Source organism: Paraburkholderia fungorum, assembly GCF_046026025.1.
In the GTDB taxonomy this organism is placed as follows: Bacteria; Pseudomonadota; Gammaproteobacteria; order Burkholderiales; family Burkholderiaceae; genus Paraburkholderia; species Paraburkholderia fungorum_E.
This window is the reverse complement of record NZ_JAQQFL010000001.1, coordinates 1-230686: the sequence shown is the minus strand read 5'-3', so window position 1 is coordinate 230686 and position 230686 is coordinate 1. Positions and strand designations below refer to the sequence as shown.

The 230686-nt window shown below is 62.5% G+C and carries 209 protein-coding genes, 2 tRNA genes, 1 other RNA gene and 1 riboswitch (1 of these 213 cut by a window edge); of the genes, 84 read left to right on the top strand and 128 right to left on the bottom strand.

Annotated features, from left to right (window positions below; translation table 11 throughout):
- Positions 1–624 carry the 3' portion of an SGNH/GDSL hydrolase family protein gene (locus tag PQR67_RS01060; RefSeq protein ID WP_408453243.1) on the top strand. The gene continues 615 nt to the left of window position 1, outside the view, so the window shows 624 of its 1239 coding nt (coding positions 616–1239); its start codon lies beyond the left edge, outside the window; the stop codon is at positions 622–624.
- A 1040-nt stretch (positions 625–1664) separates the two neighbouring features.
- Here PQR67_RS01060 and PQR67_RS01055 read toward each other — a convergent pair.
- The 9 genes from PQR67_RS01055 to PQR67_RS01015 all read right to left on the bottom strand — a co-directional run bounded on the left by PQR67_RS01055 (position 1665) and on the right by PQR67_RS01015 (position 11458).
- Positions 1665–2717 carry an L-threonylcarbamoyladenylate synthase gene (locus PQR67_RS01055; protein ID WP_408453241.1) on the bottom strand — a complete coding sequence of 351 codons (1053 nt, stop codon included), beginning with the start codon at positions 2715–2717 and terminating at the stop codon, positions 1665–1667.
- Positions 2718–2727: 10 nt separating this feature from the next.
- Entirely contained in the window at positions 2728–3924 is a 1197-nt protein-coding gene (locus PQR67_RS01050; RefSeq protein ID WP_408453238.1) for a 5-(carboxyamino)imidazole ribonucleotide synthase, read from the bottom strand.
- A gap of 102 nt (positions 3925–4026) precedes the next feature.
- The gene (gene purE / locus PQR67_RS01045; protein WP_408453236.1) at positions 4027–4545 is read right to left on the bottom strand and encodes a 5-(carboxyamino)imidazole ribonucleotide mutase; all 519 of its coding nucleotides are present in this window, start codon (positions 4543–4545) and stop codon (positions 4027–4029) included.
- Positions 4546–4700: 155 nt separating this feature from the next.
- A complete protein-coding gene (locus PQR67_RS01040) occupies positions 4701–5591 on the bottom strand; it encodes a phosphoribosylaminoimidazolesuccinocarboxamide synthase (RefSeq protein ID WP_028196245.1) in 891 nt (296 codons plus the stop codon).
- 132 nt (positions 5592–5723) lie between these two features.
- On the bottom strand, positions 5724–6788 hold the full coding sequence (gene fba / locus PQR67_RS01035) for a class II fructose-bisphosphate aldolase (RefSeq protein ID WP_408453234.1): 1065 nt from the start codon (positions 6786–6788) through the stop codon (positions 5724–5726).
- A 273-nt stretch (positions 6789–7061) separates the two neighbouring features.
- The gene (gene pyk / locus PQR67_RS01030; RefSeq protein WP_408453804.1) at positions 7062–8498 is read right to left on the bottom strand and encodes a pyruvate kinase; all 1437 of its coding nucleotides are present in this window, start codon (positions 8496–8498) and stop codon (positions 7062–7064) included.
- Between the two features lie 427 nt (positions 8499–8925).
- Complete coding sequence (locus PQR67_RS01025) at positions 8926–10119, bottom strand: phosphoglycerate kinase (protein ID WP_408453231.1); 1194 nt, start codon at positions 10117–10119, stop codon at positions 8926–8928.
- Positions 10120–10391: 272 nt separating this feature from the next.
- Positions 10392–10715, bottom strand: a complete 324-nt coding sequence (locus PQR67_RS01020; RefSeq protein ID WP_120349370.1) for an AzlD domain-containing protein — start codon at positions 10713–10715, stop codon at positions 10392–10394.
- Positions 10712–11458, bottom strand: a complete 747-nt coding sequence (locus PQR67_RS01015) for an AzlC family ABC transporter permease (protein ID WP_408453223.1) — start codon at positions 11456–11458, stop codon at positions 10712–10714. The genes PQR67_RS01020 and PQR67_RS01015 overlap by 4 nt, the downstream gene beginning before the upstream one ends.
- A gap of 191 nt (positions 11459–11649) precedes the next feature.
- On the opposite strand from PQR67_RS01015, the gene PQR67_RS01010 reads away from it, so the two are divergent.
- The 6 genes from PQR67_RS01010 (at position 11650) to PQR67_RS00985 (ending at position 16514) form a co-directional block, all read left to right on the top strand.
- A complete protein-coding gene (locus tag PQR67_RS01010; RefSeq protein ID WP_408453219.1) occupies positions 11650–12573 on the top strand; it encodes a branched-chain amino acid transaminase in 924 nt (307 codons plus the stop codon).
- Positions 12574–12654: 81 nt separating this feature from the next.
- A complete protein-coding gene (locus PQR67_RS01005) occupies positions 12655–12849 on the top strand; it encodes a zinc-finger domain-containing protein (protein ID WP_408453216.1) in 195 nt (64 codons plus the stop codon).
- A 264-nt stretch (positions 12850–13113) separates the two neighbouring features.
- On the top strand, positions 13114–14139 hold the full coding sequence (gene waaF / locus PQR67_RS01000) for a lipopolysaccharide heptosyltransferase II (RefSeq protein ID WP_408453213.1): 1026 nt from the start codon (positions 13114–13116) through the stop codon (positions 14137–14139).
- 169 nt (positions 14140–14308) lie between these two features.
- On the top strand, positions 14309–14755 hold the full coding sequence (locus PQR67_RS00995; protein WP_408453211.1) for a nuclear transport factor 2 family protein: 447 nt from the start codon (positions 14309–14311) through the stop codon (positions 14753–14755).
- A gap of 60 nt (positions 14756–14815) precedes the next feature.
- The gene (locus tag PQR67_RS00990) at positions 14816–15949 is read left to right on the top strand and encodes a YheT family hydrolase (protein ID WP_408453208.1); all 1134 of its coding nucleotides are present in this window, start codon (positions 14816–14818) and stop codon (positions 15947–15949) included.
- Positions 15942–16514 (top strand): DUF2946 family protein, encoded by a 573-nt coding sequence (locus tag PQR67_RS00985; RefSeq protein ID WP_408453205.1) that lies wholly within the window; start codon positions 15942–15944, stop codon positions 16512–16514. The genes PQR67_RS00990 and PQR67_RS00985 overlap by 8 nt, the downstream gene beginning before the upstream one ends.
- A 70-nt stretch (positions 16515–16584) precedes the next feature.
- Here the strand turns inward: PQR67_RS00985 and PQR67_RS00980 are convergent, their stop codons facing one another.
- Positions 16585–18318, bottom strand: a complete 1734-nt coding sequence (locus PQR67_RS00980; RefSeq protein WP_408453202.1) for a M48 family metalloprotease — start codon at positions 18316–18318, stop codon at positions 16585–16587.
- Positions 18319–18452: 134 nt separating this feature from the next.
- Here PQR67_RS00980 and moaC point away from each other — a divergent pair, with 134 nt between their 5' ends.
- Complete coding sequence (gene moaC / locus PQR67_RS00975; protein WP_408453200.1) at positions 18453–18929, top strand: cyclic pyranopterin monophosphate synthase MoaC; 477 nt, start codon at positions 18453–18455, stop codon at positions 18927–18929.
- Positions 18930–19086: 157 nt separating this feature from the next.
- Here moaC and PQR67_RS00970 read toward each other — a convergent pair whose 3' ends face one another.
- The 8 genes from PQR67_RS00970 to recA form a co-directional block, all read right to left on the bottom strand.
- On the bottom strand, positions 19087–20871 hold the full coding sequence (locus PQR67_RS00970; RefSeq protein ID WP_408453198.1) for a PglL family O-oligosaccharyltransferase: 1785 nt from the start codon (positions 20869–20871) through the stop codon (positions 19087–19089).
- Between the two features lie 135 nt (positions 20872–21006).
- Complete coding sequence (locus PQR67_RS00965; RefSeq protein WP_408453196.1) at positions 21007–21630, bottom strand: pilin; 624 nt, start codon at positions 21628–21630, stop codon at positions 21007–21009.
- A 134-nt stretch (positions 21631–21764) separates the two neighbouring features.
- Entirely contained in the window at positions 21765–22469 is a 705-nt protein-coding gene (locus tag PQR67_RS00960) for a TerC family protein (protein WP_408453193.1), read from the bottom strand.
- A 146-nt stretch (positions 22470–22615) separates the two neighbouring features.
- Positions 22616–23497, bottom strand: coding sequence for a succinate--CoA ligase subunit alpha (gene sucD / locus PQR67_RS00955; RefSeq protein WP_035548412.1), 882 nt, complete (start codon positions 23495–23497; stop codon positions 22616–22618).
- Between the two features lie 112 nt (positions 23498–23609).
- The gene (sucC, locus tag PQR67_RS00950) at positions 23610–24779 is read right to left on the bottom strand and encodes an ADP-forming succinate--CoA ligase subunit beta (protein WP_408453190.1); all 1170 of its coding nucleotides are present in this window, start codon (positions 24777–24779) and stop codon (positions 23610–23612) included.
- Entirely contained in the window at positions 24776–25516 is a 741-nt protein-coding gene (locus tag PQR67_RS00945; protein WP_408453187.1) for a DUF2889 domain-containing protein, read from the bottom strand. Before PQR67_RS00945 ends, sucC begins: the two co-directional genes overlap by 4 nt.
- A 200-nt stretch (positions 25517–25716) precedes the next feature.
- Positions 25717–26412: a recombination regulator RecX gene (recX, locus tag PQR67_RS00940; protein WP_408453184.1), complete on the bottom strand. Its 696-nt coding sequence runs from the start codon at positions 26410–26412 to the stop codon at positions 25717–25719.
- A 7-nt stretch (positions 26413–26419) separates the two neighbouring features.
- Complete coding sequence (gene recA / locus PQR67_RS00935) at positions 26420–27496, bottom strand: recombinase RecA (protein ID WP_408453181.1); 1077 nt, start codon at positions 27494–27496, stop codon at positions 26420–26422.
- Between the two features lie 257 nt (positions 27497–27753).
- On the opposite strand from recA, the gene PQR67_RS00930 reads away from it, so the two are divergent.
- The 5 genes from PQR67_RS00930 to PQR67_RS00910 all read left to right on the top strand — a co-directional run bounded on the left by PQR67_RS00930 (position 27754) and on the right by PQR67_RS00910 (position 32585).
- Positions 27754–28548 (top strand): response regulator, encoded by a 795-nt coding sequence (locus PQR67_RS00930; protein WP_408453178.1) that lies wholly within the window; start codon positions 27754–27756, stop codon positions 28546–28548.
- A gap of 9 nt (positions 28549–28557) precedes the next feature.
- Entirely contained in the window at positions 28558–30096 is a 1539-nt protein-coding gene (locus PQR67_RS00925) for a sensor histidine kinase (protein WP_408453176.1), read from the top strand.
- A 229-nt stretch (positions 30097–30325) separates the two neighbouring features.
- Positions 30326–31984: an MFS transporter gene (locus PQR67_RS00920; RefSeq protein ID WP_408453173.1), complete on the top strand. Its 1659-nt coding sequence runs from the start codon at positions 30326–30328 to the stop codon at positions 31982–31984.
- An 86-nt stretch (positions 31985–32070) separates the two neighbouring features.
- Positions 32071–32147 (top strand) — tRNA-Met (locus tag PQR67_RS00915).
- 96 nt (positions 32148–32243) lie between these two features.
- Positions 32244–32585: a hypothetical protein gene (locus PQR67_RS00910; protein WP_408453170.1), complete on the top strand. Its 342-nt coding sequence runs from the start codon at positions 32244–32246 to the stop codon at positions 32583–32585.
- Positions 32586–32663: 78 nt separating this feature from the next.
- On the opposite strand, the gene PQR67_RS00905 is transcribed toward PQR67_RS00910, so the two are convergent.
- From PQR67_RS00905 to PQR67_RS00885, 5 genes are all read right to left on the bottom strand, one after another.
- Positions 32664–34802 carry a phosphocholine-specific phospholipase C gene (locus PQR67_RS00905; RefSeq protein ID WP_408453167.1) on the bottom strand — a complete coding sequence of 713 codons (2139 nt, stop codon included), beginning with the start codon at positions 34800–34802 and terminating at the stop codon, positions 32664–32666.
- 99 nt (positions 34803–34901) lie between these two features.
- Complete coding sequence (locus PQR67_RS00900; protein WP_408453164.1) at positions 34902–35255, bottom strand: hypothetical protein; 354 nt, start codon at positions 35253–35255, stop codon at positions 34902–34904.
- Between the two features lie 13 nt (positions 35256–35268).
- Positions 35269–37365 carry a LamG-like jellyroll fold domain-containing protein gene (locus PQR67_RS00895; RefSeq protein ID WP_408453161.1) on the bottom strand — a complete coding sequence of 699 codons (2097 nt, stop codon included), beginning with the start codon at positions 37363–37365 and terminating at the stop codon, positions 35269–35271.
- Positions 37366–37524: 159 nt separating this feature from the next.
- Positions 37525–38388, bottom strand: a complete 864-nt coding sequence (locus PQR67_RS00890; RefSeq protein ID WP_408453159.1) for a LysR substrate-binding domain-containing protein — start codon at positions 38386–38388, stop codon at positions 37525–37527.
- A 138-nt stretch (positions 38389–38526) separates the two neighbouring features.
- Positions 38527–38970 carry a MarR family winged helix-turn-helix transcriptional regulator gene (locus PQR67_RS00885; RefSeq protein ID WP_408453156.1) on the bottom strand — a complete coding sequence of 148 codons (444 nt, stop codon included), beginning with the start codon at positions 38968–38970 and terminating at the stop codon, positions 38527–38529.
- Between the two features lie 169 nt (positions 38971–39139).
- Here PQR67_RS00885 and PQR67_RS00880 point away from each other — a divergent pair, with 169 nt between their 5' ends.
- Positions 39140–40678 carry a DHA2 family efflux MFS transporter permease subunit gene (locus tag PQR67_RS00880; protein ID WP_408453153.1) on the top strand — a complete coding sequence of 513 codons (1539 nt, stop codon included), beginning with the start codon at positions 39140–39142 and terminating at the stop codon, positions 40676–40678.
- A gap of 36 nt (positions 40679–40714) precedes the next feature.
- Here the strand turns inward: PQR67_RS00880 and PQR67_RS00875 are convergent, their stop codons facing one another.
- Positions 40715–41428, bottom strand: a complete 714-nt coding sequence (locus PQR67_RS00875) for a FadR/GntR family transcriptional regulator (protein ID WP_408453802.1) — start codon at positions 41426–41428, stop codon at positions 40715–40717.
- Positions 41429–41612: 184 nt separating this feature from the next.
- Here PQR67_RS00875 and dgoD point away from each other — a divergent pair, with 184 nt between their 5' ends.
- The 4 genes from dgoD (at position 41613) to PQR67_RS00855 (ending at position 44988) form a co-directional block, all read left to right on the top strand.
- On the top strand, positions 41613–42761 hold the full coding sequence (dgoD, locus tag PQR67_RS00870; RefSeq protein ID WP_408453150.1) for a galactonate dehydratase: 1149 nt from the start codon (positions 41613–41615) through the stop codon (positions 42759–42761).
- Between the two features lie 52 nt (positions 42762–42813).
- Positions 42814–44157 carry an MFS transporter gene (locus PQR67_RS00865; protein ID WP_408453799.1) on the top strand — a complete coding sequence of 448 codons (1344 nt, stop codon included), beginning with the start codon at positions 42814–42816 and terminating at the stop codon, positions 44155–44157.
- A 253-nt stretch (positions 44158–44410) separates the two neighbouring features.
- Positions 44411–44713, top strand: coding sequence for a hypothetical protein (locus PQR67_RS00860; protein WP_120349391.1), 303 nt, complete (start codon positions 44411–44413; stop codon positions 44711–44713).
- A gap of 17 nt (positions 44714–44730) precedes the next feature.
- Positions 44731–44988: a YodC family protein gene (locus PQR67_RS00855; RefSeq protein ID WP_408453797.1), complete on the top strand. Its 258-nt coding sequence runs from the start codon at positions 44731–44733 to the stop codon at positions 44986–44988.
- 105 nt (positions 44989–45093) lie between these two features.
- Here the strand turns inward: PQR67_RS00855 and PQR67_RS00850 are convergent, their stop codons facing one another.
- Complete coding sequence (locus PQR67_RS00850; protein ID WP_408453146.1) at positions 45094–46023, bottom strand: CopD family protein; 930 nt, start codon at positions 46021–46023, stop codon at positions 45094–45096.
- Positions 46020–46397, bottom strand: coding sequence for a copper homeostasis periplasmic binding protein CopC (gene copC, locus PQR67_RS00845; RefSeq protein WP_408453144.1), 378 nt, complete (start codon positions 46395–46397; stop codon positions 46020–46022). The genes PQR67_RS00850 and copC overlap by 4 nt, the downstream gene beginning before the upstream one ends.
- Positions 46398–46771: 374 nt before the next feature.
- Between copC and PQR67_RS00840 the strand changes: the two genes are divergently transcribed.
- From PQR67_RS00840 to PQR67_RS00825, 4 genes are all read left to right on the top strand, one after another.
- Positions 46772–47503, top strand: coding sequence for a c-type cytochrome (locus PQR67_RS00840; protein WP_408453141.1), 732 nt, complete (start codon positions 46772–46774; stop codon positions 47501–47503).
- A 21-nt stretch (positions 47504–47524) separates the two neighbouring features.
- On the top strand, positions 47525–48823 hold the full coding sequence (locus PQR67_RS00835) for a c-type cytochrome (RefSeq protein WP_408453138.1): 1299 nt from the start codon (positions 47525–47527) through the stop codon (positions 48821–48823).
- Between the two features lie 118 nt (positions 48824–48941).
- Complete coding sequence (gene trhA / locus PQR67_RS00830; protein WP_408453135.1) at positions 48942–49562, top strand: PAQR family membrane homeostasis protein TrhA; 621 nt, start codon at positions 48942–48944, stop codon at positions 49560–49562.
- Between the two features lie 234 nt (positions 49563–49796).
- On the top strand, positions 49797–51374 hold the full coding sequence (locus tag PQR67_RS00825) for a DEAD/DEAH box helicase (protein ID WP_408453132.1): 1578 nt from the start codon (positions 49797–49799) through the stop codon (positions 51372–51374).
- A 38-nt stretch (positions 51375–51412) separates the two neighbouring features.
- Here the strand turns inward: PQR67_RS00825 and PQR67_RS00820 are convergent, their stop codons facing one another.
- The 4 genes from PQR67_RS00820 to ggt form a co-directional block, all read right to left on the bottom strand.
- Positions 51413–51937: a hypothetical protein gene (locus PQR67_RS00820; protein WP_408453129.1), complete on the bottom strand. Its 525-nt coding sequence runs from the start codon at positions 51935–51937 to the stop codon at positions 51413–51415.
- A 54-nt stretch (positions 51938–51991) separates the two neighbouring features.
- Positions 51992–52819 (bottom strand): ferritin-like domain-containing protein, encoded by an 828-nt coding sequence (locus PQR67_RS00815; protein ID WP_408453126.1) that lies wholly within the window; start codon positions 52817–52819, stop codon positions 51992–51994.
- Between the two features lie 342 nt (positions 52820–53161).
- Positions 53162–54547 carry an MFS transporter gene (locus PQR67_RS00810; RefSeq protein WP_408453123.1) on the bottom strand — a complete coding sequence of 462 codons (1386 nt, stop codon included), beginning with the start codon at positions 54545–54547 and terminating at the stop codon, positions 53162–53164.
- Positions 54548–54756: 209 nt separating this feature from the next.
- On the bottom strand, positions 54757–56394 hold the full coding sequence (ggt, locus tag PQR67_RS00805) for a gamma-glutamyltransferase (protein ID WP_408453120.1): 1638 nt from the start codon (positions 56392–56394) through the stop codon (positions 54757–54759).
- Between the two features lie 353 nt (positions 56395–56747).
- On the opposite strand from ggt, the gene PQR67_RS00800 reads away from it, so the two are divergent.
- The 3 genes from PQR67_RS00800 (at position 56748) to PQR67_RS00790 (ending at position 58762) form a co-directional block, all read left to right on the top strand.
- The gene (locus PQR67_RS00800) at positions 56748–57527 is read left to right on the top strand and encodes a DeoR/GlpR family DNA-binding transcription regulator (RefSeq protein WP_093635526.1); all 780 of its coding nucleotides are present in this window, start codon (positions 56748–56750) and stop codon (positions 57525–57527) included.
- Between the two features lie 308 nt (positions 57528–57835).
- Positions 57836–58033: a hypothetical protein gene (locus tag PQR67_RS00795; protein ID WP_073429069.1), complete on the top strand. Its 198-nt coding sequence runs from the start codon at positions 57836–57838 to the stop codon at positions 58031–58033.
- 102 nt (positions 58034–58135) lie between these two features.
- Positions 58136–58762 carry a TetR/AcrR family transcriptional regulator gene (locus tag PQR67_RS00790; protein WP_408453116.1) on the top strand — a complete coding sequence of 209 codons (627 nt, stop codon included), beginning with the start codon at positions 58136–58138 and terminating at the stop codon, positions 58760–58762.
- Between the two features lie 88 nt (positions 58763–58850).
- On the opposite strand, the gene PQR67_RS00785 is transcribed toward PQR67_RS00790, so the two are convergent.
- A complete protein-coding gene (locus tag PQR67_RS00785) occupies positions 58851–59225 on the bottom strand; it encodes a hypothetical protein (RefSeq protein WP_408453113.1) in 375 nt (124 codons plus the stop codon).
- Between the two features lie 202 nt (positions 59226–59427).
- On the opposite strand from PQR67_RS00785, the gene glpD reads away from it, so the two are divergent.
- From glpD to PQR67_RS00765, 4 genes are all read left to right on the top strand, one after another.
- Positions 59428–60957: a glycerol-3-phosphate dehydrogenase gene (gene glpD / locus PQR67_RS00780; RefSeq protein ID WP_408453110.1), complete on the top strand. Its 1530-nt coding sequence runs from the start codon at positions 59428–59430 to the stop codon at positions 60955–60957.
- 246 nt (positions 60958–61203) lie between these two features.
- Positions 61204–62703, top strand: a complete 1500-nt coding sequence (gene glpK / locus PQR67_RS00775) for a glycerol kinase GlpK (RefSeq protein WP_408453107.1) — start codon at positions 61204–61206, stop codon at positions 62701–62703.
- An 85-nt stretch (positions 62704–62788) separates the two neighbouring features.
- On the top strand, positions 62789–63502 hold the full coding sequence (locus tag PQR67_RS00770) for an MIP/aquaporin family protein (RefSeq protein WP_408453104.1): 714 nt from the start codon (positions 62789–62791) through the stop codon (positions 63500–63502).
- A 223-nt stretch (positions 63503–63725) separates the two neighbouring features.
- The gene (locus tag PQR67_RS00765) at positions 63726–64412 is read left to right on the top strand and encodes an HAD family hydrolase (RefSeq protein ID WP_408453101.1); all 687 of its coding nucleotides are present in this window, start codon (positions 63726–63728) and stop codon (positions 64410–64412) included.
- Positions 64413–64537: 125 nt separating this feature from the next.
- Here the strand turns inward: PQR67_RS00765 and ribB are convergent, their stop codons facing one another.
- The 4 genes from ribB to PQR67_RS00745 form a co-directional block, all read right to left on the bottom strand.
- The gene (gene ribB / locus PQR67_RS00760) at positions 64538–65257 is read right to left on the bottom strand and encodes a 3,4-dihydroxy-2-butanone-4-phosphate synthase (protein WP_408453098.1); all 720 of its coding nucleotides are present in this window, start codon (positions 65255–65257) and stop codon (positions 64538–64540) included.
- 146 nt (positions 65258–65403) lie between these two features.
- Positions 65404–65631, bottom strand: a riboswitch (FMN riboswitch).
- Between the two features lie 146 nt (positions 65632–65777).
- Positions 65778–66467, bottom strand: coding sequence for a helix-turn-helix domain-containing protein (locus PQR67_RS00755; protein ID WP_408453095.1), 690 nt, complete (start codon positions 66465–66467; stop codon positions 65778–65780).
- A 194-nt stretch (positions 66468–66661) separates the two neighbouring features.
- On the bottom strand, positions 66662–67828 hold the full coding sequence (locus PQR67_RS00750; protein WP_408453092.1) for an MFS transporter: 1167 nt from the start codon (positions 67826–67828) through the stop codon (positions 66662–66664).
- 49 nt (positions 67829–67877) lie between these two features.
- A complete protein-coding gene (locus PQR67_RS00745) occupies positions 67878–68261 on the bottom strand; it encodes a VOC family protein (RefSeq protein ID WP_408453089.1) in 384 nt (127 codons plus the stop codon).
- A gap of 116 nt (positions 68262–68377) precedes the next feature.
- Between PQR67_RS00745 and PQR67_RS00740 the strand changes: the two genes are divergently transcribed.
- From PQR67_RS00740 to PQR67_RS00720, 5 genes are all read left to right on the top strand, one after another.
- On the top strand, positions 68378–69361 hold the full coding sequence (locus PQR67_RS00740; RefSeq protein ID WP_408453086.1) for a LysR family transcriptional regulator: 984 nt from the start codon (positions 68378–68380) through the stop codon (positions 69359–69361).
- Between the two features lie 194 nt (positions 69362–69555).
- The gene (gene miaB / locus PQR67_RS00735) at positions 69556–70929 is read left to right on the top strand and encodes a tRNA (N6-isopentenyl adenosine(37)-C2)-methylthiotransferase MiaB (protein WP_408453083.1); all 1374 of its coding nucleotides are present in this window, start codon (positions 69556–69558) and stop codon (positions 70927–70929) included.
- A gap of 46 nt (positions 70930–70975) precedes the next feature.
- A complete protein-coding gene (locus tag PQR67_RS00730) occupies positions 70976–72049 on the top strand; it encodes a PhoH family protein (protein WP_408453080.1) in 1074 nt (357 codons plus the stop codon).
- Between the two features lie 83 nt (positions 72050–72132).
- Positions 72133–72594, top strand: coding sequence for an rRNA maturation RNase YbeY (ybeY, locus tag PQR67_RS00725; protein WP_054034485.1), 462 nt, complete (start codon positions 72133–72135; stop codon positions 72592–72594).
- A gap of 27 nt (positions 72595–72621) precedes the next feature.
- On the top strand, positions 72622–73302 hold the full coding sequence (locus PQR67_RS00720) for a gamma-glutamylcyclotransferase (RefSeq protein ID WP_408453077.1): 681 nt from the start codon (positions 72622–72624) through the stop codon (positions 73300–73302).
- Between the two features lie 57 nt (positions 73303–73359).
- On the opposite strand, the gene PQR67_RS00715 is transcribed toward PQR67_RS00720, so the two are convergent.
- Complete coding sequence (locus tag PQR67_RS00715) at positions 73360–73512, bottom strand: hypothetical protein (protein ID WP_408453827.1); 153 nt, start codon at positions 73510–73512, stop codon at positions 73360–73362.
- Here PQR67_RS00715 and PQR67_RS00710 point away from each other — a divergent pair.
- On the top strand, positions 73511–74404 hold the full coding sequence (locus PQR67_RS00710) for a CorC family transporter (RefSeq protein WP_408453074.1): 894 nt from the start codon (positions 73511–73513) through the stop codon (positions 74402–74404). The genes PQR67_RS00715 and PQR67_RS00710 overlap by 2 nt on opposite strands.
- Positions 74405–74485: 81 nt before the next feature.
- Complete coding sequence (lnt, locus tag PQR67_RS00705) at positions 74486–76204, top strand: apolipoprotein N-acyltransferase (RefSeq protein WP_408453071.1); 1719 nt, start codon at positions 74486–74488, stop codon at positions 76202–76204.
- Between the two features lie 156 nt (positions 76205–76360).
- Here lnt and PQR67_RS00700 read toward each other — a convergent pair whose 3' ends face one another.
- Positions 76361–76975 carry a glutathione S-transferase C-terminal domain-containing protein gene (locus PQR67_RS00700; RefSeq protein WP_408453068.1) on the bottom strand — a complete coding sequence of 205 codons (615 nt, stop codon included), beginning with the start codon at positions 76973–76975 and terminating at the stop codon, positions 76361–76363.
- A 234-nt stretch (positions 76976–77209) separates the two neighbouring features.
- Between PQR67_RS00700 and PQR67_RS00695 the strand changes: the two genes are divergently transcribed.
- The 6 genes from PQR67_RS00695 to ruvC all read left to right on the top strand — a co-directional run bounded on the left by PQR67_RS00695 (position 77210) and on the right by ruvC (position 83954).
- Positions 77210–78616 carry an aminopeptidase P N-terminal domain-containing protein gene (locus PQR67_RS00695; protein WP_408453066.1) on the top strand — a complete coding sequence of 469 codons (1407 nt, stop codon included), beginning with the start codon at positions 77210–77212 and terminating at the stop codon, positions 78614–78616.
- Positions 78617–78671: 55 nt separating this feature from the next.
- Complete coding sequence (locus PQR67_RS00690; RefSeq protein WP_408453063.1) at positions 78672–79907, top strand: UbiH/UbiF/VisC/COQ6 family ubiquinone biosynthesis hydroxylase; 1236 nt, start codon at positions 78672–78674, stop codon at positions 79905–79907.
- Positions 79908–80169: 262 nt separating this feature from the next.
- Positions 80170–81237, top strand: a complete 1068-nt coding sequence (gene dusB, locus PQR67_RS00685; protein WP_408453060.1) for a tRNA dihydrouridine synthase DusB — start codon at positions 80170–80172, stop codon at positions 81235–81237.
- Positions 81234–81467, top strand: a complete 234-nt coding sequence (locus PQR67_RS00680) for a Fis family transcriptional regulator (RefSeq protein WP_006049915.1) — start codon at positions 81234–81236, stop codon at positions 81465–81467. Before dusB ends, PQR67_RS00680 begins: the two co-directional genes overlap by 4 nt.
- A gap of 67 nt (positions 81468–81534) precedes the next feature.
- Entirely contained in the window at positions 81535–83100 is a 1566-nt protein-coding gene (purH, locus tag PQR67_RS00675) for a bifunctional phosphoribosylaminoimidazolecarboxamide formyltransferase/IMP cyclohydrolase (protein WP_408453057.1), read from the top strand.
- Between the two features lie 311 nt (positions 83101–83411).
- The gene (gene ruvC, locus PQR67_RS00670) at positions 83412–83954 is read left to right on the top strand and encodes a crossover junction endodeoxyribonuclease RuvC (protein ID WP_408453054.1); all 543 of its coding nucleotides are present in this window, start codon (positions 83412–83414) and stop codon (positions 83952–83954) included.
- Positions 83955–84047: 93 nt separating this feature from the next.
- Here the strand turns inward: ruvC and PQR67_RS00665 are convergent, their stop codons facing one another.
- Positions 84048–84680 carry a LysE family translocator gene (locus PQR67_RS00665; RefSeq protein WP_093635486.1) on the bottom strand — a complete coding sequence of 211 codons (633 nt, stop codon included), beginning with the start codon at positions 84678–84680 and terminating at the stop codon, positions 84048–84050.
- Positions 84681–84937: 257 nt separating this feature from the next.
- Here PQR67_RS00665 and ruvA point away from each other — a divergent pair, with 257 nt between their 5' ends.
- Both ruvA and ruvB read left to right on the top strand, forming a co-directional pair.
- Entirely contained in the window at positions 84938–85519 is a 582-nt protein-coding gene (gene ruvA / locus PQR67_RS00660; protein ID WP_120349424.1) for a Holliday junction branch migration protein RuvA, read from the top strand.
- A 121-nt stretch (positions 85520–85640) separates the two neighbouring features.
- A complete protein-coding gene (gene ruvB / locus PQR67_RS00655) occupies positions 85641–86705 on the top strand; it encodes a Holliday junction branch migration DNA helicase RuvB (protein WP_408453051.1) in 1065 nt (354 codons plus the stop codon).
- A 49-nt stretch (positions 86706–86754) separates the two neighbouring features.
- On the opposite strand, the gene PQR67_RS00650 is transcribed toward ruvB, so the two are convergent.
- From PQR67_RS00650 to tyrS, 3 genes are all read right to left on the bottom strand, one after another.
- Complete coding sequence (locus PQR67_RS00650) at positions 86755–87432, bottom strand: histidine phosphatase family protein (protein WP_408453048.1); 678 nt, start codon at positions 87430–87432, stop codon at positions 86755–86757.
- A gap of 95 nt (positions 87433–87527) precedes the next feature.
- Positions 87528–87986, bottom strand: coding sequence for a D-aminoacyl-tRNA deacylase (gene dtd / locus PQR67_RS00645; RefSeq protein WP_408453046.1), 459 nt, complete (start codon positions 87984–87986; stop codon positions 87528–87530).
- 61 nt (positions 87987–88047) lie between these two features.
- The gene (gene tyrS, locus PQR67_RS00640; RefSeq protein ID WP_408453043.1) at positions 88048–89292 is read right to left on the bottom strand and encodes a tyrosine--tRNA ligase; all 1245 of its coding nucleotides are present in this window, start codon (positions 89290–89292) and stop codon (positions 88048–88050) included.
- Positions 89293–89498: 206 nt separating this feature from the next.
- Here tyrS and PQR67_RS00635 point away from each other — a divergent pair, with 206 nt between their 5' ends.
- A complete protein-coding gene (locus PQR67_RS00635) occupies positions 89499–90629 on the top strand; it encodes an anhydro-N-acetylmuramic acid kinase (RefSeq protein WP_408453040.1) in 1131 nt (376 codons plus the stop codon).
- Positions 90630–90717: 88 nt separating this feature from the next.
- Here PQR67_RS00635 and erpA read toward each other — a convergent pair whose 3' ends face one another.
- From erpA to rplM, 3 genes are all read right to left on the bottom strand, one after another.
- Entirely contained in the window at positions 90718–91083 is a 366-nt protein-coding gene (erpA, locus tag PQR67_RS00630; RefSeq protein WP_007180424.1) for an iron-sulfur cluster insertion protein ErpA, read from the bottom strand.
- 269 nt (positions 91084–91352) lie between these two features.
- A complete protein-coding gene (gene rpsI, locus PQR67_RS00625; protein ID WP_007180423.1) occupies positions 91353–91745 on the bottom strand; it encodes a 30S ribosomal protein S9 in 393 nt (130 codons plus the stop codon).
- A gap of 11 nt (positions 91746–91756) precedes the next feature.
- Positions 91757–92185: a 50S ribosomal protein L13 gene (rplM, locus tag PQR67_RS00620; protein ID WP_007180422.1), complete on the bottom strand. Its 429-nt coding sequence runs from the start codon at positions 92183–92185 to the stop codon at positions 91757–91759.
- Positions 92186–92870: 685 nt separating this feature from the next.
- Here rplM and PQR67_RS00615 point away from each other — a divergent pair.
- Positions 92871–93293, top strand: a complete 423-nt coding sequence (locus tag PQR67_RS00615; protein ID WP_408453038.1) for an OsmC family protein — start codon at positions 92871–92873, stop codon at positions 93291–93293.
- Between the two features lie 87 nt (positions 93294–93380).
- On the opposite strand, the gene rnpB is transcribed toward PQR67_RS00615, so the two are convergent.
- The 3 genes from rnpB to pyrC form a co-directional block, all read right to left on the bottom strand.
- An RNA gene (gene rnpB, locus PQR67_RS00610) (RNase P RNA component class A) lies at positions 93381–93794 on the bottom strand.
- 69 nt (positions 93795–93863) lie between these two features.
- Positions 93864–94697, bottom strand: coding sequence for a DUF3025 domain-containing protein (locus PQR67_RS00605; protein ID WP_408453035.1), 834 nt, complete (start codon positions 94695–94697; stop codon positions 93864–93866).
- An 11-nt stretch (positions 94698–94708) separates the two neighbouring features.
- Entirely contained in the window at positions 94709–95797 is a 1089-nt protein-coding gene (gene pyrC / locus PQR67_RS00600) for a dihydroorotase (RefSeq protein ID WP_408453032.1), read from the bottom strand.
- A 189-nt stretch (positions 95798–95986) separates the two neighbouring features.
- Here pyrC and PQR67_RS00595 point away from each other — a divergent pair, with 189 nt between their 5' ends.
- Entirely contained in the window at positions 95987–96913 is a 927-nt protein-coding gene (locus tag PQR67_RS00595; RefSeq protein ID WP_408453029.1) for a class II glutamine amidotransferase, read from the top strand.
- Between the two features lie 123 nt (positions 96914–97036).
- Here the strand turns inward: PQR67_RS00595 and PQR67_RS00590 are convergent, their stop codons facing one another.
- The 6 genes from PQR67_RS00590 to PQR67_RS00565 form a co-directional block, all read right to left on the bottom strand.
- Positions 97037–97762 carry an amino acid ABC transporter ATP-binding protein gene (locus PQR67_RS00590; RefSeq protein WP_408453026.1) on the bottom strand — a complete coding sequence of 242 codons (726 nt, stop codon included), beginning with the start codon at positions 97760–97762 and terminating at the stop codon, positions 97037–97039.
- Positions 97759–98436 carry a glutamate/aspartate ABC transporter permease GltK gene (gltK, locus tag PQR67_RS00585; protein WP_408453023.1) on the bottom strand — a complete coding sequence of 226 codons (678 nt, stop codon included), beginning with the start codon at positions 98434–98436 and terminating at the stop codon, positions 97759–97761. The genes PQR67_RS00590 and gltK overlap by 4 nt, the downstream gene beginning before the upstream one ends.
- Entirely contained in the window at positions 98436–99176 is a 741-nt protein-coding gene (locus PQR67_RS00580) for an amino acid ABC transporter permease (protein ID WP_408453019.1), read from the bottom strand. The genes gltK and PQR67_RS00580 overlap by 1 nt, the downstream gene beginning before the upstream one ends.
- A gap of 82 nt (positions 99177–99258) precedes the next feature.
- Positions 99259–100152 carry a glutamate/aspartate ABC transporter substrate-binding protein gene (locus PQR67_RS00575; RefSeq protein WP_408453016.1) on the bottom strand — a complete coding sequence of 298 codons (894 nt, stop codon included), beginning with the start codon at positions 100150–100152 and terminating at the stop codon, positions 99259–99261.
- A gap of 298 nt (positions 100153–100450) precedes the next feature.
- Positions 100451–101764, bottom strand: coding sequence for a Glu/Leu/Phe/Val family dehydrogenase (locus PQR67_RS00570; RefSeq protein ID WP_408453014.1), 1314 nt, complete (start codon positions 101762–101764; stop codon positions 100451–100453).
- 138 nt (positions 101765–101902) lie between these two features.
- Complete coding sequence (locus PQR67_RS00565; protein ID WP_408453011.1) at positions 101903–102865, bottom strand: LysR family transcriptional regulator; 963 nt, start codon at positions 102863–102865, stop codon at positions 101903–101905.
- A 130-nt stretch (positions 102866–102995) separates the two neighbouring features.
- Between PQR67_RS00565 and purB the strand changes: the two genes are divergently transcribed.
- Positions 102996–104384, top strand: a complete 1389-nt coding sequence (gene purB, locus PQR67_RS00560; protein ID WP_408453008.1) for an adenylosuccinate lyase — start codon at positions 102996–102998, stop codon at positions 104382–104384.
- 105 nt (positions 104385–104489) lie between these two features.
- Here purB and PQR67_RS00555 read toward each other — a convergent pair whose 3' ends face one another.
- From PQR67_RS00555 to edd, 4 genes are all read right to left on the bottom strand, one after another.
- Entirely contained in the window at positions 104490–104993 is a 504-nt protein-coding gene (locus PQR67_RS00555) for a gluconokinase (RefSeq protein WP_408453005.1), read from the bottom strand.
- Positions 104994–105003: 10 nt separating this feature from the next.
- Complete coding sequence (locus tag PQR67_RS00550) at positions 105004–106368, bottom strand: GntP family permease (RefSeq protein ID WP_408453002.1); 1365 nt, start codon at positions 106366–106368, stop codon at positions 105004–105006.
- A gap of 250 nt (positions 106369–106618) precedes the next feature.
- On the bottom strand, positions 106619–107260 hold the full coding sequence (eda, locus tag PQR67_RS00545) for a bifunctional 4-hydroxy-2-oxoglutarate aldolase/2-dehydro-3-deoxy-phosphogluconate aldolase (protein WP_408453000.1): 642 nt from the start codon (positions 107258–107260) through the stop codon (positions 106619–106621).
- Between the two features lie 26 nt (positions 107261–107286).
- Positions 107287–109191 (bottom strand): phosphogluconate dehydratase, encoded by a 1905-nt coding sequence (edd, locus tag PQR67_RS00540; protein ID WP_408452997.1) that lies wholly within the window; start codon positions 109189–109191, stop codon positions 107287–107289.
- Between the two features lie 292 nt (positions 109192–109483).
- Between edd and PQR67_RS00535 the strand changes: the two genes are divergently transcribed.
- The gene (locus PQR67_RS00535; RefSeq protein ID WP_408452994.1) at positions 109484–110329 is read left to right on the top strand and encodes a MurR/RpiR family transcriptional regulator; all 846 of its coding nucleotides are present in this window, start codon (positions 109484–109486) and stop codon (positions 110327–110329) included.
- A gap of 227 nt (positions 110330–110556) precedes the next feature.
- On the opposite strand, the gene PQR67_RS00530 is transcribed toward PQR67_RS00535, so the two are convergent.
- The 10 genes from PQR67_RS00530 to PQR67_RS00485 form a co-directional block, all read right to left on the bottom strand.
- Positions 110557–114960, bottom strand: coding sequence for a YadA-like family protein (locus PQR67_RS00530; protein ID WP_408452991.1), 4404 nt, complete (start codon positions 114958–114960; stop codon positions 110557–110559).
- A 550-nt stretch (positions 114961–115510) separates the two neighbouring features.
- On the bottom strand, positions 115511–115927 hold the full coding sequence (locus tag PQR67_RS00525) for a CopD family protein (protein WP_408298915.1): 417 nt from the start codon (positions 115925–115927) through the stop codon (positions 115511–115513).
- 108 nt (positions 115928–116035) lie between these two features.
- Positions 116036–117307 (bottom strand): glutamate-5-semialdehyde dehydrogenase, encoded by a 1272-nt coding sequence (locus tag PQR67_RS00520; RefSeq protein WP_408452988.1) that lies wholly within the window; start codon positions 117305–117307, stop codon positions 116036–116038.
- A gap of 336 nt (positions 117308–117643) precedes the next feature.
- Entirely contained in the window at positions 117644–118765 is a 1122-nt protein-coding gene (gene holA, locus PQR67_RS00515; RefSeq protein ID WP_408452985.1) for a DNA polymerase III subunit delta, read from the bottom strand.
- Between the two features lie 83 nt (positions 118766–118848).
- Positions 118849–119400 carry an LPS-assembly lipoprotein LptE gene (locus PQR67_RS00510; protein WP_408452982.1) on the bottom strand — a complete coding sequence of 184 codons (552 nt, stop codon included), beginning with the start codon at positions 119398–119400 and terminating at the stop codon, positions 118849–118851.
- A 92-nt stretch (positions 119401–119492) separates the two neighbouring features.
- A complete protein-coding gene (gene leuS, locus PQR67_RS00505) occupies positions 119493–122084 on the bottom strand; it encodes a leucine--tRNA ligase (protein ID WP_408452979.1) in 2592 nt (863 codons plus the stop codon).
- A gap of 190 nt (positions 122085–122274) precedes the next feature.
- On the bottom strand, positions 122275–122712 hold the full coding sequence (locus PQR67_RS00500) for an ExbD/TolR family protein (protein ID WP_153134465.1): 438 nt from the start codon (positions 122710–122712) through the stop codon (positions 122275–122277).
- Between the two features lie 24 nt (positions 122713–122736).
- Complete coding sequence (locus PQR67_RS00495; RefSeq protein ID WP_408452975.1) at positions 122737–123465, bottom strand: MotA/TolQ/ExbB proton channel family protein; 729 nt, start codon at positions 123463–123465, stop codon at positions 122737–122739.
- A 77-nt stretch (positions 123466–123542) separates the two neighbouring features.
- Positions 123543–124340: a 4-hydroxy-tetrahydrodipicolinate reductase gene (gene dapB, locus PQR67_RS00490; RefSeq protein WP_408452972.1), complete on the bottom strand. Its 798-nt coding sequence runs from the start codon at positions 124338–124340 to the stop codon at positions 123543–123545.
- A 196-nt stretch (positions 124341–124536) separates the two neighbouring features.
- Positions 124537–125382: an outer membrane protein assembly factor BamE gene (locus PQR67_RS00485; protein ID WP_408453794.1), complete on the bottom strand. Its 846-nt coding sequence runs from the start codon at positions 125380–125382 to the stop codon at positions 124537–124539.
- A gap of 158 nt (positions 125383–125540) precedes the next feature.
- Between PQR67_RS00485 and fur the strand changes: the two genes are divergently transcribed.
- Positions 125541–125969, top strand: a complete 429-nt coding sequence (gene fur, locus PQR67_RS00480) for a ferric iron uptake transcriptional regulator (protein ID WP_012434340.1) — start codon at positions 125541–125543, stop codon at positions 125967–125969.
- 169 nt (positions 125970–126138) lie between these two features.
- Here the strand turns inward: fur and PQR67_RS00475 are convergent, their stop codons facing one another.
- The 3 genes from PQR67_RS00475 to PQR67_RS00465 form a co-directional block, all read right to left on the bottom strand.
- Entirely contained in the window at positions 126139–126651 is a 513-nt protein-coding gene (locus PQR67_RS00475; protein WP_408452969.1) for an ureidoglycolate lyase, read from the bottom strand.
- A gap of 13 nt (positions 126652–126664) precedes the next feature.
- Entirely contained in the window at positions 126665–127675 is a 1011-nt protein-coding gene (gene alc, locus PQR67_RS00470) for an allantoicase (RefSeq protein ID WP_408452966.1), read from the bottom strand.
- Between the two features lie 132 nt (positions 127676–127807).
- Positions 127808–129136, bottom strand: coding sequence for a C4-dicarboxylate transporter DctA (locus tag PQR67_RS00465; protein ID WP_408452964.1), 1329 nt, complete (start codon positions 129134–129136; stop codon positions 127808–127810).
- A 227-nt stretch (positions 129137–129363) separates the two neighbouring features.
- Between PQR67_RS00465 and PQR67_RS00460 the strand changes: the two genes are divergently transcribed.
- The gene (locus PQR67_RS00460) at positions 129364–130056 is read left to right on the top strand and encodes a FadR/GntR family transcriptional regulator (protein ID WP_408452961.1); all 693 of its coding nucleotides are present in this window, start codon (positions 129364–129366) and stop codon (positions 130054–130056) included.
- An 80-nt stretch (positions 130057–130136) separates the two neighbouring features.
- Here the strand turns inward: PQR67_RS00460 and gap are convergent, their stop codons facing one another.
- A complete protein-coding gene (gene gap, locus PQR67_RS00455; protein ID WP_074282197.1) occupies positions 130137–131147 on the bottom strand; it encodes a type I glyceraldehyde-3-phosphate dehydrogenase in 1011 nt (336 codons plus the stop codon).
- A gap of 96 nt (positions 131148–131243) precedes the next feature.
- A complete protein-coding gene (tkt, locus tag PQR67_RS00450) occupies positions 131244–133265 on the bottom strand; it encodes a transketolase (RefSeq protein WP_408452959.1) in 2022 nt (673 codons plus the stop codon).
- Positions 133266–133644: 379 nt separating this feature from the next.
- On the opposite strand from tkt, the gene speE reads away from it, so the two are divergent.
- The 3 genes from speE to PQR67_RS00435 all read left to right on the top strand — a co-directional run bounded on the left by speE (position 133645) and on the right by PQR67_RS00435 (position 135801).
- Complete coding sequence (gene speE / locus PQR67_RS00445) at positions 133645–134514, top strand: polyamine aminopropyltransferase (protein WP_408453791.1); 870 nt, start codon at positions 133645–133647, stop codon at positions 134512–134514.
- Between the two features lie 113 nt (positions 134515–134627).
- Positions 134628–135041 carry a VOC family protein gene (locus PQR67_RS00440; RefSeq protein WP_028196424.1) on the top strand — a complete coding sequence of 138 codons (414 nt, stop codon included), beginning with the start codon at positions 134628–134630 and terminating at the stop codon, positions 135039–135041.
- A 19-nt stretch (positions 135042–135060) separates the two neighbouring features.
- The gene (locus PQR67_RS00435) at positions 135061–135801 is read left to right on the top strand and encodes a 16S rRNA (uracil(1498)-N(3))-methyltransferase (protein WP_408452957.1); all 741 of its coding nucleotides are present in this window, start codon (positions 135061–135063) and stop codon (positions 135799–135801) included.
- A gap of 112 nt (positions 135802–135913) precedes the next feature.
- On the opposite strand, the gene PQR67_RS00430 is transcribed toward PQR67_RS00435, so the two are convergent.
- The 3 genes from PQR67_RS00430 to PQR67_RS00420 form a co-directional block, all read right to left on the bottom strand.
- Positions 135914–136474, bottom strand: coding sequence for a barstar family protein (locus PQR67_RS00430; protein WP_408452954.1), 561 nt, complete (start codon positions 136472–136474; stop codon positions 135914–135916).
- A 16-nt stretch (positions 136475–136490) separates the two neighbouring features.
- Entirely contained in the window at positions 136491–136901 is a 411-nt protein-coding gene (locus PQR67_RS00425) for a ribonuclease (RefSeq protein WP_408452951.1), read from the bottom strand.
- A 428-nt stretch (positions 136902–137329) separates the two neighbouring features.
- The gene (locus PQR67_RS00420) at positions 137330–139669 is read right to left on the bottom strand and encodes an NADP-dependent malic enzyme (RefSeq protein WP_408452949.1); all 2340 of its coding nucleotides are present in this window, start codon (positions 139667–139669) and stop codon (positions 137330–137332) included.
- 220 nt (positions 139670–139889) lie between these two features.
- Here PQR67_RS00420 and thiL point away from each other — a divergent pair, with 220 nt between their 5' ends.
- The 4 genes from thiL (at position 139890) to PQR67_RS00400 (ending at position 142653) form a co-directional block, all read left to right on the top strand.
- A complete protein-coding gene (gene thiL / locus PQR67_RS00415; RefSeq protein ID WP_408452946.1) occupies positions 139890–140888 on the top strand; it encodes a thiamine-phosphate kinase in 999 nt (332 codons plus the stop codon).
- Positions 140878–141450: a phosphatidylglycerophosphatase A family protein gene (locus PQR67_RS00410; protein WP_408452943.1), complete on the top strand. Its 573-nt coding sequence runs from the start codon at positions 140878–140880 to the stop codon at positions 141448–141450. The genes thiL and PQR67_RS00410 overlap by 11 nt, the downstream gene beginning before the upstream one ends.
- 91 nt (positions 141451–141541) lie before the next feature.
- A complete protein-coding gene (locus tag PQR67_RS00405) occupies positions 141542–142042 on the top strand; it encodes a CinA family protein (RefSeq protein ID WP_408452940.1) in 501 nt (166 codons plus the stop codon).
- Between the two features lie 80 nt (positions 142043–142122).
- Complete coding sequence (locus tag PQR67_RS00400) at positions 142123–142653, top strand: cupin domain-containing protein (RefSeq protein WP_408452938.1); 531 nt, start codon at positions 142123–142125, stop codon at positions 142651–142653.
- A 44-nt stretch (positions 142654–142697) separates the two neighbouring features.
- Here the strand turns inward: PQR67_RS00400 and pyrF are convergent, their stop codons facing one another.
- From pyrF to mpl, 16 genes are all read right to left on the bottom strand, one after another.
- Entirely contained in the window at positions 142698–143513 is an 816-nt protein-coding gene (gene pyrF / locus PQR67_RS00395; RefSeq protein WP_408452936.1) for an orotidine-5'-phosphate decarboxylase, read from the bottom strand.
- Between the two features lie 128 nt (positions 143514–143641).
- Positions 143642–144691: an aldose 1-epimerase gene (locus PQR67_RS00390; RefSeq protein ID WP_408452933.1), complete on the bottom strand. Its 1050-nt coding sequence runs from the start codon at positions 144689–144691 to the stop codon at positions 143642–143644.
- A gap of 209 nt (positions 144692–144900) precedes the next feature.
- Positions 144901–145833, bottom strand: coding sequence for an SMP-30/gluconolactonase/LRE family protein (locus PQR67_RS00385; RefSeq protein WP_408452930.1), 933 nt, complete (start codon positions 145831–145833; stop codon positions 144901–144903).
- Positions 145830–146630, bottom strand: a complete 801-nt coding sequence (locus tag PQR67_RS00380; protein WP_408452927.1) for an SDR family NAD(P)-dependent oxidoreductase — start codon at positions 146628–146630, stop codon at positions 145830–145832. The genes PQR67_RS00385 and PQR67_RS00380 overlap by 4 nt, the downstream gene beginning before the upstream one ends.
- Positions 146631–146681: 51 nt before the next feature.
- Complete coding sequence (araH, locus tag PQR67_RS00375) at positions 146682–147698, bottom strand: L-arabinose ABC transporter permease AraH (protein WP_054034524.1); 1017 nt, start codon at positions 147696–147698, stop codon at positions 146682–146684.
- Positions 147699–147752: 54 nt separating this feature from the next.
- Positions 147753–149288: an L-arabinose ABC transporter ATP-binding protein AraG gene (gene araG, locus PQR67_RS00370; RefSeq protein ID WP_408452924.1), complete on the bottom strand. Its 1536-nt coding sequence runs from the start codon at positions 149286–149288 to the stop codon at positions 147753–147755.
- Between the two features lie 198 nt (positions 149289–149486).
- Positions 149487–150485, bottom strand: a complete 999-nt coding sequence (locus PQR67_RS00365) for an arabinose ABC transporter substrate-binding protein (protein WP_408452922.1) — start codon at positions 150483–150485, stop codon at positions 149487–149489.
- Positions 150486–150585: 100 nt separating this feature from the next.
- Positions 150586–151362 carry an SDR family oxidoreductase gene (locus tag PQR67_RS00360; protein WP_408452919.1) on the bottom strand — a complete coding sequence of 259 codons (777 nt, stop codon included), beginning with the start codon at positions 151360–151362 and terminating at the stop codon, positions 150586–150588.
- On the bottom strand, positions 151359–152039 hold the full coding sequence (locus PQR67_RS00355) for a 2-dehydro-3-deoxy-6-phosphogalactonate aldolase (RefSeq protein ID WP_408452916.1): 681 nt from the start codon (positions 152037–152039) through the stop codon (positions 151359–151361). Before PQR67_RS00355 ends, PQR67_RS00360 begins: the two co-directional genes overlap by 4 nt.
- Positions 152040–152075: 36 nt before the next feature.
- On the bottom strand, positions 152076–153140 hold the full coding sequence (locus PQR67_RS00350; protein ID WP_408452913.1) for a 2-dehydro-3-deoxygalactonokinase: 1065 nt from the start codon (positions 153138–153140) through the stop codon (positions 152076–152078).
- The gene (locus PQR67_RS00345; protein ID WP_408452909.1) at positions 153137–154114 is read right to left on the bottom strand and encodes an IclR family transcriptional regulator; all 978 of its coding nucleotides are present in this window, start codon (positions 154112–154114) and stop codon (positions 153137–153139) included. The genes PQR67_RS00350 and PQR67_RS00345 overlap by 4 nt, the downstream gene beginning before the upstream one ends.
- Positions 154115–155462: 1348 nt before the next feature.
- The gene (gene mtgA / locus PQR67_RS00340; RefSeq protein WP_408452906.1) at positions 155463–156185 is read right to left on the bottom strand and encodes a monofunctional biosynthetic peptidoglycan transglycosylase; all 723 of its coding nucleotides are present in this window, start codon (positions 156183–156185) and stop codon (positions 155463–155465) included.
- Between the two features lie 59 nt (positions 156186–156244).
- Positions 156245–157108, bottom strand: a complete 864-nt coding sequence (gene aroE, locus PQR67_RS00335) for a shikimate dehydrogenase (protein ID WP_408452904.1) — start codon at positions 157106–157108, stop codon at positions 156245–156247.
- Positions 157105–159228, bottom strand: coding sequence for a ribonuclease catalytic domain-containing protein (locus PQR67_RS00330; RefSeq protein WP_408452902.1), 2124 nt, complete (start codon positions 159226–159228; stop codon positions 157105–157107). The genes aroE and PQR67_RS00330 overlap by 4 nt, the downstream gene beginning before the upstream one ends.
- A gap of 178 nt (positions 159229–159406) precedes the next feature.
- Entirely contained in the window at positions 159407–160009 is a 603-nt protein-coding gene (locus PQR67_RS00325) for a YqiA/YcfP family alpha/beta fold hydrolase (RefSeq protein WP_408452899.1), read from the bottom strand.
- Positions 160006–161400, bottom strand: coding sequence for a UDP-N-acetylmuramate:L-alanyl-gamma-D-glutamyl-meso-diaminopimelate ligase (mpl, locus tag PQR67_RS00320; protein ID WP_408452896.1), 1395 nt, complete (start codon positions 161398–161400; stop codon positions 160006–160008). Before mpl ends, PQR67_RS00325 begins: the two co-directional genes overlap by 4 nt.
- A 214-nt stretch (positions 161401–161614) precedes the next feature.
- On the opposite strand from mpl, the gene PQR67_RS00315 reads away from it, so the two are divergent.
- The 10 genes from PQR67_RS00315 (at position 161615) to PQR67_RS00270 (ending at position 169911) form a co-directional block, all read left to right on the top strand.
- The gene (locus PQR67_RS00315; protein ID WP_408452894.1) at positions 161615–162268 is read left to right on the top strand and encodes a UDP-N-acetylmuramate--alanine ligase; all 654 of its coding nucleotides are present in this window, start codon (positions 161615–161617) and stop codon (positions 162266–162268) included.
- 11 nt (positions 162269–162279) lie between these two features.
- On the top strand, positions 162280–162828 hold the full coding sequence (locus PQR67_RS00310; protein WP_408452891.1) for a TlpA family protein disulfide reductase: 549 nt from the start codon (positions 162280–162282) through the stop codon (positions 162826–162828).
- 194 nt (positions 162829–163022) lie between these two features.
- Positions 163023–163478 (top strand): type II 3-dehydroquinate dehydratase, encoded by a 456-nt coding sequence (gene aroQ / locus PQR67_RS00305; protein ID WP_012434378.1) that lies wholly within the window; start codon positions 163023–163025, stop codon positions 163476–163478.
- A 69-nt stretch (positions 163479–163547) separates the two neighbouring features.
- Complete coding sequence (accB, locus tag PQR67_RS00300; RefSeq protein ID WP_408452888.1) at positions 163548–164018, top strand: acetyl-CoA carboxylase biotin carboxyl carrier protein; 471 nt, start codon at positions 163548–163550, stop codon at positions 164016–164018.
- A 128-nt stretch (positions 164019–164146) separates the two neighbouring features.
- Positions 164147–165514 (top strand): acetyl-CoA carboxylase biotin carboxylase subunit, encoded by a 1368-nt coding sequence (gene accC, locus PQR67_RS00295; protein ID WP_408452886.1) that lies wholly within the window; start codon positions 164147–164149, stop codon positions 165512–165514.
- A gap of 3 nt (positions 165515–165517) precedes the next feature.
- Positions 165518–166420: a 50S ribosomal protein L11 methyltransferase gene (gene prmA / locus PQR67_RS00290; RefSeq protein ID WP_408452883.1), complete on the top strand. Its 903-nt coding sequence runs from the start codon at positions 165518–165520 to the stop codon at positions 166418–166420.
- Positions 166421–166468: 48 nt separating this feature from the next.
- Entirely contained in the window at positions 166469–167800 is a 1332-nt protein-coding gene (locus PQR67_RS00285) for a zinc-ribbon and DUF3426 domain-containing protein (protein ID WP_408452880.1), read from the top strand.
- Positions 167801–167873: 73 nt separating this feature from the next.
- A complete protein-coding gene (gene tpx, locus PQR67_RS00280; RefSeq protein WP_408452878.1) occupies positions 167874–168374 on the top strand; it encodes a thiol peroxidase in 501 nt (166 codons plus the stop codon).
- Positions 168375–168470: 96 nt separating this feature from the next.
- Positions 168471–169409 carry a carbohydrate kinase family protein gene (locus PQR67_RS00275; protein ID WP_408452875.1) on the top strand — a complete coding sequence of 313 codons (939 nt, stop codon included), beginning with the start codon at positions 168471–168473 and terminating at the stop codon, positions 169407–169409.
- Positions 169410–169434: 25 nt separating this feature from the next.
- Positions 169435–169911 (top strand): outer membrane lipoprotein, encoded by a 477-nt coding sequence (locus tag PQR67_RS00270; RefSeq protein WP_028196458.1) that lies wholly within the window; start codon positions 169435–169437, stop codon positions 169909–169911.
- 332 nt (positions 169912–170243) lie between these two features.
- Here PQR67_RS00270 and PQR67_RS00265 read toward each other — a convergent pair whose 3' ends face one another.
- The 7 genes from PQR67_RS00265 to PQR67_RS00235 form a co-directional block, all read right to left on the bottom strand.
- Positions 170244–170864, bottom strand: a complete 621-nt coding sequence (locus PQR67_RS00265) for a histone H1-like repetitive region-containing protein (protein ID WP_408453789.1) — start codon at positions 170862–170864, stop codon at positions 170244–170246.
- Between the two features lie 30 nt (positions 170865–170894).
- Positions 170895–171221: a hypothetical protein gene (locus PQR67_RS00260; RefSeq protein ID WP_408452873.1), complete on the bottom strand. Its 327-nt coding sequence runs from the start codon at positions 171219–171221 to the stop codon at positions 170895–170897.
- Between the two features lie 85 nt (positions 171222–171306).
- Positions 171307–172539, bottom strand: coding sequence for a ribonucleotide-diphosphate reductase subunit beta (locus tag PQR67_RS00255; protein ID WP_408452871.1), 1233 nt, complete (start codon positions 172537–172539; stop codon positions 171307–171309).
- 670 nt (positions 172540–173209) lie between these two features.
- Positions 173210–176206: a ribonucleoside-diphosphate reductase subunit alpha gene (locus PQR67_RS00250; RefSeq protein ID WP_408452869.1), complete on the bottom strand. Its 2997-nt coding sequence runs from the start codon at positions 176204–176206 to the stop codon at positions 173210–173212.
- Positions 176207–176734: 528 nt separating this feature from the next.
- Complete coding sequence (ampD, locus tag PQR67_RS00245) at positions 176735–177331, bottom strand: 1,6-anhydro-N-acetylmuramyl-L-alanine amidase AmpD (RefSeq protein ID WP_408452867.1); 597 nt, start codon at positions 177329–177331, stop codon at positions 176735–176737.
- Positions 177328–177663 (bottom strand): PP0621 family protein, encoded by a 336-nt coding sequence (locus tag PQR67_RS00240; protein WP_408452865.1) that lies wholly within the window; start codon positions 177661–177663, stop codon positions 177328–177330. Before PQR67_RS00240 ends, ampD begins: the two co-directional genes overlap by 4 nt.
- A gap of 10 nt (positions 177664–177673) precedes the next feature.
- Positions 177674–178609: a cytochrome C assembly family protein gene (locus PQR67_RS00235; RefSeq protein WP_408452863.1), complete on the bottom strand. Its 936-nt coding sequence runs from the start codon at positions 178607–178609 to the stop codon at positions 177674–177676.
- Positions 178610–178690: 81 nt separating this feature from the next.
- On the opposite strand from PQR67_RS00235, the gene ffh reads away from it, so the two are divergent.
- Together ffh and PQR67_RS00225 are read left to right on the top strand one after the other, a co-directional pair.
- Positions 178691–180058 (top strand): signal recognition particle protein, encoded by a 1368-nt coding sequence (gene ffh, locus PQR67_RS00230; protein WP_408452861.1) that lies wholly within the window; start codon positions 178691–178693, stop codon positions 180056–180058.
- Positions 180059–180201: 143 nt separating this feature from the next.
- Positions 180202–180753: a hypoxanthine-guanine phosphoribosyltransferase gene (locus tag PQR67_RS00225; protein WP_408452859.1), complete on the top strand. Its 552-nt coding sequence runs from the start codon at positions 180202–180204 to the stop codon at positions 180751–180753.
- A gap of 126 nt (positions 180754–180879) precedes the next feature.
- On the opposite strand, the gene PQR67_RS00220 is transcribed toward PQR67_RS00225, so the two are convergent.
- Entirely contained in the window at positions 180880–181479 is a 600-nt protein-coding gene (locus PQR67_RS00220; RefSeq protein WP_120347511.1) for a MarC family protein, read from the bottom strand.
- An 11-nt stretch (positions 181480–181490) separates the two neighbouring features.
- Positions 181491–183227 (bottom strand): proline--tRNA ligase, encoded by a 1737-nt coding sequence (locus tag PQR67_RS00215; RefSeq protein ID WP_408452855.1) that lies wholly within the window; start codon positions 183225–183227, stop codon positions 181491–181493.
- A gap of 371 nt (positions 183228–183598) precedes the next feature.
- Here PQR67_RS00215 and PQR67_RS00210 point away from each other — a divergent pair, with 371 nt between their 5' ends.
- Both PQR67_RS00210 and PQR67_RS00205 read left to right on the top strand, forming a co-directional pair.
- Positions 183599–184345, top strand: a complete 747-nt coding sequence (locus tag PQR67_RS00210) for an RNA pyrophosphohydrolase (protein ID WP_408453786.1) — start codon at positions 183599–183601, stop codon at positions 184343–184345.
- A 76-nt stretch (positions 184346–184421) separates the two neighbouring features.
- Positions 184422–184979 (top strand): CNP1-like family protein, encoded by a 558-nt coding sequence (locus PQR67_RS00205; protein WP_408452853.1) that lies wholly within the window; start codon positions 184422–184424, stop codon positions 184977–184979.
- Positions 184980–185095: 116 nt separating this feature from the next.
- On the opposite strand, the gene proB is transcribed toward PQR67_RS00205, so the two are convergent.
- The 4 genes from proB to rplU all read right to left on the bottom strand — a co-directional run bounded on the left by proB (position 185096) and on the right by rplU (position 188250).
- On the bottom strand, positions 185096–186214 hold the full coding sequence (gene proB / locus PQR67_RS00200; RefSeq protein WP_408452851.1) for a glutamate 5-kinase: 1119 nt from the start codon (positions 186212–186214) through the stop codon (positions 185096–185098).
- Between the two features lie 82 nt (positions 186215–186296).
- Positions 186297–187421 carry an Obg family GTPase CgtA gene (gene cgtA, locus PQR67_RS00195; RefSeq protein WP_408452848.1) on the bottom strand — a complete coding sequence of 375 codons (1125 nt, stop codon included), beginning with the start codon at positions 187419–187421 and terminating at the stop codon, positions 186297–186299.
- A gap of 228 nt (positions 187422–187649) precedes the next feature.
- Positions 187650–187913, bottom strand: coding sequence for a 50S ribosomal protein L27 (gene rpmA / locus PQR67_RS00190; protein WP_007180330.1), 264 nt, complete (start codon positions 187911–187913; stop codon positions 187650–187652).
- 25 nt (positions 187914–187938) lie between these two features.
- Positions 187939–188250: a 50S ribosomal protein L21 gene (gene rplU, locus PQR67_RS00185; protein WP_007180329.1), complete on the bottom strand. Its 312-nt coding sequence runs from the start codon at positions 188248–188250 to the stop codon at positions 187939–187941.
- Positions 188251–188488: 238 nt separating this feature from the next.
- On the opposite strand from rplU, the gene PQR67_RS00180 reads away from it, so the two are divergent.
- From PQR67_RS00180 to PQR67_RS00140, 9 genes are all read left to right on the top strand, one after another.
- A complete protein-coding gene (locus PQR67_RS00180) occupies positions 188489–189481 on the top strand; it encodes a polyprenyl synthetase family protein (protein ID WP_408452845.1) in 993 nt (330 codons plus the stop codon).
- A gap of 49 nt (positions 189482–189530) precedes the next feature.
- A tRNA-Pro gene (locus tag PQR67_RS00175) sits at positions 189531–189607 on the top strand.
- Positions 189608–189812: 205 nt separating this feature from the next.
- Positions 189813–191117 carry an HlyC/CorC family transporter gene (locus PQR67_RS00170; RefSeq protein WP_408452844.1) on the top strand — a complete coding sequence of 435 codons (1305 nt, stop codon included), beginning with the start codon at positions 189813–189815 and terminating at the stop codon, positions 191115–191117.
- A gap of 131 nt (positions 191118–191248) precedes the next feature.
- Positions 191249–192556, top strand: a complete 1308-nt coding sequence (locus PQR67_RS00165; protein ID WP_408452841.1) for a GspE/PulE family protein — start codon at positions 191249–191251, stop codon at positions 192554–192556.
- Positions 192553–193779: a type II secretion system F family protein gene (locus PQR67_RS00160; protein ID WP_408452839.1), complete on the top strand. Its 1227-nt coding sequence runs from the start codon at positions 192553–192555 to the stop codon at positions 193777–193779. Before PQR67_RS00165 ends, PQR67_RS00160 begins: the two co-directional genes overlap by 4 nt.
- 27 nt (positions 193780–193806) lie before the next feature.
- Entirely contained in the window at positions 193807–194760 is a 954-nt protein-coding gene (locus PQR67_RS00155) for a prepilin peptidase (RefSeq protein ID WP_408452836.1), read from the top strand.
- 3 nt (positions 194761–194763) lie between these two features.
- Positions 194764–195366, top strand: a complete 603-nt coding sequence (gene coaE / locus PQR67_RS00150; protein ID WP_408452834.1) for a dephospho-CoA kinase — start codon at positions 194764–194766, stop codon at positions 195364–195366.
- Between the two features lie 202 nt (positions 195367–195568).
- Positions 195569–196324, top strand: coding sequence for a cell division protein ZapD (gene zapD / locus PQR67_RS00145; protein ID WP_091798841.1), 756 nt, complete (start codon positions 195569–195571; stop codon positions 196322–196324).
- Positions 196325–196425: 101 nt separating this feature from the next.
- Positions 196426–196623, top strand: a complete 198-nt coding sequence (locus PQR67_RS00140) for a DNA gyrase inhibitor YacG (protein WP_408452831.1) — start codon at positions 196426–196428, stop codon at positions 196621–196623.
- Between the two features lie 99 nt (positions 196624–196722).
- Here PQR67_RS00140 and PQR67_RS00135 read toward each other — a convergent pair whose 3' ends face one another.
- From PQR67_RS00135 to secA, 4 genes are all read right to left on the bottom strand, one after another.
- Entirely contained in the window at positions 196723–197145 is a 423-nt protein-coding gene (locus PQR67_RS00135; protein ID WP_408452828.1) for an NUDIX domain-containing protein, read from the bottom strand.
- Positions 197142–198011 (bottom strand): ATP-binding protein, encoded by an 870-nt coding sequence (locus tag PQR67_RS00130; RefSeq protein WP_408452825.1) that lies wholly within the window; start codon positions 198009–198011, stop codon positions 197142–197144. Before PQR67_RS00130 ends, PQR67_RS00135 begins: the two co-directional genes overlap by 4 nt.
- Before the next feature lie 54 nt (positions 198012–198065).
- On the bottom strand, positions 198066–199307 hold the full coding sequence (gene argJ / locus PQR67_RS00125) for a bifunctional glutamate N-acetyltransferase/amino-acid acetyltransferase ArgJ (RefSeq protein ID WP_408452823.1): 1242 nt from the start codon (positions 199305–199307) through the stop codon (positions 198066–198068).
- A 151-nt stretch (positions 199308–199458) separates the two neighbouring features.
- Entirely contained in the window at positions 199459–202266 is a 2808-nt protein-coding gene (secA, locus tag PQR67_RS00120; protein ID WP_408453783.1) for a preprotein translocase subunit SecA, read from the bottom strand.
- Between the two features lie 290 nt (positions 202267–202556).
- On the opposite strand from secA, the gene PQR67_RS00115 reads away from it, so the two are divergent.
- The gene (locus PQR67_RS00115) at positions 202557–203042 is read left to right on the top strand and encodes a DciA family protein (protein ID WP_408452820.1); all 486 of its coding nucleotides are present in this window, start codon (positions 202557–202559) and stop codon (positions 203040–203042) included.
- Positions 203043–203122: 80 nt separating this feature from the next.
- Here PQR67_RS00115 and lpxC read toward each other — a convergent pair whose 3' ends face one another.
- From lpxC to coq7, 18 genes are all read right to left on the bottom strand, one after another.
- Positions 203123–204040, bottom strand: coding sequence for a UDP-3-O-acyl-N-acetylglucosamine deacetylase (gene lpxC, locus PQR67_RS00110; protein ID WP_408452817.1), 918 nt, complete (start codon positions 204038–204040; stop codon positions 203123–203125).
- Between the two features lie 290 nt (positions 204041–204330).
- Entirely contained in the window at positions 204331–204834 is a 504-nt protein-coding gene (locus PQR67_RS00105) for a peroxiredoxin (RefSeq protein ID WP_408452815.1), read from the bottom strand.
- 249 nt (positions 204835–205083) lie between these two features.
- Positions 205084–206280: a cell division protein FtsZ gene (gene ftsZ / locus PQR67_RS00100; RefSeq protein ID WP_408452812.1), complete on the bottom strand. Its 1197-nt coding sequence runs from the start codon at positions 206278–206280 to the stop codon at positions 205084–205086.
- Positions 206281–206412: 132 nt separating this feature from the next.
- A complete protein-coding gene (gene ftsA / locus PQR67_RS00095; RefSeq protein ID WP_007180311.1) occupies positions 206413–207645 on the bottom strand; it encodes a cell division protein FtsA in 1233 nt (410 codons plus the stop codon).
- A 27-nt stretch (positions 207646–207672) separates the two neighbouring features.
- Positions 207673–208425 carry a cell division protein FtsQ/DivIB gene (locus PQR67_RS00090; protein WP_408452809.1) on the bottom strand — a complete coding sequence of 251 codons (753 nt, stop codon included), beginning with the start codon at positions 208423–208425 and terminating at the stop codon, positions 207673–207675.
- Positions 208426–208460: 35 nt separating this feature from the next.
- Positions 208461–209402 carry a D-alanine--D-alanine ligase gene (locus PQR67_RS00085; RefSeq protein WP_408452806.1) on the bottom strand — a complete coding sequence of 314 codons (942 nt, stop codon included), beginning with the start codon at positions 209400–209402 and terminating at the stop codon, positions 208461–208463.
- A gap of 1 nt (position 209403) precedes the next feature.
- Complete coding sequence (murC, locus tag PQR67_RS00080) at positions 209404–210807, bottom strand: UDP-N-acetylmuramate--L-alanine ligase (RefSeq protein WP_408452803.1); 1404 nt, start codon at positions 210805–210807, stop codon at positions 209404–209406.
- Positions 210804–211922 (bottom strand): undecaprenyldiphospho-muramoylpentapeptide beta-N-acetylglucosaminyltransferase, encoded by a 1119-nt coding sequence (murG, locus tag PQR67_RS00075; RefSeq protein WP_120347487.1) that lies wholly within the window; start codon positions 211920–211922, stop codon positions 210804–210806. Before murG ends, murC begins: the two co-directional genes overlap by 4 nt.
- Positions 211919–213208 carry a putative lipid II flippase FtsW gene (gene ftsW / locus PQR67_RS00070; protein ID WP_408452800.1) on the bottom strand — a complete coding sequence of 430 codons (1290 nt, stop codon included), beginning with the start codon at positions 213206–213208 and terminating at the stop codon, positions 211919–211921. Before ftsW ends, murG begins: the two co-directional genes overlap by 4 nt.
- The gene (gene murD / locus PQR67_RS00065) at positions 213205–214719 is read right to left on the bottom strand and encodes a UDP-N-acetylmuramoyl-L-alanine--D-glutamate ligase (RefSeq protein ID WP_408452797.1); all 1515 of its coding nucleotides are present in this window, start codon (positions 214717–214719) and stop codon (positions 213205–213207) included. The genes ftsW and murD overlap by 4 nt, the downstream gene beginning before the upstream one ends.
- Positions 214720–214742: 23 nt before the next feature.
- The gene (mraY, locus tag PQR67_RS00060) at positions 214743–215912 is read right to left on the bottom strand and encodes a phospho-N-acetylmuramoyl-pentapeptide-transferase (protein WP_408452794.1); all 1170 of its coding nucleotides are present in this window, start codon (positions 215910–215912) and stop codon (positions 214743–214745) included.
- Positions 215913–215929: 17 nt separating this feature from the next.
- Positions 215930–217357: a UDP-N-acetylmuramoyl-tripeptide--D-alanyl-D-alanine ligase gene (locus PQR67_RS00055; protein ID WP_408452792.1), complete on the bottom strand. Its 1428-nt coding sequence runs from the start codon at positions 217355–217357 to the stop codon at positions 215930–215932.
- On the bottom strand, positions 217354–218901 hold the full coding sequence (locus tag PQR67_RS00050; RefSeq protein WP_408452789.1) for a UDP-N-acetylmuramoyl-L-alanyl-D-glutamate--2,6-diaminopimelate ligase: 1548 nt from the start codon (positions 218899–218901) through the stop codon (positions 217354–217356). Before PQR67_RS00050 ends, PQR67_RS00055 begins: the two co-directional genes overlap by 4 nt.
- On the bottom strand, positions 218898–220766 hold the full coding sequence (locus PQR67_RS00045; RefSeq protein ID WP_408452786.1) for a peptidoglycan D,D-transpeptidase FtsI family protein: 1869 nt from the start codon (positions 220764–220766) through the stop codon (positions 218898–218900). The genes PQR67_RS00050 and PQR67_RS00045 overlap by 4 nt, the downstream gene beginning before the upstream one ends.
- Entirely contained in the window at positions 220763–221113 is a 351-nt protein-coding gene (gene ftsL, locus PQR67_RS00040; protein WP_408452783.1) for a cell division protein FtsL, read from the bottom strand. The genes PQR67_RS00045 and ftsL overlap by 4 nt, the downstream gene beginning before the upstream one ends.
- Positions 221110–222063 (bottom strand): 16S rRNA (cytosine(1402)-N(4))-methyltransferase RsmH, encoded by a 954-nt coding sequence (gene rsmH / locus PQR67_RS00035; RefSeq protein WP_408452780.1) that lies wholly within the window; start codon positions 222061–222063, stop codon positions 221110–221112. Before rsmH ends, ftsL begins: the two co-directional genes overlap by 4 nt.
- A gap of 15 nt (positions 222064–222078) precedes the next feature.
- On the bottom strand, positions 222079–222507 hold the full coding sequence (gene mraZ / locus PQR67_RS00030; protein WP_006053203.1) for a division/cell wall cluster transcriptional repressor MraZ: 429 nt from the start codon (positions 222505–222507) through the stop codon (positions 222079–222081).
- A gap of 409 nt (positions 222508–222916) precedes the next feature.
- Positions 222917–223549, bottom strand: a complete 633-nt coding sequence (gene coq7, locus PQR67_RS00025; protein WP_408452777.1) for a 2-polyprenyl-3-methyl-6-methoxy-1,4-benzoquinone monooxygenase — start codon at positions 223547–223549, stop codon at positions 222917–222919.
- Between the two features lie 302 nt (positions 223550–223851).
- On the opposite strand from coq7, the gene PQR67_RS00020 reads away from it, so the two are divergent.
- Entirely contained in the window at positions 223852–225042 is a 1191-nt protein-coding gene (locus PQR67_RS00020) for a porin (RefSeq protein ID WP_408452774.1), read from the top strand.
- Between the two features lie 229 nt (positions 225043–225271).
- Here the strand turns inward: PQR67_RS00020 and PQR67_RS00015 are convergent, their stop codons facing one another.
- A complete protein-coding gene (locus tag PQR67_RS00015) occupies positions 225272–226945 on the bottom strand; it encodes a long-chain fatty acid--CoA ligase (RefSeq protein ID WP_408452771.1) in 1674 nt (557 codons plus the stop codon).
- A gap of 147 nt (positions 226946–227092) precedes the next feature.
- Complete coding sequence (locus PQR67_RS00010) at positions 227093–229171, bottom strand: molybdopterin-containing oxidoreductase family protein (RefSeq protein WP_408452769.1); 2079 nt, start codon at positions 229169–229171, stop codon at positions 227093–227095.
- A 186-nt stretch (positions 229172–229357) separates the two neighbouring features.
- Here PQR67_RS00010 and PQR67_RS00005 point away from each other — a divergent pair, with 186 nt between their 5' ends.
- Positions 229358–230554 (top strand): M20 aminoacylase family protein, encoded by a 1197-nt coding sequence (locus tag PQR67_RS00005; protein WP_408452766.1) that lies wholly within the window; start codon positions 229358–229360, stop codon positions 230552–230554.
- Positions 230555–230686 lie beyond the last annotated feature (132 nt).

Genomic DNA, 230686 nt, shown 5'->3' with positions numbered 1-230686 from the left:
GGCCAGGTCGGGTTCATTGTTGCCTACCTGCAGCAGCAGCCGAGCCCGCAGATCGCTCAGGCCGCCGCCCAACTCGCCGCGCAAGTCCAGAACATCGTCAATTCGGGGGCGACCCACGTGGTGGTGTCGACGGTGCCGGACATCGGCAATACGCCGCAAGGTGTCCAGGCCAACCTGGCCTCGCCGGGCGCGGCTGCACTGCTGACGGGGATTACCGCAGCGTATAACTACATGCTGGTCCAACAGATGACCACGCTCGGCCTGCTCGGTACGGGCAAGGTCATCGTGGCCGATGCGTTCACGTGGCTGGATCAGCAGTTGCCGAACTACCAGGCGCTGGGCTTCACGGTATCCAACACGGGTACGGCGTGTAACCTGACGTCGATGATAGCCAACGCAACCAAGTACGCTACCGCCAATCCGAGCGCGACGAACGGGTTGACGCCTGCCCAGTACGGATCACAGTTCGGCTCGTCGCTGTTCTGCTCGCCGCAGACTTATACGGTGGCTGGCGCTGACCAGACGTATATGTTCGCGGACCTGGTGCATCCGAGTACGCATACGCATGCGTTGTTCGCGCAGTTTGTGCAGCAGCAGATTGCGGCGACGGGTTTGGGGAAATAACTTGAGGCGGGGCCACGGTGTGGGTGTGGTTTTTGCCTGCGGCGGTGGCCTTTTCTTGAGGTGGTTGCCTTCGCGGCGCTTTTTGTTTGTGTGCCTGTGGCGTTGGCCTTTCCTTGAGGTGTTTGTCTTCGCGACGCTTTTTGTCTGTGTGCCTACGGCGTTGGCCTTTCCTTGCTTTGTTAGCGGTCTATTAGCGTTCCCCCTGTGCGGGGGGGCACCTACTTTTCTTTGCCTGCCGCAAAGAAAAGTAGGCAAAAGAAAGCGGCTCAAACCGCTAATTCTTAAGCGGGTCCCCCGCGCAGTCACGGTAGTGGTGCATCTGGAATCCGTGCTCTCGCACTTTCGGCGTGAGTGACAAGGCACTCATTCTTCCGGCGGCGCTGCGCGCGCCGAACCCTACTTCATAAAACCACCCGCGGAGCGCTCGCTCCCGCGGATTCACCCAGTTCCCTGATTCGTCGTTGCGTCGTTGCGTCGTTGCGTCGTTGCGTCGTTGCGTCGTTGCGTCGTTGCGTCGTTGCGTCGTTGCGTCGTTGCGTCGTTGCGTCGTTGCGTCGTTGCGTCGTTGCGTCGAGCATAACTGCAGCCGCCGCAGCGAATGCAACGCATCCACATTTCATTTGAAGTGAGGTTCGCCGATAACAGCGAGAACGCCTCGCCGAGGCGAAGCCGATGGCCCCCACCGCTGCACGAAACGAAGCACCCGGTTTCTCTGGCAGACCCGTCCGCGACGCACGCAGTGCGGAGTGGGAGCTGATGAGCCCTTTGTCGCTAACGGGGAATGTGCGAGAGCACGGATTCCAGATGCACCACTACCGTGACTGCGCGGGGGACCCGCTTAAGAATTAGCGGTTTGAGCCGCTTTCTTTTGCCTACTTTGCTTTGCGGCAGGCAAAGAAAAGTAGGTGCCGCCCCGCACAGGGGCAACACTAATAGACCACTAACAAATCAAGGAAAGGCCCAAAAATTCAGAGCAAGGAAAGGCCAACCCCGCAGGCATACAACCAAAGCCCCGCACAGGCAAAAAAAAACCACACCGATCACCCTTGCGCATCAAAAGCAGCCGCAGCCCGCCCTAACCTGTCATTAACAGCAATCCACTCAATCGTATCAGGCAACTTCTCGATAAGAATCCGCGACACATTCGCGCGATCCAGCGCCCTTAGCAAGCCATACAACTCACGCGCATACACGTGCGGATCCTCAGGTGCAGCAATAAAATGCACCCCCGCCGCTTCCGCCCAAGGTCCGGCACGTGACGCACGCGCGACCAACGCAACACGCTCGCCCGCTTCGCGCGCGGCAAGCAAAGGCTCGAGCGCGCCAAACGGCAACAAAGCCAACGGCGTACGCGGCGCATAGTGCGCCTTCAACGTACCGGACGCGCGCGGAGCCGTCGCATCCGACCCATCGGCCAGACGCGGCGCCTCGCCGAGCACATCGGCAATATCCTGCGGCGTCACACGACCCGGCCTCAGCAGCGCCGGAAACCCACGTGACAAATCCAGAATCGTCGATTCGATCCCGACGTCCGACGCGCCACCATCCAGCACATGAATCGCGCCGCCGAATTCGTCGCGCACATGCTGCGCCGTGGTCGGACTCACGTGACCAAAACGGTTCGCCGACGGCGCAGCAACCCCGCCATGCCCGCCGCGCAACGCGCTAAATGCTTCCAGCAACGCCTGGGCAACCGGATGCGACGGGCAGCGCAAACCCACCGAATCCTGCCCACCGCTCACCGCCGCATTGATTCGCGCCGCGCGCTTCAGGATCAATGTGAGCGGGCCCGGCCAGAACGCGTCGATCAAGCGCTGCGCCTCCGCTGGCAAATGCTCGACCCAATAGTTCGGATCGCCCTGCGGCGCCAGATGCACGATCACCGGATGATTCGCCGGCCTGCCCTTCGCCGCATAAATGCGCGCGACGGCATCCGGACTTTCGGCATCGCCGCCAAGTCCGTAGACCGTCTCCGTCGGGAACGCGACGAGGCCGCCCGCATCGAGCAGTGCGGCGGCGTGCTCGATCTGCGCGGCGCTCACCGGTAAGGCGCTCGCGGCGCCGCCTTCGGCAGGTTTGCTGTGATCCGGCATGGCGTTCGCGTCAGCTCGTGATGATGTGCAGGAGCCGCGCGCAATCGCGCGCCGCCGTGCGGGCTTCTTCGAGCGTCGCGGCCGTGAAGTTCACGTGACCCATCTTGCGGCCGCAACGTGCTTCTTCCTTGCCGTACAGATGCAGACGCGCCGCCGGCATCGCGGCGACTTCGTGCCATGGCGGCGTGAGCGCCGCACCCTTCGGACCGCCCGGAAACCAGACATCGCCAAGGATGTTCAGCATCACCGCCGGCGAATGCTGGCGCGTATCGCCAAGCGGCATGCCGGTCATCGCGCGGACCTGCTGTTCGAACTGGCTGGTCGCGCAGGCGTCGACGGTGTAATGGCCCGAGTTGTGCGGACGCGGCGCCATTTCGTTGGCGACTAGCGTGCCGTCTTCGAGAATGAAGAACTCCACGCACAGCACGCCGACATAGCCGAGTTTGTCCGCGATTTGCAGCGCGGCCTGCTGCGCTTGCTCGACCAGCGTCGAGCTTGCATCCGGCGCGGGCACGATGGTGTGCGACAGCACGCCATCGCGATGCGTGTTCTGCGCCAGCGGATACACCACCGACGCGCCGCTCGCCGCGCGCGCGATCAGCGCGGACACTTCGAACTTCAACGGCAAACGCTTTTCCAGCACGCACGGAACGCCCGCCAGCGACGCATGCGCCTCGCGCACTTCCTCGGCATTGCGCACGCGAATCTGGCCTTTGCCGTCGTAGCCCATGCGTGCCGTCTTGAGAATGCCCGGCAACACCGCTTCGAGCTTCGCATCGTCTAGCGCGGCCAGCGCGTCCGACGATTCGATCACCACATGCGGCGCCACCGTCACGCCCGACGATGCGATAAAGCGCTTCTCGGCGATCCGGTCCTGCGCCACGGCGACGCAACGGCCGGCCGGGCTGACAAACGTGGTTTTCGCGAGGAAGTCGAGGCTCGCGGCCGGCACATTCTCGAACTCGGTCGACACCGCCGCGCACAACCGCGCGAGTTCGGTGAGCGACGCTTCGTCGTCATAAGGCGCGCGGATGTGGCGGTCGGCAACCGCGCCCGCAGGACTATTTTCGTCCGGGTCGAGCACGGCGACACGATAGCCCATCGCCTGAGCGGCAAAGCAGAACATGCGGCCGAGCTGGCCGCCACCGACCATGCCAAGCCATGCGCCGGGCAGAATCGGTGAAACCGGTGTGTTGTCTGGATTCATCTTAGTGGTCGGTCACGGCCGGATGCGCATGCAAAACGTGCAATAGCGGCACCCGGCCGGGGGTCAGACATGGGGACGTCTAAAAGCAATCAGCCTTGGCGCTTACAGCGCCGGCAGCACCATTGCGTGGGCCGCTTCGTTCTGGCGCACGCGGAACGCAGCCAGTTTCTCTGCATATTCAGCGCTCGTACCGCTCAGAATCGACACCGCGAACAGCGCCGCATTCGCCGCGCCCGCCTCGCCGATTGCAAACGTGGCGACCGGCACGCCCTTGGGCATCTGCACGATGGAGTGCAATGAATCGACACCCTTCAGATACTTGCTCGCCACCGGCACGCCAAGCACCGGCACCGTGGTCTTGGCGGCCAACATGCCGGGCAGATGCGCCGCGCCGCCCGCACCCGCGATGATCGCGCGAATGCCGCGCTCACGCGCGCGCTCGGCATATTCAAACATCTCGTCGGGCATCCGATGCGCGGACACGACCTTGGCTTCATACGGCACGCCGAATTCCTGCAGAATCGCGACGGCGTTCTTCATTACTTCCCAGTCGGAACTGGAGCCCATCAGCACGCCGACAACGGGCGCGTCATGTGTATGGGCAGTCTGGACTTCACTCATCTTACGGCTTCCTGGTTTCTTGAGAACGCCCCCAGACCTGTCGCTTCGCGCCATGCCCCCCGGAGGGGGTGATCCCCCAAGGGGACTTCCATCGGCGCGGACAGCCTGGGGCGGTCCGGCGTTGTCTCACACTGCGCGGATCTAACGAGGTGCGCTCAAGCGAGCTTGTGTCCCGTCAGACGTTCGAGCGCTTCCTGATACTTCTCGCCCGTCTTCGTGACCACGTCGTCCGGCAGCTTCGGCGCGGGCGGCTCTTTCTTCCACGGTTGGGTTTCGAGCCAGTCGCGCACGAACTGCTTGTCGAACGACGGCGGGTTGGTGCCGACCTGATACTGGTCAGCCGGCCAGAAGCGCGACGAATCGGCGGTCAGCGCCTCGTCCATCAGGTACAGCTGGCCGTGGTTGTCCAGACCGAATTCGAACTTCGTATCCGCGATGATGATGCCGCGCGTGGCGGCGTAGTCAGCGGCTTCCTTGTACAGCTTGATCGAGATGTCGCGGATCGTGGCCGACAGTTCGGTGCCGATGCGGCGCTCCATCTCGTTGTACGTGATGTTCTCGTCGTGGTGGCCCATTTCGGCCTTGGCTGCCGGCGTGAAAATCGGCTCAGGCAGCTTCTGCGCGTTCTGCAGACCCGGCGGCAGTTCCACGCCGCAAACGGAACCGGTTGCCTGGTAGTCTTTCCAGCCGCTGCCGGCCAGATAGCCGCGCACCACAGCCTCGACGAGGATCGGTTCGAGGCGTTTCACCACCACCGCGCGGCCCTTGACCTGTTCGACCTCGTCAGCCGCCACCACGGATTCGGGCGCCACGCCCGTCAGGTGATTCGGCACCACATGCTTCAGCTTCTCGAACCAGAAGTTCGCCATTTCGTTGAGCACACGGCCCTTATTCGGAATCGGCTCGCCCATGATGACGTCGAACGCCGACAGACGGTCGGTCGTGACGATCAGCAACTGGTCGTTGCCCACCGCATAGTTGTCGCGGACTTTACCGCGGCCGAGTAGCGGCAGCGAGTGGAGCGTGGATTCGTAAAGGGTAGACATCGTCGTGGTTCGCTAAAAGTGGGGCAAAAAGTGTGACCGGAACAAAAGGGAAACGCCGTTCCCCGGATGATGCGGGAACGGCGATCGAACGACAACCTGGCCAATCAGCCAGGTGCAGAGCCTGGTTATAGCTTAGCGGACGACTTGCGCAAGGTCGCCCGATTTGTACTTTTCCGCGATTTTATCAAGCGAAACCGGCTTGATCTTGCCAGCCTGGCCTTCGCAGCCGAATTGTGTGAAGCGTTCGAGACAGATCTTCATCGCGGCTTCGCGCGCCGGCTTCAGGTAGTCGCGCGGATCGAACTTGCCCGGATTGGTCGCCATGTAGCGGCGAATCGCGCCGGTGATCGCCAGACGCAGGTCGGTGTCGATGTTGACCTTGCGCACGCCGTGCTTGATGCCTTCCTGAATTTCCTCGACCGGCACGCCGTAGGTTTCCTTCATGTCGCCGCCGAATTCGCGGATTTCCGCGAGCAGTTCCTGCGGCACCGACGACGAACCGTGCATCACCAGGTGCGTATTCGGAATGCGCTGATGAATTTCCTTGATGCGCTGGATCGACAGGATGTCGCCCGTGGGCTTCTTGCTGAACTTGTACGCGCCGTGCGAGGTGCCGATCGCGATCGCCAGTGCGTCGCATTGCGTCTGCTTGACGAAGTCGGCAGCCTGTTCCGGGTCGGTCAGCAGTTGCTCGCGGGTCATCGTGCCTTCCGCGCCGTGGCCGTCTTCCTTGTCGCCCTTCATGGTTTCCAGCGAACCGAGCACGCCCAGCTCCGCTTCCACCGTGATGCCGATCGAGTGCGCCGCTTCAACCACCCTGCGCGAAACTTCGACATTATATTCGTACGATGCGACCGTCTTGCCGTCGGCTTCGAGCGAACCGTCCATCATCACGCTGGTGAAACCGCTGCGGATCGCCGCCATGCAAACCGCCGGCGATTGACCGTGGTCCTGGTGCATCACGACCGGAATATGCGGATACGACTCGACTGCCGCTTCGATCAGATGACGCAGGAACGGCTCGCCCGCGTACTTACGCGCGCCGGCCGATGCTTGCATGATGACCGGAGCATTGACCTTGTCGGCCGCAGCCATAATGGCCTGCACCTGCTCCAGATTGTTCACGTTGAATGCCGGAATGCCGTAGCCGTTTTCGGCGGCATGGTCCAGCAATTGACGCATTGATACGAGAGGCATGCTGTAACTCCTTAGATTGAAACGAATTCTGTGCCGTCGGCATCTTTTGCGGCGATTTTATCGCGAAGCAAGCTGCATACCCGTTCACACATTCCCTAAAGCGCATCACTTGCGGACCTTTACCGCACGCGCGATTGGAGTCTGTGCGCCGCCTCTCGCGGGGCATGACAGCCTGCTTCGCTCAATCAAGCCTGCGTGCCGATCGAGCAATTTGCCGTGTCGGCGGGGGCGAGTGCTTTAGCACTTACTCCCGCCCCACACACAGTGCGCCGATCAATACGGCTCGCCGACGCGCACGATCTTCAGCGTGTTGGTGCCGCCGGCCTGACCCATCGGCTCGCCGACGGTCAGCACCACCATGTCGCCGCGCGACGCGTAACCCTTGCTGACCACGGTTTCCAGCGCCTGCTGCAACGCGGTGTCGCGGTCGCTGCTGGTGTCCAGATGCAGCGACGTGACGTTGCGATAGATCGCCATGGCCCGTTCGCTGCCGACACGCGGTGTGAGCGCGAAAATCGGCACGTGCGTCCAGTGACGCGACATCCACAACGCCGTCGACCCTGACTCGGTCAACGCGACGATCGCCTTCGCACCCAGGTGGAACGCCGTGAACAGCGCGCCCATGGCGATGGACTGGTCGATTCGCGTGAACGTGCGGTCGAGGAAATCCTTGTCCAGCTCCGACTGTTCCGACTTCTCGGCTTCCACGCAGATCGCCGCCATCGTCTCGATGGTCTGCACCGGATACTTGCCCGCTGCGGATTCGGCCGACAGCATCACCGCGTCCGTGCCGTCGAGCACCGCGTTGGCGACGTCCGACACTTCGGCACGGGTCGGCACCGGTGCGTAGATCATCGACTCCATCATCTGGGTCGCGGTGATCACGAACTTGTTCGATTCACGCGCCATACGAATCATGCGCTTCTGCAGTGCGGGCACTGCGGCATTGCCCACTTCCACGGCCAGATCGCCGCGCGCGACCATGATGCCGTCCGAGGCGTCGAGGATGCCTTGCAGCGCCGGAATCGCTTCCGCGCGCTCGATCTTCGCGATCATCTTCGGCTTGATGCCGTAGGGCGCGCCCGCGATGTTCGCGAGCTGGCGGGCCATTTCCATGTCGGTGGCGTTCTTGGGGAACGATACCGCGACGAAATCCACGCCGAGCGACATCGCCGTGCGGATGTCTTCCATGTCTTTGGCCGTAAGGGCCGGCGCCGTCAGACCGCCGCCCTGGCGGTTGATGCCCTTGTTGTTCGACAGATCGCCGCCGACCTTCACGGTGGTGTGGATCTCACTGCCGAGCACGCGCACCACGTCGAGCACGATCAGGCCGTCGTTGAGCAACAGCACGTCGCCCGGTTTCAGGTCGCGCGGCAGATCTTTGTAGTCGAGACCGACACGGTCGTCGTTGCCCAGCTCGCACTCGGCATCGAGGATGAACGGATGGCCGGAAACGAGCGTGGTCTTGCCGTTTTCAAACTTACCGACCCGAATCTTCGGGCCTTGCAGGTCAGCCATGATGGCAACTTCACGGCCAGCCTGGCGGGCCGCCTCGCGCACGAATTCGGCGCGCTGGCGGTGGTCGTCGGCGGTGCCGTGCGAGAAATTGAGCCGCACCACGTCGGCCCCTGCCTGAATCATTTGCAGCAGGATTTCCGGCGTGCTGGAAGCCGGTCCGATGGTAGCGACAATCTTGGTGGCGCGATGCATGAGTCTCCTCGTCTGGGTGAGATCGCTGGAATGAGCGCTGCGAGTCGGATGCGGAGGCTGCGCACCGAAGGGTGCTGCTGGGGGCTGCGCGCCGGTTGAAACCAGCGTCGCTTTATGGGGTGAAGCGGTATTCGACACCGGCGCGGGGCGCGCCGATAGGGGGGCGGGTGCGACTTCTACGTCCGGGAGTTCAGCCGGCGAGTGGGCGGTTTGTCCGTTGGACAATTCCGCTGCCTCGCCGACCGTGGTCAACTCCGCGAGCGCGAGGGGCGACCCGGATTCTTCCTGCTCGATTGTCACAACCGCTACCGCTTGTGACACAGGGGTGGAGCGCGCTTCGCGCTCCACCGCCGTTGCTGCTGCGGTATTGCGCGGCTTGCCGCCGCGCGCTTTTGCAGACTTCGCTGAGGGGGAGCGCGTCGCCACGTTAAGCCCGCGATTCCAGAACAGCGACCGCCGGCAGCGTCTTGCCCTCGAGGAACTCAAGGAAGGCGCCACCGCCCGTGGAAATGTAGCTGACCTTGTCGTGGATGCCGTACTTGGCAATGGCCGCCAGCGTATCGCCACCGCCGGCAATCGAGAACGCCGACGATTTGGCGATCGCTTCAGCCAGGGTTTTGGTGCCGTTGCCGAACTGATCGAACTCGAACACGCCAACCGGCCCGTTCCACACGATCGTGCCGGCCTTTTCCAGTTGTGCGGCGAGCACCTTGGCGGTTTCCGGTCCGATGTCGAGGATCAGGTCGTCGTCTTGAACATCCGCGACGGCCTTCACTTCAGCCTTGGCGGTCGGCGAAAATTCTTTCGCCGTCACCACGTCGGTCGGGATCGGCACCGAGGCGCCGCGGGCTTTCGCAGCCTCGATGATGACTTTGGCTTCGCTGACCAGATCGGCTTCGGCGAGCGACTTGCCGATCTTCAGGCCGGCCGCCAGCATGAACGTATTGGCGATGCCGCCGCCGACGATCAACTGATCGACCTTGTCGGCGAGCGACTTCAGAATGGTCAGCTTGGTGGACACCTTCGAGCCGGCGACGATCGCCACCAGCGGGCGCTTCGGCGCGCCCAGCGCCTTGCCGAGCGCTTCGAGCTCAGCGGCGAGCAGCGGGCCTGCGCAGGCGACCGGTGCGTACTTCGCGATGCCGTGCGTGGTGGCTTCGGCGCGGTGCGCAGTGCCGAACGCGTCGTTCACGTAGATATCGCAGAGCTTCGCCATTTTCTGCGCGAGCTCGTCGGAATCCTTCTTTTCGCCCTTGTTGACGCGGCAGTTTTCCAGCAGCACGACCTGGCCCGGCGCGACGTTCACGCCGTTTTCGACCCAGTTGGCGACCAGCGGCACATCACGGCCGAGCAGCTCGGCCAGACGCTTCGCGACCGGCGCGAGCGAGTCTTCCGGCTTGAATTCACCTTCGGTCGGGCGCCCCAGGTGCGACGTGACCATCACGGCGGCGCCTGCGTCCAGCGCGGCCTTGATGGCCGGCACGGAGGCGCGGATGCGAGTGTCTTCGGTGATGTTGCCTTGATCGTCCTGCGGCACGTTCAGATCGGCGCGGATGAACACGCGTTTGCCGGATAGCTTGCCTTCGGCGATCAGATCGGAGAGACGCAATACCTTGTTCATGGGCGTGTATGTGCGAGTTGATGAGAAGGCGGTGGCGGACGACGCGCCAGGAACCTGGCGCGGCAGACTCCAGCGCTTCGGCACGGCAGCGGCTCCACCGAATCGGGCGCCGGCGGCCTGGCCGCGGCTGTCGCGCCATGCAGCGGGGCGCTTGTCCCAGAAACGAGCATTTTAACTGATCCCCACGGCCTTCTGACCCGCAACCAGGCGAATGTCCCGTATTTGGAGAATGCGCCACGCATGCCGCAACGCAGCATTTCATTCCCAATCAACTACATAAAGAGGCGCAAGAGCGTGAACACGACCATTCCCACCACAATAGTACCGAGCATGGTGCGCCGCCACATAAACCACGCGAGACCGGACAGCGTCGCGTAAAACTCGTGGTTCGACGGTGCGAAGGAGAGCCCCTCCGGGGTTGCCAGCACATCGGGCAGCACGACGGCAGCCAGCGCCGCGGCCGGCGCATAGCGCAGCATCCGCTGCACGCGCTCCGGCAAAACCGTGCGCTCGCCGCCGATTAGAAACATGGCGCGTGTCACGGCGGTGACGAAGGTCATGCCGATAATGGCCAGCCAGATCTGCGTGGATGTCATTGGGAATCTCCGGCGCTGTTACGGATGCGGCGCAAGTCAGCACGCTCGACCATCAGATCGGCTGCACTGCCCGCGACAATCGCCGCGATCACCGCCAGCGGCAGCGCGAGCCGGTACGGCAGGTCGAACGCCAGCAGCGACACCACGCCGGCAATGCTGACGGCGACCAGCGTGGCAAGCGTGGCGATCGCCGACACCATGATGGGCAAGAGCGCCAGCGTGCCCGCGAGCGCGAGGCCCCAGTTGTCCGGAATCAGGCTCGCCAGCAGGATGCCGACAATCGACGAGACCTGCCACGACAACCAGCTGCACGTCGCCATGCCCCAGAAGTACGCCTCCTTTCCCGGTACGTAGCCGGTCTGGAAGCTCTTCTTCTGGAACAGCAGATAGATCACGTCGCCGTTGAAATAGCCCAGCACGATGCGCCGCCACATCGGCAAATAGGAAAAATGCGGAGCAAGACCCGCGCTGAAGATCACAAAACGCGTATTGACCATGGCGGCCGTGAGCAGCACGGTCCAGATCGGCAGCTTGGCGGCCAGCAGCGGCAGCACCGCCAGTTGCGACGAACCGGCGTAGCACAGCAGCGACATGGAGAGTGCTTGCGGCAACGTGAGCACGGACTTGCTCATCGCAATGCCGGTGACGAGACCCCAGGAGAAAATCGCCATCAGCGTGGGCGAATAGGCGCGCACGCCCTCACGGAAGGCGCGGCGATCGGTATCTGACAGGCAAGCGAGCATGAGGCGAAGCGGACGCGAGGCGGCGCCACAACGAAGGGAAGTCGGCGCCAGGTCGTCAAGCACCCGCTGGCGCATCCGGATTTGAATTATGCGTGCGCCGAATTATAGCGCCCGGCATGCGGCCAAATGCCCGTTTCGTGTGCAAAAGACGCTAAAATGACGCTCTTTCACCGCACCCGCTGGAGAATCTTATGTCAATGGCCGACCGCGACGGCAAGATCTGGATGGATGGCAAGCTCATCGACTGGCGCGACGCCAAGATCCACGTGCTTACCCACACGCTGCATTACGGCATGGGCGTTTTCGAAGGCGTACGCGCCTACAAGACGGCGGACGGCGGCACGGCAATTTTCCGCCTCCAGGAACACACCAAGCGCCTGCTGAACTCGGCCAAGATCTTCCAGATGGACGTGCCGTTCGACCACGAAACGCTGGCAGCCGCACAGCGCGAAGTGGTCCGCGAAAACAAGCTGGAATCCTGCTATCTGCGCCCGATCATCTGGGTCGGCTCGGAAAAGCTCGGCGTGTCGGCCAAAGGCAACACGATCCATGTGGCGATCGCCGCGTGGCCGTGGGGCGCTTACCTCGGTGAAGACGGCATTGCCAAGGGCATTCGCGTAAAGACTTCGTCGTTCACGCGCCATCACGTGAACGTGTCGATGGTCCGCGCCAAGGCGTCGGGCTGGTACGTGAACTCGATCCTCGCCAACCAGGAAGCGATTGCCGACGGTTACGACGAAGCGCTGCTGCTCGACGTAGACGGCTACGTGTCGGAAGGCTCCGGCGAAAACTTCTTCCTCGTGAACAACGGCAAGCTGTACACGCCGGATCTGGCGTCGTGCCTCGACGGCATCACGCGCGACACGGTCATCACGCTGGCGCGCGACGCGGGCATCCAGGTCATCGAGAAGCGCATCACGCGCGACGAAGTCTATACCTGCGACGAAGCGTTCTTCACCGGCACCGCCGCGGAAGTCACGCCGATCCGCGAACTCGACAACCGCACGATCGGCTCGGGCACACGCGGCCCGATCACTGAGAAGCTGCAATCGGGCTTCTTCGATATCGTGAACGGCAAGAGCGACAAGTACGCGCACTGGCTCACCAAGATCTAACGCGCGCTGCGCCGGCCCTTCGGCCCTCGGCTTTTTTTGCCGGCGCAACGCACGCACCCTGCATACAACGAGAAAGTCCCCATGAGCGAAATCAAGGAAATGCCGCTGGTCGAACTGACGGCAAAAGACCTGCCGGCGTACTGCCCGAATCCGGCCATGCCGCGCTGGAGCGCGCATCCGCGCGTCTTTATCGACGTCACGCACGGCGAAGCCAAATGCCCGTACTGCAGCACGCGTTACAAGCTGCGCGAAGGCGAAGTGGTCAGGGGTCACTGATCTTGAGCACTGCGCACTGAGCGCTGATCGTTTGCTGCGCTCCTTGCTGGCGCGCCTGCTGTCTGGTTCGTCATGTGACGGGTCGACTGAGCTTTTGCAGCAGGTGGCGGCAACGCAATCGCTTCGCAGCAACGCCGCAGCCGCGGCGGGACCGGTCACGCCGGATCCGCGCCGCAAGGCGCGCGGCTTTTCCCCTTTTACCCAATCGAAGGCCACGCGCATGGTTCGCGCGGCGCTTCGTTTCGACACCGGACACCCACTCTGATGCGTCGCGCGTTGGTTATCGCACCGAACTGGATCGGTGACGCATTGATGGCGCAGCCGCTGTTTGCGCGCCTCGTGAAATTGCATCCGCGCATCGTGATCGACGCAGTCGCGCCCTCGTGGGTCGCGCCCGTGCTCGAACGGATGCCCGAGATCCGCGACGTCTACGCAACCGACCTGGCGCACGGCAAGCTGCAGATGCTGCGCCGCTGGCAACTGGCGAGCGACTTGCGCGATGTCGGCTACGACGCGGCCTATGTCCTGCCGAACTCGCTCAAATCGGCACTGATTCCATGGATGGCGGGCATTCCGCTACGCATCGGCTACACCGGCGAAAGCCGCTACGGCTTGCTGAACGTGCGTCACGCGAATCCGCGCAAGGACGAGCGCCCGCCCATGGTCGGCCAGTACGCCGCCCTTGCCTACGCGCCGGGCGCCAAAGTCCCCGACGACCTGCCCATGCCGCGCCTGGACGCGGACCTGAACGAAGCGTCGCGGGTCTCGGCACGCTTCAATCTGGATACGCGCGTGCCGCTGCTGGTGTTCTGCCCGGGCGCCGAGTACGGTCCGGCCAAGCGCTGGCCGCCCGAGCATTTCGCCGCGCTCGCGCAGATCGTCGGCCAGTCGTTCCCGTACACGCAGATCATCGCGCTCGGCTCACCCAAAGACGCGCCGCTTGCCCAGGCGATTGCGGATAAAGCGCCGAACGTCCGCAACCTGTGCGGCCAGACCGCGCTGGGCGAGGCTTGCGCGCTGATCTCGCGGGCCAACGCGGTCGTCACCAACGATTCCGGGCTGATGCACGTGGCCGCCGCGCTGCGCCGGCCGCTGGTGGCCGTGTACGGTTCGACCGATCCGCGCCACACGCCGCCCTTGTCCGAGCTTGCGAAGGTACAATGGCTCCATCTCGAATGCAGCCCCTGTTTCCAGCGCGAGTGTCCGCTCGGGCATCTGAACTGCCTGAAGCAGTTGAGCGCCGAGCAGGTATTCGGCGATTTGCGCGGCATGTTGCTTGCGCAACGTTGAATTAGGCTGATACTTGCACGCAACACCGCACGCCCCAGAGCGCGTCGCGTCATGTTCGCGCCTTGAGGCGCGGGCATTCTCGCGCTTGGGTGCGATTGTCCGGTGCTCCGGACTGTCCCGCTGACCGCTGCCCCGCAACCGCGCGCCGCGCACAAGAGACTGACGAGCCATGCCACGTTTTGCCCATATCTTCGAAGCCGCCGCCGATACGCTGAACGCCTATTACCAGGCCGTCGCCGAGATGAATATCGACAGTTTGATGGGCCTGTGGATCGATGAGGAGTTCGTGAGTTGCATTTGCGCCGACGGCTCCCACCTGCACGGCCTCGACAGTATTCGTGCCGGCTTGCAGATCCAGCTCGAAGCCGCGCGCGTTGCGATTGAACCGCTCGATATTCGCGTCTATGACAGCCTCGGCACCGTCGTCTACGCCATTGCCGAAGCGCACCGCCCGGCCGATCCGAAGGCGGCGCCCGCCATGGTGTTCACCACTTACGTGATGGTCCACGAGCGTGGCGAGTGGCGGATCGCGCATATTCACGCGAGCCCGATGCCGAATGAGGCCGCCAGCCAGTTCGCCACCAAGATGCGGCATGGCCAGGGGTCGCTGCACTGACGCCTGGCAGGTGTTTTTTCGCCTGTTTCACCGGTTCACCCTTTTGGCTTCGACGCTGGCATGAGTACGCCTCGCAGAAAGTCCCCGTGGGGGACGACGCACGATAATTCCGCTTCCGCCGGCGCGCCGCGCGCCGCGGCCGCTGTCGGGACCACCATCGAGAGCACCGTCGATCTGCTCTACCGCGCGCCGCTCTGGCTGCCGAACCGGCATGTGCAGACGATTGTCCCGTCGCTGTTTGGGCGGCGTCCGGCAATCACGTTCCGGCGCGAGCGGTGGGATACGCCGGATGGCGACTTCATCGATCTCGATTGGGTCGTGCATGACGGCCAGGCGGCTTCCGCACTGACGTCCTCGCTCCCGCCCTCCCCGCCGCACGTTCCCGCACAAGACGCGCCCTTGCTCGTCCTGTTTCACGGCCTCGAAGGCAGTTCCAGCTCGCACTATGCCGCCACGTTCATGGCGGCCGCGCGCGAGTACGGCTGGCACGGCGTCGTGCCGCACTTTCGCAGTTGCAGCGGAGCGCTGAACCTCCTGCCGCGGTTCTATCATCTCGCCGACAGCAACGAAGTCGACTGGATTCTGCGCCGCCTGCGCGCCGCGCATCGTGGACCGATCGTGGCGGCGGGCGTGTCGCTCGGCGGCAATGTGCTGCTGAGCTGGCTCGGCGAACGGCGCGAAGATGCGTCGCAGGTGCTCTCGGCCGCTGCGGCGATTTCCACGCCGATCGACGTGCATGCCGGCGGCCGTGCGTTGTCGCAGGGCATCAACATGATCTACACGCGCAGCTTTCTGAAGACGCTGAAGCAGAAGGCCGAACAGAAGCTGGCGCAGTTTCCGGGGCTGTTCGACCGCGACGCGATGCTGGCGAGCCGCACGATGTACGATTTCGACAACGTCGTAACGGCACCGCTGCACGGTTTTCGCGATGCCAACCACTATTGGAGCAGCGCGACCACACGCCCGTTGCTGCCAGGCATCGCCGTACCGACCCTCGTGCTGAACGCGCGCAACGACCCGTTCTTGCCGGCCGAAGCGTTACCCGCTCAGCATGAGGTGTCGGCCTCGGTGGAACTCGATCAACCCCGGCATGGCGGCCACGCCGGCTTTATGACCGGACCGTTCCCGGGCCGTATCGACTGGTTGTCGCGGCGCGTGCTCGGCTATCTGGAGCGGTACGTCGATCATGGATGACATCGTCAAGCAGGCCCTGGCCAAATGGCCGAACGTGCCGAGTTGCACCGGCTGGTTGATGCTGGACCGGCGCGGCAACTGGCGCATGCGTGATGAAGCCGCTCAGGCCGGCGGTGCACCGGGTACGCCGATTCGGCATGAGGCGCTGCTCGGATTCATCAACCGGAATTACGACGTCGATGAACATGGGCAATGGTTTTTCCAGAACGGGCCGCAGCAGGTGTATGTGGAGTTGGGTTACACGCCATGGGTGGTGAGGTTGTCAGCCGATGCCGGGGGGGTGCTTTCCTTGACCGACCAGGCCGGTGGGGCGTTCGAGCCTGTCGCTGTGTTTGTCGACGATGAAGGTGGAATTCTGTTTGTCGACGGCTCCAAACCAACGAGGATCGCTGTTCTGCACGATCACGACCTCGAGGTTTTCTCCGATCACGCAACGTTGGGCGATGACTCGATGAGTGGCGTGTTTCGCTGGAACAACGGGGTAGCGTTGCCGTTGCAAGGTGTGCAACGAAATGAAGTGGCCGCTCGGTTCGGGTTTGTCGAAAGTCCGGCGGCGAGTGCCTAGATCGTTTGCACGCCTACCGTCTGGTTGCGTTGCGTTGCGTAGGCGCATTGTAATCAGATAGCGAAGCCGCCTAACTCTTCTCGTCCAGCCGCTCCTCTTTATAACGGCTCTCCATTTCATGTAAGCGGGCATCGACGGTCGCGAGATCGTAGTAGCCGATTTCCTTCATATCCCGCGCTTCCTTCAGTTGCCGGATGGCCGACGGCCATGCGCCCTCGAGCGCGAACTTCTCGGCCAATGCCCGACGCCGCGTCAACGTATCGCCGCTGCCGGCACTCGCCTGCGCGAGATACATCCACCACGCAGGCTGATCGGGTTGCACGCGCGTTTCCTGCAAAGCCAGGGCCTGCGCGTCGGCAAATCGCTTTAACGTCAGCAAGGTCTGGATATGCATGTCGATCGCGGCGTTCGACCGCGGCCAGCGCCTCTGCGCAAATTCGGCAAGACGCGCCGCCTCGTCGTCGTGCCCGGCGCGGCGTGCGATGTCGGCCGCCAGCACGTCGAGACTCGGCGAGCTGCGCATGAGCTCACCCTCACCGCCCTCATCGCGTTCGCCGCGTTCACCGGCTGCAAACGCAGCGCGTGACTTAAGCAGCGACGCCGCCGCCTCGTCATAACGTTCGAGCAGCATCTGCCCATAGGCAATCCCGTACCAGTTCGCGGCGACGTTCACCGCCGTACGGTCCTCGATTTCGGAGCGTAGACGCGAAATCTCATCGGCGTATTCGCCGCGCGAGCGCTCCTGCAGCAAGCGCGCCCGCGCCCGCACAAAACCATATTCGGACGTCTGATGCGGCTGCCGGTAAGGCGCGCGACGCGCACGGTCTTCCATGTCGGCAATCCGTTCGCCGGTCAGCGGATGCGTGCGAGCGTAGGCCGGGATGCCCGTGTCGCTCATGGCCGCGTGATCGAGACGGCCGAAAAACGTCGTCATCGCGTAGGGGTCGTAGCCGGCGCCGGCCAGCAGCAGAAAGCCGACGCGGTCCGCTTCATGCTCGGCGGAACGTGAGAAGCGCAACTGGTTGTCGACCGCATAAGCCTGGCCGCCAATCGCGATCGCGCTGCCGAGGTCGCCGCTGTGGGCGAGCACGCCCGCCACAATGCCGAACAGCAGGCCGGCGAGCGCCGCATAGGAGCTGCGCTCGCCGGTGGTGATCATCCGCGAAATGTGCCGCTGCAAGACGTGCCCCATCTCGTGGCCGAGCACGGACGCGAGTTCGGACTCGGTTTGCGTCGTCACGATCAAACCGGTGTTCACGCCGATAAAACCACCTGGCAGCGAGAAGGCGTTGATCTGCGTGTCGCGGACCGCGAACAGCTCGAAGGCAGGACGATAGCCGCCGATGTACAACGCGCTCGCTGCCGAGGAAAGTTTTCCCGCAACCGAATTCAGGTAGTCGCGCACCAGCCAGTCGTCGAGATAGTCGGGGTCGCGGCGCAACTCGCGCATCACGCGCTCGCCGAGCTTGCGCTCGGCTTGTGGCGTCAATGAGCCGGAACCGCCGTTGCCGAGGTCGGGCAGTTGCTGCGTGACGATCGGCGCGCGCCAGCCGGTTGCCGCGCCACTATTGCCGGAGAAGCGGCTCTGCGCGCCGCCATACACGCCGAATACGCCTTGGGCGATGTCGGGCGGCACGATCGGGTCGGCGAATGTTTCGGCCGGACCGCTTACCAGCGGCGGTTCCGCGGACTGCGTGTTGAGCGCGAGGTTCGTGTCCGAAGCAGCGCGCGATTGCGCAAACACACCCGGCGGAACCGCGAGTGCGACGGACAACAGCATCACAAGAAACGGTTTCGAACGCATCGCGAGGTCGATAAGACGAAGTCGAAAAGCGACGCCCGTCACTCGGACTAAGATAGCGGGCACAGGGCAATTGTAATCATCCCGGCCCGCCTGACCACACTGCTATGATAGGCGCCCCCTGAAGGAGCCCAACCATGCCTGAACTCACTCACTTCGACGCCGCCGGCCAGGCGCATATGGTGGACGTCGGCAGCAAGCAGGAGACCAAACGCATCGCGGTTGCGCGTGGCTCGATTCGCATGCTGCCGGAGACCTTCGCGCTGATCCGTGACGGCAACGCGAAGAAGGGCGACGTGATCGGCATCGCCCGCATCGCCGCGATTCAAGGTTCGAAGCGCACCGCCGATCTGATCCCGCTATGTCATCCGCTCGCGCTCACGCGCGTCAAGGTGGACTTCGATCTCGATGAAAAACTGCCCGGCGTGCATTGCACGGTGCAGGTGGAGACGCTGGGGCGCACGGGTGTGGAGATGGAAGCGCTAACCGCCGTGCAGGTCGGGCTGCTGACGGTGTACGACATGTGCAAGGCGGTGGATCGCGGCATGACGATCACCGATGTGAAGGTGTTGGAGAAGCACGGCGGGAAATCGGGGGATTGGGTGGCGGGTTGACGACTGGCAAGGTCGTCGCCCCGCTTCGCCTCTGAAGCTGAAGCTACGGCTACGGCTTCAGCTACGGCTCGGCTCGGCTCGGCTCGGCTCGGCTCGGCTCGGCTCGGCTCGGCTCGGCTCGGCTCGGCTCGGCTCGGCGATAAAACGATAGCGCGACTCAATCGTCGTCGCTGTCGTCGTCCTGATTGATGTCGACAGGCGGCATGCCATAGCGCTTGACCAGTTCCGCCTTGAAACCGGCCAGCGTCTTCTGCTCGTCACACAGCCCATACAGATAGGCCAACTGCGACGGCCAGTCATGCAATTCCTGAGCAAAGATCTTCAGGCGCTCGACGGTGTCGAACGCTCCCGCCGTATCGCCGGCCAGCGCCTGCAGCACCGCATACCGGCGCAGCACGGTTTCACCCGGCAACAACGCGATCGCCTGTTTGTGCGCGGCGAGCTTGTACTGCAGGTTCATCGAATTCATCGGCTCCAGCGTCGCCATCCCATACTCGCCCCATGCCCGGAACAGGAATGACGGATCCGCCCGGTACTGCTCGGCGGGACGCGAGCCGTAATACAGCACCTCGGCGCGCGCGTAGTCGCGATACACCGGATATAGCGCGGCCAGACCACCGAACACGACCACAACAAACGCACCGAAGGACAGGCGCCCAGGCACGAGGCGCAACGGCCGTGTTTCGAGCAAGCCGAACACGAACATCGCCGGCAGCAGGAAGAACATGTACTGCTGCGGATACTCGACCAGCGCATGCATGACCAGTACGCCGATCAGCGCGATACCAAACACGCGCGCGGGGGTCTGCGGCGCGCGAACCACGCGCACCAGCCACGTAATCAGGCCGAACAGCACGATCGCGAGACCGATCAAGCCGGTTTTGGCGAGCAGGTCGATGAAGATGTCGTGCGAGTTATTGGCAATCTCGACGCCGCCCAGCGACTTCACATACTCGAACTGATAGCTCGGAAACTCGCCCCAGCCGACACCCAGCAGCGGATGCGTCTTGAACATCGTCCAGCCGTATTTCCACAATGCGAGGCGCGGCGCAATCTGGCCGGCGTCCTTGAAGCGCTCGGCCGCCGACTGCGCGAGCTCGAGGTGATAGTGCACATTGGCCCAGCGGATCAACGCATTGACGACGAAGAACAGCACCGCCAGCGCGATCGGAATCAGCCATTCGCGATTGCTACGACGCAGAAGCGGTTGGTTACGCGTCTGCGCGAAGGCCATCCAGAAACCGGCCACCACGATCACGCCCATCTGCAGCCAGGGGCCACGCGACACGGTGAGCGCGAGGCCAACGGCGAAAATCGTCGACACGAGCAACCAGATGCTGATGGCAATGCGGCGTGTCTGCACAAGGAACAGCGCACCCGCCATCGCGAACGCGATATAGCTGGCGAGGTGGTTTGCCTGCGCCATGTTGCCGAACGGCCGGCGCTCGATGGTCACGTTGTAGGCGACCACTAGCGGCGACACACGCGTCTCGAGGTGAAACAGCTGGATCACCTGACAGAACACCGCAAACAGGCCGCCGACGATCAACGCCCCGGCGGCCCAGCGCAGTGCTGTCTCGTTCAGCTTGATGCGTGTGAAACCGTAGCCGGCGTGCGTCGCCATCAATGCAGCGAGCAGGTAAGCGCCGCCCAGCCAGTTCATCGACGGCTGCGAGACCGGCAGCAGCACCGACTGCGCCACCAGCACCAACCCGAACAGCAACGGCACCAGCGCGACAACCGGCGACGCGAATGTCACGCGCGGCCTCGCCGTCCACACCAGCAGCACGACGCCCGCGCCCGTCAGCAGATACAGTGCGAGCGCCGTGAATTCAGCGTAGAAGGTCGGAATCGGATAGGTATGGCCGACGACTGCATAAGGCAGCACCAACGCAAGAGCCAACAGAATGAAAGACAGGTAGCGCGCAAATGGGGTGGGCATCGAGTAACCGGTGGACGTCAGCGACCGGCGCACTATACAAAAAAATTCTTCCGCTGTGCGCCGGCTGGGCTGAAATATCCCGAAAATCAGTGTTTTACGTTCGGATAACAACTCCCCGATCGCCCACCCAATTGCTTACGAACGGCACTCCGGCGGTGCAAGATTGGACGGCAAGGACGGCGCATCGGCAGGTGCGGGCCCGACGCCGGGAGCCGGCAACGAGGAGGCCGTTTTACCGCCGGTGAAACACTCCCAGGTCACCGCCCCCGCCTGCACGACGCCCTTGCTCAACGCGATGCGTGCAGTCGGCGCATCGGCGTTGTCCGGCACCGAGGGCACAAGCGTCAGCGTGTTCGAACCGGCGGGCGCGACGCGCGTCGTGAAGGCGACGGTGATCTGGCCGGTGTCGTCGTCGACATGAACGGATTCGACGTTGCGCGTGGAGGGTGGCGACGCATAACCACCACCGAACGCATTACCACTGGCCGCGTTTTCGGACACCGCGAGGCGTGCGGACGAGGCCAGCGAGAGCCCCTCGCCCACGCGGCTGCGGGCTAGATAGTCCTGATACGCAGGAATCGCATAGGCCGCGATGACGCCAACAATCGCGAGCACGATCATCAGTTCGATCAGCGTGAAACCGAAACTGAAGCAGCGGCACGCACGGGCGAGCGGCGTGCTCCAGCGCGCTCGTTCGAAGGCGCGCCGCAGGGACAGCGTGGACTGTGAATAAGGGGAATACGGCAAAGTAACGATCATCGGCAGGCTCCTGAAACGAAAAACGCCTGCCCCTCGAATCGGGGACAGGCGTTTCAATCGTAGCCAGCGAGGCTCGTTCCACACAGTCAGCCAGATGGCTAACGTTGCGTTAGCGTCGCGTCATGGTTCCATGGTCAGGCGGCCGCACGCTTCGCGTTGCGGCGCTTGAGCAGATAACCGAGGATCACGACAAACAGCGCACCGGCGATGCTCGTGCCGTACTCGGCCGCCGGCGTATCGAGGATCGGCCAACGGTCGCCCGCCGGGTCGTTGATGATCAGGCCGCCCGCGATCCAGCCGAGCAGCGCCGCGCCGAGCGTGATGACGACCGGAAAGCGGTCGAGCAGCCTCAGCACCAACTGGCTGCCCCACACGATCAGTGGAATACTCACCACCAGCCCGAAAATCACCAGCGCGAGACGATGTTCAGGATCGGCCGCCTCGGCCGCGCCCGCAATCGCGATCACGTTGTCGAGGCTCATCACCGCATCCGCGATGATGATGGTCCTGATTGCCGACATGAGCTTGTCGGCCGGCTTCACGTTCTCATGAGCGTCATGCGCGGGCGCCATCAACCGTACGCCGATCCACAGCAGCAGCAGACCACCCGCGAATTTCAGCAACGGCACGTCGAGCAGCGCGACCGCGAACGCAATCAGCGCCACACGCAGCACGATCGCACCGGCCGTGCCCCACAGCACGCCCTTGGTACGTTGAGCAGGCGGGAGATTGCGGCAGGCGAGCGCGATCACAACGGCGTTATCGCCACCCAGCAGGATGTCGATGACGATGATCTGGATGACTGCGCCCCAATGAAGGGTGGCGAAGAACTCGAGCATGAGAAGAAGAATAAGAAGGAATCGGACGCGCAGCCAACAAAAAAGCGGGGGAGTTAAAAACTCCCCCGCTTTTTAGGACTGCACGCTTACGAAAGGGTTTCGTAAGCGTATCAAAAACGCGCCACAACTGCGCGCGAATTTTGTTCTTACAGCATCGCCTTCAGAAGACGCGCCATTTCCGACGGGTTCTTCGTGACGGTGATACCGCAGGCTTCCATGATTTCCAGCTTGGCTTCAGCCGTATCCGCACCGCCCGAGATCAGCGCGCCGGCGTGGCCCATGCGCTTGCCCGGAGGCGCCGTGACACCGGCGATAAAGCCAACCACCGGCTTCTTCATGTTGTCCTTGATCCACTCCGCAGCGTTCGCTTCGTCCGGACCACCGATCTCGCCGATCATGATGACGGCGTCCGTTTCCGGATCGTCGTTGAACATCTTCATCACGTCGATGTGCTTCAGACCGTTGATCGGGTCGCCGCCGATACCGACTGCCGACGATTGGCCAAGGCCGATCGCCGTCAACTGGCCGACTGCTTCGTACGTCAGCGTGCCCGAACGCGACACGACGCCGATGCGGCCCTTGCGATGGATGTGACCCGGCATGATGCCGATCTTCAGTTCGTCCGGCGTGATCGTGCCCGGGCAGTTCGGTCCAAGCAGCAACGTCTTGCTGTTCTTTGCGCGCATGCGTGCCTTGAGCTCGATCATGTCACGGACAGGAATGCCTTCCGTGATACAGATTGCGAGATCCAGGTCGGCTTCGACGGCTTCCCAGATGGCAGCAGCAGCGCCTGCCGGCGGAACGTAAATCACCGACACGGTCGCGCCCGTTTCAGCCTTGGCTTCAGCGACGCTAGCGTAGATAGGAATGCCTTCGAAATCTTCGCCGGCCTTCTTCGGGTTCACGCCTGCAACGTACGCTTCACGGCCGTTTGCATATTCACGGCAAGCACGCGTATGGAACTGACCGGTCTTGCCGGTAATGCCCTGCGTGATGACCTTGGTGTCTTTGTTAATCAGAATCGACATGTATTGACCTCTGTTCGTTTGGCGTCGCGCCGATGCGCCACGGAACGGGATGTTCTCCGCCCGCGTCGCTCACGCGCCGCCATTCGTAATCCTGGTGAACGTCCCGGCAGGCTTACGCCTTGCCCGAAGCGGCCGCGACGACCTTCTGAGCCGCTTCTTCCATGCTGTCAGCCGCAATGATCGGCAGGCCGGATTCAGCGAGCATCTTCTTGCCCAGGTCTTCGTTCGTGCCCTTCATGCGGACCACGAGCGGCACCTTCAGCGACACGGCCTTCGACGCCGCGATCACGCCTTCCGCGATCACGTCGCAGCGCATGATGCCGCCGAAAATGTTGACCAGAATCGCCGTCAGGTTCGGGTTCTTCAGCATGATCTTGAACGCTTCCGTGACCTTCTCGGTCGTGGCGCCACCGCCCACGTCCAGGAAGTTCGCCGGTTCGCCGCCGAACAGCTTGATGGTGTCCATCGTTGCCATTGCGAGGCCAGCGCCGTTCACGAGGCAGCCGATGTTGCCGTCGAGCGAGATGTACGCGAGGTCGAACTTCGATGCTTCGACTTCAGCCGGATCTTCTTCGTCCAGATCGCGATACGCGACGATTTCCGGATGACGGAACAGTGCGTTCGAATCGAAGTTGAATTTCGCGTCCAACGCAATGACCTTGCCGTCGCCGGTCAGGATCAGCGGGTTGATTTCGGCCAGCGATGCGTCGGTTTCCCAGAATGCCTTGTACAGGCCTTGCAGGATCGAGCGTGCTTGCGGCAGCGAAGCGGCGGGCACGCCGATCTTCGTTGCGAGCTCGTCGGCTTCAGCGTCTTTCAGACCGGTCGACGGGTCGACGGCGATCTTGTGGATCAGCTCAGGCGTCTTTTCCGCGACTTCTTCGACGTCCATGCCGCCTTCGCTCGATGCCATCACGACGATTTTCTGCGAAACGCGATCGATCACCAGGCCGACATACAGTTCCTTCTTGATGTCAGCGCCTTCTTCGACCAGCAGACGATTCACCTTCTGGCCTTCCGGACCGGTCTGGTGCGTGACGAGCTGCATGCCGAGGATCTGTTCCGAATACTCGCGAACCTGTTCCAACGACTTGGCGACCTTCACGCCGCCGCCCTTGCCACGGCCACCCGCGTGGATCTGAGCCTTCACGACCCATACCGGGCCGCCGAGCTCTTGCGCGGCCTTGACCGCATCATCCACCGAGAAGACCGGCTTGCCGCGCGGTACCGCGACGCCGAATTTCCGCAGGATTTCCTTACCCTGGTACTCGTGAATCTTCATGCGTGATTCCCTTCAGTCTGAGAGTTGGATTGAACATCGTTTCCGCTGCCGTCGTTCATGCCGGACGCGTTGCCGCCCTCACCTGTCTGGCGGGCTGCCGCGTTGCCTGACGATGCCGCGCGATCCGCTGTATACGGAGCGCGGCCATACCAGCGCGGATAAAACTGCTGCACCGCCTCGCCGTCGAAACGCAGCGCGTGGCAGCGTCCCAGCTGGAATGGCGGTTTGTCGTTGGAATGCTCGTCTGTGCTGTGTGACGAATCGTCTCCTGAACCTGCTTTCGCGCCTGGCGTACTGTCACCGGTGTTCCACACGTCGCCGGCGAACGCCTGAATGGCGGCGGTCGGCAGAAGCGCGCACAACTCGGTGAGATGCGTGCAGCCAGCCGTGCCGGCCAGCAAACGGGCAGCATCGCGACGGAAGTTGTTGAACAGATTGAGCCCGATGAGGGCACGGTAGGCGGGATTGCTGGCCTGGCACAAACCTGGATAGGGCACCCAGTCGGACGACGCTTCGGCGTCGACGACATTGAGCTTGCGATCGATGGTGATGCGAAGCCAGAGTTCATGGATCGGCTGACCATTGGGCCGGACGCCCGACGCAAGCACCACATCGCGCGGCTTTTCGTCGGTCAAGCACGCTTCCACATCCCACAGGCCATCGGCTCGCTCATAAGCTTCCGCTCGGATTGCGCGACGATGGCGCAACTGACGGGATACTGGTGGAGAGAGCGGCATGCGGAAAGGAAAGGCTGGATTGGAAAACCCCCGAATTTTAGCATACTGGGTATTTGAGACAGTCCGGAATGCGCAGGGCCGCCCGGCGGGCCGGGGCGCGCGGCAGACGCTATCTCAAAGTGCGGGCGCGGGGGGCGGGGGAGGGCAAAGCGCGGAGGTTTTCGCGCCGGGACCGGTGCGGCACCTGGCTAGTCGCCGCCCTACTCCTCGTCGAACCCTTTGAGGATTTTGCCGATGGTCGCGCCGGAGAAACCACGCGACGCCAGAAAACGCGCCTGCTTGGCCCGCTCGGCGGCTGTTTCGGGAAGGCGATCGAATTTCTTCCGCCAAACGGCTTGAGCGCGCGCGAGTTCGGTTTCGCGCAGTTGCGCACTGGCTTCTTCGACCAGCGTTTGATCCACCGCGTGCTGCTTCAATTCGCCGACGATCCGGCTCGCGCCCAACCGCGACGAGCGCCGATGGATCAGGCTTTCAGCAAAGCGCGAATCGGACAGCCAGTTTTCGGCTTCCAGCGAATCGAGCAAGGTATCGAGCGAATCGGTTTCTTCGACGAACGGCTTAAGCTTGCGCGCCAGTTCGGAGCGGCTGTATTCACGCCGGGACAAATAGCCGAGCGCACGTCCTTTTAGCGAACGGGCTGGGCGTTGGGATTTTTTTGCATCGTCCTGCCCAAGCTTCGCCTCGCCGGGTGTGCGACGCGAGCGGGTGTAGGTGGTCTCGGACGGGTCCGCTGCAGCTTGAGCGGAAGAGTCGGACCGCGACTGGCGGCCTTCGGCGCGATCGTGCGCGTCGAACGACTCGAAGGGATCGAACGAATCATCGTCACCGATACGCGGGCCGTCCGCGTTGCGTCCAGCGTTGACAGCCTTGGACAGCGGCCGGCCCTTGCGTATCACGTGCGGGTTACTCTTCTTCGTCCGCGACTACAGCGCCTGCGCCGGTCACCGCTTCCGCCATGGCATTCACGCCCAGCGATTCACGGATGCGGTTTTCGATCTCACGGGCGATGTCCGGATTTTCACGCAGGAATTCGCGCGCGTTGTCCTTACCCTGACCGATACGTTCGCCGTTGTAGCTGTACCAGGCGCCGGCCTTGTCGACGATCTTCGCTTGCACGCCGAGGTCGATGACTTCGCCCTGACGGGAAATACCCTCGCCGTACAGGATGTCGAAAATTGCTTCACGGAACGGCGGCGCAACCTTGTTCTTCACCACCTTCACGCGTGTTTCGTTACCGATCACTTCGTCGTTCTTCTTGATCGAACCGATCCGGCGAATGTCCAGACGCACCGACGCGTAAAACTTCAGCGCGTTACCACCCGTGGTGGTTTCCGGGTTGCCGAACATCACACCGATCTTCATGCGGATCTGGTTGATGAAGATCACGAGGCAGTTCGTGCGCTTGATCGTGCCGGTGAGCTTGCGCAGCGCTTGCGACATCAGACGCGCTTGCAGACCCGGCAGCGAGTCGCCCATTTCGCCTTCGATTTCAGCCTTCGGCACGAGTGCCGCGACTGAGTCGATCACGATCATGTCGATCGAGCCCGAGCGTACCAGTGCGTCGGCGATTTCGAGCGCCTGTTCGCCGGTATCCGGCTGCGAAACCAGCAGCTCGTTCACATTTACGCCGAGCTTGCCCGCGTACTGGATGTCCAGCGCGTGCTCCGCGTCGATAAACGCTGCCGTGCCGCCGAGCTTCTGCATTTCAGCGACGACTTGCAACGTCAGCGTGGTTTTACCGGACGATTCCGGGCCATAAATTTCCACCACACGGCCACGCGGCAAACCGCCGACGCCCAGCGCGATGTCGAGGCCGAGCGATCCGGTTGAGACCACCTGGATATCTTCAACCGCCTCACCTGCGCCGAGCCGCATGACCGACCCTTTGCCAAACTGTTTTTCGATCTGCGCGAGTGCGGCAGCAAGTGCCTTGCTCTTTTCTGCAGTCAGTCCAGCCGAGCCTTTCTTGCTTTCTTCCATGAATCGTCCTTTGCTATGATGAACGGCGTCTGAGGCGGATGTGCGGCCCCGAGTTTCAACCCGAGTTTGGTTTGTCCGCAAAGGACAGCACACGAAACCCAGACACTGTATAAAAAAACAGTAGTTTTGGCAAGCGCGATTCTCATGCGAACGCGCATTTTTACCGTCACGCCGCCCAACTACCCACAATAATTTTCGGAGACCGCTGTGCGCCCGGGAGACACCCCACGGTGCCGGCACCGCCAGGTTGGCGCACCATGCGAATTCTGATTGCCGAAGACGACAGCATACTCGCGGACGGTCTGGTTCGATCACTCCGCCAATCGGCCTATGCCGTCGATCATGTGAAGAACGGCGTCGAGGCCGACACCGCCCTGTCGATGCAAACTTTCGACCTGCTGATCCTCGATCTCGGTCTGCCGCGCATGTCCGGGCTCGAGGTGCTGCGCCGCCTGCGCGCCCGCAACTCGAACCTGCCGGTGCTCATTCTCACTGCCGCGGACAGCGTCGACGAGCGCGTTAAAGGCCTCGACCTCGGCGCCGACGATTACATGGCCAAGCCCTTCGCGCTGAACGAGCTCGAAGCGCGCGTGCGCGCGCTGACCCGGCGCGGCGCGGGCGGCGGTCCGACGGTGGTGCGGCATGGGTCGCTGTCGTTCGATCAGGTGGGCCGGATCGCCTACGTCAACGAGCTGGTGATCGACCTGTCGGCGCGCGAACTCGGCCTGCTCGAAGTGCTGCTGCAACGGATCGGGCGGCTGGTATCGAAGGAACAACTGGTCGACCATCTGTGCGAATGGGGCGAGGAAGTCAGCAATAACGCGATCGAAGTCTACGTGCACCGGCTACGCAAGAAGATCGAACCAAGCGGTGTGCGCATCATCACCGTGCGCGGCCTTGGGTATTGCCTCGAGAAAGCCGCCCAGCCCTCCAGCATCAGCGCCGGCACGCCCGCGCCGCCCGCCTCCGCCGAGCCCGAATCGACGACGGCGACGGCAGCGCCGGCAACGCCCCCGTCGGCCGCGATGCCGGCGAGCCATCACTACAAATAGAGAACGCCCATGTCCGCACGCGCAGATCGCGCTACGGCGCACGCGGCGGACCTCGACGAGGCGCGCGACGAGCGCTACGCCAATCCGTTCGCCCCGCCCGACGAGACCGAAGCGGCCGCTGAAGCACGCCCGCGCTCACTGTTCGGCGAAATTCTCGACTGGATGCTGGCGCCGCTCCTGCTGCTTTGGCCAATGAGCCTGGCGGTCACCTACCTGGTCGCCAAGTCGATCGCCAACGGCCCGTTCGACCGCGCGCTCGAAACCGACGCCTACGTGCTCGCCCGGCAGATTCACCCGCTCAACGGCGTGGCGGAACTGTCGCTGCCCGACTCAACCCGTGATTTTCTGCGCGCCGACAATGTCGACAGCGTGTTCTATCAGGTGCTCGGCACGCGCGGCGAACTGGTGGGCGGCGAGCGTGACATGCCCCTGCCGCACGAGGAAGACCGCCCGCAGCCCGGCCTCGTCGAATTCCGCGACGACGTGCTGCGCGGCAACGATATCCGCGTCGCCTATACGACCGTCGAGTTTCCGCAAACCCCCGGCGCCCAGCCGGTGCTGGTGCAGGTCGCCGAGACGCTCGACAAGCGCAGCCAGCTTGCCAACGACATCATCAAAGGCGTGATCCTGCCGCAGTTCGTGATCCTGCCGTTGGCGATCGTGCTGGTGTGGTTTGGCCTGTCGCGCGGGCTTGCGCCGCTGCATGCGCTGCAGGCGCATATTCGCGCGCGCCGCCCGGACGATCTGTCGCCGCTCGAAGCCCGCCGCGCGCCGCCGGAAATCGAGCCGCTGGTGACGTCGTTCAACGATCTGCTGACGCGTCTCGAACAAAACATGGAGTTGCAGAAGCGCTTTATCGCCGACGCCGCGCATCAGATGAAAACCCCGCTGGCCGGCCTGCGCACCCAGGCCGAGCTTGCGCTGCGCCAGGACGCCTCCGCGGAAGTCCATCGCTCGCTCGAACAGATCGCCACCAGTTCAGAGCATGCGGCGCGTCTCGTCACCCAGTTGCTGGCGCTGGCGCGCGCGGAAAACCGCATGTCGGGCCAGATTTTCACGCCCGTCGAGGTGACGGAAGTCGCCCGTAGCGCGGTGCGCGACTGGGTTCAAGCCGCGCTCGCCAAGCAGATGGACCTCGGCTACGAAGCGCCCGAAGAGCCGGTCGAAGTCGACGGCAATCCGGTCATGCTGCGCGAAATGCTGTCGAATCTGATCGACAACGCGATCCGCTATACGCCGGTCGGCGGCCGGATCACCGTGCGGGTACGGCACGACGTGACGGCGCGGCGCGTGCATCTGGAAGTGGAAGACACCGGGCTCGGCATTCCGGTGGCCGAGCGTTCGCGGGTGGTCGAGCGGTTTTACCGGATTCTCGGCCGCGAAGGCGACGGCAGCGGCCTCGGGCTCGCGATCGTGCGTGAGATCACGACAATGCACGGCGGGGAGATGACGATCGACGATAACGTCTACCAAACCTCCCCGCGGCTTGCCGGAACGCTCGTGCGTGTCAGCTTGCACGTGCGCGAACGGGCACAGGACTTACCCTAGGGACCCCAGGACACCCGCAACCATCACAGCCATATTGAGATGATGTTATCCAATCTTGCGTGATTTTAGACTGACGTTGCTGAATTTTAACGAATTTCCCCCATACACACCCGATACTGACATTTGACCCTTCCAAGTCAGTACGCCGTAAGTTTCCACTCCAATAATCGGTTCCACGGGAACGCCTTGCCGGCGGACCACGTGTACATATCAATATTGGAGACGACATATGGCTACCGTTGGCGGGCAACTCTCCCATGCGCCGATGACGCACGATGAGAAGCGGGTGATCTTCGCATCGTCGCTGGGTACGGTTTTCGAGTGGTACGACTTCTATCTGGCCGGCTCACTTGCGCTCTACATCAGCAAGAGCTTCTTCTCCGGCGTCAATCCGACTGCCGCCTTCATCTTTACGCTCCTCAGCTTTGCTGCCGGCTTCGCGGTGCGGCCGTTCGGCGCGATCGTGTTCGGGCGGCTCGGCGATCTGGTCGGGCGCAAATACACGTTCCTCGTCACGATCGTGATCATGGGTCTGTCGACCTTCCTGGTTGGCTTCCTGCCAGGCTACGCATCGCTCGGCATCGCGTCGCCGGTGATCTTCATCGCGATGCGCATGTTGCAAGGTCTTGCACTCGGCGGCGAATACGGCGGTGCGGCAACCTACGTCGCGGAACATGCGCCGCCGGGACGCCGCGGGTTCTACACCGCGTGGATCCAGACCACCGCCACACTCGGCCTGTTCCTCTCGCTGCTGGTGATTCTCGGCGTGCGCACGGCTTTGGGCGAAGACGCGTTCGGCGCCTGGGGCTGGCGCATCCCGTTCCTCGCGTCGATCATCCTGCTCGGCGTGTCGGTGTGGATTCGCCTGCAACTGAACGAATCGCCGGTGTTCGCGCGCATCAAGGCTGAAGGCAAAACCTCGAAGGCGCCGCTGACCGAAGCATTCGGCCAGTGGAAGAACCTGAAGATCGTGATCCTTGCGCTGATCGGCCTGACCGCCGGCCAGGCCGTGGTGTGGTACACGGGTCAGTTCTATACGCTGTTCTTCCTGACGCAGACGCTGAAGGTGGATGGTGCAACGGCCAACATCCTGATCGCGATCGCGCTCCTGATCGGCACGCCGTTCTTCCTGTTCTTCGGCTCGCTGTCGGACCGCATCGGCCGCAAGCCGATCATCATGGCCGGCCTGCTGATTGCCGCCTGCACGTACTTCCCGCTGTTCAAGGCGTTGACTCACTACACCAACCCGGCGCTCGAAGCGGCAACGGCCAAGTCGCCGATCGTCGTGATCGCGAACCCGGACGAGTGCTCGTTCCAGTTCAATCCGGTCGGCACGGCGAAGTTCACGAGCTCCTGCGATATCGCCAAGAGCGCGCTCTCGAAAGCCGGCTTGAACTACGAGAACGTCGCGGCGCCGGCAGGATCGCTGGCGGAGATCAAGGTTGGCGATACGGTCATCAACACGTATGACGGCAAGGCCGCCGACGCCAAGGACCAAGGCAAGGCGTTCGACAAGACGCTCGCGACCACGCTGAAGACCGCCGGCTATCCGCCGAAGGCCGATCCGTCGCAGATCAACTGGCCGATGAGCGTGGTGATCCTGACGATCATGATGATCTACGTGACGATGGTCTACGGGCCGATTGCGGCGATGCTGGTGGAGATGTTCCCGACGCGCATCCGCTATACGTCGATGTCGCTGCCGTATCACATCGGCAATGGCTGGTTCGGCGGCTTCCTGCCGGCGACCGCCTTCGCGATCGTGGCGGCCAAAGGCAACATTTATTCGGGGCTGTGGTATCCGATTGTGGTGGCGCTCATCACGCTTGTGATCGGCATGCTGTTCGTCAAGGAAACCAAGGATTCGGATATCTACGCGAAGGACTGAAACGCCCGACGGATGGGGTGATTTAAAAAAGTTGCACGGCGGGGGTTGACAGCCCCCGGCCCTATCCTCATAATCTCGCTTCTTTCGGCGAATTAGCTCAGTTGGTTAGAGCGACGGAATCATAATCCGCAGGTCCGGGGTTCGAGTCCCTGATTCGCCACCAGTTGCAAGAAAAAGCCGCTGATCCACAAGGTCAGCGGCTTTTTTGTTTTGGTCTTCCGTTCGGTCTTCCAAACAGCAACTTCAAGGAGGTTTCTTGATGACGTCCCGCACCGCCGTACTTGCCGCAACTCTCGCGCTTCTCGCCGCCGCATCATCACTCACCGCCAGCGCCCAAACACCGCCCGACAGTCAGTGGCGCAGCAGCTCAATCACACTGCCGACCTTGCTGCAGGACGGCTACAAAATCGTCGCCGTAGTGAACAGCGCCCACGTCAATGGCGGCTCGGCCGATACGATTTTCGTTCAGCGCGATCAGAGCGCGTTCAAATGCATCGACCCACAGCAACCAGACGCGAAAACGAAGGCCCCCGCCACGCTGCCGGCCTGCTTCGAACTGGTCCAGCCGTCCACTGCAACCCCGGCCTCCGAGACCAAATAGCCATAAAAAAAGGAGTCAGCCGAAGCTGACTCCCTCAAAAGCCACTCCTCGCGCATTCAGCGCGACACTGCTATTGCTCTAACTCGCCACGCCCATGGCCGGATCGCTGACGCTGTCCTTGCCGGTTTCGACGCGGCCCGCAAAGCGCCGCGTGAAACCGCCCGCAGCGGCAAGCGTGAAGTCGTACCAGCCGCCCACGGCGCTCACCGACCAGTACGGTTCGACCTGCATCCCCGCCGGCACCGCGTAGGTCCACGGGCCATCGCTGCGATACGCGTTCGATGTGACGGTCACGTTGGCCGTCGCGTTACCCGTGTTCATGATCGTCAGATAGACCGCGTTGTTGACGACGTCGTAGCAGACCCGCACCTCCGGACTCGGCCCGCTCACGACCGTCGTGACGCTGCCCTGAAACGATCGATGAAAGCCGTTCGGCCCGAGCACCCACAGGCTGTAGTTACCGTGATCGTCGGCGAGCGCGGCCCACGAATCCGATAGCTCCTTGCCGGCTTCCACGGTATAGCGGCGCGGCGGCCGGTCGAGATGCAACTGGTCATACACATGGAACACGGCACCCGCCGTGCCCGTGTTGCTGAAAATCAGCCAGATCAGGCCGTCCTGTCCATCCGCATTAGCGCTCACATGCAGCAGGTATGGCAAAGCACGCGACGGCCGCGCCATCAACACCTGTTGCGGCATCTGCTGACTCGCCGCCGCCGGCACCGGCACCGCGCCCAAGGCGCTCTGCTGGGTGTGCTGCGCATCGGCCTGGGCCTTGGTCGGCGCGGGCAGCGCCGCCACCGGCGCATCGTTCGGATTGCGAAAGTTGAATGCCGAGGTGAGATCGCCGCACACCGCGCGCCGCCACGGGCTGATATTGGTTTCGGTCACGCCGAAACGCTGCTCCAGAAAACGCAGCACCGACGTATGGTCGAACACCTGCGAATTCACCCAGCCACCGGTGCTCCACGGCGACACGACGAACATCGGCACACGCGGCCCCGGTCCGAAGCATTGTCCGTCCGGCACGATCGGCGACGAATCGCCGGGCGGGTTGGCCTTCGTGAAGTACTCGTACTGCGCATTGACAGTCGATTTGCCCGCGAAGGTGCCGTCGGCATTCTTGCTCGGCGCGTCGGGCGGCGGCATGTGATCGAAGAAGCAATCGTTCTCGTCGTAATTGACGAACAGCACGGTCTTGCTCCACACGTCCGGGTTGGCCGTCAGCGTATCGAGCAGCAGTTGCAGGTAGTAGCCGCCCTGCCCCGGCGTCGACGCGCCCGGGTGCTCGCAGTAGGCCTGCGGCGACACGATCCAGCTCACCTGTGGCATCTGCCCGGCCGCGATATCGTCTTTCAACGCCTGCAGGAAGCCGCCGTCGGGCATCGTATTGCCAATGCCCTTGTACAACGGCGCGACGGCTTCCAGCGACTGCGTGTACGGCAACAACGGCGAACCCGGCAGCGTCTCGTTGACCTTGCGGTAGGTCGCAAAGCCGGCGAGCGAATTGTCCGTGTAGTTGTCCGGCATGTTCTGGTAGACCTTCCAGCTCACACCCGCTGCCTGCAGACGCTCCGGATAGGTCGTCCATGTGAGACCGGTCGCCGACGCGCCAAGGCCATCCCAGCCGTCGTTGTTGACGACCGGATTGGAGCCGGCGCTCGCGCCGTTGGTGCCGGTCCAGAGGAAGATGCGGTTCGAGTTGGTACCGCCATGCAACGAGCAGTGATAGGCATCGCAGATCGTGAAAGCATTCGCCAGCGCGACATGAAACGGCAGATCGGCCTGCTTCAGATAGCCCATCGACACATCGCCCTTCGCTTTCGGCCACTGCGTCATGCGGCCGTTGTCCCACGCCTGATGCGCGTCGCTCCACGAATGCGGGCCGCCTGCGAGCAGCGCGTTGCCCTTGGTGCTGTCGAGGTAAAACGGCAGCACGGTGCGCGCGCCGTCGTTTTGCTGGAAGACGGTCGTGCCGCCCGGCTGCGGAATCGTGAAGCGGTCGCTAAAACCGCGCACGCCCGGCAGTGTGCCGAAGTAATGATCGAACGAGCGGTTCTCCTGCATGAAGATGACGACGTGCTGGACGTCGTTGATGGTGCCGGTCGCGTTGTTCGCGGGAATCGCAAGCGCGCGGCGGATCGCGGGCGGAAACAGGCTGAGCGCGGCAGCGCCCGCGGCGCTGCGCAGGAAGGTACGGCGGTCCAATGAGGTCATGTTTGGCGTGTTGGGGTCGTCAGGATCTGTGCGCTTGCCGGACCGTCGCCACCAATGGCTCGACGGACAGGCGGCAAAGCGCACGCGGCAAACAGCACGTCAGGGCGCGCAGACGAGTTGCGTGTTCTGCAACGGCTGCGCGGCGCTCGCGCCCGATGCGGCGCACGCACCGGAAGCCGGCGCCGCGACGATCGGCACCGGCGCGCTTGCGCCGCCCGCGCCGGCCGCCGCGCTGTTCGCGGCGGTGCCGGAGCCGCCTGCGCCGTTGCTCGTGCTGCTGCTCGAACCGTCGCCGCAACCGGCCATCGACACGCACAGCGCACAGAGGGCGGCGGCCGTCAGCAGGACGCGCACAGGTCCCCGCCGGTTGCGGGGTTGCGTTTGATGCGCGCCACCGGCGTCAAACACCGCGCTCGTCTCGAGCGCTTTCGAAAAGGAAGCCGTTGGGTTCATCGCGTGACTCCGGTCAGTGGGTAAGCGTGGACAACGGTTGGCCCGACCCGAAGATCGACTGCAATTCGGTTTCGGTGACGACACGGGTCCACAGCGCGAGGTCGCCGAACGCCTGCACATCCGGCGGTGTCGCCGCGCACTTGCCGACGGTGTAAGGCGGCGTGTAGCTACAGGCATTCATGTAGTAGTGGCCGGTGCCGTCTTCATTCAGACCGAACACACCGAGGCCCGGCAGCTTGGCGATGTTGACGCTCAACGATTGGCCCAACACTTTCTGCTCGCCGAGCACCGGATCGAAGACGTAGGCGTTGATCTTCTTCGCGGCGGTGTCGATCGTCAGCGCGAGATAGGTCCACTTGTTGGCGCTGACGTTCAGGCTGTTGACGTCGTTACGCGTGCTGCCGTCGCCGAGATTGAAGCGGATGTTGCAGCTCGCGCTCGACCCAGGGAACAGGCCGATCGCGATGCCGGGATTGCCGCCCGAGTAGTAGTTCTTGTTGGAGAACACCGGCGTGCCGTTGCCCGTGAGATTCACGCACGAGGTGTAAAACCAGAAGCCGATCGTGAATTGCGCGTGGGTCGTGACGTCGTTGGTCTGCGTGAGCTTGTAGCCATCGAAGCCATTGCTGTCGACCGTATGTGTGTCGATCTGCAGGCCCTTGCCGCCGAACGGGTCGGCGACCAGCGAACCGCCATCGGCGTCCGCGGCCCACGGTCCCATCGTGCTGGCGTTCAGGCGGTCGGCCGGCGGCAGCGCCCCGAACGGGAAGTAGCTGGACAGGCCGTTGGTCAGCGTGGTCGCGAGCGGCGGCGGCGGGGGCGGAGGCGGTGGCGGTTGCACGTACACGACCTGGGTGATCGTTGCGAGCGGCGCGCTGCCGGCCACCACCGTGTAGTTGAACGGGTAGACGCCGGTCGCCGTCAGGCCGAGCTGGCTGTCGGTATAGGTCGCGGTGCCCGCGGGCAGACTCGCGATCAAGGTGCCGTTGCGCAGCACACTGATTGCACCGGTAGCAGGCGCGCTCCACGTGAGGACGAGGCTGGCGTTATCGCTGCCGGTGGCGCCGAGTAGTTGCGATACGGGCGTGGCGCCAACGAACTGGCCGCCGTCGAGCGCATAGGTGGTGGGATCGGGCACCAGGCCCCTGTAGGCAAGCAGCGTCGGCGTGATGTCGGCGATGCTCGCGCGCGTGTAAAGCGCGGCCATCGTGGTCGGCGCCGTGGTGTTGCCGAGACGCGTATTCGGCGCCTGGTTCAGCGCGATGAAGCTGGTCGATTCGGGCGGCAACGGCAAACCGTCGGTACCGCCGGCCGCGTTCAGACCGTGACTGCTGGTCACCACGACCAGCCAGTTCTCGTTGCTGCGTTTTGCGGTTTCGGCGACGAGCGTGCCGAGCGCGACATCCAGTTGTCCCAGCGTGCTCGCATAGTTCGCCGACGACAACCCGTCGTTCAGCGCGGCGTCCTGAGCGGAGTGATATTGCGCGAACACCAGCGAGTAGCCATTGTCGATCAGGTTCACGCTGTTCTGCGTGACACAGGCATCGACCGATGCGCAATTCACCAGCGTGTCGAGATTGCCGGCATTCTGATCCGGCGCCAGCAAGGCCGCGAGACCGTTCGAATCGACGGCCGCTCCCGCCGTGCCGGCACCCGCGGTCTTGAGCATCTGGAACACGGTGCTGCTGTGCGAAGCCTGGTTGGGCGCGTCGGAATTGATCTGGTGACGGTCGGCCCAGGTGCCGGTCAGAACAGTCGCCCAGCCCGGAGTATCGAGATTCGGTTGCTGCGACAGCGTGCCGTTCACGCCACCGCTGTACGCGGGCGCCACGGTCAGCTTCGCCAGATTGGGCAGTTTGCCGCCGGCGATACCCGCGCTCAGCGCGCTATACGTTACGCCGTCGAGTTCGACGAGCAGCATCTTTTTGGCCGCCGGCGCGCTGGGCGTGGCCGGCGTACCTACACCGGCTTGCGAGTTGCCCGCGCCGTTGCTGGAACTGCTGTCGCTGGAATGCGATACGCCGCCGCAGCCGCTCAGCGCGGCCGTTGCGCCCAGCGCGCCAAGCAGCGCCAGGCCGCATGCGAATTGCACGACGGTGTGCCGTCTCATGTGTGTCCCCTCTCGATGCCGATATGCGCCGGACCATCCGGCGAGTCGTTGCAACGATAGGGAACGCGGGCGACGCGGCTATGTCGTTCTGCGCAAGCTGGCCGATACCGGCATCAGCATTTTTTAGAGACCGTTTTTAGAGGTCGTTTTTAGAGGTCATTAAGCGGGCATGCCGACGTTCGCCATGAAGGCGGTGATGAGGCGTGAGCCGGCCCGCGCCTCGAGGTAATACAGATATTCCTGCAGGACCGGCGCGTCGACGTCCAGCGGTAGTTGACGCAGATCGGGGTGCGCCGGCGCCTCGCCGAGCGGCATCAGCGTGCAGCCCATGTTGTGGCGAATCGCTTCGTAGATCGCCTCACGGCTGCCGATCTCGATCAGCGTGGCCGGCGCCAGGCCAATGCGTTTGAGCGCGGTTTCGGTGGCCTCACGCGTGCGCGAGCCGGGTTCGCGCAGCAGCAGCGTATGCGCGGCGACGTCGGCGAGCCTGACCACCTTCTGCGCGGCCAGCGGATGTCTGCAATGCGCGACGACGACGAGCGGATCGTCGGCAATCGTACGGCGTGCGAAACGTGGATCGTCGACCCGTTGTGACGACACCGCGAGATCGACGCGAAAGTCGAGCAGCGCATCGAGGATCTGCTGCGAATTGCCGATCTCGACACAGATTTTGACCGCCGGATACTGCCGATGAAACGCCGCGATGGCCGGCAGAATGTAATAAGGCCCGGTCGCGCCGACCCGCAGATTGCCGGCGGCCAGTTCGCGTTCGTTACGCAGCGTGAAGTCGATATCGCTTTCGGTTTGCTGCATGCGGTCGATCAGCGGCATCAGCGCAGCGCCGGCGTCGGTCAGGTCGAAACGGCTGCCGCGCCGATGGAACAACTCGACGCCGTACTGCTTTTCCAGTTGCTGGATGCGCGCCGTGATGGTCGGCTGACTGACTTCGAGCCGCTTGGCGGCGGCGGTGACACTGCCCTGCCGGACGGTTTCATAAAAGGCAACCAGAAGCGGAGCAAGCATGGAAGGCCAAAGGCAAAACTTCCAACTTATTACCGCGATGTGACAATACCGTTACGAACAGCTTTTGATTTTGTAATGAATTGAAAGCGCCACCACGCCAATGCGTTAATGCGTCAGTGCGGTGCCATGCGTGTGCGCTCAGCGGTCCACTAGGCGGCTGAGATTGCCGCGCACCCGTTGCAGCAGCGAGATGAGCTGCTGCGCTTCTTCGTCGGTAAAACCGTTCAGCGCTTCGAGCTTGACTTTGTCGCCCACCTTGCGGGCCTTGCCGAGTGTGCGCTCGGCCTTTGGTGTCATGCGCACCTGACGCTCGCGGCGATCCTGCGGATTGGCCGTGCGCTCGATCCAGCCGCCCTCTTCCATACGGTCCAGCAAACGTCCCGCCGAAATCGGCGCGACTTCGAGCAGGTCCGCGAGCCGCGCCTGGTTGACGTCGCCGTAGTGCGCGAGGTTGGCCAGCACGCGGCACTGCGCGCGCGTCAGATCGACCGATGACTTCGCGAGGTCGTCGAAACGCTTGCCTGTCAGGCGTCCGACGTCGGAAATCAGAAAGCCGAAGCGTTCTTCGAGTTGGATGGTCATGGGCGGATTATACGAAGGCTTTCGTTTTTCATCGTCGGAATGTGTGCCGAATGAACCCTCAACGGAAACGAAACGGGCGCAATTCAGGCTCCGCATAACTCCTGATGGGCGCCCCGGTTTGCGGCCGATATACTAAGCATGCTTACTATATTGAAGACCCCGCTCCCCCATGCCCTCCGATTCCACGCCGACGAGCGCCGCCGCCCCGCTCAACCGGCCGATGATCACTGTCTCGATCATGCTCGCGACGTTGATCCAGACGCTCGACAGCACGATCGCCAACGTCGCGCTGCCGCACATGCAAGGCACGCTGTCCGCGTCGCAGGATGAGATCACCTGGGTGCTGACCTCGTATATCGTCGCGGCGGCGATCGCCACGCCGCTGACCGGCTGGCTGTCCGACCGGCTGAGCGTCAAGCGGCTGCTGATCTACGCGATCGGCGGCTTCACGGTGGCCTCGGCGCTGTGCGGGTTGTCGGAATCGTTGACGCAGATCGTCGCGTCGCGCTTGCTGCAGGGGATTTTCGGAGCCTCGCTGGTGCCGCTGTCGCAATCGATCCTGCTCGACATCAATCCGCGCGAAAAGCAGGGCCAGGCGATGGCGGTGTGGGGCATGGGCGTGATGGTCGGACCGATTCTCGGGCCGACGCTCGGCGGCTGGCTCACCGATAGCTACAACTGGCGCTGGGTGTTTTTCATCAACGTGCCGATCGGCGCGTTCGCGCTGTTCGGTGTGGCCACGTTCCTGCCCGCGCGTGAACCCAAGCACGATGCGAAGTTCGACGCGTTCGGCTTTGCCACCCTGGGTCTCGCGATCGGCGGGCTGCAGGCGATGCTCGACCGCGGCGAGCAGCTCGACTGGTTCGGCTCGCACGAGATCGTCATCGAGGCGCTGGTCGCGGCGATCAGCTTCGCGTTCTTCCTCGTGCATACGGCAACGGTCGGCAAGAAATCGTTCTTCAAGTACGAGTTATTGAAGGACCCGAACTTCGCGACCGGCACGTTCTTCATCTTCGTGATCGGCGCGGTGATGTATGCGACGCGCGCATTGCTGCCGCCGATGCTGCAGAATCTGATGAACTATCCTGTGGCGACCACGGGTCTTGTCACAGCGCCGAGCGGCGCGGGAACCATGGTCGCGATGCTGTTCGCCGGGCGGCTGCTGAAGCGGATCGACGCACGGCTGTTGCTGCTCACCGGCTTCCTGATCTCCGCGTTCGCGCTGTGGCAGATGATGCATTACACGATCGTGCTATCAGAGTCGGACATCGTCTGGCCTGGCGTGATCCAGGGCTTCGGCCTGGGTCTCGTGTTCGTGCCATTGAGCGCGCTGACCTTCTCGACGCTGACACCCGAACTCCGCGCGGACGGCACCGCGACGTACAGCCTGATGCGCAATATCGGCAGCAGTATCGGCATTTCGATTGTGCAGACGCTGATGACACGCAACACGCAGGTCTCGCACGCCGACCTCGCCGCAAATATCACACCGTTCAATCCGGCGATCCAGCCGATGCTCAGCGGCGGTTCGAATTACGACCTGGCGGTGTTGAACGCGTCAATCACGCAGCAGGCCTCGATGATCGCCTACCTGAACGACTTCAAACTGATGTTCATGGCCACGCTGCTGGTCATTCCGCTGCTTCTGTTGATCCGTCCGGCGCGCCAGGCACCGGATGCTTCAGTGGCGCATGCGGCGATGGATTAAGCGCGAGCATCGAAGCAGGCAGGAGCGGCGCCCCCTTCACCCCTCGATTCTTCCGCGCGTCACACCCAGCAATCCCGCCATCGCCGCTCGCGCGGCCCCGGCATCACGCTCTCGAATCGCTTCGAACACCGCCGTGTGTTCCGCCAATGACGCGTTGAACACGTCCGCGCGTTTCGCATTCAGACGTAGCTGCGCTTCCAGCGTGCGCTCGATCAGCGTGCCGAGCGGAATCAGCAATTCGTTGCTGCATGCGCTCAGCACGCTCAGATGAAACTGCAGGTCGGCGCGGACCCATTCGTCGACATTACGCGCCGCGACCATCGACGCATGCGCCGCGGCTAGCGCGTCAAAGGTCTCGCCCGTATGCGAAGCCGCCGCCAGACTCGCCGCGTACGGCTCGATCATCTCGCGCATTTCCTGCAGCTTGAGCGCGAAGGCCATCGGCTCGGCGACGCGCGAATACCAATCGAGCACATCGGCATCGAGCAGATTCCACGCGTGTTTCGGCCGCACCCGCGTGCCCACCCGGGGACGCGATTCGATCAGCCCTTTCGATGTCAGCGTGCGCAGCGCCTCGCGCAACACCGTCCGGCTCACGCCGAAGGTGTCCATCAACTCGGCCTCGCGCGGCAGGATCGAGTCGGGCGCATAGTCGCCACGCAGTATCGCGGTCGCCAGCAGATGGGCGACGCGCCCATGCAGATCGTGCTGAATAGTTTTCTCCCCGCAGCCTCTCGGCGCTATTGATATCGGCCCTGAGCCCAGGACGAGCGCGATTATCCGGCATCTCAGCCGGCCAACCTCTCTACCGGCACCTCGCCAATATTTGGCCAATAGTACTATTAATAGTACTTAAACATGCTTTTGTTGTAGCATGTGAATCCTCGAAATTGTCCGCATCCGCAGACGCCCAGGCCGCCAGGAGACGCACACCATGAAAATCACCAAGCTCGAAACCTTCATCGTTCCGCCGCGCTGGTGCTTCCTGAAAATCGAAACTGACGAAGGCATCGTCGGCTGGGGCGAGCCGGTGGTCGAAGGCCGCGCGCACACGGTGGCGGCTGCCGTCGAGGAACTGTCCGACTATCTGATCGGCAAAGACCCGCTCCTGATCGAAGACCACTGGCAGGTGATGTATCGCGCGGGCTTCTACCGCGGCGGTCCGATCACGATGAGCGCGATCGCCGGTGTCGATCAGGCGCTGTGGGATATCAAGGGCAAGCATCATGGCGTGCCGATTCATGCGCTGCTGGGCGGCCAGGTGCGCGACAAGATCAAGGTCTATTCGTGGATCGGCGGCGACCGTCCGAGCGACGTCGCGAACAACGCGCGCGCCGTGGTCGAACGCGGCTTCAAGGCGGTGAAGATGAACGGCTCGGAAGAGCTGCAGATCATCGACACCTTCGACAAGGTGCAAGGCGTGATCAACAACGTCGCCGCCGTGCGCGAAGCGGTTGGGCCGAACATCGGCATCGGCGTGGACTTCCACGGCCGCGTGCATAAGCCGATGGCGAAGGTGCTGGCCAAGGAACTCGACCCGTACAAGCTGCTCTTTATCGAAGAGCCGGTACTGTCGGAAAACGCGGAAGCGCTGCGTGACATCGTCAATCAGACCAACACGCCGATCGCCTTGGGCGAGCGCCTGTATTCGCGCTGGGACTTCAAGCACATCCTGTCGGGCGGCTACGTCGACATCATTCAACCGGATGCGTCGCACGCGGGCGGGATTACCGAGTGTCGCAAGATTGCGTCGATGGCCGAGGCGTACGACGTCGCGCTCGCGCTGCACTGCCCGCTCGGCCCGATCGCTTTGGCTACCTGCCTGCAGATCGACGCCGTGAGCTACAACGCGTTCATCCAGGAACAGAGCCTGGGCATTCACTACAACCAGGGCAACGACCTGCTCGATTACATCAAGAACCCCGAAGTCTTCAAATACGAAGACGGCTTCGTGTCGATTCCACAAGGCCCGGGCCTCGGTATCGACGTGAACGAAGAGAAGGTGCGCGAGATGGCGAAGGTTGGCCACCGCTGGCGCAATCCGGTGTGGCGTCACGAGGATGGCAGCGTCGCGGAATGGTGATGGTGTAGTAGCTGAACGCCGCCTGCGGGCGGCGTTTTCTTTGGCTCGCCCGCTGTACCGCTGCACCTGCTGCACCTACAGAAAAACCAGCAAGAGGACCGCCTCAGTGGAGACAACCCACCTTCGAACGCAAGCCACCGGCAAGCGCCACCGTTTGCTTGCGATGCTGTTCGTCACCGTCGTCATCACGTATCTCGACCGCAGCAATCTGTCGATCGCGGCGACCGCGATCGCCCGCGACCTGCAACTCGACCCGGCCCATATGGGGCTGGTGTTTTCCGCGTTCGGCTGGTCGTACGCGTTACTGCAGATCCCCGGCGGCGTCCTGGTCGATCGCACGCGGCCGCGGCTCCTGTTGGCACTCGTCATCGGGCTGTGGTCGCTGGCGACAATTCTGCAAGGCTTCGCCGGCACGTTCGCGATCCTGCTGTCGCTGCGCGTGCTGCTCGGCGCGCTGGAAGCGCCGGCCTATCCGACGTTGAATCGCGTCGTCACCACCTGGTTTCCCGACAGCGAACGGGCTCGCGCGATTGCCACGTACACATCGGGTCAATATGTCGGGCTCGCGTTTCTCACCCCCGTGCTCGTTCTCACGCAGGCGCATTTCGGCTGGCAAGGCGTATTTTTCCTGACCGGCGCGCTCGGGGTCGCGTGGGGTGGCGTCTGGTATGCGTTGTATCGCGAGCCGTCGGAAGCCCCGGACGTGAATGAAGCCGAACTCGAAACGATCCGCGCCGGCGGCGGCCTCGTCGAACTGGGCGACACGCGCCGTGCCCGCACGCGCTACACGGCCGCCGACTGGCGCGCGGTGCTTGGCAACCGCAAGCTATGGGGGGTGTATATCGGCCAGATCGCGGTGACTTCGACGCTGTGGTTTTTCCTGACGTGGTTTCCCACCTACCTCGTCAAATACCGGCACATGGATTTCCTGAAGGCGGGCTTCATGGCGGCGGTGCCGTTTCTCGCCGCGTTCGTCGGCATTCTGAGTTCAGGGCTGCTGTCGGACTGGATGGTCAAGCGTGGCGTGTCGGTCACCGTCGCGCGCAAGGTGCCGATCGTGACAGGCTTGCTGTTGTCAACCGCGATCGTCGGTGCAAACTATGTCGAGACGCCTTCGATGGTGATCCTCTTCATGGCGATCGCCTTCTTCGGCAGCGGCTTTTCGTCGATCACGTGGGTGCTGGTGTCGTCGATGGCGAAAAAGGAATTGCTCGGCCTCACCGGCGGCATGTTCAATCTGATGGGCAATCTGTCGTCGATCTGCGTGCCGATCGTGATCGGCCTCATCGTCAGGAACGACGACTTCAAACCCGCGCTGGTATTCATGAGCGCCGTCGGCCTGCTCGGCGCGCTGTCTTATCTGTTTCTGGTCGGGCGAATCGAACGGATCCGCTAACCCGCCTTTCAAAGCGCTTTCCCGGCGCCTGGCACGCGCGTTACGGTGGCGTGACGCGCGCGCCGTCGCAGTTACGTAACATCACGGACCGGAACGGTTCGAAACCGCACTGTCCGGCCTTTCGAACGCGCTTCTCCGCATTGCGCAAAGCCTTTCCCAGAAAGGCTTTGCCGCCTTATGTCCGGCACCGGACATACACATGGCCCGCTCCTTGCTCAAATGTGTTCAAACGACACAAGCAACGGGGAACATCATGGGCGAATTCCTTCCAGACTATCTGATCCGAGAACAGGCCGCCGTCGGCGCGCTGGTGGTATTCGGCGTGCTTCGCATCATCGGCGCGATGCTCGCCTACGAACGCGGCTGGCGCATTTCCGTGGTCGAAAAATGCTTTATCGCGGCCGCGGTGCTGTACTGCCTGCCGCAACTCTTCGATCTGCTGACGCACATGTACGGCTCGCGTGCCGCAGGCGCCGAACTCGAAGGCAAGGCGGCCGGCTGCGCGATCGCGCTCTTCTGCGCGCCGATTGTCGGACATCGGCTCGGCCTCGAATAATCGTGCTCCTCGAACGGATGCTCACCATGCGACTGGGAATGCGATCTGCCAGGCCCGCGAAACCCACGAGACCCGCGAGACCCATCTACCGCGCCGGCGACGTGCTGACGCTCAAGTCCGGCGGACGCCCAATGACGGCGACCTGGAGCGGGCCGGTGCTGTTCGCGCCGGGCAACTGGCTGATCTGCCAGTGGTTCGGCGAGGACGGCGAACTGCAGCAGGAAATGTTTCCGGAAGAGACGCTGGAACGGACGCACAACGCGCTCGCTGCCTGAAAGGGCAGTAGGACAGCACCAGGGCAGTAACGGATCAGTCGGCCACCGCCGAGCGACCGTGTGTATTGCGCCGCACGCAGTTTCCGTGCGGCGCTTTTTTTGCTCTCAGCCCAATGCGGCGAATGCCGGCACGCTGTGCGACAACACGGCCGCTGCGACGAACACGCCGATCATCGCCAGCGCTTCCAGATACAACACATTGACGAAGGTATGCGCGTCCATCGTCGAGGCTGTGCGGCGCAAGCGCGGCAGCGCCGAGAAACGGTTGAGTCCGCCGAGCACCAGCGCGAGCGCGACCAGCGTCAGTTTCAGCGTCAGCACGTGGCCCCACGTGCTCATCTGGATCGCCTCGAACGAGCCGCCCGAACCGCGCACCGCGTTGAAAATGCCGGTAAGCAGCACCAGTCCGACCGCCACCACCGAGACGTGCGACACCTGCGTCGCCGTGCGGATCAGCATCCCACGGGCGGTCGAGGTGCCGAGCGCGGGCAAAACCGAGAGCCCCGCCGCCATTGCCAGCCCGCCCCACACGCTGGTGACCAGCACATGCAGCGTCTGCATGGCGATCGCCGCCGAGAGCGGCCCGGCATCGGCCGCATGCCCGAGCGACGCCTTGCCCGCCGCGATCGCGATCACCGCGAGCCACAACAGCGCATTGCGCAGCATGCCCGTGTGACTGGCCATGGCCGTGCCCAGCAACACCAGCGCGCCGGCGAACGCCACGCTCCAGCCATAGCCGACATGGGTTTGCGTCAGGACGGTCGGCACCACGCCGATGGCCGCCGGCAACGCGACGCCGCTCATCGACGCCGCCTGATACAACAGCCAGCCGAGATCCGCGAGCACCAGCACGACGGTGGCCGTCAGCATCGACCGTTGCGCGCGCAACCAGGCGGGCCGGGCCGGCGCGATCTTGACCTGCGCGTCTTTAGCGAGCCACGCGCCGAGCAAGGCCGAACCGACGGCGAACGCAAACGCGACATTCATGAGCGCGGCCATGGCGACCTGCCCGATCCACAATCCGTCCATGCTCATTTGACGATGAAAGCGAAGTTGCCTTGCGTGCGGTGGCCGTCCGTGGCAACCGCGGTCCATTGCACGGCATAGCGGCCGGCCGCCAACTGCGGCAGCGCCAGGTGCATCACCTTTGCATCACTTTTGTCGACTTGCGACGCAGCCGGCGCGGCGGGCTTGCCACTCGTGTCGCTCAGCTCGATCCGACTAAAAGCCGGCTCGAGCGGCTCGGTGAAATGGATCGTCACTTCAGTGGGAGCGGCCACTTCGGCGTTCGCTGCCGGCTCGCTCGACATCAGATGGGCGTGCGCGAAAGCCGTCGACGTCACGACCAGCGCGGCGGCGCCGAACATCAACGCACGCAGCGCCGGGCGGGAAAAATTGAATAGCTTCATGTAAGGCCGATAGCGTGTGGAAAGTGAAACGGTGGACGTTGAGCCGGGGGCATGGGCGCCGGACAGACGCCGGCGCGCCCGGAAGTGTACGCTTCGATAGCCGGCGCGCGCGTCGGTTCAACCGGCTTTGTCACGCAAAGCGGCGCGAACCAGGCGCGCACCCGCAACCGTTCGGACAAAATCGAGACGGCCGGCCCACTTGCCGCGCGGTGGCACGGTCGCGCGGCAAACTGTCGCATAGCTGTGACACCAGGAACCTTCTCTAATGTGGCAAATAGTCACCATCACCCTTCGATGATAGAATGCTGCGTCGCCGCAGCGCCGGCTGCCCTTCACACCGAGCCGCTCGAAGTTCGGTCAGGTCCCCGATTTTGATGGAGTTACGCGTGTCTTCAAGACGCATTTTCCGCCCGTTGCTTGCCCTTCTGCTGATCGGCTCCGCGGGTGTCTATAGCGCTGCGAAAGCGCAGACTCAACCGAAGGCCCCCGATACGATGGAAGCGCGCGTGCAGGGCTGCACGGCCTGTCACGGCTCGCATGGCCAAGGTACCGACAACGACTACTTCCCGCGTCTGGCGGGCAAGCCGGCCGACTATCTGTACAACCAGCTGCAGAATTTCCGTGAAGGGCGCCGCAAGTACCCGCCCATGAACTACCTCGTCACGTATCTTTCTGACGACTACCTCCATCAGATCGCCACGTATTTCTCGCAACAGCGTCCGCCGTACCCGGCGCCGGCCAAGCCGACCGTGTCGGCGGCCATTGTTGCGCGCGGTCAGCAGATCGTGCTGCACGGCGATGCATCCAAACAGATTCCGGCCTGCGCGGCCTGCCACGGCAAGGCGCTGACCGGTATGGAACCCGCTATCCCGGGTCTGGTCGGTCTGCATTCGGACTACATCAGCGCGCAGTTGGGCGCATGGCGTTCGGGCTCGCGTCATGCCATCGCACCTGATTGCATGCACACCATCGCCACCCGTCTGACCGATGACGACGTGAACGCCGTCGCTTCATGGCTTGCCACGCAAACGGCCCCACAAAACCCCGTGCCGGCTCCGGCCCGCTCGATGAAGACTCCGCTTGCCTGCGGCAGCGAACCGCAATAAGGCACCGGGAGAGACACTCAAATGAAACGCAAGTCTTTGTTCGCCCTCTCGGCAGTCGTCGTCGTTGCGGCTGCCGCACTCGTTCCCGTCCTGTGGTCGGGCGGCGACAACCTGCATAACGGCTCGGCTATGGCGGCAACGCCCGCCGACCAGGCCGCGCTGATCAAGAAGGGCGAGTACCTCGCCCGCGCCGGCGACTGTATCGCCTGCCACACGGTGCGCGGCGGCAAGCAGTTCGCCGGCGGTCTGCCCATGGCTACGCCGTTCGGCACGATGTTCACGCCGAACATCACGCCTGACGACCAGTACGGTATCGGCAAATGGACGCAGGACGACTTCTACCGCGCCATGCACACCGGCCGTTCGAAAGACGGCAGCCTGCTGTACCCGGGCTTCCCGTTCACGAGCTACACGAAGGTCACGCGCGCCGACTCGGACGCGATCTACGCGTACCTGCGCTCGGTCACGCCGGTCAATGTACCGAGCCGTCCGCACGAACTGAAATTCCCGTTCAACCAGCGCAACATGCTGATCGGCTGGCGCACGCTGTTCTTCCGCGAAGGCGAGTACAAGGCTGATCCGACCAAGTCGGTCGAATGGAACCGTGGCGCGTACCTGATCGAAGGTCTCGGCCACTGCGGCATGTGCCACACGTCGATCAACGCCATGGGCGGCCCGGTCAGCTCGGCGGCATTCGCCGGCGGCTTGATCCCGCTGCAGAACTGGTACGCACCGTCGTTGACGTCGAACAAGGAAGCCGGTCTCGGCGACTGGGAAACCAAAGACATCGCCGACCTGCTGAAGACCGGCGTGTCGAACCGCGGCGCGGTGTTCGGTCCGATGGCTGAAGTGGTTCACAACAGCCTGCAGTACATGTCGGACGAAGACATCAACGCAATGGCTACGTACCTGAAGACGATTCCGCAGAAGAGCGAGGCGCCGGAACCCCTGCAACTCGAGACTTCGGAAAAGTTCGGTGGCGAACTGTTGAAGCAAGGTCAGAAGATCTACGCTGACAACTGCGCGAAGTGTCACGCGACGAACGGTCTCGGCATGCCGCAGGCTTTCCCGCCGCTGGCGAACAACCAGTCGATCCAGATGCCATCGGCGGTCAACCCGATCCGTATGGTGCTGAACGGCGGTTATCCGCCGAGCACGGAAGCCAACCCGCATCCGTACGGCATGCCGCCGTTCGCACAGGCGCTGTCGAACACGGAAGTGGCAGCCGTCGTGACGTACATTCGTATGTCGTGGGGCAACCACGGTACCGCTGTATCGCCGCAGCAAGTGTCCGATCTGCGTTCGGCGCCGCTCGACTAAGCAGCGTGAGATGCACCTGGGGCGCGGCCTGCGAAACTCGCGGCCGCGCCCTTCGTTTTTTCAGGACCGGTATCATGTGGGGATAAACCCTTATGAAACCGCGCAGGAGGAAAGAGCCGTGCATGTCGGTGAGCGTTTCAACAGCATTACCCATCTCGTCGGCGCCGTACTGTCGGTGGCGGGTCTCGCTGCGCTCGTGACAATGGGCGCGCTCGACGGCGACGCGTACAAGGTGGTGAGTTTCAGTGTCTACGGTGCGATGCTGTTCGTGCTGTATGCTATCTCGACGCTTTACCACAGCGTGCGCAACCCGCGCGTCAAAGCGGTTCTGCAGAAATGCGACCATTCGGCGATCTACCTGCTGATCGCCGGCAGTTACACGCCGTTCACACTTGTTACCTTGCGTGGGCCGTGGGGCTGGTCGCTATTCGGCGTAAGCTGGGGGCTTGCCGCTCTCGGCATCGTGCAGGAACTGACGCTCGGGCGACGCACCCGCAGCGTTTCGATGGTGCTGTATGTCTTGATGGGATGGCTCGCGCTCGTTGCCGTCCGCCCGCTGGTTCAAGCTTTACCAGCAGCGGGTACCGCCTGGCTCGTGGCCGGCGGGATCATCTATAGCGCCGGCATCTACTTCTTCATCAACGACGAGCGCATCCGGCACGGACATGGTATCTGGCACCTGTTCGTACTGGCGGGCAGTCTGTGTCAATTCGTCAGTGTCGCGCGCTATGTCGCGTGACACCCCACGGCGGCGAAATGCAACTTAAGGCCAGTCAACGTGTCTGCATAGCGCGTTGAAGCATTCGGCACGCATTTGAGCGTGCCGCCGATTTCTCTGCGACCGGAACCGGGCTTCGGCCTCGAATGCGCCATACGGGCGTGTTCATGCCGTGCTTGTACCAGCTTGTACCTGCCTCGTGCCCATTTGGTGCCACCTGGTGCCGTTCGCGAAACTGCATTGCAAAGAGCATTTATGTCTTTTGATTCCCTCGGCTTGTCCGAACCGCTGGTCCGCGCTGTACACGAACTCGGCTACACCACCCCGACTCCGATCCAGACGCAAGCGATCCCCGCCGTGCTCAACGGCGGCGACCTGCTGGCCGGCGCGCAGACCGGCACCGGCAAGACCGCCGGCTTCACGCTACCGATCCTGCAGCGCCTGAACACCATGCCCGCCGTCACCACGGCGTCGGGCAAACGTGCCGTCCGCGCGCTGATCCTCACGCCGACGCGCGAGCTGGCCGCACAGGTCGAAGAAAGCGTGCGCGCCTACGGCAAGTATCTGAAGCTGAAGTCGACCGTGATGTTCGGCGGCGTTGGCATCAATCCGCAGATTGGCGCGCTGCGCAGCGGCGTGGACATCGTCGTCGCGACGCCGGGCCGCTTGCTCGATCACATGCAGCAAAAGACCATCGATCTGTCGCATCTCGAGATTCTCGTGCTGGACGAAGCCGACCGCATGCTCGACATGGGCTTCATCCACGACATCAAGCGCGTGCTCGCAAAGTTGCCGCCGAAGCGTCAGAACCTGCTGTTCTCGGCCACTTTCTCCGACGAGATCAAGACGCTCGCCGACAACCTGCTCGACTCGCCGGCACTGATCGAAGTCGCCCGCCGCAACACCACGGCTGAGCTCGTCGCGCAAAAGATTCACCCGGTTGACCGCGACAAGAAGCGCGAGCTGCTCACGCACCTCATCAAGCAACACAACTGGTTCCAGGTGCTGGTGTTCACGCGCACGAAGCACGGTGCGAACCGCCTTGCCGAACAGTTGACGAAAGACGGCATCAGCGCACTGGCAATTCACGGCAACAAGAGCCAATCGGCCCGCACGCGCGCGCTCGCCGAGTTCAAGGACGCCACGCTGCAAGTGCTGGTCGCCACCGACATCGCCGCACGCGGCATCGATATCGATCAGTTGCCGCACGTGGTCAACTACGATTTGCCGAACGTGCCGGAAGATTACGTGCACCGCATCGGGCGTACGGGTCGTGCAGGCGCATCGGGCGAGGCGATTTCGCTGGTGTGCGTCGACGAACTGCAACTGCTGAAGGACATCGAGAAGCTGATCAAGCGCCAGGTGCCGCAGGAAGTGATCGCCGGTTTTGAGCCGGACCCGACTGCGAAGCCGGAACCGATTCTGCGCCGTGGCCAGGGTGGCGGCGGTGGCGGTGGACGTTCGCCGCGTCAGGGTCAAGGCGCACCGAAACGCGAGGGTGGCCAGCGTGACGGTGGCCGCCGCGACGGCGCAGTGGCGGCCAAGCCGGCACAGCGTTCGGGTCAGCGCCCGGCGAATGGTCAGCAGCAGCCGAAGCCGCAAGGCGCGAAGCCGGCCGGCAACGGTGGCCAGCCACGCCGCGACGGCCAGCGTCACGACGGTCAACCGCGTGCAGCAGCGCACGAAGGCAGCGCCGCGCAACATGCACCGCGCAAGCCGCAGGGCGCGAAGCCGCAAGGCGGTAATCCGGGTGCGTTGCTGGGTGGCGCCAAGCCGCGCAACGACGCGCCGCGTGGCGGCCAGCCGACGCGCAGCGGTCAACGCGGCCGTTAAGTTCCAGGCACTGCCTGCTCGCTAGCGGTGGTCTCAGACTACCGGCTAGCCGCGGCGGCAGCTTGCTTCAGGTGCTCGATCTGCCGTTCCCATCGATCGAGCACCACCTCCCCTTCTCCTTCCAGTTCAAACGTAATGCCGCTTGTCAGGCGCGCATAACGCACGCTCTGCGCCTCGCCTGTGTCGATCGAGCCGCTGACGTACACGAGGCCACTGCTGTCGCCTGTCACGGCCGCTAGCGGCGTCAAACGCAACTGCACCTGATAGAACGCCTCGTCGCAGACGAAGGTCAGCGCGGCCCGTCCGCTTTGCGCGATCACACGCGCCGCCCGCGCCTGTGGCCACAAAGCGATACATAACGAGCGCGAATCAGGCGCGTACAACTCGCCGACACCGAGCAGCGAAGTACGCACATGGTCATTCGCATCGACGGTGAGCAGCGACGCGGTGAACCCCGTCTTGCTCGCCAGCGAAGCACCGTCGAATAACGTGCGGACCGCGTCAGGCCATTCGTCGAATACGTTCTGGTCGAGCGGACGTTCGGGTGAAGGAATATCGCTCATCGTATCGATCCGGTCAGAAGCAGGTTGCGAGGGTTGCGCGTATCACCGGCAGCATCAGCGAAAGAACACGTGCTGCGTGATCTTGGCGAGCGGGTAATGCACCCCAGGCTGGATCTTGGCCGGAATATCGAGCGGCTTGAGCAGCATCTTCACGCACATGTCCGCCGACAGATTGCGCCGCACCAGCGCATTGATGCGCGCCGCGCGTTCACGGTTATAGGCCGAATCGTGCACGCGCTCCGGATAACGAATCGCAAAGACATGGCGCAATGCGATCTCCGAGTCTTCGTTCTTGATTTCCAGCACGCGGCGCATCAACGCGCCGAGAACCGCAAGACGCCCATTGCCTTCGATCTTGTTGTACTTCTTGAAGAACTTGAAAAAGTGCTTGTAGTGCCGGACTTCGTCAGTGCGAATGTTGTCGGTGATCTGTTTGAGCACGGGCTCATCCGAACATTCGCCGATCGCGCGATACAACGTGGCCGTACCCGTTTCCACCACACAGCGAGCGACCATTTCGAGCGCGCGGGTCTTTTCGAAATCTTCCACCGAGCAGGTCAGCGAATACTCTTCCATGAAATTGCGGAACGCAGTGTCCCAATCGAACTCCGGCCAGACGTACGCGATATACGTCTTGAGGGCCCGGCCATGCTGCATTTCTTCGGGCTCCCATTCCTGATTGAGCCAGGCCGAAACTTCCGGGTCGCCGTCGAAGAAGGTGCTCAGATTACTGGTGTAAAGATCGGTACCGCTTTCAATAAACGAAGCTGCGCACAACAGAAGCAGTAGATCTTCGTTAGCGACTGCTTTCTGTCGATCTATGCGGGTGAGGTCGATATCCTCGATCCGCCAGGGCATCACATGGTTCAGCTCAGTGTGCATTGTGTCATTGCTCCGAAAGCTGTATCGACTCGTGGAGCGCGCCCGGAACCGCCCGCTATTGCAAGGACGATCCGCCGTGCCAGATACAGCGCCTTGAATTAGAGTTAACCCCTTGTATCTTGCATCTTAGCCGGTGTTTAGCAACTCTGCAGATAACCCAGCACAGACCGTACCGGACCGTCGCAGTTCCAATTTCACGGTAGTCGAATGCTTCGGTTGATTACAAACGAGGCACGCAAGGCGAAAAAAAGCCAGCTTCGAAGAGCTGGCTTTGAGTTGAACCAGGTGCGCGTCAAGCGCGACAAGGCTCACTGCGGAGCACAACGGGCGCTGTCCGAACCGTCATGCGAGCTGGACGCCTTCAAGGTGCCGGACGCGCCGCATACGCCACGCAACCACTGCAAGCGACAACCCCGACAACACGGCGGCAATCAGGACGTAGTAACTTGGCGCAAGCTTGTCGCCGGTCAAGTGAATGAAGGTCTCCACGATCGTCGGTGCAAATCCGCCGAAAATCGTCACCCCAATGCTGTAACCGATTGAAAGACCCGTGGAGCGCACCTGGGTCGGGAAAATCTCCGACATCAACGCGGGCATCGGTCCGGAATATGCCGCCTTGAAAATACCGGCGGTACCTTGCAAAAGAAGCAGCCAGCCGATCGTCGGGTGCGATTGCAGCAAAGCGAACATCGGATAGATCGACACCCCCATCAGAATGGACGTCGTCAGCATGATGCGGATCCGGCCGATGCGGTCGGACAATGCGCCCATCACCGGCGAGAGCAGGAACTGCAAACCGCCGTTAAGCACCACCACGCCGAACGACGCCGCGGCCGGCATGTGCAACTGCTTGACCGCGTACATCGGCATATAGAGTTGCAGCACATAAACGCCAACCGTTGACTGAGCGACGATGCCCACGGCCAGCAGCAGATTCACCCATTGATTCTTGAACGACGCGCCCTTTTCCTGATGCGTCTCCTGGCGCTTGCCCACCGCCTCACGCGCCGCTTCACGTACTTCACGCGCTTCACGCAGCGCGAGAAACTCCGGCGTCTCGTCGAGATGCGAACGGATGTAATAGCCCACTGGCCCGACCAGCAAACCGAACACGAACGGCAGGCGCCAGCCCCAGCTATTGAGTTGCTCGGGCGGCATCCACGCGGTCAGCAGCGAACCGAAGGCCGCCGCGGTGATGGCCGCGAGACCCTGACTCGCGAACTGCCAGCTCGCGTAATAACCACGACGCGACGCGCTATGCTCGACCATGAACGCCGTCGCACTGCCAAACTCACCGCCCACCGCGAAACCTTGCACGAGCCGCGCAAGCAGAATCAACACGGGCGCCGCAATACCGATCGACGCATACGGCGGCATCACCGCCATCGTGAAGGTGCCGACCATCATCAGCGCGATGGCGAGCGTGAGCGCCGCCTTGCGGCCCTGGCGGTCGCCATAGACGCCCAGCACGACCGCGCCCAACGGCCGCATGAGAAATGAAATGCCGAAGGTGGCAATGGCGAGCAACGTCGAGAGCCACTCGTCCTGCATCGGGAAAAACTGTTTCGCGATGATCGTCGCGAAGTAGCCATAGACCAGAAAGTCGAACCACTCGAGCGCATTGCCGATTGACGACGAAAACACGATACGCCGCACCATCGCTTTGGAAAGCGGCGCGGACGTGGAATGGGGGGAAGCTGTCGCGGCTTGCGACGCGGGGATGTTCATGATGTCTCCTGCCCTGCCTGATATTTGACGCGCTGCAAGCGCTGGAGGCGCTCGATGCCCGGCTGCCGCGCGCGGCCCATTACGATTGCGCGCGACGCCTTGCTTTAATCGCTTGATCGGTTTGCTACTCGACAATGCGTCATGCATCGTCAAAGGATGCAACGAGACGCGGCCGCTGCACAGGCAGCGCCGCGCTTCGCTTGAGTCGTTCAGAACCCGGCTGCCAGCCCGTCTCGACGACTGTCGCTCGCCGCCACGTAGCCACGGTCCGGATCGTTACGGTCGAGCTTCCAGATGTATTGGCCGGAACCGAAATCCATGTACGGATCGTCGACCGACTTGATCGTGTGGCCCAGCTTCTGCAAGGCCTCCGCAGTCTTCGTATCGAGCGTCGATTCGATGTCGATGGTGAAGTCGCGATTGACCTTCCAGCGCGGCGCATCGCAGGCGGCCTGCGGCTGCTGACCGTAGTCGAGCATCCGCACGATCGATTGCAGGTGGCCTTGCGGCTGCATATCGCCGCCCATCACGCCAAAGCTCATCACCGCTTCCTGCTTGCCGTCCACCTGCTGCGTGAGGAACGACGGGATGATGGTGTGGAACGGCCGCTTGCCGCCTTCCACCACGTTCGGCGACTTCGGATCCATTGAGAAACCGCAGCCGCGGTTCTGCATCGCGATGCCGCTGTCCGGCACCACGATGCCCGAGCCGAAGCCCATGTAGTTCGACTGGATGAAGCTGACCATCATGCCGCGTTCGTCGGCCACCGACATGTAGATCGTGCCGCCGGCCTTCGGCATGCCGAAGTCGAACTGCGTGGCGCGCTTGTGGTCGATCAGCTTCGCGCGCGACGTGAGGTACGCGTCGTCGAGCATCTGCTCGGGCGTCACGTCCATCGAACGTGGATCGGCGACGTAGCGGTAGACGTCGGCGAACGCCAGCTTCATGGCTTCGATCTGCAGATGCTGCGACTCGACGTTATCGACGGCGAGTTCCTTCACGTCGAACTTTTCGAGGATGCCCAGCGCGATCAGCGCCGCAATGCCCTGACCGTTCGGCGGAATTTCATGCACGGTGTAGCCGCGATAGTCCTTGCCGATCGGCTCGACCCAGTCCGCTTTGTAGTTGCGCAGATCGTCGAGGGTCAACGCGCCGCCGCCTTCACGCGCAAACGCCGCAATCTGTTCGGCGATCTCGCCTTCGTAGTACGCACGCGGACCTTGTTCAGCGAGCTTGCGCAGCGTCTTCGCGTGACCGGGAAAGCGCACCAGTTCGCTCACTTCCGGCGCGCGGCCGCGCGGCATGAAGGTTTGCGCGAAGCCCGGCAGGTCCTTCAGTTCCGGCACGGCCGCCGCCCATTTGTAGGCCACGATGCTCGCCACCGCATGACCGCGCTCGGCGATTTCGATCGCCGGCTCCATCAGATCGGCGAACGGCAGCGAGCCGAACTTCTGATGCAGCGCTTCCCAGCCGGCGATCACGCCCGGCACCGTCACTGCGTCCCAACCGCGCTTGGGTTGCTTCGCGAGACCATTTTCCTCACCGTACTTGCGCTTGAAGTAATCGACATTCCACGCTGCCGGCGAGACACCCGACGCGTTCAGGCCATGCAGTTTCCTGCCGTCCCACACGAGCGCGAAAGCGTCACCACCAAGCCCGCACGACACCGGCTCGACCACCGTGATCGCGGCGGCCGCTGCGATCGCCGCGTCGACGGCATTACCGCCTTTCCACAACATCCGTAGGCCGGCTTGCGCGGCAAGCGGATGCGAACTCGAAACGATGTTGCGCGCGAATACAGGCAGACGCGGCGTCGGGTAGGGGTTTTGCCAGTTGAAGCCAGTCATGTCGAACACTCTCGAAAGCGCGGCCCGGCGCGTTCTTGAACGCCGGAAGCCATGGGAAACGGGTAAGACTCGGATAAAAACCGGGTAACACGCGGGGTCATACGCGGAACCTTGGATTGCAGCGCGATCCGGTGCAAAAAACAAATTCATTTATCAAATGAATAAATGCACAAATGATCTGAATAGATCGCAGCAGCGTCGCTCAGGACCCGAACCATGACGCACGAGTTGGCAGACAAGACGTGCGATGGTCTTACAATACGCTCACCCTCGTTCACGCATTACCCGTTTTCCGGCCCGGCTTTTCGCGCCGGCAGCGGGCAGCGCCGATAAAAACCCACGACCCGAGACACATGACCCGAGACCCCCGCCTGACTCTCAACGCCCGGCAGCAGGAACTGCTGGAGTGGGTGCAACGCGACGGCTTCGTGACCGTGGACGACCTCGCGGCCCACTTTGACGTGACGCCGCAGACGATCCGCCGCGACGTCAACTGGCTCGCCGACATGAACCTGCTGCGCCGCTATCACGGGGGCGCCAGTCTGCCGACCAGCTCGGAGAACGTCTCGTACACGGCGCGCCAGCGGATGTTCCATGAAGAGAAGCGGCGGATTGCGGCGCTAGTGGCTACTCACATTCCTGACCAGGCATCCCTTTTCATCAACCTCGGCACGACCACCGAGGAAGTCGCACGGGCCCTCAACCGGCATCGCGGCCTGCGCGTGATCACCAATAATCTGAACGTCGCCAGCATGATGAGCGGCTATCCGGATTGCGAAGTACTGGTGACGGGCGGGATCGTGCGGCCATGGGACAAGGGTATCGTCGGCGAACTGGCGATCGACTTTATTCGGCAGTTCAAGGTGGACTTCGCGATCATCGGTACGTCGAGCATTGAAACGGACGGCACGCTGCGCGATTTCGACACCCGCGAAGTGCGCGTGGCCGAGGCCATCATCCAGCACGCACGCACCGTGTTTCTCGCCGCCGACAACTCCAAGTTCGGCCGCCCGGCGCTCGTGCGCCAAGGTCATCTCGACCAGATCGACGCGCTTTTCACCGACGCCGCGCCGCCCGCCGAGATGAACGAAACGCTCGCTGCCGCCAACTGCCAGGTGTATATCGCCGAGTAATCCAGGTGTCTTCGGCCATGTTGCAGTGCACGCGAAACTTCGAGTGAAATCAAGGATTTGGCCGCCGCCCCAAACCGCCTCTGAGCGTGCCAATTGTCAAAGGGAAAATTTACTGGGGCCCCTTTGGTGTTTATCTGGCGGTTGACTACACTCCAGTTCCCCAGCGTCCGTTCCGCGCTACACGGCACGCTGGCGGTGTGAACCTGTGTGTATGAGCCGTACCTCCCGCCTGATCCTCTAGCGGACTTCACTGGCATCGTGCCAGTCGCCGGCAAGGCTGTCCGCGTTAGCTTGACATGGAGAGAACGATGCTGAGTCCGCATGAATTCGCCACGCTGCTGCTCGTCAAGGACGCCCCCAATCAAGTCGACATGGAGCGAGAAGAACTCGATGCCCTGCTGGAACGCCAGTTGGTGCAACTCGAACGGCTCGCGTCGGGCAACGAACAATGGCGCGTGACCGAAAGCGGCGACAGCGCACTCCGTGCCATCAAGCGTTTCTCGTAACAAGACTGAGGTTGGATTTGAAGCGGCCGCCCAAACGGCCGCTTTGTTGTGTCCAATTCATTTACACAGTAAATTGACGCGACGGACCTTCTTCCCTCGCGCATGCCAAAAACACTCTCCTCCGACGACATCCAGCAATTTCGCGAAGCCATGCGGCGCGTCGCTGAAAATGCGTTCGCCACCCGCGGCGCGCAAGGCGTGACGATGCGCGAACTGGCGAAGGAGCTGGGTTGCAGCGCGATGACGCCCTACCGCTATTTCCGCGACAAGGACGAGATCCTTGCGATGGTCCGCACAGCGGCCTTCAAGCGCTTTGCGGCGCGACTCGAAGCGGTGGCGAAACAGGCCCTTTCGACCGACCGTTACGCGCTCAGCGATGCCTACGTGGCGTTCGCATTCGACGAGCCGCACGCCTACCGTCTGATGTTCGACCTGGCCCAGCGGGAAGATCCCTACCCGGAACTCGCCGCCGCATCGCAACGCGCCTTGCAGATGCTCGGGACGCATTTCGAGAAGCTGGTTGCCGCGGGCGTTCTGGAGGGCGATCCGCACCTGATCGGCTATGCGTACTGGGCGAGTCTGCACGGGTTCACCATGCTGGCGCTGGCCAATCAATTGCCTTTGCCGCAAGCGCAACAAGCCGCTGCGAGCACCGCACCGACGCGCGAAGCCGTGTTCGCGCAGATTCGCCGGATGCTGTGGCGCGGAGCGCAGCCGCAACGCGGCTAGCCCCATGTTGGCCTCGAGCTAACCCCGCACACACGCAACGCCGATTGCCGGATGAAAAGAACGGGACGAAGAGAACCTGAGGCGACGCTCAGCCCGCGCGCAAGGTCGGGTCGGCCGCCGCACGCCAACTCAACGCCCTGGCTCGCTGGTCGGTGAAGAACGTCACCCACTGATTTCGCACCTGCGGATCGGTACTCGCCCCCTGGCTCGCGTAGCGCTGCGCAAGCGACGCCTGGAATGCGCAGTAATCGTCCTTCGACAACTTGCCGCGCCGGTTCGCTACATACGCGTCGAACAGCGTCGTGTAGACGTTTTGCGCGTCGTTGCCGTAGTCGACCGTCTGGGCGCTGCACATCTGTTGCAACGATGCGAACGAGGGCGCGCCCATCGTCCCGTTCAGGCTCGGCGAGCTGATACACCCAGTCAGGAGCGCAACGCCACCGATCATCCAAAGTCCACGCATGAATTCACCTCGAAATGGCTACTTTCGAGAGTATCGTCCGTGGCCGCGCGTTGCGCCACCACCTCAGCCAGGGCACTAGAGGAATGCCTAAGAAAACCGAACTTTACTTTTTCGAATATGTTCATTAAAGTTCGCAAACGAACACTATCGGCTCGATAGTTTTTCTAAACCACTTCCGGATACGACGCAGGGGACACAGCAGGTGACGCAAGGCTCGAGATACGATTTGCTCGTCGTGGGCGGCGGGATCAACGGCGCAGGCATCGCACGCGATGCGGCGGGCCGCGGCCTGTCGGTGCTGCTCTGCGAACAGGACGATCTGGCGGCCCATACGTCGTCGGCCAGCACCAAGCTGATCCACGGCGGCCTGCGCTACCTCGAATACCGCGAGTTCGGGCTGGTGCGCAAAGCGCTGCAGGAGCGCGAAACGCTGCTGCGCGCAGCGCCGCACATCATGTGGCCGCTGCGTTTCGTGATGCCGCATATGCCCGATCTGCGTCCGGCCTGGCTGATCCGCGCCGGCCTGTTCCTTTACGATCACCTCGCGAAACGCGAACTGCTGCCCGGTTCGCGCGGTATCGTCATGCGCAATCATCCTGCCGGCGCACCGCTGGTCGATTCCATCAAACGCGGTTTCGTGTACTCGGACGGTTGGGTGAATGACGCGCGTCTGGTCGTGCTGAATGCGCTGGATGCACAGGAGCGCGGCGCCAAGGTCCTCACGCGTACCAAACTGCTGAGCGCGGTGCGCGCCGGTGGCGAATGGCGCGCACAACTCAAACGCGCGGACGGCACGATCCTCGACGTGCGCGCCGGCTCGATTGCGAATGCGGCCGGACCGTGGGTGGGCGAATTGCTGCACGGCGCGCTCGGCCGGGAAGCGACGCACAGCGTACGCCTCGTGAAAGGCAGCCATATCGTCACGCGCCGCCTGTTCGAACACGATCACGCGTACATCTTCCAGAATCCCGACAAGCGGATCATCTTCGCGATTCCGTACGAACACGACTACACGCTGATCGGCACGACCGATCTCGAGTATCGCGGCGACCCGTCGCAAGTCGCGATCAACGCCGACGAAACGCAGTACCTGTGCGACTCGATCAACCGCTACTTCAAGCAGAAGATCTCGCCGCAAGACGTGCGCTGGACTTACTCGGGCGTGCGTCCGCTGCTCGAGGAAGAAGGGGCGGACAATCCGTCGGCAGTCACGCGCGACTACTCGCTCGAACTCGACGCGCCCGCGGGCGAAGCACCGCTTCTGTCCGTGTTCGGCGGCAAGATCACGACGTTCCGCAAGCTGGCGGAAGAAGCCGTCGACAAACTCGCGCACGCGCTGCATAACGGCACGCCTTCGTGGACGGCCGGTGTGCCGTTGCCCGGTGGCGATATCCCGCAGGCCAACTTCGAGCGCTTCCTCACCGGCTTCAAACAGCAGAATCCGTGGCTGCCCGCCGATCTGGCCCACCGTCTCGCTCGCGCATACGGCACGCGCGTGAAGCATGTGGTCGGCAATGCGCGCTCAGTGGCGGATCTCGGCCGCGCCTTCGCGCCAGGCCTCTACGAAGCCGAACTCACGTATTTGCGCGACACCGAATGGGCACGCAGCGCGCAAGACGTACTCTGGCGCCGCTCGAAACTCGGCCTGCACATCGAACCCGGCACACTCGATTCGATCACACGCGACATCGACACGTGGTTCGCCCTCGAGCCGACCCGACAGAGCGCCTGATCGGGTTACCCAGGACACTTATTACTGAGTTGGGCTTCCGGGTCAAACCACGTGGCCGGGCTATGGCACCACAGCCCGGCAATGCGGATGAGATGCCCCCTCTTGAACCGAATCGATTTTCACCCCTCGGCTACTGACCAAACCGGGACGCACAAGCTCAACCTGTTGCAGCCCGCTTAAAACAACAAGCCGTTCCCGTCGCCGGTCAGCAGTCCGGCGATTCATAAAACGCATGGAGAAGAGACAATGCAGGATCAGTACGTCCTAGCGCTTGACCAAGGCACCACCAGCTCGCGCGCAATGCTGTTCGACCGGCTCGGCAATGTCGTATCGAGCGCTCAGAAAGAATTCCAGCAAATCTACCCGCGTCCGGGCTGGGTCGAGCACGACCCGCAGGAAATCTGGTCGACCCAGGCCGGCGTCGCCGCCGAAGCGGTTACGCGGGCCGGCATGAACGGCACGTCGATCGCCGCAATCGGCATTACCAACCAACGTGAGACCACCATTGTGTGGGACCGCGAAACCGGCCATCCGATCTATAACGCGATCGTCTGGCAAGACCGCCGCACTGCCGACTTCTGCGATCAGCTCAAAGAGCAAGGTCTCGAAGAAAAAGTCCGCGCGAAAACCGGTCTGCCGATCGATTCGTACTTCTCAGCGACCAAGATCCGCTGGATTCTCGACAACGTCGAAGGCGCACGCGAAAAGGCCAAACAAGGCCGCCTCGCCTTCGGCACGGTGGATAGCTGGCTGGTGTGGAATTTCACCAAGGGCGGCCTGCACGTCACCGATGTGACCAACGCGTCACGCACGATGCTGTTCAACATCCACACGCTGAAGTGGGACGACGAACTGCTCGAAGCGCTCGACATTCCGCGCAACATGCTGCCGGAAGTGCGTGCGTCGTCGGAAGTGTACGGGCCGACCAAGACTACCGTATTCGCCTCCAAGATTCCGCTCGCGGGCATCGCCGGCGACCAGCACGCGGCCCTGTTCGGCCAGATGTGCACGGAGTCGGGCATGGTGAAGAACACCTACGGTACGGGTTGCTTCCTCGTGATGAACACCGGCGACAAGCCGATCGAATCGAAGAACAATCTCGTCACTACGATTGCCTGGCAAATCGGCGATCAGATCAACTATGCGCTTGAAGGCAGCATCTTCATTGGCGGCGCGGTGGTGCAATGGTTGCGCGACGGTCTCGGCATCATCAAGAACGCCGCTGAAATTGAAACGATGGCGCGCAGCGTGCCGCATAGCGACGGCGTGTATCTGGTGCCCGCGTTTGCCGGTCTCGGCGCCCCGCACTGGAACGCCCGTGCGCGCGGCACGCTGTTCGGCGTGACGCGCGGCACAAGTTCGGCGCATATTGCCCGCGCCGCGCTCGACTCGATCGCCTATCAATCGCTCGACGTGCTGAAAGCGATGGAAGCCGACTCCGGCATTCGCATCGGCGAATTGCGTGTGGACGGCGGCGCTTGCGCGAACAATCTGCTGATGCAATTCCAGGCGGACATTCTCGGCGTCGACGCCGTGCGGCCAAAGGTATCGGAAACCACCGCCTTGGGCGCGGCGTATCTGGCCGGTCTCGCGGTTGGCTACTGGAAAGACGTGAACGAGCTGAAGAGCCAATGGGCGCTCGATCGCCGTTTCACGCCTGCCCTGCCGCACGCCGAGGTCAAGGAATGCCTCGACGGCTGGCAGCGCGCGATTCGCGCCGCGAAGGCCTGGGCCGACACGCCCTGATCCCGGCTTTCACACATACGTTCTCGACATAACGAAGCCGCTTATCCCGCGGCTTCCCTAACAACTATATTTCGGATAACCAACGATGTCTCCTTACATTGCAGAATTCATTGGCACCGCGCTGCTGGTGCTGCTCGGTAACGGCGCGGTCGCCAACGTGCTGCTTGCCCGCACCAAAGGCAAGGGCGCGGATCTGATCGTGATTGTGATGGGCTGGGCGATGGCCGTGTTCATCGCCGTGTATGTCACGGCGTCGTATAGCGGTGCACATCTGAATCCTGTCGTGACAGTCAGCCTCGCACTGGCCGGCAAATTCGCGTGGGCCAAGGTGCCGGGCTACATCGCCGCGCAGATGCTCGGCGGCATGGCCGGCGCCCTGCTCGTGTGGATCGCGTATCGTCAACACTTTGCGAAAGAAGGCGATGCCGACGTGAAGCTCGGCGTGTTCTGCACCTCGCCCGCCATTCGCAGCGTGCCGCATAACCTGCTCACCGAAATGATCGCGACTTTCGTACTGATTCTCGGCGTGCTGTATCTGGCTTCGCCGCAAGTCGGCCTCGGCGCGCTCGACGCACTGCCGGTCGGCCTGCTCGTACTCGGCATCGGCATTTCGCTCGGTGGCCCGACCGGTTATGCGATGAGCCCGGCGCGCGACCTGTCGCCGCGTCTGATGCACGCGCTGCTACCGATTCCCGGCAAGCGCGATAGCGACTGGCGTTACTCGTGGATTCCGGTGTGCGGTCCGCTGCTGGGCGGCGCGCTGGCAACGGGGCTGTATCTGTACCTGCACGCGCATTGATCCTGCGGCGTCCGATCTTGTGCCGTCCATAAAACTCGCATAGCTGCATGGACCGGGCGGCGCAGCAAACGCCCTGAACGCACGCTCAAGGCGCAATCAAGCGCCGGCGGAAAGCGATGGCGCCGCGCACGCGGCGCCAAAGCACGTATCATGATGCTTTCAATCTCCGCGCATGAGCTTGCAACTGCCTCGCTCGCGTGCCTCTCGCTTCCCGTCTTAAAGCATGATCGACCACCTTATCTGTGACTGCGACGGCGTACTCGTCGACAGCGAAATCATCGCTGACCACGTGATGCTCGAAACGCTGTCCGCCACCTTCCCCGGCCTCGATTTCGAGCCGATCGTCAAAACAGCGTTCGGCCAGCAGACCTCGCGCTTTCTCGAAGGTATCGAGAAGTCGTTCGACATCACACTGCCGCCCGATTTCTTCAATACGATCGAACACAACGTCGAGCTCGCCCTCGCCGCGTCGCTCAGCCCGATCAACGGGGTGCGCGACGCATTGCAGCGCGTGACGCTGCCGGCCGCGGTGGTGTCGAACAGCCGCCTCGCTCGCGTCAATGCGTCGGTGCGCCGTGCCGGCTTGCAGCAAATTTTCGGCGAGCGGATTTTCAGCGCCGAACAGGTCGCGCGGCCAAAGCCGTTTCCGGATGTCTATCTGTTCGCGGCGCAAGCGTTAGGCGTCGAGCCTTCGCGATGCGTGGTCGTCGAAGACAGCGTGGCCGGGTTGAATGCGGCGCGTGCCGCGGGCATGAAAACGATTGCCTTCGTGGGCGCGAGCCATATCCCCGACGGCTATGCGGATGCGCTGCGCAAGATGGGCATGACGCGCATCATGAAGCATATGGATGAGCTGCCCGCGCTGGTTGAAGCCGGCGTGCGCGGCGAGTTTGGCGACGTGCAGTCTTAACGGGCTTAACGAGCTTAACGGGCGCGGGCGCGGCCAGAAAAAAGCCGGCTGCAATGGCCGGCTTCAAACCCCAAACTGCAGACTAACCCCACGTCTTTCCGAGCGTGGGGCTATTTTCTCAAACATCAAACCTCGTCGGCCACGCATTCGCGCGCCGTCGCGAGGGCCTGGCGGAATTCCACCAACTCGGCAATCGTCAGCATCGGCAGATTGTGTTGCGCCGCGAAGCGCTCCACGTCCGCGCCGCGCGTCATCGTGCCGTCCGCGTTCATCAGTTCGCACAGCACGCCGGCCGGCTTCAGACCGGCGAGAATCGCCAGGTCGACCGTGCCTTCCGTGTGGCCGCGACGCGCGAGCACGCCGCCCGGCTGCGCACGCAGCGGGAACACGTGGCCTGGGCGCACGATATCGGCGGGCTTCGCCGTATCGTTGATGGCCGCGCGAATTGTCGTCACGCGATCGAGTGCGGATACGCCGGTGGTCACACCATTGCGGGCTTCGATCGAAACCGTGAACGCCGTGCCATGACGGCTTTCGTTATTGACGGCCATGGGCGGCAGTTCGAGCGCGCGGATTTTGTCGTCGGGCAGACACAGGCAGACGATGCCGCTGCATTCGCGGATCAGCAAGGCCATGGTTTCGACGGACAGACGCTCGGCGGAGACGATCAGATCGGCTTCGTTCTCACGGTCGTGATCGTCTTGCAAAACGACGGCACGGCCATCGCGCATGGCTTGCAGCGCGGCTGCGATACGCGGCGGAACGGGCTCGGTGGCGAGCAGCGGGAGGTCAAGTGATGCGCTATCCGCAATCACCGTCGGAGCAGGAAAAGTAGCAAAGGACATAGTTGAAACGCTCATCGCAAAAGTTGGGCGAAAAACGTTTCAGGGCATTGCAAACAGACAAAGACGCGCCGTTGAACGCCGCGCAAAGCGACGCTCGCGCCCCGCTCCAACTGCTAGCGGCGCCACGGAAACGAACATGACTATCTGCACATCTTCTTCCATCCGGACTCTAACCGTCGGCTCTGGCTTCTCACCAGATCTGCTGACCCCATGTCGACCAGAGTTAGTGCAAAGCACTTACCCCCGTCCCATGCAACGTAGTTGCACAGATCCAAACACATTGACGACACGGGCGCTCGCGGGCTCACCGGCTCACGCTTTCGCGCTGCCGGCATACCGCCGGTGGGGAATTTCACCCCGCCCTGAAGACGCACTGATTGCCGGATCAACCGGCTGGCAAAGAATACAACAGTCGCGCAAGACCTGCAGCGCAACCCCTACTGATTAGACGGACATCTCTGCTTTACAACCGGCCTTCACAGCCGATCCTGGCAGACCGCCCGCCTGAAAATCGTATTCGTCAGACCGGTGCGGCCTGCCGCGGCAAATCGTGCGGCGCCGGCACATCCCAGCGCGGCGGCGTTTCCGCCTTCAGCGTCACGCGAAACGCGCGCGCTTCGGTGTCGCCGGGATTGCGCAGGCTGTGCGGCTGGTCGGCGTCGAACACGATCGCGTCGCCCGTTGCCAGCAATTGGCGCTGATCGTGCACGCTGACTTCCAGCGTGCCTTCGCTCACCACCAGATTCACGGTGGTGCCCGGCGCGCGGCGCGTGCCGGTCTCGGTATGCAAGGGCGCGATGCGCAACTCGTGAAACTCAGCGGCGGTCGGCTCGGCATCCGGATACAGCGGCCGGGCCGAGTAGCGCCCATTCGAACTGACGACGCGTGACGAACGCTCCGCCGGCAAATGTTCGAAGCCGTTGGTCGCATGGCGCCGCAAAAATGCCGCCACCGATACCTTCAATGCCGACGCCACCTTGCACAGCACCTTGATCGACGGCACGCTGCGCGCCGACTCGATCTGCGCGAGCATCGCTCGCGAGACGCCGGAAGCACGGGCGAGCGCATCAAGCGAAAGTTGGCGCTCGGCGCGCAAGCGGGCGAGGTTCACGCCGACCAGATGTTCAAGAGCATCGAAAGGTTCAGCAGCACGCGGCGACGCATTGGTGTCAGCCGTGGGATCGCGAACCAGCGCAAGCGGGGAATGCATGATTGCCTCCAGAAGCGCCGCCGGACGGCGGGCAAGCGGTTAGTGGAAGCAAGATAGCATCGCGACCCGCCACGCCCAACGAAGTTATCTTCACACTGTTATCAGCATTGCGGAGGACGATTCTCGCAAAGCTTGTGCGAATTTTTCATATGGGCGTGGTCGGGCGCGGAAGCGCTCAAGCGCGCCCCGCACACTCACGCCCGCTGCGCGACGGCCGCCGCCGGCGCATCCATCCGCGCCGCGAACCACGTGAGCATCAACGCCGCCACACTGACCGCCGCGGCGACCCACGGCAGGGTATCGAGCGCATAACCGTGATTGATTACCAGACCGCCTAACCACGCGCCGCCCGCATTGCCAACGTTGAACGCACCGATGTTCAGCGTCGAAGCCAGATTGGGCGCCGCGGCGGCCTTCGCGACCACCCGCATCTGCAACGGCGGCACCGTGGCGAACGCCGCAATGCCCCACACGAAAATGGTAATCGCCGCGGCCACCTGCGAATGACTGGTGCGCGCGAAAATCGCCATCACAATCGCGAGCGTCACCAGGATGCCCATCAGCGAAGGCATCAGCGCACGGTCCGCGAGTTTGCCGCCCACCGTATTGCCGATAGTCAGGCCAACGCCGAACAGCACCAGAATCAGCGTCACGCCACGCGGCGAGAAACCGCTGACCTGCTCGAGAATCGGCGCGATATAGGTGAACACGACGAACACGCCGCCGAAGCCGAGCACCGTCATTGCGAGCGCGGTCCAGACTTGCGGGTCCTTCAGCACGCGCACTTCATGGCCCAAGCCGACCGGACCGGAATCGTGACGATTCGGCACCAGCAGCGACACACCCGCCAGCGACAACACACCAAACGCGCTGACGATCCAGAACGCCGCACGCCAGCCGAATTGCTGACCGATGAAGGTCCCAAACGGCACGCCAAGCACATTCGCGAGCGTCAAACCGGTGAACATCAGCGCAATCGCGCTCGCCCGCTTTTCAGTCGGCACGAGCGAAGCCGCCACCACCGCGCCGATCCCAAAGAACGACCCATGCGCGAACGACGTCACCACGCGCGCGATCATCAGCACCGAATAACTGGACGCGATCGCGCATAGCGTATTGCCGACGATGAACACCCCCATCAGCAACTGCAACGCCAGCTTGCGCGGCATCTTGCTGGTCACCACGGCCAGCAGCGGGGCACCGACCGCGACGCCGAGCGCATAGCCGCTCACCAGCAAACCCGCCGACGGAATCGATACCGCCAGATCGCGCGCGACCTCGGGCAGCAAGCCCATGATCACGAACTCGGTCGTGCCGATCGCAAAAGCGCTGATCGCTAGCGCCAGTAATGGAATGGGCATTTTTCTACTCCAGTTTCTAAAGTTAAGCGTGTTAGCTACGACGAGCGTGTCATCGCGCGGTCACAAATTCGATGACCACGCCGGGCGCGAGCGCGACGAACAGTTGCACTTCGGCTTGCTGCGGACCCATCTGCGGTACATCGGCGAGCTGATAAGGCGTGTCTGCCGCATGCAAGCGCTGCAATAGCGCCTGCCATTCGTCGGCGCTTCCCAGCCGGAAGGCGATATGGTCGATGCGCGGCGCCGCCCTGCCCGCTACGGCGGGCACCGTCGCATCGATCAGATGAATCACCGGGCGGTCGTTGGCGTACAACCAGTAGCCATCGATCGAAAACGGCGGACGCGCGCCGTCCGTCAACCCGACGACGTCGACGAAGAACCGTTGGGCAGTGTCGAGATCAGCGGTGACGATCGTTGCGTGATCGAGTTGCATGGCGTGGGCGGCACGGAGCGCAAAGGGTTTACGAGGAGTGGATTGTGAGCCCGGTACGGCAATTTGATAATTGGCGTAGCATTTGAAGCATTTTCAAATTCTGTTGAAAGATCGCCATGGATAGCCTCGGTGACATCCGCCTGTTCGTCGAAGCAGCGCAGCAGGGCAGCCTCTCGGCCGCGGGCCGCAAGATGGGCCTGACACCGGCTGCCGCCAGCGCGCGCCTCGCCAAGCTCGAAGCCGGCCTGAAAGCACGCCTGTTCGAGCGCACCACGCGCCAGCTCAGGCTCACGGACGAAGGCCGGCTGTACCTGAACTGCTGTCGCCAGGCGCTGCAATCGCTCGACGACGCCGAGGCCGCCCTGCAAGCCGGCCAGGGCGTGGTGCGCGGCAAAGTCCGCATCTCGGCCACTTCGGACTTCGGCCGCAATCTGCTGATGCACTGGCTCGACGAGTTCAACGCGCTTTACCCGGAAGTCACGTTCGCGCTGACCCTGTCGGACTCCCTATCGAATCTGGTGCAGGAAGACATCGATCTGGCGATCCGCTTCGGCGTGCCGCAGGACAGCTCGCTGGTGGCCCGCAAGCTGGCGCCGAACCGGCGCGTGCTGTGCGCGTCGCCGGACTACATTGCGCGCAAGGGCGAGCCGAAAGACCCGCAGGATCTGGTGAATTTCGATTGCATCGTGCTCGGCACCGCGTCCGGACCCGTCAACGAATGGCGCTTTACGCGCGGCGATGAAGTGCAGAACTACACCGTACCGTTCGAGACGTCCCGGGAGACCAACGACGGCGCCGTGGCCCGTGAATGGGCGCGGCGCGGCTACGGGATCGTCATCAAGTCGATGTGGGACGTGGAAGCGGACTTGCGGGGCGACTGCCTGAAAATCCTGCTGCCCGAATGGCGCTATCCGGACGCGCCCTTGCACGCGCTCTACCACCGCAACCGTTTCATGGCGCCGCGCGTGCGCGTGCTGCTGGATTTCCTGAGCGAGCGCTTCGCGCAGGTGTCGCACGAACTGGAAGCCCTGCTGGGCCTGCCGCCTGAGCAGCCGCGGGCCATGGCCGCGGCAGAAATCGCAGCCGATGAAGGGCTATAATATTGAGCTACGTTGCGAACGTGCATCATTGAACGTGGACCGAAACTGGCCCCCAGCGGGTTAAACGGCCTTAGACGAGCTCAAGCGGGCTCAAACACCGCCCCGTGGCCCGTCCGCACACTACCCGCACGTTCGACCCCTCTATACCTTTTAAACGACGCCCCCAGGTTAACCACTGCGACCGGCGAAAATCGATGACCAAGAAAGTTTATGTAAAGACCTACGGCTGCCAGATGAACGAGTACGACTCCGACAAGATGGTCGACGTACTCGGCGCGGCTGAAGGCCTCGTCAAGACCGACACCCCGGAAGACGCGGACGTCATTCTCTTCAATACCTGCTCGGTGCGCGAAAAAGCGCAGGAGAAAGTCTTCTCCGAACTCGGCCGTGTGCGCGAGTTGAAAGAAGCGAACCCGAATCTGATCATCGGCGTGGGCGGTTGCGTGGCGAGCCAGGAAGGCGCATCGATTGTGGCGCGCGCACCGTATGTCGATCTGGTGTTCGGCCCGCAAACGCTGCACCGTCTGCCGCAAATGATCGACAAGCGCCGCGAAAGCGGCCGCGCTCAGGTCGACATCTCGTTCCCGGAAATCGAAAAATTCGATCACCTGCCGCCGGCGCGCGTCGAAGGCGCGAGCGCCTTCGTGTCGATCATGGAAGGGTGCAGCAAGTACTGCAGCTACTGCGTCGTGCCGTACACGCGCGGTGAAGAAGTGTCGCGTCCGCTGGACGATGTGCTGACCGAAATCGCCGGTCTCGCCGACCAGGGCGTGCGCGAAGTCACGCTGCTCGGCCAGAACGTGAATGCCTACCGTGCCGGCATCACGCTCGGCTCAAGCGAAATCGCCGACTTCGCCCAGTTGATCGAATATGTCGCGGATATTCCGGGCATCGAACGGATTCGCTACACCACGTCGCATCCGAAGGAATTCACGCAGCGCCTGATCGACACCTACGCCAAGGTGCCGAAACTCGTCAGCCATTTGCATCTGCCGGTGCAGCACGGCTCCGACCGCATCCTGATGGCAATGAAGCGCGGCTACACGGTGCTCGAATACAAGTCGGTGATCCGCAAATTGCGCGCGATCCGCCCGGACCTGTCTTTGTCGACCGACATGATCGTCGGCTTCCCAGGCGAGACGGAAGAAGACTTCGACAAGATGATGGCGTTGATCCACGAGATGAAGTACGACACCAGCTTCTCGTTCATCTACAGCCCGCGTCCCGGCACACCGGCCGCGAATCTGCACGACGACACGCCGCACGAGGTGAAGCTCAAGCGCTTGTACCATCTGCAGGCCACGATCGAAGAAAACGTGCAACGCATCAGCGATTCGATGGTCGGCAAGGTCGAACGGATTCTGGTCGAGCGCCCGGCGCGCAAGGACCCGAACGAACTCGCGGGCCGCACCGAAAACAACCGCGTGGTGAATTTCCCGGCGCCGATCGCGTCGCACGCACGGCTGATCGGTCAGATGGTGGACGTGAAAATCGTCCACGCGTACCCCCATTCGCTGCGTGGCGAGCTCGTGCTGGTGCACGACGACGCAGCCGCAACCACCCACTGAGCGACGCCAGCCTGCGTCACGAACCCGACAGGATCGATCCTCCGCCTTGAAGACCACTCAGCAGCATCTGGAATTCACCGCACCGCGCGACGACAACGCGCGGCTCGCCAACCTCTGCGGACCGCTCGACGAAAATCTGCGGCAGATCGAGCAGGCGCTCGACGTCACACTGCAACGCCGTGGCCACCGCATCACGATTCGCGGGCGCGGCGCGAAACTCGCGCTCACCGCGCTCGAAAGGTTCTACGACAACTCGCAGAAGCCCCTGTCGGTCGACGACATCCAGCTCGCGCTCGTTGAAGTGCGTCAGCCGGCACGCCATCGCACGAACGGCAACGGTCATGGCACGGAAACGCTGGACTCGCGATTCCCCGGCAACCCGGATCATCCGTTCGACCAACCCGCCGACACCGGCGAAGACGACCTCGAAGAACTCGGCCCGAAGCTGTACACGCGGCGCGCCGATCTGCGCGGCCGCACGCCGATGCAACGCGAGTATCTGAAGCAGATCATCTCGCACGACGTGACCTTCGGCGTCGGTCCGGCGGGTACGGGCAAGACGTATCTCGCGGTGGCCTGCGCGGTGGACGCGCTCGAACGCGATCAGGTCAAGCGCATCGTGCTGACCCGGCCGGCCGTGGAAGCGGGCGAGCGCCTCGGCTTCCTGCCGGGCGATCTGGCGCAGAAGGTCGATCCGTATCTGCGTCCGCTGTACGACGCGCTGTACGACCTGCTCGGCTTCGACAAAACCGCCAAGATGTTCGAGCGGCAGATGATCGAAATCGCACCGCTCGCGTACATGCGCGGCCGCACGCTGAATCACGCGTTCATCATCCTCGACGAAGCGCAGAACACCACGCCCGAACAGATGAAGATGTTCCTCACGCGGATCGGCTTCGGCTCGAAGGCGGTGGTCACCGGCGACACCACCCAGGTCGACTTGCCGCGCGGCGCAAAGAGCGGGCTGATCGAAGCGCAGCAGGTGCTGTCGGACGTGCGCGGCATTGCGCTCACGCGCTTCACGAGTGCGGACGTGGTGCGGCATCCGCTGGTCGCGCGAATTGTGGAGGCGTACGATGCGCATTCGCAGAAAACCGCCAATCCGGCGGATTCACGCTGATTTGCGCCACTAAATTGAGCCGCTAAATTGAGCCGAACTCCACTGGATTTGCCGCAGCAAACCAGGCAACACACTGATCACGCATGAGCCGCGCACCGAAACTGACGTTGAATCTGCAATTCCCCGCCGCCAAGACCTGGCCGGAGCACAAGGCGCTGCTGCCGCGCGCCACCGTGGCCGGCTGGATCAAGGCGGCGCTCTTCGCGGACGGCGAGTTGACCGTGCGTTTCGTCGACGCCGAAGAAGGCCGCACGCTCAACCGCACTTATCGCGGCAAAGACTATTCGACCAACGTGCTGACGTTCGCGTACGCCGAATCGGAAGACGATCCGGTAACCGGCGACCTGATCCTGTGCTGCCCCGTGGTGGAGAAAGAAGCCGCCGAACAGGGCAAACCGCTGATCGCGCACTACGCGCATCTGCTGGTGCACGGTACCCTCCACGCACAAGGCTACGACCACGAGGTCGAGGAAGAGGCCGAAGAAATGGAAGCGATCGAGACTGAAATCCTCGGCAAGCTCGGTTTCCCGGATCCTTATCAATAGCCTTTGCCATCACCGCTAAAAATTACCGTGAGCACGTCCTCCCCTGAAGCCGATCTTCGCAACACGCCCTGCCCGGACTATCCGCCCGCGCTAGGTGAATCGCGGCTACTGACGGACGAGGAACTGCGCGCGTCGCTCGAAAGTACGTTGCGCGACTGGGATCGCAAGCGCGATCTGTGGTTGTTCGGCTATGGTTCGCTGATCTGGAACCCCGGCCTGCCCACCGTCGAAGCCGCCCGTTCAAAAGTGCATGGCTATCATCGCGGACTGTATCTGTGGTCGCGCGTGAATCGTGGCACGCCCGAACAGCCGGGCCTCGTGCTCGCGCTCGATCGCGGCGGCTCATGCTCCGGCATCGCCTTCCGCCTTGCCGCCGAGGGTGCGATGCCGCATCTCGAAGCCCTGTGGCGCCGTGAAATGCCGATGGGTTCGTACCGCCCCGCGTGGCTGCCCTGCGTGCTCACCGACGGCAGGCGCGTCGATGCGCTCGCGTTCGTGATGCGCCGCGACGTGCCGACTTACACCGGCAAGCTGCGAGACGAGGTCGTCAAAGCCGTATTCGGCTGCGCTAGCGGCCGCTACGGCACGACACTCGACTATGTCAGCCGCACCGTCCACGCGCTGCGCGAAAGCGGCATGCCCGACCGCGCGCTCGAAGCGCTGCTCGAGCGCTGCCGTGAAGAAAGCCGCGAGGCCGGCCAGGAATAAAGCGAACGCGGATAACCACGCTTTTTTGGTCGAAAACGCTTTTTCTCGCGCAATCAGTTAGGATTGACCCACGCCCGGCCGCTCGCGGCCGGGCGTTTCCTTCACCGCTTCACTCATCGCCCAGCCAGGCGGGACACGGTCCTGCCATGTGCCTGGTGTATCCTTAATGCTCTGCAACAGCGCGCCCAGTCTCGCCGGGCGCACTACCATGAACGACACGTATCCCAGTCGACGCCAAACCGACAAAATGCAAGAAAAACGCTCACTCCTTGAGCGTCTGACCGACTTCATCTCGCCTGAGCCCGACTCTCGGGCGGAACTGCTGGAAATCCTGCAGGACGCTCACGAGCGCAACCTGATCGACGCCGACTCGCTGTCGATGATCGAGGGCGTATTCCAGGTGTCCGAGCTCAGCGCGCGCGACATCATGGTGCCGCGTGCTCAAATGGACGCGATCAACATCGCGGACAATCCCACCGAATTCATTCCGTACGTGCTGGAAAAAGCGCACTCGCGCTATCCGGTCTACGAGGGCAATCGCGACAACATCATCGGCGTGCTGCTCGCGAAAGACCTGCTGCGCTATTACGCCGAAGAGGAATTCGACGTGCGCGGCATGCTGCGCCCTGCCGTTTTCATCCCGGAATCCAAGCGCCTGAACGTGCTGCTGCACGACTTCCGCGTGAACCGCAATCACCTCGCGGTGGTGGTCGACGAATACGGCGGCGTGGCCGGCCTGATCACGATCGAAGACGTGCTGGAACAGATCGTCGGCGATATCGAGGACGAATACGATTTCGACGAGGAAAGCGGCAACATCATCGCCTCGCCGGACGGACGCTTCCGCGTACGCGCGCTCACCGAAATCGAGCAGTTCAACGAGTCCTTCGGCACGCATTACTCAGACGATGAAGTCGATACGATCGGCGGACTCGTCACGCATCATTTCGGACGGGTGCCGCATCGCGGCGAGAAAGTCCGGCTCGACGATCTGATCTTCGAGATTCTGCGCGGCGATGCCCGCCAGATTCACATGCTGCTGGTGCGCCGCGACCCGCTCGCCGGTCAGCGTGAGCGCGAAGCGCAGCACGTGCAGACCTGATGCGGTTCTGATCCGCTTCTGGCCCGCTTCTGACTCGCTGCTCTGTTCGCTCCCTCAACTCCTCACGCCGACCGCGCAACAATGGCCGACCCGATTACATCCCGTTCGCGCCGCGGCGTGAGTGCCCCTGCCGCCCCCGCCACCCGGGAAGCGCGCGGCCGGACACTGCCCCGCTGGCACTACCTCGTTGCGTTGGCCGCCGGTGCGGCCAATACGCTGTCGTTCGCGCCGACGCCGCACGGCGGCTGGCTCGAACTCGTCATCTTCGTGTTCTTTTTTGCGTGGCTGACGCGTACCACCAGTTGGAAAAGCGCCGCGCTGACGGGCGGCGCTTTCGGCTTCGGTAACTACGTCACCGGTGTGTGGTGGCTGTACGTCAGCATGCACGACTACGGCGGCATGGCCGCGCCGCTCGCGGGGGCGGCCGTCGCGCTGTTCTCACTGTATCTGGCCGTGTATCCGGCGCTCGCTGCCGGCATCTGGTCGTTCTGCGCAGGGCACGCGCGCAACGGCGCGTCCGGCACCGACCAGCCGTTCTCGCCGACCTGGCACGGCGCGCTGGCTTTTGCGAGCGCGTGGGCGATCGGTGAATGGTTGCGCGGCACGGTGTTCACCGGCTTTCCGTGGCTTGCGAGTGGTTATGCGCAGGTGGACGGGCCGCTCGCCGGGTTTGCGCCAGTGGCGGGCGTGTACGGCGTCGGCTGGATGCTGGCACTGGTGGCGGCGTTGATCGTACAGGCGCTGTTGCCGCTGCTGTCCTCGCGCGGGCAAGCCGATGCTGAAAACGGCGGGAATGCTGGCAATGCGGCAAAGCGTGGCATCGCGCGTATCGCGATACCGGCAGGAATCGCAGTTGTGCTGATCGCGGCCGGCCTGCTGCTGCCGCTCGTGCAATGGACCCTGCCTGCCAACGCGCCGCTGACGGTGCGCCTGCTGCAAGGCAACGTCAAACAGGAAATGAAGTTCGAAGAATCCGGCATGCGCGCCGCGATCGACCAGTATCAGCAGATGATTACGTCGAAGCCAGCCGACCTGATCGTCACGCCGGAAACCGCAATTCCGGTGCTCGCCCAGCAATTGCCGCCGCAGTTCGCGTCGGCGGTGCGCAACTTCTCCGATACGACGGGCACCGCGATCGTATTCGGCGCGATTGGCGGCACGATCACGCCGGAAGGCCAGGTGATCGACTATACGAACAGCCTGTTCGGCGTCACGCCGGGCACGCGCGACGTGTTTCGCTACGACAAACACCATCTCGTGCCGTTTGGCGAATTCGTGCCATGGGGCTTCCGCTGGTTCGTGAATCTGATGCGCATTCCGCTTGGCGATTTCGCGCGCGGCGCGCCGGTGCAGAAGCCGTTTATCGTGCATAACCAGCCGGTCTCGGTCGATATCTGCTACGAGGATATTTTCGGCGAGGAAATCGCACGAAACATCCGCGAGAGCGACACGCCAGCGGGTGTGCTGGTCAACTCGACCAATCTCGCCTGGTTCGGCGACACCATCGCGCTGGATCAGCATCTGCAGATCGCGCGCATGCGTTCACTGGAAACCGGCCGGCCGATGCTGCGCGCCACCAACACCGGCATGACCGCCGCGATCGACGCCCACGGCAAGGTGATCGGGCGCCTGATGCCCTACACGATTGGCTCGCTCGACGTGACGGTGCAAGGAACCTCGGGCAACACGCCTTATGTGACGAGCGGCAATAACACCGTGCTGGCGGTTTCGCTGTTCCTGCTGGCGTTCGGGTTTGCGTTCGGACCGGGCATTACGCGGCGGCGGAACGGCAAGCAATAAGCCTTACCCGGACTGCATACGCTGCAAGCAGTCCGGCCGCGCGTCCCCACGCGCTGGTTGAATCCCTGCGGGAACCCGATCCCATGAAAAAACGCGCGCTCCGGAATACCTGGAGCGCGCGTTTTGCAAAGAAAGTCCCGCTTTACCGATCCGGGTTCAATCCGCCGGCACGGTATCGATAAACGACTGACGCAACGAGAGCTTCTGGAAATGCTTATCCAGATTCGGATAGCCTTCGCGCCAGTTCAACTCAGGCATGCGGAAATCGAGGTAACCCAGCGCGCAACCCACCGCGATGTCCCCGAGCGTGTAGTGATTGCCCGTGCACCACGGCTTGCTGCCGAGGCCTTGCGACATCGCGATCAGGCCTTCGTCGATCTTCCGTTGCTGCCGGGCAACCCACGCGTCCACGCGCTGTTCGGGCGTACGCTGCGTGCTTTCGAGGCGAATCAGCACAGCGGCGTCCTGCATCCCGTCGGCGAGCGCCTCCCAGCACCGCACCTCGACGCGCTCCCGGCCTGACGGCGGAATCAGCTTGCCGACCGGCGAGAGCGTATCCACGTATTCGCAGATCACCCGCGAGTCGAACACCGCTTCGCCGTCTTCCATCACGAGGCATGGCACCTTGCCGAGCGGATTGAAGGTGTGAATCGTGGTCTGCGGCGCCCAGACGTTCTCGGGCACGAGTTCGTAGTCAATCTTCTTGTCGGCCAGAACGATCCGCGCTTTGCGCACGAACGGGCTGGCGAGCGAACCGATGAGTTTCATCATGACCATCTGCCTTTTCTTGAATTCGGCGAAAGTATAAGTGGTCGGCGGCCTTCACGAACATGGCGAGGTTGCTTCACAAGCCGCGCGGGTGCTCGCTGTGGATGGATTGCAACATTGCCGCAACGCCCGCGCGCCGTCTACCCGGCCGAACGGCTAACGCGGCCGGGACGACCGCCTTCTCCCCATCAGTATCCGTGCAAAATAAGTCTGCGCATTGGGCGCTACAATCGCGACATGAACCAGCCGACCGAACTCACCATCGCCGTCGACGTCTACCGCACGCGCCGCGAGCGCGTACTCGCCGCGCTGCGCGCAGCGGGCGGGGGCGTTGCCATCGTCCCCACCGCGCCGGAAAAGCTGCGCAACCGGGACGCCGACTATCCCTACCGGCACGATAGCTACTTCTACTATCTGACGGGTTTCACCGAACCCGAGGCCTGGCTGGTGCTCGACGCGAGCGCCGCGCCCGGCGAGCCGGCTTCGATCCTGTTCTGCCGCGAGAAGAATATCGAGCGCGAGACGTGGGAAGGCTTCCGTTTCGGGCCGGATGGCGCGCGCGAGGCGTTCGGCTTCGACGCCGCATTCGCCGTAAGCGAACTCGATACGCAACTGCCGCTGATTCTCGCTGACAAGCCTTCGCTGCACTATGCGCTCGGCACGTCGGCGAAACTGGACGAGCAGGTGCGCGGCTGGCTCGACAGCGTGCGCGCGCAGGGCCGCAGCGGCGTGGCCGCGCCCACCGTCGCGGGCGATCTGATCCCGTTGCTCGACGACATGCGGCTCATCAAGGATCACCACGAACTCGCCATCATGCGCCGCGCCGGACAGATTTCGGCGCAGGCGCATCGCCGCGCGATGGCCGCCTGCCACCCCGGCGTGCGCGAGTACGAACTCGAAGCCGAATTGCTCTACACATTCCGCAAGTTCGGGGCGCAGGCGCCGGCTTACACGTCGATCGTCGCGGCGGGCGCCAACGCCTGCGTCCTGCACTATCCCGCCGGCAACGCGATTGCCCAGGACGGCGACCTGATCCTGATCGACGCCGCCTGCGAACTCGACGGCTATGCATCCGACATCACCCGCACCTTCCCGGCGAGCGGCCGCTTCACGCCGGCGCAGCGCGAACTGTATGACATCGTGTTGGCCGCGCAGCAGGCTGCCGTCGACGCCACGCGCGTCGGCGCCACGTTCGACGATCCGCACCAGGCCGCCGTGCGCGTGCTGTCGCAAGGCTTGCTCGACACCGGCATCCTCGATTGCACGAAGTTCGCCTCGGTCGACGACGTGATCGCCGGGCGCGCCTACGCGCCGTTCTACATGCACCGTACCGGCCACTGGATCGGCATGGACGTGCACGATGTCGGCGACTACCGCGAACGCGGTGCGCCGCGCGACGAAGCGGGCGCACTGCCGTGGCGCACGCTGCAGGCGGGGATGACGTTGACCATCGAGCCCGGCTTGTACATCCGCCCGACCGAAGGCGTGCCCGAGCGCTACTGGAACATCGGTATCCGCATCGAGGACGACGCGATCGTCACCACGGCCGGTTGCGAGCTGATCACGCGCGACGTGCCGGTGGCCGCCGACGAGATCGAGGCGTTGATGCAGGAAGCCCGCGCGGCCCAGCCAACCGGGCAATAGGCCAGGCAATGAGCCAGACAGCCATTCAGGTAGTGAGCGAAGGAAGCAACCCGCAATGAACGACGTTTCCCAGTCGACGGTGATTCTGAAACCCGCCGCGGCCGACCGCGCCTTCGATTTCGACGTGACGATCGTCGGCGCGGGGCCGGTCGGGCTCGCGCTCGCCGGCTGGCTGGCACGCCGCAGCGCGACTCAGGCGTTGAAAATCGCGCTGATCGACGCGCGTGAGCCGGAAGATTCGATTGCCGATCCGCGCGCGATCGCCGTGTCGCAGGGCAGCCGGATGATTCTCGAACCGCTGCGCTGGCCCGCCGACGCCACGGCGATCCACCGCATCCACGTATCGCAGCGCGGCCATTTCGGCCGCACTTTGATCGACCACAGCGAGCACGGCTTGCCGGCGCTCGGCTACGTGCTGCGTTACGGTGCAATCGTCCATGGTCTCGCCGAAGCGGTTCACGCGAGCGCGGTGCACTGGTTCCGCTCCACCTCCGCCTCGGCGCCGACTCAGGAGCTCGACGGCGTCACGCTGCCGATCGAAACCGCTGGCGTCACACGCACTCTGCGCACGCGGATTCTGGTCAATGCCGAGGGCGGTCTGTTCGGCGACCAGAAAACCGCCGGAGGCGCGGGCAGCAGCGCGGGCGGCGGTACGCGCGATTACGGACAAACCGCGCTGGTCGGCACGGTCACGGTGTCGGCGCCGCAGCCGCATGTGGCGTGGGAGCGCTTCACGTCGAAAGGGCCCATCGCGCTGCTGCCAATGGGCGGCGTGCGCGGCGCGAATTACGCGCTGGTCTGGTGCTGCGCCCCCGAAGAAGCCGCGCGGCGCGCACAGCTCCCGGACGACGAATTCCTGCGCGAACTCGGCGCCGCGTTCGGTAGCCGAATGGGGAGCTTTACGCAGATCAAAGGGCGCGCGTCGTTCCCGCTGGGGCTGAACGCGGTCGATACGCTGGTGAACGGCCATGTCGTCGCCATTGGCAATGCGGCGCAGACGCTGCATCCGGTGGCGGGTCAAGGTCTGAACCTGGGCTTGCGCGACGCGCACGCGCTTGCCGATGCCTTGTCGGCGGAAGGCCCCACCCCGCTGGCTCTCGCGACGTTCGCGCAACGCCGCGCGCTCGACCGGCGCCTGACGATCGGCGCGACCGACACGCTCGCCCGGCTTTTCACCGTCGACTTCCCGCCGCTCGCCGCCTTGCGCGGCCTCGCCCTCACCGCGCTCGAATTCGTGCCGCCCGTGAAAACCGCGCTCGCGCGGCAAATGATGTTCGGCCAGCGCCGCTGAGCGCGCCGCCCGCTCGCACTCCACAGCCGCTGCAGCCTTCGCTGCAGTCTTTTTAAGCAGCGCACACGGCGGCGCCCGAGCGGGTCCGGTTCTATGAACCGGACCACTTTCATAGAAGATTTAATGAGTTACGACAGGCTCAAGTCGGGTGCCGGCTATCCGTTAACGCTAAAATAGCAGTTTTCCCTCGCATTTCGCGAACGCTCCGATTGACAGATTCTGAAAAGAAACTGAAGCGATCGGTCGCGGGCGCGTCCAAGTCATGCCCACTCTCGGCTCCCACAATCTGCGTAATAACCTGTTCGTCGCCCCAATGGCCGGCGTGACCGACCGTCCGTTCCGGCAATTGTGCAAACGGCTGGGCGCAGGCTATGCAGTGTCGGAAATGGTCGCGTCGAATGCGCAGCTCTGGAAAAGCGAAAAGACCATGCGCCGTGCCAACCACACGGGCGAGGTCGAGCCGATTGCCGTACAGATCGCCGGCGCCGATCCGGCCATGATGGCCGAAGCCGCGCGCTACAACGTGGCGAACGGCGCGCAGATCATCGACATCAACATGGGCTGCCCGGCCAAGAAGGTGTGCAACGTGGCCGCGGGCTCCGCCTTGCTGCAGAACGAACCGCTGGTGCAGCGCATTGTCGAGGCCGTGGTGGGCGCGGTGGGCGTCGGGCCCGACGCGGTGCCCGTCACGCTGAAGATCCGCACCGGCTGGGATCGCGACAACAAGAACGCTTTGACGGTCGCGCGTCTGGCCGAGGCCGCCGGCATTTCCATGCTGACCGTGCACGGCCGCACGCGCGCCGATTTGTATCACGGCGACGCCGAATACGAGACCATCGCTGCCGTCAAAGCGGCGGTGCGCATTCCGGTGGTTGCCAACGGCGACATTACGTCGCCGCAAAAAGCCCGCGAAGTGCTTGCCGCCACCGGCGCCGACGCCATCATGATCGGCCGCGCCGCGCAGGGGCGGCCGTGGCTGTTCCGCGAGATCGAGTATTTCCTGCAAACGGGTGAGTTGCTGCCGCCGCCGCGCATCGACGAAATCCAGCAGGTGATGAACGAGCATCTCGAAGATCACTACGCGTTCTACGGAGAGTTTACCGGCGTGCGCACTGCGCGTAAGCATATCGGCTGGTACACTCGCGGCCTTTCTGGCGCCAACGTGTTCCGGCACCGCATGAATACGCTGGACACCACGCGCGAACAACTCCTCGCCGTCAATGAATTCTTCGACGCCCAAAAGGCGATCTCGGACCGCCTCGTCTACGTCGACGAGGCGCTCAGCAAGAACGACGGCGAGCCGGACCATACCGACCGACTAGCAGCATGAGCAAGAACAATATCGAACAATCTGTCCGCGACAGCCTGGGTATCTATTTCCAGGATCTCGACGGCTCCAATCCGCACGACGTCTACGACATGGTTATTTCATGCGTGGAAAAACCCTTGCTCGAAGTGGTGCTCGAGCAGGCCGGTGGCAATCAGTCGCTGGCCGCCGAGTATCTCGGCATCAACCGCAATACGTTGCGCAAGAAACTGCAACAACACGGTCTCCTGTAGCTCGTTGTAGCTCGTTTTAGTTTCTTTCGCGCCCTGCCACGTTTCCCTTCGGCTTTTCGTCTTCATCATGATCAAGCAAGCGCTCATATCCGTTTCCGACAAGTCCGGCATCGTCGACTTCGCCAAGTCGCTGTCGGACCTTGGCGTCAAGATCCTGTCGACCGGCGGCACCGCGAAACTGCTCGCGGACGCAGGCCTTCCCGTCACCGAGGTCGCCGACTACACGGGTTTCCCGGAAATGCTGGACGGGCGCGTGAAAACGCTGCATCCGAAGGTGCATGGCGGCATTCTGGCGCGCCGCGACCTGCCGGAACACATGGCAGCGCTTGAAAAGCACGACATCCCGACCATCGACCTGCTGGTCGTGAATCTGTATCCGTTCGTGCAGACCGTGTCGAAGGAAGAGTGCTCGCTGGAAGACGCGATCGAGAACATCGACATCGGCGGTCCGACCATGCTGCGTTCGGCCGCGAAGAATCATCGCGACGTGACGGTGGTGGTCGATCCGGCGGATTACGCCATCGTGCTCGACGAAATGCGCGCGAACAGCAACGCGGTTTCGTACAAGACGAACTTTCGCCTCGCCACCAAGGTGTTCGCGCACACCGCCCAGTACGACGGCGCGATCACGAATTATCTGACGAGCCTCACCGACGAATTGCAACATTCGTCGCGCAACGCTTACCCGTCCACGTTCAACCTGGCGTTCAGCAAGGTACAGGACCTGCGCTACGGCGAAAACCCGCATCAGAGCGCGGCGTTCTATCGCGACCTGGCGGTGCAGCCGGGGGCGCTGGCGAACTACAACCAGTTGCAGGGCAAGGAACTGTCGTACAACAACATCGCCGATTCCGACGCTGCGTGGGAATGCGTGAAGACGTTCGACGTGCCGGCTTGCGTGATCGTCAAGCACGCGAATCCGTGCGGCGTGGCCGTGGGCGCCGACGCGAACGGCGCATATGCAAAGGCGTTCCAGACCGATCCGACTTCCGCGTTCGGCGGCATCATCGCGTTCAACCGTGAAGTCGATGAGACGGCGGCCCAGGCCGTAGCCAAGCAGTTCGTCGAAGTGCTGATCGCCCCGTCGTTCAGCGCGGCGGCTCGCCAGGTGTTCGCGGCCAAGCAGAACGTGCGTCTGCTGGAAATCGCTTTGGGCGAAGGCCATAACGCGTTCGATCTGAAGCGCGTCGGCGGCGGGCTGCTGGTGCAGTCGCTCGATTCGAAGAATGTGCAGCCGCGCGAATTGCGCGTCGTCACGAAGCGTCACCCCACCCCGAAGGAAATGGACGACCTGCTGTTCGCATGGCGCGTCGCGAAGTACGTAAAGTCGAACGCAATCGTGTTCTGCGGCAACGGCATGACGCTCGGCGTCGGCGCGGGCCAGATGAGCCGCGTGGACTCGGCGCGTATCGCCAGCATCAAGGCGCAAAACGCCGGTTTGACGCTGACGGGTTCGGCCGTGGCGTCGGATGCGTTCTTCCCGTTCCGTGACGGTCTGGATGTGGTGGTCGCGGCAGGCGCGACCTGCGTGATTCAACCGGGCGGCTCGATGCGCGACGACGAAGTGGTCAGCGCGGCAGACGAGCACAACATCGCGATGGTGTTGACCGGGGTGCGTCACTTCCGGCATTAAAGGGCAGGCCTGGCGAACGGCGTACCCTGCTTTGTGATGCGCCGGTCGCTGGACTAATTTGAACGGAACGGCTCGGTGGATTTTCCACTGGGCCGTTTTGTTTTGGAGGTACATTTTTCGCGGTGCCGATTCCGTACGCATCGACGCCTGAATCGTCGCTGAGGTTTCGATCGTTCTTCATGTGCGATCGCCGCTCTCAACGCATGCAGCAACAGTTTTTATTCCGCCAGCGTCGCCGCACACCGCCCGCCGCACGGCGCGTTCGTTGTAGTATCGCAAGCACCTGGTTTTTACCGCCTGTGCGGCACCTCATGAGAATTCTCGGCATCGACCCCGGCTTGCGCGTCACCGGCTTTGGCGTCATCGATCAGACCGGACACACGCTCAGCTATGTCGCCAGCGGCGTGATCAAAACCGCCGACGCCGATCTGCCGTCGCGTCTCGGCACCATTTTCGAAGGCATTTCGACGCTGATCCGCCAGCACGCACCGGATCAATCAGCGATCGAAAAGGTGTTCGTCAACGTCAATCCGCAATCCACCCTGTTGCTTGGCCAGGCGCGCGGCGCGGCAATCTGTGGACTGGTGGCGGGTGGTGTGCCGGTCGCCGAATACACGGCCTTGCAGTTGAAGCAGGCCGTGGTCGGCTACGGCCGCGCGACCAAAGAGCAGATGCAGCAGATGGTGGTGCGGCTCCTCAACCTCTCCGGTGTGCCCGGCACCGACGCCGCCGACGCCCTGGGCATGGCGATCTGCCACGCGCACAGCGGCTCGACGCTTAGTACGTTGGGTGGCATTGCGCCTTCGCTGGCGAAGAAAGGTTTGCGGGTGAGGCGCGGGCGGTTGGTGGGCTAAGAGAAGGCACGACGCCGACGCAAGCGACGCAGACCCGTCACATTCGCTCGCGCTTGCACGCAACCGCCGCTCAAATGCGGACGCATGCGCCGCTCAGTTCCGACTCGCCAGCGCCAGCCGGCAAGCCAGTCCGGCGAACACCGTCCCCAGCAGATACTGCGGCACGCGCGACGGCCGGCGCCCCGCCGACAGCTTACGGCTCAGCTTGCTCGCCATCAGAATCACTGCGCCATTCACACAGAAGCCGATCAGATTCAGCACCGTCGCGAGCACCATGATCTGCAACGCCACCGAGCCTGCCTCGGGCCGCACGAATTGCGGAAACAACGCGAGCACGAACAGCGCGACTTTGGGATTCAACAAATTGGTGAAGAGACCCTGACGGAAAATGCGGCCAACCGGATAGCGGCTCATCGACGCATTCGGCGACAGCACCGTGCCTTGCGTGCGGAACGTCTTCCAGGCGAGATACAGCAGGTAGGCGGCGCCGGCGAAACGCACGACGTCATAGGCCATCGGCACGGCCAGAAACAGCTGCGACAGACCGAATGCGGCAGCCAGCGCATGACAGTACGTACCCACCAGAATACCCGCCAGCGAGGCGAACCCGGCAGGACGTCCCTGGCTCACACTGCGCGAAGCAATCAGCAACATGTCAGGGCCGGGTGTGGCGGTCAACGCGAGACACGCGCCTGCAAACAGCGCGAGAGTGGTGAGGCTCAGCATGGAAGCTCCTTCTGGTTGTGCCGGGCAAGAACCCGCCAAAAGGGATCTCAGTCTAGGGGGCTGCAACGCGCCGGTCAACCGCGATTGCGCGTAGCGCGCCGCGCGATTCCGCGCCTTCTCGCTGCCGCGCCTCCACGTCCGCGCATTCACGAGCGACCTGGCTCCTCCGGCTTCGCCGCTCCTCAACGCTCTTTTGCATCTCACCACTGCCCACACGCTGCGCTACACTCGCCCTTTCTCTCGAGATTGAATTCGCCATGATCGGTCGCATTGCCGGCGTTCTGCTGGAAAAAAATCCGCCGCATCTGCTCGTCGACTGCAACGGCGTCGGTTACGAAGTCGATGTGCCGATGAGCACCTTTTACAACCTGCCTTCGAACGGCGAACGCGTCGTGCTGCTCACGCAAATGATCGTGCGTGAAGACGCGCATTTGCTCTACGGCTTCGGCACCGCCGAGGAACGCTCGACCTTCCGCGAATTGCTGAAGATCACCGGCATCGGTGCGCGCATGGCGCTTGCCGTACTCTCCGGCATGAGCGTGCACGAACTGGCGCAGACCGTCACCATGCAGGACGCAGCGCGCCTGACGCGCGTGCCTGGCATCGGCAAGAAAACAGCGGAACGGCTGCTCCTCGAACTGAAGGGCAAGATCGGCGCCGACCTGGGCGCACTGGCCGGCGCGGCGTCGGCATCCGACCATGCCTCCGATATCCTGAACGCGCTGATCGCCTTGGGTTACTCCGAAAAAGAAGCGTTGGCGGCCATCAAGAACGTGCCGGCGGGCACCGGCGTTTCCGAGGGGATCAAGCTCGCGTTGAAGGCACTCTCCAAGGGCTGATAGCTCACGCCATGACAGCGACGCCGCGTGCGACAGGTAGAGCTTCGCATGCGGCGGCGCGATGCACACCCTGGCCGTTCGGCCGGGTTTCGCAACGGGCGGCGCGCGGTACAATGAGCCCATGATCGAAACCGACAAACTCGCCGCCGAGCGCATCATCGCGGCCACGCCCGTCTCGCCGAACGAAGAAGCGTTCGAGCGCGCGTTGCGCCCGCGCCAGCTTGACGAATATGTCGGGCAGGAAAAAGTGCGCGGTCAGTTGGAAATCTTCATCGAGGCCGCCAAGCGCCGCAAGGAATCGCTCGACCACGTGCTGCTGTTCGGCCCGCCGGGTCTCGGTAAAACCACGCTCGCGCACATCATCGCGCGGGAAATGGGTGTCAATCTGCGGCAAACTTCCGGCCCGGTGCTCGAACGCGCCGGCGACCTCGCCGCGCTGCTCACCAACCTCGAAGCCAACGACGTTTTATTCATCGACGAAATCCACCGGCTCTCGCCGGTGGTCGAAGAAATTCTGTATCCGGCGTTGGAGGATTATCAGATCGACATCATGATCGGCGAAGGACCGGCCGCGCGCAGCGTGAAGCTGGATCTGCAGCCTTTCACGCTGGTCGGCGCCACCACCCGTGCGGGCATGCTGACCAATCCGCTGCGCGACCGCTTCGGGATCGTCGCGCGGCTCGAGTTTTATAACGCGGAAGAACTGGCACGCATCGTGACCCGGTCGGCGTCGTTGCTGAATGCGCAGATCCACCCGGACGGCGCGTTCGAAATCGCCAAGCGCGCGCGCGGCACGCCGCGGATCGCGAACCGGCTACTGCGCCGCGTGCGCGATTTCGCCGAGGTGAAAGCCGACGGCAACATCACCGCGCAGGTGGCCGACGCGGCGCTCAAAATGCTCGACGTGGACGCAGTCGGCTTCGACCTGATGGACCGCAAGCTACTCGAAGCGATCCTGCACAAGTTCGACGGCGGCCCGGTCGGCGTCGACAATCTGGCGGCGGCAATCGGCGAGGAACGCGACACGATCGAAGACGTGCTCGAGCCTTATCTGATCCAGCAAGGCTTCCTGCAGCGCACGCCGCGCGGCCGCGTCGCCACGCTGCTCACCTACCGGCATTTCGGCCTCGCCACGCCGGACGCTTCGAGCCCCATACCCGGCCTGTGGGATTCGGCCGCGAGCTGAGCGTCACGCCGACAACCGGCAACGGGCCCACACGCTGGAGCCGCGTCGCTTAACGTCCCGGTTCCGGCACCCGCTTGAAGCTATCGTCCGCGCTGGGCGCGTCGAGATGCGAGACATCCGCCCACGAGGCGACCGTTGCCTTGCTACCGTCGTCGGCATAATCCACCACGTTGACGCTCGTGTTCAGCAACGCATAATCACGCGGCGCTTCGAGCGACAAACCACACGCAAAACGACGCACGCAATCGAGCACACCGCCATGTGCGACGACGGCGATCCGCGCGCCCGGATGTGCCGCCACCAGAGGTTCGATCGCATGCAGCACGCGGTGGTAAAACACGCGCTGCGATTCGCCCTCGGGGGGCGCGAAACCCGGATCGCGGGTTTGCCAGTGCGCGTATTCATCGGGGAAACGCACGGCGATCTCGTCGCTGTCATGCCCCTGGAATGCGCCGTATGAGCGCTCGCGCAAGCCTTCACGCAGTTGCAGCGGCAAGCCGAGCGCATCGGCGATCGGCTGCGCAGTCTGCTGTGCGCGTTGCAGATCGCTCGAATAAATCGCATCGAGCCGGGCCCCCTCTTTCATCTCGTTCGCGATACGGCGCGCAAGGCGTTGTGCCTGCGCGAGGCCGGTTGTCGCGAGCGGGATGTCGATGTGGCCTTGAATGCGCTTGATACGGTTCCAGTCGGTCTCGCCGTGGCGGATGAACAGAATCTGCGTGGTCATGGGATGCGTGGGCGCCAGTAGCCGGTTATGCCGAGCCGCTATTGTCGCAAAAAGCGGCTGGAGAAGTGGATGCGCGCGGCTGCGCCCGTTGGAATTCAGGCGTTGGTCTGAAGCCAGAAGGTGACCGGCCCGTCATTGACGAGCGACACCTGCATATCGGCGCCGAATTCGCCTGTCTCGACGATTGGGTGCTTTGTACGGGCCGCCGAGACGAAGTAGTCGAATAGCCGCCTGCCCTCGTCGGGCGGTGCGGCGGGTGTGAAGCTAGGGCGCAGGCCGCTGTTGGTATCCGCCGCCAACGTGAACTGCGAAACGAGCAGCAGGCCGCCTGCGCGCCCGGCGCCGTCGAGATTCTGTACGGAGAGGTTCATCTTGCCGGCCGCATCGCTGAAGACGCGGTAGCCGAGCACCTTGGCCAGCAAACGGTCTGCAGCGGCCTCCGAGTCGCCGCGCTCAGCACAGACAAGCGCGAGCAGGCCCGCCCCGATCGCGCCGGTCACGCGCTCGCCCACGCGCACTTCCGCGCGCCGCACGCGCTGGATCAGCGCGATCACGAGCGCGAGTCCTGCTGCATGGCTGGAATCATCATCGCGTTATCGCTGCGTTATCAGGCCATCAAGCCGTCAGCGTGACGCGCGCAAAACGGCGCTTGCCGACCTGAACGACGTACTCGCCGGCTTCGACCTTCAAGCCCTTGTCGGACACGGTCGTACCATCGACCTTTACACCGCCCTGCTCGATGTTTCGCAATGCCTCGCTGGTCGACGGCACCAGGTTGGCCTGCTTGAGCAACTGGCCGATGGCAAGCGGTGCGCCCGCGAGCGTCACGGCAGGAATATCGTCCGGCACACCGCCCTTCGCGCGATGATTGAAGTCCTCGAGCGCGCGCTCGGCGTCGGCTTGCGAGTGGAAGCGCGCAACGATTTCCTGACCGAGCATCACCTTGAAATCGCGCGGATTGCGGCCCGCTTCGATCTCTTTCTTAAAGCCGGCGATCTCGTCCATCGGACGGAACGACAGCAGTTCGAAATAACGCCACATCAGGACGTCGGAGATGCTCATCAGCTTGCCGAACATGTCGGTCGGTTTTTCGCTGATGCCGATGTAGTTGTTCTTCGACTTCGACATCTTCTCGACGCCGTCCAGACCTTCGAGCAAGGGCATCGTCAAGATGCACTGCTGCTCCTGACCGTACTGCTTCTGCAGTTCGCGGCCCACCAGCAGGTTGAACTTCTGGTCCGTGCCGCCGAGCTCGAGGTCGGCATTGAGCGCGACCGAGTCATAGCCTTGCATCAGCGGGTACAGGAGCTCGTGGATCGAGATCGGCACGCCGCCCTGGAAGCGCTTGGTGAAGTCTTCGCGCTCGAGAATACGCGCCACCGTGTAGCGCGACGCGAGCTTGATCATGCCATCGGCGCCGAGCGGCATCGACCATTCGCTGTTGTAGCGGATTTCGGTCTTGTCGCGATCGAGCACCAGTGCCGCCTGCTCGAAATACGTCTTCGCGTTCGACTCGATCTGTTCGCGCGTGAGCGGCGGGCGCGTGGCATTGCGTCCCGACGGATCGCCAATCAGCGAGGTGAAGTCGCCGATCAGGAAAATCACCGTGTGCCCCAGGTCCTGCAACTGGCGCATCTTGTTCAGCACGACCGTGTGGCCGATGTGGATGTCAGGCGCGGTCGGATCGAGGCCGAGCTTGATACGCAGCGGCGTGCCTGTCGCCGCGCTCTTCGCGAGCTTTTGCGCGAATTCTTCTTCGATCAGCAGTTCGTCGACGCCGCGTTTGGTGACGGCGAGCGCGTGACGGACTTCGTCGGTGATCGGGAAGGCGGGACTGGACTTGGTGGACTCGGTGCTCATGCTGGAAACGTGAAGTCGCGAAAAAAGGAGATTGTCCCATAGATGCGCGCCGCCGCGCCCACAGACTCGGCCCTATGCGCCCCGCCGACGCATGATTTCGGCTCATCACGACACGCCATTGGCGTCATGCCGCTTTATATTCGACCGCGCTGGGGTCGATAATCTGCTAAAACAGATCGAAACGAATCATCAAGAGGAGCAGCAACGTGGCACAAGACCCCGCAGACGGCGTCTACTTTGGATTGATGTCCGGCACGAGCATGGACGGTGTCGACGGTGTGGCTGTCCGATTTGCCCGAGGGAAGCCGCCGGTGGTGCTGGCCGAGGCGTTTGTCGGCTTCGCGGCAAGTTTGCGCGAAGCGCTCTTCGCGCTTCAACAACCGGGGGACAACGAAATCGAACGCGAGGCGCTAGCCGCCAACGCGCTCGCCACGCGCTACACGGTGTGCTGCCACGAATTGCTGCAAGCCAGCCGCGTGTCGGCCTCGGAAGTGCGTGCGATCGGTGTCCACGGCCAGACGGTGCGCCATAGGCCGGAAAAGGGTTACACGCGGCAGATCAACAATCCCGCGCTGCTCGCGGAAATGCTGCACATCGACGTAGTCGCCGACTTCCGCAGCCGCGACGTCGCGGCCGGCGGTCAGGGTGCGCCGCTCGTGCCGGCGTTTCACGCCACGGTGTTCGGCGCGAAAGACGAAACGCGGGTGGTCTGTAATCTCGGCGGTATCAGCAACATCACGATCCTGAACGCGACCGGCGGCGTGCGCGGGTTCGACTGCGGGCCGGCGAACGCCCTGCTCGACGAATGGGCCCAACGCCATCTTGGCAAGCCGTTTGACGAAAACGGCCATTTCGCCGCGAGCGGACAGGTCGACCGGCCTTTGCTGAACGCGCTGCTCGACGAACCCTTTTTCTCGCAGCAACCGCCGAAAAGCACCGGCCGCGACCTGTTCAATGCGCAATGGCTGGATGCCAAGCTTCAACCGTTCGCCGCCCTCGCTCCCGCCGACGTCCAGGCCACACTGGTCGCGTTGACCGCGGTAACGGTGGCTCGCGAAATCGAACGGCATGCATCGGACGCCAAGGCAGTCTATGTATGTGGTGGCGGCGCGCGCAATCCGGAGATTATGAGAGCCCTGCAACAGGCCTTGGAGGACAGCGGCGTAAGCGGCGTGCCCGTGATGACGACCGACGCGCTCGGTGTACCGCCGAGCCAGGTCGAGCCGCTGGCGTTCGCGTGGCTGGCCATGCGCTGCATGGCGCGCTTGCCGGGTAATTTGCCGGCCGTCACTGGCGCCGCAGCGGAACGCGTGCTGGGGGCGATCTACCCGCGCTAAGCCAGATGCCCGGGGTTTTTATCAGCCAATAAAAAACGGGGCGAAAGCCCCGTTTCCTTTTACAACCTGCCGCGCAACCGGCCAGCCGTCAAACCGAGAACGACGAGCCGCAGCCACACGTGGTGGTCGCATTCGGGTTCTTGATGACGAACTGCGCGCCGTTGATGTCGTCCTTATAATCGATCTCAGCGCCGACCAGATACTGGTAGCTCATCGAATCGATCAGCAGCTGGACACCGCTCTTGTTCATGACGGTGTCGTCTTCGTTGACGGCTTCGTCGAACGTAAAACCATACTGAAAGCCCGAGCAGCCGCCGCCCTGCACGAAAACGCGCAGTTTGAGGTCCGCATTGCCTTCTTCTTCGATCAGTTGCTTGACCTTGTCAGCCGCTGCGTCGGTAAAAACGAAGGGGGCGGGCATCTCGGTCACGGGTGTGTCGGTGACTGCGTTCATTCGAACTCTCCAAAAAGCTTCTAACCGCTATTGTAGGGCTGATCTCAATATCGTGCTGAAGCCCACAAAATCAATGGGTTCTTCCAGGAAACGCTATCGATCGGCGCGCTGGCCGCTGTCAGCCTGACTGACCGGACCAAACCACCGCTGCAACGCGAGAACCGTTGTCGCCAACCCACGCGGAAAAACCATAAAAAAAGCCGCCTTCGCGAAAGCGTTGGCGGCTTTTGCAGCGCTCCAGCCCGAAAGCCGGATCGCACACGAAGCGATTAACGCTTCGAGAATTGCTTCCTGCGACGTGCCTTGTGGAAGCCGACCTTCTTACGTTCGACTTCACGAGCGTCACGCGTAACGAAGCCAGCCTTCGACAGTTCCGGCTTCAGCGTTGCGTCGTAGTCCATCAGCGCACGGGTGATACCGTGGCGAACCGCACCGGCTTGACCCGTTTCACCGCCACCGTTCACGTTGACTTTGATGTCGAACGTGACGCCGTGGTTCGTGAGTTCCAGCGGCTGACGCACGATCATCAGCGACGTTTCGCGCGAGAAGTAATCGGCGATAGGCTTGCCGTTTACAATGATCTCGCCCTTGCCAGCCTTGATGAAGACGCGTGCGACGGCGCTCTTGCGGCGGCCCGTGCCGTAATTCCAGTTACCGATCATGTGGGCTCCCCTTAGATCTCGAGCGCTTTCGGCTGTTGTGCCGAATGCGGATGCGTTGCTTCAGCGTAGACCTTCAGCTTCTTGATCATCGCGTAGCCGAGCGGGCCCTTCGGCAGCATGCCTTTGACCGCTTTCTCGAGCGCGCGGCCCGGGAAGCGTTCTTGCATCTTGCCGAACGTCGTTTCATAAATACCGCCCGGGTAACCCGAGTGACGGTAGTACTTCTTGTCAGTAGCCTTATTGCCCGTGACGCGCAACTTGCCGGCGTTGATAACGATGATGAAATCACCGGTGTCGACGTGCGGAGTGAATTCAGGCTTGTGCTTGCCGCGAAGACGGTGTGCCACTTCGCTGGCGACACGCCCGAGAACCTTATCCGTCGCGTCAATCACGTACCATTCACGCGTAACCTCATGGGCTTTTGCGGAAAACGTCTTCATGATCGATCCAAAAAAAATGCTGCGCCCAATGTGTTTTTTTCCTGCTTGTAGTGTGCGCATCGAGGCGCGTGCAGGCTCTCCCTGGTTCTTCCTCCGCGGGCGCGGATGCGGAAAAGCTCTGAATTATAAAGGAATTTGTCGCGTCAAGTCAAAGCTTGCGGGGTTTTGGGTGGCAAGCCGTGTTTGGCAGCGGCGGAATCGCACCATTTGCCGTTTCGCGTGACCCACCGAACGGCATCGGCACGGGACCTGGGCGCGGGCGAAAAAAAACCCGAACGAGCGGTTCGGGTTTAATCCACCAAAGGAGGAGGTGGAGGAGACAGCGGAGGTTGCAGAACTGCTGCAACCGATGGAAACGATTATATGAGGCACCCTTGTGCGACGCAAGAACATTTGCATTGTGAAATCAGACTTCACAATGTAGTAGCGTTCCCCGCAGATCAAAAATCTGAAAATTCCCTTTAAAATCAATCACAAAACTTTTTTCAAGCCACTACCGGAGTGGACATCGACTAGAGTAAAACCCCTAAAGCAGTCAGGACATTCCCGAATCCGCGAAACATGCCGCACTGCAACACGCAAGCAGTCATTGGGCATAAGTTCCAGCGAAAGTCCCTCCGGGCGGACACGCAAACACCGGGCTACAATGCCGTTTTGATATAAGCACAGCGCGGTGGAGCACAGCATGGAATGCAAAGTTAGCTGGATGGGGCAAGACGGCATGGCGTTCGCCGCCGAGACTGGCAGCGGCCATCTGGTCATGATGGACGGCGCGCCGGAAGGCGGCGGCCGCAATCTGGCGCCGCGTCCGATGGAAATGGTTCTGCTCGGCACGGGCGGCTGCACGGCCTACGACGTCGTGATGATCCTGAAGAAAAGCCGCCAGGAAGTGGCCGGCTGCTCGGTGACGCTGAAGGCCGAACGCGCCAGCGAAGATCCGAAGGTGTTCACCAAAATCCACTTCCACTTCACCGTGACCGGCAAGAATCTGAACCCGGCAACCGTGGAGCGGGCGATCAATCTGTCGCACGACAAATACTGTTCGGCGTCGATCATGATCGCCAAGACCGCTGAGCTCACGCACTCGTTCGATATCGTCGCGGGCTGAGCGTGGCGCGGCGGCGGCGCAAGCAGCCGAGGCGCGCACAAAAACAAAATGCCGGCGTCCATGCGAACGCCGGCATTTTTCATTAGGTGGCAAAGCAGGCCGATAAGCCGGATTCTGTGCACGCGCCGCGTCCGAAAACGTGACGCGCGTAGCAGTCATTCCTCTAGGCACGCCATTACTGACGCGCTCAAGCTTCCTACCCGCAGACGTGACGGGGGCCCCGTCCTGCATCTCGAAGATGCTAGCCTGCCTACTTGGAATTGCTCCGGGTGGAGGTTACCGTGCCGGTCTGCCTTGCAGCAGCCGCGGTGCGCTCTTACCGCACCGTTTCACCCTTACCTGATCCCGGCTTGCGCCGGGCCATCGGCGGTTTGCTTTCTGTTGCCCTGTTCCGCGTGTCGCCACGGATGGCCGTTAGCCATCACCCTGCCCTATGGAGTCCGGACTTTCCTCGCCCTCTTTAGCCGAAGCCGCAGAGGCCGCGACTGCCTGGCCTGCTTTGCTGGGGCGCATTTTAACACTGTGGCGAAGAAGGAACGGCTTCAACACGTTCGAGTGAACCGCGAGCCTTCAGCGCGAACGCCGTCCCGCACGAAATACGGATGCGTCATCGTAAAACGCGGGCGATTCGTTCTCCGCCCACCAGCCCGGAATCCCCAACACGGGCAGCGGCGCAAACATGCGGCTCGTCAAAGCATCGGTGCCCAGGAGCGCCGCGCCGACGGACTCGTCGAGCCATGCGTCACGCGCCGGGGCGCTCCACCCAAAGTATTCAAACGGCACGTCGACGATCCACGCGTGGCCCGTGCACGCCTTGAACGGCACGATCAGTTTTTCCAGCAGCGCGTGACCGAAGCAACGGATTTCGCAGCGCTCACCCCAGGCGTCACGGCGGTCAACCAGCAGCGTCTGCCAGTCGAACCCACGCAATGCCGCGCTCAATGCCGGGTCGGCGCAGGCGAACAGCAACGCGTTCTCGTCGAATAAGGTCAACGCGTCGCGCACGCCGCCGCGGGTCGGTCCAACGCCCAATACGTCGATCGCCGCCGACTGCCGCGCGTTCAACGCCGCCTTGATACGCGGAAACGCGAACCACATCGACCCGTTGAAGAAGTCATGCAGGTTATGACGCGTCGGCACGCAACCGGTTGACGCGATGTGCGCCTCGTAAGCCGCACCTGGCGGCAGGTCGTCCTGCGCGATGAACGCGAGGCGCTGGCCGCGGCCAGTGCGCTGCTGCATCGCGCCCGCATCCGCATTCATCTCAGCGAGCAATGCCGTATAGCTTTGAAGCGCGGCCTGCTGCCAGCGCTCGCCGCGTGCCGCGAACTGCGCGAACCACGGCTTCGACCAATCGATGTCGGCGAAACCAAAGGCCACGCGCGCCGCTTCTTGCACCTGCATCTAACGCGACCTCAGATAAGGCGCCAACCGATCGATTCACCGCCGCGCAGTGGCACAACCGGCGTGTCGCCGACCGGCAATTCGGCCGGCAGCGTCCATTCCTCGCGACGCAGCGTGACCTTCTCTTCGCTGCGCGGCAGGCCGTAGAAGTCCGCGCCGAAGAAACTGGCGAAGCCTTCGAGCTTGTCCAGCGCACCGGCTTTGTCGAATGCTTCCGTATAGAGTTCGAGCGCATGCAGCGCCGTGTAGCAACCCGCACAGCCGCACGCATGCTCCTTCAAACCCTTCGGATGCGGCGCGCTATCGGTGCCGAGGAAGAAGCGCGGATTGCCCGAGGTTGCCGCCTCGACCAGCGCCACACGATGCCTCTCGCGCTTCAACACCGGCAGGCAGTAATAGTGCGGACGAATGCCGCCCTGGAAGATCGCGTTGCGGTTGTACAGCAGATGGTGCGCGGTAATCGTGGCGCCCAGCAGCCCCGGCGCCACGCCGGCTTCGCGAATGTAGTCGACCGCGTCTTTCGTGGTGATGTGCTCGAACACCACCTTCAGCGCCGGAAAGGCGCGGCGCAGCGGCGTCATCACGCGGTCGATAAACACCTTTTCGCGATCGAACAGGTCGATCGACGAATCCGTCACTTCGCCGTGCACCAGCAGCGGCATACCCGTTTCCTGCATCACTTCGAGCGTTTTGGCGCACTTCATGACGTCGGTGACGCCCGCGTCCGAGTTGGTCGTGGCACCCGCCGGGTACAGTTTCACGCCATGCACGAAGCCGCTTTCGCGCGCGCGACGGATTTCGTCGGGAGGCGTATTGTCGGTCAGGTACAGCGTCATCAGCGGCTCGAACTTCGCGCCGGCCGGGATCGCGGCGACGATGCGCTTGCGATACGCCTGCGCCATCGCCGTCGTGGTAACCGGCGGCTTCAGGTTAGGCATGATGATCGCGCGGCCAAACTGGCGCGCGGTGTCCGGCAGCACGGCGGCGAGCATCTCGCCGTCGCGAACGTGCAAATGCCAGTCGTCCGGGCGGGCGAGCGTAACGGAGTCGATGGAGTCGATGGAGTCGACGGAATCGAGGGAGGCGTTGGAGGCAGTCATGGCGAGAGGGGAACGAGATTCGGCGGCAATAAATCGGATCGGCGTGGTGAAAGCGGTACAAATCACAGCAAATCGCAGCGCTAGAGCCTAAACACACGTCAATTTTGCTATTTGGCGCTTCTGGCTCGGTGATATGCTTGGAAAATCATCATTGTAACGGCTCGTCCCGTTCACAGGCTTACCTGCAACATGTGCCAACTTCTCGGAATGAACTGCGCCGCGCCAACGGACGTCACGTTCTCGTTCACCGGCTTTGCGGCGCGCGGCGGCGTCACCGATCACCATGCGGACGGCTGGGGCATCGCCTTCTTCGAAGACAAAGCCTGCCGCCTGTTCATCGACCATCAATCGTCGGCCACCTCGCCGATCGCCGAAATGGTCAAGCGCTACCCGATCAAATCGAAAAACACGATCGCGCATATTCGCAAGGCGACGCAAGGGCATATCCTGCTCGAGAACTGCCATCCGTTCATGCGCGAGCTATGGGGACGCCACTGGATCTTCGCGCACAACGGCGACCTGAAAGATTATTCACCGGCGCTAAACGGCGTCTATCAGCCGGTCGGCACAACCGATAGCGAACTCGCGTTCTGCGCGTTGCTGCAAGGTTTGCGCAAGGCTTTTCCCGGCTGCCAGCCGCCGCTGGAAGAACTGTTCGCGGCGCTCGAATCCCTCACGCGCGAGATCACGCAATTTGGCGTGTTCAATTTCCTGATGTCGAACGGCCAGGCGCTGTTCGCGCATTGCTCGACGCATCTGCATTACATTGTGCGGCGCTGGCCGTTCTCGACTGCACATCTGGTCGATGCGGATGTGTCGATCGATTTCGCCAAGTACACGACGCCGGAAGACCGCGTCGCCGTGATCGCAACCAAGCCGCTCACCGATAACGAAGTGTGGTCCGCCTTCAAACCGGGCGATCTGCTGATGTTCCAGCACGGCGAAGTGATCGGGCGGGTCAACGTGCCGGTGCCGGCTTCGGTGCTGGAGAAGCTGCGCAATCCGGCGTTGGATGCGTCGGCTTCGGCGACTACGGTTGCGGCCTCGGTTGAGGCGGTGGCCACGGCCGAGGTCGACCTTGAAGCGGCGGACGACGCCGCGGCTTTCGAATCCTGATCCGCGCCGCGCGGCGTTCGCGAAAGCCTGAAACGTCATCAGATACAAAAAAGCCGCTTCTTTCGAAGCGGCTTTTTTTCTGCCCAGGCCACGCCAACCAACCCGCGCGGCCCAACAACACCCTCAGTGCAGGATCTTCGCCAGAAAGTCCTTCGCACGATCCGACTTCGGATTCGCGAAGAAGTCTTCCTTCCTGTCGTCTTCGACGATCAGGCCCTTGTCCATGAAAATCACGCGATGCGCGACTTTCTTGGCAAAGCCCATTTCGTGCGTGACGCACATCATCGTCATGCCTTCCTGCGCGAGTTCGACCATTACGTCGAGCACTTCATTGATCATTTCCGGATCGAGCGCGGAAGTCGGCTCGTCGAACAGCATCGCAATCGGATCCATCGACAGCGCGCGTGCAATCGCCACACGCTGCTGCTGACCGCCCGACAACTGCCCCGGAAACTTATCCGCATGTGCGCGCAGACCGACGCGATCGAGCAGCTTGTAGCCCTTTGCCGTGGCTTCGTCCTTCGAACGGCCGAGCACCTTGATCTGCGCGAGCGTCAGGTTCTGCACGATCGACAGATGCGGGAACAGCTCGAAGTGCTGGAACACCATGCCGACCTTCGCGCGCAGCTTCGACAGATTGGTTTTCTTGTCGGTCAGCGACTGGCCGTTGATAACGATCTCGCCCTTCTGGAACGGCTCGAGGCCGTTGACGGTTTTGATCAGCGTGGACTTGCCCGAACCCGACGGCCCGCACACCACCACCACTTCACCTTTTTTGACTTCCGTCGTGCAGTCCGTCAGCACTTGAAACTGACCGTACCACTTCGAAACATTCTTGATAGAGATCATCTTGCGACCTTTTTCTGAAGACCTTTGACGAGGCTCGACGCGATCACGCAGACCACGAAATAACACGCGCCCGCGAACAGTACCATTTCGACATTCGTGCCGTCACGGTCGCCAATATTCGTGGCGGTGCGGAAGAAGTCGGCGAGACTGATCACGTAGACGAGCGACGTATCCTGAAACAGCACGATACCTTGGGTAAGCAGCAGCGGCACCATTGCGCGGAACGCCTGCGGCAGCACGATGAGGCGCATTGCCTGCGGGTAGCTCATGCCGAGTGCGAACGCGGCATTCACCTGCCCGCGCGGCACCGCCTGAATGCCGGCGCGGATGATTTCCGAATAGTACGCGGCCTCGAACAGCGAGAAAGCGACCATTGCCGAAGCCAGCCGGATGTCGATATCCGGCGACAGGCCCAGCACGTTTTGCAGCACCTGCGGCACGATCAGGAAGAACCACAGCAGCACCATCACCAGCGGGATCGAACGGAAGATCGTGACATAACCCTTCGCGAACCATTCGAACGGCTTGAACGGCGAGAGCCGCATGATCGCGAGAATGGTGCCCCAGATAATGCCGATCACGATTGCAAGCAGCGTGATCTTGATGGTGACGATAGCACCGGTCCATAGCGTAGGCAGTGCGCCCGGAATACCGCTCCAGTCGAAATGATGCATCACTTACCTCCGATATAGCCGGGCAACCGGGTCTTGTGTTCGACCCAGCGCATCAGTTGCATCACGACCAGGTTGATCAGCACATACGCCAGCGTGACCGCGATAAACGACTCATACGTCTGCGACGTATAGTCGACGAGCTGCCGCGCCTGAGCCGACAAGTCGAGCAGACCGATGGTCGACGCGACCGCCGAGTTCTTGAAGATGTTCAGAAACTCGGACGTAAGCGGCGGCACGATGATCCGGTACGCGACCGGCAGCAACACGTAGCGATACGTCTGCCATTGCGTGAAGCCCATGGCCAGACCCGCGGCGCGCTGGCCCTTCGGCAACGCGTTGATGCCCGAGCGTACCTGCTCGCACACGCGCGCGGCAGTGAAGAGCCCGAGACAGATAATCGACGACGAGAAAAACTGCGCACCCGGCGGCAGTTGCTTGAACCAGTTGCCGATCGAGGCCGGCAGCAACTCCGGTATCACCAGATACCAGATGAAGAACTGCACGATCAGCGGGATGTTGCGGAAAATCGCGACATACAGCGTGCCGATACCCGACGCCCATTTGTTCGGCACCGTGCGCAGCACGCCAAAAAACGAACCGACGATGAGCGCGATCACCCATGCCGACAGCGACACGGTAATCGTCACCCAGAAGCCGGACAGCAGCCATCCCAGGTAGGTGGTCGGCTCGCCGGTAGAGACCGGACTCAGCAGAATGCCCCAGTTCCAGTGATATGACATGACGAAGACTCCAGCAAAAAGAAACGGAAGAAGCGCGCGGCCCCTTCCGTCTCGTTTGGCGTTTCAAAAAAACAGCTAAGGTTTAATCGATTGCCTTGTCATTCGGGCTCTTGTAGAGCGCCTTGATGTCATCGCTTTCCGGGAAGTTCAGGTTCAGGCCCTTCGGCGGAATCGGCGATTCGAACCACTTCTTGTAGATCGCATCGGCTTCGCCCGAAGTTTCGACCTTCGCGATTGCGTCGTCCACCACCTTCTTGAATTCCGGATCGTTCTTGCGAATCATGCAGCCGTACGCTTCATGCGATTGCGGCGTGCCGACGATCACGAAGTCACCCGGGGTGTTCGACTTGGCGCGTTCGCCTGCCAGCAGCGCGTCGTCCATCATGAACGCGGCAGCGCGGCCGGTGGAAAGCGTCAGGAACGACTCGCCATGATCCTTCGCGCTGATGATGTTCATGCCCATGCTCTTGTCCTGGTTCATCTTGCGAAGCAGGCGCTCGGAGGTGGTGCCGGCCGTCGTGACGACGGTCTTGCCCTTCAGGTCCGCGAAGTCCTTGATGCCGGAGTCTTTCTTGGTCATCAAACGCGTGCCGATCACGAAGATCGTGTTCGAGAAGGCAGCCTGTTGCTGACGCTCGGCGTTATTCGTGGTGGAGCCGCATTCCATGTCGACGGTGCCGTTCTGCACCAGCGGAATACGGTTTTGCGACGTGACGGGCGTGAGCTTGACCTTCAGGTTCGGCATGTTCAGCTTCTGCTTGACCGCCTCAACCACCTTCAGCGCGAATTCTTGCGAGTAGCCGATGACATTCTGCTTGTCGTCGTAATACGAAAACGGGATCGACGATTCGCGGTGACCCAGCGAAATGACGCCCGTGTCCTTGATCTTTTTCAGCGTACCAGCGTCTTGCGCGTGCGCGCCGACCGTAAACAGTCCGAGAGTCGCGAGCAGCAGCGCAGCTTTTTTAACCTTCATGTGTGATCTCCTTGGCAAGAACCGGCGCCAGTTTAGCAAAGTAATTATTCTGAAAGTATTGCTATAAACCATGTTTGTTGTGCGTGCCTCAAGGTGACCGCCCCGGCGGCGTCGCTACGCGGATTATCGCTGTAGACAGCGCTTGCGGGATAGTCAGTCAACCTTTCCGGATATACGAAGGCGGGCGGCATCGATACGATGCCGCCCGCCGGGTCAGACACGCGGTCTTTTGAACCGCGTCGAAGCAAGGTTCGGCAAGGTCCGCGAGGTAGCGGACCCGCCGTTTCACGCAATCAGATCAGGGGTACAGACCGCGCAGTTCGCGCGCTTCCAGGATCCGCTTACACGCGACGATAAACGCCGCGGTCCGCACGGATACCTTCTGTTCGCTCGACACTTGCCACACGGCGGCAAATGCTTCACGCATCACGCGTTCGAGACGTTGATTGATCTCGTCTTCGGTCCAGAAGAAGCTCGAGAAGTCCTGCACCCACTCGAAGTACGAGACCGTCACGCCGCCGGCGTTGGCTACCACGTCCGGAATCACGAGGATGCCGCGATCGTGCAGAATGTCGTCCGCTGCCGTGGTGGTCGGGCCGTTGGCGCCTTCCACGACGATCTTCGTCTTGATGCTGCCCGCGTTCTTTTCGGTGATCTGGTTTTCCAGCGCAGCCGGAATCAGGATGTCGGATTCGACCTTCCAGAATTCGTCGTTCGCGATGGTATCGGCTTCCGGGAAGCCGCCCACGCCGCCGTTCTTCGCCACGTAGTCCGCCAGCGCGACCGCATCGATACCGGTCGACTTGTACAGCGAGCCGGTGTGATCCTGCACCGCGACCAGCTTCGAGCCCGCTTCCTGGAACAGGCGCGCGGCAATGCCGCCCACGTTACCGAAGCCCTGCACGGCAATACGCGCGCCTTCGATGTCGACGCCGATGCGGCGCGCGGCTTCGGAGGCAACCACGAACACGCCACGGCCGGTTGCTTCACGGCGGCCCAGTGAACCGCCCAGCGCGATCGGCTTGCCGGTCACCACGCCCGTCGCCGTTTGGCCCTGGTTCATGGAGTACGTGTCCATCATCCACGCCATGATCTGCTCGTTCGTGTTCACGTCCGGCGCGGGGATGTCGGTATTCGGTCCGATGATGATGCCGATTTCGCTGGTGTAGCGGCGCGTCACGCGCTCCAGCTCGCCACGCGACAAGGTGCGCGGGTCGACACGGATACCGCCCTTCGCGCCGCCGTACGGCACGTTCACAGCAGCGTTCTTCACCGACATCCACGCCGACAGCGCCATCACTTCCGACAGCGTCACGTCCTGGTGATACCGCACGCCGCCCTTACCCGGACCACGCGACACGTTGTGCTGCACGCGATAGCCTTCGAAGTGCGCGACCGTGCCGTTATCGAGTTCGATAGGCACATCGACGATCAGAATGCGCTTCGGGCGCTTCAGGGTTTCGAGCCAGCGGGACAGGGAGCCGAGGTACGGCGCGACACGGTCCACCTGGCGCAGGTAGTTGCCCCACGGGCCGAGATCGTCTTTATTCAGGTAGGAGGGAACGGACTGCAACGTTGATGCGGATTGTGCGGCGTGTTGCTGGGATGACATGAACGCTCCGGCGTTGATCGAGTGACAGCATTGTCGAAAAACGCCGTTTTGAAATCCAATGCCGTTTCCTTATCCGATTATGTTTTTTTTGCATAACCATCAAGAAGCCGCAAATTCGCGTCGTGGCGACGCAGGTTTTCAGACAGACCCCATGCCCTGCGCCAACTCCTCCGACACCACATCCCACAACTGCCGCACGAGTATCTGCCGCGCATCGTCGCCTTTCGCGGCCAGCTTGTCGCGATAGAGGCGAATTTCCATGGTCAGCGTGAGCTGCCCCTCGGGCGTGCCACGCGTGGCGCGATCGAGGCGGATCAGCTTGCTGTCGGCAACCGCGTCCTCAACCGCGCTGTAGGGCAGGAAGGCAATGCCGTGGCCGGCCAGCGCCATCGCCTTGAGGCCTTCGGCCATGTCGGTTTCGTACAGCCGGTCGAGGTAGAGGCGCTCCGGCGCATTGGCGAGGATCACTTCGGTCATGCGGCCCAGATACGCATTTGGCGTATAGGTCAGATAAGGCGTAGGCGCCTCTGCCGTACCTGGCAGCGTGTGCCGCGGCCGGCCGGCGCGGCCCGGCGCCGAGAACGGACTGATCGGCTCGTTGCCTAGCGTGAGCATGTCGTAACGCGCCGGATCGAGCGCGATGGGGTGGCTCGGATGGTGATAGGCCATCATCAGATCGCAGCCGCCTTCCACCAGCGCCAACGCCGCATCGTGCACGTTCAGCGCCCGCAGCCGGGTGTGGATCGGGCCCATCTGCGCTTCGATTCGCTGCAGCCAGCGCGGGAAGTACGTGAGCGACAGCGTATGCGGCACCGCGAACTCGATGGTCGCCTGCGGCGTCGCCGTGTGTCCGCGCAGCAGAGCACGCGCCTCGTGGAACTGGGACAGCATGGCGAGCGCCTGCTCATAGAACACCTGACCTGCCGCCGTCAGACGCGTCGGATAAACCGAACGATCGATCAATTCCGTGCCGAGCCACGCCTCCAGGGCCTGAATCCGCCGCGAAAACGCCGGCTGCGTAACGTGGCGCGATTCGGCCGAGCGGCTGAAACTACGCGTCTCCGCGAGCGAAACGAAGTCTTCGAGCCATTTCAGTTCCATGCGAAGCCTGCTGCCAGCGGGAGGGAGGAAGTCAGCATTCTAGCGGCGCGGCTAGGGCGCCGGGGTTGAGTGGTAAAATCCGCGATTCCCTCCGTTCCCGATCCGCTCCCCGAGCGTTCACGCCCCCATCATGTCCGACACCCGCCCCGACACCCTGTTCGCGCTGAACGCGCTCTCCCCGCTCGACGGCCGCTACGCCTCGAAAACCGAAGCCCTGCGTGACTGGCTCTCGGAAGCCGCATTCATGCGCAATCGCGTGACGGTTGAAATCCATTGGCTGATCGCACTGTCGCAAGCCGGTTTCGCCGAAGTGCCGCGTTTTTCCGAAGCCGCCGAACAATTCCTGCTGCAACTGGCCGAGCGCTTCACCGCGCACGACGCCGCCCGCATCAAGGAAATCGAACGCGTGACGAATCACGACGTGAAAGCGGTCGAGTACTGGCTGAAAGAATCGGTGAAGGGTCAGGAAGAACTGGAACGCGCGAGCGAGTTCATTCACTTCGCGTGCACGTCGGAAGACATCAACAACACCTCGCACGGCCTGATGCTCGCCGGCGCACGTGAACACGTGATCCTGCCGGCGCTGCGCTCGGTGCATCAACGCCTCGTGGCGCTGGCGCATGCGCAAGCCGAACAGCCGATGCTGTCGCGCACGCACGGCCAGCCTGCCAGCCCCACCACGCTCGGCAAGGAAATCGCCAACGTCGCCGCGCGTCTGGAACGCGCGATCGACCGCATCGCGAAGGTCGAGTTGCTGGGCAAGATGAACGGCGCGGTCGGCAACTTCAATGCGCACCTGTCCGCGTATCCGGAATTCGACTGGGAAACGTTCTCGCGCGAAGTGGTCGAGCAACGCCTGAAGCTCACGTTCAATCCGTACACGATCCAGATCGAACCACACGACTACATGGCCGAACTGTTCGACGCCGTCTCGCGCGCGAACATCATCCTGCTGGATCTGGACCGCGACGTGTGGGGCTACATCTCGGTCGGTTACTTCAAGCAACGCACCAAGGCCGGCGAAATCGGTTCGTCGACAATGCCGCACAAGGTCAATCCGATCGACTTCGAAAATTCGGAAGGCAATCTGGGTCTCGCCAACGCGACCCTGCGCCATCTGGCCGACAAGCTGCCGATTTCGCGCTGGCAGCGCGACCTCACCGACTCGACGGTGCTGCGCAATATTGGTGTCGCGTTCGGTTACTCACTGCTCGCCTACGACTCGCTGATCCGCGGCCTGGACAAGCTCGAAGTGAACGCACAGCGTCTGAACGAAGACCTCGACAACTGCTGGGAAGTGCTGGCCGAGCCGGTGCAAACGGTGATGCGCCGTTACGGCATCGAGAACCCGTACGAGCAGTTGAAGGAACTGACGCGCGGCAAGGGCATCACGCGCGAAGCGCTGCAAACGTTCGTGAGCGGTCTCGCGATTCCGCAAGATGCGAAGGACCGTTTGCTCGCCATGACGCCGGGTTCGTATATCGGCAAAGCGGTCGAACTGGCGAAGCGGATCGCTTAAGCTTCAGTCATTACCTCACTGCTAAAGGCACAAAAAAGCCGCTTCGAAAATTCCGAAGCGGCTTTTTTTATTCTGCGACGTGCGCGGCAAAGCGGGCTTGAAACCTCACCGCGCCGCCATCTGCTTCAACACGTCGTCGACGATTTCTTCCGGCGACAACTCGATGCTCACCGTGATCGCCTCGTCAGGACCCGGCTCTTCGAGCGTATCGAGCTGGCTTTGCAGCAGCGACGGATCGAAGAAGTGACCGGTGCGCGTGGTCAGCCGCTCGCGCAGCACCTCGAACGAACCCTTCAGATAGACGAAGCACACGCCCTTATCGCCATTGCTCCCGCCGCGCAGAACATCGCGATACGAGCGTTTCAGCGACGAACACGTGAACACCGCTTTCTCACCCGCCTGCTGCTTCTCTTCGATCGCCACCCGGATGGTTTGCAACCACGGCCAACGGTCTTCGTCGGTAAGCGGAATGCCGTGGTGCATTTTCTCCTTGTTGGCGACGCTGTGAAACGCATCGCCGTCGGTGAATGCGCAGTGCAGGCGTTCCGCCAGCATTTCGCCAATTCTCGTTTTGCCGGCGCCCGACACGCCCATTGCGATCAGAATCATCAAAAACTCCTTACACGACCGTCGCGAGCGCGAAAGTCAAACCCAAGCCCATCAGCGAAATGATGGTTTCGAGGAGCGACCATGTCTTGAAGGTCTGCCCCACCGTCATACCGAAGTATTCCTTGACCAGCCAGAAACCGCCGTCGTTCACGTGCGAAAAAATCAGCGAGCCCGAACCGGTGGCGAGCACCAGCAATTCCGGCGTGACCTGCACCCCGCTCGCCGAGGCAATCGGCGCGACGATACCGCAGGCGGTGGTCATCGCGACTGTCGCCGAACCCGTGGCCAGACGAATCAGCGCGGCCACCAGCCAGCCGAACAGCAGCGGTGACAGATGCATGGCCGTTGCCACACCGACGATTTCCTTCGAGATGCCGCTATCCATCAGCACGCGCCCGAAACCGCCGCCCGCGCCCACGATCAGCGTGATGCCCGCGATGGGCGCCAGACAGTCGCCGCAGAACTTCTGGATCTGCTCACGAGTGAAGCCGCGGCTCGCGCCGAAGGTCCAGAAACTGACCAGCACGGCGATCAACAGGGCGACGTCAGAGTTGCCGACGAAACGCAGCAGATCGTTCGCCAGGGTCTTCGGCGTAAACACGAGGTCGGCCCAACTGCCGATCAGCATCAGGATCACCGGCAGCAGAATCGTGAACAGCGTAATGCCGAAGCTCGGCAGTTCGCGCTTTTCCTTTTTCTCTTCAGCGGCGCCGAGAAACTGCGCGGCGAGCGGATTGTTCTCCGGCAGCTTGATGTAGCGGCTGATCAACAGCGCGAACAGCGGACCGGCAACGATCGCTGTCGGCACGCCCACGATGAGCCCATAGGCAATCGTCTTGCCGATGTCCGCGTGATACGCCTGCACCGCGAGCATCGCGGCCGGATGCGGCGGAATCAAACCGTGGACGACGGACAGACCCGCGATCATCGGCAAGCCGATCAGCAGCAGCGACTTGTTGGTGCGTTTCGCAACGTTGAACGCGATCGGAATCAGCAACACGAAGCCGACTTCAAAAAACACCGGCAAGCCGACGATGATCGCCACGACCATCATCGCCCAGTGAATGTGCTTCTCGCCGAACTTGTCGATCAACGTGGTCGCGATGCGCTCCGCGCCGCCCGATTCGGCCATCATCTTGCCGAGCATGGTGCCGAGGCCAACCACGATCGCAATGTGGCCGAGCGTGTTGCCGTTGCCGGTTTCGAACGATTTGACGATGGTGCCGATCGGCATGCCGGATACGAGACCCAGCAACAGCGAGACGATGATGAGGACGAGGAACGGATAGACCTTGTAGCGGGTGATCAGCAGGATCAGCAGTGCGATGGCGATCACCGCGAAGACCAGCAGCGTGCTGCCGTGGACAGCTTCCATGAAGCGCCTCCTTTGCGTTATTGATGTCGGTGCGGAACACGGCTGGCACCCGTCTCACGGCGACCTGCAGCGGTGCCAGAAAACCCGGCAAGCCGCGCGGACGCTGAATTTTACTGTTTGTTGTCCCTAAAAGCGCGCGAATCCGGCGCGCATATCGAAAAGGAGCCTCGCCGTGGCAGCCTCACAGGCTGTTTCGACGAGGCTCCTTTGCGTAGAACCTGACTGACGAACTAGGGTAAGCCGATGCAGTTCAATGCGCGGGCGCGGCCAGTTGGCTGGCGGCACGCGCCAGACGCGTGACTTCGTCCCAGTTTTGGGCGGCGAGCGCGGCCTTCGGCGTGAGCCACGAACCGCCCACGCACACCACGTTGGGTTGCGCGAGGAAATTGATGGCGCTTTCGGCCGTGATGCCGCCGGTCGGGCAGAATTTCAGTGTCGGGAACGGGCCGTAAAACGCCTGCAGCATCGGAATACCGCCGGCTTGCTGCGCCGGGAAGAACTTGACGATCTCGTAGCCTAGTTCGAGCGCCGCGATGATGTCGCTCGGCGTCATGACACCTGGCAGCAGCGGCAAGCCCGCATCCTGCGCGGCCTTGTGCATGTCTTTCGTCAGACCCGGCGACACGCCGAACTGCGCACCCGCTTTCTTTGCCTGAAAACAATGCTCGGGCTTCGTAATCGTGCCGACGCCGACCACGATGTCTTCGGCCAGTTGGCTCGCGCGCTCGATCGCTCCGAGCCCCGCAGCCGTGCGCAATGTGATCTCGAGCACCTTCACGCCACCTGCGTGCAACGCGCGCGACACGTTTTCGCCCTGTTCGACCGAGTCGAACGCGAGCACCGGAATCACCGGGCCGAGGCGCACGATATCGCTTACTGTTTTCGCCGTCATAGTCAGACTCCTTGTTTCTGCAGCGTTTAGCTGGCTTGAGTGGTGCTTGTGTGTTCTTCGGTGCGTGCCTGGGCCCGTTCACCATGATGCACCGCGCGCTCGCCCACCATCGGGCCGAACACCGAAGCACCCTGCTCCGCGGGCGCAGCGGCCGCACGGAACACGCCGAACAGTTCGCGGCCGAAGCCGACTTCATTTTCCGCCTGATGCTGCGGCAAAGCTTCCGGCCGCGCCGCCCATTCGGCCGCATCGACTTCGATGTCGAGCACGCCCGCGTCCGCGTCGATCACCAGCATGTCACCGGTGCGAACCTTGCCGATCGGGCCTTGCAGCAAGGCTTCCGGCGACAGGTGAATCACCGCCGGCACCTTGCCCGACGCGCCCGACATGCGGCCGTCGGTCACCAGTGCGACGTGGAAACCTTGATCCTGCAACACACCAAGCAGCGGCGTCAAACGATGCAGCTCGGGCATGCCGTTTGCGCGCGCGCCCTGGAAACGCACCACCGCGATGAAATCGCGCTTCAGCTCGCCGTTGTCGAACGCGGCCTGCACCGCTTCCTGCGAATCGAACACGATGGCGGGCGCCTTCACCTTGCGATGCTGCGCCGCCACGGCCGAAATCTTGATCACGCCACGGCCGAGCTTGCCTTGCATCAGACGCAAGCCGCCGTCCGGCTGGAACGGTTCCTTGATGCCGCGCAGCACCGCCGTGTCTTCGCTCTTTGCCGCGCCCGGCACCCATTGCAGCTTGCCGTCGATCAGCTTCGGCTCTTCCGTGTAGTGATGCAGACCCTTGCCGGCGACGGTATTCACATCTTCATGGAGCAAGCCGCCTTCCAGCAGATTGCGGACGAGGAACGCAACGCCGCCAGCAGCGTGGAAGTGGTTCACGTCGGCTTTGCCGTTCGGGTAAATCTTTGCGAGCAACGGCACGGCTTGCGACAGCGTGTCGAAGTCGTCCCAGTCGATCACAATGCCGGCCGCACGCGCGATCGCAACCAGGTGCAAGGTGTGATTGGTCGAGCCGCCCGTTGCCAGCAACGCGACGATGCCGTTGACGATCGCCTTCTCGTCGACCACATGGCCGATCGGCGTGTAATTGCCGCGCTCGACAGTCAGATCGAGCACCCGGCGCGCGGCCTGCGCGGTCAACGCGTCGCGCAGCGGCGTATGCGGATGCACGAACGCGGAACTCGGCAGATGCAGGCCCATGACTTCCATGAGCATCTGGTTGCTGTTCGCGGTGCCGTAGAACGTGCAGGTGCCCTGGCTGTGATACGCGGCGGCCTCTGCTTCGAGCAGCGCGTCGCGGCCGCACTGGCCGGTGGCGAATAGCTGACGCGTCTTGGCTTTGTCGTCGTTCGACAGGCCGCTGCCCATCGGGCCGGCCGGCACGAAAATCGTCGGCAGATGGCCGAATTGCAGCGCGCCGATCAAGAGACCCGGCACGATCTTGTCGCAAATGCCAAGGCACAACGCCGCGTCGAACATGTTGTGCGTGAGCGCGACCGCCGTGCTCATGGCGATCACTTCGCGCGAGAACAGCGAAAGCTCCATGCCCGCGTTGCCTTGCGTGACGCCGTCGCACATGGCCGGCACGCCGCCCGCGAATTGCGCGACGCCGCCGTTTTCGCGCGCGGCTTCCTTGATGATGTCGGGGTAGTTTTTGTACGGCGCGTGCGCGGACAGCATTTCGTTGTACGACGACACAATGCCGATGTTCGGTTCCCGGATCGCCTTGATCGCGAACTTGTCGCGGCCTTCGAGGCCGGCAAAGCCGTGGGCCAGATTGGCGCACGACAGCGCACCGCGCGCCGGAAACTTGCCTTGAGCCTGTTCGATGCGGGCCAGATACGCCTCGCGAGTGGGCTTGCTGCGCTCGACCACGCGTTGCGTGACTTTCAACAATTGCGAATGCGGGGAAACCATCGGAGCTCCTTCGTCGCTGGCTTGAGGCGCGCACGCACTTTGCCAGGCAGGTATCGCGGGGGATGTCGAATCAGTCGACGTCGCAATATTAGTAGAAAAACTACACGATCGCAATGGTGATTCCTGTTGCGTCGCGGCATCTTTGAATGGCCGCAATGCCATGCTGGCGCTACCTTAGCGCCATGGCAACTCAAACCTAGGGATTACACCTAGAACCAGATATGTAGTTTTTGTACCTTATCCGGCAATCAGATATAGTCCACGCATTCTTCAGCATAGTGCGAGTTTTCCGATGATGCTCTCCCAGGTGGAAGAGATGCGCGATCAGTTGCGCCCGTCCGAGCGCAAGCTGGCCGATTACGTGATCGAGGCGCCGCGCGAGGTGCTCGACCTGTCGATGACCGAAGTGGCCGCCCGCGCGGGCGTCAGCCAGCCGACCATCGCCCGGTTCTGTCACGCGCTCGGTTTTTCGGGCTTTCGCGAGTTCAAGATCCGGCTGGCGCAAGGCATCGCGGCGGAAGTGCCCGCGGTCTATCGCGACGTGCGGCCGGACGAGCCGACGCCCGGCGTCGCCGCGAAGGTGCTCGACCGGACCATCGGCGCGCTTATCCAGGTGCGCAACAATCTTTCGTCGGACAGCGTGGGGGCGGCGATCGCGCTGCTGGCGCGGGCGCGGCGCATCGAGTTCTATGGCGCGGGCGGCTCGGGCATTGCCGCGCTGGATGTGCAGCACAAATTTTTTCGCCTCGGCATGCCAAGCGTCGCGTATTCGGATCCGCACACATTTCTGATGTCGGCGGCGCTGCTGGGGGAAGGTGATGTGGTGGTGGCAATTTCGAACACCGGCCGCACGCGCGATATCGTCGATGCCGCGAAGTCGGCTCTCGCAGCGGGCGCGAAGGTGATCGCGATCACCCATGGCAATTCGCCCCTGGCGCGGCTTGCTACGGTGGGCTTGTTTGCCAACGTCGACGAAGACACGGATATCTTTTCGCCGATGACTTCACGTGTCTCGCATCTGGCGATCGGCGATATTCTCGCGGTGGGTGTCGCGCTCAGCCGTGGGCCGGAACTGATTGAGAAGCTCGCGCAAGCGAAAGAAGCGATCAACCGCAGGCGGATCGATCCGCGTGCGTAAGGCAGCAGGCTGCGTGCAGCTTACGCGCAGCGCCGCGTGAGTGTCTTAACGGTTCGTGCTGTCGAACGGATGCCTCGCTCATAAGACTCGCGCTGCGCCAAACGAAACGGGCTTCCCAAGGGAAACCCGTTTCAATTGCACTACGAAGAGCACTACGGCCAGATCAGATCCAGCTTGGGAAAGGGAAAGGCGGCCTGACTGCGCCGCTTCCCGCGTCCTTCACGTGCTTACCATTGATACGACGCACCTGCGCCAACCGTCGTTTCGCTGCCGCTGATGCCTGCACCTACCTTGACCTTCAGGTTCGGCGTGATGCGCGCCGACGCGCCCACCGCCGCTGCCTGATAACCCTTGTAGGTCGCCCCAGCGACGCCGACTGCCAGCGTCTTGCCCGCGTCGACTTCCGGGATCATCGTCAGCGCGGTGGCGGCTGCGACGCCGCTGTAGGCCGCGCGTGCCGTATCACCGATAGCCGACTGCATCTGGCCGAGGTTCACCGCATCCGTCGCCGTCTTGCCAGGAGCGACGTTCGTAATGCGACGCTCGTTGCCTTGCGAACCGACCGACACCGTGTTCGCCTCATCAGCCACCGAGCCCGAGCCGATCGCCACCGAGTTGTCGCCGCTGGCCTGCGAGCCGCCACCCAACGCCATCGCATTGGTGCCGGTCGCCGCTGCTGCCGGACCGCTACCGGCGTTGAGCGACATCGCATTGTTGCCGGTCTGCTGCTGGTTCTGCACGGATTGCGACAGATCGGACAGTTGCTGGTTGGTGTTCCACAACTGCGCGCCGGTCACTGCATCAGTACTCGTCGCCGACAGTTCACCGTCCTGCAGGTTGGTCAGCTTCACCTTCGGCGCGTTGGCCGCACCACCCAGCGTGACCTGGTTGTGTGCCGACGTATCGTACGACACCGCGTTCGCCACCGAGCCACTGATCGATCCGACCGTGGTCTGCAGGCTGGCGATATCGGACGTGTTTTGCGTCACGCGGCCATCGAGGTTGGCGACGGCTGCGCCGACGTTGTTCACCGTCGTGCCGCCCACGCTGTAGGACGGCGCGGAGATCGTGCCGTCCGCGTTGACGGTCGATCCGCCGCCGAGCGCCGCCGCTGTGCTGGCTGCGTTCGCATGCAACTGCGAGCCGTTCACCGCATCGACGCTATCCGCGTTCACCGCGCCGGCTGCCACGCCCGTCACGACGCGATTGCCCGCCGTGCCGGCCATGTTGACCCGCAGGCCGTCCGTTGCCGCGCCGACGAGGATGTCGCGCGAAGTCGAATCCTGCGTGACGATACCGATGCTGCCGTTGTTGATCTGCGACTCCAGCGAGGTCAGGTTGGTGTCGAGCGTATCTAGCGCGCCGCCGACCGTGTTCTGCGTGCCGCCCTGCATGTGATACGTAGGGCTGACAAACGAACCATCCGCGTTGACTTGCGCACCGCCGCCGAGCGACGCGACAACCGGGTTCAACTGGCCCAGGTTGACGGCCGAGTTGCTGGTGGTGCCGGCTGCGACGCCGATCAGTTCGCGCGGACCCGCACTGCCCACGAAGTTGACATGCGTGCCGCCGGTGTTGCCGGCAACCGTCAGATCGCCCGATCTCTGATCCTGCTGCACGAGGCCTACTGTGCCGCTGCTGAGCTGGTTGGTCAGATCGCTCACCGAACCTTCGACCGTCGAAACACGCGTGTCGAGTTTGCCGATGTCGCTGGTGTTTTGCGCAATATCGCTCGTGTTCTGTGCGATGTCGCTTGCGTTTTGGGCAATCGCGCCGGTGTTCTGTGCGATGTCGCCGGCATTCTTCGAAATGTCGCTGATGTTTTGCTCGATATCGCTGGCGTTCTTCGTGATGTCGCTGGTGTTCTGCGCAATCGCAGCGGCATTCTGCGCAACGTTCTGGTTCGTTGCATACAGTTGCGAACCGTTCACCGCGTCCGCGCTCGCGGCTGACACCTCTCCCTTCGCCACGTTCGTGAGCGTCGTGCCCGACGCGCCGGCGAGCGTCACCTTGTCTTGCGCCGCCGTGTCGTAGGCCACCGCGCCAGCCACGCCGCCTCCCAGACTCGCAAGCTGCGAGTTGAGGGTGCTGATGTCGCCCGTGTTCTTCGTGATGTCGCTGGTGTTCCGCGTCACCCGGCCGTCGATGCCTGTGACCTGCGTGCCGAGCGTGGTCACGCTGGCGTTGGTTTCGTTCAACTGCGACATGTTGACCGCGTCGCTGTCGTTCACGCCACGCGCCACGTTGGTGATCGTGGTGCCACCGACCTTGGTCGCGCTATCGTACGCGGTGCCGCCCAGCGTCACCGTGTCGTGCGCCGACGTGTCGTATTTCACGGCATCGGCCATTTCGCCGTTGAGCGTGCTCACCTGCGTGTTCAGCGTGCCGATGTTGGTCGTGTTCTGGGCGATGTCGCTGGTGTTCTGCGCAATATCGCCTGCGTTCTTCGAGATGTCGCTGGTGTTCTGCGAAATATCGCCGGCATTCTTCGAAATGTCGCTGATGTTTTGCTCGATATCGCTGGCGTTCTTCGTGATGTCGCTGGTGTTCTGCATGATCGCAACGGCATTCTGCGCAACGTTCTGGCTCGTCTCGTACAGTTGCGAACCGTTCACTGCGTCCGTGCTCGAGGCGGATACGTCACCCTTCGCCACGTTCGTGAGCGTCGTGCCCGACGCGCCGACGAGCGTCACCTTGTCTTGCGCCGCCGTGTCATAGGCCACCGCGCCAGCCACGCCGCCTCCCAGGCTCGCAAGCTGCGAGTTGAGGGTGTTGATGTCGCCCGTGTTCTTCGTGATGTCGCTGGTGTTCTGCGTCACCCGGCCGTCGATGCCGGTAACCTGCGTGCCGAGGGTCGTCACGCTGGCGTTGGTTTCGTTCAACTGCGACATGTTGACCGCGTCGCTGTCGCTCACGCCACGGGCTACGTTGGTGATCGTCGTGCCACCCACCTTGGTCGCGCTGTCGTAGGCGGTGCCGCCCAGCGTGACCTTGTCGTGCGCCGACGTGTCGTATTGCACAGCATTCGCCATCTCGCCGTTGAGCGAGCTCACCTGCGTGTTCAACGTGCCGATGTCGGTGGTGTTCTGGGCGATGTCGCTCGTGTTTTGCGTGATATCGCTGGCATTCTTCGCGATGTCGCTCGTGTTTTGCGTGATATCGCCGACGTTCTTCGCGATGTCGCCAGTGTTCTGCGTGATGTCGCTGCTGTTTTGTGCAATCGCGGCGGCATTCTGTGCAACGTTCTGGTTCGTCGCGTACAACTGCAAGCCATTGACCGCGTCCGTGCTCGATGCCGACACCGCGCCCGCCGCCACGTTCTTGAGCGTCGTGCCCGATGCGCCGCCCAAGGTCGCAGCGGCTTTGGTCGTGTCGTCGTAGGCGACGAACGCGTTGGTGGCGTTGCCGCTCGAATCGGTTTTCAGGCCGGCTGCCTGCAACTGACCGTAATTGACTGCATCGGTAGCTTGCGTACCCGCCGCCACATTCACGACCTGGCGCTGCTGTGCGGTACTACCCACAGCAAGGGCGTAGGCGCGATTCGTGGATGAACCTTGGCCCAACGCAACGGAGTAGTCACCGCTGACTGAGGCGCCCTGCCCTATGCCAATCGAAGCAAGCCCGCTGGCTTTGACGCCTTGACCAATAGCAACGGATGCTTGAGTTGCTGCCGTGCTGTCAGCACCGATGGCGATGGCCCATTGGTCTTGCGCCTGATTGTGAGCCCCCATAACAATGGAAGCAGAACCCGATGCATTGGAACTGGAAGCGGACGTACTAACTGAGATAGAGTTCGCACCGCTTGCAGTTGAGTTCGTACCGATAGCGATACTTCCTTGGCCCGACGCAACAGAATCAGGACCACTCGTGGTCATACGGAAATGCGGGATGCCAATATTTGTGCCCGACGTGCTGGCAATGGCGTTCACCGTACTCTGCATCGCCGCGATATTCGTGGTGTTCGTGGTCGTCCGGCCATCGAGATTGGAGAGGGCCGCGCCAACGTTGTTCACGGTCGTGCCCCCCACGACATACGACGGCGCCGTGATCGCGCCGCTCGCCGTCACGCTCGAACCGCCGCCGAGCGCCGCTGCGTCGCTGGCGGCCAGCCCGTACAGTTCCGAGCCGTTGACCGCGTCCGTGCTTGACGCCGACACCGTGCCATTCGCCAGGTTGGTGATCTTCTTACCACCCATATCGAGCGTATTCAGCACAAACACACCGCTGTTCGTGATCTTCATCTGATCGACGCCGCCCGCGCCAATATGCGCGGTGTTCGGATCGGTCACCGTGAAATACGCACCTGCCGTGCCGCTGCCGTCGTAGGAAACAATCCCCGCCTGCTGCGTAGCCGCGCTGCAATCGCCGTTGGTCACGACCACCGCGCCGTCAGCCGAAGAAATGCAGTCCGAGTTGGTCGTATTCGTGCCCAGGATACCCGCGGCGAACGAGTTCGGCGTCGCCGCCGCCTCCGACTTCACCGCCGTGCCAAAGCCAACCCCTGCGGCCAGCAACGCAGCTACCAGCGCCTTGGTATTCCGGCTCGACTTGCCATGGCTCTTCGTCACTTCCGACGCGGCCACATACGTTCCGGTGGTTTCATTCCATACGGTTTTGTACGACTTGTTCATGATTTCGTCCTTCTGAAGGTCTTGTATCGGTCAGTGCCGCGGAGGCGTCTCAATGAAAATCAGCGCGCGTCAGTGGGGTAGCAGAAGGATTGAAATCAGGGTCGTCGTGAAGAGTTTTTCCGGACCATCCCATTAATCCTTCCGGGGATGTCACGACTATAAAATTAAGAATTTCGCTGTTTAATAGGACGATTCTTAAACAAAATCCGACACGAGTCGTATTTTCCTTACTTTAGAGTTCATCAAATACGACTTTTAGACTGCCAAATCCAAGTCAAGCAAGGCAAACAGCCGACAGAAAGCACACGATGAACGCATAGGAACGTGACTAAGCCTCGTCCAGAATCAGAAAATTCCGAACGAAGAAATCAGTCGAATGGGAGCGATTGGAAGAGAGGACGGCGCGAAAACGGCCTGGACAGAATCGACGGCGGCGCTTAAATATCACTCAAAAATTAACCGACGATCGATTCACTCCGTCGTGTGGCGATAAATGCCACATGACGAATTAATACTTAATCAAAAAAAACAAATAGGAATATTCCTATTCTTAAAACGGCTTGATCACAACCAAAGCCACCGCTGCCAGCATCCCGAGCACCGGCAGTTCATTGAACATCCGATACCACTTGTCCGTGCGACGGTTCTCGCCGCGCTCGAAAGTCCGCAGCAGCACGCCGCAGTACGCGTGATAGATGATCAGCAGCACCACCACGCCGACCTTGGCGTGAATCCAGCCCTGCCCGCGCCCGATGCCCACCGCCAGCCACAACCACAGCCCACATGCGAGCGCCGGCACCGCGATGAAGGTCATGAAGCGAAACAGCTTGCGCGCCATGATCAAAAGCCGCGCTGTGGCGGCGGGTTCTGTCTCCATCGCCAGATTGACGAAGATGCGCGGCAGATAGAACAGGCCGGCAAACCAGGAAGCAATCAAAACGATGTGAAACGTTTTTACCCAAAGCATCAGCGGTCCTTGTGCGACTTGTATCGTGGAGAACAGCGCTCCTGGCGGCGCGTGCGTCGGGAAGCGTGTCCGCATCCCGACGCAGCAATTGCGCGACTAAGGCGAGCTTTACTGCCGCCCTTCGCCGTGCCCGAGCACGATGTATTTGAGCGACGTCAGCCCTTCCAACCCCACCGGTCCGCGCGCGTGCAGCTTGTCGTTCGAGATGCCGATTTCCGCGCCCAGACCGAATTCGAAGCCGTCGGCAAAACGCGTCGAGGCGTTGACCATCACGCTCGCCGAATCGACTTCGCGCAAGAAACGCATGGCGCGGTCGTGATCTTCGGTGACGATCGCGTCGGTGTGCTGCGAACTGTATGTGTTGATGTGCTCGATCGCCGCATCGAGGCCGTCGACCACCTTGATCGCCAGCACGGGCGCGAGATACTCGGTGCGCCAGTCTTCTTCGGTGGCATCGACGAGCGGGCCGACGCCCGCCGCCGACAACACCGCGCGCGCAGCAGCATCCACCCGAAGCTCGACTTCCTTGCCGCGATACAGCTTGCCCAAAGGCGGCAACACTTCCGCCGCGATGCCGCGCGCGACCAGCAGTGTCTCCATCGTATTGCAGGTGCCGTAGCGGTGCGTCTTGGCGTTGTCGCAGACGGTCAGCGCCTTGGTCAGATCCGCGCGATCGTCGACATACACATGACAGATGCCGTCGAGGTGCTTGATCATTGGCACGCGTGCTTCGTTCATCAGCCGCTCGATCAGGCTCTTGCCGCCGCGCGGCACGATCACGTCGACGTATTCGGTCATCGTAATCAGCTTGCCGACCGCGGCACGATCCGAAGTAGCCACCACTTGCACGGCGTCCTGCGGCAAACCGGCGGCTTCCAGCCCTTCGCCAATCAGTTTCGCCAATGCCGTATTGCATTCGAGCGCTTCCGAACCGCCACGCAGAATCGTCGCGTTGCCGGACTTCAGGCACAGCGCCGCGGCGTCGATGGTCACGTTCGGACGCGATTCATAGATGATCCCGATCACGCCGAGCGGCACGCGCATCTGGCCGACCTGAATGCCGCTCGGGCGATATTTCAGGTTGCTGATCTCGCCGATCGGATCGGCCAGCGCCGCAACCTGGCGCAAGCCTTCGACCATCGTATTCAACGCCTTGTCCGACAACGTCAGACGGTCGATGAAAGCCGCGTCGAGACCTTTGTCGCGCGCACGCGCCACGTCGCGCGCGTTGGCTTCTTTCAGCAACGCAGCATCGCGTTCGATCGCGTGGGCGACCGCGGCGAGCGCGGCGTTCTTCGCCGCCGTCGACGCCCGCGCCATCGCACGCGAAGCGTGACGGGCGCGGCGGCCGAGGTCGGTCATGTATTGGTCGATATCCATGGTGATTCTCGTGGTGCCGCGCACATCGAGGTGCAACGGACAGGCAGATTTAGACAAATGATCAAACGATTGTAAGTCGAGTAGCGGCGCTTTGCTTAACCCGGCGCCCGGCGAGCCTAGGGACTTCAGGCTCCGCACTGCGGCGTGACGCGAGGATGCGACCATCGAAGGTCTATCGCACCGGCACTGGATTCGCGGGATAAATCGCGGGACAAACGCGGTACGGCTGATGCCCAAAGTGACCGCCGCCGCAAAACCTGGAGAGACTGGCGGCGTGACTTACATCCCGCCCCCCATACATTCCACCGCGCGAAGCCACCAGTGCAAGCAATGCCCTCAGCCCGTCCTTCGAATCGGCGCGCCTGCCCCAACCCGAGGCCGCGGTGGCGGCACAGGCGCCGATTTAGCTGGCGAAGCCACCGTCATCGCCAGATCGAACAACCCGTCCCACGGATCGGGCGGCGGATCATTGCGATGATTGCCCGGCGTGCCGCCGGACAAGCCTTTCACCTGCCGATCCAGCCGCGCCGCCAAAGCCAGCGCCTTTTCAAGCGCACTTTCCGTGACGCGCGACAGCGCCGGCCCAATCAGCCGTTCGCGCGGACCCCATACGCGGTTCTCACGCACCAGCATCGCAAGCGGTTTGCCCGCTGCAACGCCGCGCTTGATCCGCAACAGTGTGCGCACTTCTTCGACAACCGCCCACAGCACCAGCACGGCGGCCTCGCCTTCGCCGCGCAAGCCGTCGAGCATGCGAGCCAGGCGGCCGACATCGCCCGCCAGCATCGCTTCGTTCAGCTTGAAAACGTCATAGCGAGCGACGTTCAGCACAGCGTCCTGAATCTGTTCGAAGCTCAACGAACCGGCCGGATACAGCAGCCCGAGCTTCTGTATCTCCTGATGCGCGGCAAGCAGATTGCCTTCAACACGTTCGGCGATAAACGCCAGCGCGCGCCGGCCTTCTTCGCCGGCAACGATCCGCTGACCCTGTGCCGCGAGCCGCTGACCAACCCAATTCGGCAACTGCGCCCGCTCGACAGGATCGATTTTCAGCGCCACACCGGCGTCGGACAGCGCGGTGAACCATGCCGACTTTTGCGTGGCCGCGTCGAGCCTCGGCAACGTGATCATCGTCAGCACGTCGTCATTGACCGCAGCGGCGAGCGCCTTCAACGCGTCCGCGCCTTCCTTGCCGGGTTTGCCCGACGGGATGCGCAATTCAACCAGTTGGCGGTCGCCGAACAGCGACATCGACTGACTCGCACCCAGCAGCGAACTCCAGTCGAAACCGCGCTCGACGGTGAACACCGAACGGTCGGTAAAACCGGCCGCACGCGCCGTCGCGCGAATCCGGTCGCACGCTTCCTGCGCGAGCAGGTGTTCGTCGCCGTACACGACGTACAGTCCGGCGAGTCCCTTGGCGAGATGCGCTTCGAGCGCGTCAAGTCGCAGTTGCATGGCTACCGATCGGCAAGGTTAACGAGTGCATGAGCGAGTACATGAGCAAGCGCGGCATGCTAAACAAAGACACAGCGCGATGCTCACAGCGGCGGCGGCGGCAACGGCGCGCGCGGCGCAACTGCCGGCACTTGCTGACCCGGCTCCGGATGCATCGAGCGCACCATCGACAGACGGCGCGTAAGCTGGTCAATCGCGTCGTTTTCCATGTCCGCGTACAGAATGTCGGCTTCCGCAGCCTTGGCCTGCGAGTACTGGTCGCTATAGGTCATCGCGCGATTCAGCGCGATCACGCTCGTCGGAATCAGCACCGTGCCGTCCTTGCCGATCAGCGTGTAGCTCATCGACAGATTCATTGCATATTCTTCGACGACACCCAGCGAGTTCAGCGTAAGCGTGCTCGTGTTGCGGCCTTCGGTAATCTGCAACGTTGCGTCGGCATTCGCGACGGACGTGACCACCACCGTGTCGCTGCCACCTTGCACAAGGCGGGTCAGCCGCGCGCCGGCCGCCGCCGAACCGCCGGATATATAGAGTCGTTTGAATGCGTAGTCCTGCTGGCCGCGCAGCTGGAAGCCGCAGGCGGACAACATCAACACGCTGCACACCAGCGTCAATAACGATCTGCGAGTCACATTGGCTCCTGGTTCGCAGTGGATTCCGCGACGAGAGACACGCGCCGCCATGCGCGGCGGCGTCCTGCCTGCTGTCATGTTCCGGCGGGCGGTCAAACGACCACGTTCACGAGACGGCCCGGCACCACGACGATCTTCTTCGGTGGCTTGCCTTCGCTGAACTTCTCGACCGCCTCATGCGCGGTAGCGAGCTTTTCGATCGCTTCGCGTGTCGCGTCTTTCGCGACCGTCAACGCGCCGCGCACCTTGCCGTTCACCTGAAGCACGAGCTCGATTTCGGCCTGTTCGAGCGCCTGTTCATCGACCTTCGGCCACGCTGCGTCGAGCAGCGAGCCGAATTCGTCGGCGTAACCGAGTTCCTGCCACAACTGGAACGTCTGATGCGGCACGACCGGGTACAGCACGCGCAGCATCACGCTATACGTCTCGCGCAGGACCGCCGGCTGAGCACCCTTCGCGCTGTCGAGCGCATTGAGCATCTTCATCGCCGCCGACACCACCGTGTTGTACTGCAAGCGCTGGTAGTCGAAGTCGGCCTGCTTCAGCACGCTGTAGATTTCGCGGCGCAGCACCTTGTCGACTTCGCCAAGTTGCGCAGCATCGAACTTGCCGCCGGCGCGCAACGCTGCTTCGTTCGCGTGACCGAAGCTCCATACACGGCGCAGGAAGCGGCTCGCGCCTTCCACGCCCGAACCGGACCATTCGAGCTGCTGCTCGGGCGGCGCGGCGAACATCACGAACAGACGCGCAGTGTCCGCGCCGTGCTGATCGATCAGCAATTGCGGATCGACGCCGTTGTTCTTCGACTTCGACATCTTCTCGACGCCGCCGAGCACGACCGGCTGGCCGTCCGCGTTCAGCACGGCACCGACCGGGCGGCCCTTGTCGTCGAACGAAACGGTGACGTCAGCCGGGTTGTACCAGGTCTTCTTGCCCGCGTCACTTTCGCGATAGTAGGTTTCGTTGAGCACCATGCCCTGCGTGAGCAGGTTCTTGGCCGGCTCGCCGAAGTTGACCAGACCCATGTCGCGCATCACCTTCGCCCAGAAGCGCGAGTACAACAGGTGAAGAATCGCGTGCTCGATACCGCCGATATATTGATCCATCGGCGCCCAGTAATCGGTGCGCTCGTCGACCATGGTCTTCGCGTCCGGCGCCGCGTAGCGGTAGAAGTACCAGGACGAATCGACGAAGGTGTCCATCGTGTCAGTTTCGCGTTTGGCCGCGCCGCCGCAGGTCGGGCAGGCGCAGTTCACAAACGCTTCGGATTTCGCGAGCGGATTACCCGTGCCGTCCGGCACGAGGTCTTCCGGCAGCACCACCGGCAGATCTTTTTCCGGCACCGGCACGTCGCCGCACGTCGGGCAGTGAATGATCGGAATCGGCGTGCCCCAGTAACGCTGGCGCGACACGCCCCAGTCACGCAGACGCCACGTGATCTGTTTGTCGCCGAGGCCGAGTTCTTTCAGGTCGGCGGCGATCTGGTCGACCGCCTGCTCGTAGGTGAGACCGTCGTACTTGCCGCTATTGATGAGCGTGCCGGTCTTGTCGCCGTACCATTCTTGCCAGGCATCGGTCGAATATTCCTTGCCTTCAACCGTCACCACCTGCTTGATCGGCAGACCGTATTTCTTCACGAACGCGAAGTCACGCTCGTCGTGCGCCGGCACGCCCATCACCGCGCCTTCGCCGTAGCTCATCAGCACGTAGTTGCCGATCCACACTTCGACCTGTTCCTGCGTCAGCGGATGCGTGACGGTGAAACCGGTAGCCATGCCCTTCTTTTCCATCGTCGCGACGTCGGCTTCAGCCACGCCGCCGCGCTTGCATTCCTCGATAAAGGCCTGCAATTCCGGCTTGTCTTGCGCGAGACGCGTGGCGAGCGGATGCTCGGCAGCGACCGCGCAGAAAGTCACGCCCATGATCGTGTCGGCGCGCGTGGTGAACACACGCAAAAGCTTCTGCTCGCCGTCGATTTCATACGGGAAACCGAAGTTCACGCCGAAGCTCTTGCCGATCCAGTTCTGCTGCATGATCTTGACGCGCTCGGGCCAGCCGAGGCCTTCGAGGTCGCTCAGCAGTTCATCCGCGTACTGCGTGATACGCATGTAGTACATCGGGATTTCGCGCTTTTCGATCAGCGCGCCCGAACGCCAGCCGCGACCGTCGATCACCTGCTCGTTGGCAAGCACGGTCTGATCGACCGGGTCCCAGTTGACGGTGCCGGTCTTCTTGTACGCGATGCCCTTTTCGAGCATCTTCAGGAACAGCCACTGGTTCCACTTGTAGTAATCCGGGCTACAGGTCGCAACTTCGCGCGACCAGTCGATCGCGAGGCCCATCGACTGCATCTGCTTCTTCATGTAAGCGATGTTGTCGTAGGTCCACTGCGCGGGCGGCACGTTGTTGGCCATCGCGGCGTTTTCCGCCGGCATGCCGAACGCGTCCCAACCCATCGGCATCAGCACGTTGTAGCCGTTCATCCGCAGGTAGCGGTACATCACGTCGTTGATCGTGTAGTTGCGCACGTGCCCCATGTGCAGCTTGCCCGACGGGTACGGCAGCATCGAGACGCAGTAGAACTTGGGCTTATCAGTGGTTTCCGATGTCTTGTACGCGTCGATAGCGCGCCATTGCCCCTGCGCGGCGGCTTCGACGTCGGAGGGAACGTATTTTTCGTGCATGGTGTGATGAGATCGCTGGGTTCGGTGCTTTCGCACCGGCCGCTTTGGTGCTCTGCTGGATGAAATGGCGTCGTTTCCCCTTCGGCGGGGGAAAGGGCTGATTATACCGTTCGCGGACGGGTGCGCCGCGCGGCGTGGTGTGCGGGTTCAGCGGGGTTGCGTCCGAACGGGCGCGGTGCCGCCGGCGCCGCTATGGCTTCGCGCCGGGCGGCGGTGGATCCGTTACGAAACCGATCCGTTCGAGCCCGGCCTGTTGCGCCGCCCCCATCACCTGCGCAATCACCTCGTAGCGCGTGGAGCGCTCGGCGCGCAACTGGATCTCAGGCTGGTCGGCCTGCCCCGCTTTGCCCGCCTCCACGAAGCGCGCGCGCATCTGCTGGAGCGTGATGACGGTGCCGTTCCAGTACAGCTTGCCGGCGGCATCGATTGAAAGGGAAATGGTTTGCGGCGTTTGCCGCGCGGGTGCTGCCGCGACTTTGGGCAAATCGAGCCGGATCGCGTGCGTGAATAAAGGCGCGGTAATGATAAAAATCACCAGCAGCACGAGCATCACGTCGATCAACGGCGTCATGTTGATCTCGGCCATCGGCGCAGCCGTCTGCTTTTTCTCGAGTCCGCCGAATGCCATGTCGCCTCCCTCCGTCTGCCGGTCTCAGCTTTGCGCCGAATGAGTCCTGGGCTGGGCTTGCTGCGCTTGAGGCTGGGGCCGGGCCTGATCCGCCGGCGCACACACATAGGCGTGCAGATCGTGCGCGAAGCCGTCGAGTTCTTCCGACAACTGCCGCACCATCCGCCCAAGCACGTTATAGGCGAGCACCGCCGGAATCGCGACCACGAGGCCGAAGGCCGTCATGATCAGCGCCTCGCCGACCGGTCCGGCGACGTTCTCGATCTGCGCCTGACCGCTTGCAGCAATGCTGCCGAGCGCGTGATAGATGCCCCAAACCGTGCCGAGCAGGCCGACGAACGGCGCCGTGCTGCCCACCGAGGCCAGCAGCACCTGGCCGAACTCGAGCCGCCGCTGCGACGCGTTGAGCGCCTGACGCAGCGCCCGCAACACCCGTTCGCCACGCTCGACGCGGGCGAGCAGCACGCCGGGAATGTCCACTTCGCCCGCATGCAGCGCTGCCTCGGCGAGCGGCGTGAAGACGCGCTCGCGATCCACGCGCTTCAGTGCCGCGACCCCGTCCGCCAGTGTCGGCGCCTGCCAGAACTGCGCGATCGCCGGCGTGGCCTGGTGTTTCGCGCGCGTGAGGATCCAGCTTTTGACGATCAGAAAGCACCAGCTCGCAATCGACATAGCCAGCAGCACATACGCGACGCCATGCGTGATCGCGTCGCTGGTTTCCAGGTAATGGAGGATGCCGCTGCTGCCTGCCATCTGGCCTCGCCGGTGGAAAGTGATTACAGGGCGCTACAAAAACGCAGAACAGGGCCGCACCCGGCCCCGAGGCACGCTCAACGCAGGCCGAGCACGTCCTGCATGTCGAACAGGCCGCTTTTGTGGCCTTCGAGGAAACGTACAGCACGAAGCGCGCCTTGCGCGTACGACAGGCGGCTCGCCGATTTGTGCGTAATTTCGATACGCTCGCCGATGCCGGCAAACAGCACCGTATGATCGCCGACGATGTCACCACCGCGAATCGCCGAAAAGCCGATCGTGGACGGATCGCGTTCGCCGGTCACGCCTTCGCGGCTGTAAACCGCGCAATCTTCGAGTTTGCGGCCGAGCGCATCGGCAATCACCTCGCCCATGGTCAGCGCCGTGCCGGACGGCGCGTCGACCTTGTGACGGTGATGGGCCTCGATGATTTCGATGTCGTAGCCGGTCGCGAAATGCTTCGCAGCGTATTCGAGCAGCTTGAGCGTGACGTTGACGCCCACGCTCATGTTCGAAGAAAACATGATCGCGATCTGGTCCGCCGCGGCGTGCAGTTGTGCTTTCTGCTCGTTGTCGAAACCGGTCGTGCCGATCACCATTTTGACGTTGTGGCGCCGCGCGGCTTCGAGGTGCTTCAGCGTGCCTTCGGGACGCGTGAAGTCGATCAGGTAGTCGGACTCGGCAAACACACGCTCGATATCGTCCGTCAGCAGCACGCCGGTCTGTTTGCCGAGAAACGCGCCGGCGTCCTGACCGAGTTGCGGGGAGCCTGCACGATCGAGTGCGCCGGACAGCGTGGCGCCGGAATCGTTGAGGACGGTTTCGATGAGCATCCGGCCCATACGGCCCGATGCGCCAGCAATGGCAATTTTCATGGCTACGAGGGTTCGAAAGGGGTAAACGCGGCAAAAACCCGTCAAACGCGGGCAAAAACGGCGGCGGGCAGCACGCCTTGGCGCCGCACTGACTGAAACAGCAGAATACCTGACGGCCGCCACGCACGGCGTGTTACCCGTACGTGGCGCCTACGCGGCGTTTTCGCCGTGCCTTATCAAGACACGGACAGCCCGATTAGTTGCCTGTTCCCGAAGATGCGGGAGAAGCGGGCGCAGCGGTCAACGGTGCGTTCAACGTCGGACCACCGCTGCCGGTTTGCGAGCCCGTTGGTCCCACCGGGTTCTCCGAGGTGCCGGAAACCTGCGGCGGCGGCGGACGGTGGAACTGGAACTGCGGCTGTCCGGCCGCCGTTGGGCCCTGCGACGGGATACCGCCGCCGTTGGCGGTCGGCACGGCCGGGCGCACGGAAGACTGCGCATTCGACGGCGTCTGCACCGCATTGGTCAACCGGTTGGCGGCCTGCGCGGCTTCAGCGTTAGCGTCTGTTGAAGGCAGGGCCGCTGCGGCAGCGGCTGCGTCGGCGGACGGCGAACGCGTGGTGTCCACGGTAGCCGGCGCCGCAGCCACCGCCGCGCTGGCGCCAGTTGCTGCGCTTGCCACGTTCGGCACCGGGGCCTTCTTCTTGCCGAGTTTGTCGCCGTCGATTTCAGCCAGCAACTCGAGGTTGGAAGGCAGATCGTCGCCACCCGACCAGCTGGCGACGCGGTCACCCGCGAACAGGATCACGAAATCGCGCTGTTGCACGACGTTCGTCGAGCCGCGTTTGAAATAGAACACGTAGTCCCAGCGGTCCGCGTGGAACATGTCAGTCAGGAGTGGCGTGCCGAGCAACTGCTTCACCTGCGCGCGCGACATGCCGACCTGCATCTGTGCAGCCGCTTCCTTCGAGACGAAATTGCCTTGCACCACCGTAATACGATACGGCGTAATGCTTTGGGCAATACGCTGCGTCAAACTGTCGTAGGTGGAACATCCGGCAAGAACCGCGACAGTCGCAACAGCGATCAAGGTACCCCGCATGCGGCTCCCCCGGTAGATCAATTGAGATTTTGAAATCATTTCACTCACCGTGCGGGCCCGTTGACGAGCCGCGCGAGTTTCATTCCATCGAAGATGACCAGAACGGCAAAAACACATTACTATGAGAGCCCAGCATTGTACTCTAGGGATCCCTTGCCATGACCAATCCAACCGATCTCAAGAATATCGGGCTCAAGGCGACCCTTCCGCGCCTCAAAATCCTTGAGATTTTCCAGCATAGCCCGGTGCGCCATCTGACTGCAGAAGACGTCTACCGCAACCTTCTGCACGAAGAACTCGATATCGGTCTTGCAACCGTGTATCGCGTGCTGACGCAGTTCGAGCAGGCCGGCCTGCTCTCGCGCAGCAATTTCGAATCGGGCAAAGCCGTGTTCGAATTGAACGAAGGGTCGCACCACGACCACCTCGTCTGCCTCGATTGCGGGCTCGTCGAAGAGTTTTTCGACTCCGAGATCGAGAGCCGTCAGCAGTCCATCGCGAAGGAACGCGGCTTCAAGCTGCAGGAACATGCGCTGGCGCTGTACGGCGCGTGCACCAAGGAAAATTGCCCGCATCGCAAGCACTGAAGCTGGATTAGTGCGATGTCGGCCGCGTCGGGGTGCGCGGCACGGCAGTAACGAAAAAACCCGGCCGATGAAAATCAGCCGGGTTTTTTGCGTGTGCAGCACGACGGCCGCGTCAGGACGCTCGCGCCACCTGGCATGCCCGGCGTGGCCGCCGGGCGGCGGCGCCAGCTCAGTCCACCAACTCTGCGCTCGCTTCAAACAGCAGCCGCCACGGCTCTGCCAACGATAGTTCATCGCAGTTGGGCTGCTCGCCGCCACGATCCACCACCACAAAATCGCTCACCTGGTCGAGTGCAAGCAGCGGGTGATGCCAAACACCTTTGGCATAGTTCACGCCTTGCCAGCCGTCGCTCCAGAACGCCCGCATCCGCGCCGGATTCAATTCGCCGGCCGGCGCGACAACCACCAGATAGCGGCCCGCCGTTAAGGGAATGAAAGCCTGACTGCCCAGCGGATGCCTTTCCAGCATGGCGATTTCGATCGGCAGCGCGCGCGGCTGCGCCCGAAACAGATTGATCAGCGGCCGGCCGCCGTTCTCCGTGACGTCGACGTTCGCGAGGTCGTGATAGCGCTCGGTCGTGCCGCCGTTGATCGGAAAATGGCGTGCGCCGTCCAGTTCGATGACGTCGCCGAACGGCGCGAAAGCCGCCCGCGTCAGGCGTTCCACATGCAAGGTCTTCATCGGCGCGACTCCGTTACGCGATCTCGCCCCACAAGCGCAGGCGCGATACGCCTCCGTCCGGGAAGACGTTGAACCGCACGTGCGTCACCGGCCCGAGGGACGCGATGCCGTCCGAGAACGTGTGCACATGGTCCATCTGCAATTTCTGTTCGCCGATCAGCACCGGCCAGAACATCGCCTGCGTGATGAGCGAATCGTCGGTTCCGCCCGTCACCGAGGCCGCCTGCAGCGAGCAGCGATCCGGGTAATTGCCCTTGAAGTGCGCCGTATCCACTTCGATCTTGCGAATCACGCCCGGCCGCGCCAGTGCGACGATCGCCCAGTCGTTGCCTGGCTCGCGACGGCGCCGTGTTTCCCAGCCATCGCCCATATTCACGCCCCGCCCTGGCATCAGCATCTGCGAAGCCGGCCCGAAATGCTGATTGTTCGCGGCGACAAGGTATGCGCCGTTTTCGATCGCGGCGAGATCCAGCAGCGTGCCGCGCTCAACGCGCTCCCAGTCGCGCTTCGGCTGGCCATACACACGCAGACGCGCGAGACCGCCGTCTGGATACAGATTCACGCGCAGATGCGTGAAGGCGCGGACGTCGTTCACTTCGACGTAATGGTGCTGGTTGCCCTGTAGCGTGGTGGCCGGCACGAGCGTTTGCCAGTCGGCATTGTCGGGCGGAAGCTCGCCGTCCACGTAACACGCGTCGATCGACGCAGCCGGCGGGAAGTTGCCGGTGAAGTGACTCGTGTCCAGATCGACGCCATGCACGACGCCCGGCCGCGCGAGCCGGATCACGCAATAGTCGTGGCCAGTGGTGCGCTTGCGGCGGGTTTCCCAGCCGTCCATCCATTTGCCGTGGTCGTCGTACTTGCCGGGAATGAACACCGCCGGCTGCGGCTCGAGCATGCGTTCTTTCGGCGCGAAGAATTCGTCGCTCGCATAAAGCGCCTGTGCGCCCAGGCGCGGGTCGGCGAGGTTCATGTAGCGACGGGTGAAGGCGGGAGCGTTGGGGTCGAGGATCGGATTAGCCATAGTCTCAGTCAGGCGACGAAAAGTGAGAAGAGCCGGCGGAGTCAGATCATCCGCCGGAGCAGAACGCGCGCTGCGTTGGCGCGCTGTTGAATAGCTATGAATCTGGCCGCGGTGCGACGGGGCCGAGCCTTGTCAAACGGCCGGCACATGTTCACCGGAGGTGGGGCCAACAACAGCGTCTTCGCCGGCGGGCACGTAGCGCAGTGCTTCGTCACGGTTAAGCACGCGATGAGCGCGCGCCCGGTCGATATCGTTTTCCCACACGGCCACAACCACGGTTGCCACGCAGTTGCCGATCAGGTTGGTCAGCGCGCGGGCAATGCCGACGAACCAGTCGACCGGCAGAATCAGCACGAGGCCGAGCACGGGAATCGCTGGAATCGCCGACAACGTCGCGGCCAGAATCACGATGGCCGAGCCGGGAATGCCGTGCGCGCCCTTCGACGTCACCAGCGACACCAGCACCACCACGATCAGGTCATGCACGGACAGCGGTGTATTGGTCGCTTGTGCGATGAAAATCACGGCAAGCGTCAAATAGATGGAGAAGCCGTCGAGATTGAAGGAGTAGCCAGTCGGAATGACCAGCCCGACGGTCGAATCCTTGACGCCCATCCATTCGAGCTTGCGCATGATCTGCGGCAGCACGGCGTCTGAAGAAGCCGTGCCGAGCACGATCGAGAGCTCTTCGCGCAGATAGCGGATCAGCTTGAAGATGCTGAAGCCGGCGAGGCGCATCACCACGCCCAGCACGACCACCACGAATACGATACAGCTCGCGTAGAACACCACCACGAGCATGCCGAGTTGCTTGAGCGATTCGACGCCGTAGGTGCCCGTCGTAAACGCGATCGCACCGAGCACGCCGAGCGGCGCGAGCTTGATGATGAAACCCATCACGCGGAAGAACACCTGCGAAAGCTCGTCGATCAAGCTGCTTACGCGTTGCGCCTTATTGCCGAGCAGTGACAACGCCGACCCGAACAGCACTGAAAACACGAGGATCTGCAGGATGTCGCCGGTCGCGAATGCGTTGAACGCCGTGTCGGGGATGATCTTCAGCAGAAAGCCGGCCGTGTCCTTGAGGCTCTTCGCGTTCTCGGTGTAGGTCGCGAGCGATGCGGGGTCGAGCGAGTGCAGGTTGATATTCATGCCGACGCCAGGCCGCGTTGCGTAGGCCAGCACCGCACCGATCAGGAGCGCGATCGTCGTCATGGCCTCGAAATAGACCACCGCCTTCAGACCCACGCGGCCGACTTTGCGCAGATCGCCGGCATGCGCCATGCCGCTCACTACCACGCAGAAGACGATCGGACCGATCACCATCTTGATCAATTTGAGAAAACCGTCGCCGAGCGGGCGCAGCGATTGGGCGAAATGCGGGAACACGGCGCCGATCACGATGCCCGCCACCAGCGCTATGACGACCCGGCCAAACAGTGAATTGAAGAACTTCAACACGGCTTCCTCCTGGTTAGGATTCACATCTGTTCAGACTGGTCCGACCAGTGCTGTTATGGCAAATAGTAGGAAGCCGATATACTGGCGTCAAGAAATCATTAAATAGCGTTTACCCGCTGTTTTTTAACCATTTGGGGGCGGAATTGCGTATGTTTGACGACTCATCGTACGAGCGTTCAGAACGCGCATACAATGCTGGTCAGACCGCGCACTTATAGTGAGCCACGATGAAAAATGTTCCGCATACCGTCACCGATGCCGCTATCGCGATCATCCGCGAACGGATCGAAGCGGGCGTCTATCCCGTGGGCAGTTTGCTGCCGGCGCAGCGTCAGCTCTCCGAGGAACTCGCGATCAGCCGCGCGTCGCTGCGCGAGGCGCTTTCCACGCTCGAAGCACTCGGTCTGCTGACGATCCGCCCTGGCAAGGGCGTCTACGTGGAAAGCGCGCAGGCGGTGGCCGCGCAATCGTGGCGTTTCGCGGAACAGTCCTCGCTGCCTGATACGTACCAGATGCGTTTTGCGCTGGAAGGCTTTATTGCACGCATGGCAGCGCTGGCAGTCAGCGAGGCCGATCTCGCCTGGTTCGAGGACAACATCGCGGCCATGCAAACGGCGCTCGCCTGCGACGAACTCGACGAAGCCGCCCGCCTCGACTACGGCTTTCACATGCGCATCGTGAGCATTGCCGGCAATGCGGCAATCGAATCGATCCTCGGCAGCGCCGCGGAAATCATGAAGGAAAGCCAGCGAATGCCGTTTTACCGGCGCGAGTTGGTGCTTTCCACCTACACCGAGCATCGGGCGATTCTCGACGCGCTCAAGGCGCGCGATTCCGCCGCGGCCGGCAAGGCAATCGAAACCCATATCTCGAACGCCGCGCAGCGCGCCGGCGTCTATTTCCCGACGCCGCAGGCGTAAAAAAAAGCCGCTCCGAGGAGCGGCTTTTGTCTTTCTGCCCTGCTGGCCGCGCAGACCGCAGGGCATAGAAAGCAAACAGCTTACTTCGCGTTGGCCAATGCCACGGCCGTGTCCAGCATGCGATTCGAGAAGCCCCACTCGTTGTCGTACCAGCTCGACACCTTCACCAGACGGCCCGACACCTTGGTCAGCGTGGAGTCGAACGTCGACGAAGCCGGGTTGTGGTTGAAGTCGATCGAGACCAGCGGCGCCGTGTTGTAGCCGAGGATGCCCTTGAGCGAGCCTTCCGATGCTTCCTTCATGATCGCGTTGACTTCCTCGACCGTCGTATCGCGCGCTGCGATGAACGACAGGTCGACGATCGACACGTTGATCGTCGGGACGCGAATGGCGTAGCCGTCGAGCTTGCCGTTCAGTTCCGGCATCACGAGACCGACCGCCGACGCCGCGCCGGTCTTGGCCGGGATCTGGCTGTGCGTGGCCGAGCGCGCGCGGCGCAGGTCTTCGTGATACACGTCCGTCAGCACCTGGTCGTTCGTGTACGCGTGGATCGTGGTCATCAGACCGTTCACCAGGCCGATCTTGTCGTTCAGCGGCTTGACGAGCGGTGCCAGGCAATTGGTCGTGCACGATGCGTTCGAGATCACCGTGTCCGATGCCTTCAGGACATGGTGGTTCACGCCGTAGACGATCGTCGCGTCGACGTCTTTACCGCCCGGCGCCGAGATAATCACCTTCTTTGCGCCACCCTTGATGTGCGCGCTCGCTTTTTCCTTGGTCGTGAAAAAGCCCGTGCATTCCAGCACGATGTCGACGTTCAGTTCGCCCCACGGCAGTTCTGCCGGGTTGCGGTTAGCCAGCACGCGGATCTTGTCGCCGTTCACGACCAGGTAGTCGCCGTCCACCGAGACTTCGCCCGGGAACTTGCCGTGCGCCGTGTCGTATTGCGTCAGGTGAGCATTGGTCTTGGCATCGCCAAGATCGTTGATGGCGACGATTTCGATATCGTGCTTCTTGCCGTTTTCATAGAAGGCGCGCAGCGTGTTGCGGCCGATCCGGCCGTAGCCGTTGATTGCGACGCGAATCGTCATGGTCTATCTCCTGATGGCTGAAAAAAAATCGTCCATGTTGGTCTGATTTGCCGGGTTTGCCGCGCGTGGGGCCGCGCGGCAAACCTTTAACGCAGATCAGCCGAGTGCGGCTTTGGCCGTCTCTACCACGTGCTCGACGGTGAAGCCGAAATGCTTGAACAGCACGCCTGCGGGGGCCGATTCGCCGAACGTGTCGATCCCGACAACGCCGCCTTCCAGACCCACGTACTTGCGCCAGAAATCCGACACGCCCGCTTCGATCGCGACGCGGCGCACGCCGTGCGGCAGCACGCGTTCGCGGTACTCGGCGTCCTGCTTGTCGAACACGGTGGTCGACGGCATCGACACGACGCGAGCGCCGATGCCTTCGCGCGCCAGCGGCTCGACCGCGTTCAGTGCCAGCTCGACTTCCGAACCGGTGGCGATCAGGATGATCTTGCGCGCGGGGATTTCGTCATTCCAGTCGCGCAGCACGTAGCCGCCCTTTTCGATATTGGCGATCTGCGCGTCCGTGCGTTCCGAGAACAGCAGGTTCTGACGGCTGAAGATCAGGCACGACGGGCCATGATGCTCGACCGCGTGGGTCCAGGCCACCGCCGTTTCGACCGTGTCGGCCGGGCGCCACACTTGCAGATTCGGAATCAGACGCAGGCTGGCGACGTGTTCGATCGACTGGTGGGTCGGGCCATCTTCACCCAGACCGATCGAGTCGTGCGTGAACACGAAGATCGACGGCGCTTTCATCAGTGCCGCAACGCGCAGCGCGTTGCGGCTGTAGTCCGAGAACGTCAGGAACGTGCCGCCGAAGGCCTTGAAGCCGCCATGCAGCGCGATACCGTTGATCGCGGCGCTCATGCCGAATTCGCGCACGCCGTAGTTCACGTAGTTGCCGGCGGCCTTGCCTTCAGCGTTCACGCGCACCGGTTTGGCGGTCTTCCAGTTGGTCAGGTTCGAACCGGTCAGGTCGGCAGAGCCGCCGAGCAGTTCCGGCAACACGGCCGACAGACCTTCGATTGCCTGTTGCGATGCCTTACGCGTCGCGATGGTTTCCTTGCGTTCGTTCGCGCCGGCGATGATGGCTTGCGCCTTTTCCTTCCAGTCGGCGGGCAATTGCTTCGCGTCGCGGCGCTTGAATTCAGCGGCTTCCTGCGGGTACCGGGCTGCATACGCCGCAAACGCCTTGTCCCACTCGGATTCATTACGCGCGCCAGCTTCCTTCGCGTCCCACGCGGCATAGACTTCTTGCGGAATCACGAACGGCTCCCACTTCCAGCCGATCTTTTCGCGCGTTGCCGCGATTTCCTTGTCGCCGAGCGGCGAGCCGTGTGAATCGTGGCTGCCGGCCTTGGTCGGCGCGCCTTCGCCGATCACGGTCTTGCAGCAGATCAGCGTCGGCTTGTCCGACAGCTTGGCTTGCTTGATTGCCGCGTCGACCGCGTCGACGTCATGGCCGACCACGTTCGGGATCACGTTCCAGCCGTACGCTTCGAAGCGCTTCGGCGTGTCGTCGTGGAACCAGTGCACCACTTCGCCGTCGATCGAGATGCCGTTGTCGTCGTAGAACGCGATCAGCTTGTTCAGCTTCAGCACGCCCGCGAGCGAGCAGGCTTCATGCGAGATGCCTTCCATCAGGCAGCCGTCGCCGACGAACACATACGTGTGGTGGTCGACGATCTTCGCGTCAGATTTGTTGAATTCGGTGGCGAGCAGCGATTCGGCGAGCGCCATGCCGACCGCGTTCGCCAGACCCTGGCCGAGCGGGCCGGTGGTGGTCTCGACGCCCGGCGTGATGCCGTATTCCGGGTGACCCGGCGTCTTGGAATGCATCTGGCGGAAGTTCTTCAGCTCTTCCATCGGCAGATCGTAGCCGGTGAGGTGCAGCAACGAGTACAGCAGCATCGAGCCGTGACCGTTCGACAGAACGAAACGGTCGCGATCGGCCCATTGCGGGTTCTTCGGGTTGTGACGCAGATGGCGCGACCACAAAGCCACGCCGATTTCGGCCATGCCCATCGGCATGCCGGGGTGGCCGGAATTCGCTTTTTGAACAGCATCCATGGACAACGCGCGGATCGCGTTGGCCATCAGGGAGGTGGGTGCGGGAGACGGGGTCGTCATGTCGAGTCCGGAGACAGAGTCAGAAAGCGGTGCGCGCTTGAGGCCCGGCTGCTCGAATGCCAGTCCACTTCGGCGCACGGTGCGGCGCCGGGAGACGCGAAACGGGCAGAGCAAACGGACAAGGCTGAAAGCGTGACATTCTAACAGAACGTTGCACCGCTCCCCGCGCGCAAAGCCGCCTGGTGGCCTGGTTCCGGGCTGGTTCCGGCCCGATTGCTGGCTGCAAGCGCGCCGGTTTTTGGCCGACTGTCCAGTTATTGCTGGCTGACAGCGCGTCGGTTTCGAGCCGGCGCTGCACGCGAACCAGATCCGCCCCACGCTTGCGCCTTTACAATTGAGCGACACCAACCCACCGCGCTCCCAACGGGGCCCGTCATCCGTGAGCGCTCCCCTGCTGTTCCAACCCACCGCCGACGCAGTCTACGGATTTCCGAACGCGCAGCGGCTTGCCCGCGTCGATTCGCCCTACCAGCGGATCGAGGTATGGGACACGCCGCAGCTCGGCAGGCTGTTTACGCTCGACGGCCGCCCGATGACGTCGACCGGCGACGAATTCATCTATCACGAATGCATGGTGCATCCGGCCGCTCTGGCGCATCCTGCGCCGAAAGCGGCGCTGGTGCTGGGCGGCGGCGATGGCGGCGCCGCGCGGCAATTGCTGAAGCACCCCGGCATCGAGCGAATCGTGGTGGCGGAACTCGATGCCGAAGTCGTACGCATGACCCGCGAGTATCTGCCCGAGGTGCACGGCGGCGCTTTCGATGATCCGCAAGTCGAGTTGGTGATCGGCGACGCCGCGGATTATGTCGCCGCCGCCACGGCGCAGTTCGATCTGGTCGTCTTCGACCTGACGCCGCCGGACTCGCCCGCCGCAAGCCTATACACACCGGACTTCTACACGCAACTCAAGCGCGTCATGAGCCCGAACGCCTTGGTCTCGCTGCATCTCGGTTCGCCGTACTTCCACGCCGAACGGGTCGCCGGCCTGCTCGGCGATCTGCGCGCCTCGTTCGCCATCGTGCGCACTATGCATACGTTCATCCCGCTCTACGGCTCGCTCTGGATGATGGCGACCGCCAGCGACACGCTCGACCCCGCCGCCCTCACCGCCGAAACACTCACCCAGCGTGTCGCCGCACGCCAAATCGACTCGCTGAGGCACTACGACCCGGCCTTTCACGCCGGACTGTTCTCGGCTTCCCGCTCCGTGCGCGATAAACTAAGTCAATTCTTAAAGCCAGCAAGCTAACGCGTGGGCAAAATGCACGGTTCGGTCGGCGCGCGCTATCGGTAAGTCGATACGCAACCGCCTACCTGGCCCCGCAGCATGCATCCCGCAACCCCAATGATCCGGAGAAACCCATGACCGCCTCCCGCCCAGCCGGTGTGCCCTGGTTGACCCCCTATCTGACGGTGCGCGACGCACGTGCCGCGACCGCGTTCTTCGAGGCGGCATTCGGCTTCGAGATACGCGATAGCGTCCAGGACGACGGTGTCGTCATGCATGTCGAGATGACCTATCAAGGCCAGCTGATCGTGATGTTCGCGCCGGAAGGCGCGTTCGGCTCGGCGGCGAAAACACCCAAAAGCGCGGGCGCGATTGCGCCGCAATCGTTTTATGTCTATGTCGACGATGTCGACGCGGTTTACACGCGGGCGCTAGCCGCCGGCGCAAAATCGCTGAGCGAGCCACAGGATCAGTTCTGGGGCGACCGGTTTGCCCAGGTCGAAGATCTGGACGGCTACCGTTGGGCGCTCGCTCGCCACCTTTCCTGAACTAATGAGTATTTTTCTGATGCCTCGCTTCTTCGTCGGTACGCCTCTCAAGCCCGACGACATCATGCAGTTGCCCGATGACGTCACGCGCCACATCCTCGTGCTGCGCTTGCAGCCCGGTGATTCGATCGTGCTTTTCAACGGCGAAGGCGGCGAATACAGCGCCGAACTCGTCGAAGTCGAACGCCGCTCGGCCAAGGTGAGAATTCACGAATTCCGCAATATCGACGTGGAAGCGCCGTATCACCTCACGCTCGCGCAGGGCATTGCTGGCGGCGACAAGATGGACTGGCTCATCGAGAAGGCCGTCGAACTCGGGGCATCGTGTTTCGTGCCGCTAACCACCACGCGCAGTGTCGTGCGGCTGGCAGGCGACCGCGCGCAGCGGCGGCATGTGCACTGGCAGGGCATCGTGCGGGCGTCGTGCGAACAGTGCGGACGCAATCGCCTGCCGGAAGTGATGCCAGTGCGTGAGATCGCCACGTGGCTCGGCGCGCTCCCCCGCACGCTTGAAGAAGGCGAGTTGCGCATTCTGCTGTCGCCACGCGCCAGCATCAGCTTTTCGGCGCTCCCCGCCAATCCGCCGCTCGGCCGTGTGATGGTGCTGGTCGGCCCCGAAGGCGGTTTTTCGGCGGCGGAAGAAGCCGCTGCAACCGATCACGGATTTACCGCAGTCGGCCTCGGTCCGCGTGTACTGCGCACGGAAACGGCGGGCATCGCGGTACTCTCCGCGTTGGCAGCCCGCTGGGGTGGCTGGTAAGCCAACCCCATGATTTTAAACGAAAAATGGAAAGGCCCGCTAATTGGCGGGCCTTTCCATTTGTTTTTCAGCCGCGCAAGTTCAGTCGCGCAAGCAATGCCTTGGGCATCCCTTAGGCAAACGAATAAAACACCCGGAACGCGACCTTGCGCTCGGCCCAGAACTCGGCCGCTTCGCGGAACACGTCCAGTAGCGTCTCGCGCCCTTCCTTGTCGAACTTTTGCGCGACGGGCAACTGCTCGAGCACGATCACGAACCCGGGTTGCGCGCCTGCCTTGTGGACCAGATCGGTCAGGCAATCGTAGAGCGCATCGTAATTCTTGCCGAAATGCTTCGGAAACAGGAACGACGTAGCAATGGTCTCCAGTACTTCCTGCTTGGACTGGGCGTTCGCACAGTAAGCGTACAGAAAATGCTGGCCGAGTTGCGTGGCCTCGTCAGCTAGATCCTGCACGCGAAACGCGCGGATCGACTGTACGATGTTCGGTCGTACGGTCTTGAAAAGGCTCATGGGCTCCTCGTTCGATGAAACCACAGTGCTAGCTTCGCTCTGGTTATCCCGGCCCTGGTCGCCGGCGCGCATCCGCATGACGCGCTGGAACAAATTGCCGTCGCCGGCCGCGAAAAGATCCGTCGCGACTCCGGAGTCGTGCGCGTAGACGTTGTCGCTCATGCCGTTCATCCCGATGTCATTCAACAATACGATTAAAACTGGTGTAATGGTCGTCCGAGTAGTAACAGTTGTCGATCCGCTGTAGCGGACCTCCGCAGACGATGCGACGCGCCCCGCGGTTTCTCGAGCGAGGCGTGGGAACGGTGTATTCGTGGTAATAGCCGCGCCGATGCGGCGGCAGCAACCGTTCGCGATTGCCGAATACGATGCCGTCCTTCTCATACGGGTAAGGCCCGCCCGCGGCAATCAAGTTCAATGTATTGACCGCTTCGCGTGGCAACTGCGCCGCCGCGATAGTGCCCTGCACCTGTGCATCGGCGGGTGCCGTGTAGTCGCGCGCAAACGCGCCAGGCACGGAGCCAGATAAAGCGCAGAGCGTCAAAGCACCGATCAGCACGCCTTTAATGCGCTGCCACTTGCGTGCCATGAATCAAGGTTCCCCGCTGTTAGATCACGAGTTTTACGACCATGAAAGTCGTAAGGGTATCGCTAAAACCCCACAGAATCAACGTTCGCCGGATCGGCACAAGCACCCAATCGCGCGGGAAAGAGCCACGGAACAGGCTTTGACGATATTTGACAGAATATTTAGCTTACAGAAGCTAAAATTAGCTCAATTGAGAAAATTGCGTTGAACTCAAACTCGCAAAGCGCCCATCGCGGTCCATTGCGCAGTTCGTTCTCTGTGGTGAAAGCCTTGTGGTCGCTGCAGTCTCTCAAAGGCTGAATGGTTTCATTCAGTCTTTTTTAGGGTGGCTATCCCCTGTTCACCCGCAGGCGTGCCCATTGCGGGCACGCCTTTTTTTTGCGTGACGCCCGGTCAGGCGACGCCACGCTTCAGTCCCGGATCAAGAATCAGCGGGATGCGATTACATCCGCCACCAGCAGCGCGGTCATGTTGACGATGCGGCGAACCGTCGCCGAGGCCGTCAGCACGTGCACCGGCTTGGCCGCGCCGAGCAGCATCGGACCAATCGCGATGTTGTTGCCCGCGGCGGTCTTCAGCAGGTTGTACGAGATGTTGGCCGCGTCGATGTTCGGCAGCACCAGCAGGTTCGCGTCGCCTTCGAGCGTCGAATCGGGCAGCACTTCGCGGCGCAGATTCGCGTCGAGCGCGAGGTCGCCGTGCATTTCGCCGTCCACTTGCAGCTCCGGCGCACGCTCGCGCAGGATCGCCAGCGTGTCGCGCATTTTCTGCGCGCTCGGCGCATTGCTCGAACCAAAGTTCGAATGCGACAGCAACGCGACCTTCGGCTCGATACCGAAGCGACGCACTTCCTCGGCCGCCATGATCGTGATCTCGGCAAGCTGTTCCGGTGTCGGATCGACGTTCACGTGCGTGTCGACCAGGAAAATCTGGCGGTTCGGCAACACCAGCGCGTTCATCGCCGCGTAGACCTTCGCGCCTTCCTTCTTGCCGATCACCTGATCAATGAAGTGCAGATGGCGGTGGGTGGTGGACACCGTGCCGCAGATCATGCCGTCTGCCTCGCCCCGTTCCACCATCATCGCGCCGATCAGCGTGGTGCGACGGCGCATTTCGAGCTTCGCCATCTGCTCGGTGATGCCCTTGCGGGACATCATCTTGTGATACTCCTGCCAGAAATCGCGGTAACGCTCGTCGTGATCGGTGTTCACGACCGTGTAGTCCTGACCCGCGACCAGACGCAAGCCGTAACGCGCAATACGTTGTTCGATCACCGCCGGACGGCCGATCAGGATCGGTTTCGCGAGCTTTTCGTCGACGATGATCTGCATGGCGCGCAGCACGCGCTCTTCTTCGCCTTCCGCGAACACAATGCGCTTCTTTTCCGGCTCGACGCCACGCGCCAACTGGAAAATCGGCTTCATGGTCGTGCCGCTGTGATACACGAACTGCTGCAGATGCTGTTCGTACGCTTCCATATCCTCGATCGGACGCTCGGCAACACCCGAATCCATCGCGGCCTTTGCCACGGCCGGCGCGACCTTGACGATCAGGCGCGGGTCGAACGGCTTCGGAATCAGATAGGCCGGACCAAACGAAAGATCCTGGATGCCGTAAGCCGTCGCGACGATATCGCTCTGCTCCTGGCGCGCCAGTTCGGCGATCGCATTGACCGCCGCAATTTCCATTTCACGTGTGACCGTTGTCGCGCCCGCATCCAGCGCGCCGCGGAACAGGAACGGGAACACCAGGACGTTGTTCACCTGGTTCGGGTAGTCCGTGCGGCCCGTGCAGAGCACGGCGTCCGGACGCACTTCGAGCGCCAGTTCCGGCAGGATTTCCGGGGTCGGGTTTGCCAGCGCGAGGATCAGCGGCTTGTCCGCCATCTGCTTGACCATGTCCTGTTTCAGCACGCCGCCGGCCGAAAGGCCCAGGAAAATGTCCGCGCCGCCGATCGCCTCAGCGAGCGTGCGAGCGTCGGTTTCGCGTGCGAAGCGTTCCTTGTCCGGGTCCATCAGCTCGACGCGGCCCTTATAGACCACGCCGGCCAGGTCGGTGACGGTGATGTTTTCGAGCGGCAGGCCAATGTCGACCAGCAGATCCAGACAGGCCAGCGCTGCCGCGCCCGCGCCGGACGACACCAGCTTGACCTGCTTGATGTCCTTGCCGACCACCTTCAAACCGTTGGTGATGGCCGCCGCGACGACGATGGCCGTGCCATGCTGGTCGTCGTGGAAGACCGGAATCTTCATGCGCTTGCGGCATTCGCGTTCGACGATAAAGCAGTCGGGCGCCTTGATGTCTTCGAGATTGATGCCGCCGAAAGTCGGTTCCAGCGCGGCGATCACCTCGACCAGCTTGTGCGGATCAGACTCGTTCAGCTCGATATCGAACACGTCGATGCCGGCGAACTTCTTGAACAGGACGGCCTTGCCTTCCATGACCGGCTTCGAGGCGAGCGGCCCGATGTTGCCCAGACCCAGCACCGCGGTGCCGTTCGTGACGACGCCGACCAGGTTGCTGCGCGCAGTGAAACGCGCGGCGTTCAGCGGGTTCTCGACGATTTCCTCACACGCGAAAGCGACGCCCGGCGAGTACGCCAGCGCGAGGTCGCGCTGGTTGATCATCTGCTTGGTCGGCGCGATCGCGATCTTCCCAGGGGTCGGGAACTCGTGATAATCGAGGGCGGCTTCGCGGAGTTTGCTATTGGCGGGAGTCGTCATGAGGCGGGCTTCGAAGTGCGGATTAGAATAGATGTTCGACGGCATTGTAGCCCCAATTGCCGGCTCAATTCCTTCAATACGGGTACAACTGCCACGACTGAAACAGAGTGAAAGGCAAACGTGGCGCGCTTTCGGCCGATTGCCCTTTGAATCGGCGTTGAGTACGAATAGCGTGTTTACCCGTGAGCGTCTTCGTACAATGCGCACCGTTAGCCGCTTCTTTTAGCCGCTCCTCATTGCAGTTGTCCGTTCATCCATTGCCGCCATGCTCTCCGAGTTTTCGCTGATCGATCGCTTCTTCGCCCGCCGCGCCGCCGCGGCAGCGTCCCGTGCCGATGACGGCACGCTCGGCATCGGCGACGACTGCGCCCTGCTGGCGCCGCGCCGGGGAGAAATGCTGGCGATATCGACAGACATGCTGGTGGAAGGCCGTCACTTCTTTCCCGATGTCGATCCCGAGGCGCTTGGCCACAAGGCGCTCGCGGTGAACCTGTCGGATCTCGCCGCGATGGGCGCAAGGCCCCAGGCGTTCACCCTGGCGTTCTCCTTGCCGAAGGCCGACGAAGCCTGGCTCGCCGCCTTTAGTGATGGTCTCTTCACCCTCGCTGAGCGGTACGGCTGCGATCTGATCGGCGGTGACACGACCGGCGGTCCGTTGAATCTGTGCCTCACCGTGTTCGGCAGCGTGCCGCCGCAAGCCGCGTTGCGCCGCGACGCCGCGCAGCCGGGCGACGACATCTGGATCTCCGGCACGCTCGGCGACGCACGGGCTGGGCTGGGCGTGCAGCGCGGCGAGTGGTCCGCCGATGCCAGCGACGCTGCGACATTTCGTCGCGCCCTCGAACGCCCGGAGCCGCGCGTCTTCCTGGGGATTGCGCTGCGGGGCATCGCGCATGCTGCACTCGATCTGTCGGACGGGCTGGCCGGCGATCTGCTGCACATCCTGGAACGCTCGAACCTGCACGCCACCGTCGACGTCGACGCCGTGCCGCGTTCAGCCGCGCTGCGCCGCCTCCCGCCCGAAATCCAGCAACGTTGCACGCTGGCCGGCGGCGACGATTACGAGCTGTGCTTCACCGCGCCGGCTGCAGCGCGCGCCGCGGTCGAATCGGCCGGCCGCGAGGTAGCGATACCGGTCACGCGCATCGGTACAATAAGCGCTCTTCAATCGGCGGCCGACCGCCCGGCGATCGGCTGGCGCAATGCCGCCGGCACGCCTCTCACTCTGACGTTGCAAGGCTTCGACCACTTTCATGCAGACTGATCCCCCGCTGGTGCCCGCTGACGACGTCATCGGCAATCCGCCGCCCAACGCGTCCGGCCCGCGCGCGCCGCGCCCTCAGCCGCGCCGTGCCACCGCGCGCTTCATGCTGTCGCATCCGCTGCACATTCTGTCGCTGGGTTTCGGCAGCGGCTTGTCGCCGGTTGCGCCGGGCACGGTCGGCACGCTGTTCGCCTGGGCATCGTTCGCCGTCCTGAGCCGTTACCTGACCGTGCTCGAATGGGGCGTGCTGATCGTCGCCGGTTTTCTCGGCGGCATTGCGATTTGTGGCTTTACCGCGAAGAAGCTCGGCACCGACGATCCGTCGCCGGTCGTCTGGGACGAAATCGTCGCGTTCTGGCTGGTGCTGCTGATGGTCACACCGGTCACGCTGACTGGGCAGTTCGTCGCGTTCATCGTGTTCCGTTTCTTCGACATGGTGAAGCCGCCGCCCATCGGCTATTTTGACCGCCGACTGAAAGGTGGCTTTGGCATCATGTTCGATGACCTGGTCGCCGCGTTTTTCACGCTGCTTGTGATTGCGCTCTGGCGCATGTCGGTTTAACCGTTGCCATTGGCCAGTGTCGGCCGGTGCCGGCCAGTGGCAGCACGCCGGCCGCCTCTCGCAGCAGTTCCTCGTTTTCCGGATTGACGCCATGCCTACCGATTCCGTGGTTCACCAGCTCGCGATTCGCGTGAGCAACCGCCTGCGCGACGAGCGCCTGATGCTCGTCACCGCCGAATCCTGCACGGGCGGCATGGTGGCAACCGCAATCACCGATATTTCCGGCAGCAGCGGCTGGTTCGAGCGCGGGTTCGTCACGTATTCGAATCAGGCGAAGTCCGAAATGATCGGTGTACCGGCCGAGCTGATCGAAAAGCACGGCGCGGTCAGCGAGCAGGTGGCGCATGCGATGGCCGAGGGCGCGCTGCGCAACAGCCGCGCGCAGGTGTCGCTATCGATCACCGGCGTCGCCGGCCCGGGCGGCGGCACCGAGACCAAACCGGTGGGGATGGTGTCGTTCGGCTGGAGCAATCGGCTGCATACGTCGGTGGAAACCAAGGTCTTCAAGGGCGACCGCGAGAAGATCCGCGTGCAAGCCGCCGCGCACGCGTTGCGCGGCGTGCTGGCTCTGCTCGACGAGCGCGAACATTAAGCCGAACGTTAAGCCGAACCTTAAACCGAACGTAAAACACTAACGTCCGGTCCGGTTCACAACCCGAGGCGCAGCCAACGATGCGTGACACGTCTGCTTCATCCGCAGCCAAAGAGGAGTTGATCCGGCGCTTCGCGCTGAAACCGCATCCGGAAGGCGGCTTTTTCAGCGAGACGTATCGGTCAGCAGAACCGGTCCGCCGCGATGACGGTTCAACACAGACGCGCTCGGCGTCCACCGCGATCTACTACCTGCTCTGTGACGGCGCGCATTCGGCATGGCATCGGATCAAGTCCGACGAGGTCTGGCATTTCTATGCCGGCGAGCCATTGAACGTCTACGTACTCGACTCAGCGGGCTCGCTGACGACACACACGCTGGGTAATGCGCTGACGCATCCGGATGCCGTATTTCAGGCGGTGGTGCCCGCGGGCCTGTGGTTTGCCGCGCAATGCGCGGACCCGGCGAGCTTCGCGCTGGTGGGCTGCACAGTTGCGCCGGGGTTTGAATTCAGCGAGTTCGAGCTGGCGGATGTTGAAGCGCTAAAGGCGCAACATCCGCAGCATGCGGCGTTTATCGAGCGGCTGGGGCCAGCCGCTCAAGCCGTCTGAACAGAAGCAGAAACCGCTTCACGGACAGATTCACAGCCCGCCGCTCACCGGAACGCATTGATCCGGTCACGTGTTTCCATCGCTGCTTTCGCTGCGGCTTCAGCGAAATCGTCGTCCTTGCCAGCGTAACTAATCGCCCGCGACGAGTTGATCAGCATGCCCGTGCCGTTCGCCGTGCGGCCGGCGTTGACCGTCGCCTGAACATCGCCGCCTTGCGCGCCGATGCCCGGAATCAGCAGCGGCATATCGCCGACGATTGCCCGCACCACTTCGATCTCTTTCGGGAAAGTCGCGCCAACCACGAGACCCAGTTGGCCGCTCGCGTTCCACTTGTCCGCCGCCAGTTGCGCCACGACCTGATACAGCGGACGCCCGCCCGTCTCCAGAAACTGCAGGTCCGAACCGCCCGCGTTCGAGGTCCGGCACAACACAATCACGCCCTTGCCCGCATGCTCCAGGTAGGGCTCGATCGAGTCGAAACCCATATAGGGATTGACCGTCACGGCATCCGCCTGATAGCGCTCGAACGCCTCGCGCGCGTACTGCTCGGCGGTGCTGCCGATATCGCCACGCTTCGCGTCCAGAATCACCGGCAAGCCCGGGTGGTTCGCATGAATGTGCGCGATCAGTTGCTCGAGCTGGTCTTCCGCGCGATGCGCGGCGAAGTACGCGATCTGCGGTTTGAACGACGACGCGTACGGCGCGGTTGCATCGACGATGGTGCGGCAGAAGTCGAAAATCGCCTCGGGACGGCCTGCGAGCGCACCCGGGAATTTGCTGGGCTCGGGATCGAGGCCAACGCACAGCAGCGAGTTCGTGCGCTGCCAGGCGTCGTTGAGTGTCTGGATGAAATTGGACATAGTGGTTCTCGCGGCGAGCCGATGACGGAAGTGGCGCGTATTTTACCCGTCCTGCGCGGCAGGCCGCGGCCACACGTGACACCGCTTCGGGCCACGAGCGTGCCGTGCCGCCCCGCCCTGCTCGCCAGCTACTGCCGCCGCGACCCGCGCGCACCCGGCATCGAGCGCAAACCCGTGCGTTCAACGCTGAAGCGGAACGTGCGCGTCAGGCGCTCGCCGCGGCTCAACATCGTCATGCCGTTCTCACACGCGCCGCCCGCCAGATTCATCGCGTTGATCGGATGATCGACCGGCTCGAAGCAGAAGAACGCTTCGCCCGGGGGCGTATAGAGCACGTAGTAGTCGGTGTCGGCAGCAATATTCAGCGACAGGCGCCGCTTCGGCCACACCACCGCCGCCTGCCCGCTCCAACCCGTGAACGCATGATTGACAATGGCTTCCGGCAGCGGATACGCCACCCCGAATTGCCACGCGGGCGGCGCCGGCACGTGACGCACCGGCAGCCAGTCGTCCCCGGAGAGCCACAGGCCGCCGGCCGCCGCCGATAGTTCGGTGTCCGCGTCGCGTACGAAAAACGGATGCACGCCCAACCCGAAAGGCAGCGCCTCGCGACCGGTATTCTCGATTTCCAGCGTGATGACGAGCGCGGGGCCCTCCAGCGAATAGGTTTGCGTCGCGCGGAATGCGTACGGTTTGCCGTCATGACGATCGAGCGTCAGACGGACATTCTCACGGTCCGATTCCGCGACCTGCCAGGCGGAGAGCCAGCCGTCGCCATGAATCGGCAAGGGTTCGTCGGTGCGGTTTTGCGGCACCTCGATACGTCGCCCCGCCACATTGAAATGACCGCCGCCGATCCGGTTCGAATAGGGCAGTAACGGATAGCAGGCCAGCTCGTTCGGCGGGGTATCGGCCGCCACATGGCGGCAGCGCCGGAAAATCGGCGTGAGCGCGCCGTCGTTGCGCCAGTCGAAACGCGTGACGCCGCCGCCGAGCGTCGGCGCGACGTCGAGACGCAAATGCGTGTTGGCAAGGGTGATGCACGCGAGCTCGCCGCCACTCGTCTCACCAACCGCAACCGCCGACGTACTGGGACCCGGAAGCACCGGATTGGCCGCCGCGTTGAGTCGCGCGCGCCGGCTCTGGGAAGAAGCGGAAACAGGATTCGCAACAGTCATATCTGGCTCCATCGAGAGGCGTGGGACATTGCCGTCATTGCTGACGGGTGCTGTTGGGCGATTTTCTTGAACCGGTCGCCTCGGGGTCCGAACGGCGTGCTGCCGATTGCTGCCACTGGTTTTACGACATCGACTCCTGACGCACTTTCTCAATCACTACTCGACTAACCTGCGCTGCAGCCTCGACAACGAGGCTGCGTCATTTTGCGCTATACGGGCGAGCCCAGGAACAGCGGTTCCGGCAAACCTTGTCGCCCGGGCGTTGCGATAAACACGCCTCCCGCATGCGGGTCGCTTGCGAGCGCAGTCGCGTCGAGATCGATGCGCGCACTTGTGACGTAGAGCGTGTCCAGCTCCGCAACGCGTCCCGTGGACAGTCCACTTGGGGTCCCGCCCAACGCGACGCAGCTCGGCTGCGCGGTGGGCACATCGACGCGCTCGGTTTCCATCCCGTCGGGGCCATATCGCACCACTCGGTGGCCGCCCCATTGCGCGTTCCACAAACCGCCGTCGCGATCGACGGTCGAGCCGTCGGGCTCGCCGGTCGCATCGGTCAATTTCACGAATACGCGGTCGTTGCCGATGCTGCCGTCCGCGCGATAGTCGCAGACACGGATTTCACGCGTCGGCGAATCGCAGTAGTACATCGTCGAGCCGTCAGGACTGAACGCGATGCTGTTCGAGATTGCCGGTGCGGGCAGCAGCAAACGCTCCAGCGACAAATCATGATTCAGCCGATAAAACCCGCCGACGGCCTGCAGCGGCGAGCCCTCGTCTTTAGTGCCGAATACGAAACGGCCCTGACGGTCGCAACGGCCGTCGTTCACGCGCGTATTCAAGCCCGTTTCGACGTCGACGATATGCCGCGTCACGCCAGTTGCCAGATCGAAGAACGCCAGATGCGTCGCCAATCCGAGCAGCAGGTAGCGCGGGTCGGCGCATAACGCGAATGTGGCGAGGCGTTCGGACATGAGCCACGACGTGCTTTGGCCGTCGCTCGGGTCATAGCGCCACAAGCGCGCGCCTTCGATATCGGTCCAGTAGAAGCGGCCCGTTCTTGCGCACCACGTCGCGCCTTCGCCAAGCGTGCATTGCGTGTCGAGCAGCAACGACGCGCCAGACCGTGACTGTGCCGAACTCACGCCCAGCCTCCGTCGACCACGAGATCCTGCGCGGTGATCATCCTGCTGTCGTCGGCGGCGAGGAACAGCGCCATGCGGGCGAGATCGGCGGGTTGCAGTTCAGCGTCGATGCACTGGCCTTCCTTGATCGAGCGGCGGCCCGCGTCGTCGAGCCACAGACGCTTCTGCTTTTCCGTCATCACCCAGCCCGGCACCAGCGTATTGACGCGGATATTGAAGTGCCCGAGGTCGCGCGCGAGGCCGCGGGTCAAACCCTGCACCGCCGATTTCGACATGACGTACACCGGATAGCCGCCGTTCTTCAACATCCAGCTGATCGAGCCGAGATTGATGATCGAACCCGCGTTGGCGGCTTTCATATCCTCCATCACCGCTTGCGCCGCAAAAAACTGGTGACGGATGTTCACCGCGATGCCGGCGTCGAAAAACTCGCGCGTCACATCGCCGATCGCGTGGCGCTTGTCGTTTGCCGCGTTGTTCACCAGCACCTGGATCGGACCGAGTGCAGACTTCACGTCGGCGATTGCTTTTTGCAGTGCGTCGAGGTCGGTCAGATCGCACGGCAAAAACAGCGGCTTGTGTTTCGAATCGCCGAGTTCGTCGGCAAGTGCTTCACCCGCGCTCGCATCGATATCGAAGAACGCAACGCGCGCGCCCTGCGCCGCGAAATGCTCGACGAACGACGCGCCGATACCGGTTGCGCCACCCGTAATCAACACGGTTCGGTCGACGAGACTCGGATAGCGGGCAAACGCGTTGTCTGCGAGACGATCGTTTGCATTGGCCGGAGACGACATCGTTCGATTCCTTTTAGAGCAAAGTAAGTGAGTCGCGAGTTGAGTCCCGCGTCAGTCGCGCGAGCCGCGGTTCTTCAACTGGTCGAGCAGCACGGCGGCGAGCAGAATCGCGCCGCGCACGAGGTACTGGTAGAACGCGTCGATGTTCATCAGGTTCATCACGTTCTCGACCGTGCCCATGATCAGCACGCCGATCACGACCCCGGAGATCGTCGCGCGACCGCCGAGCAGCGATACACCACCCAGCACGCAAGCCGAAATCACATTCAGCTCGAAGCCTTCCGCCGCATTCGGCTGACCCGACGTGATCCGCGAAGCCAGAATCACACCGGCCAGCGCGGTAACGGCGCCCTGAATCAGGAAGATATAGACGCGCGTGCGCTCGACGTTGATACCGGCCAGGCGCGAGGCTTCCGGGTTACCGCCGATTGCCAGTGTATTGCGGCCATAGACGGTCTGATTGAGCATCACGCCGAACACGATGAAGCACAGCAGCGTGACCCAGATCGGCAGCGACACGCCGAAGAAGCTCAAGCCGCCCAGCGCGATGAACGTATCCGACGATACGCCCACGGCTTGCCCGTGCGACACGATAAAGCCGAGACCGCGGACGATTTCCATCGTCGCGAGCGTCGTGATCAGCGCGTTGATGCGCAGATACGCGATCACCGCGCCGTTGACGAAACCGATCACAGCACCTGCCGCTACCGCCGCGATGATCGCGATGAACGTGTTGCCGGTCGCGTTCAGGACCATCGCGCACAGCACGCCAGCGAACGCAACCGTCGAGCCCACCGACAAGTCGAAATCGCGTGAGGCGAGGCAAAACATCATCGTGCACGCGACCATGCCGATCTGCGAGATCGACAGCGCGAGACCGAGCATGTTCTCGATCGAGAAGAAGTGATCGACCGTCAGCGACATCGTGATGAACATCACGATGAAGATCAGGATCAGGCTGTACTCGGTGATCTGCTGCCACCATTTCGCCTTGTCGTTGCCTTGCGGAATCAGCGCTTCGGCCGCACTTTTTGCGGCTTGTTGCGCGAGGTTTTCTCTGGCTTGCATTTTGAAGACTCCTCCCGTTCCCCACGGGTTGCCGGACTTTCGTCCAAATTAGGTTCAGGCCGCTTGCTCGGTGGCTGCGGTTCCGGGCAGGGCGGTCGAGCTTTGCGGCAACGCGAGGCTCAACACCGTTTGTTCCGTTGCTTGCTTGCGCGACAGTTCGCCGGAAATCCGGCCCTGGCGCATCACGACGATCCGGTCGGACACGCCGAGCACTTCCGGTAGTTCAGACGAAATCATCACGATCGCGCAGCCGCGTTCGGCAAGCTGATAAATCACGTTATAGATCTCATGCTTCGCACCGACGTCGATTCCGCGCGTCGGTTCGTCGAGAATCACCACTTTCAGATCGGGCTCGGCCAGCCAGCGCGACAGAATCGCCTTCTGCTGGTTGCCGCCCGACAGAAAGCGAATCTTCTGGCGGCGGCTCGGCGTCTTGATCTTCAGCAGCTTGATAAAACGGTCGGCGGTTTCCGCTTCCTTCTTGCGGTCGAGGAACATCCCCGCACGCAGATAGTGACGGCGGCAACTGATATTGATGTTCTCCGACACGGTCGCCATCGCGACGATGCCCTCTTCCTTGCGGTCCTCCGGGCACAGCACGATGCCGTGCCGGATCGCCTCGCCCGCGCTGCGCACCTTGATCGGCTTGCCGTCGAGCACGATTTCGCCGCCCTTCTTGTGATCGGCGCCATACACCAGATGCATCAATTCGCTGCGGCCCGCACCCACCAGACCGAAGAAGCCGACGATCTCGCCACGCCGCACTTCGAAGCTGGCCGGCTGCGCAAGCGCGTGGCCTTCGATCGCTTTCGCCGCGAAGCGCACCTCGCCCAACGGACGTGCTGAATAGTTATAGATGTCGGCGATTTCGCGTCCAACCATTTCGCTCACAATGGTGTCGCGCGACACGCCTTCAAGCGTCGGATGCGAGGCGATCTTGCGGCCGTCGCGGAAAATCGTGCAGGCGTCGCAAAGCTCGTAAATCTCGTCCATGCGGTGCGAGATGTAGATCATCGCGCGGTTGTCGGCGCGCAGGTCTCGTACCAGCTTGAACAGCACTTCGGTCTCGCGATGCGACAGCGAGCTGGTCGGCTCATCCAGTGCGATCACCCGCGCGTTGCGCAGCAACGCCTTGCAGATTTCGACCATTTGCCGTTGCGCGATCGAGAGTTTCCTCAGCTTCGCGCTCGGATCGAGCGCCACGCCCATCGCTTCCAGGCGTTCGCGCACGAAACGCCTGGCTTCGCGCTTGTTCACCCAGCCGAGCGAGTTCGGCAGTTGGCCCAGCAGCAAGTTTTCCGCGACCGTCAGATCGGGCACGTATTGCAGTTCCTGGTGAATCACCGCGATCCCCGCTGCGATCGACGACGCCGCGCTCGTGAAGCGCACCTCATTGCCGTCAATCATCACGCGGCCCGAATCGGGCTGGTATTCACCGCCGAGAATCTTCAGCAGGGTCGACTTCCCTGCGCCGTTTTCGCCCATCAGGCCGTGCACCTGGCCGACGTTGACGTCGAAGGACACACCGTCGAGCGCGCGCACGCCTGGAAAGACTTTGCCAATATTGTCAAAACGTAGCGTCGCTGACACTTCGCCTCCTTTCCCATGCAACTTAGTTGCTGCTTCTTGTGAACCGTGCTTCTACAGGTGCCGTATGGGCACAAAGCGTGGTCTGTCTCAACTACTCATCTTTTATTACTGCCGGTGATGGCTGCCGGCGCGCCCAATCCTTGGAGAAACGACGCACCGGCAGTTCACTTCATGTCACCGCATGCTGAATCGAGCCGCTTAATTTGCCGCGAGGCCCATCTTCTGGCGCACATCCGCGACGTTGTCACGCGTGGCCAGCATGCCGGTCGTCAGCGTGAGCATCGGCGGTTCCTTGCCTTGCGTGATCCAGTCGTACATCAGCGTCGAGGTTTCTTCGCCGTGACGCTTCGGGCTGATGATGACCGTGCCGTAGAAGCCGGTCGGCGACGGCTTCTTGAACTCGTTCAATGCCGAGTCCGAACCACCGATGCCGATACCGATCATGTTGTCCGCCTTGAAGCCGCGGCCTTCCGCTGCGCGCACCGCGCCGAGCACGCCTTCGTCGTTCAGCGCGTAAGCCACCCAGTGCTTGAACTGCGGGTTCTTCGTCAGCGCGATGTTGGCGGCGTTGAACGCGTTTTCCGTGTCCGTCTTCGCTTGCGGCGCGGCAATGACGTTGGCCTTCGGGAAGCCGGCGGCGACGAGCGCGTCGGTTGCACCGGTGGTGCGATCAACCGCGGTGGGCAACTGGTTGTAGGTCACGTCGATCGCGCCCACGTCTTTCATATCCCAGCCGCGCTTCTTGATTTCCGCAGCCAGGCCATCGCCCACTTGCTTGCCGATGTTGTACGCCGAGATGCCCATATGCGGCACCGATGCGATCGGCTTGCCCGCGCCGTCGACGAGGCGGTCGTCGACCGTCATCATCTTCAGGCCGTCGGCCTTCGCCTTGGCGACAATGCCCGGTCCGAGCTTGACGTCAGGGGTGCAGATCACAAAGCCTTGTGCTTTCTGAGCCGACAGGTTGTCGATAGCGCTCATCACCTTCTCGCCCGACGGCGCACCGATCTTCACCAGCGTGAAGCCCTTCTCCTTGGCGGCGATTTCAGCGAACTTCCATTCGTCCTGGAACCACGGTTCTTCCGGCTGCTTCACGAGGAAGCCGATCTTGACCGGATCGGCGGCTTGCGCGACCGGCGCGTTGAAGAGCACACCCGTCGCCGCTGCTGCCAGCGTGAGGAAAATTCTTCGTTTCATAATGCGTGTCTCCTGACTAATTGATAACGAGAAGGTATCGGCCGCGTCTTCTTGTACCGGTTGTGACACACGCGGCCAGCGCGTCGTCCGGTGAAACTTTTCAGTCGTGATACAGCGCGGAGCGCCCGCCATCCACGGTGATGCAGGTGGCGTTGATGAACGGCGCTTCGTCCGAGGCGAGAAACACCGCCGTCATCGCCACTTCTTCCGGGCGGCCGATGCGCTTCATCGGTTGCAGATCGAGCGTCGCCTGTTTTGCGGCGACCGGATCGGCTTGCGCGTTCCACCAGTCGTGCGTCAATTGCGTCTCGATGTACCCGGGCGCGATCGCGTTGACCCGCACATTGCGCGGCGCATATTCGATGCCGAGCGCACGCGTCAAACCGATTACACCGTGCTTCGCGACCGGGTACGGAAAACATCCCGGAATGATCTTGAACGCATGCGTCGACGCGATATTCACGATGCTGCCCGCGCCGCGTTCGACCATACCCGGCAACACCGCGCGACACCCGTTCCAGACGCCGTCGAGATCGACCGCGAAACAGCGGCGCCAGTCGTCGTCGGTCATCGTCAATGGATCGCAGAACACGTTGATGCCGGCGTTGTTGACCAGCACGTCGAGCGCGCCGAACGCGTGTTCCGCCTCGCTCACCGCATGCTGAACCGACGCCGATTGCGTCACGTCCGTCTGTACCGCCAGCGCGCGTGCGCCGGTGTGTGCCTCGATCTGCTCCGCCGTCTGCCGCGCGGTGTCGATATCCAGCTCCGCCAGTACAACCGCCGCCCCCTCACGCGCAAACGCAAACGCGATCGCCGCACCGATGCCGCGCCCGGCGCCGGTGATCAACGCGACCTTGTCAGCGAGCCGCTTCATTTCTTCACACCTGCACGGGCGATGCGCAGCCCGTTGATGAACGCTTTCGCATGCGAGGCGGTCACCGCCGCGCTCTGCCCCGGCTTATACAGCGCCGAGCCGAGGCCGAAGCCGTTCGCACCGGCACTCAAAAACGGGCCCATGTTGTCCGGCGTGATCCCACCGACCGGCACCAGCGGCACTTCCGCCGCGATCACCGCGCGCCACGCTTTCACGACCTGGCAGCCGAGCTGTTCCGCCGGGAACATCTTCAGCACGTCCGCGCCGTTTTTCAGCGCGATGAAGGCTTCAGTCGGCGTCGCCACGCCCGGCGCGCACGCCATGCCTTGCGCCTTCGCGGCGTTGACGATTTCCGGATCGCTATGCGGCATCACGATCAGTTCGCCGCCCGCCGACTTCACGTCGTTGACGAAACTCGAATGCAGCACCGTGCCGGCACCGACGATCGCATCGGCCGGCAACGCCTTGCGGATCGCCGCGATGCTGTCGAACGGTTGGGGCGAATTCAACGGCACTTCGACAATGCGAAAGCCGGCTTCGTACAGGGCCTGACCGTGCTCCGCGGCATCAGCGGGCGTCACGCCACGCATGATCGCGATCAGCGGACAGACCTCGAACGCCGCGATCAGACCCGCGTGCGGCATGTACGGGGCGGGCAGATTGATGTGGGGTTGCATGTCGGTTCCTTGTTTCGTAAGCGGCGGCGCTACCGGTTAGCCCGCGTGCGCCGTATGGGGCGTGGGATTAACCAGCCCCGCCTGGATGGCGACGCGCCACAGGCCACGCTCGGTGGCGTGCTTCACCAGCTCCGCGCGAGTGCAGCCGAATTGCGCGAGCGCGGCGCGATAGCGCTCGCACAGCGCCTCATTGCCGATCAGGCGCAGCTGCTGCCCGGCGAGCGAGTTCTGCTGTTGTGCGAGCACGGCTTCGAAACCGGCCAGTTCGTGTCCGATCAGCAAACCCGACAGATAGTCCGGCTGCTGCTCGCGCGAAAGTTGGCCGGTGAGCCCGAGCGTGCGAGCGCTGAATACGGTGGCCAGCAAGCCCGCCTGACCTTTGTCGCGGGCGATCTTCACGCCACGCAGGAAAGCTTCGGTATCCGGACGATCCGGCGTGTCCATCGTGCGGCCGAGAATGGTGTGTTCGCGCAATGCCGCGAACACCTCACCGGTCATGAAGGTATGAAAACGTTCGATGCGGCCCGCATGCACGACGACCCACTTCGCGTGGGTGCCAGGCAAACCGATCAGCGTGCGCTTGCTGCTGTCCACGGCGGCCGTGTCCTGTCCAAGTGCCCCGAAGATCTGGGTTTCTTCGCCGCGCATCACATTCGGCAGATCGCCGCGCTGCAGGACGCCCGGCACGATGTGCAGCGTCACGCCGCTCGCGGCTTTGACGCGCACGATGCCGGCCACCAGCGCATCGGCATTCGCCGGCGCGTCGACATACGGTGCTTCGACCCAGCCTTGCGCGCTGCCGACCATGCCCGCCGCGATCACCGGCACACCCGGCGCCTGCTTGAGCCATGCGCCACATGCGTCGTGGAAGGCGGCGTCGAAGCCGCCTTGTTCGGCGCTATGCGGCAGATTCATGATGCCGGCCGTGGATGCCCGCGTCGCCAGCACCTCGCCGGCCGCGTCGTACAGATACGCGCGCAGCGACGTCGTACCCCAATCGAGCGCGATGAGCGCGGCGTGCTGGAGCCTGGCGTCGGCGGCCGTGGAGCCGGCGCTGTTCACCGGATTGACCGCCTGCATTTGAGAACCCGCTTGCTTCATCGTTTGATCCTGCGGGTTGCCGGTTGCGGGGCACGCCAGCCGAGTTCTTCCGAGATCGCGCGCGCTTCGCGCTGCACGACCGCAATCAGTTCATCCATGCGTTCGAGCGACATATACGGAATCGTGCTTGCCACCGACAGCGCCGCCACCACGGCGCCCGATGCATCGCGCACCGGCGCGGCGACGCAGCGGATCGACGCTTCGTTTTCTTCGAGGTCGAAGGTGTAGCCGCCGGCGGCGTAGTTCGTCATACGCTGCATGAAGGTTTGCGCATCGGGACGGTTATCCGGCTTGAAGCTGACACCGGCGAGCGCGCGCCGGGAAGCCTCGAAAAGCGACTGCCAAACGTCCGGCGTGAGGTCGAGCATCATGGCTTTGCCGATACCCGTCGACGCCAGCGGCATCCGGTGGCCCACGCGCGAGCGCATTTCGAGGCCACGGGTGCCGGGGATCTTGTCGATGTACAGCACGTCGTCGCCGTCGCGCACGCCGAGGTGGATCGTGTCGAGTGTCTTTTCAGCGAGCGATTCGAGATGCGGACGCGCGACCGCGGTGAGCGGCATCTGTTCGAGCGCGATGGTGCCGAGTTCGATCAGCTTCGGACCCAGCAGATAGCCGCCCTGCACTTGCCGCAGATAGCGCGCTTGCACGAGGCTGCTCACCAGCCGGTGCGTGGTGCTGCGAGTCGTGCCGAGCGCGGCGCCGAAGGTGCGCAGATCGCGCACGCCGGCAGCGGCGGCTTCCAGAATCGCGAGACCGCGCAACAGCGTTTGCGTGCCGGCTTGTTGCGGCGTGATGTCGAGCAGCGTGCTCGGCAACGCGATTTCGTCGGCCACGGCGGGTTGCGCGCTGACGCGTGGGGCCTTGGCCGTGTTCGCGGCCGGTTGCGGCGCTGTGCGGGTCACGTGATCGGCTGAGGGCGCCAGATTGGCTTCAGACGCGCTGACGGCGTGAGTGGGCATCGCTTTGTTCATGGCGATTGGCTTTTCGATGGTTTTTTGCGCTTACAGCGCGGGGCCGGAGAGGAGGCTTGCTTTGCACACCGTTCGGCTCATGGCACGGGGTGTGCTGCCGGTGGCGCGGACGTATGGATGCTGCCTTTGCGGCTTGGGCATGGTTTGGCTTGTCTCCGGTTTTTTCTTGCTGTCGCTCGTTGAGGCCGGTTTTTTTGGGCTCACGGTGCGTGTTGGCTGGATTGTAGGGCGGTTTTTGAGAAAGCTCCAATATGTGAGTGCTAGATTCATATAATGGGATTTGTGCCTTGCCGGGGGGCTTGGGTTTGGGCTGTTTTTGCCTGCGGCGGGTGGGAGTTGTTGGGGTGCTTGCCTGCAGGGTGGTTTCGTTTGTCTGTGTCTCTCGGGTCGTGGTTTTTCGTTGTTCTGATTGCCTGCGTGGCGCTTGGTTGTGTGCCTGCGGTGTTGGCCTTTCCTTGCTTTGTTAGCGGTCTATTAGCGTTGCCCCTGTGCGGGGCGGCACCTACTTTTCTTTGCCTGCCGCAAAGCAAAGTAGGCAAAAGAAAGCGGCTCAAACCGCTAGTTCTTAAGCGGGTCCCCCGCGCAGCCACGGTAGTGGTGCATCTGGAATCCGTGCCCCCGCACACTCCGCGCTAGTGACAAGGCGCTCATTCGCTCCCACTCCGCACTGCGTGCGTCGCGGACGGGTCTGCCAGGGAAACCGGGAGTTTCGGTTGGGCGGGGTGGGGGCCATCGGCTTCGCCTCGGCGAAGGGTTCGCGCTGTTGTTGGCGAACCCCACTTCAAATGAAATGCCGATGCGGCGCATTCGCTGCGCGGCCGTCGTCGTTGTGCTCGCGACAGCGATGCAACGACAAGCCAGATTCGCCGCCGCTGCCAGCAGTTATGCCCACGGCGGCGATGCAACGACGAGTCGGGGAACCAGGCAAACCGCGGGAGCGAAAGCTTGGCGAGTGGTTATACGAAGGACGGACGGTGCGAGCGCCAAAACGCAGCGGGGTGATTTTATGAATTGCGCGTCGGCGCGCGCAGCGCCGCCGGAAGAATGAGTGCCTTGTCACAAGCGCCAAATGTGCGAGAGCACCGATTCCAGATGCACCACTACCGTGGCTGCGCGGGGGACCCGCTTAAGAATTAGCGGTTTGAGCCGCTTTCTTTTGCCTACTTTGCTTTGCGGCAGGCAAAGAAAAGTAGGTGCCGCCCCGCACAGGGGCAACGCTAATAGACCACTAACAAAGCAAGGAAAGGCCAACGCCGTTGGCATACAACCAGGCGCCACGCAGGAAATCAGAACTAGAAAAGGCCAACACCGTAGGCAAACAACCAAGCGCCGAACAGGCAAAAAAACCTCAATCGGGCAACTCCGCAGCCCCCATCCGCCGAGCGATAACCCGCGACCGCTGCGCCAGATACCCCGATCCCCTATGCTCATCAAAATACTTAGGCTGCGGCAGCATCACAGCCAACCGCGCCGACTGCCCAGCAGTCAACTTGGCCGCCGAAGTCTTGTAGTAATAATGCGCGGCCGCCTCAGCGCCATAAACCCCATTCCCCCATTCAACGGAGTTGAGATAAATCTCGAAGATCCGCTGCTTATCCATCAAGGTCTCGAGCATCCACGTAATGATCAACTCCTGACCCTTGCGGATATAACTCTTCTCCCGGGATAAAAACAGATTCCGCGCCAACTGCTGGGTAATCGTCGAACCACCACGAACAATCTTGCCCTTGGCCTTGTTCCGCTCCCAAGCCTGCAAAATGGCGTCCGTCTCGTAGCCGTTGTTATTCACGAAGTTCGCGTCTTCAGAAGCAATAATCGCGCGCTTCAGATTGTGCGAAATCTGCTCATACGGCACCCACGTATGCTGCACGGACAGATCAGGCCGATCCTGCGACAATCGCCACGCATCCGAGCGCATAAAAGCAGTCGACTGGGGATTCACGTAATTCCACACCGCGATCTGAGCGAAGTAAAACGCCTGCGTCGCAAGCCACGCAATCGCGACCACCGCGCCCAGATAAAACACCCATCGCGCCGGACCCGGCCGGCTCGCGCGCCGCGTTGCTGTCATCGTGCCTGGAGTCCTCGAATGGGGAAACAGTCGGTCTGTTCCGGAAGGTAGAAAGCCGTTCAGGTGTGCGACGGCGCTGTCAACAACGCTCGCAATTCGGCCAGCACCGGTGCGCCGTCCGGCCGCACGCCTCGCCATACATAAAACGATTCGGCCGCCTGCTCGACCAGCATGCCGAGACCGTCGGCACCACGCGCACCCAGCTTCCGCGCATGCTCCATAAACACCGTGGGATGCGCACCGTACATCATGTCGTAAGCGAGCGTGCCGCTGCCGAACGCGCGGTCGTCACACTCAGGCAACGACGCATCCAGACTGCCCGCCGTCGCGTTGACGATCACGTCGTATGCGCCGGCTTCGATCGCTCGCGCGCTGCCGCCACTCAGACGGCAAGCGGCGTCGCGTGCGGCCTGCGCGAACTGGTCAACGAGCGCGTCGGCCTTCGCCGCCGTACGGTTGACGATGGTCAGCGTGTGCGGCACACGATCCAGCATCGGCAGCACGACACCCCGCGCTGCGCCGCCCGCGCCAAGCAGCAAAATCCGCGCGCCCTTCAACGGCACGCCAAGATTCACCTCGATGTCTCGCACGAGGCCAAAGCCGTCCGTGTTGTCACCGTAGACACCGCTCGCGTCGAACCGCAGTGTGTTCACCGCACCCGCTGCCGCCGCGCGCGGCGAAAGCGTGTTAGCGAAGGCATGTGCATCGAGCTTGAACGGCACGGTGACATTCAAGCCGCGGCCGCCCGCTTCGATAAAAGCCCGCACGTGCGGCACGAAGGCATCGACCGGCGCCAGCAGGTGACCGTACTCAACAGGCTCGCCGGTCTGCGCGGCAAAGCGGCCATGAATGAACGGCGACTTGCTATGGCCGACCGGATTGCCGATGACCGCGTAGCGGTCCCGTGAGTCAGCCTCGCTCATCGTCCCGGCTCCGCAACCTGCTGCTGATCGGAAGCCGCATCGCCAGCCCCGGCGCCGTTTTCGGCGTCGCCCGCTTCCGCCGCACCGCCGTCGAGATCGGCTTCCGCCTGAGCCTCGGCTTCGCCTTCGGCGCTTTCATCGGCGACGTCGATGATTTCCTCTTCGCCCTCTTCACCATCGTCGGCTTCTTCCGCTTCGCTACCGCCCATCACGGTCGGCGCGTCGAGCACGTGCAGCAGGCGCACGGATGCTTCGACGGTCAGTTCGTCGATCGACATCACTTCCATCTGCAAGCGTGTGCCGCGCGCGTGTACGCCGAGACCCGGCACGTGCAGCAGCAGCGGAATCTCTTCGAGGCGAACGAGATCGCCCTTCACCACCGATGCCACCACCTGCTTCCGGTTCTCCTGCTTCAGCCAGCGCAGGCACCAGAAGTACTCCATGCGGCGCTGGTGATCGGCATACGCCGTGTAGGTGTCGTCGAACCCTTGCACGACGGCGAACAGATCGGCGTCTTTGGGCTTGAACGGCGCAGCCAGTTTCGCGGTGACGCGGTGCTGCACGCAGGCCAGCAACTGCCACTGATTCACGAGGTCGACGTAGCGGCGCAGCGGCGACGTGCTCCACGCATATTGCGTGACGCCCAGACCTTCGTGCGGCGCGGCGTTGGTCTGCATGCGGGTGCGTTTCGGGCCGGTCGGTGCGCCGAACGCGCGCTGCGAACGATAGATGCCCGGCACCCCGTGGTCGTGCAGGAACGCGCCCCACGACGAATTGGCGAGAATCGCGAGCTCCGCGACGATCGTATCGAGTGGCGAGCCGCGCCGACGCGGCGTGATCGTGATGTGCTCGCCTTCAACGTAGAAATTGAAATCCGTGTTGCGCTGCACTTCACGCCGCAGGCCGTAACCGGCGCGCGCGGTCTGACGCTTTTCGAACAGCGCCTGCGCGAACGGCCACAGCACGGCGATGTCTTCCTTGTGCGGATAATCGCCGGTGCCGGCGGCAAGCGCCTCTTCGGTAACCAGCTCGTCCAGCGTGTTGTGGCGCAAATTGTTCTTCACGAACACGCGCTCGGCGCGCGTTTCGCTCGCCACGATTTCCTGCGTCTCGCGATTGATGATCACATACAGCGACAGAGCCGGCCGCAAGCCGCCTTCAGCCAGCGTAAACGCTTCCACGACGCTATCGGGCAGCATCGTGATCTTGTCGCCCGGCATATAGACAGTCGACAAACGCGTGCGCGCGATCGCATCGACATCGTCGCCGCGCTCAATGCCCAGCGCCGGCGCGGCGATGTGCACACCGATCCGCACGCGGCCGTCGGCCAGATGTTCAACGGAGAATGCATCGTCGATTTCGGTGGTGGTGATGTCGTCGATCGAGAATGCCTGTACATCGGCTTCCGGCAGATCTTCCGGCAATGTACCGACCGTCACCGGCGGGAAACCAGTGCCGTGCGGGAAAAACTCGGAGAGGAATTTCGCCTCATGCAACGCGCGGGCCGACGCAATGCCGCCGCATTCGAGCATCAGCCGCGCCTGCGAAATACCGCGCGCCGCTGCCGCGCCTTCGAGCGCCTTGTATTCGATCGTGTTCTTGTCCGGACGGGTGAGCAAAGCCAGCGCCTTGCTGCCGCTGAAGCCTTCCGGCAGACGGCCTGCCTTCAGCTCGTCTTCGTAACCGGCCTGCACCAGCGCCTGCTGACGCTTGCGCTCCAGTCCGGCGAGCGCCATCTTGAGCTGCTCCTGCGGCGCGCGCTGGTACATGCCGCGGCCCTTGCGGCGAAAGTACACCGGTGAGCCGTGCATGCGCAGCACCAGCGCCGCGCGTTCGATAGCGCCGAACGAACCGCCAAAGTACTCGGCGCCCAGCGTGGCAAACGGGAATTCGTCTTCTGGCGCGCATTCCCACAGGAAATCCAGATCGATGTCCTGCGCGGCGGCGTCAGCCTGCTGCATCAACTCGCCGGCGCTCGGTTTTTCGAATTCGATCAGCACGTCTTTCGCGCGCACCTTGGTGCGCCGGCCGCCCGGCAACTCGACCTGAAAAGCGTCGCCCTGGCGCGACAGCACGCTGCCCGCCTTGAAACTGCCCGATTCCTCAAAGAAAACGTTCACTCAATACTCTCGTTCTGACTTGCATCCGCCGGCGCGCCCGATTGGGTTCAGCTATCGGTCACTGCACGCGCGGCACGGCAACGTGTTCGTGGTAGTGGATCCGCGGCGCGATACGCGCGCGCCGGCGGCATGATTCTGGCGATCCCACAGCGGCCTCGCTACGGGATCGTTGGCACTGTCAGGCCGCTTCGCGCGGCGCCGGCGGCTCGATATCCTCGGCGTCGCAAAAGGCCAGCACCTCGTCGACGTAGTGCGCGAATTCGCTGATCGCGTGGTCGCTCCCTTCGATCAGCGTAGTGCGCGCGCCCGGATAGTGCGCAAGCATTTCGCGGTAATCGAGCACTTCGTCGCCAGTGGCGGCCATCAAATAATAGCGTTCGGCTCGCGTGATCGACGCGACGCCGAGCGCACGCAGTTCGTCCAGATGATGCGGTTCGACCGTAATGCTGCCGCCGCCGTGCCACAACGGCTGCTCGCCGAGATAGGCGCTCAGGTCGCGCTGCGGCACCACCGCCGGGTTCAGCAGCACCGCCGGCCAGCCGTGCTTCTCGGCAAGATACGTGGCGAAGTAGCCGCCCAGCGAACTGCCGATCACGGTGACGTTCTCAGGCTTCGCGGCCGCCACCAGCGATTCGGCGAGGGCCACGGTCTCGAATGGCGAGACCGGCAACATCGGGCAGCACCATTCGTCGCCGCGGCCGAGTTCGACAAGGCGTGCCGCCAGCACGCGCGCCTTGAACGAATTGGGCGATGAGCGAAAACCGTGCAGATAGAGGATCACGAGGTGCCTCGTGTGGAAAGTGCATCGAGCAGCTTCTGATGCACGCCGCCGAAGCCACCGTTGCTCATCACCAGAAGCTGGTCGCCGGGGCGCGCGGCGTGAACCACCGCTTTGACCAGCGCGTCGAGATTGTCGAAAGCCTGCGCTTTGCCGCCAAGCGGCGCGAGCGCCTCGGCGAGATTCCAGCCCAGCGCGTCGCGGCCAGCCGGCGCGCCGTAGCCGAACACCAGGTCGGCGCCAGCGAGACTAGCCGGCAGTTGCGCTTTCATCACGCCAAGCTTCATGGTGTTCGAGCGCGGCTCCAGCACGGCCAGAATTCGCGTGTTTTCGTGGCCGACGCGGGCGCGCAGTCCGGCCACTGTCGTCTCGATCGCCGTGGGATGGTGGGCGAAATCGTCGTAGACGGTCACGCCGTCGACGCTGCCGCGCACTTCCATGCGGCGCTTCACGTTGCGGAAACTCGCGAGCGACTTCGCGGCCTGTGCCGGCGGTACGCCGACATGGCGCGCGGCAGCGATCGCGGCAAGCGCGTTCATGCGGTTGTGCTCGCCCTGCACCTGCCACTCGACTACACCGACGCGTTCGCTGTTGTGATAGACCGCGAAACGCTCGTCGACCGGCACGCCGTCTTCCGCCGGCAAGATTTCCCAGCCGCCTTGCACGCCGAAACGCTCGACTTCGCTCCAGCAACCGCGCGTCAGCACCCGCTCCAGCGCGTCTTCACGACCGTTCGTGACGATGCGGCCGATGCCCGGCACAGTGCGGATCAAGTGGTGGAACTGCGTTTCGATTGCCGCCAGATCCGGGAAAATATCGGCGTGGTCGAACTCGAGGTTGTTCAGGATCGCGGTTTTCGGCCGGTAGTGAACGAATTTGGAGCGCTTGTCGAAGAAAGCGGTGTCGTATTCGTCGGCTTCGATCACGAAGAAGCTTGAATCGGTCAGCCGCGCCGAAACGCCGAAATTCAGCGGCACGCCGCCAATCAGGAAGCCCGGATTGAGGCCCGCGTCTTCGAGCAGCCAGGTCAGCATCGAACTGGTGGTGGTTTTGCCATGCGTGCCGGCCACCGCCAGCACCCACTTGCCGTTCAGTACATGTTCGCCGAGCCACTGCGGACCGGAAACGTACGGCAGGCCACGATCCAGGATGGCTTCCATCAGCGGGTTGCCGCGCGTCACCACATTGCCGATCACGAACAGGTCGGCATTGAGTCCGTTCAACTGCTCAGCGCCATAACCTTCGATCAGACCAATGCCTTGTGCCTCGAGCTGCGTGCTCATCGGCGGATAAACACCGGCGTCGCAGCCCGTCACGGTATGACCCGCGCCGCGCGCGAGGACCGCGAGTCCGCCCATGAACGTGCCGCAGATGCCGAGGATGTGGATGTGCATAAGCCTGTCGTGCCGCGCGGGCGTATTTTTTGCGAGAGATGGGAGTGCAGAGGAGCGGCCGAAACGACCGTCTGCAAAGGACGCTATTGTAACCGACGGCTCTGAATCGCCCTACGAACGGGGCCGCCAGGGCGGCCGCGCGCGTCGCCCACGGCAGGCGCCTGGCGCAAACCGCCCGGAAAAGGCTGTCATCAATCTCTAGTATGATTGAGAGATGGTTCGCAAATCACATTTCGATCCGCAGCGTGTGCGCGAGGAAATCGCCATCGCGGCTGCCCGGATGATCGCTGAAGACGGTCTGGACTACGCAACGGCCAAGCGTAAAGCGGCACGGCAGGTGGTCGGCGAGAGCCGTGTTGCCGGCGAATGGCTGCCGGATAACGACCAGATCGAAGAAGAAATCCGCGAATATCAGTCACTCTTTCAGGGCGACAGCCAGCCGGCGTTGTTGCGGCGGCTGCGCCGCATTGCGATCGACTGGATGGAGCGGCTCGCGCCGTTCAATCCATACCTGACCGGCGCGGTGCTCGGCGGCACAGCCGGCGAACACTCGGATATTCACCTTCAGGTGTTTTGCGACAATCCCAAAGAAGTCGCGATCTACTTTCTGAACGCCAACATTCAGTACGACGTGTCGGAGACGCGGCATTTTGCCGGTCGTGGCTATGTCGAGACGCTGAGCTTCCTCTGGCGCCCCACGAACGAAGGCCGCGATGCGGAACCGGCCGGCATCCATGTCGCCCTGTACGAAACAGACGACTTGCGCGGCGCGGTCCGGGCCGACGCGCGCGGCCGCACCGCCCGGGCAAATCAGCAGGCGGTTCAGGCGTTGCTCGACAACAGCGACGTCACCTCTTCAACTAATTAGACAGACCTGGAATGAATACGAGACGGATTCTGGCAGGCGCACTGGTCGCGATCGCCGCGGCGGGTGGCGGAGTGCTGGCCAATCATTGGCTGAACAGCGACCCGGAAGTGGCCCACGCGGCGCAACCCGGCTCCACGCAAAGCGCGGTCGAACAACTTTGGGCCGCGCCCGTCACGAACGTCGACGGCAAGCCGCAAACGCTAAGTTTGCTTAAAGGCCACCCAATCGTCGTCAATTTCTGGGCGTCGTGGTGCGGGCCGTGCGTCGAAGAGATGCCCGCTCTGTCGCAACTTCAGCGCGAATATGCGAAGAAAGGAATCCAGTTCGTCGGACTTGGCGTCGATTCGGACAAAAATGTCCAGGCGTTCCTGCAAAAGGTGAAGGTAGCGTACCCCGTCTACGTGACCGGGTTTGGCGGCGCCGACCTCGCACGCGCGTTTGGCAACACCGCCGGGGGCCTGCCCTTCACCGTCGTCATCGACGCAAAAGGCAATATCCGCTCGACAAAATTAGGGCAAATCGACCCGCAAGCGCTGAAAGCGACCCTCGACGCACTCTAAATTTCACATTCTTTTGACGATCAGATAGGGGCAAAAGGCGCGAAATTACGCGCAATTCGCTCGAATTTGAGAGAAGATGGGCGCCCGGAGAAGCGGCGAAAGGTCGCCGGGATCGTTTCGAACGCGCGGGAAACTAGACAAGTTTCTCTAATCAGCGCTAAAGTGCGCCCAATTCCACGGAAAAAGAAGCGACCATGACGCGACTGCTGGTACTGCACGGCCCCAACCTCAACCTTCTCGGCACCCGGGAACCTGAGGTCTACGGCCGGGTTACGTTGCCGCAGATCGATCAGGCGCTGGCGGACCGCGCTGCGGACGCCGGCGTCGAACTCGCGTCGTTCCAGAGCAATCATGAAGGCGCTCTCGTCGATCGCATCCAATCCGCACGGACTGAACAAACCGATTTCATACTGATCAATCCCGCCGCGTACACGCACACCAGCGTGGCCATTCGGGACGCACTGGCGGGGGTCGGCATCCCGTTCGTCGAGATTCATCTGTCGAACGTACATCGCCGCGAACCGTTCCGGCATCACTCGTATTTCTCCGACCAGGCAGAGGGCGTGATTTGCGGCCTCGGCTGGAAGGGGTATCTGTACGCGCTCGAATTCGCGCTCGACCGGCTGTCCGCCGGCTCGTCGCGCGGCTGATTCCAAACACGTCTAATTTGCGCCGGCTGCGTACGCGCCGGCACTTCACGCATTGAAAGGGGCTTCCTGATGGATCTACGTAAACTGAAAACTCTGATCGACCTCGTCTCGGAGTCCGGTATTTCCGAACTCGAAGTGACCGAAGGCGAAGGCAAGGTCCGCATCGTCAAGAATGCGCCGCCGGTTTACGTACAACCGTCCGCTTCGTATGCCCCGCAATATGCGCAGCCGTTCCCGATGGCAGGCGGCGAAGCGCCGGCCGCTGCAGCAGGCGCCCCGGCTACGCCGGCCGTCGCCGCACCGCAAGGCCATGTGGTGACCTCGCCGATGGTCGGCACGTTCTACCGCGCGCCGTCGCCGGGCGCCGAGCCGTTCGTGCAGGTGGGCGATACGGTCAAGGAAGGCCAGACGATCTGCATCATCGAAGCGATGAAGTTGCTCAACGAAATCGAGTCGGACAAGTCCGGCGTGGTGAAGGAAATCCTCGTCGAAAACGGGCAGGCGGTCGAGTACGGCCAACCGCTGTTCCTGGTCGGCTAACGCGGCACGCTTTGCGCTTTTTTGCGCTTGCCGCCCGCGCGCCTGCCCTCCCGAGGCGCGCGACCGATCCTCTGAGGCGGCCTGTGTTGTGATCAACCAGGCGCCTATTGATGAGTCGAAAACCCGCTATGTTTGAAAAAATTCTCATTGCCAATCGTGGCGAGATCGCGCTTCGTATCCAGCGCGCCTGCCGCGAACTCGGCGTCAAGACCGTCGTTGTCTATTCGGAAGCCGACAAGGAAGCCAAGTACGTGAAGCTCGCCGACGAGGCGGTCTGTATCGGCCCGGCGCCTTCGAATCTGAGCTACCTGAACATGCCGGCGCTGATCAGCGCGGCAGAAGTGACGGACGCCGAAGCGATCCATCCCGGCTACGGCTTCCTGTCGGAAAACGCCGACTTTGCCGAACGTGTCGAGCAGTCCGGCTTCACCTTCATCGGCCCGCGCCCGGAAACCATCCGGATGATGGGCGACAAGGTGACCGCCAAGCAGACCATGATCAAGACGGGCGTGCCCTGCGTGCCGGGTTCTGAAGGCGCGTTGCCGGACGATCCGAAAGAGATCGTGAAAATTGCACGCCAGGTCGGCTATCCGGTCATCATCAAGGCAGCCGGCGGCGGCGGTGGCCGCGGCATGCGCGTGGTCCACACTGAAGCGGCACTGGTCAACGCGGTCATCATGACGCGCGAAGAAGCCGGCCGGGCGTTCGGCAACCCGCAGGTCTACATGGAGAAATTCCTGGAGAACCCGCGGCACATCGAAATCCAGATTCTGTCCGACTCGTTCAAGAACGCGGTCTGGCTGGGCGAGCGCGATTGCTCAATGCAACGCCGCCACCAGAAAGTGATCGAAGAAGCGCCGGCGCCGGGCATCGCGCGCCGCCTGATCGACCGTATCGGCGATCGCTGCGCGGACGCCTGCAAGAAAATGGGCTACCTCGGCGCGGGCACGTTCGAATTCCTGTACGAAAACGGCGAGTTCTATTTCATCGAAATGAACACACGCGTGCAGGTCGAGCATCCGGTGACCGAACTGATTACCGGCGTCGACATCGTGCAGGAACAGATCCGCATCGCAGCGGGCGAGAAGCTCGCCTTCCGCCAGCGCGACATCGTGTTCAAGGGTCATGCGATCGAATGCCGGATCAACGCGGAAGATCCGTTCAAGTTCACGCCGTCGCCGGGTCGTTTGACGTCGTGGCATATGCCGGGCGGCCCCGGCATCCGCGTCGATTCGCACGCCTACAATGGCTATTTTGTGCCGCCGAACTATGATTCGATGATCGGCAAGCTGATTGCTTACGGCGCAACGCGCGAGCAGGCGATCAAGCGGATGCGCATCGCGTTGTCGGAAATGGTGGTCGAGGGCATCCAGACCAACATCCCGCTGCACCGCGAGCTGATGCTGGACGCGAAGTTCGTCGAAGGCGGCACCAGCATTCACTACCTCGAAAACCGGTTGGCCGCGAAGCAGCAGGCCGCGCCGGAAGAAGCATAAGTCATGACCTACCGGGAACTGATCGCCGAGCTGGCACGCGAGCACGCGGAGGAATTCTCCGACGCGCTGCTCGAGTTGGGCGCGTTGTCCGTATCGGTTGAAGATGCGGACGCCGACACGCCCGACGAGCAGCCGCTGTTCGGCGAGCCCGGTCTCACGCCGGATCGCGCCGCGTGGCAGCGTTCGCGCGTGATCGCCCTGCTCGCCCCCGAACACGAGCCGGCGGTGTTGCTTACGGCCGCGGCCAACGAGGTGGGGCTGGAAACCGCCCCTACGTTTACCGTGCGCGAGGTCGAAGACCAGGATTGGGTGCGTCTCACGCAATCGCAATTCGATCCGATTCCAATCGGCGAGCGCATCTGGGTCGTGCCCTCGTGGCACGATGCACCGGACCCTGACGCACTCGTGCTCGAACTCGATCCGGGCCTGGCATTTGGAACCGGCAGCCATCCCACTACACGTCTGTGCATGGAATGGCTGGAGCAATCGGTGAAGGCGGAGCAATCCGTACTCGACTACGGCTGCGGCTCCGGCATCCTCGCGATCCTTGCGAAGAAATGCGGCGCCAACCCCGTGTACGGCATCGATATCGACCCGCAAGCGGTCGAATCGGCGCGTCACAACAGCGAGCGCAATCGGGCGGAAGTCACCTACGGTTTGCCTGACGAATGCCCCACCGGCGAGTTCGATATCGTGGTCGCCAATATTCTGTCCAATCCGCTCAAGCTGATGGCCTCGATGCTGTCGTCGAAGGTCAAGCCGGGCGGCCGGATCGCGCTATCAGGCATCCTGGCGCGCCAGGCGGACGAAGTGGCGCAGGTCTACGCGCGATGGATCGACATCGGGACATGGCGTGAACACGAAGGTTGGGTATGTCTAACGGGAACCCGCCGCGAAAGCCATTAGAATAAGGCGTATTGCCCAACCAACAGCCTTTCGGCTTACCGGCTCAATATGCTCCTGGCAACGCGTTGCCCCTTCTGCGAAACCGTCTTCCGCCTGCAACCGGCGCAGCTCGCGCTGCGCCGCGGTCTCGTGCGCTGCGGGCATTGCAACGAAGCATTCGACGCGTCGAGCAGCCTGTTCGAGCTGAACGAGGACGGCGACTTCTCCACCGCCAAGCCGGTTGCCGCAGCGGCCGCGATCGAGGCGCTGTCCGGGGTGCGCCCGAGGGGCCCCGACTTCAGCGCGGAAGCATGGGATCCGTGGGCGCCGGTCCCCGACGCGTCAATCGACAACCGCCTGCTTCACAACGCCCACAATCTGCCGCTTACGCCGGTCTCCACCGGCGCCGGCGTCGCGGTTACGCCGCGTCATGCTACCGAGCCGGAACTGCCGGCGAGCGCCTTCACCACCCCGCTTCCCGCTGACAACGAACCCATTCTCGCGCACTCGCCCAGCGAAGCTGCCGCTGATGCGGAAGAGACGCCCACCGACGACCGGCGCGAGCCTTTCGCCCCACCAGCCGATCCGCCGGTTGAGGCGGCGCCGCGCGTCTGGCACAAGACCGAGCGCCCTTCGGGACATGCTGACGATGCAGACGAACCGGTTCTGAACGAGCCGGCTGGCTTGTATGGCATTCCCGACAACGAACCGCACTTCGGTGCGGCCGGCTTAGGTGCGGCAAGCGCAGGCGCGACCGCCGGCCTCGGTGCTGCCGGCGCGAGTGGCCTCGGCTCAGGCACGCAAGCCCCCGGCGCGGCCACCTTTGGATCGAGCGGCGAACCCTTCTCGGTTCAGCCGGTGAATGACGACGGCGTCGATCCCTTCCCGGTGGTGCGTGAAACGCGCCCGCCCGAACCGCGCCGCCTCGGCTGGATCATCTTCGGCTCGGTGGTCGCATCGGTGCTGGCTATCGCCCTGCTCGCGCAACTCGCCTGGTGGCAGCGCGAAACGGTTCAGGTCTACTTCCCACGCACGCAGACGCTCTATGTCAAAGCCTGCGCGCAATTCGGCTGTCAGCTCACGCCGCCGCATGACATCGACGGTTTGCTGGTCGAGCCGTCCGATCTGCGTCAGGTCGACGGGCCGCACAAGCTCGAACTGAAGATGCCGCTGCGCAACCGCTTCAGTATTGCGCTGGCCTACCCGGCCATCGAGCTCACGCTGCTCGACGACCAGAATAATGTCGCCGTGCGCCGCGTGCTGTGGCCGCAAGACTATGTCGCGCCCGGCACGCCGATCGCAGCCGGCCTGCCGGCGCATACGACCCAGACCATGATCGTTCACCTCGACACGGGCAATGCGGTCGCTTCCAATTTCCGCGTGCAGATTTTTTATCCGTAACGCAACCTCGCGCGCCCGGCACTGACCGGGCGTATTCACCGTCATGACTGACGAATTTTCGGAGCACATCAACATGAGTCAAGTTACGCTGGGTGGCAACCCGATCGAAGTAGCCGGCACGTTCCCGACCGTGGGACAGAATGCCCCCGCCTTCTCGCTGGTGGGCAAGGATCTGAAGCCGTTGTCGCTGGCCGACTTCGCCGGCAAGCGCAAGGTGCTGAATATCGTCCCGAGCCTCGACACGCCGACTTGCGCCACGTCGACCCGCAAGTTCAACGAAGCCGCAGCCAAGCTGACCAACACGGCCGTGATCGTCGTGTCGGGCGATCTGCCGTTCGCTGCATCGCGTTTCTGTACGACAGAAGGTATCGAGAACGTCGTGACGGCGTCCACCTTCCGCGGCCATGAGTTCGCGCAAGCCTATGGCGTGGACGTGACGAGCGGCCCGCTGACGGGTCTGACGGCACGCGCCGTGGTGGTCGTCGACGAGAACGACAAGGTCGTGCACGCTGAGCTGGTGGGCGAAATCAAGAACGAACCGAACTACGACGCCGCACTTGCCGCGCTGAAGTAAAACCTTCGCGCACGAACCCCGGCGCCGCGCTTCATGCGCGGCGCTGTCGCATCGTCGCGCCCATTTTCTTTATCGATTTTTACAGGAACGCTCGCCTTGGCTACGCTGATTTGCGGTTCGCTCGCCTACGACAACATCATGACCTTCGAAGGCCGCTTTCGGGAGCACATCCTGCCGGAGCAGGTCCACATCCTCAACGTGAGCTTCCTCGTGCCGACGATGCGCCGCGAATTCGGCGGCTGCGCGGGCAACATTGCCTACTCGCTGCATCTGCTGGGTGGCAACGCGCGCATCATGGGCGCGCTTGGCGCGATTGACGCGCAGCGCTACATGGACCGCTTCGCGCAACTCGGCCTGTCGACGGAGAACGTGCTCGTGGTGCCGGATACCTACTCGGCCCAGGCGATGATCACCACCGATCTGGAAAACAATCAGATCGCGGCGTTCCATCCGGGCGCGATGATGCAGGCGCATCTGAGCCGCGCCGACCAGGCGAAGGGGATCACGCTCGGCATCGTCGGGCCGGACGGTTACGACGCCATGCTCCAGCATTCCGAGCATCTGGCAGCGGCCGGCGTGCCGTTTATCTTCGATCCGGGCCAAGGTTTGCCGCTGTTCGACGGCGAGTCGCTGCGCCGCATGATTGAACTTGCTACTTACGTAGCTGTCAACGATTACGAAGCCAAACTGGTGAGCAACAAAACGGGTTGGTCGATCGAAGAAATCGCCGACAAGGTCGAGGCACTGATTATCACGCTCGGCGAGCAGGGCGCGCGGATTCATCACGCCGGCGGCATCGAAGAGATTCCGGCGGTCAAGGCACAGCAGGTGCTCGATCCTACGGGTTGCGGCGACGCGTTTCGCGGCGGCTTGTTGTACGGCATCGAGAACAAGCTTGGTTGGGCGACCACGGGGCGTCTGGCAAGCCTGATGGGCGCGCTGAAGATCGAACACCAGGGCCCGCAAAACTATGCGCCCAGCCGGGCGGAGATCAACGAACGGTTCAAGCAGGCGTTCGAATACGACCTGCCGTAATACCGCAAGCTATTGGAGTTAGGGAATGAGAACAACGAGTCGCCTGGTCGTGGCCGCCTTGATCGCCGGTTCGCTGGCCATGTCGGGGTGCGCGTACAACAGCAGCTCTGCAGACGTCTACACGGCGTCGCAGGCACAGCGCGAAGAAACGGTACGCATGGGCACGGTCGACAGCGTGCGCGCAGTGAAGATCAGTTCGAATAACGGCCAGCCGAGCGGCTTGGGCGCGATCGGCGGCGGTGCCTTGGGTGCGGTGGCCGGCAGCGCGATCGGCGGCGGCCGCGGCTCGATCGTGACCGGCATTATCGGCGGCCTGGCTGGCGCGGTGGCTGGCAATGCGGTCGAGAACGGCGTCGCGGTGCACGACGGCCTCGAGATCACCGTGCGACTCGACAACGGCGATATGCGCGCGATCACGCAAAGCGCCACCGGCGAAATCTTCCGCGCCGGCGACCGCGTCCGGCTGCTCTCCAGCGGCGGCGTCACGCGCGTCACCCACTAGGTTTCCCCTCTCGTGCGGTCGCGCTTCACGCGCTTCCGCGACGACCTCAAACGCATGCCCTCCCCTGTCGATCGGAGTTAGCGCTTTAGCGCTTACTCCGATCCCATGCAACACGGTGGCGGTGCATGCGTTTTTTTTCGCCCGTCGGTTTTGAAGCGTTGCTTGTAGTTGGCGCGTTCGCCCGAGCAAAAAAAATCCCGTCGCCAGAAACCCGGCAACGGGACCCTGACCGAGTAGCGCTCGGTCATACGGCTACGTAAGCGCTACTCGATCATCGACACAGGTACGGCGTGTCGAAGTACTTCTACCGCCTGGCCAACTTACTGACCAGATTACGGACGGCTGCCCGTCGGGAACGGCCATGCCGCTGCCGGGTTCAGCGCAGTCTTCACCGACGCTGCCGGTGCGCTCGAGACAGAAGTCGCTGCGGGTGCAGGAGCCGCCTTCTTGGCGACAGCCTTCTTCGCAGGCGCAGCCTTCTTGGCAGGAGCAGCGGCCTTCTTCGCGGCAGCCTTCTTGGCAGGCGCAGCCTTTTTAGCAGCAGCCTTCTTCGCAGGCGCAGCTTTCTTGGCAGCAGCCTTTTTCGCAGGCGCAGCCTTCTTGGCAGCAGCCTTCTTCGCCGGTGCTGCCTTCTTTGCTGCGGCCTTCTTCGCCGGTGCTGCCTTCTTCGCTGCAACCTTCTTCACTGCAGCTTTCTTGGCCGGTGCTGCCTTCTTAGCCGGCGCTGCCTTCTTCGCTGCAACCTTCTTCACTGCGACTTTCTTGGCTGCAACCTTCTTGGCCGGAGCAGCTTTCTTCGCTGCAACCTTCTTAGCCGGTGCTGCCTTCTTCGCTGCAACCTTCTTCACTGCGACTTTCTTTGCAGCGACTTTTTTCGCCGGAGCAGCCTTCTTGGCCGGTGCTGCCTTCTTGGCTGCGGGTTTCTTAGCTGCGGCTTTCTTGATAGTTGCCATCATTTTCTCCTTCAGGTTTTCAGATGAGAGTCAGTTCAAACACCACCCTTCGTCAAAACCCGCTTCCCGCGGACGCTTCTCAGGGCGCGCGCTACGAAGCGGGCTATTCATCGGCGTACGCAGGTGCTGCGCGCTTACGCTAATGAATGCGGTAAGGCGCGCCGTGCCCTTGGGCACCGCGCGCCAGATCTGGTCGGCGCTGGATCTCAACGCCGGCAATTGCTTGATCGGGCCGCTGGCGGCAACGCCAACGGCTTTTTCCGGGGGGAAGTTTGCCCATCCCACTGAAGGGTTCGCAAAGTGCCAGTCATGTTTGTGGGCCGCGAAGGCACGCGGCGCACTGGGCACAATTTGCATCAGGCGGTTCTGCTCCTAACTAAATTGCCGCGGCCTAAGCCTGCCGGCATCCCCAAAATGAATGCATCTGCGACACGAACCCGGATCACTCCCAGGTCAGCGCGCCGCCAGTCTGATATTCGATCACTCGCGTCTCGAAGAAGTTGCGTTCCTTCTTCAGGTCGATCATCTCGCTCATCCACGGGAACGGGTTTTCCTCGTTCGGGTACAGCGGATCGAGACCGATCTGCTGGCAACGGCGGTTGCAGATGAAGCGCAGATAGCTCTTGAACATCGACGCATTGAGGCCGAGCACCCCGCGCGGCATCGTATCTTCTGCGTAACGATATTCAAGTTCGACCGCTTGCTGGAAGATCTCGCGGATTTCCGCGCGGAACTCAGCCGTCCAGAGTTGCGGGTTTTCGAGTTTGATCTGGTTGATCAGGTCGATGCCGAAGTTGCAGTGCATCGACTCGTCGCGCAGGATGTATTGGTACTGTTCCGCCGCGCCGGTCATCTTGTTCTGACGGCCGAGCGCCAGGATTTGCGTAAAGCCGACGTAGAAGAACAGGCCTTCCATCACACAGGCGAACACGATCAGCGAGCGCAGCAGGGTCTGGTCTGTCTCGAGCGTGCCGGTCTTGAAGCCCGGATCGGTCAGCACATTGATGTACGGAATCAGGAATTCGTCTTTCGCGCGGATCGAGGCAACCTCGTGATACGCGTTGAAGATTTCGCCCTCGTCGAGGCCCAGCGATTCGACGATGTACTGGTAAGCGTGCGTGTGGATCGCCTCTTCGAACGCCTGGCGCAGCAGGAACTGGCGACATTCGGGCGCCGTGATATGGCGGTAGGTGCCCAGCACGATGTTGTTGGCGGCCAGCGAGTCGGCCGTCACGAAGAAGCCCAGGTTGCGCTTGACGATGCGGCGCTCGTCTTCGGTCAGACCGTTCGGGTCTTTCCAGAGGGCGATGTCGCGCGACATGTTCACTTCTTGCGGCATCCAGTGGTTGGCGCAACCAGCCAGATACTTTTCCCAGGCCCACTTGTATTTGAACGGCACCAGTTGATTGACGTCGGTCTGGCCGTTGATGATGCGCTTGTCGGCGACATTGACTCGCGCTTCAGAAACCGCAGCCGTTCCGGCAGCGTGAGCAGCGGCAATGCCTTTTTCGAAAACGTCTTGAGACGCGAAGACGTTTCGGTCCGAGGGAGCATGATGAGCGGAACGCATTCCGACTTGCGAACCGACAGCCGATCCCGCAGCGTTGCGCAACGCATTCTGTTGCGTAGCGCTCGAGGGAGTTACGGCAGTGATCTCGTCATCCCAGTTGAGCATAAATGTCACCATCAATTTAGAACGGTTTGTACCATCTTTTCACGAGCGATAAAAGAGTTCGCTGATGAAAAATCCTGTTTTCGATTCGCGTTGCTACGTTCATACAACACTTTGTTCAACAGACTGTGTGTGTCGCCTCATGTGAAGCGAGTTGAACGCGTGTCGTCGAGGTGCTTCGCGAGCTCGAAGAGCAACGTGTCGAAGCGACGTTTCGCTGCTCTATCTATCTGTATTGCGGAGCGCGCTTGCAGCGTTTTGCGATTGCTTCCTGCCGCCTCGCGATTGCCTGTTCGTCAGTGCCAGCGAGGTGAAGTTCAATGCAATGTCGAGCGATGCATCTGGCCGGCTGTGTCGTTCGACCTTCGACCGGAGCGTTTGCTGAGCGCTTCATCTCGAGCGCTTCGTCGGTGCTGCCGACTGCTGACTGCGTCATCTACCGCTTGTTACCGCTTCACGACTTCAGTTGCTTGCCCTGCTTCGCTGCTTGTCGACGAGCGGCGCAACGTCGATTTCGTTTCGCCGCGCCGCTCATCTACTTCACTTCTGCATCACTTCTTTCAGCGTTGTTGATCGCTGCATGCGGGTCTTTACCTACGACCCATCGGCCAAGAACGATCCCGCCGCCTGCTTCTTACTTGCCTCGCGCTTCAATCACGCTCGCGAGAGGTTCTTACTGGCAAGCCTCGCACTCGTCGAAACCCGCATCGCCCGGACGCATCATGCACACCGGACCATCCGCTTCCGGCGCTGCTTCGACGACTGCTGCCGTGGCCGCTGCAGCCTGAAAGCCGCCCGGCGTTGCGCCGCCTCCGTTCGCGCCGAAGCCACCCGCTGCGCCGCCTGCCGCGCCACCCGAACCTTCGCCGCCGCCCGAACTCACCGCGTTCAGTTGACCGTGCGCCACCGTCGACTTCTCGACGTGCGTCGCCGCCATCGTGCGGAGGTAGTAGGTTGTCTTCAGGCCACGCACCCATGCGAGCTTGTAGATTTCGTCGAGCTTCTTACCCGACGCGCCGCCCATGTAAATGTTCAGCGACTGCGCCTGGTCGATCCACTTCTGACGGCGCGAAGCCGCCTCGACCAGCCACACCGGATCGAGTTCGAACGCGGTCGCGTAGATCGCGCGCAGGTCGGCCGGGATACGGTCGATGCGCGAGAGCGTGCCGTCGAAGTACTTCAGGTCGGCGACCATCACTTCGTCCCACAGACCGCGTTCCTTCAGGTCGCGCACCAGGTAGTCGTTGACCACGGTGAATTCGCCCGACAGATTCGACTTCACATACAGATTCTGGAACGTCGGTTCGATACAGGCCGACACGCCGATGATGTTCGAGATGGTCGCCGTCGGCGCGATCGCGATGCAGTTCGAGTTGCGCATGCCGTAGCTGGCGATACGCGAACGCAGTTCGGTCCAGTCCATCGATTCGCTCGAATCGACTTCGACGTAACCACCGCGCGCCTGCTCCAGCAGCTTCACCGAGTCTTGCGGGAGGATGCCGCGATCCCACAGCGAGCCGCGGTAGCTCGAGTAACGGCCGCGCTCCTGCGCCAATTCGGTCGACGCGTAATAAGCGTAGTAGCAAACCGCTTCCATCGACGTATCGGCGAACGCGACCGCCTCTTGCGACGCGTACGGCGTGCGCAGCAGGTGCAGGCAGTCCTGGAAGCCCATGATGCCCATGCCGACCGGACGGTGCTTCAGGTTCGAGTTACGTGCCTTGGCAACCGCGTAATAGTTAATGTCGATCACGTTGTCGAGCATGCGCATTGCCACGCTGACGGTGCGCTTGAGCTTGTCGTGGTCGAGCGCCAGGGTGCCGTCGGCCTGTTCCTTCAGGTGGGCGACGAGGTTCACCGAACCCAGGTTGCAGACCGCGATTTCAGCGTCGCTGGTGTTCAGCGTGATTTCCGTGCACAGGTTCGACGAGTGGACGACACCGACGTGCTGTTGCGGCGAGCGCACATTGCACGGATCCTTGAACGTGATCCACGGGTGGCCGGTTTCGAACAGCATGCCCAGCATCTTGCGCCACAGTTGCGCCGCCGGAAGCTTCTTGAACAGCTTGATCTCGCCGCGCGCGACCTTGTCTTCGTAAGCCGTGTAAGCCGTTTCGAATTCCGCGCCGAACTTGTCGTGCAGATCCGGGCAGGTGGACGGCGAGAACAGCGTCCAGTCGCCGCCTTCGTGCACGCGCTTCATGAACAGGTCGGGAATCCAGTTCGCCGTGTTCATGTCGTGGGTACGGCGACGGTCGTCGCCGGTGTTCTTACGCAGCTCGAGGAATTCCTCGATGTCCAGGTGCCACGTTTCCAGGTACGCGCACACCGCGCCCTTACGCTTGCCGCCCTGGTTGACCGCCACCGCGGTGTCGTTGACGACCTTCAGGAACGGCACCACGCCTTGCGACTTGCCGTTGGTGCCCTTGATGTGCGAGCCGAGCGCGCGCACACGCGTCCAGTCGTTGCCCAGACCGCCGGCGAATTTCGACAGCAGCGCGTTTTCCTTCAGCGCTTCGTAGATGCCGTCGAGGTCGTCGTCGACCGTGGTCAGGTAGCACGACGACAGTTGCGAGCGGCGGGTGCCCGAGTTGAACAACGTGGGCGTGGACGACATGAAATCGAAGCTCGACAGCACGTTGTAAAACTCGATCGCGCGCGCTTCGCGGTCGATCTCGTTCAGCGACAGACCCATTGCCACACGCATAAAGAATGCCTGGGGCATTTCGATGCGCACGCCGTCGTGATGCAGGAAGTAACGGTCATACAGCGTTTGCAGGCCGAGGTAGCCGAATTGCAGATCGCGGTTGTTGTCGAGTGCGGCGCCGAGGCGCTTCAGGTCGAACTGCAGCAGCTTGTCGTCGAGCAGCTCGGCTTGCACGCCGCGCTTGATGAACTGCGGGAAGTATTCGGCGTAACGCTCGCCCATTTCCGTTTGCGTGACTTCCTCTTCGAGGATCTCGCGGCGGATCGTGTGCAACAGGATGCGGGCGGTGACCTGGCTATAAGCCGGGTCTTTTTCGATCATCGTGCGGGCGGCCAGGATCGCCGAGTCGTAGACCTGGGTCATCGGCACGCCGTCGTACAGATTCTTCACCGTTTCCGCGATGATCGGATCGGCGCTCACGGCGTCGCCCAGGTTCGAGCAAGCCAGTTCGATGATGCCGCGCAGCGCTGCCATGTCGAGCGGACGCGTCACGCCGTTGTCGGTGACGTTCAGACCCGGCGTGTTGGCGACGATCTGCTCGTCATGGCCGCGCGCCTGGGTGCGCTTCTCGCGATACAGCACGTACGCACGCGCAACGTTGTGCTCGCCGCCGCGCATCAGCGCGAGTTCGACCTGATCCTGGATGTCTTCAATATGGAACGTGCCGCCGTTCGGACGGCTGCGCACGAGTGCGCGCACCACGCTCTGCGTAAGTTGCTCGACCAGTTCGCGCACGCGAGCCGACGCCGCGCCTTGACCACCATTGACGGCCAGAAATGCCTTCGTCACGGCGATGGCGATTTTCGACGGCTCGAACGACACCACGCTGCCGTTACGACGGATCACTTTGTAGTCCGCGTAGGTCACTTGCGGCGCGAGCGCTTGCGCGCCTTGTGCCTGGCCAAAGCTCTGGCCAGTCGATGAACCCTCGTACCGGGTCGTCACGTTGTCGGTGGTTTGCATGTGCAAAGCTCCTGGTCTTGGAAATGTTGCGGAGGAAGCCGCGGATTAATACGAACGCTGCGCCGCCGCGTGCGCAAACGATGAGGTGCAGAAAAAAGGCCGGCTGAGCCGGGTGGCGGGATGCGACAGCGATGAAGCCTGATTCGAATTGATAACGGTCTTCACGCTGTGTGTCGCGATCACTTGCTGTGCCCTTTTCCTGAATTTTTCTGGACGCTGCCGACTCTCTATCAGCCGCGCCGCAGGAATTGTTTTTCACTGCCTTGAACGCTTGCGGCGCCATGCCCGGGAGCGGGGCGCCGCATAACTTATGCACTCGGTTATGCACAGAGTTATACACACCGGACACAAGATATAGTGCAAAACTGAATTTCTGGCACCAAGTATAGTGTAGTTTCAAGACAGGTCAAATCGTTTTATTTGCTTTCGAAGTCTTGACTTTTGGATAGCGCGGCGGGAAACCGCATCCCCGGAGAACAAGGCTGCGCCTTGCTCTCCTCGCTTCACGCAAAGTCGCGCGAAGGGCCGTTACGGCGTTTTGGGAAACTTGAGATAGGGGAAGTACTGATCGGCCAGCGCGGTATCGCGCTGCAGGCGCCGCCACTCGAAATGGGGCCCTGGATCGGTCTTGCGGCCGGGGGCGATGTCAGAGTGACCGGCCAGCCCTTCGACCGGATAGCGAGCCTTGAGCGCCGTCACGAGTACGCCGAGCGTGCGGTATTGCGCCGCTTCGAAAGCAGCCGTATCGCTGCCCTCCAGCTCGATGCCGATCGAGAAATCATTACAGCGCTCGCGGCCGAAAAAATTCGACGGGCCTGCGTGCCACGCTCGCTCGTTGCAGGACACAAATTGCTCGAGCGCGCCGTCGCGATGGATCACGAAGTGCGCCGACACCCGCACGCCGCGCAGGTGCGTGTCGTAGTAAGGGTGGGCGTCGCAGTCGAGCGTGTTCTGGAACAGTTCGGCAATCGCCGTGCCGCCGAACTCATCGGGCGGCAGGCTGATGTTATGCACGACGATCAACGTCGGCACGGCCCCGTCGGGCCGCGCTTCGAAATTCGGCGATGGCAGTTTGCGTGCGGCGTCGACCCAACCGTCGGCGTCGACGGTGAACCCGAGGTTCATCGCGCGTCGCGGCCCGTGGGATGCGCGCCGTGACGCTGCGCATGCGCGGCGCTGCAGAACGCCTGCCCCGCAACAACGACCGAGTCGCTCTTCGGCGCGTGCACGCCGCATTCGGCGCAGCGGATCATCGGCTCGGCAAGCTGCGGCTGCGCTTGCGCGGAGGCAGGCCCGCGCGCGCCGCCATTCGGGCCGCTCTGGCCATTGGCAGCCGCGGCGCCATTCGCACCGGCGCCGCCAGTGCGTTGCGACGCTTGCGCGTCATGACGGCGCAGCGCCTTCACCAGCCACTGGCCAACGATGAACAACAGGATCAGCAGAAAAATTTGTCGCATGGCAGGACACTCACACTACAGCACGGTGCAGCAGCACCTCGAATACGAAACGGCTGCCGACGTACGCCAGCAGCAGCGCGACGAACGACGCCAGCACCCAGCGCAATGCCGCACGGCCGCGCCAGCCGGACACCTTGCGCGCGGTCAGCAGCGCGCCGAACATCACCCAGGAAAGAATCGCGAACACGGTTTTGTGATCGAGCCGCAACGCGCGGTCGACCAGCTGCTCGCTAAATATGATGCCCGAGAGCAGCGTCAGCGTGAGCAGGACGAAACCGGCGCCGATCAGACGAAACAGCAACTTTTCCAATGTCAGCAACGGCGGCAGCGTGTCGAGCCAGCTCGACAGCCAGCCGTTGGCCGCCGCAGCCGCATTGCGTTGCGACATGCCGCCGCGCATTGCGTGCAGACGGCGCTCCACCAGCAGCATCAGAATCGCGTGCAACGCCGCTATCGCGAACAAACCGTACGCGATATTGGCGATCAGGAAGTGCAGCTTGAACATGGGCGCGGCCGAATACGGCAGCACGCGCACGCCATTGAACGCCAGCGGCAATAAGGATGCGACGCAGGCGAGCGGCAACACCAGCAGGCGCAGCCCGTCGAGCGGGAAGAAAAAACTCTCGATCCAGTAGATGCCGGCGCCGAGCCAGAACATCGCCGACAGCGCGAACGCGAAACCGAACACCATCGCGTTCTGGGGAAAGATGGTGGTATGCAGCAGCACGCCGTGGGCAAGCAGGGCGACAAAGAGCAGCGCGCGGCCCGAGGTGCTCATGCCCGAGGCGGCCGAGGAAGACAATGGGACCGACCTGCCCGCGGTGACGGGCACTGCCGGCACGCTCTCGAGCATGGGGCGCAGGGCGGCGTGCCGGTGCGAGCGCCAGCCGGCCACGGCGAGACCGCCGTAGAGGAGCGCAGTGAGGGCATACAGTACAATATCCATATTCGAAGTTTACACTAGGCCCCTGCTCCGCGACGTCTCCCGCATCGCGCCCTGCTCCGGCCGCACTGTTCATCGCTCCCCATGCTCGACAATCTGACTCAACGGATGGCGCGCGTCGTCAAGACGCTGCGCGGCGAAGCCCGGCTCACCGAGGCGAACACCCAGGAAATGCTGCGCGAAGTGCGCCTGGCACTTCTCGAAGCCGACGTGGCGCTGCCCGTCGTGCGCGAATTCATCGCCAAGGTGAAGGAAAAAGCGCTCGGCGAGGACGTCATCAGCAGCCTGTCGCCGGGCCAGGCGCTGGTCGGTGTGGTGCAGCGCGAGCTGACCGCGGTGATCGGCGGCGACTATGAGGGCAAGGCGGTCGAACTGAATCTCGCCGTCACGCCGCCGGCCGTCATCCTGATGGCGGGTCTGCAAGGCGCCGGTAAGACGACCACAGTCGGCAAGCTCGCCAAGCTCCTGCGCGAGAAGTACAAGAAGAAGGTCCTCACCGTTTCGTGCGACGTCTACCGCCCGGCTGCTATTGCGCAGTTGAAGATGGTGACCCAGCAGGTCGGCGCGGACTTCTTCCCGTCGGAACCGGATCAGAAGCCGGTGGATATCGCGATCGCCGCGGTGGATTGGGCCAAGCGCCATTACCACGACGTGCTGCTGGTCGACACGGCCGGCCGTCTGGGTATCGACGAAGCGATGATGGCGGAAATCACCGCGCTGCACAGCACGCTGAAACCGGCAGAAACGCTGTTTGTGGTCGACGCGATGCTCGGCCAGGATGCCGTCAACACCGCGAAGGCCTTTAGCGACGCATTGCCGCTCACCGGCGTGGTCCTCACGAAGCTCGACGGCGACTCGCGCGGTGGCGCGGCGCTCTCCGTGCGTCACGTGACGGGCAAGCCGATCAAGTTCGTCGGTGTCGCCGAAAAGCTCGACGGCCTCGAAGTCTTCTACCCGGATCGCATGGCGAACCGGATTCTCGGCATGGGCGACATTCTTGCCCTCGTCGAAGAAGCACAGAAGGGCGTGGACGTTCAAGCCGCGCAGAAGCTCGCCGACAAGGTCAAGAAAGGCGGCGACTTCGACCTCAACGACTTCCGCGCGCAACTGACCCAAATGAAGGGCATGGGCGGCCTGTCGTCGCTGATGGACAAACTGCCGGCCCAGTTCCAGCAAGCCGCCGCCGGCGCCGACATGGGCCAGGCCGAAAAGCAGATGCGCCGCATGGAAGGCATCATCAATTCGATGACGCCGCTGGAACGCGCGAAGCCCGACCTGATCAAGGCCACCCGCAAGCGCCGCATCGCCGCTGGCGCGGGTGTGCAGGTGCAGGAAGTCAACCGCATGCTGAATCAGTACGACCAGATGCGCACGATGATGAAAAAGCTGAAGGGCGGCAATCTGCAAAAGATGATGCGCGGCATGAAGGGCATGATGCCCGGCATGCGCTAAGCTTTAGCAAGACGGCGGCGCGCGTGCTTTCGTGCACGAACCATGGCACGCGCGGCTGACTCCGGATTTGTGCGGGTTTATTCTGTACCGCACGCCGCCGTTCTCACCCACACTATGTATACAGTTACCGCCCGTCAGACGTCATGAACCGCGAAGAAGCTCTCCATATTTTTAGTCACTCCGAAGAAATCGTTTCGGCCAACGACGTCAACGCGTCGATCAGCGGCATGGCTACCGCCATCCGCAACGAAATGAGCGAGGACTTCCCGCTCGTGCTGTCGGTAATGGGCGGCGCGGCGGTGTTCACCGGCATGCTGCTGCCGCACCTCGATTTCCCGCTCGAGTTCGACTACATCCACCTGACCCGCTATCGCAATACCACCAAGGGTGGCAATGAGATGCAGTGGCGCGTGGCGCCGGCTGAGTCGGTGAAGGACCGCGTCGTGCTGGTGCTCGACGACATCCTCGACGAAGGCGAGACCATGGCCGCGATCCGCGACCGCATCCTCGCGATGGGCGCGAAGCGCTTCCTGAGCGCGGTGCTGTGCGAGAAGATCATTCCGAAGGCCAAGCCGCTGCGCCCGGATTACTGCGGTTTCGAAGTGCCGGACCGCTACGTGTTCGGTTGCGGGATGGACGCCAAGGGTTACTGGCGCAACCTGCCGACCATCCGGGCGTTGACCGAAGGCGCGTGAGCGGCGTGACAGGAGCGGCGGTTTGATGACGCGCTCAATGTAAAAAAGCGGCCCATTGGCCGCTTTTTTATTTGCTGAAGACGACGCAGAGCGTGGCTCTACCCACCCCGCACGCTCTGCACCGGCTCAAAGCTGATGCACAAAAGAACGGATACCGCCGAGCATCATCTCCACTGAGATCGCCACCAGCACCAACCCCATCAAGCGCTCAAAGGCCATCATCGCGCGCTCGCCAAGCCAGGCCTGAATCCGCTCCGCCAGCATCAGCACGATCGCGCAGACGATCATCGTGACAGTCAGCGCACCGATCCACTCGAACATCTTGCCCGGCGCCTGCGATGTCAGCAGCATCACCGTCGCGAGCGCCGACGGACCCGCCAGCGCCGGAATGGCGAGCGGCACGATGAGCGGCTCGCCACCGCGTGTGTCGCCGCCGAACGGACCGTCCGGATGCGGAAACACCATCCTGAGCGCAATCAGGAACAGCACGATCCCACCGCCGATACGCAACGACTGGTCGGTCAGACTCATCATGCGCAAGAAGCGGTCGCCGACCACCATGAACACCAGCAGGATCGCGAACGCGATCGCCACCTCACGGAGGATGACGATCGTGCGCCGCTTCGGCGCCACCCCGCGCAAACAACTGATGAAGAGCGGGATATTGCCGAGCGGATCGGTGATCAGAATCAGCAGGACGGTCGCGGACAGAAAGGTGTATTCCACCTGCGCTCCGCTTAGCGCGCCAACGCGGCGCGAACTTTACCGATCACCGTTTGGGCGGCTTCCTCGACCGGCAGCAGCGTCGCTTCAGCGTCGCGGCGGCCTTGATACTCGAGCTTGCCGTCCTTGAGACCACGATCGCCGATCACCAGGCGATGCGGCACGCCGATCAGCTCCCAGTCGGCGAACATCACGCCCGGTCGTTCGCCGCGATCGTCGAGGATCACATCGACACCTGCTTCGAGCAACGCCGCGTACAGCTTGTCGGCCTGCTCACGCACGGCATCGCTGCGGTCGTAACCCATCGGGCACAACACGACCTCGAACGGCGCGATCGACTCCGGCCAGATGATGCCCTTGTCGTCGAAATTCTGTTCGATCGCCGCGCCCAGAATACGCGTGACGCCGATGCCGTAGCAGCCCATTTCCATCGGACGCGGCTTGCCGGTTTCGTCGAGGCAGTTGGCGTTCATCGCTTCCGAGTACTTCGTGCCGAGCTGGAACACGTGGCCGACTTCAATACCGCGGCAGATGTCGAGCACGCCTTTACCGTCCGGCGACGGGTCACCCTTCTTCACATTGCGAATATCGGCGACGACCGGTTCCGGCAGATCGCGGCCCCAGTTCACGCCCGTGGTGTGATAGTCCACCTCGTTCGAGCCGACCACAAAGTCGCTCATGTTCGCCACCGTGCGATCCGCGACGACCTTGACCGGCTTCTTCGTGTTGAGCGGGCCGAGGTAGCCCGGCGGCGTGCCGAACGTTTCGACGATCTCGGCTTCGGTCGCCATGCGGAAATCGGCGAGTCCCGGCAGCTTGCTCGCCTTGATCTCATTCAGATCGTGGTCGCCGCGCAGCATCAGCAACCAGATGGTCGGCTCGGCGCCTTCGTTTTCCGTGGCAAGGATGATCGACTTGATCGTGCGCTCGAGCGGGATGTTCAGCAGTTCGGCCACGGCTTCGCACTTTGCCTTGCCCGGCGTTGCGGTCTTCTTCAAATCTTCGGCAGGCGCCGCACGTTGCGCGTACAGCGGCAACGCTTCGGCCGCTTCGACGTTCGCGGCAAACTCCGAGGTCGGGCAATACGCGATCGCGTCTTCACCCGTGTCGGCGATCACGTGGAACTCATGCGAACCGCTGCCGCCAATCGAGCCGTTGTCCGCCGCCACCGCGCGGAAATCCAGGCCGAGACGCGTGAAGATGCGCACGTACGCGTCATACATCTTGCGATACGACTCGCGCAGACCTTCCGCGTCCTTGTCGAATGAGTACGCGTCTTTCATGATGAACTCGCGACCGCGCATCACGCCGAAGCGCGGACGGATCTCGTCGCGGAACTTCGTCTGGATCTGATAGAAGTTCACCGGCAACTGGCGATAGCTCTTGATCTGATTTCGCGCGATGTCCGTGACCACTTCTTCATGAGTCGGTCCGATCACGAAATCGGATTGCTTGCGATCCTTGAAACGCAGCAATTCGGGGCCGTACTTTTCCCAACGGCCCGATTCCTGCCACAGTTCGGCCGGCTGCACCGCGGGCATCAACAGCTCGATCCCGCCTGCCCGGTTCATTTCCTCGCGCACGATGGCTTCCACCTTGCGGATCGAACGCAGCCCGACCGGCAGGTAGTTATAGATGCCACCGGCGACGCGGCGGATCATGCCGGCGCGCACCATGAGCTTGTGGCTGACGATCTCGGCGTCGGCGGGCGCTTCTTTCAGCGTGCCGATAAAGAAACGGGAAGCTTTCATTCAGATTTTCCAAAAGCGGCGGCTCCGGAAGGACCGCCCGAAAGGTGAAAACGGTGGGGAAATCGACACAGACCCGGCTCGAAGCCGGTACGGACTCGCCAAACACCCGGCCAAAGCCTGGCCAGGATACGGCTCAGCTCCGGCAAACGGTCTGCGCATACCCGGCAAAACCCCGGCAAAACCGGCCCGACCGCGGCGTTGAAGCCGCCGCGCAAAGCCTTTGCAGCAAGGGATAAGGCACGGAAAGACAGACAGGCTACCGCAAACGCGGGCCTTTTGCGGCGAATCGTTCCAATCTGGTGCGAATCGGTGCGTCGGGTCCGTTATCTGTTTATAATCAAAGCAATTTTAAAGGATTCGAAGGTGGTTGTATGCTGGATCGTGAAGGCTTTCGCCCGAACGTCGGCATCATCCTCTTGAACGCGCACAACGAGGTGTTTTGGGGCAAACGGCTCCGTGAACATTCCTGGCAGTTTCCGCAAGGGGGCATCAAGTACGGAGAGACCCCCGTGCAAGCGATGTATCGGGAGTTACACGAAGAAACCGGGCTGCATCCTGAGCACGTCAAGGTGATCGGTCGCACGCGCGACTGGTTGCGTTACGAGGTGCCTGACAAGTTCATCAAGCGCGAAGTACGCGGTCATTACCGCGGCCAGAAACAAATCTGGTTTTTGCTCCGGATGGTTGGACGCGATTGCGACATATGCTTGCGCGCCACCGACCACCCTGAGTTCGATGCGTGGCGCTGGAATGAGTACTGGGTGCCCCTCGACTGTGTGATCGAGTTCAAGCGGGATGTGTATCAGTTGGCGCTGACGGAACTATCCCGTTTCATGCGCCGGGCTGCGCCGCGTGCGGAAAAACCTGGCGGACACCATGGGCCGCGTTATCCCCGGATAGCGTCGTCAATGGAAAGTCCGCCGGATTCGACGATGATGACGGTCACCGCCTCGGTGACCACCCTCAGCATCGAAACGTCGATTCACACGACGATCGTGTCTGATTGCGGTCCGGGTTCCGGGTCGGTAGCCGAGGTTGGCTCCGCGCCGGAACACGAAGACGAGTCGGATCGCGAAACCGCCGCCGGCTCGCTGTTCCGCCCCGGCGTACGCAATTAACAACTCTGTGCGGCCGTCCACGCCGCCTCCACGAGTGCGGCTCGATGAGCCGCACTCGTCTTTCGAGGAAACCATATTGAAAGCACTTGCTCTCGTCGTGGCGTGCGTCGCCACCGGCGCCCTGCTGGCTGGATGTTCGAGCGCCGGCAAACCCACCAATAAAGACGACAGCGCGTTTGCCTACCTGCTGGACCGGCCGACCAACTGGGTTGAAAACAAGGTCGACACCTTGCCGCCACTGCCGCAAGACTCGAATCTGCTGCCTTTCGAGGTCTCCGGCAACACCCCGTTGCAGTTCGCGGTCGATAAGAATTCGCTCAGCGTCGGCACCGACGGCGTGGTGCGCTACACCGTGGTCGTCACGAGCCCGAGCGGCGCGCGCAACGTGAACTACGAAGGGATTCGCTGCGACACGTACGAATGGCGCCAATATGCGGGGCTGAACGCCGATCACGACGGCTGGGATCAAACCGTCGCCAACGACTTCAGGCGCATCGAGAACGGCGCACTGAACGCCTATCAGGCAACGCTGTACCAGGATTATTTCTGCGCGAACAAGATACCTATGGGCAGCGCGAAGCAGATTGCCGAGAACATCCGCTACAAGCGCACGCAGACCTCGCTGATTCACTAAGGCAGTTTTTCGCGCGCGGGCTTCAAATCATCTGGAAGCCGCTTCGGACGTAAAAAAGCCGTTCCAGCTCACGCTGGAACGGCTTTTTTGTCTGTTGCACGGGTTGCGCCCGGAAGTCAGACCAGCACAAGGTTGTCGCGGTGAATCACCTCAGGCTCCAGCATATAGCCGAGCACCGATTCAATTTCGCCGCTCGGACGGCGCTGGATCAGCTTGGTTTCCGTGCTGCTGTAGTTGGTCAGGCCGCGCGCGACTTCACGCCCGGCCGCGCTCAGGCAGGCGATCACTTCGCCACGCGCAAACGCACCCTGCACCCCGACGATGCCGATCGGCAGCAAGCTCTTCCCGCCTTCGGTCAGCTTTTCGACCGCGCCGTCGTCGATCACCACGTGGCCGCGCACCTGCAGGTGATCGGCCATCCATTGCTTGCGCGCCGCCATGCGTGCAGTGCGCGCGATCAACTGCGTGCCGATCGCTTCACCTGAGGCCAGCCGTGACAACACGTCGGCTTCACGCCCGCTCGCGATCACCGTATTGGCGCCGCTGTGCGCCGCGCGTTTGGCAGCAAGAATCTTGGTCAGCATGCCGCCGCGGCCCAGGCTCGAACCCGCGCCGCCCGCCATTGCTTCGAGCTCCGGCGCACCGGCATCGGCCTGCTGAACGAGCGTTGCGCCCGGATCCTTGCGTGGATCGGCGGTAAAGAGCCCTTGCTGATCGGTGAGGATAACAAGCGCATCGCCTTCGATCAGATTCGCGACCAAGGCACCCAGCGTGTCGTTGTCGCCGAATTTGATTTCGTCAGTAACGACCGTGTCGTTCTCGTTGATGATCGGCACAACGCCCAGACGCAGCAGCGTCAGCAACGTGGAACGAGCATTCAGATAGCGTTCGCGGTCGGCGAGATCGGCATGGGTCAGCAGAATTTGCGCGGTCTGGATCGAATGCTCGGCAAAGCGGCTTTCGTAGACTTGCGCGAGGCCCATTTGACCGACAGCCGCGGCCGCCTGCAACTCGTCGATTTCGCGAGGCCGCTTGGTCCAGCCTAGCCGCTGCATGCCTTCGGCAATAGCGCCCGAACTGACCAGCACCACTTCCTTGCCTTGCGCGCGCAGCGCGGCAATCTGGGCGGCCCAGCGGCCGATCGCAGCATGATCGAGGCCGCGCCCGTCATTGGTGACAAGGCTCGAGCCGACTTTCACTACCAATCGCCGTGAATCTGCGATGACTGAACGCATTGTGCGCGGTCTCCCAGGATAACGCGTGATGCCTGTGCCGGCGACCCTTGCAGGCGCCGGCGCTCAGACTTGCTCAGATTTGTTACGACTGCGGGTCGATGCCGGAGTCGTCCGAAGCGGCAGCCGGTGCTTCCGGCTTCTCGCGGAAACGCACGTCGGCGGCGAGATCTTCGGCTTCGGCCGCGCGCTGCGCGTCCGAATGCGCGGCGATGTGGTCATACACCGCATAAACAAGACCTTCGCAACCCTGGCCGGTCAGCGCCGAGATTTCGAACACCGGGCCGTCCCAACCGAAGCCTTCGAGGAATGCCGACACCCGCGCTTCGCGCTCGTCTTCGGGGACCATGTCGAGCTTGTTGAGCACCAGCCACCGCGGCTTCTCATAGAGCAATTCGTCGTACTTGCGCAGCTCGTTGACGATCGCCTTGGCCTCCGCGACCGGGTCGACGGATTCGTCGAACGGTGCCAGGTCGACGATATGCAACAAGAGGCCGGTACGCTGCAAATGGCGCAGGAACTGGTGGCCGAGACCGGCGCCTTCCGCCGCGCCTTCGATCAGGCCGGGAATGTCGGCGATCACGAAGCTGCGGCTCGGCCCGACACGCACCACCCCAAGGTTCGGTGCGAGCGTGGTGAACGGGTAATCCGCGATCTTTGGGCGCGCGTTCGAGACCGACGAGATGAAGGTCGACTTGCCGGCGTTCGGCATGCCGAGCAAACCGACATCGGCCAGCACCTTCAGTTCGAGGCGCACCATGCGGCGCTCGCCGGGCTTGCCGTCGGTTTTCTGACGCGGCGCGCGGTTCGTACTAGATTTGAAATGCAGGTTACCGAGACCGCCCGCCCCGCCTTGAGCGATCTGCACACTCTGGTTGTGCTCGGTCAGGTCGGCGATCAGCTCGCCGGTTTCCATATCGCTGATGGTCGTACCGACCGGCATGCGCAGCGTGATATCGTCGCCGCCCTTGCCGTAGCAGTCCGCGCCACGGCCGTTTTCGCCGTTGCGCGCCAAGTGTTTTTTCGCGTAGCGGTAGTCGATCAGCGTGTTGATGTTGCGGTCTGCGACCGCAATCACGCTGCCGCCCCGGCCGCCGTCGCCGCCATCCGGGCCGCCGAACGGAACGAATTTCTCGCGGCGCATCGACGCGCTGCCATCCCCTCCGTCGCCGGCGATGACTTCAATCCTCGCTTCGTCAATGAACTTCATGCGTAACTCCGTCCCGTGATGTGCTGCTAGATGGTGCTGCTGGGTTGATGCTTTCAGATGATGCTATTTTGCCGCGCCCGCCGTGCGGTGGGCAATCGGCCGATCGGCTAACGACGCCGAAGTGGCCGTTCATCCGCTAATTCTTCGGACAAAAAGCGCTGCAATAAAAAAAGCCCCGCGAACTTCGCGGGGCCTTTTTCCGGTCCTGAAGCCCGTGCCTGAGTAAACTCAGACTGCTGCCGGGACGACGTTGACCATGTGCTTCTTCGCTGCGCCCTTCGTCGAGAAATTGACGTGGCCGTCCGTCAGCGCGAACAAGGTGTGATCCTTGCCGATACCGACGTTTTCGCCCGGGTGCATGCGCGTGCCACGTTGACGCACGATGATGCCGCCAGCGTTGATGGCCTGACCGCCGTAAACCTTGACGCCGAGACGCTTCGATTCAGAGTCGCGGCCGTTGCGGGATGATCCGCCTGCCTTTTTGTGTGCCATTTGATTTGCTCCTTAACCGTTGCGCTTACGCGTTGATCGCGTCGATGCGCAGTTCGGTATAGTTCTGGCGGTGGCCGCCATGCTTCTGGTAGTGCTTCCGGCGACGCATCTTGAAGATGGTCACTTTTGCGTGACGACCTTGCGACACGACGGTAGCCTTGACGGAAGCCCCACTGACCAGCGGCGTACCGAACTTAATCGATTCGCCTTCGCCCACTGCGAGAACCTGGTCGAGCGTGATTTCAGCGTCAATGTCTGCCGGTATCTGTTCTACTTTAAGTTTTTCGCCGACGGCAACTTTATACTGCTTGCCACCGGTTTTTATGACCGCGTACATTGAGAACCTCACTCTGTGTTCATTTTTCCCACGCACCGCGCGCGGAAACCCGTGATTATACATAGAGTTAGCTGCTCGGTCAAAACTCATTGAGAGTCACGGCGCGCACCGCCTGGCGCAGTGCCACCCGGCCCCGGTAGCGGCCCTGCCACGGCCCGCGTCACGTAGCGTCGCAGCCTGCGACCCGGAACTGTCGCGATTCGCCTTATAATTCGCGGCACTACCCAATTCAGCCATCATGTCGTCGACTGCCACCCCCTCCTCCAACGCCGCCAGCCTGCTCGCTCCGATCGCCGAAGACATGCAGCAGGTCAATCGCGTCATACGGCACCGTCTGGCGTCCGACGTGATGCTGATCAATCAGATCTCCGAGTACATCATCAGCGCCGGAGGCAAACGGCTGCGGCCCGCCCTGCTGCTGCTGGTAGCGGGTGCACTGGGCGAGACCACCGGGCATCGGCACGAACTGGCCGCAGTGGTGGAGTTCATCCACACGGCCACCCTGCTACACGACGACGTGGTCGACGAATCCGATCTGCGGCGCGGCCGCCAGACCGCCAACGCGCTGTTCGGCAATGCCGCGAGCGTGCTGGTCGGCGATTTCCTGTACTCGCGCTCGTTCCAGATGATGGTCGGCGTGGGCAAGATGCGTGTGATGGAAATTCTGTCCGAGGCAACCAACATCATTTCCGAAGGGGAAGTGCTGCAGTTGCTGAACATGCATGACGCCGACGTGGACGAAGCGCGCTACATGCAGGTGATCCGCTACAAGACCGCCAAACTGTTCGAAGCTGCGGCCCAGCTCGGCGCGGTCCTGGCCGGTTCGGACGCAAAAACCGAAGCCGCCGCGGCGGAATTCGGCCGCCGCATCGGCACCGCGTTCCAGATCATGGACGACTGGCTCGACTACACGGGCACCGCCGAATCCATGGGCAAGAACGCCGGCGACGATCTGCGCGAAGGCAAACCCACGCTCCCGCTGATCTATCTGATCGAACGCGGTTCGCCGGAACAGTCGGCGCTCGCACGGGAAGCCATCGAACAGGGCGGCACGGACCGTTTCGACACCATTTTCGAGGCGATCACACGCTCCGGCGCGCTCGACCACACGCTTGAGTGCGCGAAGCAGGAAGCGTTGGCCGCAGCTGCAGCAATTTCTTCGTTTCCCGATTCCATTTTCAAAGATAGCCTGCTAGAATTATGTTCTTACTCGACGGCAAGACAGTCTTGAACTGGACTGAAACACCGAATTAGTCTGAATCGAGTCTAGCAGTAGAAATCGGGGTGTAGCTTAGCCTGGTAGAGCGCTACGTTCGGGACGTAGAGGCCGGAGGTTCGAATCCTCTCACCCCGACCAGATTTGCCTTGTTAGTTCAAGGCTCGAAAAACCGCCCAGCTTGCTTGGCGGTTTTTTGTTTTTGGGTCGCAATTTTTAGCAACCGATGAGTGCTTTGCCGTTGCGGGCGATGGGTCGTAGGCATTCCAGATGCCATCCACACAACCGGTTCGCGCAGCCCCCTCTGCTATATTCTCTCCATCCCGTCCCCTACCCTTCACAACGCGTGGAACAACTTCCCTTATGGGCGCAGATCGGCGCTGTCTTTCTGCTACTTATCTGCTCCAGCTTCTTTTCGATTTCAGAAACGGCAATGATGGCGATCAACCGCCATCGCCTGAAACATCTTGCCAATCAGAACGCGCTCGGCGCGAAGACCACGCAGGGTCTTCTGGCGCACACCGACCAGTTGTTGAGCGTGGTCCTGATCGGCAACAATCTCTTCAACACGATCATTCCGGTGCTCACCACCTCGATCGCGTTGCATACCTTCGGCCGTAACAATGTGGTGCTGTCGATCGCGACCGGTATCGTCGCGTTCCTGATTATCGTGTTCGCGGAAATCACGCCGAAAATTGTGGGCGCGACGTTCCCCGAGAAGATCGCACTGCCGGCCAGCCTGCTGATCGCACCCATGATGCGAATCGGCAAGCCACTCGTCTGGTTCGTCAATCTGTTCGCGAACACGATCTTGCGAGTCCTGCATATCAACACCAAGGGTGCGCACGATCAGCGGCTTTCCACCGAAGAACTGCGCGCCATTGTGCTTGAATCGGGCAGCTTCATGCCGACCAAGCACCGCAGCATTCTGTTGAACCTGTTCGATCTCGAGAACATCTCCGTCGACGACGTAATGATCCCGCGCCGCCGCATCGAAGCGCTCGACTTCGACGCGCCGTTCGAACAGATCCTGCACCAGTTGGAAACCTGCTATCACAACAAGCTGATCGTCTATCAAGGCGACATCGACCGCGTGCTCGGCGTGCTGCACGTGCGCAAGACACTGGCTGCCCTGCACAACCAGGAACTGGAACGTGAGACGCTGCGCGAATTGCTTGCCGAGCCGTACTTCGTGCCGAGCGGAACACCGGTATTCCAGCAACTGCAGTACTTCCAGGAGAGCCGTCACCGTACGGCGCTGGTCGTGAACGAGTACGGTGAGTTGCAAGGGCTGGTCACGCCGGAAGACATCATCGAAGAGCTGATCGGAGAATTCACCACGTCGATTCCACGTAGCGCCAATTCGCGTGGCGGCTGGAACGAGAGCGGTGAATGTATCGTTGCCGGCAGCATGCCGTTGCGCGAACTGAACCGCTGGCTGCATCTCACGCTGCCGACCGACGGACCGAAAACGCTCAACGGGCTGATTCTCGAGATACTCGAAGACATTCCCGATGGCGACGTGTGCGTACAGATCGGGGAGGTGAAACTCGAGGTGATGCGTAGCGACGATCAGGCGATCCGCACCGTCAAGCTATTCAAGCCACCCAGCCGCGCGGGCGCGAAAGCCGTCAAGGCTGCACGCGGCTAGGCCCTGCACGCCCGTAGCATTGCATAGGTCCGCGATGCGCGCCATTGGCCGATTGGCCGAATGGTGGCGCCAGCGGCCTTACCGGATGATGAGGCCGTCGTGTTCTACAGGCGGCTCATCACCGGTCCCTCATGCAAGATTCTTTTCAACGCACGGCGTCGTTGCGGCCCGTCGCTGTCGATAGCGAAAGCTCCGTCAAACCCAGGCACAACAGCTTTGCGGCCGACGCAGCTGCCGGCGCCAATCTCAACCCGGGTCTCGCCGATTCCGATAACGCACCTGCCGTACGCCTGCTGACCGACACGTTGCAGGAGGCAACCCGCCGTAGTGCATCAGACTTGCATATCGAGCCGGCCGAGCGTGGTTGGCGCATGCGTTTGCGCATCGATGGCGTGCTACATGAAATCTCCCACCCTCCTGCGCATCTACGCGACGCATTCATCACGCGCGTGAAGGTGCTGGCACGCATGGATATCGCCGAACGGCGCGTGCCGCAAGACGGCCGGCTGCGAATTGCCACCTCACCCGGCCGCATCGAGGACTATCGCGTCAACTCGCTGCCTACCCTGTTCGGTGAAAAACTGGTGCTGCGCCGACTCGACGCGTTGCCTGCCGATCTTTCGCTCGACTCGCTCGGCCTCGACCCGCAACAACGTGCAGCAGTCGATGCCGCGATCCGCGCGCCGCATGGTCTCGTGCTTGTTACCGGGCCCACCGGCAGCGGCAAGACGCTTTCGCTGTACTGCTTCCTGCACATGCTCAACGACGCGGCGCGCAATCTGTGCTCGGTCGAGGATCCGGCGGAAATTCAATTGGCCGGTATCAACCAGGTGAGTGTGCGCGAAAAGGCCGGCCTGACATTCGCGTTGGCGCTGCGTGCGTTTCTCCGTCAGGACCCCGATGTGATCATGGTTGGCGAAATCCGCGATGACGAAACCGCCGACGTCGCCGTGAAGGCAGCGCAAACGGGACATCTCGTGCTGTCCACCTTGCATACGAACGACGCACCTGCCGCAATCGCGCGTCTGATCGACATCGGCGTCGAACCGTACAATCTGGCCGCCGCGCTAAAGATGGTGACGGCACAGCGACTGGTGCGGCGACTGTGCGCGGCGTGCCGCGCACCCGCGCCGCAATCAGCGGCGGCGTTGCGAGCAGCGGGCTTCACCGAAGATCACCTCGACGACTGGCAACCCTTTGGCGCCATTGGGTGCGCAGCTTGCCACGGCATCGGCTACCGCGGCCGCGTCGGCGTTCACCAGGTGATGCCCGTCTCCGATGCGATGCGCGAGTTGATCGTCACACGCGCAGGCACCCATGAGTTGGCTCGGCTCGCCCAGGCTGAACAGGTTGCCACCTTGCGCGACGCAGCCTTGGCGCGTGTGCGCGACGGCACAACGAGCCTTTCTGAAGCGCTGGCCGCCACCGAGGTCGCATGAGCACCGCCAGGCCCAATCAGTCAGCAGCCGATCTGCGCTTCAGATGGCGCGGTGTCGATGCCAACGGCTTTAAAAAAAGCGGCGCGCTCGTCGCGCCGGATGCCAGCGCCGCGCGAGCGATACTCAAACGCGACAATCTTTTCATCGTCGAATTGGCGGCCTGCGGGCCGGCACCTCGCCCCAAAACCCGCGTCGCCGACGTGACGATATTCACCCGCCAGCTTGCCAGTTTGCTGCGCGCCGGTCTGGCGCTCGCTCCCTCTCTCGAACTGCTGGCGCAAGCACAAAGCTCGCGCCGTCAAGGCATGCCGCGAATCGTCGGCGCGCTGGCGCGTGATATCACCGGCGGCCTGCGTTTTTCGGCGGCTTTGCGGCGACATCCAGCGCAGTTCAATGCGCTCTACTGCCAGCTCGTCGAGGTCGGTGAAGCGGCCGGCGCATTGGCCACGATCCTCGCCCGGCTCTCCGACGACCGTGAACGCGCCGCCGCGCAGCGTGCCAGGGTGCGCGCGGCGCTGACCTATCCGGTGGCCATCCTGCTGCTCGCCATGGCAATTACCGCGGCCTTGCTGATCTGGGTTGTTCCCACCTTCAAGCAGATCTTCGACGGTTTCGGGGCGAAGCTGCCTGCACCGACGCAATTCGTGCTGGCTTTATCCGCAGGCGCCGCGCGATGGAGCATTCCTCTGGTCGGCATGTTCTTCGCAGCGGGCTCGGCTGTGACATTTCTGCTGCGACGTTCCGAAGCAGCGCGCCTCCGGCTCGCGCGCGTATCGCTGATAATCCCGATCGCCGGTCCGTTGCTGCGCACCTTGTGCGCGGCGCGCTGGAGCCGCGCACTGGGCACCTTGTTGTCGGCCGGCACATCGCTCGCGGACGCGTTCGATTCACTGACTCACGCCACCGGCAACGCTTTCTTCGATCGCGCCACCGTGGAAATTGCCGCCCGGCTGCGGCGCGGCGAGCGGCTTGCCGCGGCAATGCGCGCGGCGCACTGCTTTCCACCAGAGGTCGTGCAGCCGGTTGCGGTTGCCGAGGAGTCGGGAGCGCTCGACACGATGCTGATCGATGTAGCGTCGCTCGCCGATCGTCAGGTAGACGAAAAGATCGGCACGCTCTCTGGCCTGTGCGAGCCCCTTGTCATCATCGTGCTGGGCACGCTGGTCGGCGGCCTCGTGATTGCGATGTATCTTCCCATTATTCAACTCGGCAACGTGGTGTAGCATCGCAGCCGAATCCCACCCTTTTACTTGCAGGTCACCATCCCGCTCGTGTCAGATAACTCTTCCAGCCTGCCTTCGGGTCTGCTTTCCGGTCTACTGTCCGGCCACTTTGCAACCGGTCTCGAACTCGCGTTCGGCAGCTTGCCCGGTGGCCTGCAAATCGCATCCGCGATCGTATTCGGCCTGGTAATCGGCAGCTTCCTGAACGTTGTGGTGCACCGGGTGCCGATCATGCTGGAGCGCGCGTGGCGCGAGGAGGTCAGCGAAGCGACCGAACAGCCGCTTGAAAGCGACGGCTTGCCCACCCGCTACAACCTGTGGGTGCCGCGTAGCGCGTGCCCTCACTGCGGCCACGTGCTCAGCGCTTGGGAAAACCTGCCGCTGCTGAGCTACCTGCTGTTGCGCGGGCGCTGCTCCGCCTGCAAGACACGCATCAGTCTGCGCTACCCGTTGCTCGAAATCGCCACCGCAGCGCTCGCAACAGGGGCGCTCGCGCTGTATGGGCCGACTGGCGCGGCACTCGCCGCCTTCGGACTATGCGCCGCGCTGCTGGCGATGAGTGCGATCGACATCGACACGCATTTGCTGCCCGATTCGATGACGCTGCCGCTCCTGTGGGCCGGCCTGATAGTGAACTTCAACGGCATGTTCGCGAGCCTGCACGACGCCGTGCTGGGCGCAATCTTCGGCTATCTGGTGCTGTGGGCCGTGCATTGGCTGTTCCGCCTGGTACGCGGCATCGAAGGCATGGGTTATGGTGATTTCAAATTGCTGGCCGCGCTCGGCGCATGGCTCGGCTGGGCGGCGCTGCCCCAGATCGTGCTGATCGCCGCGGTCACGGGCGCAGTAGTCGGTCTCGCGGCAACGTGGCGCGGCCGCATGCGCTTCGAGGAGCCGCTGCCGTTCGGGCCGTTTCTCGCAGCAGGCGGTGCTATTACGCTATTTCTCGGCACGCCGCTTTATCTGGCGTTGGGAGGCTGAAGCATGTTTGCTGTGGGATTGACCGGCGGCATCGGCAGCGGCAAATCGACCGTGGCCGACCTGTTCGCCGCGCACGGCGTACCGCTTGTCGACACCGACCTGATCGCGCACCGCATCACAGCGCCGCACGGCATCGCAATGCCGCAGATCGCCGCGGAGTTCGGCGATTCGTTCGTTGCCGCAGACGGCTCGCTCGACCGCGCCCGCATGCGTACGCTGGTATTCGGCGACGAGGGCGCGCGCAAACGCCTCGAGGGCATCACGCATCCGTTGATTCGCGCGGAGACCGAGCGTGAACAGCGTGAGGCGCAAGGGCCGTACGTGATCATCGTGGTACCGCTGCTAGTGGAATCGGGAAACTGGAAGACGCGCGTGAATCGCGTGTTGACGGTCGATTGCAGCGTCGACACGCAAATCTCGCGCGTGATGAGCCGCAACGGCTTCACCCGGGAACAGGTTCTGGCGATTATCGCCCGCCAGGCGACGCGCGAAGCACGTCTCGCCGCAGCCAATGATGTCATCGACAATGACAACGTGCCGCTCGACGAACTCAAGGCGCGCGTCGACGCGCAGCATGGCGTGTATCTGTCGCTAGCGAACGTATGAAAATACGCGGGTCGTGATGTGCCGCGGTCAAAGATTTGTAAAACTTTGCGGTGGCGCGCGAACCGAAGCACGCCGAAAACCGCTCGAAACGCGTGAAAAAAATTGCGAAAGCACGCTGAAAAAGTGCGTGATTGCTAGGGTAGTCTCACGGCATTAGAATGTTCTGCATTCCTGTCACCGACCACGCCCGAGGCGAGCCCGCTTGATCCTTTACGAGTATCCCTTCAACGAGCGAATCCGGACGCTATTGCGCCTCGAAGATCTGTTCGAGCGCTTCACGTTCTTTCTGACTCAGGAAGACGCCCGGGAACACCACGTCGCACTGACAACGTTGTTCGAAATCTCAGAGGTGGCGGGTCGCGCGGATTTGAAGTCCGATCTGATGAAGGAGCTCGAGCGCCAGCGGCAAACCCTGGCGCCGTTCCGGGGCAATCCGGGCATTGAGCAAAACGCGCTGGAGGCGGTGCTGGGAGAAATCGAGCAAACCTTGGCGGGGCTTTCACAGATGCAGGGTAAGACCGGCCAGCATCTGGCAGACAACGAGTGGCTCGCCAGCATCCGTAGCCGCGCAATCATTCCGGGCGGCACCTGCAAGTTCGATTTGCCTTCGTACTATGCCTGGCAGCAGATTCATCCCGATCAGCGTCGGCAGGACATCGCCAAATGGGTCACGCCGCTGCTGCCCTTGCGCGATGCGGCAACGATCGTGCTGCGTCTCGCGCGCGAATCGGGTCAGGCGTCCAAGGTCATGGCTATGCAGGGTAGCTATCAGCAGATGCTGTCGGGCCGTTCATACCAGCTGATGCAAGTACGCGTGGCGCCTGAATTGCGGGTAATTCCCGAGGCCAGCGCTAACAAGTACATGCTCTGGGTGCGATTTACCGTGCAGGACGGCGATCTGCGTCCGCGCGCGGTGGATGTCGACGTACCCTTCCAGCTCACGCTGTGCAGCCTGTAACATTCATCCTTTAGAACCGAACCGCGGGCCGCGCCTTTAAAGGGGCAAAAAATGCCCCTATATTCATTACTTGTTCCGTTTCCGATCGACTGCCAGACCGTATGCCTACCGTCGTCAAATGCCCCACTTGCGGGAAGGATGTCCGCTGGACTCCTGAAAACCGATTCCGCCCGTTCTGCTCAGACCGCTGCAAGCAGACCGATCTCGGCGCCTGGGCCGCTGAGAAGTACAAGATAGGCGGCACGGAGGAAGAAACGCCGCCGGATGAGTCGCCTGGTGGGGATTACAACCCGCACTGAGTGCTGTACAAGGCTGCAGAGGCACGCAGCAAAGGCGTGTCGCAACCTCGCGGGGCAACATTGCTCACGCAACGCCGCCGGCAACCGCGCGCCGTCTTTCTAATTTTGCTCAGCCGCGAGCCATTCCAGCACGGGAATCGTCGCCGGCAACAACGGCGAAACCTCAGCCGGCAGCCTCTGCCAGACAAATGCCTGGCCTTCGCGGCCGTGCGGCTCGCCGGCCCACTCGGTCACCTTGCAAAAGAACAGCCGCACATAGGCGTGCGGATAGTCGTGTTCGAGCGTGTGCCAAAGATGGCTCGCCTTGACGTCGATACCCAGTTCCTCGTGCAACTCACGGGCTAGTGCGGCCTCGACCGACTCGCCCGCCTCCAGCTTGCCACCTGGAAACTCCCAGTACCCTTCGTACGGCTTGCCGGCCGGACGCTGCGCCAACAGATAGTGCCCATCGGGCTGAATCAGCACGCCCACGGCCACTTCCGTCACCGGGCGGCCCGCCGCATTCTTCGACGCGTCGCTCATGCGGGGGCTTTCCGGCCAGACCAGTCGCGCGCAAATTGCCACGCGACACGCCCCGAGCGCGATCCGCGCTCCAGCGCCCACACAAGCGCATCGCCGCGCGCGGCCTCGACTTCCGCGTCATCGCAGCCGAAATGGCGCAGCCAGTGGCCGATGATCGACAGGTAGTCGTCCTGCTTGAACGGATAGAAGCTGACCCACAGCCCGAAGCGCTCGGACAGCGAGATCTTCTCTTCGACCAGTTCGCCCGGATGAATCTCCCCGTCGGACGTGTGCTTGTACGTCTCGTTGTCGCTCATGTACTCGGGCAACAGGTGGCGGCGGTTGGACGTTGCGTAGATCAGCACGTTGTCTGACTGCGCGGCGATCGAGCCGTCGAGCGCGACCTTCAGCGCCTTGTAGCCCGATTCGCCGTCTTCGAACGACAGGTCGTCGCAGAACACCACGAAGCGCTCCGGCCGCTGCGCGATCAGATCTACGATGTCGCCCAGATCGTGCAAATCGTCTTTATCCACTTCGATCAGACGCAGGCCGTCTTTCGCATAGGCGTTCAGGCAAGCCTTGATCAGCGACGACTTGCCGGTGCCGCGCGCGCCCGTCAGCAGCACGTTGTTGGCGGGCTGATTGTGCACGAACTGACGCGTGTTCTGCTCGATCAATCCCTTCTGGCGATCGATGTTTTGCAGATCGTCGAGTGTGATCGACGAGATCGCTGGAACCGGCTGCAGATAACCGCGCCCCTGCCGTTTGCGCCAGCGAAAGGCGACCGCCGCCGACCAGTCGATTTCCGGATGGGCAGGCGGAAGCATCGCTTCGAGGCGGACGAGCACGGCTTCGGCCCGGGTCAGAAACTGTTCGAGTTTATCCATGACTGTGAGATAAGCGGCCAAAGCGGCAGCCGAAGCGCCGCGTAATGAACCTGGTTACGAACGGTAGTCGGCGTTGATGCTCACGTAGTCGTGCGACAGATCACAAGTCCAGATCGTGGCTTGCGCATTGCCGCGGCCGAGTACGACACGAATGCCGATCTCGCTCTTTTTCATGACGCGCTGGCCGTCTTCCTCACGGTAGGCCGGATTGCGGCCGCCGGCAGTGGCGACCAGCACGTCGTCCAGATACAGATCGATTTTGCCGACGTCGAGATCGTCCACGCCGGCATAGCCGATGGCCGCGAGAATGCGGCCGAGATTCGGGTCCGATGCATAGAAGGCCGTCTTCACGAGCGGCGAGTGGCCGATCGCATACGCGATCTGGCGGCATTCGCCGACGCTCGAGCCGCCTTCGACATGCACGGTCATGAATTTGGTCGCGCCTTCGCCGTCGCGCACGATCAGTTGTGCGAGGGCCTGGGCGGCATCGGTCACCGCGTCGCGCAACGCTGCATAAGCGGGCGAGTCGGTGGACGTGATCGCCGGCAGGCTCGATTGGCCCGAGGCGATCAGGATGAAAGAATCGTTGGTGGACGTATCGCCGTCGATCGTGATGCAGTTGAACGAACGGTCAGCCACGTGCTTGACCAATGCGTCCAGCACCGGTTGCGCGACGGTGGCGTCGAACGCGAGGAAACCGAGCATGGTGGCCATGTTCGGCTTGATCATGCCGGCGCCCTTGCTGATGCCGGTGAGCGTGACTGTGTGCCCCTCGACCGTGACCTGGCGCGAGACGGCCTTCGGTAACGTGTCCGTGGTCATGATCGCCTGGGCCGCGTCGTACCAGTTGGCTTCCTTGCGGTTCGCCAGCGCAGCCGGCAGACCCGCCTTCAGACGATCGACCGGCAGCGGTTCCAGAATCACGCCCGTCGAGAACGGCAGAACCTGTTCCGGCGTGATGTCCGCGAGACGCGCAAGCTCGGCGCAGGTCTCGCGCGCAGCGACGAGGCCCGGTTCGCCCGTGCCCGCGTTCGCGTTGCCGGTGTTGATCACCAGCGCGCGAATCGGCTTGCCGCCTGCACGCACGCGCTCCAGATTCTCGCGGCACACCGTGACGGGCGCAGCGCAAAAGCGGTTCTGCGTAAACACGCCGCCTACCGTCGCTCCAGCGCCCACGGAAATGACCAGCACGTCTTTGCGGTTCGGTTTGCGGATATTCGCCTCTGCCCAGCCCAGCGTGACGCCGGCGACAGGGTGGAGTTGAGCGGGATCGATCGAAGGGAAATTGACAGCCATGGTCGCGACCTGTCGAAGAAAATGCCGGCAGACGCCGGCATCGATGGAAACGGAAACTGATGGTTCGAACGCGTTGCCGAACCACCGCGAAATCACCAGCAAAGCACTGCGTAAAACGAAGCGGCGCGCTTGAAGCGCGCCGCCTTCGCCATTATGCGATCCTACCGTGACACTGCTTGTACTTCTTGCCGCTGCCGCACGGGCACGGGTCGTTGCGGCCCACCTTCGGCACGCTGTCCGCGCTCACGTCAGCCACAGCGTGCGACGAGCCATGGCTCATCGCCTCACCGATCATCGCGGCGGTGGCCGCTTCCGCAGCGGCAGGCGCTGCGGCTGCCGCCTCGGCAAATTCGGCATGACGGAACTCGACGTTCTCGAGGTGGCTACCCTGCTCTTCGTACTGCTCGGCGGCCTGTTCCAGCTGTTCCGGCGACTGGATCTGCACGTTCATCACCACACGCGTGACTTCGAGCTTCACGGCGTCGAGCATCGCGGCGAACAACTCGAACGCCTCGCGTTTGTATTCCTGCTTCGGATTCTTCTGCGCATACCCGCGCAGGTGAATACCCTGACGCAGGTGATCGAGCGCGGCCAGATGTTCGCGCCAGCTACGGTCCAGCGTTTGCAGCATGATCGAGCGTTCGAACGCGCTGAACGACTCGCGGCCGACCTGTTCGACCTTCGACTCATACGCTTCGTCCGCAGCGGCTTCGACCGCTTCGAGAATCTCGTCCACACTGATCGAATTCGACTCGTTGATCATTTCCTGGATCGCGAGGTCGAGCTGCCATTCGTTACGCAGCACTTCCTCCAGCTCAGGCACTTCCCACTGCTCTTCAATGCTGCCGGCCGGCACGAACTGGTGAACGATATCGGCGATCACACCATGACGCATAGCGCCGATGGTTTCGGTGATGTCGTTCGCTTCGAGCAGTTCATTACGCTGCTGATAGATCACTTTGCGCTGATCGTTCGACACATCGTCGTATTCGAGCAATTGCTTGCGAACGTCGAAGTTGCGCGCTTCAACCTTGCGCTGTGCCGATTCGATCGAACGCGACACGATGCCAGCCTCGATCGCCTCGCCTTCCGGCATCTTCAGGCGGTCCATGATCGCGCGCACGCGATCGCCCGCAAAAATGCGCAGCAGCGGATCTTCCAGCGACAGATAGAAGCGCGACGAACCCGGGTCGCCCTGACGGCCGGCACGGCCGCGCAACTGGTTGTCGATCCGGCGCGATTCATGGCGTTCGGTGCCGATGATATGCAGACCGCCCGCGGCCTTCACCTGGTCGTGCAGCGCCTGCCATTCGTCGTGGAGCTTCTGGATGCGGCTTTGCTTGTCTGCGTCAGAAAGCGTTTCGTCCTGCTCGATGAAGGACGCCTGCTTTTCGGCGTTGCCGCCGAGCACGATGTCGGTACCGCGACCGGCCATGTTCGTGGCGATCGTGACGCGCTTCGGACGGCCCGCTTCGGCAACGATCTCCGCTTCACGCGCATGCTGCTTGGCGTTCAGCACTTCGTGCGGCAACCCGGCCTGCTTCAGCAGATGTGACAGCAGTTCCGAATTTTCGATCGACGTCGTACCGACCAGTACCGGCTGACCGCGCTCGTGGCAATCGCGAATGTCGCGGATCACCGCGTCGTAACGCTCTTTTGCGGTCTTGTAGATCTGATCCTGCTTATCGAGACGCTTCGGCGGACGGTTGGTCGGGATCACGACCGTTTCGAGACCGTAGATCTCGTTGAATTCGTACGCTTCGGTATCGGCCGTGCCGGTCATGCCGGACAGCTTTGCGTACATGCGGAAGTAGTTCTGGAACGTGATCGACGCGAGTGTCTGGTTCTCGCTCTGGATCTTGACGTGTTCCTTCGCCTCAACGGCCTGGTGCAGACCGTCCGACCAGCGGCGACCCGACATCAGGCGGCCGGTGAATTCGTCGACGATCACGACTTCGCCGTTCTGCACGACGTAGTGCTGATCCTTGAAGAACAGCGTGTGCGCGCGCAGTGCGGCGTACACGTGGTGCATCAGCGTGATGTTCTGCGGCGCGTACAGGCTTTCGCCCTCGCCGATCAGGCCCCACTCGGAGAGCAGACGCTCGGCCTTTTCGTGGCCCGATTCGGTCAGGAAGACCTGACGGCCTTTCTCGTCCAGCGTGTAATCGCCCGGCTTTTCGACGCCGGTGCCATCCGCCTTCTCTTCGCCGATCTGACGTTCGAGCAGCGGCGGCAGCGCATTCATGCGCACGTAGAGTTCAGTGTGATCTTCGGCCTGGCCGGAGATGATCAGCGGCGTACGGGCTTCGTCGATCAGGATCGAGTCGACCTCGTCGACCACCGCGAAATTCAGGGCTCGCTGCACACGCGCGTCGGTCTCGTAGACCATGTTGTCGCGCAGGTAGTCGAAGCCGAATTCGTTGTTGGTGCCGTAAGTGATGTCAGCGGCGTACGCTTCCTGCTTCGCGCCATGATCCATCTGCGACAGGTTGATGCCGACCGACAGACCGAGGAAGTTGTACAGCCGCGCCATCCATTCAGCGTCGCGCTGGGCAAGGTAGTCGTTGACCGTGACGACGTGCACGCCGCGCCCGGACAGTGCGTTCAGGTACACCGGCAGCGTGGCGACGAGCGTCTTGCCTTCGCCGGTGCGCATTTCGCCGATCTTGCCGTAATGCAGGACCATGCCGCCGATCAGCTGCACGTCGAAGTGGCGCATCTTCAGCACCCGCTTGCTGGCCTCGCGGCACACCGCGAAGGCTTCCGGCAGGAGCTTGTCGAGCGACTCGCCACTCGCGACACGCTGGCGGAATTCACCCGTTTTGGCGCGCAGTTGGTCGTCCGTCAATTGCTCGATCTGCGGTTCGAGCGCATTGATCGCCGTGACGGTCTTTTGATATTGCTTGACTAGCCGCTGGTTACGGCTGCCAAAAATCTTCTGTAGAAAACCGGTGGTCATCGGATCGGTGTCTGCGTCGCGGCTTCGGCTGGTTCGCGGCGTGCGGTTCATGCACGTGCGCTCCGGGGTCGGAAGGGCCTCGGCGGCTTAGTCCAAGAGTGAATTCGAATCGGGCATTTTAGCACGCGCCCCCGCCCGCGCCTGTGTCAGCGGCGCGACGGCGGCAAGGCACAGAAAGCCCGCCGCAGCGACTTTCGACAGCAAGCATTGAGGCGGGTCCGCGTGCATCCCGCGCGGTACAATCGCGGCGTGAGCGCACATCGGGTGCGAACACGCCGTCACAGTCAAACATGAGCCGTTTTCCGTCCTTTTCAAGGCCGCCGCCCCAGCAGTTCAAGGCGCGCCGCCCGCAACCCGTCGCCGAAGTGCTGAAACGCACCGATGCGTTCGCGGCCCTGCGCGCGGGCGTCGAACAGATTGCGGCGCTAGAAAAGGATTTACGCGAGCTGTTGCCGGATTATCTGGCCACCAGCGTGGAGCCGAGCTTCATCAAGGAAGGCGTACTGGCCCTGTTTGCCGCACACAACGCGCTGGCCGCCCGCCTACGTCAGATTGAGCCACGGCTGCTGTCGGATTTGCAGCAGCGCGGGTGGCCGGTCAACGCGCTGCGAATTCGCGTACGGCCGCAGCCGCTGAAGGACCCGCCACCGGTCAAGCAGGCGCGCATGACCCCGGCTGGCGCGGACGCACTGCACGCGCTATCCGAATCGCTCGCGCCCTCGCCGCTGCAGGAAGCTTTGGCGAAAATGGCAGCGCGGCATCGGCGAAATCGCTGAACAAAAAATAAGCGGCCCATCGGGGCCGCTTATTTTTCATCCATTCGCTTCGGAAATTTCATCCGAAGCCACTACGCAAATTACGCAAACGCCGTCTGCGTTTCGTACGCAAAGCCGCGCGGTGCTTTCTGCTTATCGTCGAAGGTGACGATTTCGTACGAATCCTCATGCGCCAGCAGCTCGCGCAGCAGCGCGTTGTTCAAGCCGTGACCCGACTTGTACGCCGTGTACGACGCCAGCAACGGATGGCCGATAACGTACAGGTCGCCGATCGCATCGAGCATCTTGTGCTTCACGAATTCGTCGTCGTAACGCAGCCCGTCGTTGTTCAGAATGCGGTATTCGTCCAGCACGATGGCGTTATCCATACTGCCGCCGCGCGCCAAACCGAGTTCGCGCATCATCTCCACTTCATGCGCAAAGCCGAACGTGCGCGCACGGGCAATTTCCCGCACATACGACGTATTGGCAAAATCCACTTCCAGTGCCTGGCCGGTTTTATCCACTGCCGGGTGACGGAAATCGATGGTGAATTTGAGCTTGAAACCGAAATACGGATCGAGACGCGCGAATTTATCGCCGTCACGAATTTCGACCGGCTTGGTGACCTTAATGAATTTCTTCGGCGCGTTCTGTTCTTCAATACCGGCCGACTGAATCAGAAACACAAACGAGCCCGCGCTGCCGTCCATGATCGGAATTTCTTCAGCGGTGACGTCGACATAAAGATTGTCGATGCCGAGGCCCGCGCATGCAGACATCAAATGCTCAACGGTCGACACGCGCGCGCCGTCTTTCTGCAACACGGAAGCCAGACGCGTATCGCCAATCGCCATCGCCGACGCAGGAATATCCACCGGCGTGGGCAAATCCACGCGCGAAAACACGATGCCGGTATCCGGCGCCGCCGGGCGGAGCGTCAAGTCGACCTTGCGGCCGGAGTGCAGGCCGATGCCGACTGTCTTGACGATTGATTTGATAGTGCGCTGCTTCAACATGGTGATCTTCTATTCGATTGAAAATCCCAATCGGGACTTTTTATTCCATAGCGCGAAGTATACTCCAATACCCTAAGGAGCGTCGTTACACGGAACGTATCAATCTGTTTCGCTGCATTACCCATTGGGCGCCCGTCAGGGAAAGCGTGACGGGCCGATGTCCGGAACGGAGGCGTTTCCAGTCATCGGCCCGCGTAACGGCCTGTCACAAAAGCGTCTTATGTGCCGTTGCCCTGATACAACGCGGTGACCGCGCAGGTTCGGGAAAACGGCATGAAACGCAATCGCGACTAGCTCAACGTAGCGAGGATACTCTTTGCATCGCTGACTTCGAATTTGCCGGCAGCCTCGACGTTCAACGTCTTGACCACGCCGTCGTCGACAACCATTGCGTAGCGCTGGGAACGGATTCCCATGCCGCGCGCCGACAAATCCTGCTCAAGACCGAGCGCCCGCGTGAAAGCCGCACTGCCATCCGCCATCATGCGCACCTTGCCCGAGGCGTGCTGATCGCGTCCCCACGCGCCCATTACGAACGCGTCGTTGACGGACACACACCAGATCTCGTCGACGCCAAGAGCGCGCAACTGCTCGGCATGCTCGACGTAACCCGGTACATGTTTGGCCGAACAGGTCGGCGTGAACGCGCCCGGCAACCCGAAGATCACCACGCGCTTACCCGCCGTCTGCTCACGCACGTCGAAGCTGTTCGGCCCCAGCGTGCAACCCGCCCGCGCGTCTTCGACAAACTCGAAGAGCGTCGCGTCGGGCAGCTTCTCACCTGTTTGAATCATGCTCAGTCCTTTGCATCGATGCGAAGCACGCTCGCACGTTATCGTGTCGCAGTGAATTCAGCGGGCGCCCAATACAGGCTCCGCCATCCGGCGACAGTTGCCCCATCCGCTTCGCGAATCCGAAGAGGGCACTTGTCCTTGCCGCGAATCAAACGATACGCGGCTGGTTCGCCGTTCACTCGCCACGCTCGCGCATTCGTCCGCCAGCGCTGCTAAAGACAGCGCGGCAACGAAAGCCTGCTCGCGCGCTCAGTCCGCCTGCTTGCGCAGGAATGCCGGAATGTCGTACGTATCGACGCCCTTTTCCTGCAGCGCCTGCACGTGCGAAGCCGCCGTATCGCGCGACGTGCGCCACACAGCCGGCGTGTCCAGCGCGCCGTAATCCGCCGTGCTTGCATGCGACGACGACGGCGTGTAGGCAGCGTGCCCGCTGATCGGCTGGTTGTCGGTGCCGGTGCGCAGCAGCGTCATCGGTGCCGATTGCTGCTTCTTCGCCGCACGGCCCAGACCCGTTGCCACGACCGTCACGCGCAGCGCGTCGCCCATTGCATCGTCGTACACCGCGCCGAAGATCACGGTTGCGTCTTCTGCAGCATAGCTCTTGATGGTGTTCATCACTTCGCGCGTTTCCGACAGACGCAGCGAACGGCTCGACGTGATGTTGACCAGCACGCCACGCGCGCCCGACAGATCCACCCCTTCCAGCAGCGGGCTAGCCACAGCCTGCTCGGCAGCCAGACGTGCGCGATCGACACCGGCAACCGTCGCCGTGCCCATCATCGCCTTGCCCTGCTCGCCCATCACCGTCTTCACGTCTTCGAAGTCGACGTTCACCAGACCGTCGACGTTGATGATTTCCGCGATGCCGGCAACTGCGTTGTTCAGAACGTCGTCTGCGCACTGGAAGCACTTGTCCATCTCAGCGTCATCGCCCATCACCTCGAACAGCTTGTCGTTCAGAACGACGATCAGCGAGTCGACGTGATCCTCCAGTTGCTGCGATCCCGCTTCTGCCACACGCATGCGCTTGCCGCCTTCGAATTCGAACGGCTTGCTGACCACGCCAACAGTCAAGATACCCATTTCCTTGGCGATCTGCGCGACCACCGGTGCTGCGCCCGTGCCCGTGCCACCACCCATGCCGGCGGTGATGAACACCATGTGCGCGCCGCGCAATGCGTCGGCGATGCGCTCACGTGCTTCTTCCGCCGCGGCGCGGCCCATTTCCGGCTTGGCGCCAGCGCCCAGACCCGTGTTGCCGAGCTGGATCACCGCGGATGCGCGCGAACGCGACAGAGCCTGCGCATCCGTGTTCATCACGATGAAGTCGACGCCTTGCACGCCTTTGTTGATCATGTGCTGAACGGCATTGCCGCCAGCGCCACCGACTCCGATCACCTTGATGATGGTGCCGTTCGTTTCGGTTTCCAGCATCTGGAATTCCATGTTGCCTCCGTCAAGATAAAAAATTTACAGCCACTCGGCCGTTATTCGGCAGGAGATCGGGCAACCTCCTGTCGCGCGCCAGCCGCCGGCACCAGCGCGTATTTCGAAACCTGTTTCTGAAAAGCGAATTCTTTAGAAGTTGCCGAGGAACCAGTCTTTCATTCGCGTGAAGACCTGCCCCATCGACCCCGACTGCACAGCGACCTTACGGCCGCGCATCCGTTGCGAGCGCCCTTCGACGAGCAGACCCATCGCCGTCGAATAACGCGGGTTACGCACGACATCAGCAAGACCGCCCGCGTATTCCGGCACGCCGATGCGCACCGGCTTCAGGAAAATGTCCTCACCGAGTTCGACCATGCCGAGCATCATCGACGCGCCGCCGGTCAGCACCACGCCGGAGCTCAGCAGTTCTTCGTAACCCGACTCGCGCACCACTTGCTGCACGAGCGAAAACAGTTCTTCGACGCGCGGCTCGACCACCGCCGCCAATGCCTGGCGCGACAGCGTGCGCGGTCCGCGTTCGCCGAGACCCGGCACTTCGATCATTTCGTCCGGATCGGCCAGGGCCTGCTTCGCAATGCCGTAGTCGACCTTGATGTCTTCCGCGTCCGGCGTCGGCGTGCGCAAGGCCATCGCGATGTCGCTCGTGATCTGGTCACCGGCAATCGGAATCACCGCCGTGTGGCGAATCGCGCCTTCGCTGAAAATCGCAATATCCGTCGTGCCGCCGCCGATATCGACCAGCACCACGCCGAGTTCCTTTTCGTCTTCCGTCAGGACCGCCAGCGACGACGCGAGCGGCTGCAGGATCAGATCGTTCACTTCGAGCCCGCAGCGGCGCACGCACTTCACAATGTTCTGCGCCGCGCTCACCGCCCCGGTGACGATATGCACCTTCACTTCCAGCCGGATGCCGCTCATGCCGATCGGCTCACGCACATCTTCCTGGCCGTCGATGATGAATTCCTGCGTCAGGATGTGCAGCACCTGCTGATCGGTCGGAATATTGATCGCCTTGGCTGTCTCGATCACGCGCGCCACATCGGTCTGCGTGACTTCCTTTTCCTTGATCGCCACCATGCCGCTCGAATTGAAGCTGCGGATATGGCTACCGGCGATCCCGGTAAATACGTTCGTGATCTTGCAGTCGGCCATCAACTCGGCTTCTTCAAGCGCGCGCTGAATAGACTGCACAGTGGCCTCGATGTTCACCACTACGCCCTTCTTGAGCCCCTTCGATTCGCTCTGGCCGAGGCCGATCACCTCGTAGTGGCCCTCGCCCTTCAATTCGGCGACGATAGCCACTACCTTCGACGTCCCAATGTCGAGGGCGACCAGCAGATCTTTATAGTCTTTACTCATAGCGTGCTCATTGCGTGTGATGTCCCTTTACTTCTTGCCCTTGTCGGGTTCGCTGATAAAGCGCATGCCAGCGGCACGAATCGCGAAACCGTTCGGATAGCGCAAGTCTGCATACTCAATATCCTTTCCCCAACGTTGCGTCACCGCGCTCCACGCCGCGGTCAGGCGGCGGCTTCGATCAAGCAGCGTGTCCTGATTGCGTTCGCGTCCAAGTTCCACTTGCATTCCGTTCGACAGCTTCACCGTCCACGCGTAACGCGGCGACAGCGTGACTTCTTCGGGCGTTGCTCCCAGCGGCGCAAACCACTTCTTGAAGTCGCTATAACGCGCGACGACTTCCTTGGCCGTTCCGTCCGGGCCGTCGAACGCGGGCAGCTCCTCTTCGAGCTCACCCTGGTTCGCGGTGAACAGATCGCCGTCCACGCTCACCAGCTGATCGCTACCCCACGTCCCAAGCGGTTTGTACTCTTCAAGCGTGACAGCTAATGCGTTCGGCCAAACCCGCCGCACACTCGCGTGACGCACCCATGGCATCTGCTCGAACGCTTGCCGCGCGACGTCGAGATCCACCGTAAAAAAGTTGCCTTTCAGGCGCCCTACTACGCCGGCGCGCACCGTCGGCGAATTGATGTGCTCGGTGTCGCCGTCGATCTGGATCTCGCGCAGCGCGAAATTCGGACGCTGGATCAGCCAGTAACCGCCGGCCGCCAGCAGCACGAGCACCAGCACCGCATGCAACGCGTTGGCGGCGAGATTGAGCTGGCGAACGTTGTTCCACATGGTGTTGCTTTCGGGTCGCCCCGGTTAGTCCTTGGTTAGTCCTTGAGCGTCAGCGCCAACACGCCGACCACCAGTTCCTGATAGCTGATGCCCACCGCGCGCGCCGCTTTCGGCGGCAGCGAGTGATCGGTCATCCCAGGCGCCGTGTTCACTTCCAGGAAGTACGGGTTGCCGTCGGCGTCGAGCATGAAATCGGCACGCCCCCAATCTGTGCAACCGAGTACGTCGAACGCGCGCCGCGCCAGCACTTTCAGACGTGCTTCTTCGTCAGCCACCAGACCGCACGGAATCAGGTACTGCGTGTCGTTGGCGATGTACTTCGCGTGGTAGTCGTAGAACTCGCCGGCCGGCACGATACGGATCACCGGCAGATCGAGGTCGCCGGCGATACAGGCGGTGTACTCGCCGCCACCTTCAATGCTCTTTTCGACCACGACAATCTTGTCGTACTTGACCGCTTCAAGCAGTGCTGCCGGCAACGCGTCGGCGCTTTTCACCTTGATCACCGCGACGCTCGACCCTTCGCTCGCCGGCTTCACGAACAGCGGCAAGCCGAGCTTCGCGACGATGTCTTTCGCGCGTGCTTCGTAGTCGTCGCCGCGCAGAACAGCCTCGAACGGCGGCGTCGGAATACCGAGTTGCTGCCACACGAGTTTGGTGCGGAATTTGTCCAGACCGAGCGCCGAGCCGAGCACGCCGCTACCCGTGTAGCGAATGCCGTAGAAGTCGAGTGCGCCCTGAATCTGGCCGTTTTCACCATAACCGCCGTGCAGCGCGTTGAACGCGCGCACGAAGCCTTCGTCCTTCAACGCGGCGAGCGGACGCTCAGCCGGATCGAACGGATGCGCGTCGATACCGGCGTCGCGCAGACCTTGCAGCACAAGGCGGCCGGAATTGAGCGACACCTCGCGCTCGGCGGAGTCCCCACCGAGCAGCACTGCCACTTTGCCGAATTGTTTAGGATCGATGCTACTCATCTCACACCTTCGTTTCTTGCGCCAGGCGACCCGGCACACCGCCGATCGAACCCGCGCCCATCGTGATCACCACATCGCCGTCGCGCACTACTGCTGAAAGCGCGTCCGGCACTTCGTCCACCGACTCGACAAACACCGGTTCGACCTTGCCCGCCACGCGCAGCGCGCGCGCCAGAGCGCGGCCGTCCGCGGCGACGATCGGCGCTTCACCAGCCGAATAGACTTCGGTCAGCACGAGTGCGTCGACGGTCGACAACACCTTCACAAAATCTTCGAAGCAATCGCGTGTGCGCGTGAAGCGGTGCGGCTGGAATGCCAGCACCAGACGCCGCCCCGGAAACGCACCGCGCGCCGCCGCCACCGTAGCCGCCATTTCGACGGGGTGATGACCGTAGTCGTCGACCAGCGTGTACGCGCCGGCGGCTTTCCCCTCCGACACGACCGGCACTTCGCCGTAACGCTGGAAGCGTCGGCCCACGCCGTTGAAATCCGCCAGCGCTCGCTGGATATCGGCATCTTTCACTTCAAGTTCAGTCGCAATCGCGATGGCGGCCAATGCGTTCTGCACGTTGTGCTCGCCCGGCAGGTTCAAAACGATGTCGATCGGCGCCGCGTCTTCGCGCATTGCCGTGAAATGCATCTTGCCGCCACGTGCTTCGACGTTGACCGCGCGGATCTGAGCATCCGGTGCAAAGCCGTAGCGGATGATCGGCTTCGACACGAACGGCAGGATTTCCTTCACGTTCGGATCGTCGACGCACAGCACCGCAATCCCATAGAACGGCAAACGATGCGTGAATTCGATGAACGCCTGCTTCAGGCGCGCGAAATCGTGCCCGTAGGTGTCCATGTGATCGGCGTCGATGTTCGTGATGACCTCGATCACCGGAAACAGATTCAGGAACGACGCATCCGACTCGTCCGCCTCGGCAACGATAAAGTCGCCCGTCCCCAGTCGCGCATTCGCGCCCGCGCTGATCAGGCGACCGCCGATGACGAACGTCGGATCGAGGCCGCCCGCTGCCAGCACGCTTGCCACCAGCGAGGTGGTCGTGGTTTTGCCGTGCGTGCCGGCAATCGCGATGCCCTGCTTCAGGCGCATCAGTTCCGCGAGCATCACGGCGCGCGGCACGATCGGGATGCGGCGATGACGCGCGGCCAGCACTTCCGGATTGTCGCTGCGCACCGCCGTGGAAACGACCACGGCGTTCGCGCCTTCGATGTTCTCTGCCGCGTGACCGATCGCGATCCGCGCGCCGAGTGCGGCGAGGCGATCGGTGACTGCGTTGCTCGTCAGATCCGAGCCGCTCACCTGATAGCCGAGATTGACCAGCACCTCCGCGATGCCGCTCATGCCGACACCGCCGATGCCGACAAAGTGAATGTGTTTGACGATGTGTTTCATTGCTTTCCTTCTGGGCTCGCGCCCGAAATCGAACCCGCCACAGTCGCGCAAATCTTCGCGACCTGTTCCGTGGCGTCGGGTTTCGCGAGCGAGCGCGAACGCTCCGCCATCTCCGCGAGGGTCTCTCGCGTCTGGCTGCGCAACCAGTCGGCGAGTTGCTGTGCCGACAGATCGCGTTGCTGCACGACCAGCGCCGCGCCGTTGTCGGCGAGGAACGCTGCATTAGTGGTTTGGTGATCGTCTACTGCAAACGGGAACGGTACGAAGAACGCCGCCACCCCAACTGCTGCAATCTCCGACACGGTCATCGCGCCCGAACGGCAGATCACCAGATCCGCGTTCGCGTACGCGCTCGTCATGTCGTCGATGAACGGCACGAGTTCTACATCGGCGCCTGCTTGCAGGCCCGCCGCCGCGTAATTCTCACGCAGCGCTTCAATATGCTTTGCGCCCGCCTGATGCACGATGCGCGGACGCTCATTCGGCGCCAGCAGCGCAACCGCGCGCGGCACTACTTCGTTCAATGCCGCCGCGCCCAGACTGCCGCCCACCACGAGCACATTCAGCGGACCGCTGCGCGCTGCGTAGCGTGCTTTGGGTGCAATTGCGCGCGCAAGTTCCGCTCGAATCGGGTTTCCGGTCCATTCGCCGTGCGGCAGCGCATTCGGAAACGCAACCAGCACGCGTTTGGCGACTTTTGCGAGCACCTTGTTGGCGAGGCCCGCAATCGAATTCTGTTCATGCAGCACCAGCGGACGGCCGCTCATCGCGGTCATCAAACCCGCCGGGAATGTGATGTAGCCGCCCATGCCAAGCACGACATCGGGCTTCACGCGGCGCAACACGCTCAGACTTTGCGAGCAGGCGCGCAGCAGATTGAGCGGCAACATCAGCTTGGTCTTCAGACCTTTGCCACGCAGTCCACCGAAACGCACGTATTCCATCGGAATGCCGTGTTTCGGCACCAGCGTCGCTTCCATGCCGGCGGGATTGCCGAGCCATACGACCTTCCAGCCCCACGCCTGCATCAGGTGCGCGACCGCGAGCCCCGGGAACACATGTCCCCCGGTGCCACCGGCCATCACCATCAGCGTGCGTTGCGGGAGAGCGGTCATACTTTGCCCCCGCGCATCAATACTCTGTTCTCGTAATCCACACGCATCAGCACGGCTATCGCGACGCAATTCAGCACGATGCCCGAGCCGCCATAGCTCACGAGCGGCAACGTGAGGCCCTTGGTCGGCAACAGGCCGAGGTTCACGCCCATGTTGATAAAGGTCTGCGCGCCGAACCAGATGCCGATGCCCTTCGCCACCAGCCCGGCAAAGGTGCGGTCGAGTGCCAGTGCCTGACGGCCGATCTCGAACGAGCGACGCACGATCCAGTAGAACATCAGGATCACGACAAGCACGCCGACAAAACCGAGTTCCTCGCCGATCACCGCGAGGATGAAGTCGGTGTGCGCTTCCGGCAGATAGTTGAGTTTCTCGACACTGCCGCCCAAGCCCACGCCAAACCATTCGCCGCGCCCGAACGCGATCAGCGAGTGCGTCAATTGATAAGCCTTGCCCTGCGCGTAACGGTCGTCCCACGGATCGAGGTAGGCGAAGATCCGCTCACGGCGCCACGGCGACGCCCACACCAGCAAGCTGAACGTGCCGACCGCGGTAGCCACCAGGCCACCGAACAGTTTGCCGTTCACGCCGCCGAGGAACAGCACGCCCATCGCGATCGCGGCGATCACCATGAACGCGCCCATATCCGGCTCGAGAAGCAGCAACGCGCCGACGAGGCCCACCGCCACCGCCATCGGCAGAAAGCCCTTGGCGAAGCTGTGCATGTATTCCTGCTTGCGCACGGTGTAGTTGGCCGCGTAAATCGTTACGGCGAGCTTCATGATTTCCGACGGCTGCATGTTCGTGATGCCGAGCGGAATCCAGCGGCGCGCGCCGTTCACGCCCTTGCCGACGTGCGGGATCAGCACGATCACCAGCGCGAGCAGCGACAGCAGGAAGAGCTTTGGCGCGTATTTATCCCACGTCGAAATCGGGATGCGGAACGACACGACGCCAATCACCGAGCCCATCACCACGAAAATGAGCTGGCGCACGAGGAATGCGTAGTCGCGGTACGACGCGTACTTCGGCGAATCGGGCATCGCGATCGACGCCGAATACACCATCACGACGCCGAGCCCCAGCAACGCGACGACCACCCACAGCAGCGAGTGATCGTAGTCGAGCATCCGCGAGCGCAGCGGACGCACGCCGTTCACGGCGCTCGCGAGACCACTGCCGCCCGAGCGGCCGGAGGCGCGACCCGTGCTACCCGCGCCACTCGTATCACCATTGCCGGCACGTGAGCCGGCCAGGCGCGAACCGAAGCGTTCCGACCAGCTCATATCATCGTCCCCCGTTCAGCCGCGATGTCTTCCACCGTGCCGCGGAACACTGCCGCGCGATGTGCGTATCCCTTGAACATGTCGAAGCTTGCGCAGGCAGGCGACAGCAGTACGGCATCGCCTGGCTGCGCCAACGCGGTGGCGGCCCGCGTCGCTTCTTCGAGCGTCGCGTGGTCGGTCATTGCAATGCCGGTGTCTTCCAGCGCGGCACGAATCTGCGGGGCGTCGCGGCCAATCAGCATCACGGCGCGGCACCACCGCATCACGGGTGCGGCGAGCGGTTCGAAATCCTGGCCCTTGCCATCGCCGCCCGCGATCAGCACCGCGCGTTGCGCGAGACCGTCGAGCGCGGCAACCGTCGCGCCGACGTTGGTGCCCTTGCTGTCGTCGACGTAATCGACACCTTCAATCGACGCAATCAATTCCACGCGATGCGGCTCGCCACGGTATTCGCGCAGGCCGTGCAGCAGCGGCGCGCCCGGCAAACCGATCGCACGTGCCAACGCGTACGCGGCCAGCGCGTTCGCGGCGTTGTGCAAACCACGGATCCGCAATGCGTCCGCCGGCATCAGGCGTTTAAGCGCGATGTTCTTCGGCGCCGCCACTTCGTTCTTGCGACGGCGTGTCGGTGCAGGTTCATCACTGGCGTCGCGATCGTGTGCTTCGACGAGCCAGATCATGCCGTTGTCGCGCAGCAGACCATAGTCGCCGTCGTTCTTCGGCTCGGTCACGCCGAACGTGATCATCGCGGCGTCGCCGTCGGCCAAAGGCGCCAGCGCCATCACGCGCGAGTCGTCGCGGTTCAGCACGCGCACGGTTTGGGGTCCGAAAATACGGCCCTTCGCAGCGGCATACGCATCGAGACCACCGTGCCAATCCAGGTGATCCTGCGTGATGTTCAGTACGACCGCTGCATCCGGGGAAAACGTATGGGCGGTTTCCAGCTGGAAGCTCGACAGTTCCAGCACCCAGACGTCGGGCAACGCGGTGTTGTCGATCGCTTCGCTGAGTTTGTCCAGCGCGGCCGGGCTAATGTTGCCCGCCACCGCGACCTTCTTGCCGGCGCGTTCGCACAGCAGCCCAGTGAGGCTCGTCGTGGTGGTCTTGCCGTTGGTGCCGGTGATCGCGATCACCTTGGGCGCATAACCGCTTTCGCCAAGCGTTTTCAATGCCTGTGCGAAGAATTCGAGTTCGCCCCATACGGGGATGTCCTGCTCACGCGCTGCCGAGATCAGCGGCAGCAAATCGGCGGCAAGCGGCGACAAACCCGGGCTGATCGCCACGAGTTCGACGCCTTCGAGCAACGAGAGAGAAAACGGACCGCCGACGAATTCCGCATCGACGCTATGCGCTTGCATCGCGGACAGGTTCGGCGGTACTTCACGCGTATCGGCCACACGCAGCCGACAGCCGTGCCGCGCGCACCAGCGCGCCATCGCGAGACCGGATTCACCGAGTCCCAGCACGAGCACCATCGGCTTTTGCCGATCCCGAAACTTCTCGCCAAACATCGCCTGCTTCCCCTAAATACGACTTAACGCAACTTGAGCGTGGACAAACCGAACAGACACAGCATCAGCGTGATGATCCAGAAACGCACGACCACCTGCGTTTCCTTCCAGCCCGACAATTCAAAATGGTGATGCAGCGGCGCCATCTTGAAGAGGCGCCGCCCTTCGCCATAGCGGCGCTTGGTGAATTTGAACCATGTCACCTGCAACATCACGGAAAGCGTCTCCGCGACGAAAATGCCGCCCATGATGAAGAGCACGATTTCCTGACGCACGATCACCGCGACCGTGCCGAGCGCGCCGCCGAGCGCCAGTGCGCCGACGTCGCCCATGAACATCTGTGCCGGATGCGTGTTGAACCAGAGGAACGCGAGCCCTGCCCCGCCCATTGCCGAACAGAAGATCAGCAATTCGCCTGCGCCGGCAATATGCGGGAACAGCAGGTATTTCGAATAGACCGAGCTACCCATCACATAGGCGAACACGCCGAGCGATGCGCCGACCAGCACGACGGGCATGATGACAAGGCCGTCGAGACCGTCGGTGAGATTCACCGCGTTACTCGCGCCGACGATCACCAGATAGGTCAGCACGATGAAGCCCCACACGCCGAGCGGATAGCTGATCGATTTGACGAACGGCAGCATCAGATCGGCGCGCGCCGGCAAGCCCATCGACAAGCCGCTGCGCACCCACGCCATGAACAGGTCGAACACACGCACGTTGCTCGCTTCGGACACGCTGAAGGCGAGATACACCGCCGCGAACAGACCGATCACCGACTGCCAGAAATACTTTTCGCGCGACGACATTCCGCGCGGGTCCTTGTAGACCACCTTGCGGTAATCGTCGACCCAGCCGATCACGCCGAAACCGAACGTCACCAGCATCACGATCCAGATGAAACGGTTGGTCAGATCGGCCCACAACAACGTGGACACCGCAATGCCAAGCAGAATCAGTACGCCACCCATGGTCGGCGTACCGGATTTGACGAGGTGGCTTTGCGGACCGTCTTTACGAACGGCCTGACCGACCTTCATCGCGGTCAGCTTACGGATCACCGCCGGGCCACAGACGAGCCCGATCAGCAGCGCGGTGATGGTGGCCATCACCGCACGGAATGTCAGATAACTGAACACGCGCAAGAAGCTTGCGTCATTCTGCAGCCATTGCGCCAGCGCCAGTAGCATGCTTCGGTCCTTCTATTTCAATGTGCAGCGGGCGTATTGCCCGTTGCGTTGGGTTGTGGACTCGTTACGGCGTCCACCACGCGTTCCATTTGCATGAAGCGCGAGCCTTTTACGAGAAGCGTTGCAGCGGGGCCAAAACCGGCTTGCTGCAATTGCGCGACCAGCGTGCCGATATCGGCCACGTGATGCGCGCCCGTGCCATACGCGCTGCAGGCGTCGCGCGAGGCGTCGCCCATGGCGTAAAGCGCGTCGATACCGCGTTCCTTTGCGTAGGCACCGATTTCGCGGTGAAACGCCGGGCCGTTGTCACCGACTTCGCCCATGTCGCCCATTACCAGCACGCGCGGCGATTCACGCGACGCGAGCACGTCGATCGCCGCGCGCATCGAATCGGGATTCGCGTTGTAGGTGTCGTCGATCACGGTTGCGCCGGCGAGTGCGCCGAGCGCCGCGCGCTTCACCTGCAAACGGCCTTTCACGGCGCCGAACGATTCGAGGCCGCGCTTGATCGCGTCGAGCGGCACGCCTGCGGCGAGCGCTGCCGAGGTCGCGGCCAACGCGTTGTGCGCGTTGTGGTCGCCCAGCACCTGCAACGCGACGCCGACGTGGCCTTCCGGCGTGTCGATGCTCAGAACGTTGCCCGTGAAGGTGCCCGTTACCGCGGCTTCCGTTACCCGCCCGGCGTTATTCAAAGCGAAGTCGATGATGCGGTTGCCGGTTGCCGCGACGCGCCAGATGCTCGCGTAGGGATCGTCGGCGGGGAACACGGCGACGCCTTCCGGCGTCAGCGCGTGAATCACGCTGGCATGCTCGAGCGCGACGGCCTCGACCGTCGCCATGAATTCCTGATGCTCGCGCTGTGCGTTGTTCACTACCGCGACCGTCGGCTCCGCAATTTTCGCGAGCAACGAGGTCTCACCCGGATGATTCATGCCGAGTTCGACCACCGCCAGTTGATGTGCGGCGTGCAGACGAAACAGTGTCAGCGGCAAACCGATATCGTTGTTGAAATTGCCGGCGGTCGCGAGGCGTGCGTCGGCGCCGACCGCAGCAGCGAAGATCGACGCGATCATTTCCTTGACCGTCGTCTTGCCATTGCTGCCCGTCACGGCGACGAGCGGCATGCTGAACCTGCGCCGCCAGCCGCGTGCAAGTGCGCCGAGCGCGACGCGCGTATCGGCCACACGCAACCCAGGCACATGCCAGTTGTCAGGCGTGCGCGTCAGAAGCGCTGCCGTCACGTTGCGCGACGCGACTTCCGGGAGGAAATCGTGCGCGTCGAAACGCTCACCCCTGATCGCGACGAACAGGTCGCCCGGACCGGCACTACGGCTATCGGTCGACACGCGTTCGAAGCTCACGCTATCGTCGCCCAGCACGGTTGCGCCGGGAATCAACGCGGCGGCTTCACGCAGCGAGAACATCGCGGCACCTTGCCGGGTCATTCGCCACCTCCGCGTGCGTGCGTTGCCCGTGCGGCGAGCGCAAGGCGAGCATGATCCTGATCGGAGAAAATGCGTTTCTTACCCATGATTTCCTGTGTTGCTTCGTGCCCCTTGCCGGCCAGCACGATGACGTCTTCGCGCGCGGCGCCGCGGATCGCTTGCAGGATCGCGCTTGCACGGTCCTCGATGCGACGGGCCTTCGCGGCGTCTTTCAAGCCCGCGGCGATCTGCTCGATGATCGATTGCGGATCTTCGCTGCGCGGGTTGTCGCTGGTCACGACAAGGCCGTCGGCGAGTCGCTCGGCGATCGCGCCCATCAGCGGACGCTTCGTTGCGTCACGGTCGCCGCCACAGCCGAACATGCAGATCAGTTCGCCACCGCGCGCGGCGGCCATTGGACGCAGCGCTTCCAGGGTCTTTTCCAACGCATCCGGCGTGTGCGCGTAATCGATCACGACGAGCGGCTCGTCGTTCTGCAAGCGGCCGCCGAGACGTTGCATGCGGCCATTGACGGGCTCAAGCTTCGCCAGTTCGGTAAGCGCGGCGTCGAAAGGCACGTCGGCGGCAAGCAACGCGCCGAGTACACCGAGCAGATTGCTGACATTGAATGCGCCGAGCGTTTGGACTTCGACTTCGGCATTGCCCCAATCTGACGTGATGAGATGAAACGCGGTGCCAGTCGCGGTTGCACGCACATTCGAGGCGAGCAGCAACGCGTCGGCTTGCGGCGCGTCCTTGAGCGCTTCGTTGAGACCGTAAGCGATCGTGCGGGCATGGCCCTTGGTGTTCGCGAGCAGGCGGCGGCCGGCGGCATCGTCACGGTTGATCACCGCAGCGCGCAATTCCGGCCAGGCGAATAGTCGCGCCTTGGCTGCTTCGTAGGCTTCGAACGTGCCGTGATAGTCGAGGTGGTCTTGCGTCAGATTCGTGAACACGGCGATGTCGAATGCCGTGCCGTTCACCCGGCCTTGATGCAACGCGTGCGACGAGACCTCCATCGCCACCGCTTCAGCACCGGCCTCGCGCAACTGCGCAAGACTGCGTTGCAGTTGCGGCGCGTCAGGCGTCGTGAAGCCAGTGTGCACGAGTTGTCCCGGCAGACCGGTGCCGAGCGTGCCAATGATCGCGCAACGCTTGCCGAGCGCGGTGAGCGCAGCGGAAATCCATTGGCTGCACGAAGTCTTGCCGTTGGTGCCGGTGACGCCGACCGTCAGCATGCTGTCGCTCGGATCGTTGTACCAGGCGCTCGCAATCGAACCGGCAAGCTCGTTCAGCGCCGACACGCCCAGCGTGGTGGACGGATCGATCGCGCCGCTAAAGCCCTCAGGCTGAACCAGCACGGCAGCGGCTCCGCGCTCGATCGCGCTGTCGATGAACGGGCGATTGTCCGCACCGTCGACCGCATAGGCGAAAAACGCGTCGCCTGCGGCGACCGTGCGCGTGTCGGCGTGCAGATGCGCGCCTGGCTGCACGCGCGCGTGCAGCCAGTTGAGTGCGTCGGCGATCTGCCGGTGCGCTGGATGCTTCTTGCGCAGCGCGCTCATCGCACGACTCCGGGGTGGGTTTTCGCATTGGCGGCGATCGTCATCTTCTTCGCGCCGCTGCTGGTGACCAGTTTCTTGACCGTGGCCGGCGAAGGCGGTGCACCCGGTGCAACCGGCGCCGAGTCGTCCGACACGACCATCTGCTTGACCGGCATATCTGGCGGCACATTCAGCGAGCGCAGCGTATCGCCGACGATCGTCGAGAACACCGGACCGGACACCTGACCGCCGAAGTGACTGCCCGCCGTCGGTTCGTCGACCGACACGGCGACGACGATGCGCGGATTCGGCATTGGCGCCATGCCGACGAACGAGGCGCGATACTTGGAGTGGTCGTAACCGTGAGCGCCGTGCTTGTACGCGGTACCGCTCTTGCCGCCGACGCGATAGCCCGGCACGGCCGCATCCGGCGACGTGCCGCCCGGCGCGACCACGGTTTCGAGCATCGCACGCACTTCGCGAGCGGTGGTGGGCGCGAAAATCTGCGGCCCCGTGGCCGGCTGATCGCCGCCAGGCGTGTGGAAAATCGACACCGGCATGATCTGGCCGTCATGCGCGATCGCGGTATATGCACGTCCCAACTGGAACAGCGACACCGACAGGCCGTAGCCGTACGACATGGTCGCCTGTTCGATGCGGCGCCAGCTCTTCCACGGACGCAGGCGGCCCGCCGCCGCGCCCGGGAAGCCGACCTTCGGCGCCTGGCCGAGACCGATGCTGGTATACATATTCCACATCTCTTCGGGCTTGAGCTGCATGGCGATCTTGGTCGCGCCGATGTTGCTCGACTTCTGGATCACGCCGCCCACCGTCAGCACGCCGAACGCGCTGTCGTCGGTAATCGGCGCGCCATCGAGTACGAAACGGCCGCCGCCTGTATCAACCAGTGTAGTCGGCGTCACGCGGTGCAGATCGAGTGCCAGCGAGATCGTGAACGGCTTCATGATCGAGCCTGGCTCGAAGGTGTCCGTCAGGATGCGGTTGCGCAGTTGATCGCCAGTCAGGTGCGAACGGTCGTTCGGGTTGTACGTAGGGTAATTGACGAGCGCCAGCACTTCGCCGGTCCGCACGTCGATCACCATCGCCGCGCCGGCCTTCGCCTTGAATTTCTCGACAGCCGCTTTCAGGTTCGTATAAGCGATGTACTGGATCTTGCTGTCGATCGAAAGATCGACGTCCTGGCCGTTATGCGGCACGACCTGTTCGTCCACGTCCTCGATGATGTGGCCCATGCGGTCTTTAATCACACGGCGGCTGCCCGACATGCCGGCCAGCATCTTCTGATCGCCAAGTTCGACGCCTTCCTGGCCTTCGTCTTCCACATTGGTGAAGCCGATCAGGTGAGCCGTGATCTCACCTTCCGGATAGAAGCGCTTGTACTCGTCGCGCGCGTAAATGCCGGGGATGTCCAGCGCGGTAACTTTCGCGGCGACGTCGACCGGCACCTGGCGCTTCACGTAGACGAAGTTCTTGTCCTCCGACAGCTTGGCGCGCAACTCCTTGTTCGTCATGTCGAGCAGCTTGCCGAGCTGGTTCAGCTTGTCGGCGCCGAGGTCATCCGGTACCGAATCGGGAATCGCCCAGATCGCGCGCACCGGCAGACTCGTGGCGAGCACGAGGCCGTTGCGGTCGAGAATCTTGCCGCGCGTGGCCGGCAGCTCGAGCCGACGCTGATAGCGGATCTCGCCCTGCTTCTGATAGAAAGCGTTGCCGGGCCCCTGGATCCAGAAGGCGCGCGCGGTCAGCGCGACAAACGCCAGGAATAGCATGAACACGACGAGTTTCGAGCGCCACATGGGCAGGCGCACCGACAGGATCGGGTTCGCCGAAAAGGCAACGCTTTTGCGAGTCGACGATTTTTTCATCGCACGCCTCCGCGACGGCTCGCGACCGGCGCCGAGGCCGGCCCGGAAGTTGGAATCGGCGCGTCTTCAGCCTTGGCCGCGCCCGGGTCGAGCGTCAGGTACTGGGTGCGTCCAGTCGTAACCGATTGCATCTTCAGGGAATCAGTGGCGATCTGCTCGATGCGCGACGTCTTCGACAAGGCGCTCTGCTGATATTGAAGCTGTGAATAATCCTGCTGCAACTGGCGCTCCTGCGATTGCGCGCGCTGCAGCTGGATAAAGATCTGACGCTGCTGATTGGTTGCATTGACGACCGACAAAGCGCAGCCCATCACGATCATCAGCAGGAAGATATTGAGGCGATTCATGGTGCGATCCGCTCCGCCACACGCATCACGGCAGAACGGGCGCGCGGGTTCGCGGCGACTTCAGCGTCGCTGGCGAACACACGGCCAATGATTTTGAGCGGAGGGCTCGGCAGATCGACGGCACGGATCGGCAGACGGCGGTCCACAGCAGGCGTACTGGCGTGCGCCTGCATGAATCGCTTGACGATCCGGTCCTCGAGCGAATGAAAGCTGATGACCACCAGCCGCCCCCCTTGCTCCAACAGCGACAACGCTGCTTCTAAAACGACTTGCAGCTCCGCAAGCTCTTGATTGATGTGAATCCGTATAGCTTGAAAGGTGCGGGTTGCCGGATCCTTGCCCTTCTCACGGGTCTTGACGACGTTAGCCACGATTTGGGCAAGCTCGCCCGTGCTGACGAGAGGCCCAAGACGGTCGGACTCTGCCCGGCGAGCAACAAGCGCCTTTGCAATCTGAAAAGCAAACCGTTCTTCCCCATAATCTCGTATCACCTCCGTCAGTTCCTGCACCGTGGCCCGCGCCAGCCAGTCAGCCGCGGACTCGCCGCGCGTCGGGTCCATCCGCATGTCGAGCGGGCCGTCGGCGCGGAAACTGAAACCCCGCTCCGGGTCGTCGACTTGCGGCGACGAGACGCCCAGATCCAGCAAAACGCCCGACACCCGCCCTACTCCGCGCTCTGCAATCGCCTCGCGCAGTGAAGCAAAACTCTCATGCACGATGCCAAAGCGCGGATCGGCAATCTGCTGTGCCGTGGCGATGGCGAGCGGGTCTTTGTCGAACGCAATCAGACGCCCCGACTCGCCCAGCTTCTCCAGCACCAACCGGCTATGCCCGCCGCGCCCGAACGTACCGTCCACATAAACGCCGTCCGCGCGCGTGACCAGCGCTTCGACCGCCTCTTCCAGCAGCACCGTGCGATGCTGCAATTCGTTTCTCATCGCAGGTGCCATATATGTAATCCGCGATCAGAACGTGAAATTCTTTAACGCTTCGGGCATGCCCTCGGCGATCGCTGCCTGTTCCTTTGCTGCGTAAATTTGTGCGTCCCACAATTCAAAGTGACGACCCATGCCGAGCAAGGTCACTTCTTTCTCGAGCGAACCGGCCGCGCGCAATTCGGGCGACACCAGCACACGGCCCGCGCCGTCCATATCGACGTCCATGGCATTACCGAGAAAAATGCGCTTCCACCAGGCCGCGTTCATAGGCAGCTTGTCGACCTTGTCGCGGAAGATCTCCCATTCCGGGCGCGGAAAGAGCAACAGGCAGCCGTCCGGGTGCTTGGTGATCGTCACCCGGCCCTCTGCCTGTGTTTGCAGCGCATCCCGATAGCGAGAGGGAATCGACATCCGCCCTTTCGCATCGAGCGTCAGCGCCGACGCCCCTTGGAACACTTCGCTCTCCCATTGCGGCGTTTTTGCGCCGGCTGTCCGATTCGTGAAAATCTACCCGAAACCGCCCGTGAGATCACACAAAAATACACTTTCTCACACTGTCTCCCACTTTAGAGGAACGCTAAACAGGGGTCAAGGGAGATACGCGCTTTTCGAGCGAATTTTGTTTGTTAGAACAAGGACTTAGCGCGACTCTTTCATGTCAGACATAAAACGGAAAACCGTTATAAATGAATGAGCTAGTGAAACTTGTGAAGGTGATACGTGAAAAGTGCGAGGGAAAGGCGCGGAATGTAAGAGATCGTGAAGCGGGATTTGGAGGTGTTTGCTGGCGTTCCGGGTAATTCGGGCGGACGGCGCGCGAGGCGCCGTCCCACTGTCAGACGATGCGTGAGCAGAAGTCTCGAACTTAGATGTAGTAGGCGGTGCGTGTCATGACTTTCGACACCGCACGCATCAGTGCCCGCGCGGGGAACGGCAACTCGATGCCGCCGGCGTCCATAGCGGACTTGCCATGCTCGACCTCGTCCACACGCATCTGTTCGACGATCGCGCGCGACTCGCGGTCGGTCACGGGCAATTGCTCCAGATGGCTATCCAGATGCTGTTCGACCTGGCGTTCGGTTTCCGCCATGAAGCCGAGACTCACCCGGTCGCCCAGGCGGCCTGCTACGAGGCCGATTGCCAATGCGCCGGTGTACCAGATTGGGTTCAGCAGGCTTGGACGCGAATCGAGCGCCTCGAGGCGTTTGGCGGTCCACGCCAGATGGTCCTCTTCCTCTATGGCAGCGTGATTAAACACGGCCCGCAAGGACGGCGATCGGGTAGCGAGTTTCTGCGCCTGGTAAAGCGCCTGGGCGCACACCTCACCGACGTGGTTCACACGCATCAAGCCGGCCGCGTGCGCGCGCTCCGCCGGGGAAAGCTCGACCGGCTCCGCCGTCGATTCTTGCGGAACTGGCAACGGACGACTCATCCGCGACACGCCAGTCATTGAGCGTAAACCCCGATCAAACTCGCTAATCAACTCGTCCAGAAACATTCAGCACTCCCTGATTCGACAACCGCCCCGCCGCGCTGACGGGTCCGCGCGACAAGGCTTTGCGGGGCAAAACCGGCTTCGCGAAGACCTTGAATCCAAACGATTCAGACGGCCAATCTCCGATTTTAGACCATGTTGCGTAAACGAAACAGGACCCGTCCTGGCCCTCTCCTTTTTCTTTGTGCCATGTATGCCTTTTGTTACATTACGTGCAACTTCTCGCGAAGTTGGACAAGCAAGGCCTCAACGCTAGACAAATATTCGCCTTGTACAAAAGATTCGTAATCCTTGGAGATCATTCGATGAAAAAGTCGCTTCTCGCTCTCGCAGCACTGGGCGCATTCGCAGGCGTCGCACATGCTCAGAGCAGCGTGACCCTGTACGGCATCATTGACGAAGGCTTCAACGTCACCACCAACGTCAAGACGCCGTCTGGTGCTGGCGCTCACCAATACAACCTGTCCAGCGGCGTCATGCAAGGCTCGCGTTTCGGCCTGCGCGGCACGGAAGATCTGGGCGGCGGTCTGAAGGCAATCTTCGTGTTGGAAAACGGTTTTGACGTGAACACCGGCAAGCTGGGTCAAGGCGGCCTGATGTTCGGTCGTCAAGCTTACGTCGGCCTGTCGAGCCAGTTCGGTACGGTCACGCTGGGTCGTCAGTACGACTCCGTGGTTGACTACGTTGGCCCGCTGGAAGCCGGCGATCAGTGGGGCGGCTACATCGCTGCTCACCCGGGCGACATCGACAACTTCAACAACGCGTACCGCACCAACAACACGGTCAAGTACACGAGCATCAACTACAACGGCCTGACGTTCGGCGGCACGTACAGCGTCGGCGGCATCGCCGGCAACGTCACGTCGAACCAGATCTGGTCGTTGGGCGCTGGCTACAACAACGGTCCGTTGGTCTTGGGCGTCGGCTACTTGAACGCACGCACCCCGGCAGCATCGGGCGGCCTGTTCAACAACAGCGGCACGGCTTCGACGGCGATCGGCGCAGTCTCATCGCCGGTCTATGGTGCCTACACGTCGGCTAACACGTACCAAGTGATCGGTGCGGGTGGTGCATACACGTTCGGCGCAGCAACGGTTGGCCTGACGTACTCGAACATCAAGTTCGGAAACCTGGGTACGACGTTCGCCCAGCCGAGCGTCAAGGGTCAATCGGCTACGTTTAACAACGCTGAACTCAACTTCAAGTATCAGTTGACCCCGGCATTGCTGATCGGCGCTGCATACGACTACACGCGCGGCGCAAGCATCCAGGGTGCATCGACTGCCCAGTACCACCAAGGTGCAGTTGGCGTGGACTACTTCCTGTCCAAGCGTACGGACGTTTATGTGATTGGTGTGTACCAACACGCTCTGGGCCAAGTGCTGAATGCATCGGGCACGGGTACGACCGAAGCAACGGCAGGCATCAACGGCCTGACGGGTTCGTCGAACCAGAACCAAGTCACGGCTCGCGTCGGCATCCGCCACAAGTTCTAATAAGTCGTAATAAAGCAGTCTGCCTCAAAGGCGCCTTCGGGCGCCTTTTTTTATGGCCGCGCCGCGCGTTGTTCTAGCTGGTTTTTGCATGGAGCACGCTGACTCAAAGAGGAAGGCCCGGCAGATTTTCATCTGTCGGGCCTTTCTCTTTCTTACTTTCATCGAGTTACTTCGTGCCGGCTCTATCTAGGCCGATGGGCGCCATACGCGCTTATTGCACTAACTGCGACTAAGCCCGGCCGTCGCGCAACTCGCGACGCAGAATCTTACCGACATTGCTCTTAGGCAGCTCAGTCCGGAATTCGACAATCTTCGGCCGTTTGTAGCCGGTCAACTGCGTTTTGCAGTAAGCGAAGATATCCGCATCAGTAAGGGCCTGGTCCTTCTTCACGATGAACAACTTCACCGCTTCGCCTGAATGCTGATCCGGCACGCCAACCGCCGCGACTTCGAATACGCCTGGCATCTTGGCGACAACGTCTTCGATTTCGTTCGGATAGACATTGAAGCCGGAGACCAGAATCATGTCCTTCTTCCGGTCGACGATCTTGACGAAGCCATTTTCGTTCATCAAGCCGACATCGCCCGACTTAAAGAAGCCATCCGGCGTCATCACCTTGGCCGTTTCGTCCGGGCGGTTCCAGTAGCCCGCCATCACCTGCGGGCCACGGATACATATTTCTCCTGGCTGGCCTAGCGGCACCTCATTGCCTTCGTCGTCGCGAATCGAGATTTCCGTCGACGGCAGCGGCAAACCGATCGTGCCGCTGTATTCCGTAACGGTAACCGGATTGCAGGTGACGCATGGCGACGTCTCCGACAGACCGTAGCCCTCGATGATCGGCGTATGCGTTAGCTCGAACCAGCGCTTGGCGACAGCTTCCTGTACTGCCATACCGCCGCCATTGGCTGCGATCAGCTTCGAAAAATCGAGCTTATGGAAGTCCGGGCTGTTGAGCATTGCGTTGTACAGCGTGTTGACGGCGGGAATCGTGGTAATCGGATAGCCTTCCAGCGCCTTGATCATGCCCGGGATATCACGCGGATTCGGGATCAGCACGCCGAGGCCGCCGGTACGGATCGTCAGCAGTCCGCAAACCGTCAGCGCGAAGACGTGATAAAGCGGCAACGCAACCACGGTGATGAACTGATCGATATCCGTGCGATTGGCGCGGACCGGATCGAGCCAGATTTCCGATTGCAGCACATTGGCGATCAGGTTGCGATGCAGGAGCGTCGCACCCTTGGCGACGCCGGTCGTGCCACCCGTGTACTGTAGAAATGCGACGTCGTCCGGACCTTGCTGGACAGTCTTGAAATCCTCGCGGCCACCCTCGGCGATCGCGGTGTTGAATTTGACATGACCGGGGAGATTCCACGCCGGCACCATCTTCTTTACCCGGCGCACAACGAAGTTCACGAGCGTGCCCTTCACACCCATCAGATCGCCCATTGCGGCGACGACGATGTGCTTGATCGACGTATTGCGCACGATCGCCTGGAGCGTCACGGCGAAGTTTTCGAGCAGAATGATCGCTTCCGCGCCGCTGTCCTTGAGCTGATGCTCGAGCTCCCGTGGGGTGTAGAGCGGATTCACATTCACCACCACGTAGCCCGCGCGCAAGATCGCTGCGATCGCTACAGGATATTGCAGCACGTTCGGCATCATGATCGCGACGCGTGAACCGCGGGCAAGGCCCTTCGACTGAAACCACGCGGCCAGCTTGCGCGAGAGCGCGTCGAGCTCGCCGTAGCTGATTTCCTTACCCATGCACACGAACGCCGGTTTGGCGCGGTGCTCGCGAAAAGCTTCTTCGAGCAGTTCGGCGACGGACGAATAGCGAGTCGGGTCAATCTCTGCGGGAACGCCGGGTGGATAAGATTTCAGCCAGATTTTGTCCATGCAGCGTCTCCTCCTTTATTTTCGAATGGTCGTGCTAAAAACGCATCGTAGCATGGGCATCCCTGTGCTATTCGCGAAAAGCGGCTGGGTTAGACTGCAGCCTCGAACCCATTGCGGGCCGCAGCTGTTTGATTTCTGAGCATGTTTTCAGGCGCGTTCAACTTCGACGAGACAGTCGTAGAACGTGGCCGATCCGCCCAGATCGGTGAGCGCCTGGCTAGTGACCTGATTGGCGTTGCAGCCGTCGGGCGCGAGCTTCTTCCACCAGATCGACAAGCCGACGACGAGCCCTTCACGCGTCTTCTCGGTGACACGGGCGCGCGCCTGCATCGCGCCGCGATCGTTGAAGATGCGTACCTGATCACCGTCCTCGATGCCGCGCTGCTGCGCGTCGGCCGGGTGGATGTCCAGGTGTGGCTCACCTTCCGTCGAACGCAGGCTTTCGATGTTCACGAAGGTGCTGTTCAGGAAATTGCGGGCAGGCGGCGAGATCATCGCAAGCGGATAACGGGCAGCAAGCGCAGGCGCACCGTCCGCGGATTCATAAGGCGGCAAATAGTCCGGCAGCGGATCAAGCCCTTGCTGCGCGAGACGCTCGCTGAAGAATTCGCATTTGCCCGACGGCGTGCGAAAACCGCCCTCCGCGAATGGCGCGTCAGGCAGGTTGAGCGCTGCCCAGCCGGTTTTCTTTAGCGACTCCCAGCTGACGCCTTCGAGCGTTTTGTCTTCCCAACGGAACGCCGACTGCGCGATAGCGTCGTCGCTCTCGTAAAGCGCCGGCTCCTGCAGGTCCATGTGCCGCGCCAGGCCGCGAAAGATCTCCGTGTTCGGGCGTGCATCGCCGACCGGCGCGATCGCGGGCAAGTTAACCATCACGTGCGTGTGCCCGTACGACTTGTGCACGTCGAGGTGCTCGAGTTGTGTCGTGGCAGGGAGAAGCAGATCGGCGTAGTCCGCGGTGTCGGTCTGAAAATGCTCGAGCACGATCGTGAACAGGTCTTCGCGAGCAAAACCGGCGGCAACTCGTTCCGAGTCCGGCGCGACTGCCACCGGATTCGAGTTATAGACGACGATCGCTTCGACTTTCGGGCCGAACGTCGCGTCGCCCGGGTGCAGCAATGCGTCGCCGATGGCGTTCATATTGATCACGCGCGATGTCTTGGCGGGCCAGTCCGGCATCAGATCCGGGCGCTGCAACGAGTGCGAATCCACCGGCGCCCATCCACCCGATGACAACAGGACACCGCCCGCCCGCTCCCGCCACGCTCCTGTCAGCGAGGGCAAACAGGCGATTGCGCGCACGGCGTTGCCGCCGCCACGCACTCGCTGCAGACCATAGTTCATCCGGATCGCGGCCTTCCTCGTGCTGCCGTAAAGGCGCGCAAGATCGACGATCACTTGCTCGTCCACACCGCAAATCTGTGCGGCACGCGAGGGCGGATAGCTGAGCGCGCGCGACTTGAGTTCGTCAAAACCGAGCGTATGAGCCGCGATGTAGGCCTGATCGAGCAGATTTTCCGTGATCAATACGTTGATCATGCCAAGCGCCAAAGCACCGTCGGTTCCGGGCTTCAGTGCAATGTGCTGATGGCATTTTTCCGCCGTCAGTGACCGGTACGGGTCGATCGCGATCAGCCGTGCTCCGCGACGCTTGGCTTCCTGGGCGCGCGTCCAGAAATGCAGGTTCGAAGCGATGGGGTTCGAGCCCCAGATCAGGATGACCTCGCTCTCGGCGAAAAACTCGGTAAGCATGCCGAGGCTGGCGCCGTAGGTGTACTTCAGCCCCGCCGCACCAGCAGCAGCGCAAATCGTGCGGTCCAGCTGGGATGCCCCGAGTTTGTGAAAGAACCGCTGCGCAATGCTGTCCCCCTGAACCAGGCCCATCGTGCCAGCATAGCTGTACGGCACGATGGCTTCGGGCGTTCGGTTCGCGATTTCCGACAAGCGCCCAGCGGCCAACTCGAACGCCTCATCCCAACTGATCGGCTCAAAACGGCCTTCGCCTTTCCGACCGACCCGCTTCATTGGCGTCGTCAACCGATGCGGATGGTGCACCCGCTCGGCATAGCGGCTGACTTTGGTGCACAACGCGCCTTGAGTCGGAGGATGATCGGGATCGCCGACGACTTTGACCGCCCGTCCGTCTTCGACGACCACCCGCATCGCACAGGTGTCAGGGCAATCGTGCGGGCACACCGCGCGGGCGAATTCAGTCGGAGCATTCATCGGCGGTCCGTCCAGGAGAGCGGTAATCGGTAAGCGGTAAGACGCCTCCGGATTTTATTACGTCCACTGCCCGTTGACCCGCCCAGTGCCGCCAAAAATGCCTTCGGCGTAGAATCAGGTACCAACGTGCCCGGGCGGTATAGCCCCGAGCGACTCCACGCAAAGCAAAGCACAAGCGCACCAATCATGAAACTGATCCCAGAAATCCAGGCCGCCCACGGCGAAATCCAGACCCTCCGACGAGCGATCCATGCACACCCCGAGCTTCGTTACGAAGAAACAGCAACCGCGGATCTGGTTGCCAAGGCACTTGAGTCCTGGGGCATCGAAACTCATCGCGGATTGGGTAAGACAGGCGTAGTCGGCATCCTGAAACGCGGCAACGGATCGCGTTCGATTGGACTGCGCGCGGACATGGATGCGCTGCCGATCCAGGAGCTCAATACCTTCGGCCATCGCTCCCAGAACGACGGCAAAATGCACGCGTGCGGCCATGACGGTCATACTGCGATGCTGCTCGGCGCGGCGCGGCATCTGGTCAAGCACGGTGATTTTGATGGCACGATCGTATTTATCTTTCAACCGGCGGAAGAAGGTGGTGCCGGCGCACAGGCAATGATCGACGACGGTCTGTTCACGAAATTTCCGGTTGACGCAGTTTTCGGAATCCACAACTGGCCGGGCATGCCGGCGGGCCACTTCGGTGTGACCGAAGGCCCGATCATGGCGTCCAGCAACGAGTTTCGTATTGAAATAAAGGGTGTGGGTTCGCACGCGGCGCTGCCGCACAACGGGCGTGACCCGGTTTTCACGGCGGTGCAGATCGCGAACGGGCTGCAGGGCATCATCACGCGAAACAAGAAGCCGCTCGATACCGCCGTACTGTCGATCACTCAGATCCACGCCGGTGACGCTCTCAACGTCGTCCCCGACGATGCGTGGATCGCAGGCACCGTGCGGACTTTTACCACCGAAACGCTCGATCTGATCGAAGCACGCATGCGCAAGATCGCGGAGAGCACGGCCGAGGCCTACGATTGTTCGGTCAACGTCCACTTTCATCGCAACTATCCGCCGACCATCAACAGTAGCGAAGAGACCCGCTTCGCGGCGACGGTCATGAAGGAAATTGTTGGCGAGGAAAACGTCGACGATGCGGTCGAACCGACAATGGGCGCTGAGGATTTTTCGTTCATGCTGCTGGCAAAGCCGGGCTGTTACGCGTTTCTCGGCAATGGCGACGGTGGGCACCGGGACTCAGGACATGGCGCCGGACCGTGCATGCTGCATAACGCGAGCTATGACTTTAACGACGACCTATTGCCGATCGGCTCGACGTACTGGGTTCGGCTGGCGCAACGATTCTTGGCACGGGAAAAATAAGGCGCTTGGATGGGTCTGACCGACGGGCTATACGTCGGTCTCCCGCTGCACCTTCGCGTGTGTCGATGCGCGGCGCGCTACTGACGCGTCAGCCACCGGCCGCGCGTACCTTGAGCTGACGGGTTACGCGAA

Excerpts from the sequence above, each read along its gene's own strand:
- proB (WP_408452851.1), bottom strand. The coding sequence starts at position 186,214 with ATGCGTTCAGTCATCGCAGATTCACGGCGATTGGTAGTGAAAGTCGGC.
- PQR67_RS00960 (WP_408453193.1), bottom strand. The coding sequence starts at position 22,469 with ATGCTCGAGTTCTTCGCCACCCTTCATTGGGGCGCAGTCATCCAGATC.
- PQR67_RS00755 (WP_408453095.1), bottom strand. The coding sequence starts at position 66,467 with ATGCATTCCCCGCTTGCGCTGGTTCGCGATCCCACGGCTGACACCAAT.
- PQR67_RS00890 (WP_408453159.1), bottom strand. The coding sequence starts at position 38,388 with ATGCTTGCTCCGCTTCTGGTTGCCTTTTATGAAACCGTCCGGCAGGGC.
- PQR67_RS00345 (WP_408452909.1), bottom strand. The coding sequence starts at position 154,114 with ATGAACAAAGCGATGCCCACTCACGCCGTCAGCGCGTCTGAAGCCAAT.
- PQR67_RS00500 (WP_153134465.1), bottom strand. The coding sequence starts at position 122,712 with ATGGCATTCGGCGGACTCGAGAAAAAGCAGACGGCTGCGCCGATGGCC.
- PQR67_RS00785 (WP_408453113.1), bottom strand. The coding sequence starts at position 59,225 with ATGCGTGGACTTTGGATGATCGGTGGCGTTGCGCTCCTGACTGGGTGT.
- PQR67_RS00045 (WP_408452786.1), bottom strand. The coding sequence starts at position 220,766 with ATGAAAAAATCGTCGACTCGCAAAAGCGTTGCCTTTTCGGCGAACCCG.
- PQR67_RS00850 (WP_408453146.1), bottom strand. The coding sequence starts at position 46,023 with ATGAGCATGGACGGATTGTGGATCGGGCAGGTCGCCATGGCCGCGCTC.
- pyk (WP_408453804.1), bottom strand. The coding sequence starts at position 8,498 with ATGCATCGCGCCACCAAGATTGTCGCTACCATCGGACCGGCTTCCAGC.
- ffh (WP_408452861.1), top strand. The coding sequence starts at position 178,691 with ATGCTCGACAATCTGACTCAACGGATGGCGCGCGTCGTCAAGACGCTG.
- fur (WP_012434340.1), top strand. The coding sequence starts at position 125,541 with ATGACCAATCCAACCGATCTCAAGAATATCGGGCTCAAGGCGACCCTT.
- PQR67_RS00575 (WP_408453016.1), bottom strand. The coding sequence starts at position 100,152 with ATGAAGGTTAAAAAAGCTGCGCTGCTGCTCGCGACTCTCGGACTGTTT.
- edd (WP_408452997.1), bottom strand. The coding sequence starts at position 109,191 with ATGGTTTCCCCGCATTCGCAATTGTTGAAAGTCACGCAACGCGTGGTC.
- ftsW (WP_408452800.1), bottom strand. The coding sequence starts at position 213,208 with ATGAGCTGGTCGGAACGCTTCGGTTCGCGCCTGGCCGGCTCACGTGCC.
- PQR67_RS00985 (WP_408453205.1), top strand. The coding sequence starts at position 15,942 with ATGGATGACATCGTCAAGCAGGCCCTGGCCAAATGGCCGAACGTGCCG.
- PQR67_RS00240 (WP_408452865.1), bottom strand. The coding sequence starts at position 177,663 with ATGCGACAAATTTTTCTGCTGATCCTGTTGTTCATCGTTGGCCAGTGG.
- dgoD (WP_408453150.1), top strand. The coding sequence starts at position 41,613 with ATGAAAATCACCAAGCTCGAAACCTTCATCGTTCCGCCGCGCTGGTGC.
- copC (WP_408453144.1), bottom strand. The coding sequence starts at position 46,397 with ATGAAGCTATTCAATTTTTCCCGCCCGGCGCTGCGTGCGTTGATGTTC.
- PQR67_RS00745 (WP_408453089.1), bottom strand. The coding sequence starts at position 68,261 with ATGCAACTCGATCACGCAACGATCGTCACCGCTGATCTCGACACTGCC.
- purE (WP_408453236.1), bottom strand. The coding sequence starts at position 4,545 with ATGAGTGAAGTCCAGACTGCCCATACACATGACGCGCCCGTTGTCGGC.
- PQR67_RS00715 (WP_408453827.1), bottom strand. The coding sequence starts at position 73,512 with ATGGTAGTGCGCCCGGCGAGACTGGGCGCGCTGTTGCAGAGCATTAAG.
- ruvA (WP_120349424.1), top strand. The coding sequence starts at position 84,938 with ATGATCGGTCGCATTGCCGGCGTTCTGCTGGAAAAAAATCCGCCGCAT.
- PQR67_RS01025 (WP_408453231.1), bottom strand. The coding sequence starts at position 10,119 with ATGAACAAGGTATTGCGTCTCTCCGATCTGATCGCCGAAGGCAAGCTA.
- PQR67_RS00605 (WP_408453035.1), bottom strand. The coding sequence starts at position 94,697 with ATGCAGGTGCAAGAAGCGGCGCGCGTGGCCTTTGGTTTCGCCGACATC.
- rplM (WP_007180422.1), bottom strand. The coding sequence starts at position 92,185 with ATGAAGACGTTTTCCGCAAAAGCCCATGAGGTTACGCGTGAATGGTAC.
- PQR67_RS00355 (WP_408452916.1), bottom strand. The coding sequence starts at position 152,039 with ATGCAACCCCACATCAATCTGCCCGCCCCGTACATGCCGCACGCGGGT.
- rsmH (WP_408452780.1), bottom strand. The coding sequence starts at position 222,063 with ATGGCACCTGCGATGAGAAACGAATTGCAGCATCGCACGGTGCTGCTG.
- dusB (WP_408453060.1), top strand. The coding sequence starts at position 80,170 with ATGCCCACTCTCGGCTCCCACAATCTGCGTAATAACCTGTTCGTCGCC.
- PQR67_RS00615 (WP_408453038.1), top strand. The coding sequence starts at position 92,871 with ATGGAATGCAAAGTTAGCTGGATGGGGCAAGACGGCATGGCGTTCGCC.
- murG (WP_120347487.1), bottom strand. The coding sequence starts at position 211,922 with ATGACCGCTCTCCCGCAACGCACGCTGATGGTGATGGCCGGTGGCACC.
- PQR67_RS00590 (WP_408453026.1), bottom strand. The coding sequence starts at position 97,762 with ATGATCTCTATCAAGAATGTTTCGAAGTGGTACGGTCAGTTTCAAGTG.
- gap (WP_074282197.1), bottom strand. The coding sequence starts at position 131,147 with ATGACGATTCGCGTCGCAATCAACGGCTACGGCCGGATCGGCCGCAAC.
- tpx (WP_408452878.1), top strand. The coding sequence starts at position 167,874 with ATGAGTCAAGTTACGCTGGGTGGCAACCCGATCGAAGTAGCCGGCACG.
- PQR67_RS00270 (WP_028196458.1), top strand. The coding sequence starts at position 169,435 with ATGAGAACAACGAGTCGCCTGGTCGTGGCCGCCTTGATCGCCGGTTCG.
- cgtA (WP_408452848.1), bottom strand. The coding sequence starts at position 187,421 with ATGAAGTTCATTGACGAAGCGAGGATTGAAGTCATCGCCGGCGACGGA.
- PQR67_RS00995 (WP_408453211.1), top strand. The coding sequence starts at position 14,309 with ATGCCACGTTTTGCCCATATCTTCGAAGCCGCCGCCGATACGCTGAAC.
- PQR67_RS00925 (WP_408453176.1), top strand. The coding sequence starts at position 28,558 with ATGTCCGCACGCGCAGATCGCGCTACGGCGCACGCGGCGGACCTCGAC.
- PQR67_RS01020 (WP_120349370.1), bottom strand. The coding sequence starts at position 10,715 with ATGACATCCACGCAGATCTGGCTGGCCATTATCGGCATGACCTTCGTC.
- PQR67_RS00180 (WP_408452845.1), top strand. The coding sequence starts at position 188,489 with ATGTCGTCGACTGCCACCCCCTCCTCCAACGCCGCCAGCCTGCTCGCT.
- fba (WP_408453234.1), bottom strand. The coding sequence starts at position 6,788 with ATGCCTCTCGTATCAATGCGTCAATTGCTGGACCATGCCGCCGAAAAC.
- PQR67_RS00440 (WP_028196424.1), top strand. The coding sequence starts at position 134,628 with ATGACCGCCTCCCGCCCAGCCGGTGTGCCCTGGTTGACCCCCTATCTG.
- PQR67_RS00900 (WP_408453164.1), bottom strand. The coding sequence starts at position 35,255 with ATGAACCCAACGGCTTCCTTTTCGAAAGCGCTCGAGACGAGCGCGGTG.
- PQR67_RS01005 (WP_408453216.1), top strand. The coding sequence starts at position 12,655 with ATGAGCGAAATCAAGGAAATGCCGCTGGTCGAACTGACGGCAAAAGAC.
- PQR67_RS00825 (WP_408453132.1), top strand. The coding sequence starts at position 49,797 with ATGTCTTTTGATTCCCTCGGCTTGTCCGAACCGCTGGTCCGCGCTGTA.
- ruvC (WP_408453054.1), top strand. The coding sequence starts at position 83,412 with ATGAGAATTCTCGGCATCGACCCCGGCTTGCGCGTCACCGGCTTTGGC.
- ftsL (WP_408452783.1), bottom strand. The coding sequence starts at position 221,113 with ATGAATCGCCTCAATATCTTCCTGCTGATGATCGTGATGGGCTGCGCT.
- ribB (WP_408453098.1), bottom strand. The coding sequence starts at position 65,257 with ATGTCCTTTGCTACTTTTCCTGCTCCGACGGTGATTGCGGATAGCGCA.
- PQR67_RS00130 (WP_408452825.1), bottom strand. The coding sequence starts at position 198,011 with ATGGATAAACTCGAACAGTTTCTGACCCGGGCCGAAGCCGTGCTCGTC.
- lpxC (WP_408452817.1), bottom strand. The coding sequence starts at position 204,040 with ATGTTGAAGCAGCGCACTATCAAATCAATCGTCAAGACAGTCGGCATC.
- PQR67_RS00015 (WP_408452771.1), bottom strand. The coding sequence starts at position 226,945 with ATGGACAAAATCTGGCTGAAATCTTATCCACCCGGCGTTCCCGCAGAG.
- PQR67_RS00215 (WP_408452855.1), bottom strand. The coding sequence starts at position 183,227 with ATGAAAGCTTCCCGTTTCTTTATCGGCACGCTGAAAGAAGCGCCCGCC.
- rpmA (WP_007180330.1), bottom strand. The coding sequence starts at position 187,913 with ATGGCACACAAAAAGGCAGGCGGATCATCCCGCAACGGCCGCGACTCT.
- PQR67_RS00420 (WP_408452949.1), bottom strand. The coding sequence starts at position 139,669 with ATGCCGTCGAACATCTATTCTAATCCGCACTTCGAAGCCCGCCTCATG.
- PQR67_RS00535 (WP_408452994.1), top strand. The coding sequence starts at position 109,484 with ATGATGCTCTCCCAGGTGGAAGAGATGCGCGATCAGTTGCGCCCGTCC.
- PQR67_RS00085 (WP_408452806.1), bottom strand. The coding sequence starts at position 209,402 with ATGAGTAGCATCGATCCTAAACAATTCGGCAAAGTGGCAGTGCTGCTC.
- aroQ (WP_012434378.1), top strand. The coding sequence starts at position 163,023 with ATGACGCGACTGCTGGTACTGCACGGCCCCAACCTCAACCTTCTCGGC.
- PQR67_RS00010 (WP_408452769.1), bottom strand. The coding sequence starts at position 229,171 with ATGAATGCTCCGACTGAATTCGCCCGCGCGGTGTGCCCGCACGATTGC.
- ampD (WP_408452867.1), bottom strand. The coding sequence starts at position 177,331 with ATGAACCTCGGGTTCACCGTCGACGCCGACGGTTGGGTCGACGCCGCA.
- PQR67_RS00910 (WP_408453170.1), top strand. The coding sequence starts at position 32,244 with ATGACGTCCCGCACCGCCGTACTTGCCGCAACTCTCGCGCTTCTCGCC.
- PQR67_RS00765 (WP_408453101.1), top strand. The coding sequence starts at position 63,726 with ATGATCGACCACCTTATCTGTGACTGCGACGGCGTACTCGTCGACAGC.
- PQR67_RS00810 (WP_408453123.1), bottom strand. The coding sequence starts at position 54,547 with ATGAACATCCCCGCGTCGCAAGCCGCGACAGCTTCCCCCCATTCCACG.
- PQR67_RS00310 (WP_408452891.1), top strand. The coding sequence starts at position 162,280 with ATGAATACGAGACGGATTCTGGCAGGCGCACTGGTCGCGATCGCCGCG.
- PQR67_RS00880 (WP_408453153.1), top strand. The coding sequence starts at position 39,140 with ATGCCCTCCGATTCCACGCCGACGAGCGCCGCCGCCCCGCTCAACCGG.
- tkt (WP_408452959.1), bottom strand. The coding sequence starts at position 133,265 with ATGACGACCCCGTCTCCCGCACCCACCTCCCTGATGGCCAACGCGATC.
- ggt (WP_408453120.1), bottom strand. The coding sequence starts at position 56,394 with ATGACTGGCTTCAACTGGCAAAACCCCTACCCGACGCCGCGTCTGCCT.
- PQR67_RS00740 (WP_408453086.1), top strand. The coding sequence starts at position 68,378 with ATGGATAGCCTCGGTGACATCCGCCTGTTCGTCGAAGCAGCGCAGCAG.
- PQR67_RS00840 (WP_408453141.1), top strand. The coding sequence starts at position 46,772 with ATGGAGTTACGCGTGTCTTCAAGACGCATTTTCCGCCCGTTGCTTGCC.
- PQR67_RS01010 (WP_408453219.1), top strand. The coding sequence starts at position 11,650 with ATGTCAATGGCCGACCGCGACGGCAAGATCTGGATGGATGGCAAGCTC.
- PQR67_RS01015 (WP_408453223.1), bottom strand. The coding sequence starts at position 11,458 with ATGCTCGCTTGCCTGTCAGATACCGATCGCCGCGCCTTCCGTGAGGGC.
- PQR67_RS00400 (WP_408452938.1), top strand. The coding sequence starts at position 142,123 with ATGCGTGACACGTCTGCTTCATCCGCAGCCAAAGAGGAGTTGATCCGG.
- PQR67_RS00860 (WP_120349391.1), top strand. The coding sequence starts at position 44,411 with ATGGGCGAATTCCTTCCAGACTATCTGATCCGAGAACAGGCCGCCGTC.
- PQR67_RS00365 (WP_408452922.1), bottom strand. The coding sequence starts at position 150,485 with ATGAAACGAAGAATTTTCCTCACGCTGGCAGCAGCGGCGACGGGTGTG.
- PQR67_RS00260 (WP_408452873.1), bottom strand. The coding sequence starts at position 171,221 with ATGCAAATTGTGCCCAGTGCGCCGCGTGCCTTCGCGGCCCACAAACAT.
- PQR67_RS00570 (WP_408453014.1), bottom strand. The coding sequence starts at position 101,764 with ATGTCATCCCAGCAACACGCCGCACAATCCGCATCAACGTTGCAGTCC.
- PQR67_RS00350 (WP_408452913.1), bottom strand. The coding sequence starts at position 153,140 with ATGAAGCAAGCGGGTTCTCAAATGCAGGCGGTCAATCCGGTGAACAGC.
- ftsA (WP_007180311.1), bottom strand. The coding sequence starts at position 207,645 with ATGAGTAAAGACTATAAAGATCTGCTGGTCGCCCTCGACATTGGGACG.
- sucD (WP_035548412.1), bottom strand. The coding sequence starts at position 23,497 with ATGTCGATTCTGATTAACAAAGACACCAAGGTCATCACGCAGGGCATT.
- PQR67_RS00520 (WP_408452988.1), bottom strand. The coding sequence starts at position 117,307 with ATGGATATCGACCAATACATGACCGACCTCGGCCGCCGCGCCCGTCAC.
- PQR67_RS00565 (WP_408453011.1), bottom strand. The coding sequence starts at position 102,865 with ATGGAACTGAAATGGCTCGAAGACTTCGTTTCGCTCGCGGAGACGCGT.
- PQR67_RS00980 (WP_408453202.1), bottom strand. The coding sequence starts at position 18,318 with ATGCGTTCGAAACCGTTTCTTGTGATGCTGTTGTCCGTCGCACTCGCG.
- miaB (WP_408453083.1), top strand. The coding sequence starts at position 69,556 with ATGACCAAGAAAGTTTATGTAAAGACCTACGGCTGCCAGATGAACGAG.
- PQR67_RS00990 (WP_408453208.1), top strand. The coding sequence starts at position 14,816 with ATGAGTACGCCTCGCAGAAAGTCCCCGTGGGGGACGACGCACGATAAT.
- alc (WP_408452966.1), bottom strand. The coding sequence starts at position 127,675 with ATGGCTAATCCGATCCTCGACCCCAACGCTCCCGCCTTCACCCGTCGC.
- PQR67_RS01050 (WP_408453238.1), bottom strand. The coding sequence starts at position 3,924 with ATGAATCCAGACAACACACCGGTTTCACCGATTCTGCCCGGCGCATGG.
- ftsZ (WP_408452812.1), bottom strand. The coding sequence starts at position 206,280 with ATGGAATTCCAGATGCTGGAAACCGAAACGAACGGCACCATCATCAAG.
- lnt (WP_408453071.1), top strand. The coding sequence starts at position 74,486 with ATGGCCGACCCGATTACATCCCGTTCGCGCCGCGGCGTGAGTGCCCCT.
- PQR67_RS00790 (WP_408453116.1), top strand. The coding sequence starts at position 58,136 with ATGCCAAAAACACTCTCCTCCGACGACATCCAGCAATTTCGCGAAGCC.
- PQR67_RS00090 (WP_408452809.1), bottom strand. The coding sequence starts at position 208,425 with ATGTGGAACAACGTTCGCCAGCTCAATCTCGCCGCCAACGCGTTGCAT.
- PQR67_RS00160 (WP_408452839.1), top strand. The coding sequence starts at position 192,553 with ATGAGCACCGCCAGGCCCAATCAGTCAGCAGCCGATCTGCGCTTCAGA.
- PQR67_RS00945 (WP_408453187.1), bottom strand. The coding sequence starts at position 25,516 with ATGCCGCTCTCTCCACCAGTATCCCGTCAGTTGCGCCATCGTCGCGCA.
- ruvB (WP_408453051.1), top strand. The coding sequence starts at position 85,641 with ATGATCGAAACCGACAAACTCGCCGCCGAGCGCATCATCGCGGCCACG.
- PQR67_RS00580 (WP_408453019.1), bottom strand. The coding sequence starts at position 99,176 with ATGTCATATCACTGGAACTGGGGCATTCTGCTGAGTCCGGTCTCTACC.
- PQR67_RS00770 (WP_408453104.1), top strand. The coding sequence starts at position 62,789 with ATGTCTCCTTACATTGCAGAATTCATTGGCACCGCGCTGCTGGTGCTG.
- PQR67_RS00390 (WP_408452933.1), bottom strand. The coding sequence starts at position 144,691 with ATGACTGTTGCGAATCCTGTTTCCGCTTCTTCCCAGAGCCGGCGCGCG.
- PQR67_RS00905 (WP_408453167.1), bottom strand. The coding sequence starts at position 34,802 with ATGACCTCATTGGACCGCCGTACCTTCCTGCGCAGCGCCGCGGGCGCT.
- PQR67_RS00930 (WP_408453178.1), top strand. The coding sequence starts at position 27,754 with ATGCGAATTCTGATTGCCGAAGACGACAGCATACTCGCGGACGGTCTG.
- PQR67_RS00135 (WP_408452828.1), bottom strand. The coding sequence starts at position 197,145 with ATGAGCGACGCGTCGAAGAATGCGGCGGGCCGCCCGGTGACGGAAGTG.
- argJ (WP_408452823.1), bottom strand. The coding sequence starts at position 199,307 with ATGGCTGTCAATTTCCCTTCGATCGATCCCGCTCAACTCCACCCTGTC.
- accC (WP_408452886.1), top strand. The coding sequence starts at position 164,147 with ATGTTTGAAAAAATTCTCATTGCCAATCGTGGCGAGATCGCGCTTCGT.
- tyrS (WP_408453043.1), bottom strand. The coding sequence starts at position 89,292 with ATGAGCACCGAGTCCACCAAGTCCAGTCCCGCCTTCCCGATCACCGAC.
- PQR67_RS00425 (WP_408452951.1), bottom strand. The coding sequence starts at position 136,901 with ATGGCACGCAAGTGGCAGCGCATTAAAGGCGTGCTGATCGGTGCTTTG.
- PQR67_RS01040 (WP_028196245.1), bottom strand. The coding sequence starts at position 5,591 with ATGTCTACCCTTTACGAATCCACGCTCCACTCGCTGCCGCTACTCGGC.
- PQR67_RS00430 (WP_408452954.1), bottom strand. The coding sequence starts at position 136,474 with ATGAGCGACAACGTCTACGCGCACGACTCCGGAGTCGCGACGGATCTT.
- PQR67_RS00050 (WP_408452789.1), bottom strand. The coding sequence starts at position 218,901 with ATGAGCGCGCTGCGCAAGAAGCATCCAGCGCACCGGCAGATCGCCGAC.
- mpl (WP_408452896.1), bottom strand. The coding sequence starts at position 161,400 with ATGCACATCCACATCCTCGGCATCTGCGGCACGTTCATGGGCGGACTC.
- PQR67_RS00255 (WP_408452871.1), bottom strand. The coding sequence starts at position 172,539 with ATGCTCAACTGGGATGACGAGATCACTGCCGTAACTCCCTCGAGCGCT.
- rplU (WP_007180329.1), bottom strand. The coding sequence starts at position 188,250 with ATGTACGCGGTCATAAAAACCGGTGGCAAGCAGTATAAAGTTGCCGTC.
- ybeY (WP_054034485.1), top strand. The coding sequence starts at position 72,133 with ATGAGCCGCGCACCGAAACTGACGTTGAATCTGCAATTCCCCGCCGCC.
- PQR67_RS00525 (WP_408298915.1), bottom strand. The coding sequence starts at position 115,927 with ATGCTTTGGGTAAAAACGTTTCACATCGTTTTGATTGCTTCCTGGTTT.
- PQR67_RS00885 (WP_408453156.1), bottom strand. The coding sequence starts at position 38,970 with ATGACCATCCAACTCGAAGAACGCTTCGGCTTTCTGATTTCCGACGTC.
- PQR67_RS00475 (WP_408452969.1), bottom strand. The coding sequence starts at position 126,651 with ATGAAGACCTTGCATGTGGAACGCCTGACGCGGGCGGCTTTCGCGCCG.
- PQR67_RS00815 (WP_408453126.1), bottom strand. The coding sequence starts at position 52,819 with ATGCACACTGAGCTGAACCATGTGATGCCCTGGCGGATCGAGGATATC.
- PQR67_RS00530 (WP_408452991.1), bottom strand. The coding sequence starts at position 114,960 with ATGAACAAGTCGTACAAAACCGTATGGAATGAAACCACCGGAACGTAT.
- thiL (WP_408452946.1), top strand. The coding sequence starts at position 139,890 with ATGCTCTCCGAGTTTTCGCTGATCGATCGCTTCTTCGCCCGCCGCGCC.
- PQR67_RS00695 (WP_408453066.1), top strand. The coding sequence starts at position 77,210 with ATGAACCAGCCGACCGAACTCACCATCGCCGTCGACGTCTACCGCACG.
- PQR67_RS00315 (WP_408452894.1), top strand. The coding sequence starts at position 161,615 with ATGGTTCGCAAATCACATTTCGATCCGCAGCGTGTGCGCGAGGAAATC.
- PQR67_RS00210 (WP_408453786.1), top strand. The coding sequence starts at position 183,599 with ATGCTGGATCGTGAAGGCTTTCGCCCGAACGTCGGCATCATCCTCTTG.
- PQR67_RS00855 (WP_408453797.1), top strand. The coding sequence starts at position 44,731 with ATGCTCACCATGCGACTGGGAATGCGATCTGCCAGGCCCGCGAAACCC.
- PQR67_RS00800 (WP_093635526.1), top strand. The coding sequence starts at position 56,748 with ATGACCCGAGACCCCCGCCTGACTCTCAACGCCCGGCAGCAGGAACTG.
- PQR67_RS00665 (WP_093635486.1), bottom strand. The coding sequence starts at position 84,680 with ATGCTGAGCCTCACCACTCTCGCGCTGTTTGCAGGCGCGTGTCTCGCG.
- prmA (WP_408452883.1), top strand. The coding sequence starts at position 165,518 with ATGACCTACCGGGAACTGATCGCCGAGCTGGCACGCGAGCACGCGGAG.
- sucC (WP_408453190.1), bottom strand. The coding sequence starts at position 24,779 with ATGAAGATTCACGAGTACCAGGGTAAGGAAATCCTGCGGAAATTCGGC.
- PQR67_RS00485 (WP_408453794.1), bottom strand. The coding sequence starts at position 125,382 with ATGCGGGGTACCTTGATCGCTGTTGCGACTGTCGCGGTTCTTGCCGGA.
- PQR67_RS00225 (WP_408452859.1), top strand. The coding sequence starts at position 180,202 with ATGAACCGCGAAGAAGCTCTCCATATTTTTAGTCACTCCGAAGAAATC.
- PQR67_RS00250 (WP_408452869.1), bottom strand. The coding sequence starts at position 176,206 with ATGCAAACCACCGACAACGTGACGACCCGGTACGAGGGTTCATCGACT.
- PQR67_RS00410 (WP_408452943.1), top strand. The coding sequence starts at position 140,878 with ATGCAGACTGATCCCCCGCTGGTGCCCGCTGACGACGTCATCGGCAAT.
- accB (WP_408452888.1), top strand. The coding sequence starts at position 163,548 with ATGGATCTACGTAAACTGAAAACTCTGATCGACCTCGTCTCGGAGTCC.
- PQR67_RS00895 (WP_408453161.1), bottom strand. The coding sequence starts at position 37,365 with ATGAGACGGCACACCGTCGTGCAATTCGCATGCGGCCTGGCGCTGCTT.
- purH (WP_408453057.1), top strand. The coding sequence starts at position 81,535 with ATGATCAAGCAAGCGCTCATATCCGTTTCCGACAAGTCCGGCATCGTC.
- pyrC (WP_408453032.1), bottom strand. The coding sequence starts at position 95,797 with ATGACTGCCTCCAACGCCTCCCTCGATTCCGTCGACTCCATCGACTCC.
- PQR67_RS00360 (WP_408452919.1), bottom strand. The coding sequence starts at position 151,362 with ATGAAGCGGCTCGCTGACAAGGTCGCGTTGATCACCGGCGCCGGGCGC.
- PQR67_RS00460 (WP_408452961.1), top strand. The coding sequence starts at position 129,364 with ATGAAAAATGTTCCGCATACCGTCACCGATGCCGCTATCGCGATCATC.
- PQR67_RS00115 (WP_408452820.1), top strand. The coding sequence starts at position 202,557 with ATGAGCCGTTTTCCGTCCTTTTCAAGGCCGCCGCCCCAGCAGTTCAAG.
- PQR67_RS00700 (WP_408453068.1), bottom strand. The coding sequence starts at position 76,975 with ATGATGAAACTCATCGGTTCGCTCGCCAGCCCGTTCGTGCGCAAAGCG.
- PQR67_RS00920 (WP_408453173.1), top strand. The coding sequence starts at position 30,326 with ATGGCTACCGTTGGCGGGCAACTCTCCCATGCGCCGATGACGCACGAT.
- PQR67_RS00550 (WP_408453002.1), bottom strand. The coding sequence starts at position 106,368 with ATGGAAGCTGTCCACGGCAGCACGCTGCTGGTCTTCGCGGTGATCGCC.
- coaE (WP_408452834.1), top strand. The coding sequence starts at position 194,764 with ATGTTTGCTGTGGGATTGACCGGCGGCATCGGCAGCGGCAAATCGACC.
- secA (WP_408453783.1), bottom strand. The coding sequence starts at position 202,266 with ATGACCACCGGTTTTCTACAGAAGATTTTTGGCAGCCGTAACCAGCGG.
- PQR67_RS00795 (WP_073429069.1), top strand. The coding sequence starts at position 57,836 with ATGCTGAGTCCGCATGAATTCGCCACGCTGCTGCTCGTCAAGGACGCC.
- murD (WP_408452797.1), bottom strand. The coding sequence starts at position 214,719 with ATGTTTGGCGAGAAGTTTCGGGATCGGCAAAAGCCGATGGTGCTCGTG.
- PQR67_RS01055 (WP_408453241.1), bottom strand. The coding sequence starts at position 2,717 with ATGCCGGATCACAGCAAACCTGCCGAAGGCGGCGCCGCGAGCGCCTTA.
- PQR67_RS00595 (WP_408453029.1), top strand. The coding sequence starts at position 95,987 with ATGTGCCAACTTCTCGGAATGAACTGCGCCGCGCCAACGGACGTCACG.
- murC (WP_408452803.1), bottom strand. The coding sequence starts at position 210,807 with ATGAAACACATCGTCAAACACATTCACTTTGTCGGCATCGGCGGTGTC.
- PQR67_RS00680 (WP_006049915.1), top strand. The coding sequence starts at position 81,234 with ATGAGCAAGAACAATATCGAACAATCTGTCCGCGACAGCCTGGGTATC.
- PQR67_RS00235 (WP_408452863.1), bottom strand. The coding sequence starts at position 178,609 with ATGGATATTGTACTGTATGCCCTCACTGCGCTCCTCTACGGCGGTCTC.
- purB (WP_408453008.1), top strand. The coding sequence starts at position 102,996 with ATGTCCGACACCCGCCCCGACACCCTGTTCGCGCTGAACGCGCTCTCC.
- PQR67_RS00435 (WP_408452957.1), top strand. The coding sequence starts at position 135,061 with ATGCCTCGCTTCTTCGTCGGTACGCCTCTCAAGCCCGACGACATCATG.
- PQR67_RS00165 (WP_408452841.1), top strand. The coding sequence starts at position 191,249 with ATGCAAGATTCTTTTCAACGCACGGCGTCGTTGCGGCCCGTCGCTGTC.
- PQR67_RS00710 (WP_408453074.1), top strand. The coding sequence starts at position 73,511 with ATGAACGACACGTATCCCAGTCGACGCCAAACCGACAAAATGCAAGAA.
- moaC (WP_408453200.1), top strand. The coding sequence starts at position 18,453 with ATGCCTGAACTCACTCACTTCGACGCCGCCGGCCAGGCGCATATGGTG.
- PQR67_RS00690 (WP_408453063.1), top strand. The coding sequence starts at position 78,672 with ATGAACGACGTTTCCCAGTCGACGGTGATTCTGAAACCCGCCGCGGCC.
- holA (WP_408452985.1), bottom strand. The coding sequence starts at position 118,765 with ATGCAACTGCGACTTGACGCGCTCGAAGCGCATCTCGCCAAGGGACTC.
- PQR67_RS00105 (WP_408452815.1), bottom strand. The coding sequence starts at position 204,834 with ATGATTCAAACAGGTGAGAAGCTGCCCGACGCGACGCTCTTCGAGTTT.
- PQR67_RS00555 (WP_408453005.1), bottom strand. The coding sequence starts at position 104,993 with ATGATTCTGATCGCAATGGGCGTGTCGGGCGCCGGCAAAACGAGAATT.
- coq7 (WP_408452777.1), bottom strand. The coding sequence starts at position 223,549 with ATGTTTCTGGACGAGTTGATTAGCGAGTTTGATCGGGGTTTACGCTCA.
- PQR67_RS00005 (WP_408452766.1), top strand. The coding sequence starts at position 229,358 with ATGAAACTGATCCCAGAAATCCAGGCCGCCCACGGCGAAATCCAGACC.
- leuS (WP_408452979.1), bottom strand. The coding sequence starts at position 122,084 with ATGCACGAAAAATACGTTCCCTCCGACGTCGAAGCCGCCGCGCAGGGG.
- recA (WP_408453181.1), bottom strand. The coding sequence starts at position 27,496 with ATGGAAGAAAGCAAGAAAGGCTCGGCTGGACTGACTGCAGAAAAGAGC.
- PQR67_RS00820 (WP_408453129.1), bottom strand. The coding sequence starts at position 51,937 with ATGAGCGATATTCCTTCACCCGAACGTCCGCTCGACCAGAACGTATTC.
- pyrF (WP_408452936.1), bottom strand. The coding sequence starts at position 143,513 with ATGTCCAATTTCATCCAGACACTCAACGACGCCTGGCAGCGCACGAAC.
- PQR67_RS00020 (WP_408452774.1), top strand. The coding sequence starts at position 223,852 with ATGAAAAAGTCGCTTCTCGCTCTCGCAGCACTGGGCGCATTCGCAGGC.
- PQR67_RS00265 (WP_408453789.1), bottom strand. The coding sequence starts at position 170,864 with ATGGCAACTATCAAGAAAGCCGCAGCTAAGAAACCCGCAGCCAAGAAG.
- PQR67_RS00835 (WP_408453138.1), top strand. The coding sequence starts at position 47,525 with ATGAAACGCAAGTCTTTGTTCGCCCTCTCGGCAGTCGTCGTCGTTGCG.
- PQR67_RS00495 (WP_408452975.1), bottom strand. The coding sequence starts at position 123,465 with ATGGCAGGCAGCAGCGGCATCCTCCATTACCTGGAAACCAGCGACGCG.
- aroE (WP_408452904.1), bottom strand. The coding sequence starts at position 157,108 with ATGAGCGAGGCTGACTCACGGGACCGCTACGCGGTCATCGGCAATCCG.
- glpK (WP_408453107.1), top strand. The coding sequence starts at position 61,204 with ATGCAGGATCAGTACGTCCTAGCGCTTGACCAAGGCACCACCAGCTCG.
- PQR67_RS00650 (WP_408453048.1), bottom strand. The coding sequence starts at position 87,432 with ATGACCACGCAGATTCTGTTCATCCGCCACGGCGAGACCGACTGGAAC.
- mtgA (WP_408452906.1), bottom strand. The coding sequence starts at position 156,185 with ATGACAGCAACGCGGCGCGCGAGCCGGCCGGGTCCGGCGCGATGGGTG.
- gltK (WP_408453023.1), bottom strand. The coding sequence starts at position 98,436 with ATGCATCATTTCGACTGGAGCGGTATTCCGGGCGCACTGCCTACGCTA.
- mraY (WP_408452794.1), bottom strand. The coding sequence starts at position 215,912 with ATGCTACTGGCGCTGGCGCAATGGCTGCAGAATGACGCAAGCTTCTTG.
- PQR67_RS00970 (WP_408453198.1), bottom strand. The coding sequence starts at position 20,871 with ATGCCCACCCCATTTGCGCGCTACCTGTCTTTCATTCTGTTGGCTCTT.
- rpsI (WP_007180423.1), bottom strand. The coding sequence starts at position 91,745 with ATGATCGGTAACTGGAATTACGGCACGGGCCGCCGCAAGAGCGCCGTC.
- PQR67_RS00285 (WP_408452880.1), top strand. The coding sequence starts at position 166,469 with ATGCTCCTGGCAACGCGTTGCCCCTTCTGCGAAACCGTCTTCCGCCTG.
- PQR67_RS00140 (WP_408452831.1), top strand. The coding sequence starts at position 196,426 with ATGCCTACCGTCGTCAAATGCCCCACTTGCGGGAAGGATGTCCGCTGG.
- waaF (WP_408453213.1), top strand. The coding sequence starts at position 13,114 with ATGCGTCGCGCGTTGGTTATCGCACCGAACTGGATCGGTGACGCATTG.
- PQR67_RS00055 (WP_408452792.1), bottom strand. The coding sequence starts at position 217,357 with ATGACCCGGCAAGGTGCCGCGATGTTCTCGCTGCGTGAAGCCGCCGCG.
- PQR67_RS00405 (WP_408452940.1), top strand. The coding sequence starts at position 141,542 with ATGCCTACCGATTCCGTGGTTCACCAGCTCGCGATTCGCGTGAGCAAC.
- eda (WP_408453000.1), bottom strand. The coding sequence starts at position 107,260 with ATGACGGCGAAAACAGTAAGCGATATCGTGCGCCTCGGCCCGGTGATT.
- araH (WP_054034524.1), bottom strand. The coding sequence starts at position 147,698 with ATGCAAGCCAGAGAAAACCTCGCGCAACAAGCCGCAAAAAGTGCGGCC.
- dapB (WP_408452972.1), bottom strand. The coding sequence starts at position 124,340 with ATGAAAATTGCCATTGCTGGCGCATCGGGCCGTATGGGCCGGATGCTC.
- PQR67_RS00380 (WP_408452927.1), bottom strand. The coding sequence starts at position 146,630 with ATGTCGTCTCCGGCCAATGCAAACGATCGTCTCGCAGACAACGCGTTT.
- PQR67_RS00965 (WP_408453196.1), bottom strand. The coding sequence starts at position 21,630 with ATGATCGTTACTTTGCCGTATTCCCCTTATTCACAGTCCACGCTGTCC.
- erpA (WP_007180424.1), bottom strand. The coding sequence starts at position 91,083 with ATGAACGCAGTCACCGACACACCCGTGACCGAGATGCCCGCCCCCTTC.
- PQR67_RS00750 (WP_408453092.1), bottom strand. The coding sequence starts at position 67,828 with ATGCCCATTCCATTACTGGCGCTAGCGATCAGCGCTTTTGCGATCGGC.